204 protein-coding genes, 9 tRNA genes and 1 riboswitch (2 of these 214 only partly in view) are annotated in these 224,186 nt (G+C 69.7%); of the genes, 94 read left to right on the top strand and 119 right to left on the bottom strand.

The features are described 5' to 3' along the window. On the bottom strand, positions 1–474 hold the 5' portion of the coding sequence (locus M2351_RS42810) for a LysR substrate-binding domain-containing protein (RefSeq protein WP_264662039.1). 441 nt of this gene lie to the left of the window's left edge; only the first 474 of its 915 coding nucleotides appear in the window; its start codon is at positions 472–474; its stop codon lies beyond the left edge, outside the window. A gap of 123 nt (positions 475–597) precedes the next feature. Between M2351_RS42810 and M2351_RS42805 the strand changes: the two genes are divergently transcribed. Then, entirely contained in the window at positions 598–2,046 is a 1,449-nt protein-coding gene (locus M2351_RS42805; RefSeq protein WP_264662038.1) for a catalase, read from the top strand. Positions 2,047–2,231: 185 nt separating this feature from the next. Continuing rightward, positions 2,232–3,767 (top strand): sensor histidine kinase, encoded by a 1,536-nt coding sequence (locus M2351_RS42800; RefSeq protein ID WP_264662037.1) that lies wholly within the window; start codon positions 2,232–2,234, stop codon positions 3,765–3,767. A 7-nt stretch (positions 3,768–3,774) separates the two neighbouring features. Here M2351_RS42800 and M2351_RS42795 read toward each other — a convergent pair whose 3' ends face one another. The 9 genes from M2351_RS42795 to M2351_RS42755 all read right to left on the bottom strand — a co-directional run bounded on the left by M2351_RS42795 (position 3,775) and on the right by M2351_RS42755 (position 17,015). After that, on the bottom strand, positions 3,775–5,370 hold the full coding sequence (locus M2351_RS42795) for an ATP-binding response regulator (RefSeq protein ID WP_264662036.1): 1,596 nt from the start codon (positions 5,368–5,370) through the stop codon (positions 3,775–3,777). Positions 5,371–5,458: 88 nt separating this feature from the next. Further along, positions 5,459–6,259 (bottom strand): response regulator transcription factor, encoded by an 801-nt coding sequence (locus M2351_RS42790; RefSeq protein WP_264662035.1) that lies wholly within the window; start codon positions 6,257–6,259, stop codon positions 5,459–5,461. Then, complete coding sequence (cheB, locus tag M2351_RS42785; RefSeq protein ID WP_264662034.1) at positions 6,256–7,335, bottom strand: chemotaxis-specific protein-glutamate methyltransferase CheB; 1,080 nt, start codon at positions 7,333–7,335, stop codon at positions 6,256–6,258. Before cheB ends, M2351_RS42790 begins: the two co-directional genes overlap by 4 nt. Positions 7,336–7,348: 13 nt before the next feature. Continuing rightward, positions 7,349–9,607: a hybrid sensor histidine kinase/response regulator gene (locus M2351_RS42780; protein ID WP_264662033.1), complete on the bottom strand. Its 2,259-nt coding sequence runs from the start codon at positions 9,605–9,607 to the stop codon at positions 7,349–7,351. Between the two features lie 214 nt (positions 9,608–9,821). Then, positions 9,822–11,498: a methyl-accepting chemotaxis protein gene (locus tag M2351_RS42775; protein WP_264662032.1), complete on the bottom strand. Its 1,677-nt coding sequence runs from the start codon at positions 11,496–11,498 to the stop codon at positions 9,822–9,824. Then, a complete protein-coding gene (locus M2351_RS42770) occupies positions 11,495–12,106 on the bottom strand; it encodes a chemotaxis protein CheW (RefSeq protein WP_264662031.1) in 612 nt (203 codons plus the stop codon). Before M2351_RS42770 ends, M2351_RS42775 begins: the two co-directional genes overlap by 4 nt. Beyond that, entirely contained in the window at positions 12,106–13,524 is a 1,419-nt protein-coding gene (locus tag M2351_RS42765) for a CheR family methyltransferase (protein ID WP_264662030.1), read from the bottom strand. The genes M2351_RS42770 and M2351_RS42765 overlap by 1 nt, the downstream gene beginning before the upstream one ends. Beyond that, positions 13,521–14,063, bottom strand: coding sequence for a chemotaxis protein CheW (locus tag M2351_RS42760; RefSeq protein WP_264662029.1), 543 nt, complete (start codon positions 14,061–14,063; stop codon positions 13,521–13,523). The genes M2351_RS42765 and M2351_RS42760 overlap by 4 nt, the downstream gene beginning before the upstream one ends. Before the next feature lie 279 nt (positions 14,064–14,342). Further along, positions 14,343–17,015: a carbohydrate-binding domain-containing protein gene (locus M2351_RS42755; protein ID WP_264662028.1), complete on the bottom strand. Its 2,673-nt coding sequence runs from the start codon at positions 17,013–17,015 to the stop codon at positions 14,343–14,345. Between the two features lie 264 nt (positions 17,016–17,279). Between M2351_RS42755 and M2351_RS42750 the strand changes: the two genes are divergently transcribed. Further along, the gene (locus tag M2351_RS42750; protein ID WP_264662027.1) at positions 17,280–17,753 is read left to right on the top strand and encodes an RT0821/Lpp0805 family surface protein; all 474 of its coding nucleotides are present in this window, start codon (positions 17,280–17,282) and stop codon (positions 17,751–17,753) included. A gap of 155 nt (positions 17,754–17,908) precedes the next feature. Here M2351_RS42750 and M2351_RS42745 read toward each other — a convergent pair whose 3' ends face one another. Then, entirely contained in the window at positions 17,909–19,225 is a 1,317-nt protein-coding gene (locus tag M2351_RS42745) for a class I SAM-dependent methyltransferase (RefSeq protein ID WP_264662026.1), read from the bottom strand. A 73-nt stretch (positions 19,226–19,298) separates the two neighbouring features. Continuing rightward, positions 19,299–20,051: an SDR family oxidoreductase gene (locus tag M2351_RS42740; RefSeq protein WP_264662025.1), complete on the bottom strand. Its 753-nt coding sequence runs from the start codon at positions 20,049–20,051 to the stop codon at positions 19,299–19,301. A gap of 185 nt (positions 20,052–20,236) precedes the next feature. Between M2351_RS42740 and M2351_RS42735 the strand changes: the two genes are divergently transcribed. The 5 genes from M2351_RS42735 to M2351_RS42715 all read left to right on the top strand — a co-directional run bounded on the left by M2351_RS42735 (position 20,237) and on the right by M2351_RS42715 (position 20,772). Next, a tRNA-Thr gene (locus M2351_RS42735) sits at positions 20,237–20,311 on the top strand. A gap of 1 nt (position 20,312) precedes the next feature. Beyond that, positions 20,313–20,388: transfer RNA gene (locus M2351_RS42730), tRNA-Ala, on the top strand. A gap of 99 nt (positions 20,389–20,487) precedes the next feature. Next, positions 20,488–20,564, top strand: a tRNA-Asp gene (locus tag M2351_RS42725). A 58-nt stretch (positions 20,565–20,622) separates the two neighbouring features. Further along, positions 20,623–20,697, top strand: a tRNA-Val gene (locus M2351_RS42720). A 1-nt stretch (position 20,698) separates the two neighbouring features. After that, positions 20,699–20,772 (top strand) — tRNA-Gln (locus tag M2351_RS42715). 79 nt (positions 20,773–20,851) lie between these two features. Here the strand turns inward: M2351_RS42715 and M2351_RS45430 are convergent. Then, on the bottom strand, positions 20,852–21,019 hold the full coding sequence (locus M2351_RS45430; protein WP_406567501.1) for a hypothetical protein: 168 nt from the start codon (positions 21,017–21,019) through the stop codon (positions 20,852–20,854). 777 nt (positions 21,020–21,796) lie between these two features. Here M2351_RS45430 and M2351_RS42705 point away from each other — a divergent pair. Further along, positions 21,797–23,446, top strand: coding sequence for a sensor domain-containing diguanylate cyclase (locus M2351_RS42705; protein WP_264662024.1), 1,650 nt, complete (start codon positions 21,797–21,799; stop codon positions 23,444–23,446). A gap of 165 nt (positions 23,447–23,611) precedes the next feature. Further along, entirely contained in the window at positions 23,612–23,872 is a 261-nt protein-coding gene (locus M2351_RS42700; RefSeq protein WP_264662023.1) for a hypothetical protein, read from the top strand. A 123-nt stretch (positions 23,873–23,995) separates the two neighbouring features. Here the strand turns inward: M2351_RS42700 and M2351_RS42695 are convergent, their stop codons facing one another. Then, positions 23,996–24,211, bottom strand: coding sequence for a SlyX family protein (locus M2351_RS42695; protein WP_264662022.1), 216 nt, complete (start codon positions 24,209–24,211; stop codon positions 23,996–23,998). 168 nt (positions 24,212–24,379) lie between these two features. Here M2351_RS42695 and M2351_RS42690 point away from each other — a divergent pair, with 168 nt between their 5' ends. The 3 genes from M2351_RS42690 (at position 24,380) to M2351_RS42680 (ending at position 25,573) form a co-directional block, all read left to right on the top strand. After that, the gene (locus M2351_RS42690) at positions 24,380–24,607 is read left to right on the top strand and encodes a hypothetical protein (protein WP_264662021.1); all 228 of its coding nucleotides are present in this window, start codon (positions 24,380–24,382) and stop codon (positions 24,605–24,607) included. A 163-nt stretch (positions 24,608–24,770) separates the two neighbouring features. Further along, positions 24,771–25,112 carry a hypothetical protein gene (locus M2351_RS42685; protein WP_264662020.1) on the top strand — a complete coding sequence of 114 codons (342 nt, stop codon included), beginning with the start codon at positions 24,771–24,773 and terminating at the stop codon, positions 25,110–25,112. Between the two features lie 116 nt (positions 25,113–25,228). Beyond that, entirely contained in the window at positions 25,229–25,573 is a 345-nt protein-coding gene (locus M2351_RS42680) for a Gas vesicle protein V (RefSeq protein WP_264662019.1), read from the top strand. A 67-nt stretch (positions 25,574–25,640) separates the two neighbouring features. On the opposite strand, the gene M2351_RS42675 is transcribed toward M2351_RS42680, so the two are convergent. After that, complete coding sequence (locus M2351_RS42675; RefSeq protein WP_264662018.1) at positions 25,641–27,332, bottom strand: methyl-accepting chemotaxis protein; 1,692 nt, start codon at positions 27,330–27,332, stop codon at positions 25,641–25,643. A 282-nt stretch (positions 27,333–27,614) separates the two neighbouring features. Here M2351_RS42675 and M2351_RS42670 point away from each other — a divergent pair, with 282 nt between their 5' ends. The 3 genes from M2351_RS42670 to ade all read left to right on the top strand — a co-directional run bounded on the left by M2351_RS42670 (position 27,615) and on the right by ade (position 30,867). Continuing rightward, entirely contained in the window at positions 27,615–28,058 is a 444-nt protein-coding gene (locus M2351_RS42670; RefSeq protein ID WP_264662017.1) for a hypothetical protein, read from the top strand. 135 nt (positions 28,059–28,193) lie between these two features. Then, complete coding sequence (locus tag M2351_RS42665) at positions 28,194–29,102, top strand: DUF1176 domain-containing protein (protein ID WP_264662016.1); 909 nt, start codon at positions 28,194–28,196, stop codon at positions 29,100–29,102. Between the two features lie 55 nt (positions 29,103–29,157). Then, positions 29,158–30,867, top strand: coding sequence for an adenine deaminase (gene ade / locus M2351_RS42660; protein ID WP_264662015.1), 1,710 nt, complete (start codon positions 29,158–29,160; stop codon positions 30,865–30,867). A 208-nt stretch (positions 30,868–31,075) separates the two neighbouring features. Here the strand turns inward: ade and M2351_RS42655 are convergent, their stop codons facing one another. The 3 genes from M2351_RS42655 to gloB all read right to left on the bottom strand — a co-directional run bounded on the left by M2351_RS42655 (position 31,076) and on the right by gloB (position 32,972). Then, a complete protein-coding gene (locus tag M2351_RS42655) occupies positions 31,076–31,522 on the bottom strand; it encodes a cupin domain-containing protein (RefSeq protein WP_264662014.1) in 447 nt (148 codons plus the stop codon). An 11-nt stretch (positions 31,523–31,533) separates the two neighbouring features. Continuing rightward, positions 31,534–32,139 (bottom strand): glutathione S-transferase C-terminal domain-containing protein, encoded by a 606-nt coding sequence (locus M2351_RS42650; protein ID WP_264662013.1) that lies wholly within the window; start codon positions 32,137–32,139, stop codon positions 31,534–31,536. Positions 32,140–32,210: 71 nt separating this feature from the next. After that, complete coding sequence (gloB, locus tag M2351_RS42645; protein WP_264662012.1) at positions 32,211–32,972, bottom strand: hydroxyacylglutathione hydrolase; 762 nt, start codon at positions 32,970–32,972, stop codon at positions 32,211–32,213. A gap of 80 nt (positions 32,973–33,052) precedes the next feature. On the opposite strand from gloB, the gene M2351_RS42640 reads away from it, so the two are divergent. Further along, the gene (locus tag M2351_RS42640; RefSeq protein WP_209765277.1) at positions 33,053–33,844 is read left to right on the top strand and encodes a class I SAM-dependent methyltransferase; all 792 of its coding nucleotides are present in this window, start codon (positions 33,053–33,055) and stop codon (positions 33,842–33,844) included. An 81-nt stretch (positions 33,845–33,925) separates the two neighbouring features. Further along, on the top strand, positions 33,926–34,486 hold the full coding sequence (locus M2351_RS42635; protein ID WP_264662011.1) for an RBBP9/YdeN family alpha/beta hydrolase: 561 nt from the start codon (positions 33,926–33,928) through the stop codon (positions 34,484–34,486). Between the two features lie 7 nt (positions 34,487–34,493). On the opposite strand, the gene M2351_RS42630 is transcribed toward M2351_RS42635, so the two are convergent. The 3 genes from M2351_RS42630 to metX all read right to left on the bottom strand — a co-directional run bounded on the left by M2351_RS42630 (position 34,494) and on the right by metX (position 37,123). Beyond that, complete coding sequence (locus tag M2351_RS42630) at positions 34,494–35,156, bottom strand: PRC-barrel domain-containing protein (RefSeq protein WP_264662010.1); 663 nt, start codon at positions 35,154–35,156, stop codon at positions 34,494–34,496. A gap of 87 nt (positions 35,157–35,243) precedes the next feature. Beyond that, positions 35,244–35,906: a methionine biosynthesis protein MetW gene (gene metW / locus M2351_RS42625; RefSeq protein ID WP_264662009.1), complete on the bottom strand. Its 663-nt coding sequence runs from the start codon at positions 35,904–35,906 to the stop codon at positions 35,244–35,246. Between the two features lie 14 nt (positions 35,907–35,920). Next, positions 35,921–37,123 carry a homoserine O-acetyltransferase MetX gene (gene metX, locus M2351_RS42620; RefSeq protein ID WP_264662008.1) on the bottom strand — a complete coding sequence of 401 codons (1,203 nt, stop codon included), beginning with the start codon at positions 37,121–37,123 and terminating at the stop codon, positions 35,921–35,923. Positions 37,124–37,271: 148 nt separating this feature from the next. Between metX and M2351_RS42615 the strand changes: the two genes are divergently transcribed. Both M2351_RS42615 and hisC read left to right on the top strand, forming a co-directional pair. Continuing rightward, complete coding sequence (locus M2351_RS42615) at positions 37,272–38,201, top strand: chorismate mutase (protein ID WP_264662007.1); 930 nt, start codon at positions 37,272–37,274, stop codon at positions 38,199–38,201. Between the two features lie 8 nt (positions 38,202–38,209). Further along, on the top strand, positions 38,210–39,301 hold the full coding sequence (gene hisC / locus M2351_RS42610) for a histidinol-phosphate transaminase (protein ID WP_264662006.1): 1,092 nt from the start codon (positions 38,210–38,212) through the stop codon (positions 39,299–39,301). 154 nt (positions 39,302–39,455) lie between these two features. Here hisC and M2351_RS42605 read toward each other — a convergent pair whose 3' ends face one another. The 6 genes from M2351_RS42605 to M2351_RS42580 form a co-directional block, all read right to left on the bottom strand. Continuing rightward, positions 39,456–41,210 (bottom strand): ABC transporter ATP-binding protein/permease, encoded by a 1,755-nt coding sequence (locus M2351_RS42605; protein ID WP_264662005.1) that lies wholly within the window; start codon positions 41,208–41,210, stop codon positions 39,456–39,458. 103 nt (positions 41,211–41,313) lie between these two features. Next, positions 41,314–42,225: an aromatic amino acid exporter YddG gene (yddG, locus tag M2351_RS42600; RefSeq protein WP_264662004.1), complete on the bottom strand. Its 912-nt coding sequence runs from the start codon at positions 42,223–42,225 to the stop codon at positions 41,314–41,316. Between the two features lie 71 nt (positions 42,226–42,296). Continuing rightward, a complete protein-coding gene (locus tag M2351_RS42595; protein WP_264662003.1) occupies positions 42,297–43,013 on the bottom strand; it encodes a hypothetical protein in 717 nt (238 codons plus the stop codon). Between the two features lie 170 nt (positions 43,014–43,183). Next, positions 43,184–44,914: an ABC transporter permease gene (locus M2351_RS42590; protein WP_264662002.1), complete on the bottom strand. Its 1,731-nt coding sequence runs from the start codon at positions 44,912–44,914 to the stop codon at positions 43,184–43,186. Positions 44,915–44,916: 2 nt separating this feature from the next. After that, positions 44,917–45,921, bottom strand: a complete 1,005-nt coding sequence (locus tag M2351_RS42585) for an ABC transporter substrate-binding protein (protein ID WP_264662001.1) — start codon at positions 45,919–45,921, stop codon at positions 44,917–44,919. 175 nt (positions 45,922–46,096) lie between these two features. Beyond that, positions 46,097–47,107, bottom strand: coding sequence for a D-alanyl-D-alanine carboxypeptidase family protein (locus M2351_RS42580; protein WP_264662000.1), 1,011 nt, complete (start codon positions 47,105–47,107; stop codon positions 46,097–46,099). A 345-nt stretch (positions 47,108–47,452) separates the two neighbouring features. Between M2351_RS42580 and M2351_RS42575 the strand changes: the two genes are divergently transcribed. Both M2351_RS42575 and M2351_RS42570 read left to right on the top strand, forming a co-directional pair. After that, complete coding sequence (locus tag M2351_RS42575; RefSeq protein ID WP_264661999.1) at positions 47,453–49,078, top strand: L,D-transpeptidase family protein; 1,626 nt, start codon at positions 47,453–47,455, stop codon at positions 49,076–49,078. A gap of 149 nt (positions 49,079–49,227) precedes the next feature. Next, positions 49,228–49,680, top strand: a complete 453-nt coding sequence (locus tag M2351_RS42570; protein WP_264661998.1) for a hypothetical protein — start codon at positions 49,228–49,230, stop codon at positions 49,678–49,680. Between the two features lie 344 nt (positions 49,681–50,024). On the opposite strand, the gene M2351_RS42565 is transcribed toward M2351_RS42570, so the two are convergent. Both M2351_RS42565 and M2351_RS42560 read right to left on the bottom strand, forming a co-directional pair. Next, positions 50,025–50,477 carry a MarR family winged helix-turn-helix transcriptional regulator gene (locus tag M2351_RS42565; RefSeq protein ID WP_264661997.1) on the bottom strand — a complete coding sequence of 151 codons (453 nt, stop codon included), beginning with the start codon at positions 50,475–50,477 and terminating at the stop codon, positions 50,025–50,027. Between the two features lie 146 nt (positions 50,478–50,623). Then, complete coding sequence (locus tag M2351_RS42560) at positions 50,624–50,824, bottom strand: hypothetical protein (RefSeq protein WP_264661996.1); 201 nt, start codon at positions 50,822–50,824, stop codon at positions 50,624–50,626. 286 nt (positions 50,825–51,110) lie between these two features. Between M2351_RS42560 and M2351_RS42555 the strand changes: the two genes are divergently transcribed. Continuing rightward, the gene (locus M2351_RS42555) at positions 51,111–51,257 is read left to right on the top strand and encodes a hypothetical protein (protein WP_264661995.1); all 147 of its coding nucleotides are present in this window, start codon (positions 51,111–51,113) and stop codon (positions 51,255–51,257) included. 71 nt (positions 51,258–51,328) lie between these two features. On the opposite strand, the gene M2351_RS42550 is transcribed toward M2351_RS42555, so the two are convergent. Next, complete coding sequence (locus tag M2351_RS42550; protein WP_264661994.1) at positions 51,329–51,796, bottom strand: EF-hand domain-containing protein; 468 nt, start codon at positions 51,794–51,796, stop codon at positions 51,329–51,331. A gap of 358 nt (positions 51,797–52,154) precedes the next feature. Here M2351_RS42550 and M2351_RS42545 point away from each other — a divergent pair, with 358 nt between their 5' ends. The 5 genes from M2351_RS42545 (at position 52,155) to M2351_RS42525 (ending at position 59,187) form a co-directional block, all read left to right on the top strand. After that, positions 52,155–53,285, top strand: a complete 1,131-nt coding sequence (locus M2351_RS42545; RefSeq protein ID WP_264661993.1) for a lysylphosphatidylglycerol synthase domain-containing protein — start codon at positions 52,155–52,157, stop codon at positions 53,283–53,285. Between the two features lie 72 nt (positions 53,286–53,357). Beyond that, entirely contained in the window at positions 53,358–54,470 is a 1,113-nt protein-coding gene (locus tag M2351_RS42540; RefSeq protein WP_264661992.1) for a radical SAM protein, read from the top strand. Between the two features lie 140 nt (positions 54,471–54,610). Next, positions 54,611–54,967, top strand: a complete 357-nt coding sequence (locus M2351_RS42535) for a copper resistance CopC family protein (RefSeq protein ID WP_264661991.1) — start codon at positions 54,611–54,613, stop codon at positions 54,965–54,967. A gap of 4 nt (positions 54,968–54,971) precedes the next feature. Then, positions 54,972–56,615, top strand: a complete 1,644-nt coding sequence (locus M2351_RS42530) for a copper resistance D family protein (RefSeq protein WP_264661990.1) — start codon at positions 54,972–54,974, stop codon at positions 56,613–56,615. A gap of 7 nt (positions 56,616–56,622) precedes the next feature. Next, on the top strand, positions 56,623–59,187 hold the full coding sequence (locus tag M2351_RS42525) for an MMPL family transporter (protein ID WP_264661989.1): 2,565 nt from the start codon (positions 56,623–56,625) through the stop codon (positions 59,185–59,187). Positions 59,188–59,284: 97 nt separating this feature from the next. Here M2351_RS42525 and hpnK read toward each other — a convergent pair whose 3' ends face one another. The 5 genes from hpnK to M2351_RS42500 form a co-directional block, all read right to left on the bottom strand. Next, positions 59,285–60,118: a hopanoid biosynthesis-associated protein HpnK gene (gene hpnK / locus M2351_RS42520; protein WP_264661988.1), complete on the bottom strand. Its 834-nt coding sequence runs from the start codon at positions 60,116–60,118 to the stop codon at positions 59,285–59,287. Positions 60,119–60,125: 7 nt separating this feature from the next. Further along, positions 60,126–61,559, bottom strand: coding sequence for a hopanoid biosynthesis associated radical SAM protein HpnJ (gene hpnJ, locus M2351_RS42515; protein WP_264661987.1), 1,434 nt, complete (start codon positions 61,557–61,559; stop codon positions 60,126–60,128). Then, positions 61,556–62,713: a bacteriohopanetetrol glucosamine biosynthesis glycosyltransferase HpnI gene (gene hpnI / locus M2351_RS42510; RefSeq protein WP_264661986.1), complete on the bottom strand. Its 1,158-nt coding sequence runs from the start codon at positions 62,711–62,713 to the stop codon at positions 61,556–61,558. The genes hpnJ and hpnI overlap by 4 nt, the downstream gene beginning before the upstream one ends. A gap of 167 nt (positions 62,714–62,880) precedes the next feature. After that, the gene (locus tag M2351_RS42505; protein WP_264661985.1) at positions 62,881–63,246 is read right to left on the bottom strand and encodes a hypothetical protein; all 366 of its coding nucleotides are present in this window, start codon (positions 63,244–63,246) and stop codon (positions 62,881–62,883) included. A 6-nt stretch (positions 63,247–63,252) separates the two neighbouring features. Beyond that, the gene (locus tag M2351_RS42500; RefSeq protein WP_264661984.1) at positions 63,253–63,435 is read right to left on the bottom strand and encodes a hypothetical protein; all 183 of its coding nucleotides are present in this window, start codon (positions 63,433–63,435) and stop codon (positions 63,253–63,255) included. A 277-nt stretch (positions 63,436–63,712) separates the two neighbouring features. Between M2351_RS42500 and M2351_RS42495 the strand changes: the two genes are divergently transcribed. Both M2351_RS42495 and hpnA read left to right on the top strand, forming a co-directional pair. Beyond that, positions 63,713–64,408, top strand: coding sequence for an ABC transporter substrate-binding protein (locus M2351_RS42495; RefSeq protein WP_264661983.1), 696 nt, complete (start codon positions 63,713–63,715; stop codon positions 64,406–64,408). Positions 64,409–64,432: 24 nt separating this feature from the next. Further along, positions 64,433–65,413: a hopanoid-associated sugar epimerase gene (gene hpnA / locus M2351_RS42490; protein ID WP_264661982.1), complete on the top strand. Its 981-nt coding sequence runs from the start codon at positions 64,433–64,435 to the stop codon at positions 65,411–65,413. A gap of 7 nt (positions 65,414–65,420) precedes the next feature. Here hpnA and M2351_RS42485 read toward each other — a convergent pair whose 3' ends face one another. Continuing rightward, positions 65,421–65,921 (bottom strand): hypothetical protein, encoded by a 501-nt coding sequence (locus tag M2351_RS42485; RefSeq protein WP_264661981.1) that lies wholly within the window; start codon positions 65,919–65,921, stop codon positions 65,421–65,423. Positions 65,922–66,069: 148 nt separating this feature from the next. On the opposite strand from M2351_RS42485, the gene M2351_RS42480 reads away from it, so the two are divergent. Further along, positions 66,070–66,198 carry a hypothetical protein gene (locus tag M2351_RS42480; RefSeq protein WP_264661980.1) on the top strand — a complete coding sequence of 43 codons (129 nt, stop codon included), beginning with the start codon at positions 66,070–66,072 and terminating at the stop codon, positions 66,196–66,198. A gap of 37 nt (positions 66,199–66,235) precedes the next feature. Here M2351_RS42480 and M2351_RS42475 read toward each other — a convergent pair whose 3' ends face one another. Next, on the bottom strand, positions 66,236–66,721 hold the full coding sequence (locus M2351_RS42475) for a hypothetical protein (RefSeq protein ID WP_264661979.1): 486 nt from the start codon (positions 66,719–66,721) through the stop codon (positions 66,236–66,238). A gap of 113 nt (positions 66,722–66,834) precedes the next feature. Between M2351_RS42475 and M2351_RS42470 the strand changes: the two genes are divergently transcribed. Beyond that, on the top strand, positions 66,835–69,051 hold the full coding sequence (locus tag M2351_RS42470) for a helicase-related protein (RefSeq protein ID WP_264661978.1): 2,217 nt from the start codon (positions 66,835–66,837) through the stop codon (positions 69,049–69,051). A 76-nt stretch (positions 69,052–69,127) separates the two neighbouring features. Continuing rightward, positions 69,128–69,304, top strand: coding sequence for a YqaE/Pmp3 family membrane protein (locus M2351_RS42465; RefSeq protein WP_264661977.1), 177 nt, complete (start codon positions 69,128–69,130; stop codon positions 69,302–69,304). A gap of 234 nt (positions 69,305–69,538) precedes the next feature. Here M2351_RS42465 and M2351_RS42460 read toward each other — a convergent pair whose 3' ends face one another. From M2351_RS42460 to M2351_RS42445, 4 genes are all read right to left on the bottom strand, one after another. Continuing rightward, positions 69,539–70,357, bottom strand: coding sequence for a metallophosphoesterase family protein (locus tag M2351_RS42460; RefSeq protein ID WP_264661976.1), 819 nt, complete (start codon positions 70,355–70,357; stop codon positions 69,539–69,541). Positions 70,358–70,368: 11 nt separating this feature from the next. Further along, positions 70,369–71,553 carry a carboxylate--amine ligase gene (locus M2351_RS42455; protein ID WP_264661975.1) on the bottom strand — a complete coding sequence of 395 codons (1,185 nt, stop codon included), beginning with the start codon at positions 71,551–71,553 and terminating at the stop codon, positions 70,369–70,371. A 68-nt stretch (positions 71,554–71,621) separates the two neighbouring features. Further along, positions 71,622–72,731, bottom strand: coding sequence for a GNAT family N-acetyltransferase (locus M2351_RS42450; RefSeq protein WP_264661974.1), 1,110 nt, complete (start codon positions 72,729–72,731; stop codon positions 71,622–71,624). A 402-nt stretch (positions 72,732–73,133) separates the two neighbouring features. Further along, positions 73,134–74,432: an MFS transporter gene (locus M2351_RS42445; protein ID WP_264661973.1), complete on the bottom strand. Its 1,299-nt coding sequence runs from the start codon at positions 74,430–74,432 to the stop codon at positions 73,134–73,136. A 315-nt stretch (positions 74,433–74,747) separates the two neighbouring features. Between M2351_RS42445 and M2351_RS42440 the strand changes: the two genes are divergently transcribed. From M2351_RS42440 to M2351_RS42425, 4 genes are all read left to right on the top strand, one after another. Next, a complete protein-coding gene (locus M2351_RS42440; protein ID WP_264661972.1) occupies positions 74,748–75,599 on the top strand; it encodes a hypothetical protein in 852 nt (283 codons plus the stop codon). A 143-nt stretch (positions 75,600–75,742) separates the two neighbouring features. Then, on the top strand, positions 75,743–76,207 hold the full coding sequence (locus tag M2351_RS42435; protein ID WP_264661971.1) for a Fur family transcriptional regulator: 465 nt from the start codon (positions 75,743–75,745) through the stop codon (positions 76,205–76,207). Next, positions 76,207–76,491 carry a hypothetical protein gene (locus M2351_RS42430; RefSeq protein WP_264661970.1) on the top strand — a complete coding sequence of 95 codons (285 nt, stop codon included), beginning with the start codon at positions 76,207–76,209 and terminating at the stop codon, positions 76,489–76,491. The genes M2351_RS42435 and M2351_RS42430 overlap by 1 nt, the downstream gene beginning before the upstream one ends. Before the next feature lie 115 nt (positions 76,492–76,606). Then, positions 76,607–77,035, top strand: coding sequence for a hypothetical protein (locus M2351_RS42425; RefSeq protein ID WP_264661969.1), 429 nt, complete (start codon positions 76,607–76,609; stop codon positions 77,033–77,035). Positions 77,036–77,075: 40 nt separating this feature from the next. Here M2351_RS42425 and M2351_RS42420 read toward each other — a convergent pair whose 3' ends face one another. Continuing rightward, positions 77,076–77,897 (bottom strand): HNH endonuclease family protein, encoded by an 822-nt coding sequence (locus M2351_RS42420; RefSeq protein WP_264661968.1) that lies wholly within the window; start codon positions 77,895–77,897, stop codon positions 77,076–77,078. A 183-nt stretch (positions 77,898–78,080) separates the two neighbouring features. Here M2351_RS42420 and M2351_RS42415 point away from each other — a divergent pair, with 183 nt between their 5' ends. The 8 genes from M2351_RS42415 (at position 78,081) to M2351_RS42380 (ending at position 85,554) form a co-directional block, all read left to right on the top strand. Continuing rightward, positions 78,081–79,262: a 4Fe-4S dicluster domain-containing protein gene (locus M2351_RS42415; RefSeq protein WP_264661967.1), complete on the top strand. Its 1,182-nt coding sequence runs from the start codon at positions 78,081–78,083 to the stop codon at positions 79,260–79,262. Between the two features lie 2 nt (positions 79,263–79,264). Next, positions 79,265–79,738, top strand: coding sequence for a cyclic nucleotide-binding domain-containing protein (locus M2351_RS42410; protein WP_264661966.1), 474 nt, complete (start codon positions 79,265–79,267; stop codon positions 79,736–79,738). Positions 79,739–79,750: 12 nt separating this feature from the next. Continuing rightward, positions 79,751–80,611 carry an FAD/NAD(P)-binding protein gene (locus M2351_RS42405; protein ID WP_264661965.1) on the top strand — a complete coding sequence of 287 codons (861 nt, stop codon included), beginning with the start codon at positions 79,751–79,753 and terminating at the stop codon, positions 80,609–80,611. Between the two features lies 1 nt (position 80,612). Further along, on the top strand, positions 80,613–81,452 hold the full coding sequence (locus M2351_RS42400) for an NADH-quinone oxidoreductase subunit B family protein (protein WP_264661964.1): 840 nt from the start codon (positions 80,613–80,615) through the stop codon (positions 81,450–81,452). Positions 81,453–81,482: 30 nt separating this feature from the next. Next, positions 81,483–81,908, top strand: a complete 426-nt coding sequence (locus M2351_RS42395) for an endonuclease domain-containing protein (protein ID WP_264661963.1) — start codon at positions 81,483–81,485, stop codon at positions 81,906–81,908. Between the two features lies 1 nt (position 81,909). Next, positions 81,910–83,202: a Ni/Fe hydrogenase subunit alpha gene (locus M2351_RS42390; RefSeq protein ID WP_264661962.1), complete on the top strand. Its 1,293-nt coding sequence runs from the start codon at positions 81,910–81,912 to the stop codon at positions 83,200–83,202. Positions 83,203–83,351: 149 nt separating this feature from the next. Further along, positions 83,352–85,043, top strand: coding sequence for a Na/Pi cotransporter family protein (locus M2351_RS42385; protein ID WP_264662444.1), 1,692 nt, complete (start codon positions 83,352–83,354; stop codon positions 85,041–85,043). Between the two features lie 46 nt (positions 85,044–85,089). After that, on the top strand, positions 85,090–85,554 hold the full coding sequence (locus M2351_RS42380) for a hydrogenase maturation protease (RefSeq protein ID WP_264661961.1): 465 nt from the start codon (positions 85,090–85,092) through the stop codon (positions 85,552–85,554). A 187-nt stretch (positions 85,555–85,741) separates the two neighbouring features. Here the strand turns inward: M2351_RS42380 and M2351_RS42375 are convergent, their stop codons facing one another. Next, positions 85,742–86,683, bottom strand: coding sequence for an NAD-dependent epimerase/dehydratase family protein (locus M2351_RS42375; protein ID WP_264661960.1), 942 nt, complete (start codon positions 86,681–86,683; stop codon positions 85,742–85,744). A gap of 329 nt (positions 86,684–87,012) precedes the next feature. On the opposite strand from M2351_RS42375, the gene M2351_RS42370 reads away from it, so the two are divergent. Further along, on the top strand, positions 87,013–87,240 hold the full coding sequence (locus M2351_RS42370) for a hypothetical protein (protein WP_264661959.1): 228 nt from the start codon (positions 87,013–87,015) through the stop codon (positions 87,238–87,240). 161 nt (positions 87,241–87,401) lie between these two features. Next, the gene (locus tag M2351_RS42365; protein ID WP_264661958.1) at positions 87,402–89,066 is read left to right on the top strand and encodes an ATP-binding response regulator; all 1,665 of its coding nucleotides are present in this window, start codon (positions 87,402–87,404) and stop codon (positions 89,064–89,066) included. Between the two features lie 9 nt (positions 89,067–89,075). On the opposite strand, the gene M2351_RS42360 is transcribed toward M2351_RS42365, so the two are convergent. Further along, on the bottom strand, positions 89,076–89,846 hold the full coding sequence (locus M2351_RS42360; RefSeq protein WP_264661957.1) for a glycosyltransferase family 2 protein: 771 nt from the start codon (positions 89,844–89,846) through the stop codon (positions 89,076–89,078). Between the two features lie 81 nt (positions 89,847–89,927). Between M2351_RS42360 and M2351_RS42355 the strand changes: the two genes are divergently transcribed. Further along, a complete protein-coding gene (locus tag M2351_RS42355) occupies positions 89,928–91,712 on the top strand; it encodes a tetratricopeptide repeat protein (protein ID WP_264661956.1) in 1,785 nt (594 codons plus the stop codon). 15 nt (positions 91,713–91,727) lie between these two features. Here M2351_RS42355 and M2351_RS42350 read toward each other — a convergent pair whose 3' ends face one another. Both M2351_RS42350 and M2351_RS42345 read right to left on the bottom strand, forming a co-directional pair. Continuing rightward, complete coding sequence (locus M2351_RS42350; protein WP_264661955.1) at positions 91,728–92,003, bottom strand: hypothetical protein; 276 nt, start codon at positions 92,001–92,003, stop codon at positions 91,728–91,730. Between the two features lie 151 nt (positions 92,004–92,154). Then, positions 92,155–94,314 carry a tetratricopeptide repeat protein gene (locus tag M2351_RS42345; RefSeq protein WP_264661954.1) on the bottom strand — a complete coding sequence of 720 codons (2,160 nt, stop codon included), beginning with the start codon at positions 94,312–94,314 and terminating at the stop codon, positions 92,155–92,157. A gap of 136 nt (positions 94,315–94,450) precedes the next feature. On the opposite strand from M2351_RS42345, the gene lptF reads away from it, so the two are divergent. From lptF to M2351_RS42330, 3 genes are all read left to right on the top strand, one after another. Beyond that, the gene (lptF, locus tag M2351_RS42340; RefSeq protein WP_264661953.1) at positions 94,451–95,593 is read left to right on the top strand and encodes an LPS export ABC transporter permease LptF; all 1,143 of its coding nucleotides are present in this window, start codon (positions 94,451–94,453) and stop codon (positions 95,591–95,593) included. A 15-nt stretch (positions 95,594–95,608) separates the two neighbouring features. Further along, positions 95,609–96,586, top strand: coding sequence for a glycosyltransferase family 9 protein (locus M2351_RS42335; RefSeq protein ID WP_264661952.1), 978 nt, complete (start codon positions 95,609–95,611; stop codon positions 96,584–96,586). Between the two features lie 113 nt (positions 96,587–96,699). Then, positions 96,700–97,197 carry a flagellar biosynthesis regulator FlaF gene (locus M2351_RS42330; RefSeq protein WP_264661951.1) on the top strand — a complete coding sequence of 166 codons (498 nt, stop codon included), beginning with the start codon at positions 96,700–96,702 and terminating at the stop codon, positions 97,195–97,197. Positions 97,198–97,476: 279 nt separating this feature from the next. Here M2351_RS42330 and M2351_RS42325 read toward each other — a convergent pair whose 3' ends face one another. From M2351_RS42325 to M2351_RS42310, 4 genes are all read right to left on the bottom strand, one after another. Next, entirely contained in the window at positions 97,477–99,546 is a 2,070-nt protein-coding gene (locus tag M2351_RS42325) for a hypothetical protein (RefSeq protein WP_264661950.1), read from the bottom strand. Further along, on the bottom strand, positions 99,543–100,952 hold the full coding sequence (gene flgK / locus M2351_RS42320) for a flagellar hook-associated protein FlgK (protein WP_264661949.1): 1,410 nt from the start codon (positions 100,950–100,952) through the stop codon (positions 99,543–99,545). Before flgK ends, M2351_RS42325 begins: the two co-directional genes overlap by 4 nt. A gap of 74 nt (positions 100,953–101,026) precedes the next feature. Continuing rightward, the gene (locus M2351_RS42315) at positions 101,027–104,548 is read right to left on the bottom strand and encodes a flagellar hook-basal body complex protein (RefSeq protein WP_264661948.1); all 3,522 of its coding nucleotides are present in this window, start codon (positions 104,546–104,548) and stop codon (positions 101,027–101,029) included. Positions 104,549–104,803: 255 nt separating this feature from the next. After that, the gene (locus M2351_RS42310) at positions 104,804–106,237 is read right to left on the bottom strand and encodes a tetratricopeptide repeat protein (protein WP_264661947.1); all 1,434 of its coding nucleotides are present in this window, start codon (positions 106,235–106,237) and stop codon (positions 104,804–104,806) included. A 66-nt stretch (positions 106,238–106,303) separates the two neighbouring features. Between M2351_RS42310 and M2351_RS42305 the strand changes: the two genes are divergently transcribed. Beyond that, the gene (locus M2351_RS42305) at positions 106,304–106,636 is read left to right on the top strand and encodes a DUF1491 family protein (protein WP_264661946.1); all 333 of its coding nucleotides are present in this window, start codon (positions 106,304–106,306) and stop codon (positions 106,634–106,636) included. Positions 106,637–106,844: 208 nt separating this feature from the next. Here M2351_RS42305 and M2351_RS42300 read toward each other — a convergent pair whose 3' ends face one another. From M2351_RS42300 to cobA, 5 genes are all read right to left on the bottom strand, one after another. After that, positions 106,845–109,367, bottom strand: coding sequence for a PAS domain-containing sensor histidine kinase (locus tag M2351_RS42300; protein ID WP_264661945.1), 2,523 nt, complete (start codon positions 109,365–109,367; stop codon positions 106,845–106,847). 9 nt (positions 109,368–109,376) lie between these two features. Continuing rightward, entirely contained in the window at positions 109,377–110,885 is a 1,509-nt protein-coding gene (locus M2351_RS42295; RefSeq protein WP_264661944.1) for a bifunctional metallophosphatase/5'-nucleotidase, read from the bottom strand. 457 nt (positions 110,886–111,342) lie between these two features. Beyond that, positions 111,343–112,002, bottom strand: coding sequence for a 5,6-dimethylbenzimidazole synthase (gene bluB, locus M2351_RS42290; protein WP_264661943.1), 660 nt, complete (start codon positions 112,000–112,002; stop codon positions 111,343–111,345). Next, a complete protein-coding gene (locus tag M2351_RS42285; RefSeq protein ID WP_264661942.1) occupies positions 111,999–113,330 on the bottom strand; it encodes a cobyrinate a,c-diamide synthase in 1,332 nt (443 codons plus the stop codon). Before M2351_RS42285 ends, bluB begins: the two co-directional genes overlap by 4 nt. Continuing rightward, positions 113,323–114,114, bottom strand: a complete 792-nt coding sequence (cobA, locus tag M2351_RS42280; protein WP_264661941.1) for a uroporphyrinogen-III C-methyltransferase — start codon at positions 114,112–114,114, stop codon at positions 113,323–113,325. The genes M2351_RS42285 and cobA overlap by 8 nt, the downstream gene beginning before the upstream one ends. Here cobA and M2351_RS42275 point away from each other — a divergent pair. Next, entirely contained in the window at positions 114,113–115,255 is a 1,143-nt protein-coding gene (locus tag M2351_RS42275) for a cobalt-precorrin-5B (C(1))-methyltransferase (RefSeq protein WP_264661940.1), read from the top strand. The genes cobA and M2351_RS42275 overlap by 2 nt on opposite strands. Before the next feature lie 62 nt (positions 115,256–115,317). On the opposite strand, the gene cobM is transcribed toward M2351_RS42275, so the two are convergent. Genes cobM through cbiE form a run of 3 tightly spaced genes read right to left on the bottom strand, consistent with a single transcriptional unit; the run spans position 115,318 to position 117,679 of the window. Next, a complete protein-coding gene (gene cobM, locus M2351_RS42270; protein ID WP_264661939.1) occupies positions 115,318–116,079 on the bottom strand; it encodes a precorrin-4 C(11)-methyltransferase in 762 nt (253 codons plus the stop codon). Further along, positions 116,076–116,456 (bottom strand): cobalamin biosynthesis protein, encoded by a 381-nt coding sequence (locus tag M2351_RS42265; RefSeq protein ID WP_264661938.1) that lies wholly within the window; start codon positions 116,454–116,456, stop codon positions 116,076–116,078. The genes cobM and M2351_RS42265 overlap by 4 nt, the downstream gene beginning before the upstream one ends. After that, a complete protein-coding gene (gene cbiE / locus M2351_RS42260; RefSeq protein ID WP_264661937.1) occupies positions 116,453–117,679 on the bottom strand; it encodes a precorrin-6y C5,15-methyltransferase (decarboxylating) subunit CbiE in 1,227 nt (408 codons plus the stop codon). The genes M2351_RS42265 and cbiE overlap by 4 nt, the downstream gene beginning before the upstream one ends. Before the next feature lie 29 nt (positions 117,680–117,708). Here cbiE and M2351_RS42255 point away from each other — a divergent pair, with 29 nt between their 5' ends. After that, the gene (locus M2351_RS42255; RefSeq protein WP_264661936.1) at positions 117,709–118,449 is read left to right on the top strand and encodes a cobalt-precorrin-6A reductase; all 741 of its coding nucleotides are present in this window, start codon (positions 117,709–117,711) and stop codon (positions 118,447–118,449) included. A gap of 140 nt (positions 118,450–118,589) precedes the next feature. Here the strand turns inward: M2351_RS42255 and cobJ are convergent, their stop codons facing one another. The 8 genes from cobJ to M2351_RS42215 form a co-directional block, all read right to left on the bottom strand. Continuing rightward, positions 118,590–119,354, bottom strand: coding sequence for a precorrin-3B C(17)-methyltransferase (gene cobJ, locus M2351_RS42250; RefSeq protein WP_264661935.1), 765 nt, complete (start codon positions 119,352–119,354; stop codon positions 118,590–118,592). Next, positions 119,351–120,091, bottom strand: a complete 741-nt coding sequence (locus M2351_RS42245; RefSeq protein ID WP_264661934.1) for a precorrin-2 C(20)-methyltransferase — start codon at positions 120,089–120,091, stop codon at positions 119,351–119,353. Before M2351_RS42245 ends, cobJ begins: the two co-directional genes overlap by 4 nt. Further along, positions 120,088–120,726: a precorrin-8X methylmutase gene (locus M2351_RS42240; protein WP_264661933.1), complete on the bottom strand. Its 639-nt coding sequence runs from the start codon at positions 120,724–120,726 to the stop codon at positions 120,088–120,090. Before M2351_RS42240 ends, M2351_RS42245 begins: the two co-directional genes overlap by 4 nt. Beyond that, a complete protein-coding gene (cobG, locus tag M2351_RS42235; RefSeq protein ID WP_264661932.1) occupies positions 120,719–122,104 on the bottom strand; it encodes a precorrin-3B synthase in 1,386 nt (461 codons plus the stop codon). Before cobG ends, M2351_RS42240 begins: the two co-directional genes overlap by 8 nt. After that, a complete protein-coding gene (gene cobN, locus M2351_RS42230; RefSeq protein ID WP_264661931.1) occupies positions 122,101–125,487 on the bottom strand; it encodes a cobaltochelatase subunit CobN in 3,387 nt (1,128 codons plus the stop codon). The genes cobG and cobN overlap by 4 nt, the downstream gene beginning before the upstream one ends. Before the next feature lie 162 nt (positions 125,488–125,649). Next, complete coding sequence (gene cobW, locus M2351_RS42225) at positions 125,650–126,714, bottom strand: cobalamin biosynthesis protein CobW (RefSeq protein WP_264661930.1); 1,065 nt, start codon at positions 126,712–126,714, stop codon at positions 125,650–125,652. A gap of 25 nt (positions 126,715–126,739) precedes the next feature. After that, positions 126,740–127,468 carry a CbtA family protein gene (locus M2351_RS42220; protein WP_264661929.1) on the bottom strand — a complete coding sequence of 243 codons (729 nt, stop codon included), beginning with the start codon at positions 127,466–127,468 and terminating at the stop codon, positions 126,740–126,742. A gap of 10 nt (positions 127,469–127,478) precedes the next feature. Then, positions 127,479–127,655, bottom strand: a complete 177-nt coding sequence (locus M2351_RS42215; protein WP_264661928.1) for a CbtB domain-containing protein — start codon at positions 127,653–127,655, stop codon at positions 127,479–127,481. A gap of 39 nt (positions 127,656–127,694) precedes the next feature. Beyond that, a riboswitch (cobalamin riboswitch) is annotated at positions 127,695–127,927 on the bottom strand. A gap of 294 nt (positions 127,928–128,221) precedes the next feature. Between M2351_RS42215 and M2351_RS42210 the strand changes: the two genes are divergently transcribed. The 8 genes from M2351_RS42210 (at position 128,222) to M2351_RS42175 (ending at position 137,672) form a co-directional block, all read left to right on the top strand. Beyond that, entirely contained in the window at positions 128,222–128,986 is a 765-nt protein-coding gene (locus M2351_RS42210) for an ABC transporter ATP-binding protein (RefSeq protein ID WP_264661927.1), read from the top strand. Continuing rightward, the gene (locus M2351_RS42205; protein ID WP_264661926.1) at positions 128,979–129,725 is read left to right on the top strand and encodes an ABC transporter ATP-binding protein; all 747 of its coding nucleotides are present in this window, start codon (positions 128,979–128,981) and stop codon (positions 129,723–129,725) included. Before M2351_RS42210 ends, M2351_RS42205 begins: the two co-directional genes overlap by 8 nt. A 74-nt stretch (positions 129,726–129,799) precedes the next feature. Beyond that, positions 129,800–131,005, top strand: a complete 1,206-nt coding sequence (locus tag M2351_RS42200; RefSeq protein ID WP_264661925.1) for an ABC transporter substrate-binding protein — start codon at positions 129,800–129,802, stop codon at positions 131,003–131,005. A 172-nt stretch (positions 131,006–131,177) separates the two neighbouring features. Beyond that, complete coding sequence (locus M2351_RS42195) at positions 131,178–132,065, top strand: branched-chain amino acid ABC transporter permease (RefSeq protein ID WP_264661924.1); 888 nt, start codon at positions 131,178–131,180, stop codon at positions 132,063–132,065. Between the two features lie 3 nt (positions 132,066–132,068). Further along, the gene (locus M2351_RS42190; RefSeq protein WP_264661923.1) at positions 132,069–133,061 is read left to right on the top strand and encodes a branched-chain amino acid ABC transporter permease; all 993 of its coding nucleotides are present in this window, start codon (positions 132,069–132,071) and stop codon (positions 133,059–133,061) included. Positions 133,062–133,103: 42 nt separating this feature from the next. Continuing rightward, entirely contained in the window at positions 133,104–135,059 is a 1,956-nt protein-coding gene (locus M2351_RS42185) for an acetoacetate--CoA ligase (RefSeq protein WP_264661922.1), read from the top strand. Positions 135,060–135,208: 149 nt separating this feature from the next. Beyond that, the gene (locus M2351_RS42180) at positions 135,209–135,994 is read left to right on the top strand and encodes a 3-hydroxybutyrate dehydrogenase (protein ID WP_264661921.1); all 786 of its coding nucleotides are present in this window, start codon (positions 135,209–135,211) and stop codon (positions 135,992–135,994) included. Positions 135,995–136,253: 259 nt separating this feature from the next. Next, positions 136,254–137,672, top strand: coding sequence for a sigma-54 interaction domain-containing protein (locus M2351_RS42175; protein ID WP_264661920.1), 1,419 nt, complete (start codon positions 136,254–136,256; stop codon positions 137,670–137,672). 123 nt (positions 137,673–137,795) lie between these two features. Here M2351_RS42175 and M2351_RS42170 read toward each other — a convergent pair whose 3' ends face one another. Then, positions 137,796–138,500, bottom strand: coding sequence for a glutathione binding-like protein (locus M2351_RS42170; RefSeq protein WP_264661919.1), 705 nt, complete (start codon positions 138,498–138,500; stop codon positions 137,796–137,798). Between the two features lie 199 nt (positions 138,501–138,699). Between M2351_RS42170 and M2351_RS42165 the strand changes: the two genes are divergently transcribed. Next, on the top strand, positions 138,700–138,867 hold the full coding sequence (locus M2351_RS42165) for a hypothetical protein (protein WP_264661918.1): 168 nt from the start codon (positions 138,700–138,702) through the stop codon (positions 138,865–138,867). 8 nt (positions 138,868–138,875) lie between these two features. Here M2351_RS42165 and M2351_RS42160 read toward each other — a convergent pair whose 3' ends face one another. After that, entirely contained in the window at positions 138,876–139,019 is a 144-nt protein-coding gene (locus M2351_RS42160) for a hypothetical protein (protein ID WP_264661917.1), read from the bottom strand. 97 nt (positions 139,020–139,116) lie between these two features. Beyond that, positions 139,117–139,335, bottom strand: a complete 219-nt coding sequence (locus M2351_RS42155; RefSeq protein WP_264661916.1) for a hypothetical protein — start codon at positions 139,333–139,335, stop codon at positions 139,117–139,119. A gap of 287 nt (positions 139,336–139,622) precedes the next feature. On the opposite strand from M2351_RS42155, the gene M2351_RS42150 reads away from it, so the two are divergent. After that, complete coding sequence (locus M2351_RS42150; RefSeq protein WP_264661915.1) at positions 139,623–140,075, top strand: response regulator; 453 nt, start codon at positions 139,623–139,625, stop codon at positions 140,073–140,075. A 54-nt stretch (positions 140,076–140,129) separates the two neighbouring features. Here M2351_RS42150 and M2351_RS42145 read toward each other — a convergent pair whose 3' ends face one another. From M2351_RS42145 to M2351_RS42115, 7 genes are all read right to left on the bottom strand, one after another. Then, positions 140,130–140,288 carry a hypothetical protein gene (locus M2351_RS42145; protein WP_264661914.1) on the bottom strand — a complete coding sequence of 53 codons (159 nt, stop codon included), beginning with the start codon at positions 140,286–140,288 and terminating at the stop codon, positions 140,130–140,132. 150 nt (positions 140,289–140,438) lie between these two features. Then, positions 140,439–140,942, bottom strand: a complete 504-nt coding sequence (locus tag M2351_RS42140) for a hypothetical protein (protein ID WP_264661913.1) — start codon at positions 140,940–140,942, stop codon at positions 140,439–140,441. A gap of 119 nt (positions 140,943–141,061) precedes the next feature. After that, entirely contained in the window at positions 141,062–141,484 is a 423-nt protein-coding gene (locus M2351_RS42135; RefSeq protein ID WP_264661912.1) for a cupin domain-containing protein, read from the bottom strand. Between the two features lie 159 nt (positions 141,485–141,643). Beyond that, on the bottom strand, positions 141,644–144,424 hold the full coding sequence (gene treY / locus M2351_RS42130) for a malto-oligosyltrehalose synthase (protein ID WP_264661911.1): 2,781 nt from the start codon (positions 144,422–144,424) through the stop codon (positions 141,644–141,646). Between the two features lie 166 nt (positions 144,425–144,590). Beyond that, positions 144,591–150,209, bottom strand: coding sequence for a malto-oligosyltrehalose trehalohydrolase (gene treZ, locus M2351_RS42125; protein WP_264661910.1), 5,619 nt, complete (start codon positions 150,207–150,209; stop codon positions 144,591–144,593). An 81-nt stretch (positions 150,210–150,290) separates the two neighbouring features. Beyond that, complete coding sequence (locus M2351_RS42120; RefSeq protein ID WP_264661909.1) at positions 150,291–150,605, bottom strand: hypothetical protein; 315 nt, start codon at positions 150,603–150,605, stop codon at positions 150,291–150,293. Positions 150,606–150,714: 109 nt separating this feature from the next. Continuing rightward, on the bottom strand, positions 150,715–150,966 hold the full coding sequence (locus M2351_RS42115; protein WP_209765137.1) for a hypothetical protein: 252 nt from the start codon (positions 150,964–150,966) through the stop codon (positions 150,715–150,717). A gap of 208 nt (positions 150,967–151,174) precedes the next feature. Here M2351_RS42115 and M2351_RS42110 point away from each other — a divergent pair, with 208 nt between their 5' ends. Next, positions 151,175–152,143 (top strand): hemerythrin domain-containing protein, encoded by a 969-nt coding sequence (locus M2351_RS42110; RefSeq protein WP_264661908.1) that lies wholly within the window; start codon positions 151,175–151,177, stop codon positions 152,141–152,143. A 5-nt stretch (positions 152,144–152,148) separates the two neighbouring features. Here M2351_RS42110 and M2351_RS42105 read toward each other — a convergent pair whose 3' ends face one another. The 4 genes from M2351_RS42105 to rimO all read right to left on the bottom strand — a co-directional run bounded on the left by M2351_RS42105 (position 152,149) and on the right by rimO (position 154,944). Beyond that, the gene (locus M2351_RS42105; protein ID WP_264661907.1) at positions 152,149–152,820 is read right to left on the bottom strand and encodes a calcium-binding protein; all 672 of its coding nucleotides are present in this window, start codon (positions 152,818–152,820) and stop codon (positions 152,149–152,151) included. Positions 152,821–152,991: 171 nt separating this feature from the next. Then, entirely contained in the window at positions 152,992–153,156 is a 165-nt protein-coding gene (locus tag M2351_RS42100; protein ID WP_264661906.1) for a hypothetical protein, read from the bottom strand. 66 nt (positions 153,157–153,222) lie between these two features. Next, positions 153,223–153,573, bottom strand: coding sequence for an HNH endonuclease (locus M2351_RS42095; protein ID WP_264661905.1), 351 nt, complete (start codon positions 153,571–153,573; stop codon positions 153,223–153,225). A gap of 6 nt (positions 153,574–153,579) precedes the next feature. Beyond that, complete coding sequence (gene rimO, locus M2351_RS42090; RefSeq protein ID WP_264661904.1) at positions 153,580–154,944, bottom strand: 30S ribosomal protein S12 methylthiotransferase RimO; 1,365 nt, start codon at positions 154,942–154,944, stop codon at positions 153,580–153,582. Between the two features lie 321 nt (positions 154,945–155,265). Between rimO and M2351_RS42085 the strand changes: the two genes are divergently transcribed. Next, positions 155,266–155,712: a MarR family winged helix-turn-helix transcriptional regulator gene (locus M2351_RS42085; RefSeq protein WP_264661903.1), complete on the top strand. Its 447-nt coding sequence runs from the start codon at positions 155,266–155,268 to the stop codon at positions 155,710–155,712. 265 nt (positions 155,713–155,977) lie between these two features. Here the strand turns inward: M2351_RS42085 and M2351_RS42080 are convergent, their stop codons facing one another. The 6 genes from M2351_RS42080 to M2351_RS42055 all read right to left on the bottom strand — a co-directional run bounded on the left by M2351_RS42080 (position 155,978) and on the right by M2351_RS42055 (position 161,884). Beyond that, the gene (locus M2351_RS42080) at positions 155,978–156,367 is read right to left on the bottom strand and encodes a response regulator (protein ID WP_264661902.1); all 390 of its coding nucleotides are present in this window, start codon (positions 156,365–156,367) and stop codon (positions 155,978–155,980) included. Continuing rightward, positions 156,345–158,387, bottom strand: coding sequence for an MASE3 domain-containing protein (locus M2351_RS42075; protein ID WP_264661901.1), 2,043 nt, complete (start codon positions 158,385–158,387; stop codon positions 156,345–156,347). Before M2351_RS42075 ends, M2351_RS42080 begins: the two co-directional genes overlap by 23 nt. 237 nt (positions 158,388–158,624) lie before the next feature. Further along, positions 158,625–159,011 (bottom strand): ribbon-helix-helix domain-containing protein, encoded by a 387-nt coding sequence (locus M2351_RS42070; RefSeq protein WP_264661900.1) that lies wholly within the window; start codon positions 159,009–159,011, stop codon positions 158,625–158,627. Between the two features lie 99 nt (positions 159,012–159,110). After that, positions 159,111–159,821: a Crp/Fnr family transcriptional regulator gene (locus M2351_RS42065; protein WP_264661899.1), complete on the bottom strand. Its 711-nt coding sequence runs from the start codon at positions 159,819–159,821 to the stop codon at positions 159,111–159,113. Positions 159,822–159,869: 48 nt separating this feature from the next. After that, the gene (locus tag M2351_RS42060; RefSeq protein ID WP_264661898.1) at positions 159,870–160,634 is read right to left on the bottom strand and encodes a TfuA-like protein; all 765 of its coding nucleotides are present in this window, start codon (positions 160,632–160,634) and stop codon (positions 159,870–159,872) included. Further along, on the bottom strand, positions 160,631–161,884 hold the full coding sequence (locus tag M2351_RS42055) for a YcaO-like family protein (protein WP_264661897.1): 1,254 nt from the start codon (positions 161,882–161,884) through the stop codon (positions 160,631–160,633). The genes M2351_RS42060 and M2351_RS42055 overlap by 4 nt, the downstream gene beginning before the upstream one ends. A 303-nt stretch (positions 161,885–162,187) precedes the next feature. On the opposite strand from M2351_RS42055, the gene M2351_RS42050 reads away from it, so the two are divergent. Both M2351_RS42050 and M2351_RS42045 read left to right on the top strand, forming a co-directional pair. Beyond that, positions 162,188–162,496: a ribbon-helix-helix domain-containing protein gene (locus M2351_RS42050; protein WP_264661896.1), complete on the top strand. Its 309-nt coding sequence runs from the start codon at positions 162,188–162,190 to the stop codon at positions 162,494–162,496. 76 nt (positions 162,497–162,572) lie between these two features. Continuing rightward, complete coding sequence (locus tag M2351_RS42045; protein ID WP_264661895.1) at positions 162,573–164,852, top strand: alpha-galactosidase; 2,280 nt, start codon at positions 162,573–162,575, stop codon at positions 164,850–164,852. Here the strand turns inward: M2351_RS42045 and M2351_RS42040 are convergent. Further along, positions 164,819–165,106 carry a DUF1488 family protein gene (locus tag M2351_RS42040; RefSeq protein ID WP_406567500.1) on the bottom strand — a complete coding sequence of 96 codons (288 nt, stop codon included), beginning with the start codon at positions 165,104–165,106 and terminating at the stop codon, positions 164,819–164,821. The two genes, M2351_RS42045 and M2351_RS42040, sit on opposite strands and share 34 nt — an antisense overlap. Before the next feature lie 102 nt (positions 165,107–165,208). On the opposite strand from M2351_RS42040, the gene M2351_RS42035 reads away from it, so the two are divergent. Then, positions 165,209–165,283, top strand: a tRNA-Gly gene (locus tag M2351_RS42035). Between the two features lie 75 nt (positions 165,284–165,358). Here the strand turns inward: M2351_RS42035 and M2351_RS42030 are convergent. Further along, on the bottom strand, positions 165,359–166,366 hold the full coding sequence (locus M2351_RS42030) for an inorganic phosphate transporter (RefSeq protein ID WP_264661894.1): 1,008 nt from the start codon (positions 166,364–166,366) through the stop codon (positions 165,359–165,361). Positions 166,367–166,500: 134 nt separating this feature from the next. Here M2351_RS42030 and M2351_RS42025 point away from each other — a divergent pair, with 134 nt between their 5' ends. From M2351_RS42025 to M2351_RS42015, 3 genes are all read left to right on the top strand, one after another. Beyond that, complete coding sequence (locus M2351_RS42025) at positions 166,501–167,634, top strand: NUDIX hydrolase (RefSeq protein WP_264661893.1); 1,134 nt, start codon at positions 166,501–166,503, stop codon at positions 167,632–167,634. Between the two features lie 66 nt (positions 167,635–167,700). Next, positions 167,701–168,198: a ribonuclease E activity regulator RraA gene (rraA, locus tag M2351_RS42020; protein ID WP_264661892.1), complete on the top strand. Its 498-nt coding sequence runs from the start codon at positions 167,701–167,703 to the stop codon at positions 168,196–168,198. Beyond that, complete coding sequence (locus tag M2351_RS42015; protein WP_264661891.1) at positions 168,198–168,695, top strand: AAA family ATPase; 498 nt, start codon at positions 168,198–168,200, stop codon at positions 168,693–168,695. Before rraA ends, M2351_RS42015 begins: the two co-directional genes overlap by 1 nt. 8 nt (positions 168,696–168,703) lie before the next feature. Here M2351_RS42015 and M2351_RS42010 read toward each other — a convergent pair whose 3' ends face one another. Continuing rightward, positions 168,704–168,994: a hypothetical protein gene (locus M2351_RS42010; RefSeq protein WP_264661890.1), complete on the bottom strand. Its 291-nt coding sequence runs from the start codon at positions 168,992–168,994 to the stop codon at positions 168,704–168,706. 100 nt (positions 168,995–169,094) lie between these two features. After that, the gene (locus M2351_RS42005) at positions 169,095–170,303 is read right to left on the bottom strand and encodes an MFS transporter (protein WP_264661889.1); all 1,209 of its coding nucleotides are present in this window, start codon (positions 170,301–170,303) and stop codon (positions 169,095–169,097) included. Positions 170,304–170,451: 148 nt separating this feature from the next. Between M2351_RS42005 and M2351_RS42000 the strand changes: the two genes are divergently transcribed. The 3 genes from M2351_RS42000 (at position 170,452) to M2351_RS41995 (ending at position 172,409) form a co-directional block, all read left to right on the top strand. Beyond that, positions 170,452–171,228, top strand: a complete 777-nt coding sequence (locus M2351_RS42000) for an AraC family transcriptional regulator (RefSeq protein WP_264661888.1) — start codon at positions 170,452–170,454, stop codon at positions 171,226–171,228. A gap of 531 nt (positions 171,229–171,759) precedes the next feature. Continuing rightward, on the top strand, positions 171,760–172,104 hold the full coding sequence (locus M2351_RS45425) for a DUF6864 domain-containing function (protein WP_406567499.1): 345 nt from the start codon (positions 171,760–171,762) through the stop codon (positions 172,102–172,104). A 2-nt stretch (positions 172,105–172,106) separates the two neighbouring features. Further along, on the top strand, positions 172,107–172,409 hold the full coding sequence (locus M2351_RS41995) for a hypothetical protein (RefSeq protein ID WP_264661887.1): 303 nt from the start codon (positions 172,107–172,109) through the stop codon (positions 172,407–172,409). A gap of 240 nt (positions 172,410–172,649) precedes the next feature. Here the strand turns inward: M2351_RS41995 and M2351_RS41990 are convergent, their stop codons facing one another. Both M2351_RS41990 and acnB read right to left on the bottom strand, forming a co-directional pair. Further along, entirely contained in the window at positions 172,650–172,880 is a 231-nt protein-coding gene (locus M2351_RS41990; RefSeq protein ID WP_264661886.1) for a hypothetical protein, read from the bottom strand. Between the two features lie 145 nt (positions 172,881–173,025). After that, positions 173,026–175,611, bottom strand: a complete 2,586-nt coding sequence (acnB, locus tag M2351_RS41985) for a bifunctional aconitate hydratase 2/2-methylisocitrate dehydratase (RefSeq protein WP_264661885.1) — start codon at positions 175,609–175,611, stop codon at positions 173,026–173,028. Between the two features lie 543 nt (positions 175,612–176,154). Here acnB and M2351_RS41980 point away from each other — a divergent pair. From M2351_RS41980 to M2351_RS41970, 3 genes are all read left to right on the top strand, one after another. Continuing rightward, complete coding sequence (locus M2351_RS41980; RefSeq protein ID WP_264661884.1) at positions 176,155–177,942, top strand: DUF2491 family protein; 1,788 nt, start codon at positions 176,155–176,157, stop codon at positions 177,940–177,942. Positions 177,943–177,979: 37 nt separating this feature from the next. Further along, the gene (locus M2351_RS41975; protein ID WP_264661883.1) at positions 177,980–178,405 is read left to right on the top strand and encodes a DUF350 domain-containing protein; all 426 of its coding nucleotides are present in this window, start codon (positions 177,980–177,982) and stop codon (positions 178,403–178,405) included. A 128-nt stretch (positions 178,406–178,533) separates the two neighbouring features. Continuing rightward, positions 178,534–179,304 carry a hypothetical protein gene (locus M2351_RS41970; RefSeq protein WP_264661882.1) on the top strand — a complete coding sequence of 257 codons (771 nt, stop codon included), beginning with the start codon at positions 178,534–178,536 and terminating at the stop codon, positions 179,302–179,304. A gap of 227 nt (positions 179,305–179,531) precedes the next feature. On the opposite strand, the gene M2351_RS41965 is transcribed toward M2351_RS41970, so the two are convergent. The 8 genes from M2351_RS41965 to M2351_RS41930 form a co-directional block, all read right to left on the bottom strand. Continuing rightward, the gene (locus M2351_RS41965; RefSeq protein WP_264661881.1) at positions 179,532–179,957 is read right to left on the bottom strand and encodes an NUDIX hydrolase; all 426 of its coding nucleotides are present in this window, start codon (positions 179,955–179,957) and stop codon (positions 179,532–179,534) included. Positions 179,958–180,086: 129 nt separating this feature from the next. After that, on the bottom strand, positions 180,087–181,097 hold the full coding sequence (gene dgcN / locus M2351_RS41960) for an N-acetyltransferase DgcN (protein WP_264661880.1): 1,011 nt from the start codon (positions 181,095–181,097) through the stop codon (positions 180,087–180,089). A gap of 32 nt (positions 181,098–181,129) precedes the next feature. Continuing rightward, positions 181,130–183,205, bottom strand: a complete 2,076-nt coding sequence (locus M2351_RS41955) for a TRAP transporter permease (RefSeq protein WP_264661879.1) — start codon at positions 183,203–183,205, stop codon at positions 181,130–181,132. Positions 183,206–183,365: 160 nt separating this feature from the next. Further along, positions 183,366–184,367, bottom strand: a complete 1,002-nt coding sequence (locus M2351_RS41950; RefSeq protein ID WP_264661878.1) for a TAXI family TRAP transporter solute-binding subunit — start codon at positions 184,365–184,367, stop codon at positions 183,366–183,368. A gap of 247 nt (positions 184,368–184,614) precedes the next feature. Beyond that, positions 184,615–185,808: an L-rhamnonate dehydratase gene (gene rhmD, locus M2351_RS41945; protein WP_264661877.1), complete on the bottom strand. Its 1,194-nt coding sequence runs from the start codon at positions 185,806–185,808 to the stop codon at positions 184,615–184,617. A 17-nt stretch (positions 185,809–185,825) separates the two neighbouring features. Next, positions 185,826–187,214 (bottom strand): MFS transporter, encoded by a 1,389-nt coding sequence (locus tag M2351_RS41940; protein WP_264661876.1) that lies wholly within the window; start codon positions 187,212–187,214, stop codon positions 185,826–185,828. A 66-nt stretch (positions 187,215–187,280) separates the two neighbouring features. Continuing rightward, positions 187,281–188,033, bottom strand: coding sequence for an SDR family NAD(P)-dependent oxidoreductase (locus M2351_RS41935; protein ID WP_264661875.1), 753 nt, complete (start codon positions 188,031–188,033; stop codon positions 187,281–187,283). 120 nt (positions 188,034–188,153) lie between these two features. After that, the gene (locus tag M2351_RS41930) at positions 188,154–188,996 is read right to left on the bottom strand and encodes a fumarylacetoacetate hydrolase family protein (RefSeq protein ID WP_264661874.1); all 843 of its coding nucleotides are present in this window, start codon (positions 188,994–188,996) and stop codon (positions 188,154–188,156) included. A 126-nt stretch (positions 188,997–189,122) separates the two neighbouring features. Here M2351_RS41930 and M2351_RS41925 point away from each other — a divergent pair, with 126 nt between their 5' ends. Next, positions 189,123–190,079, top strand: coding sequence for a LysR family transcriptional regulator (locus M2351_RS41925; protein ID WP_264661873.1), 957 nt, complete (start codon positions 189,123–189,125; stop codon positions 190,077–190,079). Between the two features lie 445 nt (positions 190,080–190,524). Here M2351_RS41925 and M2351_RS41920 read toward each other — a convergent pair whose 3' ends face one another. Continuing rightward, complete coding sequence (locus tag M2351_RS41920; protein ID WP_264661872.1) at positions 190,525–190,707, bottom strand: hypothetical protein; 183 nt, start codon at positions 190,705–190,707, stop codon at positions 190,525–190,527. 297 nt (positions 190,708–191,004) lie between these two features. On the opposite strand from M2351_RS41920, the gene M2351_RS41915 reads away from it, so the two are divergent. From M2351_RS41915 to M2351_RS41905, 3 genes are all read left to right on the top strand, one after another. Then, a tRNA-Leu gene (locus M2351_RS41915) sits at positions 191,005–191,091 on the top strand. A gap of 44 nt (positions 191,092–191,135) precedes the next feature. Then, a tRNA-Ala gene (locus tag M2351_RS41910) sits at positions 191,136–191,211 on the top strand. Positions 191,212–191,253: 42 nt separating this feature from the next. Further along, a tRNA-Leu gene (locus tag M2351_RS41905) sits at positions 191,254–191,340 on the top strand. A gap of 87 nt (positions 191,341–191,427) precedes the next feature. On the opposite strand, the gene ald is transcribed toward M2351_RS41905, so the two are convergent. Further along, positions 191,428–192,546, bottom strand: coding sequence for an alanine dehydrogenase (ald, locus tag M2351_RS41900; RefSeq protein ID WP_264661871.1), 1,119 nt, complete (start codon positions 192,544–192,546; stop codon positions 191,428–191,430). Between the two features lie 459 nt (positions 192,547–193,005). Here ald and M2351_RS41895 point away from each other — a divergent pair, with 459 nt between their 5' ends. After that, positions 193,006–193,533: a phasin family protein gene (locus tag M2351_RS41895; RefSeq protein WP_264661870.1), complete on the top strand. Its 528-nt coding sequence runs from the start codon at positions 193,006–193,008 to the stop codon at positions 193,531–193,533. Between the two features lie 86 nt (positions 193,534–193,619). Here the strand turns inward: M2351_RS41895 and M2351_RS41890 are convergent, their stop codons facing one another. Further along, positions 193,620–195,140, bottom strand: coding sequence for a bifunctional metallophosphatase/5'-nucleotidase (locus M2351_RS41890; RefSeq protein WP_264661869.1), 1,521 nt, complete (start codon positions 195,138–195,140; stop codon positions 193,620–193,622). Between the two features lie 159 nt (positions 195,141–195,299). On the opposite strand from M2351_RS41890, the gene M2351_RS41885 reads away from it, so the two are divergent. Next, a complete protein-coding gene (locus M2351_RS41885) occupies positions 195,300–196,022 on the top strand; it encodes a type 1 glutamine amidotransferase (RefSeq protein WP_264661868.1) in 723 nt (240 codons plus the stop codon). 217 nt (positions 196,023–196,239) lie between these two features. Here the strand turns inward: M2351_RS41885 and M2351_RS41880 are convergent, their stop codons facing one another. The 9 genes from M2351_RS41880 to M2351_RS41840 all read right to left on the bottom strand — a co-directional run bounded on the left by M2351_RS41880 (position 196,240) and on the right by M2351_RS41840 (position 205,719). Continuing rightward, the gene (locus M2351_RS41880; RefSeq protein ID WP_264661867.1) at positions 196,240–197,862 is read right to left on the bottom strand and encodes a molybdopterin-binding/glycosyltransferase family 2 protein; all 1,623 of its coding nucleotides are present in this window, start codon (positions 197,860–197,862) and stop codon (positions 196,240–196,242) included. A gap of 19 nt (positions 197,863–197,881) precedes the next feature. Beyond that, positions 197,882–198,595, bottom strand: a complete 714-nt coding sequence (locus M2351_RS41875; protein ID WP_264661866.1) for an XdhC family protein — start codon at positions 198,593–198,595, stop codon at positions 197,882–197,884. Next, positions 198,592–198,906: an XdhC family protein gene (locus tag M2351_RS41870; RefSeq protein ID WP_209768795.1), complete on the bottom strand. Its 315-nt coding sequence runs from the start codon at positions 198,904–198,906 to the stop codon at positions 198,592–198,594. Before M2351_RS41870 ends, M2351_RS41875 begins: the two co-directional genes overlap by 4 nt. A 21-nt stretch (positions 198,907–198,927) precedes the next feature. Further along, entirely contained in the window at positions 198,928–200,145 is a 1,218-nt protein-coding gene (locus M2351_RS41865) for a vWA domain-containing protein (RefSeq protein ID WP_264661865.1), read from the bottom strand. A gap of 1 nt (position 200,146) precedes the next feature. Beyond that, positions 200,147–201,070 (bottom strand): AAA family ATPase, encoded by a 924-nt coding sequence (locus M2351_RS41860; RefSeq protein WP_264661864.1) that lies wholly within the window; start codon positions 201,068–201,070, stop codon positions 200,147–200,149. Positions 201,071–201,233: 163 nt separating this feature from the next. Further along, positions 201,234–202,028, bottom strand: a complete 795-nt coding sequence (locus M2351_RS41855) for an FAD binding domain-containing protein (RefSeq protein WP_264661863.1) — start codon at positions 202,026–202,028, stop codon at positions 201,234–201,236. 25 nt (positions 202,029–202,053) lie between these two features. Then, entirely contained in the window at positions 202,054–204,444 is a 2,391-nt protein-coding gene (locus tag M2351_RS41850; protein ID WP_264661862.1) for a xanthine dehydrogenase family protein molybdopterin-binding subunit, read from the bottom strand. A gap of 65 nt (positions 204,445–204,509) precedes the next feature. Next, complete coding sequence (locus tag M2351_RS41845; protein WP_264661861.1) at positions 204,510–205,007, bottom strand: (2Fe-2S)-binding protein; 498 nt, start codon at positions 205,005–205,007, stop codon at positions 204,510–204,512. A 187-nt stretch (positions 205,008–205,194) separates the two neighbouring features. After that, the gene (locus M2351_RS41840) at positions 205,195–205,719 is read right to left on the bottom strand and encodes a hypothetical protein (protein WP_264661860.1); all 525 of its coding nucleotides are present in this window, start codon (positions 205,717–205,719) and stop codon (positions 205,195–205,197) included. A 291-nt stretch (positions 205,720–206,010) separates the two neighbouring features. Between M2351_RS41840 and M2351_RS41835 the strand changes: the two genes are divergently transcribed. The 4 genes from M2351_RS41835 (at position 206,011) to M2351_RS41820 (ending at position 211,039) form a co-directional block, all read left to right on the top strand. Continuing rightward, positions 206,011–206,961, top strand: coding sequence for a TAXI family TRAP transporter solute-binding subunit (locus tag M2351_RS41835; RefSeq protein ID WP_264661859.1), 951 nt, complete (start codon positions 206,011–206,013; stop codon positions 206,959–206,961). Between the two features lie 20 nt (positions 206,962–206,981). Continuing rightward, positions 206,982–209,105 (top strand): TRAP transporter permease, encoded by a 2,124-nt coding sequence (locus M2351_RS41830; protein ID WP_264661858.1) that lies wholly within the window; start codon positions 206,982–206,984, stop codon positions 209,103–209,105. After that, on the top strand, positions 209,102–209,494 hold the full coding sequence (locus M2351_RS41825; RefSeq protein ID WP_264661857.1) for a DUF1850 domain-containing protein: 393 nt from the start codon (positions 209,102–209,104) through the stop codon (positions 209,492–209,494). Before M2351_RS41830 ends, M2351_RS41825 begins: the two co-directional genes overlap by 4 nt. A gap of 72 nt (positions 209,495–209,566) precedes the next feature. Beyond that, positions 209,567–211,039: a sodium:proton antiporter gene (locus tag M2351_RS41820; RefSeq protein WP_264661856.1), complete on the top strand. Its 1,473-nt coding sequence runs from the start codon at positions 209,567–209,569 to the stop codon at positions 211,037–211,039. Between the two features lie 50 nt (positions 211,040–211,089). On the opposite strand, the gene M2351_RS41815 is transcribed toward M2351_RS41820, so the two are convergent. The 3 genes from M2351_RS41815 to M2351_RS41805 all read right to left on the bottom strand — a co-directional run bounded on the left by M2351_RS41815 (position 211,090) and on the right by M2351_RS41805 (position 213,865). After that, on the bottom strand, positions 211,090–213,213 hold the full coding sequence (locus M2351_RS41815; RefSeq protein ID WP_264661855.1) for a hypothetical protein: 2,124 nt from the start codon (positions 213,211–213,213) through the stop codon (positions 211,090–211,092). Positions 213,214–213,256: 43 nt separating this feature from the next. Further along, positions 213,257–213,577, bottom strand: a complete 321-nt coding sequence (locus M2351_RS41810; RefSeq protein WP_264661854.1) for a hypothetical protein — start codon at positions 213,575–213,577, stop codon at positions 213,257–213,259. 93 nt (positions 213,578–213,670) lie between these two features. Beyond that, complete coding sequence (locus M2351_RS41805) at positions 213,671–213,865, bottom strand: hypothetical protein (RefSeq protein WP_264662442.1); 195 nt, start codon at positions 213,863–213,865, stop codon at positions 213,671–213,673. A gap of 192 nt (positions 213,866–214,057) precedes the next feature. On the opposite strand from M2351_RS41805, the gene M2351_RS41800 reads away from it, so the two are divergent. Continuing rightward, positions 214,058–214,261, top strand: coding sequence for a hypothetical protein (locus M2351_RS41800; protein WP_264661853.1), 204 nt, complete (start codon positions 214,058–214,060; stop codon positions 214,259–214,261). Between the two features lie 378 nt (positions 214,262–214,639). Here M2351_RS41800 and M2351_RS41795 read toward each other — a convergent pair whose 3' ends face one another. Beyond that, entirely contained in the window at positions 214,640–214,789 is a 150-nt protein-coding gene (locus M2351_RS41795) for a hypothetical protein (RefSeq protein WP_264661852.1), read from the bottom strand. Positions 214,790–215,162: 373 nt separating this feature from the next. Here M2351_RS41795 and M2351_RS41790 point away from each other — a divergent pair, with 373 nt between their 5' ends. The 3 genes from M2351_RS41790 to M2351_RS41780 all read left to right on the top strand — a co-directional run bounded on the left by M2351_RS41790 (position 215,163) and on the right by M2351_RS41780 (position 220,414). Continuing rightward, positions 215,163–217,778, top strand: a complete 2,616-nt coding sequence (locus M2351_RS41790; RefSeq protein WP_264661851.1) for a DUF3772 domain-containing protein — start codon at positions 215,163–215,165, stop codon at positions 217,776–217,778. Between the two features lie 108 nt (positions 217,779–217,886). Further along, positions 217,887–218,972 (top strand): TAXI family TRAP transporter solute-binding subunit, encoded by a 1,086-nt coding sequence (locus tag M2351_RS41785; protein ID WP_264661850.1) that lies wholly within the window; start codon positions 217,887–217,889, stop codon positions 218,970–218,972. Further along, positions 218,969–220,414: a sensor histidine kinase gene (locus tag M2351_RS41780; RefSeq protein ID WP_264661849.1), complete on the top strand. Its 1,446-nt coding sequence runs from the start codon at positions 218,969–218,971 to the stop codon at positions 220,412–220,414. Before M2351_RS41785 ends, M2351_RS41780 begins: the two co-directional genes overlap by 4 nt. Here the strand turns inward: M2351_RS41780 and M2351_RS41775 are convergent. Both M2351_RS41775 and M2351_RS41770 read right to left on the bottom strand, forming a co-directional pair. Then, positions 220,371–220,655 (bottom strand): hypothetical protein, encoded by a 285-nt coding sequence (locus M2351_RS41775; protein WP_264661848.1) that lies wholly within the window; start codon positions 220,653–220,655, stop codon positions 220,371–220,373. The genes M2351_RS41780 and M2351_RS41775 overlap by 44 nt on opposite strands. Before the next feature lie 304 nt (positions 220,656–220,959). After that, a complete protein-coding gene (locus tag M2351_RS41770) occupies positions 220,960–222,138 on the bottom strand; it encodes an MFS transporter (RefSeq protein WP_264661847.1) in 1,179 nt (392 codons plus the stop codon). Between the two features lie 198 nt (positions 222,139–222,336). On the opposite strand from M2351_RS41770, the gene M2351_RS41765 reads away from it, so the two are divergent. Both M2351_RS41765 and M2351_RS41760 read left to right on the top strand, forming a co-directional pair. Further along, on the top strand, positions 222,337–222,939 hold the full coding sequence (locus M2351_RS41765) for a glutathione peroxidase (protein WP_264661846.1): 603 nt from the start codon (positions 222,337–222,339) through the stop codon (positions 222,937–222,939). Between the two features lie 11 nt (positions 222,940–222,950). Then, positions 222,951–223,412 (top strand): DUF3429 domain-containing protein, encoded by a 462-nt coding sequence (locus M2351_RS41760; RefSeq protein ID WP_264661845.1) that lies wholly within the window; start codon positions 222,951–222,953, stop codon positions 223,410–223,412. Here M2351_RS41760 and dusA read toward each other — a convergent pair. After that, positions 223,393–224,186, bottom strand: the 3' portion of a protein-coding gene (dusA, locus tag M2351_RS41755) for a tRNA dihydrouridine(20/20a) synthase DusA (protein ID WP_264661844.1). It continues 211 nt past the right edge of the window; the window shows 794 of its 1,005 coding nt (coding positions 212–1,005); its start codon lies beyond the right edge, outside the window — the gene reads right to left on this strand; the stop codon is at positions 223,393–223,395. The genes M2351_RS41760 and dusA overlap by 20 nt on opposite strands.

Below are 224,186 nucleotides of genomic sequence, written 5' to 3'. Positions count from 1 at the left end.
CTCCCCCCCGATCGGCAGGGACAGCAGGACGGCGTCGAGCCGGCCCTCCCGCAGCTCGTCCAGCAGGCCTTCCGTGCGGCCTTCCGACAGGACCAGCTGCACGCCGGGCAGGTGCCTCCGCATGGCCGGCAGCAAGTGCGGGAACAGGTAGGGTCCCAGTGTCTGGATGGCGCCCACGGATAGGCGGCCGAGCAGGGTCCCCTCCGTCCCCCGCACCACGGCCAGCAGCTTCTGCGCCTCCTCCAGCACGACGCGCGCCTGGCGGATCACCGCCTCCCCCTGGGCGGTGACCAGCACGCGCCGGCTGGTCCGCTCGAACAGGGTGACGCCCAGCAGTTCCTCCAGCTTGCGGACCTGGGCGCTGAGCGACGGCTGGCTGACCGAGCAGCGTTCCGCCGCCTTGCCGAAATGCCGGTGGTCGGCGACGGCGACCGCGTATTCCAGGTCGCGCAGCGAGAGCCCGGCTATATTCATAGGATCGTTCTATCCATCGGATTGGATTGATGTCTTGGATATATCGGACGCAGCGCCGGATAAACAGGGGGTAAGCGGTCCGCATTGGAAACCCAGACAAGAAACGATCCGAGGAGTAGAGAGATGAGCACCCTGACCACCGCCTCCGGCATTCCCGTCGCGGACAACCAGAATTCGCTGACCGCCGGCCCGCGCGGCCCGGTGCTGATCCAGGATTTCCACCTGCTGGAAAAGCTCGCCCATTTCAATCGTGAGCGCATTCCGGAGCGCGTGGTCCACGCCAAGGGTGCGGGCGCCTACGGCCTTTTCCGCGTGACCTGCGACGTCACGCCCTACACCAAGGCAGCCTTCCTGAACACGGTCGGGAAAGAGACGGAGGTGTTCCTGCGCTTCTCCACCGTGGGCGGCGAGAAGGGCTCCGCCGACGCCGACCGCGACCCGCGCGGCTTCGCGCTGAAGCTCTACACCGAGGGCGGCAACTACGACATCGTCGGCAACAACACGCCGGTCTTCTTCATCCGCGACCCGCTGAAGTTCCCCGACTTCATCCACACGCAGAAGCGCAACCCGGCGACCAACCTGAAGGACCCGACGGCGGTCTGGGACTTCTTCTCGCTGTCGCCCGAGACGCTGCACCAGGTGACGATCCTGTTCAGCGACCGCGGCACGCCGCGTGGCTACCGCCACATGGACGGCTTCTCCAGCCACACCTTCTCGTGGATCAACGCGGCCGGCGAGCGCTTCTGGGTCAAGTACCACTTCAAGACCCGCCAGGGCATCCAGAACTTGACGGCGGAGCAGGCCACCCGCATGGCCGGCATCGACCCCGACCACGCCACCCGCGACCTGTTCGCCGCCATCGAGGACGGCGACCATCCGGCCTGGACCGTGTCGGTGCAGATCATGCCGGAGCTGGAGGCCGACGCCTACCGCATCAACCCCTTCGACCTGACCAAGGTGTGGCCGCACGGCGACTACCCGCTGATCGAGGTCGGCGAGCTGATCCTGAACCGCAACCCGGAGAACTACTTCGCCGAGGTCGAGCAGTCGGCCTTCACCCCGGCCAACGTGGTCTCCGGCATCTCCTTCAGCCCGGACAAGATGCTGCAGGGCCGCCTGTTCGCCTACGCCGACGCGCAGCGCTACCGCCTGGGCGCCAACCACCAGGCGCTGCCGGTGAACCGCCCGCACGCGGCCGACGTCCGCAACTACCAGCGCGCCGGGGCGATGCGCTTCGACGGCAACGGCGGCGGCCGCCCGAACTACGAGCCGAACAGTTTCAATGGCCCCGCGCAGAGCGCCGCCGCCGCGGAACCGCCGCTGCGCATTTCCGGCGACTCCGCCCGCTACGACCACCGGGAGGGCAACGACGACTACGCGCAGGCCGGCGCGCTCTTCCGCCTGATGGGTGCTGAAGCGCAGGAGCGGCTGATGGACAACATCGCGGGCTCCCTGCGGCAGGCCCCGGACGCCATCCAGCAGCGGCAGCTGACGCACTTCTTCGCTGCCGACCCGGCCTATGGCGCCGGCATTGCCAAGCGGCTCGACCGTGTCGCGGTGGCCGCGGAGTAAGCCTCTCCTCCCGCCCCTTCGGTCCGCCGGACGTGCCCCCGCGTCCGGCGGCATTTTCCGATCCGGACGAAAGACCTAGCGCAAAGCCATGGCAAGCGGATGCGGGGCCGCGTAAGATTGCCCATTCGACCATTTCGTTGCAATTGAGTCGGCCGGCGGGACAGATCGGCGGAGTGGGGGTGCGTTTGGACTGGAAAAGAGCCCTCGACCTCGCGGTCGGGGACGCGCCGATCGAGGACAAGCTGTCCCTGCTGGTCCAGGCCGCCGCCGAGCAATGGGCCGCCAAGGCGGCCATTTTCATCGTCGACGAAATCGGGCTCTGCCTGCGGCTTGTCGCCGTGGAAGGGCTGCCGGACGCCTACCGCGCCATCGTCGACCCCTTCGGCATCGGCCCCGACGTGCCGTCCTGTGGGACGGCGGCCCACACCGGCCAGCGCGTCATCGTGCGCGACGTGGAGCGGGATCCGCTCTGGGCGCCGTATGTGCCCTTCGCGCGGGCCCATGGCATCCGCTGTTGCTGGTCGACGCCGATCCGCTCGCCCGCTGGCCGGGTGGCGGGGGTTCTGGCCGTCTACCACGGGATGGTGAGGGACCCCGGGGCGGACGACCTGGAGGCGATGGACCTGATCGCGCGGACCTCGGCCTTCCTGATCGAGCGGAACCGGAGCGTCGCCGAGCGGGAGGCGAGCGAGGCGCTGCTGTCCTCGATGCTCGACCATCTTCCGGTCGGGGTCGCCGTGTACGACCGGCAGGGGCGCGTCACGCGGATCAACGCGGCCATGCGCCGCTTCGCCGGGGACGTCATGCCGTCGATGGACGAGCGCGACGGCGAGCGCTGGCGCGGTTTCGCGCCGGACGGGACGCCCGTCGCGCGGATGGATTTTCCCGGCGCGCGCGCCCTGCGTGGGGAAACGGTGGTGCCGGGGGTCGATTTCCGGTACCGGCAGGACGACGGCAGCGAGCTGTGGGCCCGCGTGTCGGCGGCGCCCCTGCGGAACGAGGCCGGGGAGATCATCGGCGCGGTCGCCGTGGCCACGGACATCGACGCCGCAAAGCGTGCGGAGCAGGAGCTGACGGCGGCGCTGGCGGAGGCCCGCCAGAACGAACTGGTGGCGCACGAGATGAGCCACCGCTTCATGAACGGCTTCCAGCTGCTGCACAGCGTGCTGTCCATCCAGATGCGCTCGATCGCCGATCCCCAGGCTCTCCGTGTCGTGGAGCAGGCCTTCACCCGCGTGAAGGCCATGGCCGTCGTCCACCGCCGCCTGTTCGAGGCGACGCGGCGGGACCTCGCGGCGCTGGACGTTGCCGACTATCTGCGTGGTCTGGTCGACCAGCTCGCAGCGGCCTTCGCGGACGGCGACCGGTGCCGGGTGACGGCCGAGGTGCCGGTCAGCCTGCAGATGCCGACCGGCCGCGCGTCGTCGCTCGGGCTGATCACCACCGAGCTGATCCTCAACGCGCTGAAGCACGCCTTTCCGGATGCGGGCCAGGATGGCGGATTGGGGCAGGTCGCGGTGCGCTTCGACCGCCATGGGGAGGACGGTTACCGGCTGACCGTCGCCGACAACGGCGTGGGCCTGCCGGAGGGATTGAACGTCATGCGGTCGTCCGGCACAGGCATGACGCTGGTCGACGGGCTCGTGCGGCAGCTCGATGGGACGCTGGACATCGAGCGGACACGGCCGGGGACGCGGTTTGTGGTGACGCTTCCGGGGTGAGGGAGTGTCACCCCCGCCGGATCTGCTCCAGAACTTGCCGCAGTTCGCCGGGGTGCAGCGGCTTGTGCAGGAAGGAGCAGCCGCGGCGCTGGCCTTCCAGGAGGGCGCTCTGGGCCGTTTCGCCGCTCAGGACGACGGCGGGGATGTCGCGGTTGTAGAGGCGGCGGACGCGGTCGATCACGTCGAAGCCGGACACCGTGCCGGGCAGGCGCAGGTCGGTCAGGATCACCGCCGGCGGCTCTGGCAGGGCGTCCAGCACGGCGAAGACCTCGCGCATGTCGCCGGCGGCGGCGACCGTGCAGCCCCAGCTTTCCAGGATCATCTGGAGGCCGGTCAGCACCATCGCCTCGTCGTCCACGGCCAGCACGGTCATGCCGGCGAGCGCCGCCCCGCCGGACGCGGGCGGCGCGGCCGTGGCGGCTGCGGCGGTGTCCGGAACCGCCTCGACGGCGAGCGGGGCTACGGCGTCGATGGTGACGGAGAAGACTGTACCGCGCCCGACGCGGGAGCGCACGTCCACCGAGGTGCCCAGCAGGTCCGACAGGCGCCGCACGATGGCGAGGCCGAGGCCGAGGCCGCGCGTCGGGTCGCGGTTCGGGTTCTGGAGCTGGTGGAACTCGTCGAAGATGGCGGTCAGCTGCTCGTCCGGGACGCCGAAGCCGGTGTCCCACACCTCGATCCGCCACTGGTCGCCGCGCCGCCGCATGGCCAGCAGCAGGCCGCCGCGCTGGGTGTAGCGGATGGCGTTGGACAGCAGGTTGCGCATGATGCGCCCGAACAGCACGGGGTCCGTCGCTGCGCTGCCGGGGCACAGGCGGGCGCGCAGGCGCAGCCCCTTCTCCTGGCCCTGCGGCCGGAATTCCTCCACCAGCTGGCCGAGCAACTCGTCGAGCGCCACGGTCTGCAGGTCGGGCTGCACCGTCCCGGCATCGAGCGTGGAGATGTCGAGCAGCGCGTTCAGCAGCCGCTCCCCCGCCGTCATGGCGTTGCCCAGCATGTCCGCGGTGTGGCGCGCCTTCTCGTCGGTGATCTGCGAGCAGAGCGCGTCGAGGAACAGGCGCATGGCCTGGAAGGGCTGGCGCAGGTCGTGGCTGGCCGAGGCGAGGAAACGGGAGCGCGCGGCGCTCGTCCGCTCGATCTCCGCGCGCATGGCCTTTTCCATGCGGGAGGTGGCGCGGTGGTCCGGCATCGGCTGCGCGGCGACGGCGAGCGCGCCGACGGTCCGCCCGCCCTCGGTCAGCGGGACGGCGCGGAACAGAACCGGCTCCGCCCCGCTGGTGTGCGGCGTGAGCGCGAAGGGAACGCCCTCTTGCGGGACGCCCTCCTGCGGGATTGCGGCGGCGGCGAAAAGCGGCTTCACGGCGGCGGCGACCGCGGGCCAGCCGGCGCCGAGCCAGGCGGCCGCCGGCAGGGCGTCGCCGGGGCTCTTGCCCAGCAGGGCGGCCAGCTCGTCGTTGGGGAAGAGCAGGGGGGTGTCCGGCGCGCCGGACAGCACGAAGGCCGGCACCGCGCAGGCGCGGCAGATCCGGCGCGCGTTGGCGACGCACTCGGTCCCGTCCTGCGGCCTGTCGTTGGCCCTGCTGTCCTTATGGCGAAGCGTCACGAAATTCCCCTAATCGCTTTGGTGCCATGCCGCGCACCTTAGCCTTTGGTGCGTACACGATGAAATCGCCCGAAAGCTCTAGACGTTCCTATGCAGAAGGAACGGGGTGCAACATCCGCTGGAGGTGATCCTCCACCATGTATTTGCGCCGCAGCAGGGCCATCAGGCGGATTTTCAGAACCTCCATGGGTTGCGACTTGCCAATGAAATCGTCCGCGCCCGCCGTCAGGCTGGCCGTCAGGCGGTCCTCGCCCTCCTGGCTGGTCAGGATGACGATCTGGAAGAACAGTCCGCGGCGGCGGCGGAAGCGGTCGAACCGCTCGCACAGCTGGGTGCCGCTGGTGCCGGGCATGACGAGGTCGAGGATCACGCAGTCGAGCCCGCCGTCCTCCAGCGCGGTCACCGCCTCGTCGGCGTTGCGGGCGGCGACGACGTGGCAGCCGTCCTCCTCCAGTTCCGCGCGCAGGAACTCGCGGTAGGTGGCGCTGTCGTCCACGATCAGGATGCGCGCCCGCTTCAGGATGTCGGACACGGTCGGCGGGGCGTTGCGCCGCTCCAGCACGGCGATGGCGTCGCGCACGACGGCGCGGGAATCCGCCGGGTCGGCCCACTGGGCGTCGTTGGGCAGCGGGATCGCCGCCGCGCGCTCCGCCGAGCCCAGCAGGATGGCCGGGGCGGGGGCGAAGCGCCGCAGCTCCGCCAGGACCTGCGGGGCGGAGCCATCGCCTTCCACCATCAGCAGGTCAGCGGGCTGGCGGTACAGCTCCACCACCGCGGGTTCCAGCGCGTCCACGCAGGCGGCCTCGATGCCCTGCTCCTCCAGCAGCAGCTTCAGCAGCAGCCCCTGCGTCTGCGAGGCGACCACGATCAGGGCGCGGGAGCCGGTCATGATGCCTCCTTAACCGTCGAAACCAGTTCCAGCAGCCGCGCCGCCACCTTGTCCACCGGCAGTTCCTCCGAAACGCCGCCCAGCCGCACCGCCGTGCCCGGCATGCTGTGGATCACCGCCGTCGAGGCGTGTTCGGCGATGGTGTAGGCGCCGGCCCGGTGCATGTCCACAAGGCCGCGGGCGCCGTCCTCGCCCATGCCGGTCAGCAGCACGCCGATGCCCGCGGCGCCGAAGGCCGAGGCCATGGAGGTGAACAGCACGTCGCCCGACGGGCGCTGGCCGCACACCATGTCGCCGTCGACCAGCCGCATGGCGCCGGGATCGGCGGCCAGGTGGGTATCGCCGGGCGCCACATAGACGTGGCCCGGCCGGCAGGGCGTGTTGTGCTGGGCCAGCACGACCGGCAGCGGGCAGACCGACCCCAGCCAGGAAGCGAAGCCCGCCACGAAGGGCGCGCCGATGTGCTGCACCACGAAGACCGGCAGCGGGAAGGTGGTCGGCAGGCCCTTCAACACCTTGACCAGCGCCGCCGGCCCGCCGGTGGAGGCGACGAGGCCCAGCGCCCGGTACCCCCGGTTGGCCGCCTCCGGCGGCGGGGCGGCGGGCCTGGGGGGTGGTGCCGCGGCCGGCACGCCGTCCTCGCGCGGGCGGCCGCGCTGGCGGATGACCTTGACCTGGCTCATGATCGTCAGCTGGGTGCAGAGGTGGCGCGCCACGGTCTGGTAGTCCGCCCGCGCCATGCTGCCCGGCTTTTCCACCACGGCCAGCGCCCCGGCCTGGAGCGCGCGCATGGGAATGTCCAGGTCGTGCACGTCCGACGCCACGACGACGATCGGCACCGGGTGTTCCCGCATCAGCCGGGTGGTCACGGCGAAGCCGTCGATGCCCGGCAGGCGGATGTCCAGCGACACCACGTCGGGCTTCACGCTTTCGACCATGCGCAGCGCCTGCTCGCCCGACGAGGCGATGCCCGCCACCTCCAGCCGCGGATCGGCGCCGATGACATGGGCGAGCAGCTGCTGGACCACGGGCGAGTCCTCGACCACCAGCACCCGGATCTTACGGCCACCATTCATGGTGCGAACCCGGTCATAGCAGGCGCCGGATGCCGGCCAGAAGCTCGTTCTGGTCGAAGCGCGTCTTCACGATGTAGGCGTCCGCGCCGAGGTCGAGCCCGCGCTCGCGGTCCTCGTCGCTGGCGCGCGAGGTGACGAGGATCACCGGCAGGTCGGACGTGAGCGGGTTGCCCTTCACCGCCCGCAGCAGAGCGAAACCGTCCATCCTCGGCATTTCCACGTCGCTGATGATCAGGTCCACGTCCTCCAGCTCGGAAAGGGTCTCCACCGCCTCGCGGCCATCCACGCAGAGGGTGACCCGGTAACCATGGGCTTCCAGAATGCTCTTTTCCAGCGTCCGTGTCGTGATGGAATCGTCCACGACCAGGATGTGGTGGCGCCGCCGGGGGGCGTCCTCGGCGCGGGCCAGCGGAGGCAGGGTGGCGCCGGCCTGCGGGGCCAGCCCGGCGGGGTTCAGCACCAGCGCGGGAGAGCCGTCGTCGAGCAGCACGGTGCCGAGGAAGCGCACGGCGTCGATGCCCACCTCCTCCGCCGCGGTGACGACCGCGTCGCGGGTGGTCAGCAGCTCGTCCACCAGCAGCGCCAGCCGCCGCCCGCCGGCGCGCACGACGGCGAGCGCCAGGACCGCCCCGGTCCCCGCCGCCGGCATGGGCGGGGCGTCGTAGCCGAGCAGCCCAGCGAGCGAGGCCACGGGCACGTCCTCCTCCTCCAGCCGGATGGTCGGGGTGGTCAGGTCGGTCAGCAGCTGGTCGGCGGGTAGGCGCATCAGCCGCACCACGTCGCCGCCCGGCAGGGCCAGGATGTCGTCCTCCACCGCGACGAAGACGAGGCGCTGGCTGAGCAGGCTTAGCGGCACCTCGATCGTCGCGACCGAGCCGCCGCCCGCCCGATCGGCCAGCGTCACGGTGCCCTGGAGCCGCGTCACCTCCTGCCGGACGATCGCCAGCCCCATGCCGCGGCCGGCCAGCTCCGTCGTGCGGTCGGCGGTGGAGAAGCCCGGCTCGAAGATCAGGCCGAGCAGCTGGTCGGGGTCGGCCGTTGCGGCCTCCTCCTCGGTCAGCAGCCCGCGATCCACGGCGCGCCGGGCGATGGCGGCGGCGTTCAGCCCGCGCCCGTCGTCCTCCACCCGCAGGACCAGCCGGCTGCCGGTCACCGACGCCTCGAACACCACGGTGGCCGCGGCTGCCTTGCCGGCGGCCACGCGCTCCCGCGGGGTTTCCACGCCGTGCGTCACGGCGTTGCGGGCGATGTGCAGGACGGGGTCCTTCAGCCGTTGCAGGACGACGCGGTCGGCCTGGGTCTCCAGCCCGCGGATGTCGACCTCGACCTCCTTGCCCTGGGCGCGGCTCATTTCCCGGATCATGCGGCCGAGGCCGCTGAACTGCGATTCCGCCGGCAGCATGCGGAGCTGCTTTACCTCCTCCTGGAGCCCACCGCTCCAGCGGCGCAGCGACCAGAGGTGCCGGTCGTGCGACCGGTGCGCCGCGTCGAGTGCCGCACCCAGCGCGCGGAAGCGCCGTTCGAAGGACAGGAGGCGCGCGGCCCCATCGTCGGCCCGCCCGCGCGCGCCGCGGCTCTCCAGCGAGCGGCCGACCTGCGGGCGGATGGCGTTCCAGCTGCGCTCCAGCGCGCGCCATTCGCCGCGCAGCTCGTGCAGCTGCTCGACCAGGGCGGACTGGTTCTCGATCTCCGGCAGCAGACCGGCGGCGGTGTTGAACAACCGCTCCAGCCCGGCGCTGCGGATGCGCACCAGCGACGGCGCGGCACCGCGCAGGACGGAAACGGTGCCCGGGGCGGCGCCCTCCGGCGCGGCGGTGGTGGTGGTGGGGCGGGGCATCGGGGCGGCGGCGTCCGGCTGCGGGCGGCGCTGCACCGGCTCCGGCCCGCCGGCCTCGCCGCCGAGCCGGGCGAGGTCGGCCAGCACGCCGGCCGTCTCCACCGGGTTGCCGCCGCGGGTCGCCCAGGCGACCACGTCCTCGATGGCGTCAAGCGCGTGGCGCACCACGGCGCGCGCCGCCGCGTCGAGCGGCACGCTGCCGCGCTGCACGGCGAGGAACACGGCCTCAAGCCAGTGGGACAGCCGCTCCACCTCCGGCAGGTCGACGGCGCGGGCGGCGCCCTTCAGGCTGTGGGCGCGGCGGTGGATTTCGGCGAGGTCCGGGACGTAGGCCGGGTCCAGTTCCGCCGCGTGCAGCGTCTCACGGATCGTCGCGAGGTGATCCTTGTGCTCCAGCTCGAAGGCGGCGAGCAGCCGTTCGCGGATGTCGGTCATGGTGACACCCCCAAATTCCCTCTCCGCCCCGGGGAGAGGGTCAGGGTGAGGGGGAAACGCCGGCAATGCTGTGGGTTATCGGCCTTCGGCCGCCCCCTCATCCCAACCCTTCCCCCGCTCTCGGCGACCACAGGCCGCCTGTCGCCGGCAGCGCAAGCTTCGCTTGCGGGAAAGGCCAGAGGGGGGAAGGGCTTATGGCCGCGCTCCCGGGCCATCACACGCGGTAGTTCCGCACGGCCTCGACCAAGCCCTGGCCGAGGTCGTTGAGGTTGGCGGCGGCACCCTCCAGCTGGCGGGTGCCGGCGGCGGTCTGGCTGCTCGCCTCGCGGATGTTCTGCAGCGCCTGGATCACCTGCTCCAGGCCGATCTGTTGCTGGTTGGTGCCGGCGACGATCTGCTGGAAGGCGAGCAGGCTTTCCTGCACGCTCTCGGCGAGATCGCGGATGGTGGCCTGGGTAGCGTCGGTCTGCCGCTTGCCGGCACCCACACGCTTGACCGCCTCCTCGGTGAGCATGACGGACGCGTTGATGCCGTGCTGGATCTCGCTGAGGTTGGAACGGACCTGCGCGGTGGCCTCCTTGGCTTGGTCGGCCAAGCTCTTGATCTCGCTGGCCACCACGGCGAAGGTGCGGCCGTGCTCGCCGGCCGCCGCCGCCTCGATGGCGGCGTTGAGCGCCAGGAGGTGCGAGCGTTCGGCGATGTCGTTGACGGTCAGGATGATCTCGCCGATCGCCTGGGTGCGCTCCGACAGCACGACGATGTTCTCGGCGACCGCCTCCGCCTGCTCGCGGATGGCGTCCATCGCCTGGTTGGTGTCCTCCACCGCCTTCAGCCCGTTGTCGCTGGTCGCCGCCGCGGCCTCGGCGTTCTCCGCCACGTCCTGGGCGCGCCGGTTGATCTGCGCGCCGGACTCGGTGATCTCGCTCAGCGTCGCCGTGGTTTCTTCCACTGCCGCCAGCTGCTGCGCCACGCTGGCCGCCTGCTGCTGCGTGGAGGCGCGGATCTGCGCCGTTGCCGCGTGCACGCTCTCCGCCGTCGCGCGGGTGGTCGCGGCCATGCTGCGCAGGTTGGAAGTCATCTGGTTGAGGTGCTGGCCGAGTTCGGCCAGCTCGTCGTCGCCGTCCACGGTGACCTCCCGCGTCAGGTCGCCGTCGCCGACGCGCGAGACGTAGCCGATCGCGGTCCCAAGCCGCCGCGTGATCGAACTGCCCATCAGGTAGGCGATGGCGATGGCGGAGCCGATCACGACCAGCACCGCGATGATGGAGGCCTGCTGCGCCTCGTCGTAGATGGCGCGGATGTCGTTCCGGCCGGTTTCCGACAGGCGGTGGATTTGGTCGTGGAGCCGGCCGAGCCGGTCGTTGAGCGTCTGGCGCATCTCGTCCAGCCGGGTGCGGCGCTGGACGAACTCCTCGCCGTTGCCCTGGTCGAACCGCCGCATCATTCCCAGGGCTTCGTCCAGGATCGTCCGGGCGATCCGGTCGAAGCCATCGACCTCGCCGCTCAGGTCGCTCCAGACCCGGCGCCGGTCCTCCGTGATGCCGCGGCCGGCCAGCTCGGTGGTCAGCGCCTTCAGCTTGCCGGATTCCTCCAGCATGCGGGCGGCGCCCGTCTCGTAGCGCTGGCGCAGAGGCCCGATCTCCAGCGGGCGGCCTTCCAGCTTGGCCATCGCCGCCATGTTCGTCACGGTCTCGCGGATGCTGCGCAGGTTGCTCTGCATCACCTCGATCTCGCGCACGGCTTCGGAAACCTGGATGTCGTAGGTGGAGATCGCCGTCATCACGCGCAGCGCGTCGGAAAAGCGCATCAGCTGGAAGGTTGCCAGCGCGGTGGTCAGCAGGCAGAGGATCCCGAAGCTGACGATGAGCTTGTGCTTGACCTTGAGTTTCATTCGTCCTTCGTGCTCCTCAGCTGGTCGAGGATCGCCGCCACGTCGACCACCGCGATCCGGCCGTCCGTGACGGCGGTGACGAAACGTCCGGCCTCGGGCGGGGCCTTCGCGCGCAGCGCGTCGAGATCCAGGTCGACGATGGTTTCCACGGTGCGCAGGCGCAGGGCCACCGGGCGCATGCCGCCTCGAAGGACCACCGCGAAACCGCCGCCGGCCGGGACGGCGGTGCGCCCGCACAGCCGGTCCACGTCGTAGAGGCGCATGATCCGCCCATCGATGGCGATCAGCCCCAGCAGGTCCGGCGGCGCGCCGGGCACCCGCGCCACGCGCGGCAGCGGCACCACGCGGGCCAGCCGGGCCAGCTCCAGCCCGTACAGACCGTCGGCGCCGCGCCCGATCAGAAGGGGAAGGACCGGCGCCTCGTCCTGTGCGTGGGCGCCGCTCGCCGCCAACTCCTCCGCGCGGCGGCGCAGCAGCGCGTCGGCCCAGGCGCTGCCGAAGGCCCCGGACTCCTCCGCCTCTTGCCGCGTGCGGGCGAGCCGGTCGCGGACGGCGGCCCAGTCGATGTCGCCGTCGAGATCGCGGTCGGTTCCGGACAGGAAATCCATCACCCCTCCTCCCCGGAGAACCAGAGGTCGATCATGCTGCGCAGCTCCGCCACGGTCAGGCCGCCGCCCTCGGCGACGAGGTCGGTGCCGTCGCGGTCGGCGACCGCAGCCCGCGCGTTGCGGAAATGCCGCTGCGCCGGCGCCAGCTTGCCGCGCCGCCAGTAGGCCAGCGCGAGGTGATAGTCGGCCAGCGCGAAGCCGGAATCCAGGTACAGCGCCTTCTTGAAGGCGGCGACGGGGTCGCCGACCCCAAGCTCCTCCTCCAGCAGGCCCAGCCGGAAATGCACCGCGGGGTCGAGCCGGTTGCGCTCCGCCAACGCCAGGCAGGCCTCCAGCGCCGCCGCACGGTCCCCTTCGGACATGGGGTCGGTCGGGCGCGGCTCCGGCGGCCGGGCCGGGGCGGGAGGGGGAGCCGGGGACGGGGAGGGCAGGGGGTCGATTGGACTGGCCGGCGGGCGGATGGCGGGCTTCGCCGTGCGGGCGGCGCGTCGGCTCGGCGGCTCGGCGGAGGACGGTTCAGGGGCGGCCGACAGGTTCGGAAGCGCGGGCGCCGGGGTGCAGCCGGGCAGGGGCTTGCGGTAGAGCGTGGCGCCGGGAACCGGCACGGGTGTGAACAGGGCGTTCACCTGCGGCCCGGTCTCGGCGTGGCCGACCACCAGCCAGCCGTTCGGCGCCAGCGCCGCGTGCAGCCCTTCCAGCAGGCGGCCGCGCGTGGCCTCGTCGAAATAGATCATGACGTTGCGGCACAGCACGACGTCCAGCGCGCCGAGCCCGCGCGGGTAGTTGGGCAGGGTCCCTTCGACCAGGTTGAAGACGGAGAAGGTCGTCCATTCCCGGAACTTCAGCTTCACCGCCAACTGGTCGCCGCGGCGGTCGAAGCATTCCTCCAGCACGGCGGGCGGCAGGCCGCGCACAGCCCAGTTGCCGTAGACGCCGCGCCGGGCCGCGTCGATGAAGGTGGCGTTGATGTCGGTGCCGATGATGGCGACCTGCCAGTCGCGCAGCTGCTCCGCGAAGTGGCGCTTCAGCAGGATTTCCAGCGTGTAGGCTTCCGGCCCGATGGAGCAGCCCGCGCTCCAGATCCGCAGGATGCGGCTGTCGCGGTTGCGGCGCAGGCATTCCGGGATGGCGACGGCGCACAGCGCCTCGAACTGCTCCGCGTAGCGGAAGAAGAAGGTTTCGCCGACCGTCAGCTCGTTGATCAGCGCTTGGTATTCCGGGCCGGCCGGCCCCTCGGCGTTCAGGATCGCCAGATAGCCGGCAAGCCCCGTCATCGACCGGTCGGCCAGCCGGCGGCTGACCCGCTCCGCCAGCGCTTGGTCCTTGTCGGCGTAGTAGGCGAGCCCGGTGGCTTCGATCACGGTCGATTTCAGGCGGGGAAAGACGGGATCGTGCAGGACGGCGTCGACGCGGTTCATGACGTCGGCTCCGCAGCGTCTTCCGCTTCGGCAGGTTCGGAGGCGGCGGATTCGGAAGCAGCCGGTTCGGAAGCGGCCGGCTGCCACCGTGCCGCGCGCTCGTCCGCCAGATCCTGGAAGGCGGCGAGCAGTCGGCCCTCGGTCTCCGTCAGCAGGCGTTCGGGGTCGAGCAGGGTGGCGTTGCCGGCGCCGAACGGGAAGCCACCCACGGCGCAGCCGTTGAAGGACAGCGCTGCGTCGGTCTCCAGAAGCATGGATTCCGGCACCGGCACGATGTCGAAGATGCGGTCCACCAGCAGGGCGAGCGGCCGCTCCTCCCGCTCGATCAGCAGAAGCGGCGCGTAGAGAGCCGCCGGCGCCGGGTCAAAGCCCAGCAGAATGTCGAGTCGGAGGACCGGGACGGTCTGGTCCCGGTGGCGGAACAGGCCCGCGACCACCGGTGGGGCGGCCGGCGGGCTGTCAAGGCGCGGCAGCGGCAGGACACGGCGAACGGCGTCCGCCGGCAGGGCGAGAACCCTGCCGGAAACGGAAAAAACCACGTTCCGTGTCGCCGCTGCCGTCGCAACCATGGGCGGATGCTGTTCCTGCCGATCGGGGGGAGTCGAAACCGGCGCAGAACATGACGCATCGCATCTGTGTTGGAAATACCACGAAAGGCAAAGAGCCCAGCCCAAGTTGGGGATAGGGGAGGAAGTGCATTGCCCCCTCCCCAACCCTCCCCCTCTTCGAGGTGGAGGGGGCCGTGCGTCGCGGCGGCAGTTCCCTCTCCCTCGAAGAGGGGGAGGGCTAGGGAGGGGGCAACCGCGCCCCCGTCCCGATCAGGTCGTCAGCAGGCCGATGATGTCCGTCGGCAGGTGGTCGAACCCGTGGCCGTAGGCCGCGCTGTCCGACGCCAGCGTGTAGTTGCCGTGGGACGCGTCGGTGAAGTGCGGGTCCAGCACGACCGCGGTCTTGTCGTAGCCCGCCGCCTGCCAGTCCGACAGCTTGCCGGTCGACCCGCTCGCCAGCACCTGCGGCCACACGTCGAACAGCTGCTTGGAGGTGTCGATGTGGCTGTAGATGTTGCCGGTGAAGGTGCCGACGTTGCCCGGGCCGTAGATGTGCACGGCCGAGCCCTTGGACACGTCGATGATGTTCTCCGTGATGGAGTTGCCGGTCATCGCGTGGCCCTTGTAGCCGCCCCAGGCGACGCTCTGCTGCAGGCCGATCTGGGCGCCGGAGTTGTCGGCCATGATGTTGTTGGTGACCGTGTTGTTCCAGCCGCCGTGCAGGAAGATGCCGCCGATGTTGCCGTGGACGAGGTTGTCCTCGACCTTGGCGCCGCTGGTCCAGTCGTCCAGGTAGATGCCCCAGCTGACCTGGTCGCCCCCGCCGGACACCGACGTGCCGGTGACCTCGTTGTGGGCGACGATGTCGCCGGTCAGGTCCTGCTGGCGGTTGATCAGGTAGATGCCGCCGCCGTCGCTGGTCGCCAGATTGGCGTTGATCACCTTGTTGTCGGTGATGCTGACGCGGTAGGTGGCGTCGCTGCCCGTCGTCTCCACCGAGCCGACGGCGATGGCCTTGGCCGGGGTGTTCTCGACCTGGTTGTGCGTGACCGTGACGTCGGAGCTGCCGTTCACCCAGATGCCGGCGTCGCCGATGTTGGCGGCGTTCGGCCGCTGCACCAGGTTGTCCGACACGTCGGTGAAGTTGGAACCGGCCTTCACGTAGATCGACTCCGCACCGGTGCCGATGAAGGTGTTGCCGGTGACGTGGCTGTTGGCGCTGCCCTCCACCGTGATGCCGTAGCCGCCGCCCTTCACCGTGTTGTCGGTGAAGGTCAGGCCCGAGGCGTTGTTGGCGTAGACCGCGTGGCCGTCCGTGCGGGTGTCGGTGAGCGTCAGTCCGTCGATCGTCACGTTCTTGGCGCCGCCAAGGCCGATCAGGACGGACGCCTGGCTGTCGCCGTGGATCACCGGCTTTTCCGACCCGTAGGCCAGGAACTTCACGCCGCTGTCCTGGCTGTCCAGCCAGACCACGTCCTTCACGTGGTAGTCGCCGCCGCGGACGTAGGTAGTGTCGATGTTCGGGTCGGCGCGCATGGCGTCGCGGGCCGCACCCAGCGTGGCCTTCGGCCCGTCGGTGCCGTCGGCGTTCGGGGCCGCCAGCTTGCCCGACCAACTGTCCTTGCCGTTGGCCGCCACGTAGATGGCCGGGCCGGTCGGCGTGTTGGGGGTGGTCGGGTTGGTCGGCGTGGTCGTGCCGCCGCCCGTATCGCCGCCACCGCTGCTGGTGCCGGGGAACCAGGACTTGTCGGCCGCGACCTGCAGGGTGCCGTTCCACCACAGGCCGGACTGGCCCTTCACGACGTCCTGACCGTCCAGCGCGCCCTTGTCGTAGGTGACGTTACTGTCGGTCGGGTTCGCCGCGTGGCCGTTGATCGTCACCTTGTTGACGATCAGGGAGCGATCCTGCCCGTTCACGACGGCGTCGTTGTCGTACTGGATCTGGATCTTGTGCGCCTGACCCTGCGTGACGTCGGTCTTGAAGGTGTAGTCCTTGGCGGTGGTGCCGGCCGTGCCCTCGCCGACGGCCTTGCCGTCGACCAGCAGCTTGAAGTGCGCGTTGACGCCGCCCGCGGCGTTGCCCTGCGCGTTCACCGTGATGCTGGTGTTGCCGGCGGTCGGGGCCGTCGGGGTGGTGGTCGCCGGGAATTCCGACGCCGGGGCGGCGACCTGGAGGGTGCCGTTCCACCACATGCCGGACTGACCCTTGACCACGTCGACGCCGTCCAGCGCACCCTTGTCGTAGGTGACGAGGCTGTCGGTCGGGTTGTGGGCGGTACCGTTGATGGTGATCTTGTTGACGATCAGCGAGCGGTCCTGGCCGTTGACCACCGCGTCGTTGTCGTACTGCACCTGCACCTTGTGCGCGGCGCCGGGAGTGGCGTCCACGGAGAAGCTGTAGTCCTTGGCGGACGTGCCGACCGTGCCCTCGCCGACCTTCTTGCCGTCGACCAGCAGGTTGAAGTGCGCGTTCACCCCGCCCGCGGCAAGCCCTTGCGCGTTCACGGTGATGGTCGACTTGGCCGCGGAGGCGGCGGTGGCCGGGTAGTAGGAGGCCGGCGTCGCGAAGTTCAGCGCGCCCGGCCAGTACAGGCCTTCCTGCCCGGTGATGATGTCCTTGCCGTCAATGGCGCCCTTGTCGTAGGTGCCCTGGTTCGGGGACAGCGTGTTGCCGTTCACGACGACGGAACGGACGAACAGGTTGCGGTCCTGGCCACCGGCGCTGCCGTCGTTGTCATAGACGATCTGCAGCTTGTGCGCCTGGGCGGCGGAGACCGGCGCGGAAAAGGTATAGGCAGACGGGCTGGCCGCGCTGACGGTTGCCTGGCCGGCGTCGACGCCGTCGATCAGCAGGCGGAAGTGCGGCCAGATGCCTCCGGCGGACTGCCCATAGGCGTTCACGACAATCTTGGCGTCGTTCTGGCCCGTGGTGGTCGTAGCCATCGGTTGGTTCCCTCATTGTGTGCTCAACAGACGCGAGCATGGCGAGGGACGTACGACATTTGTGCGCCATTTTAGTAACACGCAAGAGGCCGCTTTTGGTAACAGCCGCGGTCACGCCTTCCTGTGTTTCTATCCGCGTCCGCCGCCCCCCGTGAGGGTGGGGCGGTTCGGGAGCCGTGCGCACGAGACCGCAAAAAGGCCATGGAAGAAGAGGCCGTCCCGCGTGTTGAAGGCGTACGCCAAGAACCAAGAGGCATGCTTTCCATGAAGAAGATCGCTGTTACCGCCATCATCGCCCTGTCGCTGGCCGGCTGCTCTCAGAGCGGCAACGGCTACGGGACCAAGCAGACCGTCGGCGCCGTCGGCGGCGCCGTTGCGGGCGGCGCGCTCGGTTCGCGGTTCGGCGGCGGCACCGGCAAGCTGATCGCCACCGGCGTCGGCACCCTGCTTGGCGCCTACGCCGGCAGCGAGTTCGGCAAGTCGCTGGACCGTGCGGACGAGGGCTACGCCCAGCAGGCGGCCAGCCAAGCCTACGCGGCCCCGATGGGCTCGACCATCCAGTGGAACAACCCGGAATCGGGCAACCGCGGCACCATCACGCCGGTCCGCGACGGCCGCGACAGCAGCGGCGCCTATTGCCGCGAGTACCAGCAGACCGTCTACGTCAACGGCCGCGCCCAGCAGGCCAACGGCACCGCCTGCCAGCAGCCGGACGGCTCCTGGCGCATCGTGTCGTAACCACGCAGCGAGCCCTCCTCCGCCATGGGGGAGGGCGAGGCGCGGGAGATTTTCACCACCAAGACACCAGGGCACCAAGAATCCTCGCGCCCGGCACGGCGTGGACTCTTGGTGTCTTGGTGCCTTGGTGGTGAATCCCCCTTGCCCGGTTCCCGTCAGCCGGCCTTCCCGATCCCCGTCAGGCGGATCGCGACCTGTTTGGTGAACAGGTTGACGGCGACGACCTCGAAGGATGCGCGGTGCTCCTTCGCGTATTCGTGGAAGGCCTTGTATTCGTCGTCGCGCCAGGTCCGGTTGCCGATGAACTCGTCGAAGACCAGCACCGTGCCGACGCGGAAGCGTGGGGCGAGCGCGGTCAGAACGGTCTTGGCCGACGAGTAGATGTCGCTGTCCACGTTGACGAAGCGCACCGGCCCGCCATGAGCCGCCAGGAAATGCGGCAGCGTGTCCTCGAACCAGCCCGCGTGCAACACCACGTTGGACGGCACCGGCGGCAGCTGCTTGCCGGTGGACAGCACGCCCTGCGGCTCGTTCACCCAGGCCTCCGGCAGGCCCTCAAAGGAGTCGAAGCCGTGGACGGTGTCGTCCGGCACCGCTTCGGCGATTTGGTTGATCGAGGTGCCGCGGCGGACGCCGAACTCCAGGACGAGGCCGGAGAGCGTCGCAAGGTCCAACGCGTGGCGCAGCAGGTTGGCGCCGACGCCGAACAGGCGTGCGCTGGCGGCCATGTGCGGGCGCAGCGTGGCCACGGCCTCCACCAGCGGCAGCCGCTTCGAGTGGCCGGCGACCTTCGCGTCGAACAGCGCGTCGGCTTCACTGTCGCGGCCGAGCAGCCGCAGATAGGCGCACAGGAAACCCCAATATTTGCCGGCGGCACCCGGGCATTCCGCGGCGCGGCGCAGGCGGCGCAGCGCGTCGTCGGTGCCGTGCAGGTCCAGCGCCGCTGCGTGGCTGCCGAACCAAGCCGCGGCGTGCTCCGGGTCGTCGGCCAGCCGCTCGTCGTGGGTGGCGAGCGCCCCAGCGGCGTCGCCGAGGTGGGCGAGGCTGAGCGCCCGCTCGTACAGGATGTCGGCGCCGCGGTTGCCCGCGGCCAGCGCCTCGTCCGTCACGCGCAGCGCCTCGTGGTAGAGCGCGTCGCGGCGGTAGGCGCCGGCCAGCGCCTCGCGCAGGCCCGGGAAGCCGGGGGAGGCGGCGGCCACGCGCTCGAACAGGCGGACGGCGTGCAGCCGGTCGCCCGCGGCCAGGGTGGCGTGGCCGAGGTGGAACAGGGTCTCCAGGTCCTCCGGCGCCTGGGCCAGCGCCCGGCGCAGATGGCGCAGCGCGGCGGCGTGGTCGCGCCGGCCGAGCTCCGCTGCGCCGGTCAGCCGGTCATGCTCCACCCCGGACAGTCCGGAGGAAGCCAGCAGGCGCAGCGCGTGCTTGTAATGACGCGCGGCGAGAAGGCCGCGCGCCGTGGTCAGGACGTCGTCCAAGGAAGGGCCCACCCGTCGCTCGCGAATCGAGCGCGACATGTGCCGTCATGCGGGCCTCGGACGCAAGCCCCCCTTACAAGGTCCAGCCGCCGTCGATGACGTGGATGGCGCCGGTGGTGAAGGCCGATTCGTCGGACGCCAGATAGACGGCCAGCGCCGCGATCTCCTCCGGCTTGCCGAGGCGGCCCATGGGCTGGCGGCTGATGAAGGCGGCGCGCGCCGTCTCCACATCGCCTTGGGCGGCGATGCGGTCGTCCAGCGACGGCGTCTGGACCGTGCCCGGGCAGATGGCGTTGCAGCGCACGCCGCGTCCGACGAAGTCCGCGGCGATGGACTTGGTCAGCCCGATCACCGCCGCCTTGGTGGTGCCGTACACGAAGCGGTTCGGCACGCCTTTGATGCTGGAGGCGCCCGACGACATGTTGATGATGCTGGCGGTCTTCCCCTGCTGGGCCTGGTCCAGCATGGCCGGCAGGAAGGCGCGGCACATCCGGTACATGGACCCGACGTTGAGGTCGAGCGAGAAGTCCCAGTCGGCCGGCGCGCAGTCCAGGATGGTCCCGTGATGGACGAAGCCGGCGCAGTTGAACAGCACCTGCACCGGCCCGATCGCCCGCGCCGCTTCCGTCACCGCCGCCGAATCGCGGACGTCGAGCCGGCGCGTCTCGATGGCGCCGTTCTCGGCGCGCAGCCGCTCCAGCGCGTCTTCGTTGACGTCCGTGGCGATCACCCGCGCGCCCTCGGCCGCGAAGGCCAGCGCCGTGGCGCGGCCGATGCCCTGGCCCGCCGCGGTCAGCAGGGCAGTCTTGCCGGTAAGCCTGTCCATGATCCCTCCCATTATGATGGGCCTCTTGCGGACCCGAAGCGCGGCCAGTCTGCGCGGGCCGGCCGGGCGGCCGCAAGCTGGCCTTGGTGGCTAGTCCGGGGCCGGTTTCGGGAAGAAATCACCCCTTCGATATTTTCCCCTTTGACAGGGGGGCCGGGGATTGCTATTCACCCGCTCCCGCCGATGCTGCCGTAGCTCAGTGGTAGAGCACTCCCTTGGTAAGGGAGAGGTCGAGAGTTCAATCCTCTCTGGCAGCACCATGGGGCCGTAGCTCAGCTGGGAGAGCGCCTCGTTCGCAATGAGGAGGTCAGGGGTTCGATCCCCCTCGGCTCCACCAACTTCTTCGGCGGTTGGTTGGTTGACTTGAGTAAGTTTGGTAAGGTTGAATTTAGTGCTTGCTTCGGCGGCCTTTGTTCTTTAGAAGGTCGCCTACGACGCGGGTGTAGCTCAGTTGGTTAGAGCGCCGGCCTGTCACGCCGGAGGCCGCGGGTTCAAGTCCCGTCACTCGCGCCACTTTCTCTTCGGTCACCCCGTGTGGCCACAGTGTTTGGTTGTAGGTGTCTCGCGGTTTGGTCCTGTAGCTCAGCGGGAGAGCACTACGTTGACATCGTAGGGGTCGCTGGTTCAATCCCAGCCGGGACCACCATTGGGGGATCGTCTAGCGGTAGGACAGCGGACTCTGACTCCGCCAGCCTAGGTTCGAATCCTAGTCCCCCAACCAACTTCCCAAATCTTCCAAAATTCCCTGCACACCGCGCGTTTCGGGCGAAGCTAACCGGCGTGTCCGTCGGCCGTGACGCTCACAGCCCGGCGGCGAACAGGTTGGATTCGAACCGCATCTCCATGCCGGTGGTCTGGGCGCCTGCGGTCAGGTCCGGGACGCGCTTCGCCAGATGGGCGACCAGTTCCGACACGCTGATCATGCCGTTGTGGTCGGTGTCGGCCGCCTTGCCGAACGCCTCCAGCAAGGCGAAGGTGAAGGCGCCGTGGCCCCAGCGGGCGCTTTGGTAGGATTTCTGGTCGACGCTCGACGAGGTGATGACGGTGGCGTTGCTGCCCGCCAGGGCGGCGCTGAGCGCCTTGGCGCCCGGCCGCCGCCGACCGTGCCGGAATGGCAGGTGTCGAGCAGAAGCAGCACCCGGCTCCGTTCCGCCAACAACTCCACCTGCCGACGCAACTCCGACAGGGAGAGGCTGGCCGCGGCCATGCGGGAGGGCTGAAGCGAATCGACCCCGTGGGCGATGACATGAAACTCCCCGTCGATGACTTCCCGTGACCGGAGAGCAGGATCACTGCCAAATCTTGCGTGGGGTCGCTGCCGCGCATGCCCGCCCGCATGGCGCTCAGCGCGTCGAGGATGCCGACCCGCGTCGCGTCCTTGTCGGTGACGGATTGGGCGAGCGCCTTGCCGTAGGGCGTGCCCTGCTCGCCGTCCAAGGTGGCCATCACGTCGCGGGTGTCCCTGGCGGTGTAGGTCAGGCCCAGCCCCTTCGCCTTCTCGCCGTAATCGTCGATGCCCACGGTCAGCACATGCAGCCGGGCGCCGGGGGTGGCGCCGGTGCGGCGCCTCACCGCTTCGCGGGCGGCCGCCGCACCGCATGGACCCTGCCATCCCCGCACGGTCACACCTGTTTCTGGAAAAATCGAAGTAGGTATGCGAACTTTTTTGTCCGCGCGGACGTGGGCCGTCCGGCATGACGGCCCCGGTCGGCTGCGCGGGTGGGACGGCAGGGAGGGGTGCGGCGATGGTCGCCAGGGAACGCGGGCTGCGGACGACGGTGGCGCTGACCAGCGCGGCGCTGGTGCTGGGCGTGTCCGTCGTGCTGGCCGGCCTGACTGGGATGCGCTCGCGCGCGCGGATCGAGAACGCCATTGGCCGGTCGCTGTCGGAGGCCGCCGACCAGATGGCCGACCAGCTCGACGGCTCCATGTGGGCGCGCTCCAGCGAGGTCGCCATGCTTGCCAAGCTCGGCGTGATCCACAACCTGGGCGACCCGGCGGCGATGCGCCGGCTGCTGGACGACTTCAAGGCGACCTTCCCGACCATGTCCTGGATGGGCATCGTCGACCCGAAGGGCAAAGTGCTGGCGGCGACCGACGGTATCCTGGACGGTGCCGACATCTCCGCCCGGCCGGTCTACCGGAACGGGCTGAACGGCCTATTCGTCGGTGACGTGCACGATGCGGTGATGCTGGCCAACCTGCTGCCGAACCCCAGCGGCGAGGCGATGAAGTTCGTCGACATCTCCATTCCCGTGCGCGACGCGGATGGCCATGTGGCGGCGGTGCTGGCGACCCACCTCAGCTGGGAATGGACGCGCGATCTGCGCCGGGCGCTGATGGCGACGATGCAGGACCGGCCAGGGCTGGAGCTGTTCATTGTGGCGGCCGACCGTACCGTGCTGCTGGGACCGCGCGAGTTGCTGGGCGCCAAGCTGGAGATCGACGCGGTGCGCCGCGCCCAGAGCAACGACCGCGGCTGGGCGGTGGAGACCTGGCCGGACGGCCGCGACTACCTCACCGGCTACGCCTTCGGCAACGGGCACCTGACCTACAAGGGCCTGGGCTGGAGCGTCATCGCCCGCCAGCCGCTGGAGGTTGCTTACGCGCCGGCAACGGCGCAGACGGTGGAATCAGTCCTGGTCGGCGGGGCGATGGTGCTGCTGTTCAGCGCGCTGGGCTGGCTGGCCGCCGGGCGCGTCACCGGCCCGCTGCGCCGCATCGCCGTGGCCGCGGAGCAAATCCGCGCCGGCGACCGCGCGGCGGAAATGCCGGTCGTCGCGGGGTCGGCGGAGATCGCCTCGCTGTCGGCGACCCTGCGCGACCTCGTGGACGGGCTGGTCCACCGCGACGCGGCGCTGGTCCGCCTGGAGGACATCGCCTACCAGGACCGGCTGACCGCCCTGCCGAACCGTCGCTATTTCGAGCAGTATGTGGAGGCGACGACCTCCGGCGGCGGCTCCGCCACCTTCCTCTACATCGACCTGGACGGCTTCAAGCCGGTCAACGACCGGCTGGGGCACGACGTCGGCGACATCGTGCTGCGCCAGGTTGGCGGGCGGCTGGCCGCCTGCTTCCGCGGCGACGACGTGGTCGCCCGGCTCGGCGGCGACGAGTTCGCCGCGGTCCTGCCAGCCCGCACAGGGACGGAGCCGCCCAACCTGGATGATCTCGCCGCCCGGATCATCGCAGCGGTGAACGAACCGGTCGTGGTGAAGGGGGAGGCGGTGAGGGTCGGCTGTTCCATTGGCGTCGCCCAGTGGCCGGCCGATTCCGCAGACGTGGCGGAGGCCCTGCGCTTCGCCGACCAGGCGCTCTACCAAGCCAAGCGCGACGGGCGCAACCGGGCCGTCCGCTGGTCGGAAAACCTGACCGCGACCGCTGGCGCCGCCTAACCTGCTCATTCCCGTCACCAAGGGGGAACCGCGTCCGGAACAACCGGGGAAAGCGGTGGGTAAGGCGCTTGCACGATGGAGCCAAGTCCCCGTCTTGCCGTTTCATAACCGCACCGGCCCGGCACGCGGCCGGCGTGGTGCGGACGGCCAAGGCGGGAGAGTGAGATGAGCCTCGACAGTAAAGGACAGCGCGCCCGGATGCTCCGTTTGCTGGCCGTCGTCGAACATTACGAACGCAACAGCGCCGTGGGCGCGCAGCTGATGCGCGGCACCCGCTACGAGCTGGCCGTGCAGGCGACCGACGTGAACGGCGACCGATGCCTGTTCCCCGCCTGCGGCTGCGCGGGCGCCGACTGCGCCCGCCGCCCGCCGCCCGGCCCGCAGATCACCTGGGGCGGCCCGAAGGCCGGCTGGCGCGTGCGCTGAGGCGTGATGTTTCAGCACCACCAAGGCACCAAGACACCAAGAGTCCATCCCGTGGCGGGCGCGGGGATTCTTGATGCCCCGGGTGTCTTGGTGGTGTCTCGCGTGCCGGTGACGGAAGCCTCCTCAATAATGCGGGGGCGGAGGCTCGTCCTGCGAGGCGCGGGGCGCGCCGGATTCCAGCTCGGCCACGCGGTCGCGCAGGCGGCGCAGGTGCGCCGTCAGAAGGTCGATGGTCCGCCCCTGCTCGAACATCACCGAGGATAGCTCCTCGGCCATGCGCTCGTGGTGGGCGATCCGGCTTTCCAGTTCGCTCAGGCGGCGTTCGACAGCGTCGTCCATTCCCAATTCCCACAGTCACGAGTCCCAGCGCCGGTCGGCGCCGGCCGTTTTGTACTGTATTGGAACGTTCGATTCCCGCCTTTTGTTGGCCGCTTTTTTGTTGCAGGGCCGTTCCGCACGGCCGGGGTTAGGGTTGGTTCAACAAAGCAACAAAATTGCGAGGAGACCATGTTGCGGTTGGGAACGAAAGTGCGCCACCAGGGGCGCGAAGCCATGGTGATCGCCCGGACCCTGGGCGGCAGCCAATCCTACGACCTGCGCCTGATCGACGGCACCATTGTGAAATACGCGTCCGAGGAGGACTGCGAGGTCGTCGCGGGCGACGCCGGCCGGCGCTCCGCCTTCGGCGCCGGGCCGGCTGAGCCGCGTGCCGCCGGGCTGCCATTCCCCGGCTGAAGCCGGGGGTGAAACAGGCGTTGCCGAAGCCGCGCCGTCCGCGCACTATCGCGCGATGGAACGGCTTGACCAAGACAACAGCCCCGGACGGGGCTGGCGCGTGATCCAGGGTGGCGGGGCGCCGGCTTCGCCGTCGGTATCGGCGGAGGATACGGCCCGTCCCGTGCCTGAGGACTACGGGCTGACGCCCGCGGACCTGCGCATCTGGTACGCGCCGGGCCGCGTGGGCGCGCTGCTGGCGCTGGCCGCCACCGCCGGCATGGCCGTGCTGGAGGCCTGGAGCGGCCTGCGCTCCGCCGACGGGTGGGTGCTGGGGGTGCTGGGCGGGTTGCTGTACGGCGCGCTGTTCGGCGGCTTCGCCGGGCTCGGCCTGATGGTGCTGGTCCACTGGTGCGACCCGCTGGTGGGGATGGCTTGGCCGGCCTACGCGCGCCTGCGCCGCTACCGCGAGGACCTCGCCGCCGCGCGCGCGGCGGAGCGGGGGAACGAGGGCTATGGCGCCTGAGCGGGGCCGAACCGACGCCTCCACCTTCGGCCGAGACTGCGGGTCTATTCCTTATGGAGCGATGGTGTTTTCGCGTTCGCGCACAATCTGCATATAAGCAGATTGGGAGAGACGCTGTGAATCGATTCGACGAGAAAGTGTATCGCGTCCCGAAACGCAAGGACGGGCCAAGCCTCGCCGAGCAGAAAAACCAGTTGCTGCGTCTGAAACAGGATCTTGAGCAGTTCAAGGCCCGCCAGGCTGGCACCGCGGTAATCGGAAGCTTGCAGGCGCGCATCCGTGACCTGGAGGCCAACGTCACCCGCGCCGAAGCCGCCGGCATGATGGACCGCCAATCCCGCCGCGCTCCGGGAGAGGAGGGCGGGGAGCCCACGGGCGAGGGCGGAGCCGAGGGGCCCGGCGGCTACCGCGCCACCTCCAGCCGCTTCCCGCCGCGCGGCCGGCCGGGCCGGGATTATTAACGGTTTCAACCGCCCCTCTTCCCTCAAGGGAGAGGGGCTTTGGTTGTTTTGGATCCGCAGAGGCCCCTCACACCGCCTTCATCTGGCGGGCGAAGTCGTCCACGTCGCTTTGCAGGGTGCGGGCGTGAACGGTCAGGCCCTGGGCGGCGCCGAGCAGACCGCCGGCCGCCTCGCCGGTGCGGCCGGCCGCCTGGGACACGCCGGAGATGGTCGCCGACACCTCCTGCGTGCCGACGGCGGCTTCCTGGACGTTGCGGGTGATCTCGCGGGTCGCGGCACCTTGTTCCTCCACCGCGGCGGCGACGCCGGCGCTGATGTCGTTGATGCGCTCGATGGTGCCGACGATCCCGCTGATGGCGCCCACCGCCTGCTGCGTCTCCGCCTGGATGGCGACGATCTGGGCCGAGATCTCCTCGGTCGCCCGGGCGGTCTGGTTGGCGAGGTTCTTCACCTCCGACGCCACGACCGCGAAGCCCTTGCCCGCCTCGCCGGCGCGGGCGGCTTCGATGGTCGCGTTCAGGGCCAGCAGGTTGGTCTGGCTGGCGATCTCCGTGATCAGGTTGACCACCGCGCCGATCTTCTCCGCCGCCTGGGCGAGGCCCTGGATGGTGACGTTGGTGCGCTGGGCCTCGTGCTCCGCCTCGCTGGCGATGCGGGCGGCCTCGCCGATGCGGGCGCTGATTTCGCCGATGGAGGAGGACAGCTGCTCCGTCGCGGTCGCCACGGTCTGCACGTTGCCGGTCGCCTGCTCCGCCGCCGCGGCCACCGTCGAGGACCGGCGGGAGGCATCGTCGGCGGCGTGGGTCAGGGATTCGGCGTTGGAACGGATGCTGTCAGCTTCGCCGTTCAGCGTGCGGCACAGCCCGCCGACCTTGTCGGCGAAGGCGCGGGTCAACGCCTCCAGCCGGTCCTGGCGCTGCTGGCGGGCGGCGGTGTCTTGGCGTTCCTGCTCCGCCAGATCCCGGTTCCGCTTCAGGGCGTCGCGGAAGACCAGGACGGCGCGGGCCATGTCGCCGATCTCGTCGCTGTTGCGCGTGCCCGGCACCTCGGCCGCCACGTTGCCGGCGGCGATGTCCTTCATGGCCGTGGTCATGCCGCCGATCGGACGGGCGATCATGCCGCGCGCCACCACCACCGCGAGGAACAGGCCGAAGGCCACGCCGCCGAGGCCGAAGCCGACCATCAGCAGGGTCCAGCGGCTCTGCGCCGCCGCCAGTTCCGCGTGCAGGCGGTCGATCATGGTCTTCTGCTCGGCGCCGAGCGCTTCCAGCGCGGTGTTCAGCGCTTGGCGGTTGCTGCGGTTCGCGTCGTTGTCGCCGTACAGCCGCCCTTCCGGCGCGCCCTTGTCGCGGGCGATGCGGACGAGTTCGGTGCGGAAGCGGACGAACTCCTCCGCCTTCGCGGCGACGGCGTCCAGCGACGGCCGCGAGTCCGGCGGGGTGAGGGCCTTCAGGTCGCCCAGCCGGTCGCCCAGCGTCTTCAGCGTCGCGAGCAGGGGCTTGCCGAACTTCTCAACCTCCGCCGCGTCCTTCGCCATGTAGACGCCGCGCGAGTCCATCACAACCGACAGCACGAGCGCGTTCAGGCGTTCCCCCAGGAACTGCCGGCTGGCCGCCTTTTCGATGAATTCGGACTTGGCCGCGAGATCCTGCATCGCGACAACGCCCATCAGCCCGGTAACGGCCGCGACCGCCACCTGAAGGCTGACGAGCAGATACACCTTGGGTCCGATTTTCAGACTTCTGAGAATGTTCAGCATCTTGGGACTTCCCTATGGCCCGCGATCTTGCGTCGCTTTTCTCGCCAACGATAATGAGATCCCTCAGGGTTTCCGAAATCTTAAATCGATCTATGACAAGTTGCCGCGTAACGCTTGGGGTAGGGTTGGTCCAACGCCCTATTGTTCAGTACGCATACAATTTGATACGATCCGCTTTTCCGCGACCCCGGCCGGCGCCGACCGGGAATAAAGCTGTCGGCGGAATGTTCATGGGGGTGTGAGGAGCGCATCGCTCAACCACCACCCGCCCGCTGGTGACCCATGACCACCGCCCCGTCGGCCACAGCTTTCTCTTTCGCCCGCTTCCTTCTTCCCGCAGCGATGCTCGCGCTGTCCGCCTGCAACGTCAGCGGCCTCCAGGTCGCCACCTACGACGGCGGTCCGGCTTACGGATCCTCTTACGGATCCTATGGTTACGGCTATGGTAGCGGCTACGGCGTGCCCGTTTACCGGTACGGATACGAGGCGCCGACCTACCACCGGGGCCCGCGGTCCTGGGGCTATCCGGACTATTACGGGTCGAGTGATCGGGGCTGGGGCGATCGTGGGTGGGGCCGCAGCGGCTGGGAACGGTCGCGCTATCAGCGGTCCTACGCCAACAACGGGCGCTGCGACGACGCCCGCTACCGCACCTCCAACGGCGGCCGGGCGGACCCGGGAACGGACGAGCGGGACTGCCGCAAGTACGGCGACGGGCGGAAATGACAGCCCGGGATTTCATGGGCCCCGGATTTCACGGGGTAGAATTTTCACGCTGCGGAAAAGTTTGGCCGGGCCGGACCGCGGGGGTAGGGTGGGCGCCCTCCGTCCCTTCCCCCGACCGACTTGGGCCAGACCTTCATGCGCCAGACCCTCGCCGCCGCTCTCCTCCTCCTGCCCCTGGCGGTGCCTGCCGAGGCCGCCCCGTTCTCCAGCTTCGCCCCGAGCTTCGACTGCGCGAAGGCGTTGCAGCCGGCTGAGAAGGCGGTCTGCGCCGACGCGACGCTGTCGTCCATGGACCGGCTGCTCGACCACGCCTACCGGATGGCGCTCGACGGCCTGCCGGCGGAGCAGGCCGCGCCGCTGAAGGGCGACCAGGTCCGCTGGCTGCTGGAACGTGCCCGCGCCTTCAAGGCGGCGAATGAAGACCGGTCTGTGCTGGTGACGCTCTACGATCAGCGGCTGCGCGCGGTGATCGCGAAGGCCGGGCCGCGCATCTTGCCGGCGGCGCTGGCCAAGGCCGAGCCCATCGACCCGCTGGCCGAGGCCGGCCCAGGGGCGGAGGAGGAGATCGCTTTCGTCGCCTATGTCCTGACCAGCCTCTACCCCGACCCGCCGGTCCCCGGTGCCGGTGGCGAGGCGGAGGTGATGTCGCCCTACGAACGCTACGCCGGCTTCACCTACGCCGGGGCTCTGCCCGATGGGCGGCTGTTCGTCGCCGTCGCGCAGGACTGCGGCGCCTACCAGTGCTCCACGACGCCCTTCCTGGTCGACAAGGCCAAGGGGACCGCCGCGCGGCTGGCGGTGGAGGTGGTGGAAAAGGGCAAGCGCCGGCTCGACCCGCAGGCCGTCCCGCTTGGCGCTCCGACGGTGAGGGGCGACGTGGTGGAGGTGTTCGAGCAGGCGCGCGGGGCGGGCGACTGCGGCGTGAAATGGCGGTACCACGTGGAGGGCACGACGCTGGCGCTGGTCCAGGCGGTGGAGAAGCCGGCCTGCGACGGCAAGGACTGGAGCCGCGCCGTCACGCGGAGTTACGGAAAACCCAATTGAAGCGGGCTTCGCCGCCCTCCACCTTCAGATTCTCAAGATCAGGAGGGGGCGGGGCATGACGGTCAGCCGGGACGATTTGAAACGGCGCATCGGGCAGGCGCTGGGCGAGGCCAAGGCCGATCTGGTCATCAAGAACACCCGCTTCCTGAACGTCGTCACCGGCGAGATCGCCGAGGGCGACGTCGCTGTCTGCGGCGACCGGATCGTCGGGACCTATGAATCCTATGATGGGGTGGAGGAGATCGACGGGCGCGGCCTGACCGTCGTGCCGGGATTCATCGACACCCACGTCCATTGCGAATCCACCTGCGTCACCCCGCAGGAGTTCGACCGCTGCGTCCTGCCGCGCGGCACCACCACGGCGATCTGCGACCCCCACGAGATCTGCAATGTGCTGGGCGAAACCGGCCTGCGCTACTTCCTGGACAGCGCGGGTGGAACGGTCATGGACCTGCGCGTGCAGCTGTCCTCCTGCGTTCCGGCGACGGAGCTGGAGACGTCGGGCGCACGGCTGGAGGCGCCGGATCTCGTCCGCCACAAGGACCACCCGAAGGTGCTGGGGCTTGCCGAATTCATGAACTTCCCCGGCGTCTTCCACAAGGTCGACGGCGTTCTGGACAAGCTGGCGGCGTTCGACGGGCGGCACATCGACGGCCACGCCCCATTGCTGAGCGGGCGGGAGTTGAACGCCTATCTCTCCTGCGGCATCCGCAACTGCCACGAAACGACCAGCGTGCCGGAAGCGATGGAGAAGCTGCGCAAGGGCATGCAGGTGCTGATCCGCGACGGCTCGGTGTCGAAGGACGTGCACGCGCTGGCCCCGGTGATCCAGCCGGAAACTTCCCCCTTCCTGGGCTTCTGCACCGACGACCGCAACCCCCTCGACATCGCCGAGGAAGGGCATATGGACCACCTGATCCGCAGCGCCATCCGGCTCGGCGCGCCGGTGGCCCACGTCTACCGTGCGGCGACTTGGTCGGCGGCGCGCGGCTTCGGCCTGTTTGACCGCGGGATGGTCGCACCCGGCCAGCGCGCCGACCTCGTGCTGCTGGACGACCTGGAGATCTGCGCCATCAACCGCGTGATCCGCGGCGGCCGCGTGGTGACGGCGGAGAGCTTCACCGGCCGCCCAGCGGTGGAGCCGGTGGGGCTGAACTCCGTGAAGCTCGACCCGGTGACGGCGGAAGACTTCGCGGTGCCCGGCGGTGGTTCGGTACAGTCCGTCATCGGTGTGCTGCCGGGCAAGATCATCACGGAGCATCGGCGGCTGGAGGTGCCGTCGAAGGGCGGCCACCTCGTCGCCGACCCGGAGCGCGACATCCTGAAGATCTGCGTCTTCGCCCGGCACGGCACGAACCGCAACGTCGGCCGCGGCTTTGCGCAAGGGTTTGAATTCAAGGAGGGCGCGCTGGCCTCCTCGGTCGGGCACGACAGCCACAACGTCTGCGTGGTGGGGGCGAGCGACGCGGACATGGCCATCGCCGTCAACCGCCTGATCGAGCTTCAGGGCGGCTTCGTCGCCGTGCGCAACGGCCGGGTGGTGGGCGAACTCGCCCTGCCGCTGGCCGGGCTGATGAGCCTGGAGCCTTTCGAAAGCGTGGAGCGGCGGTTGCGGACCCTGCGCGCGTCGGTGCGGGAGATGGGCTGCCCTCTGGCCGAACCCTTCCTGCAGCTGGCCTTCCTGCCGCTGCCGGTGATCCCGCATCTGAAGATCACGGATCGCGGGCTGGTGGATGTCGACCGGTTTGAGTTGGTGGGGGTGTAAGGGGGAGAGTGGTTGCGCTGAGCCCCCACCCTAACCCTCCCCCATCTTCGCTCCCGCGCAAGCGAAGCTTGCGCTGGCGCGGCAGGCGGACCTTCGGTCCGCCGAGAGCGGGGGAGGGAACTCCGTTGCGCGACCCTTGAAGCCCTCCCTCGCCGAAGGTGGGGGAGGGTTGGGTGGGGGCCCAGTACGACCACTTCCCACAACTCACTCACCCCGGCTCCCAGCCCTCCGGGGCCATTTCGAAGCCGGCGAACTCGAAGGCGGGGGAGACGGTGCAGCCGACCAGGACCCAGCCGTCCATTGGGCGAGCGGCCTGCCAGGCGTGGGCCGGCACCACGCCCTGCGGGCGCTGGCCGGCCGCCAGGTCCATGCCCAGGATCAGGCAGTTGACCGACCGCCCGTCCTCGGAAATGGACAGCTCCAGCGCGCCGCCGGCGTGCCAGTGCCACATCTCCACCGCATCCACCCGGTGCCAGTGCGAGCGTTCGCCGGCGCGGAGCAGGAAGAAGATGCCGGTCTTCACCCCGCGCCCGCCGCCCGGCGGGGCGTCCCGGTAGGTTTCCACATAGTGGCCGCCTTCCGGGTGGGGCGCCATTCCCAGCAGATCGATGATCCGCTCGGGCGTGAGGGGTTCGGGCGTCAGGGGTTCCGGCATGCCGTTCACCGTCACGCGGGCGGCGGCTCGGTGCGGCGGTAGCTGTCGCGGGCCGACATGGACTCGAACCAGCGGGTCAACGCCGGGCGGCCCTGCCGCCAGTCCTCGTGGCCGAAGCGGAAGTCCAGGTAGCCGAGCGCGACCAGCAGGGCCAGCGTGCCGATGGTCGGGGTGTCGCCCAGCCCGGCGGCCTCCGCCTCCAGCACGTCGAGCGCGCGGGTGACGGCGCGGCGCTGCCGCTCCATCCAGTTCGGCGACTTCTCGCCGTCCGGGCGCTGGGACTCGAGCCGGCGCAGGATGGCGGCGTCGCAGATGCCGTCGGCGAGCGCCTGCTGGCGCAGCGCCGCCCAGCGCGCCGGGCCGGTCGCCGGGAACAGGCGTGGGCCGTCGTGCAGCGTGTCCAGGTACTCGGCGACCACCGGGCTGTCGAACAGGGTCGTGCCGTCCTCCAGGACCAGTGCCGGCACCTTGCACAGCGGGTTGTCGGTCGGCAGGTCGGTGTCCGCCGCCCAGGCGTTCGTCGTCTGCTTCTCGATCGCGTTCTCCAGCCCGCATTCGATCGCCACCATCATGACCTTGCGGACGTAGGGCGAGGTCGGGCTCCAGCGCAGCTTCATGTTTCTTTCTCCTCCCATTCGGGCCCCATACGGGTCGGGCCGCAGGGTAACGCGGTTGGCGGCGCCGTCGATCAGAAATTGTCCTTCCGGCGGCGGATTTCGGCAAAGACCTCCACCGGGTCCGCCCCCGCCATGCCAATCGCGGCCTGGACCTCCGGCACGTCGGCGCGCAGGAAGGGGTTGGTGCGTTTCTCCTCCCCGATGGTGGTGGGAATGGTCGGCTCGCCGCGCTCCCGCTTGGCGGCGATCTCCTTGGCGCGGGCCTGGAGGTCCTGGTTGTCCGGCTCGACGGTGACGGCGAAGCGGGCGTTGGACAGGGTGTATTCGTGGCCGCAATAGACGCGGGTGTCGTCCGGCAGGGCGCGGAGTTTTTTCAGCGACGACCACATCTGGGCCGGCGTGCCCTCGAACAGGCGCCCGCAGCCGAGCGCGAAGAGCGTGTCGCCGCAGAAGACCGCCTTGGTCTCAGAAAACCAGAAGGCGATGTGGCCGGAGGTGTGGCCGGGCACGAAAAGCACCTGCGCCGTCTGGGACCCGAACGAAATGGTCTCGCCTTCGCCCAGGCACGTCTCCATATCCGGAATGCGGGCCGCGTCGGCGCGCGCGCCGATCACGGTCGCACTGGTGCGCGTCTTCAGGGCGTGGTTGCCGCCGACGTGATCATTGTGGTGGTGGGTGTTGAAGATGTGCGTGAGCGTCCAGCCGCGGCGGTCCAGCGCCTCGATCACCGGATTGGCGTCGCTGGGGTCGACAACCCCAACCGCGCCGCTGGACGAATCGCGCAGCAGGTAGATGTAGTTGTCGGAAAAAGCGGGAACGAGGTGGATCTCCATGGCCGAACGCCTCTCCGTCTTGGAACCGTGATAGTCTTGGAAACGTGCCAGTCCAGGAAACGTTATAGTCTCGGGGGACCATGTACACCGATATCGTCGATCTCCGGGAGTTCTACGAGTCCAGCCTGGGTCAGGCGGCGCGGCGGATGATCCGCCGGCGCATCCGCATGATCTGGCCGGATCTGCGCGGGCAGATCGTGTTGGGGGTTGGCTACACGACGCCCTACCTGCGCCCCTTCCGCGAGGAGGCGGAGCGCGTGATCTCCATCATGCCGGCCACTCAGGGCGTGACCTTCTGGCCGCCGGAGGGGCCGGGGCTGGTGGCGCTGGGCGACGAGGCGGACCTGCCGTTGGGCGACATGTCGGTCGACCGCGTCCTGCTCGTCCACGGGCTGGAGGGAACGGAGCAGCTGCGCCCCATGATGCGGGAGATCTGGCGCGTGCTGGCCGGCGGCGGGCGCGTGCTGGCCGTGGTGCCGAACCGCCGCGGCCTGTGGGCGCGCGCCGACTGGACGCCCTTCGGCCATGGATTCCCCTATTCCGCCTCGCAGCTGAAGCAGGTGCTGCGCGACACGATGTTCGTGCCGGAACGCACCGGCCACGCCCTGTTCATCCCGCCGCTGCGGTCCCGCTTCCTGCTGAAGACCGCGCCGGCCTGGGAAGAGGTGGGGGAACATTGGTTCAAGGCCTTCGCCGGCGTGACGATGATCGAGGCGTCCAAGCAGATCTTCGCGGGCGTGGCGCGCAAGACCCAGCCGGCGAAGCGCCGGTTGATCGTCCCGCTGCCCGGCGGCACCGCCCCGGCCCGCCGCCCGGCGGGTTCCGGCGCCTGGCGCGTGTCGGAGGATCCGCAACGCCCGGATCCGGCCTGAGTGCCCTGTTGGCCCGTCCCCAGTTGTGTGTGCGCCGCGGTCCGCTAGGATGGCGCGGCACGACAACACAGCGGATGTGACATGGCGGCGAACGTCCTGATTCTCCCCGGCCTCGGCAATTCCGGGCCGGAGCACTGGCAAAGCTGGCTTCAGGGGCGGCACCCGTCCTTCCGCCGCGTGGAGCAGGCCGACTGGAACGCGCCGGTCCTGGCCGACTGGGTGGAGGCGCTGGAGCGGGCGGTGGCGGCGTCCAGCGCCCCGGTGGTGCTGATCGCGCACAGCCTGGGCTGCATGCTGGTCGCCCGTTGGGCGGCGCGCGGCGCTGAAACCGGATCGGCGGACAAGATCGCCGCCGCGCTGCTGGGCGCCCCGCCGGACGTCGAGTCGCCCGAACTCACCCCGCCGGAGGTCCATGGCTTCGGCCCGGTGCCGACTGACCCGCTGCCCTTCCGCACCGTGGTGCTGGCCAGCCGCACCGACCCCTATTGCAGCGTCGGCCGCGCCTGCGGCTTCGCCGTGGGCTGGGGCGCCGACTTCATCGAGGCCGGCGACCTGGGCCACATCAACACCGCGTCGGGGTACGGGCCGTGGCCGGACGGCGAGCGGCTCGTGCTGGATTTGCTGAAGGACATCGGGGGGTAGAAGCCGCTCACGGCTTCCCGCCCACCGTCTTCACGTCGGTGCCGTAGGTGAATTCCGGGGCGTTGGCGAGTTCCTTGGCGGGCAGGTTCAGGAGCGGCGGGCGGGACAGCTCGACGCCGGGGGCTGCCTGGCCGGGGACCTCCATCTGCAACATGCTGATGGGCACGGAGACCAGCTTCTTCGGCGTGCCGACGTCGTCGTCCGGAGTCAGGACGATGCGGGTGATCGCGTCGCCCGCATCATCGAGCGCGAAGTCCTTGATCGTGCCCGCCACCTGGCCATCGCGGCTGCGCAGTTCCTGACCGATCAGGGCGCGCGCGTGCTCCGGGTCGATCGGGCCGGGGATGGCGGCGACGGAAGGGGAGGTTCCTGGCGTGGAACCGGCCGTGGAACCGACCGGCGGCTCCATCCGCTTCATCTCGTCCGACGGGGCCGAGCCGCTGACGCCCGATTGCGAGGCGGTCGGGTCGGTCGTCGGCTTGTCGTCCGGACGGGGCGCGGTCATCAGCGGGGACTGGGACGCGCCGGGGGTCCCCTGCTGGGCGATCTTGCCTTCGGGGACCGGAGCCGGAGAAGGGCTCGTGGTCTGGGCGGGCGCCGCGGTCGCCAGCAGAAGGGCGGCGGCCGGAACGGCCAAAGCGGCGGCCAAAACGGCGGCGTTGAAACGCATGGTGCAAAGCTCCCGTTGGACGGACCTTGCCCACTAAACACCGCCGACGGGCATTGGGTTGCACCGTGGCCGCAGGCTAAACCGGGATCAGGTCCGTCGCAGCAGGAAAACGCCCTGTTCGCCCAGCAGGTTGGCGAAGCCGGAATGGGCGTGGCCGGTGATGCGGCCGGCACGGTTGACGATCAGGCAGCGTTCGATGGTCAGCCCCATCTCCTCGGTCAGGGACACCAGGTCCTTGATCGTGCAGAAATGGATGTTGGGTGTTTCCCACCACTGGTAGCCCAGCTTCTCCGTCACCGGCATGCGTCCGGTCAGCAGCAATTGCAGCCGGATGCGCCAGTAGCCGAAGTTGGGCACCGACACGATGGCGCGCCGGCCGATGCGCGTCAGGCTTTGCAGCACCGTCCGCGGTTCCCGCATGGCCTGGAGCGTCTGGCTGAGGATGACGTAGTCGAAGGCCTCGGCCGGGTAGTCCTTAAGGTCCGTCTCGGCGTCGCCCTGGATCACCGGCAGCCCCTGCGTCACGCAGCGGTGCACGCCGTCCATGCTGAGTTCGATGCCGCGCCCGTCCACGCCCTTGTGGCGGGCCAGATACGCCAGCAGGGCACCGTCACCGCAACCGACGTCCAGCACGCGGCTGCCCGGCTCCACCATGTCGGCGATCAGCTTCAGGTCGAAGCGGATGCCGCCCACAGCGCCGTTGCCGGCGCCGGCGCGAGGGGCGGAGACGTCGTCCAGGGGAGGGCTCATGGTCCGGCTTTCTCTCAGCGGGGTTGCCGGCGGGCGGTCAGGCCGCGGTGCTCCGCGCAGCCTTCCAGGAAGCCGCGGATGACTTGGTGGAACTCCGGCTCGTCCAGCAGGAAAGCGTCGTGGCCTTTGTCCGTCCGGATCTCCACGAAGCTGACGTTGGCCGCGACCGCGTTCAGCGCGTGCACGATGGCCCGCGACTCCGGCGTCGGGAACAGCCAGTCGCTGGTGAAGCTGGCCAGGCAGAAGCGCACCGGCGTGCCGCGCCCGTCCACCCGGAAGGCGTTGGACAGCGTCCCGCCGCCATGGTCCGCGGCGAGGTCGAAATAATCCATCGCCCGCGTGATGTAGAGGTAAGAGTTGGCGTCGAACCGCTCCACGAAGGTGATGCCCTGGTGGCGCAGGTAGCTTTCCACCTGGAAATCGGCGTCGAAGCCGTAGGTGACGCTCTGCCGGTTCTGCAGGTTGCGGCCGAACTTGCGGTGCAGCGCCGGCTCCGACAGGTAGGTGATGTGCGCGGCCATGCGCGCCACCGCCAGCCCGCGGTGCGGCCGCGTGTCCTCCAGCAGGTAGTTGCCGCCGCGCCAGTCCGGGTCGGCCATGATGGCTTGGCGCCCGACCTCGTGGAAGGCGATGTTCTGCGCCGAATGGCGCGCCGCCGTGGCGATGGGCACCGCCGCGAAGACCGACTCCGGGTAGGCGACCGCCCATTGCAGCACCTGCATGCCGCCCATGGAGCCGCCGATCACGCAGAACAGCTTCTCGATTCCCAAATGCTCGATCAGCAGCTTCTGCGCGCGCACCATGTCGCCGATGGTGATCACCGGGAAGCCCAGGCCATAGGGCTGGCTGGTCGCCGGATCGACCTCCTTCGGGCCGGTGGAGCCCATGCAGCCGCCGATGACGTTGGAGCAGATCACGAAATAGCGGTCGGTGTCGACCGGACGCCCGGGGCCGACCAGCATCTCCCACCAGCCGGGCTTGCCGGTGACCGGGTGCCGGTCGAGCACGTAATGGTCGCCGGTCAGGGCGTGGCAGACCAGGACCGCGTTGGAGCGGTCGGCGTTGAGCGTGCCGTAGGTCTGGTAGGCGACCTGGAAGGGACCCAGCTCCGCTCCGCTGTCCAGCCGCATCGGCCGGTCGACCCCGAGGGTGACGCGATAACCGGGCAGGGAGGCGGCGTCGGCTGGCAAGGCGACAGCTGGATTCGACGCGGGCATGGCGGTTCGCAAGGCCTCTGGAAAACGGGAGCGTATAGCTACGGAGCGGGGAGAGAAGGTGTCAACGTTTTCTTTGATTTTAGGGAGCGTGCGGACTACTACTATCCGGCTTTGGATTCGATCTTTTGACGCGACGGTTTCCCGCCCCATGCCTGCGCCCAAGTCCCCGCTCGATGACCTGCGCCGCGAGATCGATCACATTGATGATGCGATCCACGACCTGCTGATGCGCCGCGCGGCGGTGGTCGAGCGAATCGGCGCCGTGAAGGCGCAGCTCGACGAGCAGAACGGGCCTGCGCCGGTTCAGCCGAATGGCACGCCCGCACCGCAGCCGATCTTCCTGCGCCCGGCGCGCGAAGCCGTGATCCTGCGCCGCCTGATGGCGCGCCACGCCGGATCCTTCCCGGCCGCCGCGGTCGTCCGCATGTGGCGGGAGATGATCACCGCTCTGACCCGCATCCAGGGGCCCTTCGCCGTCGCCGTCTACGCGCCGGAGGAACGCCGCGGCTTCTGGGACGTGGCGCGCGACCATTTCGGCAGCTTCGTCTCCATGACCGCCGTCAACACCCCCGCCGCCGCCATCCGCGCGGTGTCGGAGGGCACGGCCACCGTCGGCGTGGTTCCCTACCCGGCGGAGGACGACGCCGACCCCTGGTGGCGTTTCCTGCTGTCGTCGGACGCGCGCACGCCGCGGGTCGTGGCGCGGCTGCCCTTCGGCGGGCGCGGCAACGCCCGCGGGGAGGACCGCGACGCGCTGGCCATCGCGCTGGTCCCGCACGAGCCGACCGGCGACGACCGCACGCTGCTGGCGATCGAGCTGGGCCACGACCTCAGCCGCGGCCGGCTGAAGGACCATCTGGAGCACAGCGGGCTGGCCCCGACCGGCTTCTGCACCTGGCACGCCAAGGACCCGTCCGGCCCGTCGCTGCATCTGGTCGAGATCGCCGACTTCGTCGATCACGCCGACCCGCGCCTGTCCGCCTTCGCCGAACGCATGGCGGAGATCCCGGTGCGGGTCAACATCGTGGGCGGCTACGCCGTCCCGCTCCACCTCTCCCACGACGCCCGCAAGGTCTGAGACCTGACATGACCCAGCCGAACGGCCCGGTGCCCCGCCCGGGAATCCTCGATATCGCCCCCTATGTCGGCGGCGAGCACGCGGGCCACATCCGCCTCGCCTCCAACGAAGGCGCGCTCGGCCCCAGCCCGAAAGCCGTGGAGGCGTACCAGCGCGCCGCGGCGGAGCTGCACCGCTACCCCGACGGCGGCTCGGCCGCGCTGCGCAAGGCCATCGCCGCGCGCTACGGCCTGGACGCGGAGCGGATCGTCTGCGGCGCCGGCTCCGACGAGCTGATCAGCCTGCTGATCCGCGCCTACGCCGGTCCGGGGGACGAGGTGCTGTATTCGCAGCACGGCTTCCTGATGTACCCGATCGGCGCCAAGTCGGTCGGCGCCACCCCGGTGCAGGCGCCGGAGACGAACCTGACCACCGACGTGGACGCGCTGCTCGCCCATGTGACGCCGCGCACCAAGCTGGTCTTCGTCGCCAATCCGAACAACCCGACCGGCACCTACATCACCGCCGAGGAGATGGCCCGGCTGCACGCCGGCCTTCCGTCGAACGTCGTCCTGGTCATCGACGCGGCCTACGCCGAGTACATGAACCACAACGACTATTCGGCGGGCCAGGATCTGGTGGACCGGTTCCCCAACGTGGTGATGGCGCGGACCTTCTCGAAGATCTTCGCGCTGGGCTCCCTTCGGCTCGGCTGGGCCTATTGCCCGGCGGGGATCGCCGACGTGCTGAACCGCCTGCGCGGCCCCTTCAACGTCTCCGCCGCCGCCCAGGCGGCCGGCGTCGCGGCCATCGAGGACACGGCCTTCGTGGAGCGCTCCCGCGCCCACAACACGCAGTGGCGGGAGTGGTTCGCGGGCGAGGTGACGGCGCTCGGCCTCACCATCCACCCCAGCGTGACCAACTTCATCCTGGTGGACTTCGCCGGCCAGAAACCCGGCAAGGACGACGCCGAGGCCGCCCGCCAGTTCCTGAAGGGCCGCGGCATCCTGGTCCGCCAGATGCCGTCCTACGGCCTGCCCAGCTGCCTGCGCGTCAGCATCGGCACGGAGGCCGAGATGCGCGAGGTCGTGACGGCGCTGAAGGACTTCCTGGCGGCGTGATTGTGTGGGGTGGGTGGTCGCGTTGGGCCCCCACCCTAACCCTCCCCCACCTTCGGCGAGGGAGGGAACTCCGCCGCTCGACGCCTAAAGCCCTCCCCCGCGAAGTGGGGGAGGGTTGGGTGGGGAGCAACGCCCGCACTCCCCGCCCCAATGATCACCCCACCGCCGCCTCAACCGGCCGAAGCACTCCCACGCCATCCTCGCCGCGGCGCACTTCCACGCGGCGGTCGTGGAAGGCAGTCAGGCTGGTGCGGTGGCCGATGCTGAGCACCGTGGTGCCGGGCAGGCGCTCCGCCAACAATCCATAAAGTCGCGCTTCCGTTTCTGGGTCGCAGGCCGAGGTTGCCTCGTCCAGGAACAGCCAGTCCGGCTTGTGCAGCAGGGCGCGGGCGAAGGCGACGCGCTGCTGTTCGCCGCCGGACAAGCGTTGCGCCCAATGATCGTCCTCGTCCAGCCGGTCGGCCAGCGCGGGCAGGCCGACCGTCTCCAGTGCCTCGCGCACCGCCTCGGCCGGAAAGGCGTCGGGGGCGGAGGGATAGGTGACGGCCGCGAGCAAACTGCCGATGGGCATGTAGGGCTTCTGCGGCAGGAACATCGCCCCGGCACCGTTCGGCAGGCCGACGCGGCCCCGGCCGAAGGGCCAGATGCCGGCCACGGCGCGGAACAGCGTGCTCTTGCCCGAGCCCGACGCGCCGGTCACCAGCACGCGCTCGCCCGGCTGCACCGTCAGGTCAGCGCGCAGCAGCGGCGCCTCGGCGCGGGGCAGGGCCGGCGCCACGTCCTCCAGCCGCAGGGCGGAGTCGGGGCCGGTGGCGCGGGCGATCTGCGGCGCCGTCCCGGCCGCATCCCGCAGATCCTCCACCGCGCGGTGAAAGCCGATCAGGCGGCTGGTGGTGGCGTGCCAGTCGGTCAGGCTGACGTAGCCGTCGATGAACCAGGACAGCGCCTCCTGCACCTGCCCGAAGGCCTGCGAGGTCTGCATCAGCGCGCCCAGCGGTACGGCGCCGGAGAAGTAGCGCGGGGCGGCGACCAGCAGCGGGAAGATGATCGCCACCTGCCCGTAGGCGGAGGTGAACCAGACCAGCCCCTTCTGCGTGCGCATGATGGACCACCAGTTGTCCACGACGCGGGCGAAGCGTTCGGTGAAATGCCGCCGCTCCTGCGCCTCGCCGCCTTGGAGGGCGATGCTCTCCGCGTTCTCGCGCAGGCGGACCAGCGAGAAGCGGAAGTCCGCCTCGTAGCGCTGCTGGTCGAAGTTCAGGCGGGCGAGCGGTCGGCCGATCTTGTGGGTCAGCCAGGTGCCGACGATGGCGTAGACCAGCGCCACCCAAACCATGTAGCCGGGGATGGCGATCTCCATCCCGAACAGGGGCACGGTGACCGAGCCCGACAGGCTCCACAGCATCGCCAGGAAGGACACCAGCGTGACGAGGTTGGTGAGGAAGCCCAGCGTCAGGCTGAGCGTCAGCTGGACGAAGCCGCGCAGATCCTCGGCGATGCGCTGGTCGGGGTTGTCGGTTCCGTTGCCCGTGACCTGGAGCCGGTAGTAGGTCTGGCCGGCCATCCAGTCGCCGAGATAGCGCTCCGTCAGCCAGCGGCGCCAGCGGATCTGCAGCATCTGGTTCAGGTACAGCCGGTACACCGCCACCGCGATGTAGGCCAGCGCCAGCCCGCCGAACAGCAGGAGCTGGTGGACGAAGGCGCCCTGATCCTTTTCCTGGAGGGCGTTGAAGATGTCGCCGTTCACCTCGGTCAGCCAGACGTTGATGAAGACGACGCCCAGGTTCAGCGCCACAATGACCGCCAGCAGGCCGCGGGCGGCCCAGCGCTCCTCCGACGACCAGTAGGGGCGGGTCAGCGTCCAGACGTCCTTCAGGAAGCGGCTGATCACGGCGATGCGGCTGGCCATCGGGTCGGACCTCGGTTTCTTGGGATTCCGACTGTGCCGAATAGCACCGACCCGCATGAAACGCTTATGAAATCCGGTTCACGCGACTGTGGCGCCCTTTATATCACCCGCGCAAAACGTCGCGGCTGGCCAGCACGGCGCCGCCGATGATCAGCGCGCAGGCTGCCCAGACGGTCCAGCCGCCGACCGCCTGCCCGAACAGGATCAGCAGCAGGGTGGAGGACAGTGGCGTGGCGTAGGACAGCACGCCCAGCGCCCGGATGTCGCCGCGCTTCACCCCGTGGTCCCACACGAAGAAGGCCGCGCCCACCGGCCCGACGCCCATGGCGAGCATCGCCAGCCACTCGTTCGTCGTGGGCACGACCGTCGTCTCGAAGATCGGGTGGCAAAGCGCAGCAAGCACCGCGGTGGCGAGGCAGAAGCCGCCGACCGCCTCCGTGGGCACGTCGCCGAAGCGGCGCGACAGCACCGAATAGGCCGCCCAAGTCACCGCGCAGGCCAGCGCCGACAGATAGCCCGGCAGGGATTCCGCCTGGATCGACAGGCCGCTGCCCGCGACGATCAGCACGGTGCCGGCCAGCCCGCACAGCGCCCCGACGATGTGTCCGCGCTTCAGCCGCTCCCCCGGCAGCAGGGCGGAGAACAGCACGATCAACAGCGGCCACAGGTAGTTCAGCAGGTTGACCTCGATCTTCGCCTGCGGGGCCAGATAGAAGGCCAGGTAGTAGAAGAAGTGGTAGCCGAACAGCCCCGCAACCCCCAGCGCCCAGACCGGCCAGGGCTGGCGCAGGGCACCGATGACGTCCTTGCCGCGCGCGGCGTTCCCCGCCGTGCAGACGACGAAGCTGATGCCGAAGGACAGGGCCAGCAGCTGGAACGGCGGGATCCGCTGCGACAGCGCGGTCAGCAGAGCCAGCGTGGACCACAGCAGGATGGCGGTGCCGCCGATCGCGGTGGCGCGGCGCACCTGGGGATCAGGCTTCGGGGTGGAGGCAACGAGCGTTTCGGTCGACATGCCCGCTCCCTTAGCGCACCGCGGGAGGGGGGGCAACCCTGTGTGGGATCAGAAGGTTCAGGACAACCGGCTCAGAACAGCCCGTTCAGAAGCGACCCGCGCCCGCTGTAGGAACCGCCACCGTTCAGGATGCCGAGCGCGCCCGACGAGGAGGACGACGAACCGCTGCCGGTCAGGATTGCCGCGAGGCTCTGCAGTTTCGGCGTGTCGCCGAAGGGGTTGTCGCCCTTGGCCGGCTGCTTGGCGACGGTGTCGTAGTCCTTGCTGTAGTCGCCCATGCGCAGCTGGACGCCGTAGTTCTTGTCGTCCTTGACCGCAACGCCCTTGTCGCGGCTGATCCGCAGCGTGTAGTCGCCCTTGTCGAGCGTCTGCGATCCCTTTTCGAGGTTCTTGTAGGCGTCGTAGGCCGCGCCGGAGTCCTTGTTGCTGTCGGCGATGACCTTGCCCTGCTTGTCCATCAGCTGGATGCGCACGTCGCTGTCGCCAACCCGGCCCAGCGACACCTCGCCCTTCGAGGTGACGGAGAACTTGTAGAAATCCGCCGGGTCGTTCGCCGCCAGCGAGCTGAAGACGTTCAGGCGGCTGGTGTCCTTCACCAGTGTCCCGATGTTGGTCGCGAATGGGGCGGCGTTCAGCGACGACTTGCGGACGTTCTGCTCATACTCCTGCACCTTGCCGGTGGGCTTGTCGTCCTTGGCGTTCTTGGCCTGGTCCTGCACGCGCTTCATGGCGGCGTCGATGGACGCCTGAAGGCTCTGCGCCATGCTGCCGATGCTGAGATCCGCCATTCTTCCTTCCTCCCGCCGGCACCCGGGACGGGTGCGTCGAAGGGGAATGCAGGAAACGCGCCACGGAAAGTAGCCGTGGAACAAGGGGTTGGATCAGGGCAAGCTTGGCCTCGGCCGGAAAATTCTGCGCAGAGGGCGGCAGTTTCTGCCGCCTTCACTCCTGCTGGGGCCTACCCCCGCCAGGGGATGATGCCGGGCGGCAGGCGGCGGCCCAGGCGGCCGACGGCCAGCATCACGGCCACGACCACGCCGATGGTCACGGTGCTGAGCGCGGCAGCGAGCGTCGGGCTGCCGCCTTCCTCCAGCGCGTAGACGACGACGCCGATCGTCTCCCGCCCCTGCGACCAGAGCAGGATGGAGACGGTCAGCTCGTTGAAGGCGGTCAGGAAGACCAGCACGCCGCCGGCGGCGGCGGCCGGGGCGACCAGCGGCGCCACGATGGTGCGCAGCCGCCGCAGCCGGCCGGCCCCGCAGGCGCGGGCCGCCTCCTCCATGGCCGGGTCGAGCGCCACGCAGGCCGCCTGGGCCGGGCGCAGCGCCAGCGACAGGAAGCGCGCCAGATAGGCCGCCAGGATGATGCCGAGCGAGCCGTAGAGGCTGATGCCGAGCAGCGGCAATGGCTTCAGGAAGACCAGGATGCAGCCGATGGCCAGCACGACGCCGGGCACCGCGTTCGGCAGCTCGACCAGCACGCCGACGGCGCGGACGAAGCGGCTGCCCGCGCCGCGCCGGTCGGCCATGGCGTGGGCGATGGGGATCGCCGCCGCCGTCAGAACCAACGCGGCCACCCCCGACAGCAGCAGCGAGTTGGCGAAGGCGCGGCCCACCTGGTCGAGCCCCAGGACGGTCGCGTAATGGGCCAGCGTCGCCGTCTCCGCCCCCAGAGGCAGGCCGTAGACGCGCACCAGGCTGGTGGAGACCAGCGCAGCCAGCGGGGCGGCGAGCACCAGGGCCACCACGGTCCAGCACAGCAGCTCCAGCGGACGCCGCGCGCGGCCGAGCGGCAGCACCGCGGTCGGCGCCGAGCCGCCGATCACGCGCGCGTCGATCCGCGCCTGGAGCACCAGCTGTGCCGCGATGCCGACGCAGGCGATGGCGCCGATCAGCACGGCCAGCACCGCCACCTCCGGCAGGACCGAGGGACCGAAGCCGGACAGGCGGCGGTAGATCAGCGTCGGCAGCACCGGCACCCCTGCGGGGATGCCCAGCAGAGCCGGCACGCCGAAATTGCCCAGCGCCGCCACGAAGGCCAGCGCCACTCCAGCCGCCAAACCGGGCAGGCTGAGCGGCAGCACCACCGTGCGCAGGACGCGCCAGCGCCGCGCGCCGGAGGCCTGGGCGGCCTCCACCAGATCCCGCGGCACCGCGCGGAAGGCGGCGCGCAGCGCCAGGAAGACCAGCGGTGCGTGCTCGATCCCCATTACCAGGATCATCCCGGCGGAGGAATAGACCGGGTTCGGCGTGCCGGGCGGCGGGGCGAGGCCCAGCGGCTTGAGCAGCGGGCTTCCGGCGCCGGTCAGGTGAATCCAGGACAGCGCCACGATCTGCGGCGGGATCATCAGCGGCAGGATCAGGCAGAAGGACAGCGCCGTCTTGCCGCGCAGGTCGGTCAGCCCGGCCAGCAGCGCGAAGGGGCCGCCGAGGAGTGCCGCGACCAGCGTCGCCCCGCCCGCGATGGCGAGGCTGTTGCCGGTCGCCCGCCAGGTCATCGGCGCGTTCAGCACGCGGGTCAGCGCCTTCAGGTCACCGGCCAGCGCCGGCCCGGCGACCTCCCAGGCCAGGCGAAGCACCGGCAGCAGGACGACCAGCCCGACCAGCGCCATCAGCAGCGGGATGCCCGGACGGGGGATCAGGCCGGCGGTCCGGGCCGGTTGCCGGTCGGAAAGGGTCGTGACGGACATGCTCAGCCGCCGAACAGGTCGGCGAAGTCCTTCTTGTTGTCCTCGTCGTCCTTCAACGCCTTGGCGGGCTCATAGGGCAGGATGGTGATGCCGGCCGGGTCGGGAAAGCCCTCCGGCGGCTTCACGCCGGGCAGCGCCGGCAGGAAGCCCTGCTTGGAGGCCAGCTCCTGCCCATCCTTGCTCAGCAGGAAGGACACGAAGGCCTTCGCGGCGGCGGGGTTCTTCGTGCTGTTCAGGATGCCGACCGGCTCCGTCACCGCGCTGACGCCCTCCTTGGGAAAGACGAAGGCGACGGGCGCGCCCTTCAGCTGCTCGCGGATCGGCAGGTAGTCGACGATGACGCCGTACAGCTTCTCGCCGCTGGCGACCGACTTCAGGATGCCGCCGTTGCCCTTGGCCGCGGTTGCGCCGTTGGCCTGCATCTTCTCGTACCAGGCCATGCCCAGGCTGGGCTCGGCCTTCACCGCAGCCATGTGGATGGCGGCGGCACCCGAATAGAGCGGGCTCGGCATCACCGACATCCCCTTGGCCTCCGGCTTCAGCAGGTCGAGCCAGGAGGCCGGCTTCATGGGGGCCGCGGTGTTGTAGGCGATGCCGGTGGTGATCAGCTTGGTGCCGAACCACGTGCCGTCCGGGTCGTGCGTGCCGGGGCGGTAGCCCTGGACGGGCGCCTCCGCGAAGGGCAGCAGGCGCTTTTCGGCCTTCAGCGACTCCATGGTCACCGCGTCGGCGATCAGCAGCAGGTCGGCCTGCGGGCTGCCCGCCGCGATCTCCGCCCGCAGCTTGTTCATCAGCTCGGTCGTGCCGCTGCGGATCCACTCCACCTCGACGCCGGGGTTCTTGGCCTTGAAGGCCTCCACCGTCTGCTTGGCGTCGGCCTCCAGCTGCGAGGTGTAGAGCACCAGCTTGCCGGACAGGGAGTCCGCCGCCTGGGCGGGCGTCCCGAGCAGGAGTGCGCCCAGCGCGGCCCCGAAGGCCGCTCCAATGGCCGAAAAGGTCGTCCTCATGTCTCTCCCATCCCCTTCCATGGTCAGCGCCGGCCGTCGTTCGCGGCCGTTCGCCACCAGCGTTACCCGTAACTAGCGCACTGTCTACGCCAGAACCATGACAATGACGTTACGGACGTATGGGAAGAGGGGAAGGGGCGTGGCGGGGATGGGGTCAGTCGGCCTTGTGGTCGGTTCAGTCGGCCTTGCCGTCGGTGGTGGCGACGGTCTGCTTGCCCGTGGTCTTGAAGCCCTTCTCCAGCAGGTCGGCGACCTCATGGTCGCGGGACTTGGCGGTTTCGCCGCCCAGGACCACGGCGATCATGCGCTGGCCGCCGCGGCTGGCGCTGCCGGCGAGGTTGAAGCCGCTAAGGTTTACGAAGCCGGTCTTGATGCCGTCGTAGCCTTCCACCTTGCCGAACAGGCGGTTGTGGCCGGGCACCACGGTGCCGTTCCATTCGAACCGCTGGCGGGAGAAGTAGGCGTATTCCTGCGGCGGCAGGCTGACGACGGCGCGGGCCAGCTTGGCCATGTCGCGCGCGGTGGTCCGCTGCTCCCGATTCGGCAGGCCCGAGGCGTTGCGGAAGGTGGTGTTGGTCATGCCGATGGCGCGGGCCTTCGTCGTCATCATCTCGGCGAAGCTTTCCTCGCTGCCGCCCAGCGCCTCGCCCAGCACGACGGCGACGTCGTTGGCCGACTTCACGGTCAGCGCCAGGATGGCGTCCTCGACCCGGATGGTGCCGCCAGGGACGACGCCCAGGCGCGACGGCTTCTGGTTCACCGCGTGGCGCGACACCGGCAGGTCCTGGTCGAGTCGCAGGCTGCCGCGGTCGATCGCCTCGAAGGTCAGCAGCAGGGTCATCATCTTGGTCAGCGACGCGGGGTAGGTGACCACATCCGCGTTTTCCGCCTCGATCACGCGGCCGCTGTGGGCGTCCATCAGGACGTGGGCGTGCACCGGGCGGAAGACGCTGCCGGCGCGCGCGGCGCGGGCGACCGCGTGCTTGCGGCCAGCCCGGTGGCCCTTGGCGACCGCCTTGGGCTTGGCCTTGGCAGCCTTGGAGCTGTGCGCCTTCGCCTTGGCCGTCTTCGCCGGCGCGTGCTTCGCCGTCGCGGCGACGGCATCGGCAGGGTTGAGGGTCAGGGGGGCGGCGACCGCAAGCGACAGGAGCAGCGGCAGGGCGAAACCGTACGGCGAACGCGGCATATTGGCGACCAGATGGAGAGGTGGTCGCTTCCTGTAGGCCGGAAGCCGTTAACAAAAAATGTGTCGAATCTTCGGAAGGGACCAAATCGCGACGATAACGCGCAACAAATGTCCGTATGCCATACGGCAATGTGTCACGGGCGCAACGCTGCTGTGCACATTGTGGCACGCAAGCCTCAGTCCACGTGATGTCACTTGAGTCTCACAGCCTGCGACGTCAGATGTCGTACTCCGAAAGCGCAGGGGTGTAGCGCTCCGTCCCAGGGACGAGCCGTGGCATCGTGTCGCGTTTTCCAGAGGTTGTTTGCCGGTTGCCTGTTCACCGCCGCTTGGGGTGCTTTGCCAATGCTGAACCGTTTCCGCTCCTACGCTCGGCCCTCGCTGAAGGCTGGGATGGCCGTGTGCCTTCTCGCCGGACTGCTGTCGGTGCCCGGGCGTGCCGCGCAGGCGGCTGCTCAGGCAGCCATCCAGTCGGCCTCGGCCCGGGACGTCGTCGGTTCCTGGATCGCGCGGCTCGACCAGCGCGCCGGGGAACTGGACGCCGCCCCCCGCGTGAAGCAGACCAAGATCGGCTACGGCATGGTCCTGAAGAAGGGCGACGGCGGCATGGTGGAGGTGGTAGCGCCAGGCCCGGTCCAGCCGAGCGACCAAGCCGCTGACAAGCCTGCCGACAAGCCGGCCGCCGCGGTTCCGGTTCCGCCCCCGGCGCCCGTTGCTGCTGCCGCGACTCCGGCTCCCGCCACCGCGGCGGGCGAGGGCGATGCCACGTCGGCGCCTGTGGAGGTCCTGCCGCCCCTGCCGCCGCCGGCGCCGCTGATGCTGACGGTGCGGGCGAAGAGCGCTGACCGCGTCGGCCGTCTCGCCACCCGGCTGATCGAGTTGGGCTTCCTGACGCAGGAGCAGTGGACCGACAGCTTCGACGACACGCTGGAAACGGCCGTGCGCGCCTTCCAGATCGGCGAGGGGCTGATGCCCGACGGCAAGGTCGGCGAGGCGACGCGCCAGGCGCTCGACCGTACGCCGAAGGAAGCGGCCTCGCTGATGCGCGGCGCCGCGACCTCCATGCGGGCCGTGCAGGCGACCGTTCCGGACACCGTCCTGTTCGTCAACCTGCCGAGCCAGACCGTCACCTACATCGAGCGTGGCAAGCTTGCCTTCACCATGCGCGCTGTGGTCGGCCGTCCGTCCCGCCAGACCCCGCTGCTGCAGGACCGGGTGGTCAGCGTCACCATCAACCCGACCTGGACCGTGCCGCCGACCGTGATGGCGCAGGACAAGCTGCCGAACCTGCGCAAGAAGGGGAACCCCGGCATCAAGGACGCCATTGTCTATCTGGACGGGGTGGAGGTCGCGCCGGAAAGCATCAACTGGTGGTCGGTCTCGCCGGAGCGCATCCGCATCGTGCAGCGGCCGGGCGACGACAACGCGCTGGGGCGTTTCCGCTTCAACCTGACCAACGGCGAGAGCATCTTCCTGCACGGCACCAACGACCCGAAGCTGTTCGAGCGCGACATGCGCGCCGCCAGCTCGGGCTGCGTCCGCCTCGCCGACGCCCGCATGGTGGCGGAGCTGCTGCTGCGCGCGGCGAAGATGGACCCGGCCGCCATCGACCGCCAGATGGAAACCGGCAAGACCAAGACCGTCTCCCTGCCGACCGCCGTGCCCGTCCGCTTCGTCTACTGGACCGCCATGGTGGAGCCGGAGGGCACGGTGCGCGTGCACCCGGGCATCTACGACGACATCCCGACCGCGTCGCAGCCGTCCAACCCGCCGTCCGCGGCACCGCTGTCGCTGCCGCCGGCCGCCGCCGGCACGGCCTCCACGCCCAAGCGCCTGGAGCCGCCGAAGTCCGTCCGTCCGGTGCCCGCGGGCAGCCCGCTGCCGGCCCAATCGACCAGCGCCCGCCCGCGGACCGTGAACGTCCCGGGCAACGGCGCCGCGGGCGCACAGGTCGTCCGCACGTCCATGTAAAGCCGCGGCCTGTTCCTCTTACGGCCTGTCCCCGTGTAGGGGGCACGCCCGAACGGACATGAACCGATCGGCCGATCCGAAACGGGTGCGAATCGACGCCATCTTTTCCTCATGAGCCACGGCGCTCGTGGCCATGGGGGAGGTGCGCGATGCTCCGCTTCACCAGAATCCAGCTGTTCGGGCTCCTGGCCGTCGCTGTTCCGCTGTTGTCGCTGAATCCGCCGGCCGAGGCCGGGGGCTGGGGCGGCCATGGCGGGTATGGGCATGGGTGGGGCGGCTATGGCTGGGGAGGCCACGGGTGGGGAGGCGGATGGCACGGCGGAACCCGCTTCGGGTTCAGCCTGTCGCTGCCGCTGACCTTCGGCTACCCGGCACCGTATCCCTACCGCTATCCCTATCCATACCCCTACGCCTACGCGCCGCCGCCCGTCGTGGTCGTGCCGGCTCCGCCCCCAGCGACCGCGACATCCCCGACCTATCTCACCCCGAACGGACGCACATGCCGCGAGTTCGAGACGCGTGGTTCCGTGGACGGGCGGAGCGTGCCGCTGCGCGGCACCGCCTGTCTAGACCCGGATGGACGCTGGCGCGTGGCGCGGTGAGCCGAAGTGTACTTTGGGGACCGCGATAACGGATATCCCCAGAACCTGTGGGTAACTCTGTGAGCGAATCCGGGAGCAACGTGTCCGCGAAGCGGATTCTCCACGGAGTCCGCCGATTTGCCTAAAATTTAGGCGCGAGAAAACCGGCGTGTTTCCACGCGTTCCCGCGGTCTTTCGCAGGCCGTTCACGGCCGAAGAAACAAAAAAGCAACACTGTGAGAGTCAAGCGCGGCGTTCCGTTGCGTGTGCATAACTTGTGTCGCATCGGACCTTTGGCCGCACCCTGAGGGGGTACGACCGTGGGCCGGGCTACGGGCGGATCGGAACGGCGTGGGAGGAGGCTGTTAAGAGGCGAGCCGGGACAGCAGCTCCAGCAGGGTGTCCTGCTCGTCCGGCGACAGCCGCGCGGAAAGGTCCCGCTCCGCCTTGGCGACGGCGGGGCCGGCAGCGGCCAGCACCTCCTGCCCGGGCTGGACGAGGCTGACGAGGTTTCGGCGCCGGTCATGGAGGTCGGGGCCGCGCAGGACGAAGCCGCGGGAGATCAGCCGGACGACGACCCCCTGCATGGTGGCCGGGTCCATGGCGATGCTGCGGCCGAGGTCGATCTGCGACATCGGGCCGGACTGCTGAAGCGCGACCAGCGCTGCCCATTGCGGCGGCGTCAGCCCGAAGGGGGCGAGCGCGTCGCTGAGCAGAGCCGTGGCCCGCTGGTGCACCCGTCGGACGCGACTGTGAATCGGCTCCCGGTAGAGAGATGGCTCCTTAGGTTTGCCGTGCTGATCCTCCGGCGGCGCCATATGCCGTCTTCGCCTCGCGTCAATTGCATTCGCAAAGGCTTATACCAGCGGCGTGTGTCTGCCTTGTTTCAGATCAATCGCGCTGCGTTTCAGCGGCGCAACATTGCACCCATGCGTCCCGGGCGTTTATCACGCGGTGATCACGGCTATTCCGCGGCCCAGGAGGATGGCGCGCAATGCTCGGCCTGCGTGTGGAAGCCAAGATCGATGAGCTGGACCATGCGCCGCTCCACCGCCACCAGATACTGGCGTGTCTCCATGCTGCGGCAGTCGCGGCTGTGCTTGCGCAAGGCGGCGATGGCTCGGATGGCCGGATCCTGGGGCGCTGGGCTGCGTGTCGGCGTCATGGCGGCATCCGCGTGGGGCGGTCGTTCGTGGGCGTGCTATTACAATACAGACACATTACAATTTTGCGAGCGACTTTATGAAAACTCGCTGTAAGGCTGCATACGGGGATATATGTTTGGTGTCGATTCTGTAACACGCGCAGGTTTCTGAGGGGGGCCGGCTACCTTCGGAGTGCATACGCCGTCGGGACCGGGGATCACAGCTCCCCGCCCGCCGTTCCCGGCCGGGCGGTTGCCCAACGGTCGTGGGGCGGTTGATTCGGCAATTGATTTCGGTGGCGGACCCATGCGTGGAGTGACCGGTGCGATTGCGATGGTGGGCGCCCTTGGGGCGCTGGTCGGGGTGGTCAGCTACGACCCGACTCCGGTCCGGGTGATCGTCATCGCGCTCTGCTGCGCGCTGACCGGCTTCCTCCTGGGCCGGCGCCGCTGAACCCGACAGCAAAGAAAAACCCCCGCCGCGGGGCCGGCGGGGGTTTTCGTCGGGCGGGCTTTTGCCCTTCGTTATTGCTGGGCTGTGCCGCCGGTCGTGCCCGAGGTGGCCGAACCCATGTTGGTGGGCGTCGAGCCCTGGGCACGCTTGTGGGTCGTCTGGGCGTGGGCGGTGCGGTAGGTCTTGATCTCCGCTGGAGTCAGGGTGCCGCTGTGGTCGGCGTCGATTCGGTTGAAGGAGGTCTCCTTGCGCCCGGCCGCCTTCCATTCCTGTTGGTCCAGGACGCCGTCGTGGTTGGTGTCCAGCGCCTGGAAGCTGCCGGCCTTGGCGTGGTGCTGGCGGGTCGCGGTGCCCTGGGTGGTGGCCCCAGTGGTCGCGGAGCCCGTCGTCGTCTGGTCGGACATGCTCGGGCTGGAGGTGCCGGGACCGGACGTGACGGCGCCGGCCTGCGGGCTGGTGGTGGAGCCGGAGGTGGCGGCGTAGGCCATCGGGCTGACGAGCATCATCAGGGCGGCCACGGCGGTAATGCGGTTCTTCATGGTCCTGTGCTCCCTTCCGGGGTCGGTGGCGCTGCCGGGCGCGGGATCGAAGCGCCGGCTACACCGCAACCAACAGCCGGCCGGGCCATCCCCTTCCATGAAATCGCGTTCATGAGCGCAACCGGAAACCATCCCCGCGGCCTGCCGGACCCAGACCTTGGTTTGGGTTGGTGCCCAAAAGGCGGTTTGGGGGTGGCGGAGCGTAGCGTACCGTACGATACTTGTCCCACCGGCCGCCGTGCGGCCGGGTTGCGCTGGGCCGCCCGGTTCCCCAGGGAATCACCGTGCAGGGCGCTCCGGCGACCATGATGACGATGGTATCGCGCGACGGACCGCACCGGAGGGGAGAAAACGCGTTTTGCTGCACGGAACACCGGCCGCCACCCCCAACCGCGCCGACGGAGGCGAAGGGGCGGCCAGCGACGTCCAGGGCGACGTGACTCGCGTCGCGACCGAGGAAAGCGCCGCGCCCGCGCAGGCGGGGGAGGCCGACGCGCGCACGCTGCGGCGCGGCCTGCTGAACGGGACGGTCCTGGGCGTCCTTGCCCTGCTGGCCATCGTCCTGCTGAACCGCGACGACCTGTCCGGGATCGGCCGGGTGCTGACCGACCTGCCCGCCGCGCTGGCCATCTCCGCCGCCGTCCACCTGCCGCAGATCATCCTGACGGGGCTCGCCTGGCGCGTCCTGATCAACATCGAGCCGCGCCCGTCCATCCTGGCGATGACCGCGCTGCGCTGGTACCGGGAGGCGGCGAACGCGCTGTTGCCGGCCGGGGCGCTGGTCGGGCAGGCGGCGACGGCGCGGCTGGTGGCGCGCCAGGGCGTGCCGGGCAGCGTCGCCGGGGCGACCGCGACGGTCGACCTGACGATGGAGGCGGTGTCGCAGCTGTTCGTCACGCTCGCCGGCTTCGGCCTGCTGCTGACCCGCGACGGCGGCGACGGGGAGGGCGGCCTGACCGGCTTCGCCATCACCGGCCTGGGCATTGCCGCGGCCGGCGTGATCGCCATGGTCGCCTTGCAGCGCCGTCTGCCGCTGCGCCCGCTGGAGGCCCTGCTGAACCGGCTATCGCGCCGCTGGCCGGCGCTGAAGCCGACCTGGATCGAGGATTTCCAGCAGGCGGTGCTGCGCCTGCACGAGGACAAGAAGGCGCTGGGCGCCGCCGTGCTGCTGCACAGCGCGGCCTGGATGCTGGGCGCGGTGGAGATCGCCGGAGTGCTGGCCCTGCTCGGCCACCCGGTGTCGCTGACCGACGCGCTGATCATCGAAAGCTTGGCGCAGGCCCTGCGCAACGCCGGCTTCATGCTGCCCGGCGCCATCGGCGTCCAGGAGGGTGCCGTGCTGGCGGTGTCGGCGCTGGTCGGCGTGCCGGCGGCCCCGGCGCTGACCACGGCGCTGGTCCGCCGCGCGCGGGAGGTGCTGTTCGGCCTGCCCGGGCTGGTCGCGTGGCGCCGGTCGGAACGACTTTCGGCTGTCAAGGCGGCCGCTTGACCCTATAACGCTGCGAGAGCGGCCTCGTTGGAAGTTTACGGCCGCGACAGCGGCCTCTTGAAGGAAAGACGCATGTCGGGAAAGGATTCGAGGCTGATGGACCTGCTGCGGCTGATCCCGCGGGGCGGCCCGGCCATCTGCAACATCTCGGTCACCAATGCCTGCAACGCGACCTGCGGATTCTGCAACTTCGCCCACGACAAGGGCTATGTGAAGCACCGCAGCTGGCTGGACGCCGACCGCTTCGCGGACGCGATGGCCCTGCTGCGCGACCGCGCCTCCGTCCGTTTCGTCACCTTCATGGGCGGAGAGCCGCTGCTCCATCCGGAGATCGGCGCCATGGCGCGGACCGCGATGGCGCACGGCATGCAGCCGACGCTGGTCACCAACGGCTGGCTGCTGCCCAAGAAACTGGACGAGTTGGCCGAGGCCGGCTTCACGACGCTGTTCATCTCCATCGACGCGGCCGACGCCGAGACGCACGAGAAGAACCGCGGCCTGAAGGGCGTGTGCGAGCGGATCAAGGAATGCACCGCCCGCATGGAAAAGCTGGGCATGTCCGCGGTCGCGTCGGTGACCATGAGCAAGCTGATCCCGGACTACGACGCGCTGGTGGACTTCCTCAAGGAACTGGGCTTCAGCGGCGTCACTTTCTCCTACCCGCGCAAGGCGGAGCTGGGCTCCTCCTCGCTGGTGTGGTCGGAGGACAGCGACCTCGTCGACCTGCGCCCGACGGAGCTGCTGGCCGCCTTCGACGCGGTGGACCGGCAGCGTGACCGCTTCCCGGTGCACAACCCGCGCGCGTCGGTCGCCGACATGAAGCGCCGCCTGCGCGGCGAGAAGGAACGCTTCGTCTGCCTGGCCGGCTACAAGTACTTTTACCTGGATTGGAACTACGACCTGTGGCGGTGCGAGGACTGGGCGGCGCCGCTTTGCTCCGTCTGGGACTTCGACGCCAGCCGCACGGTGCGCGACGGCTGCCAGGCCTGCACGACCGACTGCTACCGCGACGCCAGCGTGATGCTGCACATGGCGGTGGCGATGGGCGACGCCTTCGCGCGCCTGTCGGAGGGCAAGCTGGGCGCCGCCGCGGCGGCGCTGGTCAACGGCCGCACGGCCTCGTCCATCGGCGCGGTGATGAACCAGGGCGGCGCCCGGCTGGGCCGGCTGTCGGGGATCGGATGATGCTGTTTGCAAAATCTCCCTCTCCCCCCCGGGGAGAGGGTCGGGGTGAGGGGCAAACCTTGGCGCGGTGCAGTGCTTTTCCGGCCTTCGGCCGCCCCCTCATCCTAACCTTCTCCCCGGGGGGGAGAAGGAAACTCACCGTGCTCGGCGGGCTGCTGGCGCTCGCGCTGGCGTCGCCGGTCCACGCCCACGCGGTGATCAAGGAGTCCAAGCCCGCGGAGAACGGGACCGTCGCCGGGCCGGACGTGGACCTGTCGGTGCGCTTCAACAGCCGCGTCGACCATGCGCGCAGCAAGCTGAGCGTGTCGGCCGGGAAAAACGGCCCGACCGTGGTCCCCATCGCGCCGGACAGCCCGGCGGACGCGCTGACCGGCCGGGCAACCGGGCTGGCCCCCGGCGCCTACCGGCTGAACTGGCAGGTGCTGTCGGTGGACGGGCACATCACGCGCGGCGTGGTGCCGTTCAAGGTGCAGGCGCCGCAGGCGAAGGTGCAATAAAGCCATGGAACTGCTGACCGATATCTTCGGCCTGCTTTCGGTGATGCTGCGGGCGTTGGTGCTGGTCGGCACCATGATGGCGGTGGGCGGCTGCGCCTTCCTGCTGCTGCTGGCGCAGCCGCTGCGGCCGGCGCTGGCTGGATTCTCCGACGGAATCGAGACGCGCAGCCGCCACATCCTGCGCTGGTCCGCGCTGGGGCTGGCCTTGGTCGTGGCCGCCGACGCCGCGGTCGGGCTGGCGGTGCTGGAGGGTACGACGGAGCTGCCGCTCGGCGACCTCGTCGGCGCGGATTTCGTGGTGGCGGGCGCCGTCTCCTTCGTCGCCGCGCTGGCCCTGGCGGCGGTGGCGGGGCGGGGCGCCAACTGGCCGCTCGCCCTGCTGTCAGTGCTGCTGCTGGGCGCCCTGGTGGCGACCAGCCATTCCGCCGCCCGGCCGGAGGAGCGCGCGCTGCTGCTGGCCTTCACCGCCCTGCATGTGGCGGGGGCCGCGGTGTGGATCGGCGGCCTTCCATATTTGGTCAGCGCCCTGTCGCGGATCGGCCTGCGGCCCGCCTGGGCGCTGGTCGGCCGCCGCTATTCCATGATGGCGGTGGCATCGGTCGCGGCGCTGCTGATCGGCGGGATCGGGCTGGCGGTGGTCTTCGTCGGCGACCCCGGCGGCATCTGGGGCACCGCCTACGGCGTGATGCTGTCGTCCAAGGCCACCATGTTCGCTGGCCTGCTCGTCTTCGGTGCGCTGAACTTCCGCATGATCGAGCGCGCGCTGCGCGGCGGCCCCTCGCCCGCGCTGCGGATGCGCCGCTTCGCGGAGGCGGAGATCGGCATCGGCTTCACCATCCTGTTCGCCGCCGCCTCGCTGACCTCCCTGCCGCCGGCCGTGGACCTCCAGGACAACCGCGTCACCCTGCACGAGATTGCCGAGCGGATGGAGCCGCGCTGGCCGACGATGAGCACGCCCGACCACGGCAGCCTCGCCATCCCGGCCCTGCAGGCGAAGCTCGACTCGCAGGCCAAGGCGGAGGAGGAAGCGGCCCCGCGCGCCTTCGTCCCCGGCGCCGGCGCTCCGCCGCCGCGCAACGCCGCCGACATCGCCTGGTCGGAATACAACCATCATTGGGCCGGCCTGATCGTGCTGGCGGTCGGCTTCGCCGCGCTGCTGGAGAAGACCGGCCGCGTGCCCATCGCGCGGCACTGGCCGCTGCTGTTTCTGGCGCTCGCCGCCTTCCTGCTGGTGCGGTCGGACCCGGAGGGCTGGCCGCTGGGCGACATCGGCTTCTTCGAGAGCTTCCGGGACCCGGAGGTGGTCCAGCACCGGCTGCTGGTGCTTCTGGTCATCGGCTTCGCTGCCTTCGAATGGGGCGTGCGGACCGGAAAGCTGACGAAGGCCTGGACCGCCATGGTCTTCCCGCTGTTGACGGCCGTGGGGGCGGGGCTGCTGCTCACCCACTCCCACCAGCTCGCCAACATCCGGGAGGAGTTGCTGATCGAGATGACCCACACGCCGCTGGCCCTGTTCGGCGTCGCCGGCGCTTGGGCGCGCTGGCTGGAGATCCGCTTGCCGGAGGGCGAACGGCGCCTGCCGGGCATCGTCTGGCCGGTGTGCTTCATGCTCGTCGGGCTGGTCCTGCTCGGCTACCGCGAGACGTGACCGGGCGATGATCGATCGTTTCGTTGAGCGCCTGGTCGGCGCCTGCATCCGGCACGCGCTTCTGGTGCTGTTCCTGGCGCTGGCCGCGGCGGGTGCGCTGGGCTGGACGGCCGCGACGCGGCTGGGCATGGACACCGACGTCGCCAAGCTGATCGCCGCCGACCTGCCCTGGCGGGAGCGGGAACTGACCTTCGACCGGCTGTTCCCGCAGGAGGTGGACCTGCTGGCCGTCGTCGTGGACGGGCAGACGCCGGACCTCGCCGACCATGCCGCCACCGCGATTGCGGAGCGGCTACGTACCCGCCCCGACCTGTTCAAGACGGTGCGGATGCCGGGGTCGGGCCCGTTCTTCGAGCGCAACGGCATCCTGTTCCTGCCGACCGAGGAAATCCGCGCGCTGACCGACCGGCTGATCGAGGCGCAGCCGCTGATCGGCGTGCTGGCCGCCGACCCCAGCGCGCGCGGCCTGTTCGGCATGCTCGACCGCATGCTGGAGGGGGTGGAGCGCAACCAAGCGACCATGGCGCAGATCGCCGCTCCGCTCGACGCCGTGGGCGCCGCCGTCGGCGCGGCCTTGCGGGGCCGGACGGAGCCGGTGGCCTGGTCCACCCTGCTGACCGGTCGCGACCCCGCGCCGGAGGAGTTGCGCCGCTTCGTCCTGGCGCAGCCGATCCTGGATTTCGACGAGCTGGAGGCGGCGGCCAAGCCGACAGGCTTCATCCGCGACACGGTGCGCCAACTGGGCCTGACGCCGGACCACGGCGTGCGGGTGCGCATTACCGGCTCCGTCGCGCTGAACGACGAAGAATTCGCAACGGTGTCGGAGGGGGCGGAGGAGTCCCTGGCGCTGTCGGCCGTGCTGGTGCTGGTGATCCTGTTCCTGGCCGTGCGGTCGCCCCGGCTGATCGTGCCGATCACGGTGACGCTGGCGGTCGGGCTGGTGTGCACCGCGGGCTTCGCCGCGCTGGCCGTGGGGACGCTGAACCCGATCTCCGTCGCCTTCGCCGTCATGTTCATCGGCATCGCTGTGGATTTCGGCATCCAGGTCTGCGTCCGCTACCGCGAGCAGCGTTTCGAAATCAGCGAGCCCGACGCCGCCATGCGGGCGACGGGGCGCGAGGTCGGGCGGCCGCTGCTGCTGGCCGCGGCGACCACGGCGGCGGGATTCCTGGCCTTCGTGCCGACGGCCTATGTGGGCGTCTCGCAGCTGGGCCTGATCGCCGGGGCGGGCATGGTCATCGCCGTCGTGCTGAACCTGACCCTGCTGCCCGCGCTGCTGACCCTCTTCCACCCGTCGCCGGAGCGGGAGCCCGTGGGCATCGCCGCGGCCCGGCCGCTCGACCACGCGCTGCTGCGGCACCGCCGCGCGGTTCTGGTGGTGGCTGGCTTGGCTGCGCTGGGGTCCATCGCGCTGCTGACGCGGCTGCATTTCGACTTCAACCCGCTAAACCTTCAGAACCCGCACACCGAGGCCATGTCCACGATGCGCGACCTGATGGACAACCCGCGCACCACGCCCTTTTCGGTGGAGGTGGTGACACCCAACGTGAAGGCCGCCGCGGACCTCGCCGACAAGCTGTCCACGCTGCCGGAGGTGGGGGAGGTCATCAGCGTCAGCGGTTTCGTTCCGGAGGACCAGCCGGCGAAGCTGGCCCTGCTGGCCGACGCCGCGCAGTTCATCGGCCCGACCCTGGCGCTTGCCGGGACGGAGCCGCCGCCGACATCGGACGACATCCGTCGGGCCGCCGCGGAGGTCGCCGCCCAGCTTGTGCGCGTCGGCGCGGCGGAACGGGCAGAGGCGCTGCAGCGGCTCGCCAAGGCCGACGACGCCACGGTGCAGCGCGCCGCCGCGGCCATGACCACGGGGCTGAAGGCGCGGCTGGACGGCATCGCGGCCATCCTGGACGCGCAGCCGGTGAGCCTGGACAGCCTGCCGCCGGACCTCGTCCGCGACTATGTGGCGCCGGACGGGCAGGCGCGGGTGACGGTGTTCCCCAAGGGGGACAGCCACGACAACGCAACGATCGTGCGCTTCGTGCAGGCGGTGCAGGCCGTGGCGCCGCAGGCCACCGGCGTGGCGGTGACCATTCAGGAATCGGGCAACACGATCAGCGCGGCCTTCCTGCGCGCCGCCGTGCTGGCCCTGGTCGCGGTGACCGTGTTGCTGGGGCTGGCGCTGCGGCGGGTGCGCGACGTGGCGCTGGTGGTGGCGCCGCTGGTGCTGGCGCTGCTGTTGACCATGGGGCTGTGCGTGCTGGTCGGGCTGCCGCTGAACTACGCCAACATCATCGCGCTGCCGCTTCTGCTGGGCATCGGCGTCGCCTTCAACATCTACTTCGTCGTGAACTGGCGGGCCGGCTATGCCGAGCCGCTGGCCTCGCCCACGGCGCGCGCCGTGCTGTTCAGCGCGCTGACCACCGCGTCCGCCTTCGGAACGTTGGCGCTGTCCCACCACCCCGGCACGGCGAGCATGGGGCTGCTGCTGTGCATCGCGCTCGGCTGCACGCTGCTGACGGCGGTGTTCGTGCTGCCGGCAATGTTGGGGTCGGTGCCATCAAAGCAGGAAGGGTGAAGGGGGATCTCCCTCGCCCCTCTGGGGAGAGGGTGGCCCGAAGGGCCGGGTGAGGGGGTTGTGCTTTTGCCGGACGTACCAGCGTCGCAGGCCCCCCTCACCCTAACCCTCTCCCCAGAGGGGAGAGGGAAAGCGCCCCATAGGCCGTCAACCGAATCCCCTTCCTCTCCACCATCGCCTTGATCTCCGGCGATACCAGCGCGGCGAACTCGTCGGCGGGGCGGTAGGTGGGCATCAGGTCGGCGAGGGCGGGCGTCTGCGACGTGGCGGGGTGGGAGTAGAGTTCGGTCACGCCGTCCGGGAGGTCCTGGAGGACCTCAATCACCCGCTCCTCGGTCATGGCGCCGCTGTGGCGGATGCCGTGGACGCGGTCGGGCATGGCGAGGCCGGCGCGGCGAGCTTGGCGGCGCAGCAGGCCGATCCAGGGGGACAGCAGGGCGGGGTGACCGGGCTCGTCGGGGATGCGGACGGCCTTCAGGCCGAACTCCAGCCCGATTTCGACCAGCAGGCGCCCCACGGTCGGGTGCAGGTGCATGTGCTTGTGGGCGTCCACATGGTCGAGCGGCAGCCCGGTCGCCGCGAAGGCGCGGAACTGCGCGCGGATCTCCGCGGCGAGCTGACGGCGCACCGACGGGCGGAGAAAGTAGGAGAATCCGGCCAGCGCCTGCCGGTCGGAAAAGCGCCCCCGCGCATCCACGAGGTCCGGGATGTCCTCGGCCGGCAGCATGGAGCCGGCATCGACCAGCGCCAGGTGCAGCCCGACGCCCAGTCCCGGCATCCGCTTCGCCAGCGCCACCGCCTGGGCCGCCGCGGGGGCGGCGACCATCAGGCTGGCGGAGGTCAGGATGCCGGTGCGGTGGGCCTGCTCCACCGCCTCGTTCACCGCCGGGTCGAGGCCGAAGTCGTCGGCGGTGACGATGAGTTGACGCACGATGGAATTACCCGGCCTTGGCGGCCTTGCGGGCGTTCAGGAACTGGAAGAACTCCACGCCCTCGCGCAGGCGGCGCTTCATCATGTCCGGGCTGCGCACCATCTCGTTGACGATCGAGCCGATCTTGCGCGGGCGGAAGTAGAAGCGGCGGTAGAAGGTCTCCACCGAATCGAAGATCTGCGTGTGCGCCAGATGCGGGTAGTGCAGCGGAGCAATCTGCACGCCGCGGCTGTCGATCAGCTCCGCGTGGTCGGTGTCGAGCCAGCCGTTCTCCATGGCCTGCCGGTACAGCTCCGTCCCCGGGTAGGGGGCGGCCAGCGACACTTGGATGGTGTGCGGGTTGGTCTCGATGGCGAAGCGGATGGTCTCCTCGATGGTCTCCGGCGTCTCGCCCGGCAGGCCCAGCACGAAGGTGCCGTGGATGGCGATTCCCAGCTCGTGGCAGTCCTTGGTGAAGCGCTTGGCGACCTCGATCCGCATGCCCTTCTTGATGTTGTGCAGGATCTGCTGGTTGCCCGACTCGTAGCCGACCAGCAGCAGGCGCAGGCCGTTGTCCTTGAGCACCTTCAGCGTCTCGCGCGGGACGTTCGCCTTGGCGTTGCAGGACCAGGTGACGCCCATGCGGCCGAGTTCCTTGGCAATGGCCTCGGCGCGGGGCAGGTCGTCGGTGAAGGTGTCGTCGTCGAAGAAGAACTCCTTCACCTGCGGGAAGGCCTCCCGCGCGTAGGCGATCTCGCGCACCACATGCTCCACGCTGCGCGTGCGGTAGCGGTGGCCGCCCACCGTCTGCGGCCACAGGCAGAAGGTGCAGCGCGACTTGCAGCCGCGGCCGGTGTAGAGCGAGACGTAGGGGTGCTTCAGGTAGCCGATGAAATAGTCCTCGATCCGCAGGTCGCGCTTGTAGACCTCCGTCACGAAGGGCAGGTCGTCCATGTTTTCCAGCATGGCCCGCTCCGGCCGGTGGACGACGACGCCCTCGGCGTTGCGGTAGCTGAGCCCGTCGATGGTCGCGAAGTCGCGGCCCTCCGCCACTTCCTTGATGGTGAAGTCGAACTCGTTGCGGGCGACGAAGTCGATCACCGGCGCGTCGTTCAGGCTTTCCTCCGGCTGCACCGCCACCTTGGCGCCGACCAAGCCGATCTTCAGGTTCGGGTTCACCGCCTTCAGCGCATCCGCGACCTTGACGTCGGACGCGAAGGACGGGGTGGAGGTGTGCATGACGACGAGGTCGTAGTCCTTCGCCAGCGGCAGGACCTGTTCCATGGTCAGGCCGGCCGGGGGCGCGTCGATCAGGCGGCTGCCGGGCACCAGCGCCGCCGGCTGGGCCAGCCAGGTCGGGAACCAGAAGGACCGGATTTCCCGCTTCGCTTGATAGCGCGACCCGGCGCCGCCGTCGAAACCGTCAAAAGAGGGGGGCTGGAGGAACAGGGTCCGCATCATGATTCTTCTCCGCAGAAATGCAGCCGCCCTTCGGAATCCACGCGGTAGCGCGCGTCGCGCCACGTCACAGTGGTCCCGCAGAAGCTGGCGAGCAGAAGGCCCGCCGACAACAGGTCACGCGCCGCGAGCAGCCACAGCGGCGTCGCCGGCTGCTCCAGGGCGCGGTCGATGATCCGCCCCGCGGCGAACCGGACGCCGAGGGCAAGAAGGAGGGAGGCGACGCCCAGTTCGGGCAGCCCGGCGGCCAGCGACCCCAGCAGCGCGATGACGCTCCAGAAGACCGGGAAGGTCACGATGGATCCGGCGTGGCCGGACGGTTCGATGGCGCGCACGGTGCGCATCCAGCGAATCTCGTGCGCGATCAGGTCCTTGGCGTTGCGCTCGGTCACCGTGGTGGCGACGACGCAGGGGCTGAGCGTCAGCGGCTGGCCAAGCTCGCGCACCGCCGCGCCCAGCGCATAGTCGTCGGCCAGATGGTCGCGGAACCGCTCCAGCCCGCCCAGCCGGTCTAGCGTCGCGCGGGACAGCGCCATGGTGGCGCCGAAGCAGCCGTCGCGCCGCCCCGTCAGTCGGCCGAGCAGGACCGAAGGCAGGAAGCCGTGGTTGATGAAGGCGACGCCCAGCCGCGCCCAGGGCCCCTCGGCGCCCCGCCCGGTGTAGAGGCAGGTCACCAGCCCGGCGTCCGGCGTCTCAAGATCGGCGGCGACCGCGTCCAGGTAGCCGGGCGGCACGCGGATGTCGCTGTCGGCGATGATCAGCAGGTCATGCTTGGCGCTTCGCAGCGTGTTCAGCAGGTTGCCGACCTTCAGGTTCGTGCCGTGCCGCGTGGCGTCCACGACCAGTGTCATGTCCATGCCGGGATTCTCCGCGACCAGCCGTTCGACCACGGCGATGGCCGGGTCGGCGGGGTTCTGGACGCCGAACACGATCTGGAAGGCCGGGTAGTCCTGCCGAATGAAGGAGCGCAGGTTGTCCGCCAGCTCCGCCTCCGCGCCGCAGAGCGGCTTCAGGATGGTGATGGGCGGGCGCCGGGCGGGGACCGGCATCGGCAGGGCGCGGAACCGGCGGACCGCCCATGCGGAGACGGCCAGTGCCGCCGCGCCAACGGCCGTCACCAGCGCGAAGACGATCGCCAAAACCGTCACAATGTCCATCGCCTCGCTTCTGCCATCGGCCATAGGTGGGTGCGCGGCGTACAGACAACATCACAACGCGCCGGCGCACAATATAGCTTTGGTATCCCGTTTGCCCAATTTTCCGGTATTCCGCGCCGGGCAGGGGCATAGCTGGTGTGCTGGGACTGGTGCGCTGGGGCCGGCGATTAGTCGCCGTCGGCCGCGTCCAGGTCGTCCTGGAAATCGAACCGCCCGGCGTCCCGCGCCCCTTCGTAGGCGCCGCAGTACCAGAGCTTGATGAGCAGCTTGGTCTGTCCGTGCTGCGAAAATTGCTGATACAGCACGTAGGCTCCGCCCCCGATGCGGGCGTGGGCCGTGCCGATCTCCGTTCCCGGAAGCTCGATGTCGCCCGCCGTGCCGGGCTTGGTGTTGAACGACTCGACCAAGCGCTCGACGGCCCCCGCCTGGTCCGGCGTAAGCTGGGCGCGCTTGTCGAGAAAGTCCTGTGTCGTCTCTTTATCGCAGGCCGGTGGCCGTCGGACACCCGGAATGGGGACGTTGTAGAAGGGCATCGGTGATTACGACGCCTTGACGTACGGCTTCCACCCGCTGACGCTGACGTTGGTGCTCAATTGTCGGAACAGCTGCTTAGCGGCGCGCTGCTGCTCGGCGTTGGCCTTTTGGGGAGGAACAATCCGCTCCGTCCGTTCCACACGACCGCTCCTGGCGCAGAGCGTCGTCGTGTTCTTGGTGAGCTTCATGAAGGGGCGTCCTGGCGGTTGGCTGTCGGCGGTGGGTTGCGCGGTCAATCCTATCGATAGGAGATCGTATCGTCCTCGCGCCTGTCAACGCACATCGTCGCCGACCGGTATCGTCATGGTGCCGCAGGCCGCAGACCCTCCTTTTTGGGGGTGGCTGGAATGCAAGGGGGCTTCTCGCCTCCGCGGGATTGCTCCATACATAGTGCCACGCGGGCGCTGCCACCTGTTTACCCCAGGTCCGCCCCGTTCCCCATTCAACTCCCGGAGGCTCGCCACCGTGGCCGTCGGCAAGGTGCTTACTTCTCTCATTGCGTCGCGGCGATTCGCCCTGTTCGCCGCCATCCTGGCCTTTTCCGCACTGTATCCCGGTGGGATGTCGCCGGCCCACGCCCAGGCCCCGTCGCCTGGCGGGCCGGGCGCGCCGCGCGGTGTGGTGCAGGGCTTCTACGACGTGCTGATCGGCGCCATGAAGGACGGCCGCAAGCTGGGCTTCCAGGGCCGCTTCGACCGCATCCGCCCGGCTTTCGAGAAGGCCTTCAACGCCACGCTGATGACCCGCGTCGTGGTCGGCGCGACCGGCTGGTCGGCGGCGACCCCGCAGCAGCAGGACCAGGCGGTGGACGCCTTCACCCGCTACAGCGTCGCCAACTACGCCGCCAACTTCAACGACTTCGGCGGCGAGAAGCTGGAGGTTCAGGGCGAGCGCCAGACCCAGGCCGGCACGGTGGTGGAGACGCAGATCGTCCCGACCGACGACAAGCCGGTCGCCATCAACTTCCTGCTGCGCCCGGTGGACGCCGGTTCGGGCGGTGGCGGCTGGAAGATCAGCGACGTCTTCCTCGACCGCACGATCAGCGAGCTGGCCACGCGCCGCTCCGACTTCGCGCGGACGATCCAGGACGAGGGCATCGCCGGCCTGATCAAGCGACTCGATGAGAAGACGCGCGAGATCGCGGCCGCGACCAAACAATAGGGCCGTACCCAGGGAGACCGACCGATGACTGTGCTGGTGACGGGCGCCACGGGGTTCGTGGGCTCCGCGGTCGCGCGCCGGCTGCTGGCGGAGGGGCTGGCCGTCCGCACGCTGGTGCGGCGCGGGACCGACCGCCGCAACCTGCAGGGGCTCGACGTCGAGGTCGTCGAGGGCGACCTGCTGGACGAACCCTCGCTGCGCCGCGCCGTCGCGGGGTGCGAGGCTCTGTTTCACGTCGCCGCCGACTATCGGCTGTGGGTGCCGGACCCCGAGCGCATGCGGCGGATCAACGTCGACGGCACGCGGGCACTGATGCTCGCCGCTCTCGACGCCGGCGTGTCGCGGATCGTGCACACCAGCAGCGTGGCGACGCTGGGCATCGTGCCCGGTGGCGTCGCCGACGAGGAGACGCCCTCCACGTTCGACGACATGATCGGCCCCTACAAGCGCACCAAGTTCCTGGGCGAGCGGGAGGTGCACCGGCTGATCGCGGAACGCGGGCTGCCGGCGGTGATCGTCAACCCCTCCACCCCCGTGGGGCCGCGCGACATCCGCCCAACCCCGACCGGCCGCATGATCGCCGACGCCGCCGCGGGGCGCATGCCGGCCTACGTCGACACCGGGCTGAACATCGTGCATGTGGACGACGTGGCGGAGGGGCACTGGCAGGCCTTCCGCACCGGGGAGGTCGGGCAGCGCTACATCCTCGGCGGCGAGAACCTGATGCTGCGCGACATTCTGGCGGTCATCGCGACGCTGGTCGGCCGCACGCCGCCGGTCGTCCGCCTGCCGCACCGCGCGCTGATCCCGCTCGCCTACGCCATGGAGGCCTTCGCCCGCGTGTCCCGCGCGAATGCTGAGCCGCTGATGACGGTGGACGGCGTCCGCCTGTCGCAGAAGCGCATGTTCTTCAGCTCCGCCAAGGCGGAAGCCAAGCTGAACTACCGCCCGCGCCCGGCCGGTGAGGCGCTGGCCGACGCGGTGGCATGGTTTCGGAACCAGTAACGCTTCCTCAGGCCGCGCCCGCCGTTGCGAAAGCGGCGGAGCCGGCCCCGACCTCCCGCACCAGGGCTTCGCCGATCAGCCGGTAGCCGAGCCGGGTGAACAGCCCCTCCGCGTCCAGCTTCGGCGCCGTGGCCGCCACCACGCACCCCCGCAGGTCGACCACCACCGTCCCGCAGCCGAGCTGGCGGGCGAGGTGATCGATGGACTCGATCTGCGCCGCGCTGGTCGCCGCCGCGTCGAACAGGCCGATGGCGACGAAGATCGGCACGGTCAGCACGCGCACCGCGCTGTCGGCGCTGACGCGCCAGCAGTACAGGCCGCGGATGTGCCCGTCGCTCATGGCGCAGGCCATGGCGCCGCAACTACCATTCGGGCCGGATTCCAGAAAGGGTGCCACCGCGCCGCGCCATTGCTCCAGGGTCATGTCCCGGTGCAGGGCCTGCGCCACGGGCAGCGCCTGGTCCGCGTGGGATGGCGAAAGAGGCGTGATGATGAAGCTTTTGGTCATGGTGGCGGTCCTGGGGGAGGCGGTCCTTCCCGCCCATCATCGTCGGGACCCGAGAGCGTCGCGTTGATTTTGGTCAGGTGCCGGACGCTTTGCCCAAGTGTTGTCAGACCCGTTGAAAGAGGATTCCAACTCTTGCGAAAGGCCGACCATGAGCGCCTATCCGCCGCCCGGTCCGGACCCGGACGTGCCGATCCCCATGCCGCTGCCCCCGGACGCCCCGCCCGACGAGGCACCGGACATCCCGCCCATGCCGGGGGAGCCCCAAGAACCGGTCTAATTCCAGCCGGTTTAGTTTCGCCCCTTAATTCCGCACCCTAATTCCGTCGGGGCTTGCGGCGGTACAGCTCCATGGCGCGTTCCAGGATGCCGGGGGCGGAGTAGTCGCCGAGGAACAGGTCGCCCAGCGCCCGGCGCATGCGGGCGCGGATGCGGTTGCGGATCGCGTTGCGCAGGGCCTCTTCCTGCATGTAGCAGCGCTGGCACAGGCTCTTCGGCCGCGCCTCCGGGTTGCCGGAGGGCTGGCGCGGGCGGACGACGACCTTCAGGTCGCGCGTCTCAGCGTATTCGACCACGTCGGGCCAGGCGGCCCGCCGCCCGCGGCCGTCGCGCCAAGTCTGGTCGGACGGGTCGTACCAGCGCCCGTCCGGCAGGCAGCGCACCACGGCGCCGCCCGGCCGGCCGCAGCAGCGGCAGCGGGTCTCCCCGGCGGCGGTGCCCCCAGCAGCGGTGCCCGACATCCCCTTGCGGTCGGCCGGATCGAGATCGGGTCTCAGAATCTTTGCGCGGAGTTGTCTGGTCATGGCTTGATGCCTGCCCCGGGCCGGAATGCCCGGCGGGGTCAGGCTCATGACACGGATGGGCCGTGATCGCCAGTGTGATTTTGAGAAATCTTTGAGTGAAGTGTGTGACCGCGATGCCCCCTTCCGACGACAGCGTTCCCCATGACCCGAACCTCGTGCACGAGCTGGCCTCCGCCCACCCCGACGTGGTGACGCCGGCCGCCGTCGGCGTCACGCGGGTGGAGCATGCGGAGCGGCACGGCCTTGTCCCGCTTGGCCTGCCGCTGCCCAAGGGGAAGCGCGACCTGCTGGTCCCTGCGGAGCGGCGCGAGGCCATCCTGCTGGAAATCCAGGGGCTTCTCGACCGCGCCCGGCGGCGCAACGATCTGCTGGCCCAGGGGCGCCACGCGCTGGAGGGATGGTCGACCAGCCTGCACCCGGCTGAGGACCGCACCCGCCTGCGCGCCGTCCGCAGCGAAGACCTGCCCTGGCCCGGCTTGGCCGTTCCCGTGCGGTTGCAGGTCTCCCGCACGCTGGACGTGCTGGAGCTGGCCGACCTGACCGACGAGGAGCTGACGTTGCGGCTGGAGGGCGACCCGGCCCTGTCCTCCGCGCTGGAAGAGGCGCTGTCGCGCACCGCCGCCCGCCTGCACCGCTACGCCGCGGAGGTGGGGGAGCCGGAGGATGGTTGGACCTTCGCCAGCCTGGCCGAGCGGCTGTCGCGGGCGGCGCGCAACCGGCACGGCGTGGAGGAGCTGCTCGATCGCTGGGACCGCGAGTTCGACGTCTGGCGGCGGGAACGGGCGGAGGCGCGCGGGCGCGCCTATGTGGACCGGCATTTCGACTTCGCGCGGTTCGAGCGGCTGTTCCCCGTGGCGCGCGGGCTGGGGCGGCGGCTGGTGCTGGTGGTCGGCCCGACCAACTCCGGCAAGACCCACCACGCGATCGAGGCGCTGAAGGAGGCCTACGACGGCGTCTATCTCGCCCCACTGCGCCTGCTGGCGCTGGAGGTGATGGAACGGCTGAACGCGGAGGGCACGCCAGCCTCCCTGCTGACGGGGGAGGAGGCGATTTCCACGCCCGGCGCGCGCCACACCGCCTCGACCATCGAGGTGATGGACCCTGACCGGCCGGTGGAGGTGGCGGTGATCGACGAGATCCAGATGCTCGCCGACGCCGACCGCGGCTGGGCCTGGACTGCGGCGCTGATGGGCGCCCCGGCGGAGACCGTCTACATCCTCGGCGCGCCGGAGGCCCGGCCGCTGGTCGAGCGCGCGGCGGAGCATCTGGGCGAGCGGCTGGAGGTGATCGAGCTGGAGCGCAAGGTGCCGCTGACCATGATCGACCGCCGCCTGAACTGGGAAGAGGTGGAGCCCGGCGACGCCCTGATCGCCTTCTCCCGCCGCGAGGTGCACGCCGTGCGCGACACGCTGCGGGCGCGGGGGCTGTCGGTCGCGGCGGTCTATGGCGCGCTGGCGCCGGAGGTGCGGCGGCGGGAGGCGGCGCGCTTCCTGTCCGGCAAGGCCGACGTGGTGGTGGCGACCGACGCCATCGGAATGGGGCTGAACCTGCCCTGCCGCCGCGTCCTGTTCACCGCGCTGGAGAAGTTCGACGGCAGCAGCGTCCGCCCGCTGACCGCGACGGAGGTGAAGCAGATCGCCGGCCGCGCCGGCCGCTTCGGCAAGTTCGAATCGGGGGAATTCGGCGTGGTCGGCCGCGGCACGCCGCAGGCGCTGCGCAACCTGCTGGAAAAGGGTGACCCGCGCCTGCTGCCGACGGCACCGCTGACCGTGCGGCCGACGCGCGGGATGCTGGCCCGGCTGGCGGGCCATCTGGAGACGGAGGAAACCGTCCTGCTGGTGGACTGTTTCGCCGACGCGCACACGGGCGGCTCGCCCTACCGGGTCGGCGATCTGTCGGTGCTGCGCCGGCTCGCCGTGATGCTGGACGAGCGGCGGCTTCCGCTGGCGGCGAAGCTCGACCTGCTGCTCGTCCCCGCCGACCTGGACGAGGAGGCGGAGGCCCGCATCCTCGCCACCATCGTCGGCGCGGTCGAGTCGGGGGAGGCGATGCCCATCGGGCGCATCGTCCCGGCGCGGCTCGACGGGCTGGACGGGGCGGCGCTGGAGGCGGCGTCGCGCGCCTGCGATCTCTACTACTGGGCGGCGCGCAAGTTTCCCACCCTGTTCCCGGAACGCGAAGCCGTGCGCGCCCGCCGGGCGGAGGTCAGCCGGCGCTTGGCCGAACTGCTCGCCACCCGCGGTGCACGCTCCGCCGGTAACCGGCGCGAGCCCCCGCCGAAAGCCGGCTTCCGCGGGGCGCCACGGAAGCGGTTCGGGCCGCGGCGGTAGGGGGCATGGTTGCGTTCGGACCACTCACCGAAGGCAGTGGGAAGGAACCTCGGGCGTCGCCGTGTGTTGTTCGGGCATGGACCTGATACGCATCATCCTGGCGCTTCTGCTGCCGCCCGTCGGCGTCTTCCTCCAGGTGGGGTTTGGCGCCCAGTTCTGGATCAACATCCTGCTGACCCTGCTCGGCTACATCCCGGGCATGATCCACGCCCTGTGGGTCATCGTGAAGCACCGGGACCGGTATCCGGCCTGACGCCGACACCTCGTCCGACGCAGATCTGCCGTGACAAAAGTGCGACCGCGCCGCGACGCTTTATCACAGAAATTCGCCGCGCATGAGGGTAATGTCCCCGCCGTTCAGGGACAGGAACCCAGGTCATGTTCAAGCTTCTGCTCGCCCTTCTGCCGCTCTCGGCTTCGCTGCTGATGCTCGCCACCGTTCATTGAACGGTGGGGCGAGCGGTGGGGGCGGCGTGTTGCGCGCCCCTTACGAATTGATCACCCGCCGCACCATCTCGTAGATGCCGACCCGCCGCAGGCCCTCCTGCAGAGTGGAGCGGATCGGAGCGGGTATGGCCAACAGCCGGCGCGGCTCGATGCCGGCCTTGCGGGTCTTGGTGAAGGCGGCCGCGTCGTCGTAGGGCACACGGCGCACGCTCACCATCCGCTGCTCCGTGTCGAATACGATGTAGGTCGCGCGGCGCTCGGCCGTGCGGGGTTCGCCGACGGTGCCGGGGTTCAGAAGGTAGACGGAGCCGTCCCGCAGCCGAACCTCGTCGCGGTCGTGCTTCCACAGCTCCCCATCCCGGTATTCGTGCACGCCCAGCCGGTGCGTGTGGCCGAAGGCGCAGACGCGGGCGCCGGACGGATGCTCCAGCAGCGCCTGGGCTGACTGGCGCAGGCGGTCATCGCTGTTCAGCCGGACCAGTTCGCAGCCCTGGTCCACATGCAGCGCGCCATGCACCACCACCAGTTGGTCGTCCACCGCGGCCTTCAGCGGTAGGGCGGCGAGCCAGGCGATCTCCTCCGCCGACAGGCGCTTGCGCGTCCAGGCAACCGCGCGGATGGCGCGGACGCTGAAGCCGTCGGTCGGGATTTGGCGCGTGACCGCCCGGTCGTGGTTGCCGGCGATGCACAGGGCGCCGGCCTCGCGCAGCAGGGCGATGCAGGCCGACGGGTCGGTGTTGTAGCCCACGATGTCGCCCAGGCAGACGATGCGCTCCACCCCCGCCGACTCCATGTCGGCCAGGGCGGCGCGCAGCGCCTCCACGTTCGCGTGGATGTCCGACAGGATGCCGAGCCGCATCGCGCAAGCCTTTAAGCTTTCAGGGCGTCCACCGGGCGGGTGCGCCGGATGTTTGAGGGCAGGAAGCGGTTGAACTGGTTGAACAGGAACGGCATGGGGTCGTCCATCACCAGCGCTTTCGCCTCGCACCGCATCATCCAGGGCAGCCACTGCCCCATCGGCACGCCGCTCTCGCGGGCGGCTTTCAGGTCCTTGGTCATGGAGCACCAGCAGGCGCCGACCCGCGCCTTGCTCACCGCCGGCCGGGGCAGCCCCAGCGTGTCGGCGTAGACCAGCGCCGGCAGGTTCACGCCGGCCACCGCGCCGAGATGGTGCCAAAGGTTGAAGCGCGGGTTGACCTCCAACAGGTGCAGGCTTCCGTCCGGGGCGCGCTTGAAGTCGAATTTGGCGACGCCCGTCAGGCCCAGCACCTCCACCATCTTGCGCCCGAGTGTTGCGACGTCCGCCTCATCGGTGATGGTGAGCGCCGTGCTGTGGCCGTATTCCAGGGGGTAGGTGCGGATCTTGCGGCCGGTGAACTCCCCGGCGATGGCGCCTTGCGGGTCGACGTAGACGTGGTAGCTCTCGATCCGGGTCTCCGGGCCGGGGATCATCTCCTGCGCCAGAACATCCAGCCCAACTGCCGCCAGCTTCGGCCACAGGGCGCGCAGTTCGTCGATGCCGTTGACCTGGAGCGCCTTGCCGAATCCCTCCGTCAGATCCCAGACCTTGCGGCGGGTCAGCGGCTTGATGATCAGGGGGAAGCGCAGGTCGATGGCGACCGGGGCGAGGTCGCGGGTCGGGAACAGGCGCCGTGTCGCCGGGACGGGCAGGTCCAGCCGCTCCGCCAGGGCCTGGAAGCGGCCCTTGTCCACCAAGTCCTCGATCAACTCAGGCTCGGCTATGGGAATGCGGAAGGCCTCGGCCAGACGGTCGCGGTAGCGCGACGCGATCAGCAGCTGGTTGTCGTCCTGGTAGAAGAGGACGGGCTTCTCCGCCTGGGCGCGGCCCCAGCGGACCATCTCCTCCACCAGTTCGTCCTGGTTCTTGGTCGAGTCCTCCCAGAGGATCACGTCCTTGGTGTAGCGGGAATGCAGGGCCGGGGTGCCCAGGTGCGTGACCACGGCGCAGCGCACGCCGGCCAGCCCCAGCGGGCGTACCATGTCCATGTCGCCCATCACGCAGGCGATGGCGGCATTCGAGAACGCGTTCTTCATCGTGACGACCTTCGCCAAGTGCGGGGGGACCGGATTTCGCGGCGTTGCGGAATCGATCACCGATTCGATCACCGATTCATGGGGGCCAGGGGGCTGCGCGGCAACCGCTTAAGCCTTTCTATCAGGCCGCACTTCGCCTGACGGAGACGGGCATCGATCTGACGGCTTACCCTGTCCGGGCCGAGTGCCAGCCAATTCATCGGTTGTTCGGCGTTGGACAGCAGCGGCTTGTGCCCGGCCGGGGTTGACATGAAGTCGTAGCAGTCCTCGCCTCTCGCCAGCGTGTCCTCAACGGCGAGCACGTGGCTGACGAGGCCGGGCTTGACGCGCTTGTCCTCCTCGTAGGCGAAGCCGCCCTGGTAGTTCATCACCCGCCCGCGGTGCACGAAGTTGTAGAGGAAGCCGACCGGCTGCCCCGCAACGCTGACCCGGCACATGCGGACGGTTCCCTCCGGCACGCCGGTGGCGATCAGCCGTTCGTGGAACGGGCGGAAGGACGGGTTGGAGAAGGCGCCGGACTGGCCGCGGGCCGCCCAGCTCGACTGGTGCAGCACCTCCATGGCGCGGAAGTCGGCCAGGGCTTCGTCCGCGTTGGCGGCAACGCGGTAGTCCAGCGGGCCGCGGTCCGTGTAGAGCCGCATGGCGCGCCGCACCGTCGCGCGGGTGTTCTTGCCCAGCGTGGCGAGGTAGTCCCCGCCCCGTTGGCGCACGTGGCCGAGGTCGACCCACTGGGTGCTGTCGGCGACCCGCACCTGGAGCGTGTGGCCCTGTCCCTGCGCCACCCGGCGCACAGCCGCCTCGGCCGCCGGTTCCAGCCCGCCGAGCACCAGTTCGTCCCAGTTGGTCAGGCGGCTACCCAGCCAGTCGAAGCAGGCGGTCAGCACCTCGGGCGCGCAGGACCGGTCGGCGAGGATGCCGTTGTACTCCATGAACAGGCGGTCGAAGACCCGCTCGCCGGTCTCATGCAGCAGCCAGCAGCGCGTGCGCAGCAGGCCAAACCGCCAGAGCGTGCGCGGGCACAGCAGAGCCAAGCCGACGACGCGGCCATGCGAAGTTGCCTTCAAAAGATGGGGGCGCGCCTTGGCCGGCAGAAAGGCCAGCCAGTTGCCGATCCATGACCAGGACAGAAAGAACGACCCGTCGGCGCGTGATTCCAGGTCAGTCCACAGTTGGCGCAAATTTTCGACTTCAGAGATGGGCAAAAGGTCGATGTCGACCGCAACACGATCGTCCTGAATAAGAGTCCGCATGTCCATAAGCGCGGGCTTTCCGACGTTTGTTGGCGGAAAAGGCGGCGAAAGGCTCCTACCGGGACTGGGTTGGCGCGGGGAGCAAGGAATCCTTGCATTTCATTTGTATTCGTCCTTGTTGTCCCGGCCGATGCATTATGCACGAACCACCTTCCTTAGAACGCGCTTGCGAAAGCCGGGTTGCCTTGTTCCAAGGGGGGAACTCCGTCGGAGTCGGCCGTGGTACCGTGGGGGGAGGGGGTGGGGTGAAGACTATGTCCGTCTGCCCCACTGGACCGGCGGCCAAGGCGAACCATCGATTCGTCGTCGGGCGTCTTGCAACCCGAAGTTTCAGGCGGCGTTTTTGGAGCGGCGGGCGGCCAGCAGCACGGCCAGGGCGCCGGCCACCGGGAACACAGCCATCAGGGCGAAGGTCAGCCCGTAGCTGCCCACCGCGTTGTAGGCCGTGGCGAACAGCGCCGGTCCCACGACCACGCCGGCGAAGGTCAGCATCATGGCGCCGCCCGTTGCAGCACTCGCGGAACCGGGCGGGGAGACGCGCGCGACCTCCGCCAGGAACACGCCGTTCCAGCCGATGGCCCCGGCGCCGAACACCGCCAGCACCACGACCACCGCCCAGGACGGCCAGGACGGCGCCAGCGTGGCCGTGGCAAGCGCCGCCGCCATGGACAGGACGCCGATGCCGGCCAGCACCGCGGTGCCGGACCGCATCCGGTCGGCCAGCAGGCCCCAGCCGATGCGCGCCGCCGCCCCCGACAGCTGCATCACCGATACGGCGAAGCCGGCGGTGACGATCGGCCAGCCGAGGTCGTGCACCAGCATGTTGACGGTGAAGGCCATCAGCGACAGCTGGATGGCCGAAAAGCAGAAGCCCATCAGGGCGAAGCCGCGCAGCGCCGGTTCCCGCCAGACCAGCCGCGGGCCCTCCGTCAGCTTGCCGCGCAGGATCAGGCCGGGCTTGCGGTCGTCGTCCCACACCCGCCGCCCCGGCGCGAAGATCGCCAGCAGCACGGCGAACAGCGCGGCGACGGCCAGCGCCGCCCCGCGCCATCCCGCCCACTGGCCGATGCCCGGCAGGATCAGCCCCGCCAGCACGCCGGCCAGCGGGACGCCGGTCTGCTTCAGCGAGAAGACGAGGTTGCGCCGGGCCGGCGGCGTGAAGCGGTTCAGCAGGTGCGAGGAGGAGGGGTTGACCAGCCCGTAGCCGATCCCGATCAGCACCGACGCCAGCGCCGCCACCCACAGCAGGCCGGTGGCGAGCCCCAGGCAGCCGAGCAGCCCCAGCACCATGGCGGCGACGCCGACCGTGCCAGCCCCCCAGCGCCGCACCACCAGCCCGGCCACCGACGACACCAGCGCGCCGGCGCCGTAGATGATGCTGATCTGGTAGCCGACCGCCTCCGCCCCGACGCCCAGCGAGCCCGCGGCCAGCGGCGCCACCGTCGCCATGGTCAGCACCGACAGGGTGGCGATCGCCTGCACGCTGGTCACCTCCGCCAGCAGCAGCGCGAAGGGAGCGGGCGGCGTTTCCGGAGCGAAAGGGGCGGCGGGGGGCGCGGTGACGGATGCTGCCGGCGATATCGTTTTGCCCTGGGCCGTTTGGTCCGGTGCCGTCTCGTCGGTGGCCAAGGGAATGTCCTGTCCTGTCGGGGGTGCGTCCTTTGGGCGCACACTATGCCACCACCGGCGTCGCAGAAGGCACCCCCCGATCCGGCAAGCCCGTCATGCGCCGCCCACGTCCTGCATTGCTAATGCGAGTAACTCTCAATACTATTCGGGCGGCGCGTGGGAAGCTGAGCGACGGTCAGGACTTGCTATTGCGATTCACTCGCAATTTCAGTATAGCGGGTTGAGCACCGCACTGCGACACACGCCGGACGGACAGGCGCCGACAGGGCGCCAGCCGGACGGGCACCAAACGGGAAACAGGAAAGGCAACCCCGCATGCACACGAAGACGCTCACGCTTTGGATGGGGATCAGCACCTTCGCGCTTCTGGGCGCCGGGGCGAACGCCGCGGAGATGCAGGGGCAGATGCACGGGCATGGGATGCACGCCTCCGCCGCGGTGCAGGTTGCGCAGGCGGACCACCAGCACCCCGCCCCGGCCGGCGAGGCTGCCGCCCCCGCTGCCGAAGCGCCGGAGCAGGACATCTTCACCGAATACCCCGCTGGGGAGGCCCTGGTCGGCCGCCTGCTGATGCTGAAGGGCCACCTTCTCGTCGGGCAGGAGCTGTACCGCGCCGGCCGCCTGGACGACGCCGCCCCCCATTACCTGCACCCGACCGAGGAAATCTGGGGCCTGATCAAGGACGAGATCAAGACGCGCAAGCTGCCGAACTTCGAGGGCGACCTGAAGGCGCTGGCCGGGCTGGTGAAGGCCAAGAAGCCGGCCGCCGAGGTCTTCGCCAAGCAGGACGCCGTGCTCGCCAAGCTGGAGAAGGCCATGAAGGCCTCCGACAAGAAGGCCCCGGCCTTCGCTATGACGGTCGCCCCGGGCGTGCTGTCGCAGGCGGCCGAGGAATACAAGGAGGCCTTTGTCGACGACAAGCTGGCCAACGCCGTGGAATACCAGGACGCGCGCGGCTTCGTCACCGCGGCGCGCGCCTACGTCTCCACCCACGCCAAGGGGCTGGCCGCGAAGAACGGCGACGCCTTCAAGGCCGTGACCGGGAACATGGACGAGATCGCCAAGGCCTTCCCGACCGCCGTCCCGCCGTCGCAGGCCGTGCTCGACCCCAACGCCGTCCGTGCGCTGGTGACGAAGGTGGAAGAGAAGAAGGCCGCCTTCCAGTAAACGTTTCCTTGTGGAGCCTTTGAGGCTACTTCTCCCGCATGGGAAAGCCGTTGCCAGGACCCTTTCCGCTCTCCATCTCCTTTCCAATCGACGCCGGCGGACAGCCCGGCGGGGCCAGGGATGGAAGCGGAAAGGATCAGCCTGTGACGACGCACACCGGAACGCCTCCCGACGATGCCCTCCCGTCGCGGCTCGAACGCGCCTGCGCGGAGCGGGGGTTGAAGATGACCGGCCAGCGCCGGATCATCGCGCGCGTCCTGTCGGAAGCCGCCGACCACCCCGACGTCGAGGAAGTCTACCGCCGCGCCTCCGCCATCGACTCCGGCATCAGCCTCGCCACCGTCTACCGGTCGATGCGCCTGTTCGAAGAGATCGGCATCATCCAGCGCCACGACTTCGGCGACGGCCGCGCGCGCTACGAGGAGGCGAGAGGCGACCACCACCATCACCTGATCGACATCGAGTCGGGCGAGGTGGTCGAATTCCAGGACCCCGAGTTGGAGGAGGCCGTCGCGCGCATTGCCCGCGAGCTTGGATTCGATATGATTGGCCAGCGCCTGGAGATTTTCGGGCGACGGACCAAGCGCAAGGGAACGGAGCCCGCCTGATGCCGGCGGACGACCATTCATCGGACCAGAGGCGCCAAAAATTGCCCAAGCGGGAATTGGCCCAGCAGGATTTTGCCGAGCGCTTCGCCGCCTGCGAGGCGGCCGTCTGCGGCTGCCGGCCCATCGTGGAGCGCGCCTACCGCGAGCTGGTCGACCGGGGCCGCCCGGACCGCCACGCGCTGGAGGCCGCCACCGTCGTCCTGCGCTGGCATCATCCGGAACTGGCCATGCCGGAAGCGGAGCAGATCGTCGAACGCTGGGTCGCCGGCAACATCCTGCACTGACGCCTTTCTTCGCACTGCGGCCGCGCCGCCGCGGTGCGGCAACGGGCGCCCTGGCCTTCGGCTTGCGGGTCCCGTAGGCTGGTTCCCTCCAGTCCTCCTGCACGGGAGAGCGCCGATGACCACGCTCCTGCGTCCGGAAGACCTCCGCCGCATGGCGGAGGAGCAGCACTGCAAACTCGTGCACGAAGCCGAGGAACTGGAGCACAAGCACGAGGAGGAGCTGAAGCGGCAGCACGACGCCTTTCTGCACCGGCACCTGGACCCGCAGGTGGAGGACCGCTTCAACCACCAGGTCGCCGAGGCCGCCAAGCGCGGCGACCATGAGATCCTGGCCCTGCGCTTTCCCAGCGACTGGTGCGAGGACGGCGGACGCGCCATCAACAACCTGTCCGACGACTGGCCATCCAGCCTGACCGGCTTCGCCCGCGAACTCTACGAGTCCTTCGACGCGAAACTGCGCCCCCTGGGCTACCGGATCCGCGCGCAGATCCTGGACTATCCCGGCGGCATGCCCGGCGACGTGGGCATTTTCCTCAGTTGGTGAGTTCGGTCCGGCCCGGAATTCCGCCGATCGCCGGCCGCGTTCAATGGACCGCGCCGGCCTGCTCGCGGCAGTCGGCGATGATGTTGCCGACCGTCACGCGCTCGCGCTCGTCCATGGTCAGCTGCCAGCGGGCCTTCACGGCGATCCAGTCCGCGACGTAGGCGCAGAGGTAGTCCTGGCGCGGCGGCAGCCATTCCTCCGGCCCCTTTGAGCCCTTGGCACGGTTGGCGGCGGCGGACACGGTGACGAGGGTCAGCGGGTCGGTCAGGTCGTTGGCGTAGGCGGCGCGCTTCTCGCGCGGCCAGTCGTAGCCGCCGCTGCCGTAGGCCTCCTCCAGCGGCACGCGGTGGTCGATGTCGACCTGGCGCGGGTTGGTGAAGGTCTCGCCCGTATAGGGATCATGCCAGACACCGGAAAGGACGGAGCAGCCGTTGGGCGACAGCTGGGCAGGCTCCGCCGAATCGCGGATCAGCACCTGTTCGCGCGTGTTCAGGCACTTGCTGCCGATGGTCAGCCAGTGCGGCCATTCCTCGCGGACGTAGCCGCCGCGCTTTTCGTCCTCCACGCGGATGCCGTCGAGCTGTTGCAGGACGCGGGCGTAGTCGATGCTCGCGTCCGGGGTGGGGCGCGGCACTTGGGCGGGCGGGCGTTGACCGGTGCGGTCGCGCTTGGCCGGCGGCTCCTCGCGGCCGATCAGGATGTCCAGGCTGCCGCGCGGCAGCAGGTGGTATTTCTCGCCCAAATACACGGCGGCCAGCACCAGCAGCACGGCGACGAGGCCGCCCAGCGTCAGCGACGACCCGCGCCGCGGTGCCCGGCCTGATGTCTGCCGACGGCTCGGCCCGGAGTTCCACTTCGCCATTCGATTCCTCGTCGCCTGCCCAGTCTTCGTCTCGCGTGGTCGGGGCGCGTTCCTAGCAGACAGAACGGCGGACTGCGACAAAACGCTCGCCGCCCACGACTAAGGTGGTTCGGGGCGGACCTTCATCGCTTCGCCAAAGGGCGTATACTTCCCTCGTCACGTCGTGACGCGAGGGGGCTGCCCATGGAGCGCACCGCACCGACGACCGGCCGTTCCGCCCTTCCGGAAGCCGCCATCCTGGACCGCGAGGGACTGGACGCCCTGATCGCCGCGCTGCGCGGCGACGGATACGCCGTCATCGGGCCGCGGCTGCGCGACGGCGCCATCGTCCTCGACCCGGTGGAGAGCGCCGACGACCTTTCCTGGGGCTTGATCGACGAGCAGGACGGCGGCCGCTACCGCTTGGTTCCGGGCGACGCGCAGACGGCCTTCTCCCACACCGTCGGCCCGCAGAGTTGGAAACGGCACCTCTACCCGCCGCGCCAGACGCTGTGGACCGGCCGGCGGGACGGCCGGGGCTTCACCGTGGAAACGCCGGCCGATCCGGTCCCACACCACGCCTTCCTCGGCGTGCGCGCCTGCGACTTGGCGGCCATGGCTGTGCAGGACCGGGTGTTCGGGGTGGCCCCGCACGAGGGGCGCTCCGCCGGGCAGGAGCGCTTCACCGACAGCGGCTACGCCGCCCGCCGCGCCGCCGCCTTCATCGTCGCCGTGAATTGCGGGCGGGCCGGCGGCACCTGCTTTTGCGACAGTATGGGGGCCGGGCCGAAGGCCGCGGGCGGCTACGACCTCGCCCTGACGGAGTTGCCCGGCTGCGGGACGCCCGCTTTCCTGGCGGAGGCCGGCTCGGCGACCGGGGCGGCGCTGCTCGCCCGCCTGCCGGGGCATGCGGCCGGCCCACAAGACCGCGCGGCGGCCGACGCTTCGGTCGAACAGGCCCGCGCCCACATGGGCCGCGCGATGGTGCCCGATGCCGGCCCCCTGCTGGCCCGCAACCTGGAGCATCCGCGCTGGGCGGAGGTGGCGGCGCGCTGTCTCAGTTGCGCCAACTGCACCATGGTCTGCCCGACCTGCTTCTGCACCACCGTGGAGGACACCACCGACCTGTCCGGCGACCATGTGGAGCGCTGGCGGCGCTGGGATTCCTGCTTCACCGTGGATTTCTCCTACATCCACGGCGGCGCCATCCGGCAGAGCGGCCTGTCGCGCTACCGGCAATGGATGACCCACAAGCTGTCGAGCTGGTGGGAGCAGTTCGGGACCTCCGGCTGCACTGGCTGCGGGCGCTGCATCACCTGGTGCCCGGTCGGCATCGACATCACCGAAGAGGCGCGTGCGATCCACGACAGCGAGGGGAGGGGCTGACCATGGTGCAGGTCGAGGGGCTGGGCCGGCTGCTGGCCGAACATCCGTTCTTCCGCGACATGCCGCCCGACGTGCGCGGGGTGGTGGTCGGCTGCTGCACCAACGCCCACAGGCGCCCTGGCGAGTTCCTGTTCCAGGAGGGCGCCGCCGCCGACCACTTCTACCTGATCCGCCAAGGCACGGTGGCGGTGGAGGTGCACGCGCCCGGCCGGCCATCCGTGGTGGTGGAGAACATCGGGGAGGGGGAGATCATCGGCTGGTCCTGGCTGGTCCCGCCCCACCGCTGGACCTTCGACGCTCGCGCGGTGGAGCAGGTGCGGGCCATCGCCATCGACGGCGCCTGCCTGCGCCGCAAGATCGACGAGAACCACGAGCTGGGCTTCCACCTCTACCAGCGCTTCATCCCCGTCATGGGCCGCCGCATCGCCGAGGCGCGCCTGCGCATCGTCGAACTGACCACCGACGCCGCCGAGTGACGGAGGACGTCCATGGACTCCGCGCTCCTTCCCCCCACGACCATAGCGTCCGCCGACCCCATGGTGCCGCGCCCGTTCCGGATCGTCCGGCGTCTGCGCGAAGTGGACGGCTGCTTCACGCTGGTGCTGGAAAGCCAGGACGGCCGGCCGTACGTCTTCCGGCCGGGCCAGTTCAACATGCTGTACGTGTTCGGCGTGGGGGAGGTGGCGATCTCCGTCTCCGGCGACTGCCGCGACCCGGGCGGGCTGGTCCACACGGTGCGGGAGGTCGGCACGGTCACCCGCGCCATGGCCGCTCTGCGCCCCGGCGATAGCATCGGCGTACGCGGCCCTTTCGGCCACCCCTGGCCGATCGAGGAGGCGTACGGCCAGGACGTACTCTTCGTCACCGGCACCATCGGCCTCGCCCCGCTGCGACCGCTCATTCTTGAGGTGCTGAACCGGCGCGAGCACTTCGGTAAGGTGGTGCTCTGCTACGGATCGCGCGGGACGCACGACATCCTCTATGAGGGTCAGCTGCACCAATGGCGCGGGCGCTTCGACATGCAGGTGCACGTCACCGTCCATTCCGCCCCCGCCGGCTATCGCGGCCGGGTGGGCAGCGTCGCCAATCTGGTGAAGATCGCCCGCTTCGACCCGGAGCAGACCACCGCCTACGTCTGCCGATCGGAGACGATGACCCGACCGGCCGTCCAAGCGCTGTACGAGCGCGGCGTAACCGCCGACCGTATCTATGTGACGCTGGAGCGCAACATGAAGTGCGGCGTGGGCTTCTGCGGGCACTGCCAGATGGGCGGCTCCTTCATGTGCAAGGACGGCCCCGTCTACCGCTACGACACCATCGAGCACGTCTTCTCCGTGCGGGAGCTGTGACATGCCCCGGAAAGTCCCCAAACGCCGGCCCAAACTGGCCGTGTGGAAATTCTCCTCCTGCGACGGCTGCCAGCTGTCTCTGCTCGACTGCGAGGACGAGCTGCTGGCCGTCGCCGACGCAGTGGAGATCGCCTATTTCCTGGAGGCGACGCGCGTGGCGATCCACGGCCCATACGACGTCTCGCTGGTGGAGGGCTCCATCAGCACGCCGCATGACGCGGAGCGCATCCGGCGCATCCGCGCCCGGTCGAAGGTGCTGATCACCATCGGCGCCTGCGCCACCGCGGGCGGCATCCAGGCCCTGCGGAACTTCCGCGACGTGGATGGCTTCGTCCGCGCCGTCTACGCCCGGCCAGACTTCATCGACACGCTGGCGACCTCCACCGCCATCCGCGACCATGTGACGGTCGATTTCGAACTGCACGGCTGCCCCATCAGTAAGTCCCAGCTGCTGGAGGTGCTGAACGCCTTCCTGAACGGCCGCCGCCCGGTCGTGCCGCCGCACAGCCAGTGCATCGAATGCAAGCTTCACGGGACGGTGTGCGTGATGGTGGCGCGCGGCGTGCCGTGCCTCGGCCCCGTGACCCAGGCCGGCTGCGGCAACCTTTGCCCCCGGTTCGCGCGCGGCTGCTACGGCTGCTTCGGCCCGAAGGAAACGCCGAACACCGCAGCGCTGGCCAAGCAGCTGACCGCGCTGGGCTGGCGCGACGCCGACATCGCCAACGCCTTCCGCTCCTTCAACGCGGACGCGGAGGCGTTTCGCCGCGAAGCCGACGCCAACGCCCCTCTCCCGCCCCCGGCGGGAGAGGGAGGGGCCCGCGCCAAAGGCGTGGGAGGGTGAGGGCTAGGTTCATCCGATGGAGCAACGGTCATGTCCCGCACGCCACCGACAACGCTCGACAAATCGCGTGCGCTTCGCGCCGAAGGTACAGATGCGGAAAAGACGCTGTGGCGTCTGCTGCGCGGTCGGCGCCTCGATGGGTGGAAGTTCCGACGCCAACATCCAGCGCCGCCCTATGTGCTGGACTTTGCGTGCGTGGAAGCGCAGTTGGCCGTGGAAGCCGACGGTGGTCAGCACAATGGAGCGGAGCGCGACCAACTTCGGGCCGAGTTTCTGACGAACACGGGCTGGCGCGTCCTGCGCTTCTGGAACACCGACATTCTCGCCAATCCGGAGGGCGTCGCGGAGACGATTCGGGCTGCCCTGTCGGGTAAACCTAGCCCTCACCCTCCCACCGCTGCGCGGTGGGCTCCTCCCTCTCCCGCCGGGGGCGGGCGAGGGGATTTGGAGGCCTGACATGGAAACCCGCACCATCAAGGTCGATGCCCTGGCCCGTGTCGAGGGGGAGGGGGCGCTGTATGTCCGGGTGAAGGGCGGGGTGGTGCAGGATCTGAAGTTCCGCATCTTCGAACCGCCGCGCTTCTTCGAGGCGCTGCTGGTCGGCCGCCCTTACGGCGACGCGCCGGACATCACGTCGCGCATCTGCGGCATCTGCCCGGTCGCCTACATCGTCGGGTCCAGCCACGCCATGGAGGCGGCGCTGGGCGTCGCCGTGCCCGACGCGATCCGCAACGCCCGCCGCCTGCTCTATTGCGGGGAGTGGGTCCAGAGCCACGTCCTGCACGCCTACCTGCTGCATGCGCCGGACTTCCTGGGCTTCGAGGATTCCATCCAGCTCGCCAAGGCGCATCCAGGCGTGGTGGAGCGGGCGCTCGACCTGAAGAAGACCGGCAACCGCATTCTGGAGGTGCTGGGCGGGCGCGCCGTCCACCCCGTCAACACGCGCGTCGGCGGCTTCTGGAAGGCGCCGCCGCGGGCGGAGGTGCGCGGGCTGCTCGACGACCTGCGCCGGGCGCGCGACGCGGCGGTGGAGTCCGTGCGGCTGTTCGCCGGCTTTGAATTTCCGGACTACGAGGACGACTACACCTTCGTGGCGCTCCACCACCCCGATGAATACGCCATCGACCGCGGGCGCATCGTCTCCAACCGCGGGCTGGACATTCCCGTCGCCGACTTTGAAACGCACTTCGCGGAGGAGCATGTCGCCTACTCCAACGCCTTGCACGGTGTGATGGTCGGGGCGGACCGGCCCTACATGGTCGGGACGCTGGCGCGCTACGCGCTGAACTTCGACCAGTTGTCCCTGCTCGCCAAGCAGGCGACCGCGGATGCCGGGCTGCCGCGGGTGGTGCGGAACCCGTTCAAAAGCCTGGTCGTCCGGGCGGTCGAGACGGTCTACGCCTGCGACGAGGCGGTGCGCTTGGCCGAAGCCTACGAGGCGTTCGACCCGGCCGCCGTTTCCATCCTGCCGCGCGCCGGACGCGGCACCGGCTGCACGGAGGCGCCGCGCGGCCTGTGCTACCACCGCTACGACCTGGACGGGGAGGGGCGCATCGCCTCGGCCAGCATCGTGCCGCCGACCTCCCAGAACCAGAAACAGATCGAGGCCGACTTGCGCGGCGTCGTCCAGGCGAACCTGGACCTGCCCGACGAGCGCCTGAAAGACCGCTGCGAGCAGGCGATCCGCAACTACGACCCCTGCATCTCCTGCGCGACCCACGTCGTGACGCTGACGGTGGACCGCGATTGAGGGAGGCTGGGTTGCGTGCGCCGCGTAAGGAATACGCCTTTCGCGAGGGATCAGGTCGGGGACGGAGGTTGTTACACTTTTATGAAGGTCTGTTCCCAGGTCTGTTCCCGGTGTCCTTCATCGCCCCCGCCTGATGCAGGAGTTCCGCCATCGAACCCGTCCCGGTCTCCCCGACGCTCGTCCTGATCGACATTCTCGGTGCCGTGGCCCTGATGCTGTGGGGCCTTCGTCTGGTGCGGACGGGCGTGTTCCGCTGTGGCGGTGCGGCGCTCCGCCGCTGGGTCGCGCAGGGCACGCGCAACCGGGTGGTCGCCTTCCTGGCCGGCACCGGCGCGACGCTGGCCTTGCAGAGCAGCACGGCCACCGCGCTGATGGCGGCGGCGCTGGCCGGGCAGGGGCTGCTCGGCACCTCGATGGCGCAGGCGGTCATGCTGGGGGCGAATGTCGGGACCAGCCTCGTCACCCGCCTGCTCGCCGTCGACCTGCACTGGCTGTCGCCGGCCCTGCTGGTGCTCGGCGGTGTCCTGCACGCGCTGGGGGAGGGGCGGCGGCGGCGCCGCGAGTTGGCGAGCGTGTTCCTTGGGCTGGGGCTGATGCTGCTGGCCCTGCGTCTGCTGGGCACCGCCACCATCCCGGTCGAGCGGTCGGAACTGGTGCAGGCCATGCTGACGGCCCTGGGCGGGGAGCCCTTCTTCGCCATGCTGGTTGCCGCCGCGCTGACCGCGGCGGTGCACGCCAGCCTCGCCGTCGTGCTGCTGACCGCCTCGCTCGCCGGTGCGCACATCGTGGATCCGGCGCTGGCTGCGGCGTTGGTGCTGGGCGCCAACCTGGGCGGCGCCCTGCCCGTGGTGCTGGAGACCGCGCGGGAGAACGCGGCGGCGCGGCGGGTGCAGGTCGGCAACCTGATCGTGCGCACGCTGGGCGCGCTGGCCGTGCTGCCGTTCCTGGGCGTCGCCGTCACCGCGCTGGAGGGCATGGCGCCCTTCACGGCTGTGGTGACCATGCACGTCATCTTCAACGTGGCTCTGGCCGCGGTCTTCCTGCCGCTGGTCGGGCCGCTGGCGCGCCTGACCGAGCGGCTGATCCCCGACGCCGAGAGTGCGGATGACGACGCCCAGCCCCGCCACCTGGACGAGTCGGTGCTGGAGACGCCGTCGGTCGCCATCGCCGGCGCGTTGCGCGAGACGCTGCGGCTGGGCGATCTGGTGGAGGACATGCTGCGCCGCAGCCTCGTCGCGTTGCGCCAGAACGACGAGCGCCCGATTGCCGAGGTCAGCCGCGCCGACGACCGGGTGGACCGGCTGCACACGGCGATCAAGCTCTACCTCGCGAAGCTCGGCCGCGGGAACTTGGACGAGGCGGAATCGCGCCGCGTCAATGAGATGATGGCCTTCGCCATCAACCTGGAGCATGTCGGCGACATCATCGACAAGAGCCTGATGGAGCTGGCCGCCAAGCGCCTGCGCCACGGCCTGCATTTCGCGCCGGAGGACTTCCAGGAGGTGGAGGAACTGCACCGCCGCACGGTGGAGAACCTGCGCACCGCGCTCGGCACCTTCATCGCGGAGGACCGGCGGCTGGCCCGGCAGCTGATCGCCGGCAAGGACGCCGTGCGCGCGCTGGAGCGGCAGGCGACGCTGCACCACCTCGACCGCGTGCGCCGGGGCGTCGCCGACAGCGTGGAAACCAGCGCGCTGGTGCTCGACGTGCTGCGCGACCTGAAGCGCATCAACGCCCACGTCGCCGCCGTCGCCCACCCGATCCTGGACGAGGTCGGGGAACTGCGCGAAAGCCGCCTGAAGGTGGTCGGTTTGCCGCGCCTGGAACGCCGCGACGTCTGAAGCCCGCTTGCGCTATCCTCGCCGGGAAACCGGAGGAGGGTGGTGCATGCTCATTCTCGGGATCGGCAACTGCTACCGGTCGGACGACGCGGTCGGCCCGCTGGTCGCCGACCGACTCGCCGCGCTGGGCCTGCCGGCACAAGAGCATAGCGGCGAGGGCGCCGCCCTGATCGACGCCTGGGACGGGGTAGGGCGCGTGATCCTCGTCGACGCCACCCAATCCGGCGCCGCCCCCGGCACCATCCGCCGCCTGGACGCCGCCGCGGAGCCCCTGCCCGCCGCTTTCTTCCGCTACTCCACCCACCGCTTCGGCCTCGCCGAGGCGGTGGAGACGGCGCGTGCGCTGGGCAGGCTGCCCGCGTCGCTGGTCGTCTACGGCGTGGAAGGGCGGTGTTTCGACTTCGGCGAGGGGCTGTCGGAGGCGGTGGCGGGGGTGGTGGAGCGTGTGGTGTCGATGGTTGAGGGGGAAGTGGTCTCGTTGGGCCCCCTCCCGACCTCCCCCCATCTTTGACGGGGGAGGGGCTTAGTTGTCGGGTGGCGGTAGTCCCCTCCCTCGCCTCTCGCGCATGCTTGCATGCGCTGACGGCGTCAGGCGAACGCCTTTGGCGTTCGCTGAGAGCCGAAGGTGGGGGAGGGTTAGGGTGGGGCCCGACGCGACGACTTGTGGGCGCCCAACGAAACCACCCACCCCGCTTCCCTTACGGCATCTCGCCGGTCAGGGTGGAGCCCAATCCTTGCAGGAGGCCGACGCGGCAGACGTCCTCGAAGGCCGCACGCAGGCGGGCGGGTTCGCCGATCGACACCCGGATGTCGCCCGGCCGCGGTGGCAGGTGGACGCGGCGCACCCGGCTGCCGCACAATTCCTGCAGCACATCCAGCAACATCAGCAGCGAGGTCGCGCGGCCGGTGCACAGGTTGAACACGCCTACTCCCTGGGCTGCGCCCTGCGGGCCGCGCTCCATCGCGCGGGCGAGGAAGCGGACCACGTCGCCGACGAAGACGAAATCGCGCACCTGCTGGCCGTCGCCGTAGATGGTCACGTCCTCGCCGCGCGACACCTTGCGGGCGAAGATGGAAATGACCCCGGAGTAGGGGGACGCCGGGTCCTGCCGCGGGCCGTAGACGTTGAAGAAGCGGAAACCCACCGTGGGGACGCCGTGGATTTCCCAGGCCACCCGTGCGTGCAGCTCGCAGCCCAGCTTGTCGGCGCCGTAGGCCGAGAGCGGGCGGGTGACGGCATCCTCGCGCAGCGGAGTCGCCGTGTTGTCGCCGTAGACCGCGGCGGAGGAGGCGTAGACGACCGGCACCGGCTCGCCGTTGCGGGCGGCGCGGGCGGCCTCGAACACGGTGATGGTGCCGGACAGGTTGGTGCGGTGCGTTTCCGCCCAGAATTCCCGCGAGCGCGGGACCGAGGCGATGGCCGCGAGGTGGAAGACGCCGTCCACGCCCTCCATCGCCCGCCGGACCACCTCCTGGTCGGCGACGTCGCCCACCACCAGCCGGGCGAGCGTCGGCTTGTTCTCCATCCGGCCGGTGGAGAGGTCGTCGAGGATGGTCACCCGGTGGCCGTCGGCGATCAGCCGGTCGGCCAAGTGCGATCCGATGAAACCGCATCCGCCGGTCACGAGATAATGCGCCATGCGTCGTCCTTTGGGGGCTGGCTTTCGCGGGCTGGTAAGCCCTGCTGTCCTGCCCGATAGTTGGCGGACATCCTTCCCGGAAACAGCCCATCTTCGGGATTACGGGCGTGGCAAGGGTGGGGCGCGCCTCCACCGGACGAGGGACCCCGCGCCGCCGCCCCCGTGTTTTGGCGCTGTGGGCCGCCGTATAGGCGGGACCGCCTGTTCAACAGGCTTATCCACGGCCTTATGCACCGTTCTGTGGATAAGTTCGGGCCAAGCGGTGGCGTGGCCGGTGCTTGGACCGTCGCCGGCTTGCCGCTGCCGGGGAATCGCGGTAGATAAAGCGTATGGTTGAGACCCGACGCACCGGCGACCGCTCCAACGAACCGATCCGCTCCGACATCGGTGGCGGACGGGTGCCCGCGCCCGCCGGGGTGCGCAGCCGGGCGGAAGCGGTCGGCGGCGGGCGCCAGCGCATCCCCACCGTCCGCGAACTGGCCAGCCTGCTCGTCAACGGCATCCTGACGCTGCCGCGCAACTACCGGCGCGGCATGTTCCTCGACGTCCAGGTCTAGGACACGGCGACACAACCTCAGGTTAGCGGGCGCGTCCTTTCAGGTCTCTTCCAAAAGACGGACACGCGTCTCCGTAAGGTTGCTTGCGGTCAAAGGCTGCCGGTGACAGTCTTCATGCGCATACCTGAGTATTCCTAAGTACACAAAACGATGGAATCGCCATGAGTCTGCGCCGGCGGTTTGCATCACGGCTGAAAGCATTCCTTGGGCTTGCGCGGGAACGGCAGGCCGTCCAACTGCTCGACGTGTTTCAGGACAGCATCGCCGTCCTGGGCGGCGACGGTGCGATCATCCAAGTCAACGCGGCTTGGCGCGCTTTCGCCCGCGACAACCGTCTGGAGACGGCCGACTCGGCGGTCGGGCAGAATTACCTGGCCGTGTGCGATGGGGCCGCCACCGCGGGCGACACCGTGGCGGCGGAGGCCGCCGCGGGCATTCGCGCCGTGCTGGCGGGGCGGAAGTCCTTCCACCTCATGACCTACCCCTGCCACGCGCCGACCCGGCAGCGCTGGTTCCAACTGCAGGTGTCGGCGGTGGACGGCCCCGGCCGTGCGCGCGCGGTCGTCCGGCACGCCGACGCGACCGACCTCGTGCTCGCCGCGGCGGAGCAGGAGCGGGCGCGCGCCGCCGCCGAATCGGCGGAGGAGGCCAGCATGGCGAAGTCGCGCTTCCTGGCCATGGCGAGCCACGACCTGCGCCAGCCCATGATGGCCTTGCGCCTGTTCCTGGAGGTGCTGAACCGGCGCGTGGCCGACCCGGCGCTTCGGCCGGTCGTCGACAAGGCGAACGAGACGCTGGCGGCCCTCACCGGCCTGTTCGAGTCGCTGCTAGACCTCTCGCAGCTGGAGTCGGGGAAGCGCTCGGTCCAGGAGATGCCCATCGAGGTGAACGAACTGCTGGACCGGTTGCGCGACGAGTTCGAGATCATGGCGCGGGACAAGGGGTTGACCTTCCGGACGGTGTCCTGCGGGAGAGCGGTCTACGGCGATCCCGTCCTGCTGGAGCGCATCCTGCGCAATTTCATCGCGAACGCGGTCCGCTACACCGACCGGGGCGGGCTGCTGATCGGGTGCCGCCGCGTCGGGCAGCGGCTGCGGATCGACGTCATCGACACCGGCGTCGGCATTCCGCCGGAGCAGAGGGCACTGATCTTCCACGAGTCCTACCGCGGCAACGGGGCTCAGGGGGGTGACCACGGCTATGGGCTCGGCCTTGCCATCGTGCAGCGGGCGGCCAACCTGATGGAAGTGCCGGTGGAGGTGTCCTCCACGCCCGGCCGGGGGTCGCGCTTCTCCATCCTGCTGCCCACCCAGCTGTCGGCGGCCAAGTCGCCCGCGTCCCAGTCGCCGGCATCCGGGTCGGTTGAGCCGTCGCCGCGGCCGGTCGTCGTCGAGGCGGGGCGCCGCCCGGACGCACCCACCTGCTTGGCGGTGGTGGTCGAGGACGACCCGATGGTGGCGCTGGCGGTGCGACTGTTCCTGGAGGATTTCGGCTGCACCGTGCTGTCCGCCAACAGCGTGAACGAAGCGGTCGCCCTGGTCCGGAGCGCACCCACCCGCCCCGACGTCATCATCGCCAACTATCGGCTGGGGCCGGGCGGCGATGGGCTGGAGGCGATCAAGCGCCTGCGCGCCGACCTGGGGGCGGACGTGCCGGCTTGGCTGATCACCGGCGACGTGTCCACCGAACTCTACCGGCTCGCCCGGGCGGAGCGGGTGGGGTACCTGCGCAAGCCCGTGCGGCCGGAGGAGATCCAGGCCTGCATCCTGGCCTGCGACCAGGGCGGGCGCTTCAGCCCCGAACGCCGGCCGCGCCGGACCGGCTGAGGGCGGCGGTCACCCCGCGCCCGCGCGGACGTAGGGCTGCACCGCCGGCCCGAACAGGCGCTCCAGCAGGGCCGGCGGCAGCTCGTACTGGGGCAGGCACAGGCTGGTGCTGCGCGCGTGCAGCGTGTGCAGGCACAACCCCTCGGCGTCCGGGAAGTCCTGGACGCGGAAACGCTCCCGCGCCGCCGTCATGAAGGGGGCGTCCTCGCAGGCGTTCAGGGGAGGAAAGCGCACGGCCTCCCACACCGCCCGGCGGTAGGCGTAGGAGAAGCCGTAGCCCACCCGGTTGTCGTCGGACGCCGGGCTGTCCGGCGCATCGACGTAGGTCCGGGCAGTGCGGCCCCAGCGGTGGTGCGCACCGCCGCGCGCTGTGTCCCAATAGCCGAAGGCGCCGTGCACCGCGCTGTACAGGAACCAGCCCGACAGCTTCACGGCGTCGCAGCCCTGCTCCAGCCGGCCAACCATCCGCTCCACCATCCGCTCCACGTAGGTCGGGGCGTAGAAGTCGTCGTCGTCGAAATGGGCGATGATGTCGCCGCGCGCGTGCTCTGCCAGGATGTTGCGCTTCTCGCCGATGGCGTAGCGGCTGGGCGAGTAGAGATACTTCAGCCGCGGGCCGGCCAGGGGCTGGAGGTAGGCGCTCGGCCGCGGGCTGTCGTCGAAGACCAGCCATTCCACCTCCGGCCAGGTCTGCGACATGACGCGGGCGTGGCACAGCGGCAGGAACGCCTCCCGCCCCCAGGTGGGCGTGATGATGCTGACGAGCGGCCGGTCGGCCATGGAACCTCCTTCGGCGGTCCTGTGTGTCGCATCGCAACCGGTCGCATGGACTAAGATCGGGTGCGCGTGTAGACAGGCGGCATGGTCACAGTTCGGGATGCCCTGGCCGCCGTGGTGGGCCACCATCAGGCCGGCCGGCTCGACGAGGCCCGGCCGCTGTATCTTAGCATCCTCCGGGCCATTCCGGGCCAACCCGACGCGCTGCACCTGCTGGGCGTGCTGGAAAGCCAGCAAGGGCATTCCGGCCGTGCCGTGCCGCTGCTGCGCCGCGCCGTGGCGCTGCGGCCGGACGACGGTGATTTTGCCGGCAATCTCGGGCTGGCGCTGCGCGCGGCCGGGGACGCGGCGGGGGCGGCGCGCGTATTGGGCCGCGCCCTGGCGCTCGACCCCGGGCAGGTCCAGGCGGCCTACAACCTGGGCAACCTGCTGCTGGCCGACGGCGACGCGGCGGGGGCCGCGGCGCGCTACCGGCAGGCGCTGGCGCGCCAATCCCGTTTCCCGGAGGCCTGGAACAACCTGGGCACCGCGCTGCTAGCGCTCGGCCAAGCGGGAGAGGCGGCGCAGGCCTTCGGCGAGGCGCTGGCCCTCCGCCCGGAAGATATGGAGGCGCGTATCAACCGCGCCAACGCGATGGCCGCGCTCGGCCGGCCCGGCGCCGCCGCCCGGCTGCGCCGGCAGGCGGCGGCGCTGGCCCCGGCGCAGGCCGACGCCCTGCACAACGCCGCGGTCAGCGCCCTGGACGACGCCGGGCTGGATCGCACCGTGACCCACCACAGCCGGCTCGACGACGTGCGGGTCGCGCGGGCGGTGCGGACGCTCGGCCACGCGCTCGTGGCGGATCCACACCACGCCGCGGCGGGCGACGCACTGGTCGGCGCGGCGCTGGCGCTCCTCCAGGCCGGACGGGCCGACACGGGCCTGTTGGACGCGGCGGCGCGCGCGGCCATGACGGCGCTGCGGCGGAACCCACGCGACCCGCGGGCGGCGGCGGTGGTCGCCTACCGCCTGCACCGGCGCGGCCGGCTGGACCTCGCCGCGCGCTTCATGGGGCGCTTTTCCCGCCGCTTCATCCCGGCGGAGCTGGCGGCGGACTTCGAGCTGCGGCTCTGGTCCATGGTCCGGGCGGAGCGCCGGTTCCTCGACGGAATTCCGTCGGCCGACGAGCAACTGTCCGCCTTCGCGCCGCTGGAAGTGCTGTTCGAACCGCCGGCCGGGCCGGGTCTGGGGGAGGGGCCGATCCTCGCTTTGTCCTGCGACGACGGCTACTACCGCCGCTTCGCGGGGGCTCTGCTGGAGTCGGCGGTGGCGGCGGGTGGGCCGGCGGTGCACGTGCACGTCATCAACCCGTCGCCGGAGACGGAAGCCGACCTGGCCGCCTGGCGCGCCCGCCTGCCGCTCGGCGCCAGCCGGGAGCGGGTGGATTTCGCAGGCTGGGACGACCACCGCCGCATCACCTACTACGCCTGCATCCGCTTCCTGCGCTGGCACCAGCTGCTGGGTCGGCTGGGGCGGTCGCTCGCCCATGTGGACGCGGACTGCACGCTTGCCGGCGGACTCGGGGCGCTGGAGGAGGCGATGGCGGGCTTCGACGTCGGGCTGCTGCGCGACGGGCGCTGGCGTGGGCCGACTCGGGACATCACCGTCTGCTTCGCCTGGTTCCAGCCGACCCCGCGCGGCCGCGCCTTTCTGGAGCGCACGGCCGCCTACATCGCGTGGTTCCTGCGGCGGGGGCGGGGCTACTGGATGCTCGACCAGGCCGCACCCTCCTGCGTGCTCGACGCGCTGGAAAGGCGGGGCGAAGGGCCGCGCGTGTGCGCCTTCGACGTGCTGGATTTCCCCTGGGTGCGCTTTATCGGCGAGAAATAGGGTGGGAATCGGCCGTTATTGGCCGGCGGCCTCGTCGCGGACGCAGCGGCCGTCCGGGCATTGCCGGCAGCATTGGGTGCACAGCTCCTCCAGGTCGACGGAGATGCCGTGCAGTTCGAGCACGCGCTGGGCGTAGACGCCGTAGAGCCTCGCGAGCGTGCCGCGGAGCGGCGGGCCCGCGTTCCACCGGCCCCCATCGGATCGGCCCCCATTGAATTGGTCGGCCGCCCCCGCGGAGGCTGCAAGCTCCACATCCTCGATCGCCCGGCGGATGGCCGCGATGTTCAGCATCCAGCACCCTCCCTGCGTCCGGCCCGGTCTGTTCGACTATAGATTGGAAATCGTCAATAATGTGTGACTGATATACTGTTTGCGAACAACATAAATCGCAGGAACGCCGCCCCGGCGCGCCTGTAATTAGTACACAAACAAATAGACGCGATTACGACCGGCCGTGCCGAAGGTCGCGCAGCGATTGGGCAAGCCGGGCGGCGAGTTGGCCGCCGTCGCAAAGGCTGCTTGCGGCCATTTGTCCGCGCAGCCGCGCGCGCAGCGCGGCTAGACGCGCCGGATTTGCGGCCCAGCCGGCGGCAAGCTCCACGTAATGGGCCGCGTCGCGGGCGACGCAGCCCTCCACTCCGGCAGCGGTCAGGATGGCCAGCGAGTGGCGGCTGGAGAAGGTCTCGCCCGGCAGGGTGATGACCGGCACGCCCATCCACAGCGTCTCAAGCGTCGTCGTGCTGCCGGCGAAGGGGAAGGGGTCCAGCGCCACGTCCACCCGGGCGCACCAGGCCATGTGCTCCAGGCTGCTGGTGGCGCCGACCAGGGTCAGCCGGTCCGTGGCGATGCCTGCCCCGGCCAGCCGGCCCTGCCACAGCGCCGCCGTCTCCGGGCAAGACAGCGCCTTGGTCTTCAGCAGCAGGCGGGAGTCCGGCACGCGATCCAGCACGGCGGCCCAGGTCGCCAGCACCTCGTCCGTCAGCTTGGTCAGGATGTTGAAGGCGCCGAAGGTGACCGGCTGTCCTGCCAAACAGGGCGGCGGAACCGGCTCTGGCGCGTCCTCGGGCGGGTCGTAGGCGATGAAGGCGCCGGGCATGCGCAGGATGCGCTCGGTGTAGAATCGCTCCGCCCCCTCCGGCACGTGGTGGGCGTCGGCGACCAGCGCGTCCATGGCGGCGAGTCCGGTCGTCGCCATATAGCCCGACCACGCCACCTGCACCGGCGCCGGCCGGCGGGCGAAGACGCCCAGCCGCCCCCGCGCGTTGTGCCCGGCCAGGTCGATCAGCGCGTCCACCCCATCGGCGCGGATGCGCGCCGCCAACTCGGCGTCCGTCAGGCCGGCCATGGGCAGCCAGCGCTCCGCAGCGGCGCGGAAGCGGGCGGTCAGGTCGTCCTCCTCCGTCTGGTTGGCGTAGAGGAACAGGCGCACGCCCTGGGCGGGCAGCGCCTCCACGGCGCGGATGGCGAACTGCCCCGCGGGGTGGCGCCGGAAATCGCCCGACAGGATGCCGACGACCAGCGGGCGGCGGGCGTCGGCCGGTGGATGCAGGGTCCAGGCGGCGCGCAGCGGCGCCCCGTGCACGGCGTCCCAGGCGCGGTGCGCCTCCAGCACGCGGGCCAGCGTCACCCCCGGCCGGAACAGATCCAGGTAGGCGAGGTTGGAGCGTACCTCCGCCAAGTCCGGGCGCAGAGCCAGCGCGCGGCGGTAGCCGGCCTCCGCCGGATCGAGCAGCCCCTGCGTCTGCCGCACCAGGGCGAGGTTGGCGCAGGCCTCCGCCAAGTCCGGGCGCAGCGCCACCGCCCGTTCGTAGGCCCGTCCGGCCTCGGCCAGCCGGTGCCGGCGTTGCAAAACGTCACCGCGGCGCAGCGCCGCCTCGGCAAAGTCCGGCCGCACCGCCATGGCGCGCCGCGCGGCCGGCTCCGCCGCGTCAGCCGAGCCGCCCGCCAGAAACGCCGCCGACAGGTTGGCGAGCGCCGTGGCGTGGTCGGGCCGCAGTGCCAACGCCCGTTGCAGGGGCTCCACCGCCCCAACTGCGTCCCCGCGTCGCATCATCAGCGCGCCGAGGTTGGCCCAGGCCTCCACGAATCCGGGATCGTCGCGCAGCGCCGCACGGTAGGCGTCCTCTGCCTTCCCGGCTTGGCCGAGCGCGGCCAGCGCGTTGCCCAGGTTGAAGCGCGCCCGCGCGTAGCCCGGCCGCTTCGCCGCCGCTTGGGCGTAGGCGTCCGCCGCCTCGTCCAGCCGGCCGAGCGCCTCCAACGCGTTGCCGAGGTTGTAGAAGGCCTGCGCGAAGTCGGGCCGCAGGCGGATCGCTTCGCGCTGAGACTCCACCGCTTCCTCCGCCCGGCCGAGCGCCAGCAAGGCGCTGCCCAGGTTGTCGTGATAGTCGACAGCACCCCGGTCGGCGCGGATGGCGGCGCGGATGCGCGCCTCCGCCTCCCGCGGGTGGCCGGCCTGGAGGTAGACGACGCCCAGCAGATGCAGCGCGTCCGGATGGTCCGGCACGGTGTCCAGCACGGCCTCGTAGCCGGCGGCGGCCTGCGCCAGCCGGCCGGACCGGTGGTGGGCCAGCGCGTCGGCCAGCACGTCCTTGATCGTCGCCATGCCCAACTGTCTAGAGCAAACGAAGGACGGATTGAAGGGCTGCCAAACGCCGCGGAGCGGACGTCTCCCGACAACAACACTTGACCCGGACGCTTTACCTCGTCAGCTTCACGCCGGGCTTCCCACGATGCACCTCATGAATCGACTGCAACGGTATCTGTTCCGCAACCTCCTGATCGCCACCCTGTATTCCACCGCCGGGCTGACGCTGACGATCTGGCTGAGCCAGTCCCTGCGCCTGATCGAGATGGTCGTGGAAGCCGGCGCGCCGATGCGGATGTTCCTCTGGCTGCTGGTGCTGACGGTGCCGACCTTCCTCGGCATCGTGCTGCCGCTGGCGCTGGTCGGGGCCATCCTGTTCACCTACAATCGCCTGTCGTCCGACAGCGAGCTGAACGTCATGCGCGCGGCGGGCGTCGGCCCCTTCGCGCTGGCCCAGCCGGCGATCGTGCTGGCCTTCGGCGTCATGGTGATCGTCTATGTGCTGAACCTGTGGATTACGCCGGCCGCCCACCAGGAACTGGTGCGTATGGAATACGCCGTGCGCAGCGACTATTCGCAGCTGTTCCTGCGCGAGGGCGTGTTCAACGAGGTGGGCGACCGCTTCAACGTCTTCCTGCGCGAGCGCGACAGCGACGGCAACATGCACAACGTCGTCATCCACGACGGGCGCACGCCGGAGAAGCCCGTCACCATCCTGGGCGAGCGCGCGGTCATGCTGACCGGGACGGACGGCGCGCGTTTCGTCGTCTACAACGGCAACCGGCAGGAGCTCGACCGCAAGACCAACCGCCTCTCGCAGCTGTTCTTCGAGCGCTACGCGGTCGACCTGAAGGTGCTGACCAGTTCCGGCGGGGAGCGCTGGCCCGACGCGCGCGAACGGTCGACCGACGAGCTGCTGAACCCGCCGCCGCAGCTGGCCGGCAACGACAAGGTGCTGCGCGACCTGACAGCGGAGCTGCACCACCGCCTGTCCTCGCCGCTGCTGGCGCTGGCCTACACCATGGTGTCGCTGGCGGCCCTCCTGTCGGGCGAGTTCAACCGGCGCGGCCAGACCCGGCGCGTCACGGCCGCCGTGCTAATCGTCATGGGCATCCAATCGGCGGTGCTCGGCCTCAGCAGCCTGGCGGCCAAGGCGAACGTGCTGGTCCCGCTGCTCTACATCCTGCCGATCCTCGTGCTGGTGCCGGCCGCCTGGGTGCTGGGCCGCAACCTAAGCCGCAACCTGGACCGGGACGGCCGTGCTGCACCCGGCGCCGGGGCGTCGGCGGCGCGGTAGGGGCGGGAACCGGACGTGCGCATCCTTTTCATCACCTCCAACCGCCTGGGCGACGCGGTCCTGTCCACCGGCCTGCTCGCCCATCTGGTGGACCGCCACCCGGGCGCCCGCCTGACGGTCGCCTGCGGGCCGCTGCCGGCACCGCTGTTCCGCGCCGTGCCGGGGCTGGAGCGTCTGATCGCCATGCCCAAGCGGTCCTTCGCGCGCCACTGGATCGACCTCTGGCTGGAGTGCGTGCGGGTGCGCTGGGATCTCGTGGTCGACCTGCGCAACTCGGCGGTCGGGCGCCTGGTCCCGGCGGCGCGGCGCGTCTTCCACGCCCGCGCACCGGAGCTGCACAAGGTGCAGGAAATCGGCCGAGTGCTCGGGCTGTCGCCGCCGCCCGACCCGCGGCTGTGGATCGACTCCGCCGCGGACGTGGAGGCCGACCGGCTGCTGCCGGCCGGAATTGGCCCGTTCCTGGCGATCGGGCCGACCGCCAACTGGCCGGGCAAGGAATGGCCGGTGGAGCGATTTGCTGATCTGGCGGAGCGGATCACCGGCGCGGGCGGGGTGCTGGAGGGCGCGCGCGTCGCCGTTCTGGCCGCCGGACCGGAGCGGGAGCGCGCCCGGCCGCTGCTCGACGCGCTGGGCGCACGGGCGATTGATCTGACCGGCCGCACCGACCCGCTGACCGCGGCGGCCTGCATCCGCCGGGCGGCGCTCTATGTTGGGAACGACAGCGGCCTCATGCACATCGCTGCCGCGGCCGGCACGCCGACGCTGGGCCTGTTCGGCCCCGGCTTTCCGGAAACCTACGGGCCCTGGGGGGCACGCGCGCGGACCGTGGTCAGCACCGTTCCGCGGACGGAGCTGCTGGCCCGGCAGAAGGCCGACCCGAAGGCGAGCGGCCTGATGGACGGCATCGCCGTGGAGGTGGTGGAACGGGCGGCCACGGACCTGATCGAGCAGGCGCCGCGCCGTCTCGAACAGGTCGTGACAAAGGCTCGCTAAAGGTCTCCAACAGGTCCCTTAAGTTGACAAAACCCGGAGGATCCCGGACAATCACGGTCACTCGCACCTGAGCGAACAGACAATTGTCCGACGGGCTGCCCCGAGGGTTTGGAATGAAGCCGACACCGACATACGCAAACAAACCGACCTCGGACAACCCGCGCGATGTAGAGGCGTGGGCACTGGCGGAGGCGGCGCGCCGCCTGATCGACGCCGGCCGCAACCCGGACAACACCGAAGCCCTGCGCGCGGCGCTGCAGCTGAACCAGCGCCTGTGGACCATCTTCCAGGCCGCCATGACCGAGGAAGACTGCGGTCACCCGCCGGAAGTGCGCACCAACATCGCGGCCCTGTCGCTGCTGGTGGATCGGGAGACGACGGCCCGCCTGATCGACCTGGACGGCACGAAGCTGGAAACGCTGGTCGCCATCAACCGCTCGGTCGCCAGCGGCCTGACCATGCGCGCCGAAGCCGCCGAGGCGGCGGCCCAGCCCGGCCAGCCGGCGGCGCCGAGGCCGCAGGCCGCCGCCCCGGCCCGCCCGCCCATGGCCCCACCGGCCCCGGCCCCCGACGGCCCGCCGCAGCGCCAATCGCTGAGCATTTCCATCTGAGGATGGCACAAACAAAACCGGCGCCCTTGAAAAGGGGCGCCGGTTTTGTTTTGGGATGGTGATGGGGTTGCGGGGAGTTGTTGCGCTGGGCCCCCTCCCTAACCCTCCCCCATCTTCGCTCCCGCGCAAGCGAAGCTTGCGCTGACGCGGCAGGCGGACCTTCGGTCCGCCGAGAGCGGGGGAGGGAACTCCATCGCTCCGACGCTCAACTCCTCCCCCCGCGAAGTGGGGGGAGGATGGGAGGGGGGCCCAACGCGACCACCCCCCAGAAAAGCCCCTTCACGCCAGGTAATTCAGCAGCGACAGCTTCTGCGTCTGGCCGGCGACGGTGTAGGCGGCCTCCAGGGTGTTCATGGAGGATTTCAGGCGGGCGGCCACTTCCGTCTCGTCGATGCCCTCGATGCCGGCGATGCGTTGGGTCACCGTGGCGATGGCGTCCTTGTGCTCGCTCTTTTTCTGGTCCAGCGTCGCGATGTCGGAAGCGACCTTGGCGTGGACCGAGCGCACCTCGTCCTTCGCCTGCGACATCAACTCGCGCGACTTGGCGATGTACTGCTCGTACTGGCCGGGGTTGGACGCCGCCACGCGCGCCATGCGGAAGGCGGTGACCAGCTTCTGGATGGCGCGGTCGGTGCTGGTCACGCCGTAGCTGATCGACTGCCCGTCGTCGATGGTCACCGCCGGCTTTTGCGAGGCCTTGATGTTCTGCTTCGTCGTCAGCGCCTCGCTGTCGTAGAAGGGCAGGTTGGGTGGGTCGACGTAGGGCAGGTCGGTGATGGAATCCGATTCCGGCGGCAGGGTCGTCACCTGCACGGTGTTGTCGATGGAACCGTTGATGGCCTTTGCGGAGGTCGCGAACTGCTGGACGCGCGAGGGGTGGTTCGGGTCCATGGTGGTGTTGCTGGTCAGCGAGATGCTGGACCCGCTGCCCACCGCGTCGATGCCCACCGGCGGCTGCGGGTTCAGCTTCGCGTATTGCAGGCGGAGCTGGTCGGCGACCTTCGACACGTCGGTGACGCCGCCGTTGTAGTCCTGCTCCGACACCGTGTAGCTGACGGTGTATTTCTGGTAGGGCGGCAGGTCCTTGGGCTCGTTCGGATTCTGCTGATAGTATTTCAGGTTGTACGGATCGCCGGGATCGCCGACCTCGACCGAGAACTGGTAGGTGTCGCCGATGTCGACGTTCTGGCCGGTCAGGGTGAAGCTGTCGATCTGCTTCGCGCCCGTGCCGGCCGGGGCCGGCAGGGTGGCCTGCTGGGTGGTCGTCGGCGGGCTGATCGAGTTGTCCACGGTCATGGCGTTCACAACGCGCGCCTGCACGTCGAAGGTCTGGCCCGACTGGTCGCCGACCAGCGTGATCACGCCGTCCGACGAGGCCATGGCGGTCATCGGCAGCTTCGGGTCGGCCGACCGGATCATGTTGTTCAGCGTGCCCGCGACGAAGCTCAGCGACTTCGGGTCGTTCGCCTGGACCTGGTAGCTGAAGGGCTTGCCGTCGATCGTCACCTCGAAATAATCGTCGGTGTTGACGATGGCGCCGTTCAGCGTGACCTTGGTCTTCTGCGGTGCGGCCAGCAGATCGCTGACCGGCTCCTTGTCATAGCGCGCGCCGCCGAACAGGAAGCGGTCGCCGAACCGCTCGTTCAGCAGCTGCTGCATGTCGCGCATCGCGCCTTCAACGCGGTCGCGGGTGTCGTTGGCCTGGGGCCAATTCACCGTGAAGTTGCTGGTGGAGGCCGACGCCAGCTGGTCGAAGTTCAGGTTCACGACCGCGCCGCCGCCCGGCCCGCCGATGATCTTGAAGTTGTAGCCGCCGCCGTCGTTGGGCGGCACGGTCTTCAGGTTGATGGCGCGCGTCGTCGTGCCGCCCAGCCCGTCGGTCAGGGTCACGTCGAAGGTGCCGTTCTCCCCGGTCTTGGAAGGCACCGCGGACACCGTGTAGCGGGCGTTCTGGGTGAAGCTGGACTTGTCCGCGTTCACCGTCACCTTCATGCCGTTGGGGTTGGCGTTGAAGGCCGAGGTGACGCTGGGCGGGCCCGGCTGGAAGGGCATCAGGTTGTTGCTCTGCCAGTCCGACGCCATCTGCTCCAGCGTGCTCAGCACCGTGTCCGTTGCCTTCAGGCGCGGGGACGCGGTGTCGATGTTCTGGACGTAGTTGTCGCGCTTGGCCATCTCCGCCCGGAGGTCGAGAAGCTTCTGCGTCTCGGCCCCGTAGGCGTTCAGGTCGATCGACTTCTTGCCCGTCGTCAGCTGCGTGGACAGGTCGTCGATTTGCTTCTGGCCGGCGGTCAGGTTGCGGACCAGCCCCAGATATTTGGCGTAGCTGCCAAGTTGCGTAACCGAGCTCATCGGATGACCGCCTCCAGCGCATCAAACATCGAATTGGCCACTTGCATGACCCGTGCCGACGCGGCGTAGGAGGTCTGGAGCTGCTGGAGGTTCGCGATCTCCTCGTCGATGTTCACGCCCGTGGCGCCGTGGTAACGCTCGTCCAGGGTCTGCCGGGCGCTGGTGGCGAAGTCGCTGCGGTCCTTCACCGTCTTGGCCGCGGTCATCCAGCTGCCGGTGATGTTGCTGGCCATGCTGGTGTAGGACGCGTCGTCCAGTTCCAGCCCGTCGGCGCTGAACTTGCGGCCGGTGGCGTTCACCGCGGCGACCACGTCCTTGACGGCCGAGGCCTTGATCTTCGTCTCGCCGCTCAGCAGCTTGTCGTTCACCGCCAGGGTGAAGCGGTCCTTGCCCATGAAGAACTGGGTCGGCTCCTCCCCCGCCGCCACCGGCTTCGCGTTGTCGTAGGCGTCGCGGAAGCTGGTCGGCTGGCCGGGCTGGGTGTGGTCGGTGAACATCGTGGCATAGGCGTCGAGCTGCGAGCGCAGCTTGCGGATCACCTCGCTGGTCGGGTCGCCGCTGGCCGGCTTGGGCGGGCTGGAGGCCGAGCCGTCGGCGCGCATGTCCATCAAGGCGGCGAGCTTGCCCTCGCGGATGTGCTGGTTGATGGTGGTGCTTTGATTGCCGACCGTCAGGTTGATGTTGCCGCCGTCATAGGAAAGTTTTGCCGCGTCGCTGTCGACCAGCGCCAGGCCCGACGGCGTGAAAAGGGCGACGCGGCCGTCCGGCCGTTCCACCGTGCGGACGCCGATGTAGGTGCTCAGTTCCTTGATCAGGCCGTCGCGCTTGTCGGCGACCTCGTTCGCGGCGGAGCCGTAGCCCTGCAGCGATACGATGTTGTTATTGATGGTGTTGATGTCGTTCAGCAGGCCGTTGACCTTGTCCAGCGACGTGTTCATGTCGCCTTTCATCTCGTTGTCCAGGTCCTCCACCCCCTGCGACACGCGCACGATCTCGCGCGAGAAGGTGTTGGCGGCCTGAACCAGCTGGTACTGGGCGGTCTCGCTTTCCGGCGACGTCTCCAGCGTCTTCCAGGCGGCCTGGAAGTCCGCGGCATACTGGTTCAGAAGCGGCTTGCCGTCGGTCGTCCGCATCAGGTCGCCCAGCTTCTGCATGTAGGCCGACTTCGTGGTCGAGGTGCCTTCCTGGGCGGTCAGGTCCTGGACCTGGGCGCGCATGGCCGTGTCCACCTCGCGCCGGTACTGCGTCGACATGACGAAGCCGGCGCTGTCCAGAACGTTGGACAGCGTGTGCCGGGTGCGGTTGGGGTCGTCGGCCCGGGCGATGTTGTCCGAGACCAGCTTGACCTGGGACTGGACGGAGCGCAGACCGGCCGTCGCACTCCCGAGGGCGCCGAAGAGGGACATGGTCGTTGGACCTTTCGTCTGGGAAAAGCGGGCGGCTCTTTAGCCGCCCGTCGGGCTCGCTGAGGCGTGGTCGCTTAGCGCTTCAGGCCAAGGACTTCCTGGAGCATCTCGTCGGAGGTGGTGACGATCTTGGTGTTGGCGGAATAGGTGCGCTGGGTCACGATCAGCTTGGTGAACTCGTCCGCGATGTCGACGTTGGACGCTTCCACGCTGTTGGCGACCACCGCGCCGGCGCCGTTGGTGTCCGGATCGTTGAAGTTGGGGCGGCCGCCCTCGTCCGTCTCGATGTAGACGCCGCCGGCCTCGCGCTGGAGCGCGTTCGGGTTGTTGAAGGTGACCACCGGGATGCGGCCGATGACGCGGCTGCGGCCGTTGTCGTAGTTCACGATCACGTCGCCGTTGTCGCCGTAGACCACCTCCTTGTACTGGCCGCGGGACGCGCCGTCCTGGACCAGTTCGCGGACGTTGATCTCGTTGCCGGCGAACTGCGTCACGCCGCCCGACTTGCCGAACTTGCCGACGTTCAGCGTGATCTGCTGCGGACCGAAACCGTAGTCCACCGTGAAGGTGATGTCGGCGTTGGCCCCCGTCTGCGTGTTCACGGACGTGACGGCCGTGCCTTTGGTTCCGACATTGCTCGTGCTGATGCCCGTGATGGTGCCGACGTTGTCGGCGTCCGTGCCGAAGGTCAGCTTGACGTGTGACGGGGTCTTGCCGTCGGTCGCGCCGACCTTCAGGTCGAACTCGCCGTTGTCGTTCGTGCCGTTGGAGGTCTTCGCGTTCTTTGCGACCACGGTCAGCACGCTGCCGATGGCGCTGGCGGTCACGTACTGCGACGTCTTGTTGATCGTGTTGGCAAGCTGGGTCGTGATGTCTTCCATCGACGTTTCGGTGCCGGTGGTCTTGTAGGAGATCGGCGTGCCGTTGATGGTGACGGAGTATTCCGCGCCCACGTCGCCCGGCGATCCGACCAGGGTCACCTGCTGCTGCTGGTGGATGCCGGGAACGTTCGACGTGGTCGTGGAGGTGATGAGCGAGTTGGTGACGCTGGACGCATCGTCGACATGGGCCGTGGCGACGAAGCGGCCGGTGCTGGGTGTGTTGTGGGTGATGGACAGGCGTCCACCGGTCGCCGTCGCGATGACGTTCAGGCCTGTCGTGCGATTGATGGAGTTCGCCAGTTCCTGCACGACGCCGGACATATCCTTGAAGGAACTGTAGTTGGTGGCGTTCACCTGCACGGAAACCGGATAGCCGTCGATCGACACGGTATAACGGTCGCCGATGTCGATCTTCGTTTGCGGGAACGTGAAGTCCTGCTGCTCGCCGCGCGAGGTCGTCGGGGCGCTGACCGTTGGTCCGGTGACCTGGTTCGTGGTGGAACTGGCGGCCGTGTATTCCTGATCGACCTGGAAGGGCGTGCCGGCGGTGCGCGCGGTCAACTTCAGTTCGGAATTGACCACAGTGGCGATCACCGGCGCCTGGGGACGGGCCGAGTTGATCTTGGCGGCCAGCGCATTGGCGACGCCGCCGAACGTGCCCATGGTTGTGACGTTGTCGTCGGTGACTTCGACGGCATACGAGACATTGTCAACGGTGACGGAGTATTTCTCTCCGACCCTCACATTGTCCGTGGCCGTGATGTTGAACCGTTCGCCGCTGGTGGTGACCACGGGGGCGGCGGCGACCGCCACCAACTTGATCTGGCCCGAGGCACCCGCCGCCGCGGTGAAGCCATTGTTGGCGGTGTCGAGGTTGATCTTCTTGACCAGTTCCGCAATGACGCCATCAATGCCGTTGCCATTGCCGGCCGTCGTCAGGGAGTTGATCGTCTGGTAGCTGACGGGCACCCGGTAGGTGTTGCCGCCGATCGAGAGCGAATAGACATCCGGCACCTTCAAGGCCGTCGTGCTGCCGAAATCGATCGTGCTGTTCTGAACGCCGAGAGGGGTCGTCGTGGTCGGCGTATAGGTCGTGTCCGCCGTCGGCGTGGCGGCCTTCATCGTGTTCGGCGTGGAACTGGCGTCCGTTTGCGACGCCGACGTCGTAAAGGTCGGGAACGCTGCATTGCCGAGGACGAGCTGGTTGGCCGTGCCGCCGAAGGGCACGCCGGGAGCGGGCGCCTTCAACGCGGTCGCACCATTGGCGGCCAAGCCGGAATATCCCGGAGCGTTGTTGATCACGGTGACGAGGCGGGCAACCACCGCGTTGATGTTTGCGGCGTTCGCAATGCTGATGGACGAGGTGCCGGTCGTCACCGCACCGAGGTCGTCGGAGTTCTGGGTGACGCGCACGCTGAAGGTCTTGGTGCCGACGGTGACGCGGAACTCGTCGCCGACATCGATGTTGGCGGCGGAGAAGTTGTAATAGCTCTGCTGCGTACCGGAGGCACTGCCCGTCAGATTGGTGGTCGGGCCGCTCACAATGGTGCTCTGCACCGGCGTTGCGTTGGTGAAGCTCGCCGTGACGTCGACCGGATAGCCTTCCGCCGTCGTGATCTGGATCGTGCGCGGGTCCTTCGGATCCGGAATGGAGGCCTTGAAGGGGGACGGAACCGCGGCCTTCAACGCGTTCGCGATGGACTTGTAGTCGGGATAGTTCGCGATGTCGTTGGCGCCGCCGACCGTGAGCGGACCGATCGACACGGTGATGGGGGTCGGGCCTTTGATGGTCAGCGAGTAAACGTCACCGACACGGATGTTGTCCTGCGACGTTCCGTCCGGATAGAAATTCGTCTGCCCGTTGAGGGTCACGGTGGACGGGTAAGAGGATGTCGTGCCGTTGAGCAGGACCTTGCTTTCCTGGGCCACGGCGGTCTGCCCGGCCGTCTTGACGCCGGCGCTCATGGTTGCCGGGCTGCCCGTGATGGTGCCGTCGACCGGCTTCGTGACGCTGCCGGGCGCGTCGATGCCGAGACGCCAGACGTTCGAGCTGTCCTGACGCCAGTTGAACTGGATGGTCCGCGCGTTGCCCTGCGTGTCGTACACCTGAATGCTGGACGACGGGATCGGCACGCCCGGCGTGGGCGTGGCCGGCAGGTTGGCGCCGAGCGTGATGTTGTTGGTCGGCTGCGGCTTGTCGGTCAGGGTGTTGACCTGGAGCGGCTGCACCACGTCCTTCTTCAGCTGGCCGGTGGTGTCGTCGACGCCCCAGCCGTTCAGCGCGAAGCCCGCGCTGTTCACCAGGTAGCGGTTCTTGTCCAGCTCGAAGTCGCCGACGCGGGTGTAGTAGACGTTGTCGGCGTTCAGCGTGCCGGTCTGGGTCTGCACCGTCTCGCCCTGCTGGCCGGGGCCGGTCAGGCCGCGGCTCAGCTTGGACACGCTGAAGAAGCCCTGGCCCTGGATGGCGGCGTTGGTCGCGCTCTGCACCTGGGTCAGGTTGCCCTGGATGTTGTTCATGAAGACGGGGGCGGCGGTGACGCCGCCCGGTTCGTGCAGGCGCTGGTTGGATTGCAGCACCAGCGTCTCGAACGCCGTGTTGACCCGCTTGTAGCCGTTCGTCGAGGCGTTGGCGATGTTGTCAGAGATGTGACCGAGGGCCTTCGACTGCGCGCTCAGGCCGAGGACGGCGGTGGTCATCGAACCGAAGATGCTCATGGCCAGGGATCTCCACGAAGAAGGTGCATGTGTCTTGGCACCCTCCCAAGCAAGCCGGATGCCAACCCTGGGGAGCGCGGCAACCCGTTGATTTTCAAGCGTGGAGACGGTTTTTGCCGGGCGCTGGGAATTTTTCGCCTAGCGTCCCCGGCAAGGGAGGGGGAAGAAAGCTCCCGCACGCCCGGCGTGTCCGGATCTGTGGGTTCGCATCGCGAAGTGTGTTGGGTTGCGCTGCGCTCCACCCAATCTACGGGCCTATGGGGCGCGGTGTGCCAGCGCGTCGGCGACGGTCGCCAGGACCGTGTCCCAGTCGCCGGGACGGGGTTGCCGGAACAGGCGGAGCGACGGGTACCAAGGGCTGTCGGCGCGGTCGAGCAGCCAGCGCCAGTCCGGCGCGTAGGGCAGCAGCAGCCAGGTCGGCACGCCGAGCGCGCCGGCCAGATGGACGATCGCCGTGTCCACCGCGATGACGAGGTCGAGATGGCTGAGGATCGCCGCGGTGTCGGCGAAGTCGCGCACGCCCTCGATCAGGTCCGGCACGCCCGGCGGCAGTTGGTCCCGCGCATCGCCGGTCTGCAGGCTGAAGACGCGCACCCCCGGCACCGATAGGAGCGGCCCCAGCCGGCCCACGGCGATGGAGCGGTTGCGGTCGTTGCGGTGCTTCGGGTTGCCAGCCCAGACAAGGCCGACGCGGAAGGCCCCTTCCGCGGCGAAGCGGCCGCCCTGGCGCGCGGCGTCCTCCGGGTCGGCGGACAGGTAGGATGCCTGTGTGGGGACGCTCCCCAGGTCGGTGCCGAAGGCGCGCGGCAGGCTCATCAGCGGGCAATGAAGGTCGTGGGGCGTCGGCTCCGGGCCCTGTTCCACGACGCGGAGGTTGGGCGCCGCCACTTCCAGCGGCTTCAGCAGGCGGACCAGCAGGGGGTGGACCTCCAGCACCACGCGCCCGCCGGCCTGCGCCACCAGCGGCGCGTAGCGGGCGAACTGGATGGTGTCGCCGAAGCCTTGCTCCGCGTGCAGCAGGATGGTCCGGCCCTCCAGCGACTCCCCGGCCGGCTCGCCGGCCCAGGGCGGCGTGGGGAAGCGACGCCAGCGCCACTCGAACCCTTCCCAGCCGGTCCGCAGGTCGCCCCGCACCAGGTGCCCGACGGCGCGGGCCAGTTGCGTTTCGGCGTGGTTCGGCCGCAGCGCGAGCGCCGCGTCGAAGCAGGCCTCCGCCTCGACGAACCGGCGTTGGTCGCGGAGCACGGTGCCCAAGTTCAGCAGCGTGTCGGGATGGCCGGGCCGCAGCCGCGCCGCGCGCGCCAGCCACGCCCGCGCCGGATCGTAGGCCGCCAGCGCGTGCTGCGCGGCGCCGAGATGGTCGAGCGCGTCGTCCAGCGCCGGGTCGAGCGCCAGCGCCAGCCGGGCGGCGGCGGCGGCCTCCTCCGGACGGGCGAGCGCCCGCAGCACGCCGGCCTGATGCGCCCAGAGCTGCGCCGCCTCCGGCCGCAGGCGGAGCGAGCGGCACAGCGGCGGGACGGCGGCCTCGAAGGCGCCGCGCTGCGCCTTCAGCACGCCCAGCAGGTGCAGCGCGACGGGCTGGGCGGGCTCCACCGACAGCACGAGCCGGTAGAGCGCCGCCGCCTCGATGAGGCGGCCGGACATGTGGTGGTTGACGGCTGCGTCGAGAGCGTCCAGGAGAGTCGCCATGAGCGTTGTCTACACCGGGCCTCAGCCGAAGGCGAGCCCTGCCATCCTCAACAACCGGAAAGCAACATGGACGACCGCCTGCCGACGCATCTCTGGGTGATGGCGCACATCCGCACCGCCGACTCGCAGGGCGTCTCGATGATGGTGCTGCGCAAGGGCGATCCCAGCCGCGGCACCGTCATCCTGAAGCTGAACCGCCTCAACCGGACCTTCCAGGTGCTGGTCCAGGTGCGCGACGAGTCGCGGCTGCGCTGGTCGCGCGGCACCGGCGCCGACCCGGTGGACGAGGCGACGGCCGACGCCTACATCGCGCGCCAGACCCGCTACGACCCCGACGTCTGGGTCATTGAGGTGGAGGACCGCCACGGGCGCCATTGGTTCGAAGGCGAGGTGCTCTGATACCGCGATGATCCGGATTAAAGCGAATTTGCATTCGCTTTAGATTCATATGGCCTCATTCGCCGGCTCTCAGCGGAAGCCTGTGGCATCCGCCTGCCTCTCGCGGGAACGAAGTTCCCGCGAGAGGCCGGGCTTCGGCCGCCAATGTCTGAACAAAAGGCTGGCGGCCGGGACCGCCGTCGCGGCCCAAAGCGGATTGCAATCCGCTTTAGGGCGCGGCCGGGGCGACGCGGGGCAGGCGCAGGGTGAAGCGGGTGCCCTCGCCGGGGACGCTGGCCACGGCGATGGTCCCGCGCAGCGTGCCGGTCACCAGGTTGTAGACGATGTGCAGCCCCAACCCGCTGCCGCCGCGGCCGCGCCGGGTGGTGAAGAAGGGGTCGAAGATCTTCGGCTGGATGCCGGCGGGGATGCCGATGCCGTCGTCGGCGACCTCCAGCTCCACCATGTCGGGCGTCAGGGCCCGTGCGGAGATGGCGATGCGTCCCGGCTGGTCCGGGGTGAAGGCGTGGGTCAGCGCGTTGATGATCAGGTTGGTCAGCACCTGCGACAGGGCGCCCGGGTAGCTGTCGAACTCCAGCCCCTCCGGGCTGTCCACGGCGATGTCCAGCCCCTTCAGGTCCTTGTAGGTCGGCCGCAGGCTGCGCAACAGCTCGTCGACGTAGCTTTTCAGTTCGAAGCGGCGGCGCTCGTCGCTCGACTGGTCCACGGCGACCATCTTGAAGCTCTGCACCAGGTCGGCGGCGCGGGTGCCGTTGGCGAGGATCAGCCGCGCCATCTCCCGACCGTCGGTCAGGAACCGCTGGAAGTCGGAGCGCTTGATCGTGCCGTCCGCGTGCTTCTGGGCCAGTTCGTCGATCAGGACGACCAGCTGGGAGGCGCCGGTGATGGTGATCCCGATGGGCGTGTTGACCTCGTGCGCGACGCCGGCGACGAGCTGGCCGAGCGAGGCCATCTTCTCCGCCTGGATCAGGCTCGCCTGCGTCTCCTTCAACTCGCGCAGGGCCTGCTCCGCCGCGTCGCGCGACCGGCGCAGCGCGGCCTCCGCCTCCACCTCGCGCGTCACGTCGACCACCACGGACTGCACGGCGGGTTCCCCCATCCAGTCGACGCGGCGGCTGGTCAGCTCGATCCACAGCTCTGTCCCGTCGAAGCGGAAGGCGCGCAGGCGCCGCCGCTCGCTCGGCTGCCCGGTTTCCAGGATGTGGTAGTAGTTCGTCTCGACCAGCGCGCGTTCCGCGTTGGGGATGAGGTCGAGCACCGACGACAGGGCCAGCGCCCGGCCGGGGTTGGTCCCCAGCATCAGGGCGAAGGCGTCGTTGGCGTAGAGCGGCCGGAAGTCGCGGTGGATGACGATGCCTTGGATCGATCCCTCCACCAGGTCGCGGAATCGCCGCTCCTTGTCGGCGAGGTCGCGCTGGCGGCGGTCGATCTCTTCGATGAAGTAGCGGATGGAGGCGCCGATGTCGGTGATCTCGTCGTCGCCTTCCGCCGGGATGGCGGCGGCGCTGCCGGACAGGCGCGCCAAAACCGCGCCGTTGAGCGCGACCAGCCGCGAGGTCAGGAAGCGCTGGAAGAACAGGTAGACGCCGATCGCCAGCAGGACGGAGGCGCCGCCCAGCGCCATCACCGCCCGGGTGCGGTCGGTGATCAGGGTCGTCAGTGCCTCGGTGCGCTGCGTCGTGCGGTCGTTCAGCGCGTCGAACAGCGCGCGGGTGGACCGGTCCACCGTCTCCACCAGCACGCGGGACTGGCCGAACAGGGCCTGGGCCCGGTTGCGCGCCTGGAGCCGTTCGGCGGAGCTGTCGAACAGGCCGCCGGGGGCGACCAGGATGCGGTCCAGCGCGCCGCGGATTCGTTCCATGGCGGCGCTGTCGGGATCGGGCGTGCTCGCGGCGATGCGGCCGAGGTCGGCCAGCGTGCGTTCGGCCACCACCCGCTCCGTCCGCAGGCGGTTCAGGTGGTCGAGCTGCACGGCGCCCGCCGCCCGCGCCATCAGCGCGCCGGTCCGCACGGCCCAGGCCGCAGGGGCCGGGCCAGGGGCGGAGCCGGGGGTGATGGCGGGCGCGTTCGGCCCCTCCGGCCCGGGCAGCTGTTCCAGAGCCTCCGCCATGCGGGCGAGCGAGCGGATGGCCTCGGCCTGACGGTCGCCGGCCAGGATCTGGCGGCCGACCTCCGCGTTCAGGTCAGCCACGGTGGCCGCCAGGATCACCAGCGTGGACCGCACCTGGTCGAGAAGGCGGGCATCCCCGGCGTCGCCGTCCTCCCGCTCCCCGCCTCCGGCTTTTTGCTCATTGGGCTTTTGTTCGGCGCCGGCCTTTTGCAGCGCGGCGACGCGGTCCACCAGCTTGCTCAGGAACTCCAGCTCGTGCACCAACTCGTCGTGGACGCCCCGGCGCTGCGGCATGGTCGCGGCCCCGGCCAGCCCGGGAAGCCGCGCGACCAGCTGCTGCAGCGACCCACGCAATTCCGCCGCGGCGACGACCTCCGGCAGGGTTGTCGTCGACAGCGACGACACCTCCCCGCGCAGCAGCCGGAAGGAGGAGATCGAGACACCGCCGATCAGCAGCACCAGCATCGCCATGACCGACAGGCCGATGGTGATGCGCAGCACGATGCCGGCCCGCCGCTCCGGCGGGCGGGGCGGGACCGCCGCGGTCGCCGGGCCGTCGCCGGGGTCGCGGATGGGGCGGCGGGCCTGGGGATGGGACAGGGGAGGTGGCAGGGCTTCCATCCGGGCGGCTTACCGCTTCACCGTGAGACGCCCGTCGAGGCGCGGCGCGAAGCTGCCCGTCCGGGCGATCTGGTCGGCCAGGATGGTGGAGAGGAAGTCCGCGTCGCGGTCGTCCACGAGACGCGGCGCCGCGACGAGCGCGGTGTAGCCGTCGCTGCCCTGGGCGATGTAGCTGCCGGTCGCCAGGCGGTAGCGCGCCGCGGGGTCCACCGGTTTTCCGCCGATGGTCAGCTCCACGATGCGCTGGCCGGCGGGCCGCGACGCGTCGACCAGGACGCGGGCGTTGGACAGGTGCGGGAAGCGGCCCTGCGCCTGTTCGATTCCCGAATAGCCGGACTCCAGCGCGTCGCGCAGCTGCTGCCCCGTGACCTCCAGAAGGACGGCGGTGTCGTGGTAGGGAATTTCGGTCTGGATGTCGCGGCGGGTCCACAGCGTGCCGGCCGCATACTGCCGGTCGCCGCGGATGGTGCCGCCGTTGACCAGCGCCACGTCGGCCTCCATCGCGGCGCGCAGCGCGTCGGCCAGCGCGTTGGCGAAGGCGTTCTCCCCGCCGCGCACCGCCTCCCGCCGCGTGTCCACCGGGGCTTCCAGCCGTCCGACCTGCATGCCGAGCATGCCGTCGAGCCGCGCCAGATAGGCCTTGGCGCGGCTGTCCACCGCGCTGTCCGGCGGGATCGGCGCGGTGTCGATGGCGCGCACCCCGGCGCTCCACACGGTGCCGGCCTTGGCGCCGCGGTCGATTGCGCCGCGCTCGATTGCGATGTCCAGCGCGAGCACCCAGGCCGCCTGCGCCTCCACCGTCGCGGCGAGATACTTCCCGTCATACTCCACGCCGACGGCGCGTCCCCGGTCCTGGTACAGCACGATGTCGGCGGCGCGGGCGGCGATGACGTCGCGGTGGGTGTTGCCCGAATTGGCCGTCATGGTGACGATCAGGTCCACGCCCTGGGCGCGCAGCTCCCGGGCCTTGTCGGCCACGGCGCGGACCGGGTCGCGGAATTCCGTGCGGCCGGAGCGGGTGGTCTCCTTCGTCTGCGCCGGCGTAGCGGCCAGCACGCCGATCTTGTAGGGGCCGGCGTCGAGCACGACCGCGCTCTCCAGCCCGTCCAGCGGCTTGCCGGTCGCGCGATCGACCGCGTTGGTGGTCACCAGCGGGAAGTTCGCCGCGAAGGCGCGCGTCATCAGCGTGTCGTCGCCGTGGTGGAATTCCCGGTTCAGCGCGGCCATGGCGTCGATGCCCAGCCCGTTCAGCAGGTCGATGACGTGGGCGCCCTGGTCGTAGAAGGACAGCACCGATGGCGCCAGGGACTGCCCGCCGTGCAGCACCAGCACCGTGTCGTGGGCGGCGCGTTCCCTCTGGATCAACGTCGCCAGCCGCGCGATCCCGCCGCGCCCCTGCGTGTCCTCCAACTCGGTCGTGCTGTGGGCGTAGAGAAGGGTGAAGCGGAACGGCTCCGCCCGGGCGGTGGCGAGCGGCGTTCCCAGCCCGGCCAGCACCAGCGCCAGGGTGGGGAGCAAAGACCGGATCCAGGGCCAAGCAACGGCGGGGATTGCGCACCAGCCCACGATTCCGCCGACCCCCATGCCGCTTTTCCTCCTGACCGACATCCCCAACGCGTCTGCGGGATTATGACCGTTCGTGCGCCGGTGGTGAAGGGCCGGCGTCATGGGCGCGTCATCATGGACACATGCGGGTGCAACCGCCGCCCGGTTGTCGCCCGCAGGCCGGGCACGCGGCAAAGCACAAAGTCACCCCGAAATCACAGCAAATTTTCGGCTTATGCGCATGTTGCACCGCACCCATGCCACATTGGTAATACCAGTTGGTGTGCGCCGCGGCATATCTTGCCCCTGCCCATTCTCGGGGCGTTTCCTCCCTAGACTCAGGGCCGCGGCTTTCCGCGGCCCTTTTTTCTTGCCCGTTTGGGATTGCGACGCTGTTGGATTGCGCTTCGCTCCACCCAACCTACGGGCCTCAGCCGTGTTCGCCCCAGCGGTCGCGAAAGACCAGATCCTCCAAGGGCAAGCGATTGCGCCAGCCGGCCTGCTCCAACTCCGGCGTCTCGTGGAAGTGGGAGACGTAGCCCAGGCACAGGTAGGCGATGGGCACGATCCGCTCCGGAATGCCCAGCGCGGCGCGCAGTCGGTCCTCGTGCAGGATGCTGACCCAGCCGACGCCAAGCCCCTCCGCCCTTGCGGCCAGCCACAGGTTCTGCACGGCGCAGACGCAGCTGTAGAGGTCCATCGTGGGGATGTGGGTGCGGCCCAGCACCACGGGGCCGGAGCGCTCGCGGTCGCAGGTGATGCACAGGTTGACCGGCGCCTCCCGGATGCCCTCCAGCTTCAGCCGGCTGTAGAGCGCCTGCCGTTCCCCCTCGAACAGGGCCTTCGCCTCCTCGTTGGCCTGGGCGAAGTCGGCGTGCACGCGGGCCTTCACCGCCGGGTCGCGGACGACGATGAAGTTCCAGGGCTGCATGAAGCCGACCGACGGCGCGTGGTGCGCGGCGGTCAGGACGCGGGTCAGCACCTCGTCCGGCACCGGGTCGGGCGCGAACTGACCGCGCACGTCGCGGCGGGAGAAGATCGCCTTGTAGAGCGCGTCGCGCTCCTCCGCGGAGAAGGCGTGGTCGCTCATTGGGTCCGGTCCGCCGCGATGACATGGAAGAAGGACGCGAAGACGTGTCCGCGCCGCCCGCCGAGCGGCCCCAGGTCCGACCCGTCCGCCGCGGTGGCGGTGACCAGCGGCTCGTCCGTCCCGCGCGTGAGGATGGAGGCGTAGTGGAACTCGTGCCCGCGCAGCGCCGTGCCGGCCTGCCCCAGCACCGTGTCGGCCAGCAGGACGGCGCGGCGGTAGCCCAGGTGCAGCTTCCGCTTGGCGAAGGACGTCCGCACGCCGAGCAGGCCGAGCATAGGGTGGGTCACGCCGTCGGCGTCCTCCAGCGTCTCCCCCAGCACCATGTAGCCACCGCACTCGCCATAGACCGGCCGGGTCTCGGCGGCGCAGCGCAGCCCCTCGCGGAAGCGTCCGGCGGCGGCGAGGCGGCCGGCGTGCAGCTCCGGATAGCCGCCGGGCAGATACACCGCGTCGGCGTCGGCGGGCGGCGCCTCGTCGGCGAGGGGGGAGAAGGTGACCACCTCCGCCCCGGCCTCGCGCCAGCCCTCCAGCAGGTGCGGGTAGACGAAGGTGAAGGCGACGTCGCGGGCGATGGCGATGCGCTGCCCCAGCGGGGGGAGGGCCGGGGCGAAGGCCCCCTTTGGCGCGCGTGAGGGCGCGGCAAGAGCCATCACCTTGTCCAGGTCCACATGCTGGGCGATGAAGCGGCCGAGCGCCGCCAGCCGGTCCTGAAGGTCGGCGGTTTCCTCCGCCTGGATCAGGCCCAGGTGGCGTTCCGGTAGGATCACGTCGGGCGTGCGGGGCAGGGCACCCAGCACGGGGATGCCCAGCGCCTCGATGGCGCCGCCGGCCAGCGCGAGATGACGCGGGCTGGCGACGTTGTTCAGGATGACGCCGCCGATGCGCACGCCCTCCTGGTAGGTGGCGAAGCCCTTCACCAGCGCGGCGGCGGACTGCGACTGTCCCTTGGCGTTGACGACCAGCACCACCGGCCAGCCGGTGCGCGCCGCGATCTCCGACGTGGCGCCGGTGCCGGTGGCGCCGACGCTCGCCACGCCGTCGAACAGGCCCATCAGGGCCTCGCAGACCACGATGTCGGTCCCCTCGCCGGCGCGGCGGGCCAAGCTGTCCAGCAGGTCCGGCCCCATGGTCCAGCCGTCCAGGTTGAAGCTGGGACGCCCGGTGGCCGCTTGGTGGAAGGCCGGGTCGATGTAGTCCGGCCCTGCCTTCACCGCGCCCACCCGCAGCCCCCGCTCCCGCAGCGCCGCCAGCAGGCCGAGCGTCACGGTCGTCTTGCCGGTGCCCGACGCCGGGGCGCCGACGATCAGCCCGCGCGGCGCGTCAGCCATGGGAAGCCCCCTGCGGCAGCCAGTCGAGCACCGGGCGCAGCCGCACCACCTCCCCGACCACGATGATCGCCGGGGGCTCAAGCCCGCTCGTCGCCAAGTCCTCGACGCAGGTGCCCAGCGATGTGACCAGCACGCGCTGGCGCTCGGTCGTCGCGTCGGTGACCACGCCCACGGGGGTGTCGGCGGGCAGGCCGCCCTCCATCAGGCCAGCCGCGATGCCCGGCAGGCCCTTCCAGGCCATGTAGAGGATCAGCGGTGCGCCGGTGGCGGCCAGCGCCTTCCAGTCCGGCCCACCGGCGCAGGAATGGCCAGTTGCCAGGATCACCGCCTGGTTGGCCGTGCGGTGCGTCGCCGGGATGCCGGCGTAGGCCGGGCCGGCCAGCCCCGCGGTGATGCCGGGGATGATGCGGAAGGGGATGCCCTGCTCGGCCAGCGCCTGCGCCTCTTCCCCGCCGCGGCCGAAGACGAAGGGATCGCCGCCCTTCAGCCGCAGCACGCGATGCCCCTCGCGCGCCAGCTCGATCAGGCGGTTGGTGATGTCGTCCTGATGGGCGGACGGGCGGCCGCCGCGCTTTCCGGCGAACTCCAGCCTTGCCGCGGGCGAGGCCAGCGCCAGGATCCGTTCACCGACCAGCGCGTCATGGACGATCACGTCCGCTTGCCTTAGACCTTGCAGCGCGCGCAGGGTCAGCAGGCCGGGGTCGCCGGGTCCGGCCCCCGCCAGCCAGACGCTGCCGGGGTCGAAGGGAATTTGGAGGGAGTCGGGCAACGGCTCTGTGGTCATGGACGAGCACTCAGCTGCGAACGGCGATGATACGGGGGCGGACGGCCCGGCGGACGGGAAGGCCTTGCGCCGGGGCTGGACGACGGGCGCCTGCGCCACCGCCGCGGCGCGCGCGGCCTGCGAGGCGCTGTTCACCGGCCGGTTCCCCGATCCGGTGACGGTCACCCTTCCCGGCGGCCAGACGCCGGCCTTCGCGCTCGCCTGGACCGAGACGGGTGAGGGCTGGGCGGCGGCCGGAGTGGTGAAGGACGCGGGCGACGATCCGGACGTGACACACGGCGCGCTGGTCCGCGCCCGAGTCTGGCGCGCCGGATCGGGGGAGGGCGTCGTCTTCCGGGCGGGGGAGGGGGTCGGCACCGTGACCCGCCCCGGTCTTCCGGTCCCGGTTGGCGAGCCCGCGATCAACCCCGTACCCCGCGCCATGATCCGCCAAGCGGTCGGGGAGGCGGCGGCTCTTGCCGGCCAGCCCGCCGACGTGGTGGTGGAGGTGTCGGTGGAGAATGGGGAGGCGCTCGCCCGCCGCACCATGAACCCGCGGCTGGGCATCCTCGGCGGCCTGTCGATCCTGGGGACCACGGGAATCGTCGTGCCCTATTCCTGCGCGGCCTGGATCGCGTCGATCCAGCGTGGCGTCGACGTGGCGCGGGCGGCCGGCCTGACGCACGTCGCGGCCTGCACCGGCGACACCTCGGAAAAGGCGGTCGTCGCGCGCTACGGCTTGCCGGACCATGCGCTGTTGGACATGGGCGATTTCGTCGGCGGCACGCTGAAATACCTGCGGCGCCACCCCGTGCCGCGCCTGACCCTGTGCGGCGGCTTCGCCAAGTTCGGCAAGCTGGCGCGCGGCCTGATGGACCTGCATTCCAAGCGCAACAGCGTTGACCTCGATTGGCTGGCCGATCGCCTGGCGGAGCTGGGCGCCGGGCCGGAGGTGGTCGCGGCGGCGCGCACCGCCAACACCGCCGCGCAGGTCCTGGGCATCGCGGCCGAATCCGGCCTGCCGCTCGCTGACCGCGTTGCCGCGCTGGCCCAGGACGCCGCGCTCGCCGTGCTGGAAGGCGCCCCGGTGTCGGTCGAGGTTCTGGTCACCGATCGCCAGGGCAACATTGTGGGAGAGGCGGGCTGGCGCGGGCCGCACTAGTCCCCTCACCCTCCCCTCTCCCCGGGAGGGAGAGGGTTCTTTCTGAAGGGCGAGGTCTATCCTCACTCCCCCAACCCCCGATAACGGCGGACGTGCGACCCGTCGTAGAGCGCGCTGCAGCGGAAATCCTCCACGCCCAGCGCCGGGCCGACCAGGATCAGCGCGGTGCGCTCCATGGGGGCCTCGGCGACCTTGGCGGCGATGTCGGCCAGCGTGCCGCGCAGCACCCGCTCGTCCGGCCAAGTGGCGCGGTAGACAACCGCCGCCGGGCAGTCGGCGCCGTAGAGCGGGGTCAGCCGCTCGGCCACCCGGTCGATGACGTGGATCGACAGGTGGATGGCCAGCGTGGCGCCCGACCGCCCTAGCACCTCCAGCGTCTCGTTGGCCGGCATGGCCGAGGCGCGGCCCTCCGTGCGTGTCAAAATCAGCGTTTGGCTGACCTCCGGCAGGGTCAGTTCCCGCCCCAGCGCGGCCGACGCCGCGGCGAAGGCCGGCACGCCGGGCGTGATGGTGTAGGGGATGCCCAGTTCCCGCAACGCGCGGGTCTGCTCGCCGAGCGCGCTGTAGACCGACAGGTCGCCGGAATGCAGCCGCGCCACGTCCTGCCCGGCCGCGTGCGCCGCCTGGAACTCCGCCACGATCTGGTCGAGCGTCATGGGTGCGGTGTCCACCACCCGCGCGCCGGTCGGGGCATGGGCGATGATCTCCTTCGGCACCAGCGAGCCGGCGTAGAGGCAGACCGGGCAGGACGCGATCAGGTCGCGCCCACGCAGGGTCAAAAGGTCGGGCGCGCCCGGTCCGGCGCCGATGAAATGCACGGTCATAGAGAAGAATCCTTGGAAATCGCCAGCGCGCAGGTGGCGCGCGGCGTGGAGCGGCGCGGCAGCAGCAGGCGCGCGCCCGGCCCGGCGGCGGCCAGCGCCGCGGCCTCCGCCACCGAGGCGACGCCCACCGCGGCCTCGACCCGGGCGGAGCGGGTCTGCGTTCGGTCCTGGACGGCGGCCAAATCCGCGTCGTCGACGAAGGCCAACGGCAGCACCAGGAGGTCCGCCGCGTCGCGCAGGCCGGCCTCATTCCGCTTGCGCATTGGCGCGGCCAGGACATCCGCGTTCACGCCCGCCTCAGCGACGACAGCGCGGACCAGCCCGGCGATCTCCGCTCCCGGACAGCCGGAGCGGCAGCCAACACCCGCCGCGATCATGCCGGCTTCTCCGCCAGCCAGAGCGTGACCGGCATCAGCGGGCGCCAGCCCGTGAAGCCGCCGATGGCCGCGGCGCGGCTGACCGCAATCTGCGACAGCTGTCCGCCAAGCCGCTTGTGCGCGGCGATCAGCATGGCCTCGCTTTCCAGCGTCACCGCGTTGGCGACCAGCCGCCCGCCGGGCTTCAGCGCGTCCCAGCAGGCGTCGAGCACGCCGTCGTTGGTCAGCCCGCCGCCGATGAAAACCGCGTCCGGCGTCGGCAGTCCGCTCAGAGCCTCCGGCGCTTTGCCGCGCACCAACTCCAGCCCCGGCACGCCGAAGGCGGCGGCGTTGGCGGGGATGCGGGCGGCGCGGTCGTCCTTGTGCTCCACGGCGATGGCGCGGTTGGTCGGATCGCTCAGCATCCACTCGACGCCGATGGAGCCGGACCCGGCGCCGACGTCCCACAGCAGTTCGCCCCTGTGCGGCGCCAGCCAGGACAGGGTGACGGCGCGCACCTCGCGCTTGGTGATCTGGCCGTCATGCTCGAACCAATCGTCGGGCAGGCCCGGCGTGCGCGGCAGGCCGCGGGCGCCGGGGGTGGCGATGCACTCAACCGCCAGCGTGTTCAGGTCGGCGACGCGTTCCGTGTCCCAGCCGTCGGCCGTGCCCTCCGTGCGGCGCTCGCGCGGGCCGCCCATGGCCTCCAGCGCTGTGATGCGCGACGGCCCGAAGCCGCGGGCGCGCAGCAGGGCCGCGAGCTTGCCTGGGGTCGTTCCGTCCCAGGAAAGGACCAGCAGCCGCGCAGACCGATGCAGGTGCGGAATGACCAGCTCCAGCGGGCGCCCATGCACCGTTAGGCAGACGCATTCCTGCAACGGCCAGCCCATCCGGGCCGCAGCAAGGCTGAAGGATGACGGGGCTGGAACGACCAGGGTCTCCGCCGCCGGGATGATCCGCGACAGGGTGGCGCCGACGCCGTACCAGGACGGGTCGCCGCTCGCCAGCACGCAGACCGGCCTCCCGCGTCGTTCCAGCAGAGCGGGAAAGGCGTCCGACAGGGGCGAGGGCCAAGCCAGCCGTTCCTGCCGGGCAAACTCCGGAACCAGCAATAGGTGGCGCGTTCCGCCCACTAGCAACTCGGCACCTTCGACCAGAGCGCGGGCGGCGGGCGACAGACCGTCCCATCCGTCCTCGCTGATGCCGACGACGCTCAGCCAACGCGGGGAAGCTGTGCTATTCATGGCGCCTCGCACCGGCGGAGGGAGAGAGGATGAAGGCGCTGATTCTGGGCGGCACGACGGAGGCCACGGCGCTCGCGCGCTTGCTCGTCGGCCATCCGGCCATCGACGCGACCGTGTCGCTCGCCGGGCGCACCAAGCAGCCGGTGCTGCCGCCCCTGCCGACGCGCATCGGCGGCTTCGGCGGCGTGGACGGGCTGGCGGAGCACCTCGCCGCGAACGGAATCCAGGCGGTGGTGGACGCCACGCACCCCTTCGCCGACCAGATCTCCGCCAACGCCGCGGCGGCCTGCGTCCGCGCCGGGGTTCCGCTGCTGGTGCTGACGCGCAAGCCCTGGACGCCGGGGGTGGGCGACCGCTGGATCGGCGCGCCGGACATGGCCGCCGCCGCCGAGGCGCTGCGTTCGCTGGGCGACACCGCGTTCCTGACCATCGGCCGGCAGGAGGTCGCAGTGTTCGAGGCGGTTCCGGACAAGACCTACCTGATCCGCGCCGTCGACCCGCCGGAGCCCGCGCCGACCCTGCGCCACACGCTGATCCTCGACCGCGGCCCTTTCACGCTGGACGGCGAACTGGCCCTGCTGGAGGAACACCGCGTCGACGTGATCGTCAGCAAGAACAGCGGCGGCACCGCGACCGAGGCGAAGCTGGAGGCGGCGCGGCGGCGCGGCATCCCCGTGGTGATGGTCGAACGGCCGCGGGGTAATGGCGTGCCGGAGGTGCATGATGCGCCCGCCGCGCTGCGCTGGTTGGAGGCGATTAGTGGAGGGTGAGGGGAGTTGTCGCGCTGGGCCCCCACCCAACCCTCCCCCACCTTCGGCGGGGGAGGGCTTCAGGGCCGCGCGGCGGAGTTCCCTCCCCCGCCGGAGGTGGGGGAGGGTTAGGGTAGGGGCCCAACGCGACAACTCCCGCTTCACGCCCGCACCCCATAGCTGCGCGGGGTGTAGACCCAGGGCTGCGCGTCGGGGCGCGGCACCAGACGGGTGTGCGAGGCGCCGATGATGACGCAGGTGCGCATGTCGGCCTGCGCGGCGTCAACCGTCCCCAGCGTCGTGATGATCAGGTTCTCGTCCGGGCGGCCGACGGCCTGGGCCATGATCACCGGGGTGTCCGGCGACCGGACCTCGCGCAAGGCGTCGAACGCGGCGCCGAGTTGCCACGGACGGGCGCGGCTGATCGGGTTGTAGAGCGCGATGACGAAGTCCGCCTCCGCCGCCAGCCGCAGCCGCTTCAGCACCACGTCCCAAGGCTTCAGGTTGTCGGACAGCGAGATCGCGCAGAAATCGTGCCCCAGCGGAGCCCCCACCCGCGCGGCGGCGGCCTGCATGGCGGAGATGCCGGGATCGACCCGCAACGACACGCGATGCCACGCCTGCGGCGCCGCCGGGTCGTCCAGCGCCTCGAACACGGCCGCGGCCATGGCGAAGACGCCGGGATCGCCGCCGGACACCACCGCGACCCGGCGCCCTTCCGACGCCAGTTGCAGGGCGTGGCGGGCGCGGTCCAACTCCACGCGGTTGTCCGACGCGTGGCGTACCTGCGGCCCCGGCGGCACGCGGTCCACATAGGGCTTGTAGCCGACGAGGTCGGTCGCCTCCGCCAGATCCCGCCGTGCCTCCGGCGTCAGCCAGTCTTCGGTGCCCGGCCCGAGGCCCACGACCTTCAACCAGCCGCTCATCGCCGCAGTCCTTCGCCCGGAATGACGATCTGCGAGAAGTAGGGGGCGACGTCCGGCGCCTCCGTGAAGGGCATCACGCGCTGGTTCTCCATGCTCGCGCGCTCGATGTACCAGGCGCGGTCGGCGAGGCCCGCGGCGATCACGGCGCGGCGCACCTTCGGCAGGTTCTGGCCCAGCTTCATGACGACGGCGGCGTCGGCGTTGCGCAGGGCCTGGACCAGCGCCTCCTCCCCCAGCGTGCCGGGGATGACCGACAGCACGTCGTCGCGCAACGTCAGCGGGCGCGGCAGCAGCGAGGCGCTGCACATCATGGAGGTCACGCCCGGCACCACCTCCGTCGGGAAGCGGGAGGCGAGGCGCAGGAACAGGTGCATGAAGCTGCCGTAGAAGAAGGCGTCCCCTTCGTTCAGCGCGGCGACGGAGCGGCCCGCGGCCAGATGCTCGGCCAGCCGTTCCGCGGACTCGTCGAAAAAGGCCTCGATCTGGCGGCCGTAGTCCGGGTGGTTGGGCGGCAGTTCCACCGTCACCGGATAGACCATCGGCAGTTCGACATGCTCCTCCGTGATGCAGTCGGCGGCGATGCGCCGCGCTTGGCCGGAGGTGCCGCGCTTGCAGAAATAGGCGACCACCGGGCAGGCCTCGATGGTGCGGATGGCGCGAATGGTCATCAGGTCCGGGTCGCCGGGGCCGACGCTGACGCCGTACAGCTTGCCGGGGGCTTGGTTCTCGCTGCTCATTCGACGTCGCTCGCCAGGGCGTTGACCGCCGCCGCCGCCATGGCGCTGCCGCCACGACGGCCGCGGATGGCCAGGAAGGGGATGCCATAGGAGTGTTCGGCCAGCGCGTCCTTGCTCTCGGCCGCGCCGACAAAGCCCACGGGGAAGCCTAGGATCGCGGCCGGCTTCGGCGCGCCGTCGCGAATCATCTCCAGCAGCTTGAACAGGGCGGTGGGCGCGTTGCCGATGGCGACGACTGCGCCCTCCAGCCGCGGGCGCCACAGTTCCAGCGCCGCAGCGGAGCGAGTGTTGTCCACCTGTTTGGCCAGATCCGGCACGGCGGAGTCGCGCAGCGTGCAGATCACGGCGTTGTCTGCCGGCAGGCGCGCCCGCGTGATGCCGTGCGCCACCATCTCGCTGTCGCAGAGGATCGGCGCACCATTGCGAAGGGCCTTGCGCGCGGCCGTGCCGACGTCCGGCGAGAACATCAGGTCCCCCGCAGCGTCCACCATGCCGCAGGCGTGGATCACGCGCACGGCGACCGGCTTCAGGTCGTCGGGCAGCGCCGACAGGTCGGCCTCCGCCCGGATGGTGGCGAAGGACTGGCGGTAGATGGCCGCTCCATCGCGGATGTAGTCGTAAAGCGGCTCAGTCACGGGACAACTCCTCAACTAATAGGCCGGCCACGGCGTCCACCGCCTCGGCCGGGGTCAGGCCGCTGCGCCAGCCGACGGCACCGGGAGCGGCGTTCAGCGCGGCATCGTAGACGCCGTCGCGCGCCGTCAGCGTGACATCGGCCGCCTTGGGGTGCGCGCAGCCCTTCGCGCAGCCGGAGACATGCACCATCCGGACCCTCTCCAGCAACCCCGCTGCACGCGCCGCGATGGCGAGGCCATCCGCGTGCGTGTCCGTGGTGCCCACGTCGCAGCCGGAGACGCCGCTGCAAGCCGTGACCTTCAGCCGCGGATCGGCGTGGTCGAGGATGCAGCCGAGGGACTGCGCGGTCTGTGCTGCGGTGGGGTTGGCGTCGACCAGGAGGAGGGCGCGCCAGGGGGTGAGGCGGACCTCAGTGGCGAGGGCGGCCAGCGCTTCCAATTGGTCGCAGGTTAGGCGGCCGAAGGGGAAGGCGACGCCGAGCCAGGCGGGGTGTGGGCCGAGGAAGTCTCGGTTGGGCGACGTTTGCCCCCACCCTAACCCTCCCCCGCTGGGCGGGGGAGCGAACTCCGCCGCGTTGCCGCGAAGCTGCAAATTGGCCCTCTCCCGCCCAGCGGGGGAGGGGGGGACCCGCGAAGCGGGAGGGTGGGGGTATGCCGCCGCGACCGCTTCGCACACCGCCTCCACGCCCACGGCCTTCACCAGCCCCGCCATGCGCCGCGGCGGCTCCGCCAATCCCGTGCGCAACTCCAGGAACGCCAGCGCCACCGCCGCCGCGATCTCCACCAATTCCTCCGGCCGGCAGAAACCCAACTCGGCCGAATCGTCCAATGTGCCTCCCAACCCGACGCGGAACCGAAGCCCGTCCCCCGTTGCCACGGCGTCGAAACGCACGTCGGCGGTGCTGTCGCACAGGGTCGCCCGACCGCCGCCGTCCACCAGCCAGTTGAACTTGACTGGCAGCGGGTGCAATGCCGGATCGCCCGCCAGCCGGGCGTCGAGCGCCAGCGCGTACGGGTGTACGTCGAGTACCGCCGTGTCGTCCAGCCCGGCGGTGGGGGACGCCAGCACGTTGCGCACCGCCTCGCTTTCCGCGTCGGCGGAAACGTAGCCGAGCGCGCGAAGCTCATCGACCAGCGCGCCCATGCCATCCGCCCGCACGCCGCGCAGTTGCAGGTTTCCGCGCTGGCTAAGGTCGATCAGGCCGTTGCCGAACTGGCGCCCAAGCGTCGCGATGCGCGCCGCCGCCTCGGCCGGAAGCACGCCCGCCGGCACGCGCACGCGCACCAGAAGGCCGTCGCCGACCTCCATCGGCGCCAGCACGCCGGGGCAGGTGCCACGCCGACGCGGTGCATTGCGCATTTGCTTTGGGTCCGTCATGCAACCGTCTCCTTGCGGCGGCGCAGGTCCTCGCCGGTAGAGTTGCGGCGGGGGTGCCACAGGCCGCGCTCCATCGCGTCGGCCAGCCGGTCCAGAATATGCCGGGCGGCGGCCGGGTTGGACTGCGCCAGGAAGTCCCACACGCTGTGGTCCTCGACGTACGCGTCGAACAGCTGGTCGAAATGGTGCGAACGTACGGCCGCCGTGGTCGCGGCGAAGGCGTACAGCGTGTCGACGCTCGCGGCCAGCTCCGCCGCCCCGCGGTAGCCGTGGCGCATCATGCCGGCGATCCAGCGCGGGTTCGCCGCCCGGCCGCGCAGGACGCGCGCGATCTCCTCCGCCAGGGTGCGCACGGTCGGCGCTTCGGGCTCCGAGCTGTCGAGGTGGTAGAGCGCCGGGTCATTGTCGGTCAGCGCCGCGGCGGCGGAGAAGCCACCCTCGTATTGCATGAAGCCGTCGGTGGACAGAACGTCGTGTTCCCGCTGGTCCTGGTGGTGGACCAGCGCGTCGGCCTCGCCCACACGGCGGCGGAACAGGGCGGGCAGGGGGGCGCCGTCCAGGTCTTTGCCGTAGGCGTGACAACTGCCCTCCAGGTAGGCGGCGCCGAAGTCGGCGCGGGACGCCCAGTCGCCGCGCGCGATCATGCCGGACAGCGCCGTTCCATAGACTCCGGGAGCCGAGCCGAAGATCCGTGCGGCGGCCCAGCGTTCCGCCGTGTCCGGCGGCGTGCCGCCGCCTTTCAGCGCGGTGCGGTCGGCGCGGGCGGTGGCGGCGACCGGGTTGACGTCTTCCGGCTCATCCTCCGCGATCACGGCTCGGACGGCTTGGTCGAACAGGGCGATCTGCTGCGGGAAGACGTCGCGGAACAGGCCGGAGATGCGCAGCGTCACGTCGACGCGTGGCCGTCCGAGCACGCTTGCCGGCATCACTTCGAAGCCGGTCACCCGGCCGGACCCGTTTTCCCACAAGGGGCGCACGCCGAGCAGGGCCATGGCCTGGGCCAGCTCGTCGCCGCCGGTGCGCATGGTCGGCGTGCCCCAGCAGTCCACCACCAGCCGCTTCGGCCAGTCGCCGTGGTCCTGGAGATAGCGGGTGATCAGCGCGTCCGCCGCCTGCCAGCCGAGTGTCCAGGCGGTCGGGGTCGGCACCCCGCGCGGGTCGAGCGCGTAGAGGTTCCGCCCGGTGGGCAGTGTGTCCGCGCGCCCGCGCGCCGGCGATCCGCCGGGGCCGGGCTTGACGAAACGGCCGTCCAGCCCGGCCAGCAGGGCGGCCATCTCCGCCTCGCCGCAGGCGTCCAGCCGTTCGGCGGCCTCCTCGGCATTGCCGGAGCGGGCCACGGCGGCGAGCAGGCGGGCGCGCCGCTCCGGCTCCGGCGTGGTGCCGAAGACGTGCAGGCCATCGCGGATCTGAAGCTCCTTGATGTCGCAGAGCTGCGCGTCGAGACGATTCAGGATGGTGTCCGGGTCGTCGTCCGGGTTCAGGTTGCAGTCGGCGGCGAGGCCGGAGGCCCAGGCGAGATCCAGGATGGTCTCGCGCAGCGTGCCGAGACGGCGCGGGTCGAGGCCGGTGGCTTGGCTGTACTCGTCGATCGCCTGCTCCAGCGCGGCGAGGTCACCGTGCAGCCCGGCCTCCACAGGGGGCGGAGTCAGGTGGCCGATCAGGACGGCGCCTAGCCGGCGGCGCGCCTGCACGCCCTCGCCGGGGTTGTTGACGATGAAGGGATAGAGGCAGGGCAGCGGGCCGGCGACGATCTCCGGCCAGCAGTCCGCCGACAGAGCCACCGCCTTTCCCGGCAGCCATTCCAGCGTGCCGTGCGCCCCGACTTGGACCAGCGCGTGAACGCCGAACGCGTGGCGGAGCCAGAGGTGGAAAGCGAGATAGCCGTGGCTGGGCGGCGTTTCCGGGTCGTGGTGCTGCTGGGTGGTCAGCGGGCCGTGGCCGCGGCTCGGCTGCACCGCCACGACCGCGTTGCCGCAGGTCAGGATGCGGAAATGGAAGGCACCGTCGGCCGCCAGCGGATCGGCCTCCTCCGCGCCCCAGGCCGCGGCGATGCGGGCGCGGGCGTCAGCGGCGGCGAGGCGGCGGTAGTCGTCCAGGCTGAGGGACGCCGTGGCCCCGCCGGTCAACGCGGCCATCAACGATGCGCCCGCCTCCGGAATGGCATCGATTGCGTAACCCTCGTTGCGCAACCGGTCCAGGATGGCGACGACGCTCGCTGGCGTATCGAGGCCGACCGCGTGGCCAATTCCGCCACCGGGGCCGGGATAGTCGGACAGCACCAGGGCCAGCCGCCGCTCGGCGCGCGGTGTGCCGCCGAGGCGCACCCAGGATAGGGCCAAATCGGCGGCGAAGGCCACGCGGTCGGGCACCGGGCTGATCAGCGAGGGGGCGAACTCCAGGGCGGGATCGGTTTCCCCCTCCGCCTTGAAGGCGATGGCGCGGGTCAGGATGCGGCCGTCCATCTCCGGCAGCACCACGTTCATGGCGAGGTCCGACGGCCCCAGCCCGCGCGCCGAGGCGCGCCAGCCGTCTTCCGGCGTGGTCGACAGGATGGCCTGCAGCACCGGAGTGCCGTTGGCCTCCAGCGGCGACCCGTCCTCGCGCGCGGCGGAAAAACCGGTCAGGTTCATCACCACGGCGGCGTCGCGGGCCGTCAGGGTGGCGCGCATCCAGGCGGCGCAGTCCGGCTCTTTCAAGCTTGCCACGAACAGGGGCAGGGGCGACAGGCCGCGCCCGGCCAGCGCGTCGCACAGCGCGTGCACCGGCTCCAGGTCGCCGGCCAGCAGGTGGGAGCGGTAGAAGACGACCGGGGCGACCGGCCCGTTGGCCGTTCCATCCCAGCCTTCGTAGACGCCGAAGCGTGGCACAGGCGCCGGTTCGCGCCAAGGGCTGTCCAAGCCGGCCAGCGTTGCGGCGTAGGCCAGCAGGTGGGCCATGTTGTCCGGCCCGCCTTCCGTGAAATAGCGCCACAGGCGCTGCGCGGAGTCCTTCGGAATGGTGCCGTAGCCGTCCAGGCTCGGGTTCGGCTGGGCGCAGCCGGGCAGCACGGCGAGGGCGACGCCGGATTCCCGGCAGGCTGCGGCGACGTGGTCGAGGCCGTACCGCCAATAGCCTGCCCCGCCCAGCAGGCGCAGAACCACCAGCTTCGCCTTGCGGACCACGGAATCGACGTAGAGATCCACCGACAGCGGGTGCCCCAGCCGGGCGAGGTTCGCCAGTCGCAGGCTCGGCAAACGGTCGCGGTGGCGCGTGTGGGACGCGGCGAGCGCCGTCAGGTCGCTGTCGGAAAAGGACAGCACCACCAGCTCCGCCGGGGTCTGCCCCAAGTCCACGGCCTGGGGACCGGCATCGAGATCTTCCTGGCGGGCGGCGAGCAGGTGCATGACTGTAGAACTTTGCGAAAACGCCAAAATCCCCTCTCCCCCGTGGGGAGAGGGTTAGGGTGAGGGGGCGCCCGCAGGGCGTCTCAGCACTGCAATGAGCCGGCGTTTCCGGCCTGCGGCCGCCCCCTCATCCCAACCCTTCTCCCCAGAGGGGAGAAGGGCTTACTGAAGCGCCGCGACCACCGCGTCGCGGTCCAGGCCGGTCTCGCCGATCACCACCAGACGGCTGCGGCGCGGTTCGTCGGCTTTCCAGAAGCGGTCGAAGTGGGTCTGGATGCGGGTGCCGACGCCTTGGACCAGCAGGCGCATGGGCTTACCCGGTACGTCGATGAAGCCCTTCAGGCGCAGCACGCCATGGGTCGCCGCGACGCGCTCCAGCGTCGTCGCAAGGGCCGCCGGGTCGGGCTGGGGGCCGAGTTCCACGACGAAGCTGGTGAAGTCGTCGTGGTCGTGGCCCTCTTCCTCGTCGTGGTGGCTCGGGCGGGCGGCGAGGTCGTCCTCCGCGGCGGCGCCGACGCCCAGCAGGACCATCGGGTCGACCTTGCCGTTCGACGCGCGGAGGATCTTCGCATCGCGGGTAACGCCGCCTTCGGCCATGGCGCTGCGGATCAGCTCCTCGACCTTCGCAAGGTCGGCGGCGTCCACGAGGTCGGTCTTGTTGACCACAATCAGGTCGGCGCAGAGGAGCTGGTCCTCGAACACCTCCTCCACCGGGGTCTCGTGGTCGAGCTGCCCGGCGGCCACGGCGATTTGGGCGGCCTGGGCGGCCAGCGCCGCAGGATCGGGGGCGAAGCGGCCCTCCGCGGCGGCGGCGGCGTCGACCACGGCGACCACCCCGTCCACGGTCACCCGCGTCTTGATGGCCGGCCAGTGGAAGGCCTGGACCAGCGGCTTCGGCAGGGCTAGGCCGCTGGTTTCGATGATGATGTGCTCCGGCGGCTGGGGCCGGGCGAGCAGCTTCTCGATGGCCGGGACGAAGTCGTCGGCGACGGTGCAGCACAGGCAGCCGTTCGCCAGCTCGATGACGTCGTCCTCGGTGCAGGTCGGGTCGCCGCAGGCGCGCAGGATCTCGCCGTCGATCCCGACATCGCCGAACTCGTTGATGATCAGCGCCAGCCGCCGCCCCGCAGCCTGCTCCAGCAGACTGCGGATCAGTGTCGTCTTGCCGGCCCCGAGGAAGCCGGTGATGACGGTGGCGGGCGTCTTGCCCGAAAGGCCGGTCTTCATCGGCCGTCTCCTAACAAGGGAAAAGTCAGCGGCGGGCCTCGACGACCCGCTGCATCAGGGCGCCGCAGGCGCTGCCCAGCGCCGCCCAGAACAGAGCGGCCACGCCGATGGACAGCACGGCGAAGCGCGCGGCCATCTCCGGCGGAACGACGCCTTCCGGGCTTTCCGGGTGCGGCGCGCCGATGACGTGGGGCAAGGCTGCCAGCACCACGCCGACGGCGATCACGAAGCGGTTCTTCGCGAAGCCCAGCGCCAGCAAGCCACCGGCCGCGCAGAGTGCGGCAGCGATCCACCAGGCTTGGCGGGCTTCCAGTTCCGCCCCGCCCATGCCCGGCAGTTCGGGCGGCAGGCCGACCGCCGGGGCGAGCGCGAAGGCGACGAAGCCGCCGATGCCCCAGACGAGGCCGCGCCGGGCGTCCACAGGCGCCCCGACCAGCAGCATGGTCCCGGCCAGCAGCAGGCCATAGGCCACGCCGACCAGCAGGTTCGCCACCACGGTCAGGCCGACGCGCTGGAACGCCTCCGCAGCGGTCACCTCTTCCGCCGGGGCGGGGGCGGCGTGCACATGGCCCGCCGGGCTCTGCGCGTGCTCCGCCGTGGCCGCAGGCGCGGCAACGGGTGCCGGGACGGTCTCATACCGTTCAGCTTCGAGGATCAGCGGGACCGTGGTCACCTGCTGAACGACGGACGCGGCCGTGCCGGAGAGCACGCCCGCGACCACGGCGGCCAGAAACAGCCGCCGGAACAGCGTCATGGAGAGACGCTCAGTGGCAGGGGAAGGCGAAGGAGTGACGGCCGTCGTGGGCGGCGTCGTGGATGGTCTGCGGCTGGGCGAAGCCGACGCCGAAAAGGATGAAGGCGCCCAGCAGCATCGCGCCAAAGGCGGCGGCAACGGTCTGGAACGCGGACGACGAGGACGAACGGACGGCAGTGTTCAGCATGATAACGATTCCCTTCTCCGCCACACCCGGCGGGTTGGATTGGCCATGGGTCCGATGGCAGGTTTCCTGGCTTGCGGGTCATCGTTTCGCCTCCCGCCTTCCCGGCCCGTACGCGATGTGGATCGCGGGCCAGTGGCTTATCGGGAGGGAAGCTCGCCGCTTACAGTTGCGGGGGCAGCCGCGGCGTTGGACCCCCATCCGAGGTCCGCACCGCATTCCCTATTATCCCCGCGCCTTTGCGACGGCGGGGCACCATCGGACGCGCAGGATTGCAGGCCGGCCACGATTTGGCAAGCGGCAAAGCGGCCGGTGCCCATCGATGCATGATGCCGGCGCAAGACTGTTTCGCACCCGCATTCGGTTTATGTGTCGGACAGTGGCGACAGCCTGTCCGGAATCCTGACACCGTCGGCGGGGTGCCGCCCATCGGTTCCGCGGCCGATCATCAGTATTCTCAACGCTTTGCTGGCCGCTCCAACATTTGGCACGCCGCATGCATTTGGATGGGCAAAACACGAAGCCCCGCGGCGACGGGGCGGTTCCGACAGGGAGGACACAGGGCAGCGATGAGCCAGGACGTCATTCTCGAAGCGCGCGGACTCTCCAAGGAGTTCAAGGGCTTCATCGCGGTGAAGGAGGTGAACCTCCAGGTTCGCCGCGGCACCATCCACGCGCTGATCGGCCCGAACGGGGCGGGGAAGAGCACGGTGTTCAACCTGCTCACCAAGTTCCTGACGCCGACGCGCGGGCAGATCCTCTACAAGGGCCGCGACATCACCGCCATGAGGCCGGCCGACGTGGCCCTGCTCGGGCTCGTCCGCTCCTTCCAGATCTCGGCCGTGTTCCCGCATCTGTCGGTGCTGGAGAATGTCCGGGTCGCCTTGCAGCGCCCGCTCGGCACCAGCTTCCACTTCTGGAAGTCCGAGTCGAGCCTGGCGAACCTGCGCGACCGCGCCATGGAGCTGATCGAGGCGGTGAACCTGACGCCGTGGGCGCACCACACCGCCGCGGAACTGCCCTACGGGCGCAAGCGCGCGCTGGAAATCGCCACCACCTTGGCGCTCGACCCGGAGGTCATGCTGCTGGACGAACCGCTGGCCGGCATGGGCCACGAGGACATCGAGCGGACCGCCGCGCTGATCAAGCGCGTGTCGGCCGACCGCACCATCCTGATGGTGGAGCACAACCTGTCGGTCGTCGCGCACCTGTCCGACACCATCACCGTGCTCCGCCGCGGCGAAATCCTGGCGGAGGGGCCATACGACGTCGTATCGCGCAACCCACAGGTGATGGAAGCCTACATGGGCACCGGTGAGGTGGGTCATGCCTGACGCCGTTATGACGAAATCCAACACCGCCCAGGGCGCCGGTTCGGCGATGCTGGAAGTGCGCGACCTGCACGGCTTCTACGGCGAAAGCCATGTGCTGCACGGCGTGTCGCTGGACGTGCGGCAGGGCGAGGTGGTGACGTTGCTCGGCCGCAACGGCGCCGGCAAGACCTCCACCATGCGCGCCATCATGGGGATCATGGGCAAGCGCACCGGCTCGATCACGTTCCAGGGGCAGCAGCTGATCGGGATGGCGCAGCACAAGATCCCGCGCCTCGGCATCGGTTATGTGCCGGAGGAGCGCGGCATCTTCTCCTCGCTCAGCGTCGACGAAAACCTGACGCTGCCGCCGGTGGTGAAGCCGGGCGGCATGACCGTGCCGCAAATCTACGAGCTGTTCCCCAACCTCCAGGGCCGCGGTAGCACGCAGGGCACGCGCCTGTCCGGCGGCGAGCAGCAGATGCTGGCGATCGGCCGCATCCTGCGCACCGGCGCCAACCTGATCCTGCTGGACGAGCCAACCGAAGGCCTCGCCCCGGTGATCATCGAGCAGATCGGCGTGGCGGTGCGGGCGCTGAAGCAGCGCGGCTTCACCATCGTGCTGGTGGAGCAGAACTTCCGCTTCGCCGCGACCATCGCCGACCGCCATTACGTGATGGAGGAGGGGCATGTCGTCGACATGATCCCCAACGACCAGCTCGCCCAGAACATGGACAAGCTGCACACCTACCTCGGCGTTTGATCTGTTGGGTTGCGCTGCGCAACCCAACAGCCCCGAAACAACCACACCAAAAAGCCAGAATACGGGAGACTGAAATGCTCAAGTCGTTGCTGTGCGGAACCGCGCTGCTGGCCGTCACCGCGGGTGCGGCGCACGCGCAGGTGTCCAACAACGTGGTCAAGATCGGCGTCCTGAACGATCGCTCGGGCATCTACGCCGACCTCGCCGGCGAGGGCTCCGCCATCGCCGCCCGCATGGCCGCCGAGGAGTTCGGCAACAAGGTCACCGGCGCGCCGATCGAGATCGTCGTCGCCGACCACCAGAACAAGGCCGACATCGCCGCCAACCTCGCCCGCGAGTGGGTGGACGCGCAGAACGTGGACGTCGTTGCCGACGTTCCGAACTCCGCCGCCGCGCTGGCCGTCCAGGGCATCACCAAGGAGAAGAAGCGCATCTTCCTGATGTCCGGCCCGGGCTCCACCGACCTGACCGGCAAGGCCTGCTCGCCGTACGGCTTCCAGTGGACCTACGACAACCATTCGATGGCCGCCGGCACCGCCCGCGCGATGGTCGAGCAGGGCAAGAAGAACTGGTACATCGTCACCGCCGACTACGCCTTCGGCCACTCGCTGGAGGATGAGACCACGAAGATGGTCAAGGAGCTGGGCGGCAAGGTCGCCGGCACCGTCCGCCATCCGCTGGGCACCTCGGACTTCTCGTCCTTCCTGCTGCAGGCCCAGGCCTCCAAGGCCGACGTGATCGGGCTGGCCAACGCCGGCGGCGACACCACCAACGCCGTCAAGCAGGCGTCGGAGTTCGGCATCACCCAGTCGGGCCAGAGCCTGGCCGGCCTGCTGCTGTTCATCAGCGACGTGAACGCGCTGGGCCTCCAGGCGGCGCAGGGCCTGATGCTGACCACGGGCTTCTACCACGACATGAACGACGAGACCCGCGCCTGGTCGAAGAAGTTCATGGAGAAGAACGGCGGCAAGGCGCCGACGATGGTGCAGGCCGGCGTCTATTCCGCCGTTCGCCACTACCTGAAGGCGGTCGAGGCCGTGGGCTCCGACGATCCGGACAAGGTCGCGGCGAAGATGCGCGAGACCCCGGTCAACGACATGTTCGCCAAGGACGCCAAGATCGGCCCGAACGGCCGCATGTTCCACGACATGTACCTGGCCCAGGTGAAGACCCCGGCCGAGTCCAAGGGCGCCTGGGACTACTACAAGATCGTGAAGACGATCCCGGCCCAGCAGGCCTATCTGGACCCGGCGCAGAGCGGTTGTTCGCTGGTGAAGTAAGGACCTGACGTAGGTTGTTGCGTTAGGCCTCCCTCCCAACCTCCCCCACTGACGCGGGGGAGGGGCTAGTTCCCTCCCCCGCGTCAGTGGGGGAGGGCTAGGGTGGGGGCCCAACTCCAAGCACTCCAACAAAAATCCAAAAAACACGCTCGACACACAGGGAGGGACGGTCATGTTTGACGTGCTGGGGGTGCCGCCCCAGGTCCTGTTCGGCCAACTGCTGCTCGGCCTGATCAACGGCTCGTTCTACGCGCTGCTCAGCCTTGGGCTGGCGGTCATCTTCGGCATGCTGAACGTCATCAACTTCGCCCACGGCGCGCTCTACATGATCGGCGCCTTCGTGGCCTGGCTGCTGCTGAACAAGCTCGGCCTCGGCTACTGGTGGGCGCTGGGGCTGTCGCCGCTGGTCGTCGCGGCGGTCGGCGTGGTGCTGGAAAAGACCATGCTGTCGCGCCTGTACAAGCTCGACCACCTTTACGGCCTGCTGCTGACCTTTGGGCTCGCGCTGATCTTCGAGGGCGCCTTCCGCCACCTCTACGGCGTCTCCGGCCAGCCCTACCCGATCCCCGACCTGCTGAAGGGCGGGCAGAACCTGGGCTTCATGTTCCTGCCCAACTACCGCGGCTGGGTCGTCGTCGCCTCCCTGGTCGTCTGCCTGGGCACCTGGTTCGCCATCGAGCGCACCCGGCTCGGCGCCTACCTACGCGCCGCCACCGAGAACCCGGTGCTGGTCCAGGCCTTCGGCATCAACGTGCCGGTGATGATCACCGCGACCTACGGCTTCGGCGTCGCGTTGGCGGGACTGGCCGGCGTGCTGGCCGCCCCCATCTACCAAGTGTCACCGCTGATGGGCACAAACCTGATCATCGTGGTGTTTGCGGTGGTGGTGATCGGCGGCATGGGCTCCATCCTGGGCGCCATCCTCACCGGTCTGGGCCTTGGCCTGCTGGAGGGCCTGACCAAGGTCTTCTATCCGGAGGCCTCCAACATCGTGGTGTTCGTCGTGATGGCGATCGTCCTTCTCATCAAGCCCGCGGGCCTCTTCGGACGGGAGCGCTGAGCCATGGCCGCCAAATCCCACGCCAATCCTTCCCAGGCCACCATCGCGGTGCGCCAGCCGGGCCAGGACAACGCCAGCCGCCTGATTCTGGTCGGGCTCGGCCTCGCGGCGGCGGTCGCCGCACCCTTCGTGCTGTACCCCGTCTTCGTGATGAAGGTGCTGTGCTTCGCGCTGTTCGCCTGCGCCTTCAACCTGCTGATCGGCTTCGCCGGCCTGCTGTCCTTCGGCCACGCCGCCTTCTTCGGCGGGGCGGCCTACATCACCGCGCACGCGGCCAAGGTCTGGGGCCTCAGCCCGGAGATCAGCATCCTGCTCGGCACCGCCTTCGCCGGGCTGCTCGGCCTCGCCGTGGGGGCGCTGGCGATCCGCCGGCAGGGCATCTACTTCGCGATGATCACGCTGGCGCTGTCGCAGATGGTCTTCTTCATGGCGCTGCAGCTGAAGTTCACCGGCGGCGAGGACGGCATCCAGGGCGTGCCGCGTGGGCACCTGTTCGGCGCGATCGACCTGAACGACCCGCTGGCCATGTACTACTTCGTGCTGGCGGTGTTCCTGATCGGCTTCGCGCTGATCTGGCGCACGGTGCATTCGCCCTTCGGCCAGGTGCTGAAGGCGATCCGCGAGAACGAGCCGCGGGCGATCTCGCTCGGCTACCGGACGGAGCGTTACAAGCTGCTGGCCTTCGTGCTGTCGGCGAGCCTGGCCGGGCTGGCCGGCGGGACCAAGTCGCTGGTGTTCCAGCTGGCCTCGCTGACCGACGTGACGTGGCAGATGTCGGGCGAGGTGGTGCTGATGACCCTGCTCGGCGGCATGGGCACGCTGTTCGGCCCGGTGGTCGGCGCCGGCATCGTGGTCACGCTGGAAAGCTACCTCGCCGGCACGAACCTGCCGGTGCCCGTGGTGATCGGCGCCATCTTCGTGGTCTGCGTGCTGGTCTTCCGCCGCGGCATCGTGGGCGAGTTGCAGGCGTTGATGGCGCGCCGCCGGAAGGCTTAGATTAGCAAAGCGTAAGAAAAGCCAAAAACAGGAACGACACCCATGGACCAGCCGCTCTGGAGCCCGTCGGAGGCGCGGATCGCCGCCTCCAACCTGACCGCCTTCCGCGAGGCCGCCAACGGCCGCTTCGGGCTGCGGCTCGCCGGCTATGACGACCTCTACAACTGGTCCATCGCCGGGAAGGAGGACTTCTGGCGCTTCCTGTGGGAGTGGGCCGGGCTGAAGGGCGACCTCGGCCCGGTGACCCTGCTGGACGGCGACAAGATGCCCGGCGCCCGCTGGTTCCCCGAGGCCCGCCTGAACTACGCCGAGAACCTGCTGGCCAACGCGCCGGAGGCCGAGGCCGTCGTGTTCTGGGCGGAGGACAAGGTCAAGCGCCGCTGGTCGGGCACGGAGCTGAAGGACAACGTCTCCCGCCTCCAGCGGGCGCTCAAGGCCGTCGGGGTGGGCAAGGGCGACCGCGTCGCCGCGGTCATGCCCAACATGCCGGAGACGCTGGCGGCCATGCTCGCCACCGCGAGCCTCGGCGCCATCTGGTCCTCTTGCTCACCCGACTTCGGCGTCCAGGGCATCACCGACCGCTTCGGCCAGATCGAGCCGACCGTGCTCTTCGCGCCGGACGCCTACTGGTACAACGGCAAGGCCCACGACGTCCGCGCCAAGATCGCGGAGGTGCTGGAGAGCCTGCCCACCGTCAAGGCCACCGTCATCGTCCCCTACGTGGACGCAGCGCCGGATGTCTCGGCCATCCGCGTTGGGGTCACTTACCCCGACTTCCTCGCCCCCTTCCCGGCCGCGGAGGAGATCGAGTTCGAGCGGGTGCCCTTCAACCACCCGCTGTTCATCCTCTATTCGTCGGGCACCACCGGAAAGCCCAAGTGCATCGTGCACGGCACCGGCGGCACGCTGCTCCAGCACGTCAAGGAGCACCGGCTGCATTCGGACGTGAAGCCAGGCGACCGCGTCTTCTACTACACCACCTGCGGCTGGATGATGTGGAACTGGCTGGTCTCCGGCCTCGCCAACGGCGCCACGCTGCTGCTCTATGACGGTTCGCCCTTCGCGCCGGACGGCAACATCCTGTTCGACTATGCCGACGCGGAGCGCATGACTCTGTTCGGCACCTCGGCCAAGTTCATCCAGCAGCTGGAGAAATCGGGGCTGGAGCCGATCAAGACGCACGACCTGTCCACGGTGCGGGCGCTGGCCTCCACCGGCTCGCCGCTGATGCCGGAGAATTTCGGCTTCGTCTACCGGGCGATCAAGCAGGATCTGCACTTGGCATCGATCAGCGGGGGCACGGACATCGTGTCCTGCTTCGTGCTGGGCAACCCGACGGCGCCGGTTTATGCGGGCGAGTTGCAGACGGCGGGCCTTGGCATGGCGGTGGAGGCGTTCGACGACGCCGGCCACGCGGTGCGCGGGGAGAAGGGCGAACTGGTCTGCACGCGCCCGTTCCCCTGCATGCCCGTTGGCTTCTGGGCCGACCCGGACGGGGCGAAGTACCGCGCGGCCTATTTCGAGCGCTTCCCGAACGTGTGGACGCACGGCGACTTCATCGAGCGCACGGCGAACGGCGGCTGGGTGATCTACGGCCGCTCCGATGCGGTGCTGAACCCGGGCGGGGTGCGGATCGGCACGGCGGAGATCTACCGGCAGGTGGAGCAGCTGCCGGAGATCCTGGAGGCGGTGTGCATCGGCCAGCAGTGGGACGGCGACGTGCGCGTCGTCCTGTTCGTGGTGCTGCGCGAGGACACGACTCTCGACAAGGCGCTTGAGGACCGCATCCGCAAGCGCATCCGGGATAACTGCTCGCCGCGCCACGTGCCGGCGAAGATCGTCGCGGTGAGCGACATCCCGCGCACGCGCTCCGGCAAGATCACCGAGTTGGCGGTGCGCGACGCGGTGCATGGCCGCCCGATCAAGAACACCGAGGCGCTGTCGAACCCGCAAGCGCTGGACGAGTTCACCGACCGGCCGGAACTGGCTGGGTCGTAAGCAACCGCAACGGGTGGGGAATTCACCACAGAGACACAGAGGCACGGGAAAACCACGCCCTCTGTGTCTCCACGTCTCTGTGGTGAACCCCCGCCATTCACGACACGTCGTCAAACGACAACAAACATTTGGTGGATTGGGGGGAAGGAATGACTTTGAAGCAGAAGGTGGCGGTGGTCACGGGTTCGACCAGCGGCATCGGGCTGGGCATCGCGCGGGCGTTGGCCGGCGCCGGGGCGGACGTGGTGCTGAACGGCTTTGGCGACGCCGGGGCAATCGAGGAACTGCGCGCCGGCCTTGCCAAGGACTTCGGCGTGCGCGTCGGCTTCCACAACGCCGACATGTCCAAGCCGGCGGAGATCGCCGACCTGATCGGCTACGCCACGCGGGAATTCGGATCGGTTGACGTGCTGGTGAACAACGCCGGCATCCAGCATGTGGCGCCGGTGGAGGAGTTCGCGCCGGAGCGCTGGGACGCCGTGATCGCCATCAACCTGTCGGCGGTCTTCCACGGCATCCACCACGCGCTGGCCGGGATGAAGCAGAAGGGCTGGGGCCGCATCATCAACATCGCCTCGGTCCATGGGCAGGTCGCCTCGGTCAACAAGGTCGCCTATGTCGCCGCCAAGCACGGCGTCGTCGGCATCACCAAGACGGTGGCGCTGGAGACGGCTGGCACGGGCGTCACCTGCAACGCCATCTGCCCCGGCTGGGTGCTGACCCCGCTGGTGCAGAAGCAGATCGACGCGCTGGCCGCGTCGAAGGGCCTTCCGGAGGTGCAGGCGAAGGCCGAGCTGCTGGGCGCCAAGCAGCCGTCGGGCGAGTTCGTCACGCCGGACCAGCTGGGGCAGCTCGCGGTCTTCCTGTGCAGCGACGCCGCCGCGCAGATGACCGGCGCCAACCTCACCATGGACGGTGGCTGGACCGCGCAGTGACATTCCGGGGGTGACGCGTAGGTTGGGTGGAGGCGCAGCCGCAACCCAACATCGTCGGCGATGATGCGTGTGTTGGGTTTCGTTGACGCTCCACCCAACCTACGGCTGCTCCTGAAAGAAAAAGCGACGGCGGGACGCCGGTCTTCCCCCATTGCACGGCGGTGCGCTACGATGAATTTCGTAGAAAGCACCGCCGCGCCTTGCTGCGTCGCAGCATCGGGCGGCCCAAAAACAAATGGGTTGCTTTGGGAGGGTCCGTGTGGCCAATGACCTCGACTTCGAGTCCCTGAGGCAGCGCGCCGTCGCGTCGCTGTTCGGGCATCTGGAAGGCATGTGCGTCGGCACGGTGGCGGTGGACCGCACCGCGCGCATCGCCTGGATGGACGACAAGTACAAGGCCCTGCTCGCCCTGAGCGAGGATCCCTCCGGCAGGCCGGTGGAGGAGGTCATCCCCGCCAGCCAGCTGCGCCGCGCGGTGGAAACCGGCCAGCCCTCGATGATCGACATCATGGAGTTCGGCGACCGCTCCTTCGTCGTGTCGCGCCTGCCGCTGAAGGACGCGGACGGGGATGTGATCGGCGCGCTCGGCTTCGTCCTGTTCGAGCGGGCGGAGCAGCTGCGCCCGCTCGTCACCAAGTATCAGCGGGTGCAGGAGGAACTGACCCGCACCCAGCAGGAGTTGGCGCACGAACGCCGCGCCAAATACTCCTTCTCGCAGTTCCTGGGCGTCAGCGACGCGGTGCGCGAGATCAAGCGGCTCGGCCGCCGCGCCGCGCAGTTGGACAGCACCGTGCTGCTGCTGGGCGAGACGGGGACGGGCAAGGAGCTGCTGGCCCAGGCCATCCACTCCGCCAGCCCGCGCGCCGGCCGGCCCTTCGTCGGCGTGAACGTGGCGGCCATTCCGGAAAACCTTCTGGAGGCCGAGTTCTTCGGCGTGGCGCCCGGCGCGTACACCGGGGCCGAGCGGCGACTGCGCGAGGGCAAGTTCCAGCTGGCCAACGGAGGAACCCTTTTCCTCGACGAAATCGGCGACATGCCGCTGCCGCTCCAGGCCAAGCTGCTGCGCGTCCTCCAGGAGCGGGAGATCGAACCTCTGGGGTCCAACAAGGTGGTGCGGGTGGACGTCCGCATCATCGCGGCCACCAGCCGGGACCTGGAGGCGCTGGTGCGCGACAAGCAGTTCCGCGCCGACCTTTACTACCGCCTGAACGTCGTGCCGATCACCCTGCCGCCGCTCCGCGACCGGACGGAGGACATCGAGGGGCTGGCCGACCGCATCCTGGAGCAGCTGGCCCTCCAGCAAGGCGGCGCCCCGCGGGAGCTGACCGACGGGGCCTTGGCGGTGCTGCGCGGGCATGGCTGGCCGGGCAACGTGCGGGAGCTGACCAACACGCTGGAGCGCGTGACCGCCCTGACCGACGCTCCGGTCCTGACGGAGGAGCATCTGCGCCGCGTCCTGCCGGCCGCACCGTCGGAGGCCGCTCCGTCGGCGGGGATGGCCGAGGCCTTCAACGGGCGCCCTCTGTCGGAGGTCCTGCACGCCGCGGAACGCACCGCCATCGCCTCCGCGCTGGAGCAGACGGGCGGGGTGAAGGCCCGGGCGGCCAAGCTGCTGGGCATCTCCCGCGCTTCGCTCTACGAGCGGATGATGTCGCTTGGGATTGGCGCGGGGGCTTAGTTCATTCCCCCTTTCCCCTCCGGGGAGAGGGTCGGGGTGAGGGGGCTCCGCCATCTTGGTACGTCCGGGAAGAGCGGGACCCCCTCACCCTAACCCTCTCCCCAGGGGGGAGGGGATTGTTCCCTACCTCTTCACGTTGGCGGCGGTTTGGCCGAACAGGATCGACTTGCCCTGTTCGGTGACCGTCGGCCGCGAGGCGGACAGGGCGGCGCCCTTCTCATAGGCGCGGACCGTGGCGGGGCGGGCCTTGATGGCCTCGAACCAGCGCTTCAACTCGGGGAAGTCGTTCAGGTTCTGCTGCTGGCGCTCATGCGGGACGATCCAGGGGTAGCAGGCCATGTCGGCGATCGACAGCTCGTCGCCGGCGATGAAGGCGCGGCCGGACAGGCGCTTGTTCAGGACGCCGTACAGGCGGTTGGTCTCCTTCACATAGCGGTCCATGGCGTAGGGGATCCGCTCCGGCGCGTACTGCACGAAGTGGTGGTTCTGCCCGGCCATGGGCCCGAGCCCCCCGACCTGCCAGAACAGCCATTCCAGCACCGTCTTGCGCTGGCGGACGTCGGCGGGCAGGAACTTGCCGGTCTTCTCGGCCAGGTAGGTCAGGATGGCGCCGGATTCGAAGACGGAAATCGGCTCCCCGCCATCGGCCGGGGCGCGGTCCATGATCGCGGGCATCCGGTTGTTCGGCGACATGGCCAGGAAGTCCGGCTTGAACTGGTCGCCGGCGGAGATGTCGACGGCGTGGACGGTGTAGTCGAGGCCTGCTTCCTCCAGGAACAGCGTGATCTTATGCCCGTTGGGGGTCGGCCAGTAATAAAGGTCGATCATGGCGGTCCTTCTGTTGGCGGTCGGCCGGTCGGCCGGTCGGCTCCTGGCGGAAGGGTGAAGGATCGCGGCGGCGCGGACAACCTGCGGCGGGCGCGGATCAGCTTTCCGGTTCACGCGGGCGGGCATCGCCGAAACGGCGCAACGCCCGGCCCTTCGGCCATGTTGATCCCTGTGAACGGCAACAGCCGCGAGGCACATCATGGCCCAGGATCGCAACGAGACCGACAAGCAGCCGAACCGGATCGATGAAAGCCAGCAGGGCACCGTCAAGCCCGACCAGGGCGGCGAGGCCGAACTGACCGAGAAGGAGGAGCAGAAGCAGGGCGGCAAGAACAAGAACACGCCCGGCCCGATTTACGACGTCTAGGGCATGGATCAGCGTCTCCCGCGGGCTCCGTCACGGCGGCCGGCGGGGGACGGCGTCCGCCGGGCCGGACAGGGCTTGGTGCGTGCGGTAGCGGTCGTCAGCAGGGCGCCGATCATGGTGAGGACCATGGCGAACAGCAGGGGCGTGAGCATGGCGGGTCTCCGGAAGGGCGTGGGGTTGCCGCCATGGTGCGCCCGCGCGGAGACGGCCGCTGTGATCCCCGGCACAGTCGCATCGCGATTCCCCTGGTCAGGAGAGGAGCGCCAGCGTCGGGTCCGGGGGTTCCGGTTCCGCGTTCTCCAGGGCTCGGGCGACCTCCTCCAGCGGCGCGGCGACCAGCAGGGGCTCCGCCCGGCCGGCGAAGGTCAGCTCGGTGCGGTTGCCGTCGGCTTCGCGCAGGAAAAGGACGCCGGCGGGGTTGACCAGGACGGTCGCACCGGCGCGATCGGAAAATTCGACAAATCTCATGCACGGCTCTCCGTGGTGTGGCATCGGGCTAGGCGAAGGTCGGTCCATCCCGGACCGATCAAACACGCGGAAGGCCGGAGTGTTTCTCCTGCCCTGAAGACCTTCCTCGTTCGCCCCCTTGATTGATGCACCGCATCGACAAACATGGGCGCACTGAGCATTACGCCGGGGGCATCACGTCGGAGGGGACCGCCAGGGCCGGAACGGCCGCAAGGTCCCGCCGCCGCCCCGAGAGGAATCGCGTCAAAGGCCGTACCATAAGGCCGCCGTTTGAAGGATTGCATGTCGTGAAGGTGCTTGTCGTCGAGGACGATCCGTTGATCGGGCCGGCTGTGAAGGCGGTTCTGGAGAACGCCGGCTACACGGTCGTCGGGCCGTTGCGCGATGCCAACAAGGCCGCGCGGATCGGTGCCCGGGAACGGCCGGACCTGGCGTTGGTGGACGTGTATCTGGCCGGGGGCGAGAACGGGCTGTCGCTGGCCCGCAAGCTTTGGGAGGACAACGCCGTCCCGTCGCTGCTGATCACCGGCTTCGACCACCGGGGCGAGGACGCGCGCGACTTCGCGCTCGGCTTGCTGCGCAAGCCGGTGATGCCCGACGCCCTGGTCGATGCCGTCGGCGCGGTCGGGGAGATCCTGGCGGGCCTGCGCCCGTCGTCCATCCCGCCCGCCCTGGAACTGTTCGGCCGCCCGGCCCGCCCGCAAGCGGACGAGCCGGACGCCGTCCTGCGGCGGGGCTGAAGGGGAACGGGTGGACCCGTGGAACCGGGAGGGGGCGGCGGGTGCCGCCCGGCCTCAACGCTCCGCTTCGGCGTCCGGCTCCTGGGTGGCGGCGCTGTCCTGGGCGGGCTGGTCGGCGGCGGTTTCGACCGCGCCGGCCGGCGCGTCCTGAGGCTTGCGCGCGTCGGCGCCGTTGTTCGGATCCAACTCCACCCACTGGCGATGATTGCTCATGGTCGACTCCCCTCCTCGGCTATGACTCATTGGCATACAACAGCCCTGAAGACAGAACAGGCCCAGGGCAAAAAACGCTGCCACCACAGAAACATTTCTGGATTCTTTGGGATAACGCGCGTTGGCCCCACTTGGTCCTGCGGTCCGCAATCATCCACGCCGGATCCTGTTGTTTGCGTCATCGGAAAGGCCCCGGGTAAGGGGCGCTTCGCGAAAGGATGACGATATGAATCGGTGGATGATCGGTGCCGCGACGGCGTTGGTTCTTGCGGCGGGTGCCGGCAGCGGCTTTGCCCAGACCAGCGGGAGCGGCAGCGGGGTTGGCGGTTCCTCGGGAACCAGCGGCGGATCCATGTCCACGATGCCGAGCAACTCCGGCTCCTCCGGCAACACCACGGGAACGAGCGGGTCATCGGGCATGAGCACCGGCGGCACGAACAGCACCGGCACCAATGGCACGTCAGGCTCTACTATGGGCGGAAACACGGGCAGCGGCATTTCCGGCAGCGGCGGCACCACCGGCCTCGGCACCAGCAACGGCGGCGGCATGTCGCCGGGCAGCAGCAGCTCCGGTACCAGCAAGGGTACCACCACCAACCCGTCGATGGGAGCGGGTACCAGCGGCTCGTCCTCGACCTCCGGCGGCACCGGCATGTCGAACGGCGGTGGCGGCGGGGCCGGCGGCGGTCAGTAACAGGGATAGGATGGCTGGCCCCAGGCCGGTCGGATGGCAGGCGCGCACCCCCGGTGCGCGCCTGTTTCGTCAGGAGACGTCAGGCGTTCCGCATCAGCCGCAGGGGGGCCTTCAGCAGGCGCTTGACCGCCGCGGCGCGGCCGGCGTGCTTTTGGATTGCGTAGTGTTTGCGGATCGTCTCGCGGATGTCCCACGTGCCGGTGAAGCCCTTGGGAATGACGAAGGCGTCGCCTTGCCGGTATTCGGCGGGCGTCCCGCCCTGCGGCGTGATCACCACCCGCCCGGCCAGCAGCACGCACAGCTCGTCGTAGGGCCAGTCCGCCATGGCCACCACGCCGGGGGTGCATTGCCACACCCCGCAGGCGAAGCGCCCCCCTCGGTCGTCGTAGAGGTTCAGGAAGGTTTCCTGCGGGTTTCCGGACAGGACGGTCCCGAAGACCGCCGGCTTGCCCGGTTCCCGGTCGATCAGCCCGGAATCGAGCGGGATGAGGCGGTGCTGCATAAAAAACCTTCCCTCTGTCAATTCCCTCTCCCCCTGGGGAGAGGGTCAGGGTGAGGGGGCGGCCGAAGGCCGACAACGCCGGCTCATTGCAGTGCGTTTCCGCCCTACGGGCGCCCCCTCATCCCAACCCTTCTCCCCAGGGGGGAGAAGGGCATTTCCTCACCCCTCCCGCACCAGAAGTGCGACGGGGAAGCGCTGGAACAGCGCCGTTGCGGTGACCGCGCCTTCAGCTTCCATCTCCTCACCGGTCAGGACGTTGCGCCAGCGCCGGCCGCGCGGCAGGGGGACGGAGGTGTCGCCCCAGTCCGGCGTTTCGCCGAGCGCGCCGACCAGCCGCGGGGTGGCGACCACCACCGCCCCATTGCCCATTGGGTCGTCCAGCGTGCGGGCGAAGGCCACCACATGCTCCGCGTGGGTGCCGGCGGCCTCCAGCGGCTCGTAGGCGCCGTCGCGGAACAGGGCGGGCTTGTCGGCGCGCAAATCCAGGATGCGCCGGGTCAGGGCCAGCTTCACCGCGCCATCCTTCCAGCGGCCGAGCAGGCCGGCAATGTCGGCGCCCTCCACCTCCTCCAGCAGGCGGCGGCGCTCCGCATAGTCCACCGGCCGGCGGTTGTCCGGGTCGACGAGGCTGAAGTTCCACAGCTCGCAGCCCTGGTAGATGTCCGGCACGCCGGGGCTGGTCAGCTTCAGCAGCGCCTGACTCAGCCCGTTCAGCATGCCCAGCTTCGCCACGCGCTCCTGGAAGGGCAGGAAGGCGTCGAAGAAGGCGTTGCTGCGCGCCGCGTCCAGCGCGTCGTGCACGAAGCCGGTCATCGCGCTCTCATAGGCCTCGTTCGGGGCGGCCCAGGTGGTGTGGACCTTGGCCTCGCGCATCGACTTGGTCATGGCGCCGGCGATGCGCTCCGCGAACTCGGTGAGCGCCTGCGGGTCGAGCTTGGCCGGTTCCACCCCGGTCAGCTCCGCCGGCCAGGCGCCGAGGATCAGCTGGTAGAACAGGTACTCGTCGTTGCGGTCGGGCGGGGCGGTGCCCTCCACGTCGCCGCGGCGGGCGCGCAGCAGGCGGCTCCAGGTCTGGATCTGCCGCTCCCACTCCTCGGGCATCTCCGACAGGGCGTAGAGGCGGGCGCGCGTGTCCTCGCCGCGCTTGGTGTCGTGGGTGGTGGTGCCCAGCATGGCGTGCGGCCAGCGCGCGGCGCGGTCCTGGTTGGCGCGGTGGAAGGCCGAGGTGCTGACCCCGAAATGCTCCGGATGCCCGCCGACCTCGTTCAGCGCGGCCAGCCGGTTGTAGCGGTAGAAGGCGGTGTCCTCCAGCCCCTTGGCCATCACCGGGCCGCTGTACTGCTGGACCTTCATGGCGAAGCGCAGCACCTGCTGGCGGCTGTAGCCGCTGTGCGGCTCCGCCACCAGATCGCCGGTCAGCAGCCGGTGCAGGAAGTCGTAGACGGAATCGTCCGGCCCCTGTTCGGACCGCCGTGCCTGGGAGATGGCCCAGTCGATGTCGCGCCGATCGAGGTCGGTCAGGCCGTTCCAGTCGACGTAGGTGCGGTAGACGGGGAAGCGGGCGATGATCTCCTTCAGCGCCTGGTGCAGGATGTTGGCGGTGAAGTCGGCCGTGCGCGGGTTGCAGCGGGCGATGCGCGAGGCCTGCCGGGCGAGCACGTGCAGCTCGCTGGCCATCTCGCTTTCCATGATGCGGATTTTGCTGGTCCGCACCACGTCTTCAAAGCTCTCGCGCCGGCCGGTGAAGTCGCCGTAGAGGCGGGTGAAGGCCTCCTCCGTGTTCGGGTCGACGTAGAGCCCGCCCAGCAGGTTGGCGAACTCGTAGCCGGTGGTGCCGTCGATCGGCCAGTCCTCGCGCAGGCGTTCGTGCCGGGCCAGGATCTTCTCCACCACCAGGTAGAAGGGGCGGGAGGCGGAGCGGGTCAGCCGCGCGCAATAGCCCTTGGGGTCGAACAGCCCGTCGATGTGGTCGATGCGGATGCCGTCCAGCGTGCCGTTGTCGACAAGGCTCAGCACGAAGCGGTGGGAGACGTCGAACAGCTCCGGCTCCTCCATGCGCAGGCCGGCCAGTTCGTTGATGTTGAAGAAGCGACGGTAGTTGATGTCGTCCGCCGCGACCTTGAAATAGGCCGCGCGCCAGTTCTGCTGCGCGATCAGTTCGTTCAGGCGGTTCCAGCTCTCAAGCTCCCCAGGCTCGCCCTGGAAGCGCTTCAGGCGCCGCCGCACCGCCTCGGCCACGTCGGGCTTCTCGGCGACCAGGGCGGCCAGTTCCGCCTTCAGCGATTCCGAACGCCGGATCTGGTGCGGGCGGACATAGTCCAGGTGCAGGAAGCCGTCGCCGATGCGCTCCAGGTCCGGATGGTCGGTGCCGAGAACGGTGCCGTAGTCCACGGGGCGCACCGGCAGCTTGTGCGTGCCGTAGGCCCAGATCGCGAAGCTGCCGGCCTCCTTGTCGAAGCGCAACTCCAACGCACCGGATTCCAGCACCGCGCCGTACTGGTCGCCGAGCAGCGGCACCAGCACCTTGCCCTGGAGGTAGCGGCGGTCGGGCTCCCACTCGATGTCGAAATAGCCGGCGTAGGGGCTGTCCGGCCCCCATTCCAGCGCATGGAGCCACCAGCCGTTGTCGGATCCGCCGACCCCCATGTGGTTCGGCACAAAGTCGAGCACCTGCCCCAGCCCGTTGCGGCGCAGCGCCTCCACCATGGCGTGGAAGGCGTTGGCGTCGCCCAGCTCCGGGTTCAGGGCGTTGTGATCCACGATGTCGTAGCCGTGGGTGCTGCCCGGCCGCGCCTTCATGTAGGGCGAGGCATAGAGGTGGCTGACGCCCAGCCGCGCCATGTAGTCGGCGATCTCGGCGGTGCGGTCGAACCCGAACTCAGCGCGCAGCTGCACGCGGTAGGTGGCCCGGGGGATCGGCTTTTCGGCGTCGGCCGACATGAGGGTGGTTCTCCTTGGGGGAATTTCCCTCTCCCCCCTGGGGAGAGGGTGGCCCGAAGGGCCGGGTGAGGGGGTTGCGCTTCGGCCGGACGTTCCAAGGTTGCGGGACCCCCTCACCCCAACCCTCTCTCCAAGGGGGAGAGGGGGCTATCTGGGGGCGAAGGGGCTATTCCCGGCGCTTACCATCCACCACCGCGGCCGGCCGCGCGGCCGCCATGATCGTGGCGATGGCGCCAGCCTGGGGACAGTCGGCGATGTCTTCCAGGGCCAAGCCCAGCTTGCGGCGCCAGTTCGGGTACTGGTCGACGGTGCCCGGCAGGTTCACCTGCTCCCGCTCTGCGGTCATGTCGTCGAGCTGGACCATGGAGATTGCCGCGTTGGTCCGGGCCAGGAAGGCGTGCACGGCGTGGCCGAGCGATTCCGTGTAGGGGCTGTCCGGGCCGAAGCTGGCGGGCATGGGCAGGTAGGCGGCGGCGAGCGCGTCGAGCAGGCGGCCGCGCTCCGTCCGGCGGCGGTCGCGCTGGCGCTCCGCCTCGCCTTCCGCGGGGTAGAGGCCCTTCTCCTCCTTCAGGTCGATGTCGTGTCCCTCCCACCAGCCGCGCAACGTGGCGAGGTCGTGGCTGCCGACGGTGGCGAGCGCCAAGTACGGATAATCGTCCGGACCGATGAAGCCACCGTCCTCCGTCCATTCGAAGAACACCACGCGGTAACTCAGGATGCCCGCCTCCTCCATGCGCTCGCGGAACCCCTCGGGCACGGTGCCCAGGTCCTCGCCGACGACGAGGCAACGGTTGCGCTGGCTTTCCAGGGCCAGGATTCCGAGGAGGTCGTCCATCGGGTAGGCGACGTAGGCCCCTTCGGAGGGCGGGTGGCCCTCCGGGATCCAGTAGACGTGCTGGAGCGCCATGGCGTGGTCGATGCGGATGGCGCCAGCGTGGCGCATGTTGGCGCGCACCAATTCGATGAAGCGGGCGTAGCCGTCCTCGCGCAGCGCGTGGGGGTGGAAAGGCGGCAGGCCCCAGTCCTGGCCGGCGGGGTTGAACAGGTCGGGCGGGGCGCCGACGTGGACGCTGGACACGACCACGTGCGGCGCCGCCCAGGTCTCGGCACCCGCGCTGTCCGCCCCGACGGCGAGGTCGCGGTAGAAGCCGACCGCCAGCCCGCGCTCCTTCGCCCGGTCCGCCGCCATGCGCAGCTGCCCGTCGGCCAGCCATTGCAGCCAAGCGAAGAAGTCCACGCGCTCCCGGTGCTCCTCCACGAAGCGGCGGACGGCGTCGGAGGCGGCGTCGCGGAACTCCGCCGGCCATTGCCGCCAATCCGGATTGCCGATCTCCGCGAAATGCTCGCGCAGGGTCTGGAAGGCGCAGAAGCGCTCCAGCGCCTCCCCCATCTCCGCGCGGAAGGCGGCGAAGCCGCTCCAGCGCTCGGTCGTGCCGTGCTCCTGGAAATGGGCGAACAGGGTTTCCAGGATGGGCAGCTTCAGCGCCGCCACCGTCGCGTAGTCCACCAGGGGTGCTGCTTCCGCCGCTTGCGCCGCCTTGGTGAAGGCGTCGGAGGCGACGCGGTCGCGCGCCTCCTCGCAGGCCATCAGCTCCGGCACCGCCATCACGTCGATGTAGAGCGGGTTCAGGAACAGGCGGCTGGCCGGGGAATAGGGGCTGGCCTGCGCGGGCTCATCGAGGAACAGGGCGTGCAGCGGGTTCAGCCCGACGATGCCGGCCCCGCGCGCCGCCGCCATGTCGGCGACGCTGACCAAGTCGCCGAAGTCGCCGATGCCCCAATCCCCGGCGCAGCGGACGGAGAACAACTGCACCGACAGGCCCCAGATCCGCTCGCCCATCTGGAGCGGGGTGGGCAGGTGGCATTGGCCGGGCGCGGCGATCACCGTGGTCTCCGCCCGGATGCCGTCGGCCTCTACCAGCAGCCGGTGGTAGCCGGGCACCGGCGCCTCGCCGAGGTCGAGGCGGCGCACCTCCACCGGTCGCCCGTCGAGCGTCGCCTTGCGGACCAGCGGCAGGTCGCCGAAGTTCGCCGCGCCGCTGCGGGGCTCCCCCTGCTCCAGTGCCAGGGTCCAGCGCAACTCGCCGGAGCCTTCGGGCAGGGTGACGGTGACGGTGAAGGGCGGCCGGTCGATGCGCTGCACGACCACCGGCGGCAGGGGGCGGGACAGCTCCCGCCGGTCCAGCTCGGCCAGGGCGCGGGCCGGGTCGTTCGCGTCCACCTCCATGGCGGTCAGCAGGGCGCGCACCGTACCCTCCGACGCGCGTACGGTTTCGCCGGCGGCGTTGGAGTAGTCGGTCTCGATCCCCATGCGCTCGGCGAGGCGGTCGAGCGTGGTGGTCTCCTCGATCGACCAGACGACCGACCAGGGGCCGAGCGTGCCGTCGCGGATCACATCGCCGCGGCCCGGTCCCTCCGTCCACAGCACGCGGCCGGGCGCGTCGCTGACGCCCGGCACGGGCTCGTCCGACAGGTTGGCGCGCAGGTGCAGCCGGCTGCCGTCGCCGAGGCGCCAGCACACGCGCACCGCGCGCCCGCCGATCACCTCGTGCGTGGCTGACCCGCCCGGCGCGCCTTCCAGCCGCGGTGTGATCTCCTGGCGGCGGAGCGCCAGGATGCGGCGGTACCAGTCCAGCCATTCCCCATGGGCTCCCTTGTCGCGGTTCTCCCAATCCAGTTTGGCGGACAGGAAAGTGGATTGGCCGGTCGGGTCGGGGATGCGGTCGCGCACCGCCGGGTTCTGGAATTCGGGGAACTTGGCGAACTCCTCCCGGCGCCCCCGGCGGACCGCCTCGGCCAACTCGTCACCGAAGTCGCAGAAGAAGGGGAAGGGGCGCGCGGAGGCCCATTCCTCGCCCATGAACAGCATCGGGATGCCCGGCCCCAGCAGGAAGAGCGAGGACGCCGCCCGCACCGCCTCCGGCTTGGAGAAGGCGGTGATGCGGTCGCCGAAGGCGCGGTTGCCGATCTGGTCGTGGTTCTGGATGAAGTTCACGAAGGCCGTGGGCGGCAGGTGCGCCGACGGCTCCCCACGCGCCCCGCCGCCGCGGTAGGACGACGCGTGGCCCTGGAAGGCGAAGCCCTCCGCCAGCGCGCGCGCCAGCTTCACCGGGTCGTTGGCGTAGTCGGCGTAGTAGCCGCTCGACTCGCCAGACGCTCCGGCATGAAGGCAGTGGTGCAGGTCGTCGTTCCACTGCGCGGTGTGCCAGCGCGGGTCGCCTTCGGGGTGGCGCTCCAGCAGGTGGGACTCGTTCTCGTCGTTTTCCAGGACAAGGTGGACGTGGCGCTGGCCACGCACGGCGTCTTGCACCCGTTCGGCCAACTCCTGCAGGAACAGCTTGTCGCTGTCGTCGAGGATGGCGTGGACCGCGTCGAAGCGCAGCCCGTCCAGGTGGAACTCCTCGATCCAGTAGAGCGAGTTGTGGATGAAGTAATCGCGCACCGTGGCGTTGCGCGGGCCGTCCACGTTGATGGCATCGCCCCAGGGGGTCTTGTGCCGGTCGGTGAAGAAGGCCTTGGCGTAGGCGTTGAGGTAGTTCCCCTCCGGCCCGAAGTGGTTGTAGACGACGTCCAGGAAGACCATCAGCCCCTTGGCGTGGGCGGCGTCGACCAGCGCCTTCAGATCCTCCGGCCGGCCGTAGGCGGCGTCGGGCGCAAAGGGCAGCACGCCGTCGTAGCCCCAGTTGCGCGTGCCGGGGAAGTCGGCCACCGGCATTAGTTCGATGGCGGTGACGCCGAGATCCACGAGATCGTCCAGCTTGTCGATGGCGGCGCGGAAGGTGCCGTCGGGCGTGAAGGTGCCGACGTGCAGCTCGTACAGCACCGTTTCGTGCCAGGGGCGGCTGGTCCAGGCCTCGTCGGCCCAACGGTAGACGGTGGGGTCGATCACCTCGCTCGGCCCGTGCACGTCCTCGGGCTGGTGGCGCGACGCCGGGTCAGGCACGCGGGTGCCGTTGCCCAGGTCGTACAGGTAGCGGCTGCCGGGCTGGGCCTGCGCGGTGGTCCATTCGAACCAGCCGTCGCCCCGCCGCACCATGGGCAGCAGCGCCTGCGTGTCCTCCAGCCACAGCGAAACCTGCTCGGCACTCGGCGCCCACAGGGAGAAGCGCACGGATCCGTCGGGCTGGACCTGCGCGCCGAAGGGCATGGCGTGGGCGCGCGCCTCCCCTATGCGCGTGGCACCGGGGGCGGCCTGCCCGATCGGACCGGAGACATGGTCCGCCACGTCCGGCCCGGCGTCGGCGCCCAGGATGCCGATCACGCCGGCCAGCGGGATGGCGACCCAGTTGGGCCGGTTCGCCAGCTCGTAACCGATCTCGTAAAAGGCCTTTTCCAGCAGGAAGAGTTTCAAAAGCTGCGAAGCGACGGTCGCGTCGGCCGGATAGCCCGGGCAATCCTCGATGGCCTCCCGGTAGCCGGAGACGAAGCAGGAGGAGGCCTCCCCCTCCCACCAGGCGAGCCAGGACTCGCGGGCGCTGCGCGCCGTCTCGTCCAGGTCGGCGGGCAGCGCGTCGCGCGCCGAGGCCGCGGCGTAGGCGATGGAGCGCAGCATGCCCGCCACGTCGCGCAGGATGCCGTGCTTGGCGCGCCGTTCCGCCAGCGGGCGCATCGGCTCGCCCTCGAAATCGACGATGAAGACGTCGTCCTTGCCGGCCAGCACCTGCCCCAGGTGGTAGTCGCCGTGCAAGCGCATGGCGTGGAAGCCACCATTGGCGGGCGTCAGCGCCTCGATCTGGCTCATGACCGTCGCCTCGCTGTCGGCAAGCGAGGCGGCGTAGGGGATGATGGACTCCTCAAGCCCGGGGGTGGCCTCGCGCAGCTGCGCCAGCACGCGGCGGGCCAGCCGCCGCACGCCCTCGGCCCAGTCGGCCAGGGTATCAGGCGTGACCGGCTCCGGCGTGAAGGCCGCGTCGTCGCTGGGGGTGGCGAGCGCCCGGTGCATCTCCGCCGTGCGGCGGCCCAGCCGGCGCATGAAGGCCATCAGAGCGACGTCGTCGGCCTTTACGTCCTCGAAGCGCGCCATGCGGTCGTTCAGCCGGGCGGTGACGTGGCTCCAGGCGTCCTCGCAATCGGGCACGAGGCCCTGGAGGATGCACAGGGCCGCGGTCTCCCCATCTCCGGTCCGCTCGACCCAGCCGAGCAGCGGCGGGGTGTTGCGGAAACCGGCCACCTCCGTCAGGAAGCGGCCGACCTCCAGCTCCGGATGGACGCCGGTCTCCAGCTTGCGCAGGCCCTTCAGGATGGCTTTGTCGCCGACGCGGATGGAAGTGTTGGACTGCTCCACCCCCGTCCAGCGCAGCGGCGTGTCGGCGCCGAGCGCGCCCTCCACGTCGGCGAAGGCGCGGCTGCGGCCGAAGCTCAGGCCGCCGGCTCCGTCCTTGGCTCTGCTGGGCCCCTTGCGGACGCCGTCCAGCAGGGCGCGCACCACCTCCTCGTCGCCGTAGCCGTCCCGCAAGGACCCCGCCCAGGGCAGATCGTCGGGGCCGGCGATGGTGAAGGGGTCCCCGGCCTTGCTCTCGCCGCTGCGGTCGAGCACGAGCGGAAGCTGGTAGAGCTGCGGCTCCCGCCCCGGCGGCTCGACCCGCAGCAGGCAGAGCTGCGCGGAACCGGAGACGAGCGGCAGGGGCAGGGCGTCCACGATGCGGACGCGGGGCGTCCCGGCGTCCTTGGCGGCGTACCAGCGGCGTCCGGTCAGGAACGCGGGCAGCAGATCGTCCTGCAGGAGGGATAGAGCCTCACCCTCGATCGGGCCGGGGAAGGCGTTTGGTTTCGGCGCGGTCGGCAAGACACGTCTCCGGTGTTGAGCGGCTCGGCTTCGCACAACAACGGGAACGGGGCCGTGTTCCTCTCGCCCGTCCTGTCGGTCCTACCCGTCCGACATGCGTCGGTGGTGGGGCAGGCGGCCCAGCCGCCCGATCCGCTCGGCCAGTTGCAGCGCCTCGACCACGTCGTCGAGCCGTCCGCACTGCATCAGCGTGTGGGCGTGGGTGTTCAGCGCGGCGACCACCGCGCGTTCGTCGGTGACGCCGTCGGCGGGCTGGCCTTCGCGATCGAGGATGACGGCGCCCAGCGCCGCCAGGGCCTCCGCCGACAGGTTGACGGCGTCCAGCATCGCCGCGTCGTCTTCCTCCGCGGCGTTCAGCACGGGCTCCAGCACCTCGGCGAGCAACCGGGGGTTCATGGGGTTAAAGGCTCCAAACGGCGTCTACGCTGTGAAACACAGCAGATGGCCACTTGTGCCCCCACCGCAAGCCATTCCGACGTCAACTGGACGGGAGGTAGAGGGCGGATCAGCCTTCAAGCACCGATTCGACCTCGGACAGGTCGCTGAGGCGCCGGGCCAGCTTGTCCGTGCACTGGATTTCCAAGATGCCGAAGCCGGCGTTGGGCGCGATGGCGTGCAGGTCGCCGGCCATGCCGTTCTGGCTGGCAAAGCGCTTCACCCGCTCCACCATGGCGTCGCGCTCCGGCCGGCCGGGGCGCAGGCCGGGCAGGGGGCGGGTGAACATCACCTTGTAGCGTTTGAACATGGCGTGAGCCATGGCGGGCACCGGGTACAGCCGTGGGATCGGTCCTGGGATGTGGCACGCCCACCCCCATCGGCGCAAGCCCCGCCGGTGCGAACGCCGCCCCGCGCCGGGAAAATGCCGGCTGCCGGGAACCCTTTGGCCGTTGCCGAGTTTCATCGGTTATGCCGCAGCGCAACATGGGCGCGTTGCGACGCGGCGTGCCTTTGGGAAGGAGAGGACGATGACCATCGCGCAACTGATCCAGGCGGCCCCGGCCAAGGCGAACGAGCTGTTTGCCAAGCTGTCCGACACGACGGTGCGCGCCGTGAAGACACGCGAGCGCCTGCTGGCCGAGTTGCGGGACGAGCTTCAGCTCCAGATGGAACTGGAGACGAAGCACCTGTTCCCGGCCCTGCGCCGCCATCCGAAGCTGAAGGGGCTGGTCGACGACGCGACCGCCGACAACAAGACCGCGCGCGCCCTGCTGGCGGAGCTGGAGCGCATGCCCAAGGACGACGAGGGCTTCGCTGGCAAGCTGGCGGAGTTGCACCGGGTCTTCCAGCAGCACATCCGCGACGAGCGCAAGGAGCTTCTGCCGGCCATGCGCAAGCTGCTGAGCGACGACGAGACCCAGGCCATCGCCGAGCGCATGGACGCCGGCCGGGAGGCTATCGCGGACGCCCGCCGCAAGGCAGCCAAGGAGGCGGCGCAGGACGCCGCCGCTGCGGGACTGCGTGAGGCGAGCAGCGCGATCGCCGAGGTGGCCGGGAAGACGGTCGAGGACTCCGCCCGCGCGGCGGAGACGCCGTTGCGCGCGGGTGCCGAGGCGATGATGCGGAGCGCTTCGGAGGCGAGCGCCGTCGCTCGCCCCACGGCCACGGCCACGTCCATGGTCGAAGGGTTTGAAACGCTGGCGTCCATCCCCGCCATCGTGGTCTCCGCCGGCAACGAGGCCGGGCGCGTCTGGGCGTCGTGGGCCGAAGCCACTGGGCGTGCCTGGCTCGACGGCGCGCGGGAGCTGGCCGGCGCACCGAGCCCGATGAAGGCCACGGAGATCCAGAGCCGCCTGATCGGCGAGGCCATGCGGTCCTGGCTGGACGCGGGCACGCAATTGATGGACATCGCGATGCACGCCTCCCGCGGCGTCATGGCGCCCATTATTGAGCGCCAGATGGAACGCCAAACCGGGCCCCTGAAGCGGAACGCCTGACGCCGTCAGGCGAACCAGGACGGGCTGACCAGGACCGGGCTCACCCCGGCCAGGGTCACGGAGTCCGTCGGTGACCAGGCGACGACTGCGTTGCCCACGGCGTCTGTGGTGACGCTGGACGCGCTGCCGAAGGGCAGGGCGAGGTGATCGCCCTCGAACGGGTTGAAATCGGTGACCACGTCGTGCCCGTCGCCGGGCGCGAACAAGAATAGGTCGGCGCCGCCGTTGCCGGTCAGGATGTCCTGGCCCGGTCCTCCCACGATCGTGTCGTTGGCGGGGCCGCCGGCGAGCAGGTCGTTGCCCCCGCGCCCGTCGATGAAATCCGGCGCGGGACCGCCAAGGAGCGTGTCGTCGCCTGGGCCGCCGATGAGCGTCACGCCGGGGGTGGTGCTGACAAAGCCCGGCGGAAGCACGACGGGAGTCGTAATGACCGGCTGCGTGATGACAGGCGTTGCAATGACGGGGGGCGTCACGATCCCGATGGTCGGCGGCGGCTGAAGGACGGTGAGCGGCGGCACCGGGTTCGAGGTGAAGGGCGGCACCGGCGTGGCGGTGAAGGGTGTCACCGGGTCGGACGTGAAGGTCGGGACCGGTCCGGGGTTGAGCGGCATCACCGGCCCCCCGAAGGTACCGGTGACGCCAAAAGGTTGCCCGAAGGTCAGGTCGAGCGTCAGCATGGGAAGCCCTCCGCATAAAGCCCGGGCGCGCTCAGCGCATCCAGACCGGAACGCGGGGGAAGCGGTTTTGCTCCAACACAGCACCGGCTGGCCGAAAAGAATCGGTCCAGCGGGTGGACGCCAACTCTGGTCGGTGTGTTCCCGAAGCCTTTAGAGCCTCCGGGTTCAAGCCTACGAAGTCTTTTTATCCGTTTTCTCGACGTTCTCCGCGCCCTTGCGGGTGCCGCCGAAGCGGTCGGCACCGCCGGCGTCGGGAGCGTCGGACTTCTTGTGGTTGCCGGTGTTCTGCTGGTCGTCGGTGTGCTTGATGCTGCCTTCGGTATGCGGCTGCTTCATGATGTGGCCTCGTCTCCGTTCGGAAGGGTCAGCCATGTCAACCGCCCGCCGGCTGGCATGTTCCCGTCAGCGCAGATCGGCGATGGGCAGATCGGCGATGGCGCGGGCGACGGTCATCCACTCGTCGCCGGGCTCGGCCTTCAGCAGGGCGAGGAGGGGCGGCCAGACGCCCAGCCGGCTGCGCCGACGCTCCGCGGCGAAGCGTTCGATCTCCTCCGCGGTGGGCAGCCGGTCGCCCTTCTTCTGGTTGCAGCGGCGGTGCGCCAGCACGACGTTGGCCGGTTCGTCGGCCCCGCCGTAGGCCTGCGGGATCAGGTGGTCGAAGGTGGCCTTCGCCCCGATCGGCTCGCCGCAATAGAAACAGCGCCCACCCTGAAGCACATCCATGAGCTGGGTGTCTTCAGGGGTGACGGGCATGCGGCCTTACTCCGGACGCTCGATGGAGCCCCAGAGGTCGTAGTCGTCGGCGTGCTCGATGGTCACGTCCACGATGTCGCCGGGCTTCACGTTGGTCTCGCCGTTCAGGAAGACGTTGCCGTCGATCTCCGGCGCGTCGGCGTAGGACCGGCCGATGGCGCCTTCCTCGTCGACCTCGTCGATGATGACGCCCAGCGTGTAGCCGACCTTCTCCTTCAGCCGCGCGGCGCTGATGGCCTTCTGGGTCTCCATGAAGCGCTCCCAGCGCTCCTGCTTGACCTCTTCCGGCACCGCGCCGGGCAGGGCGTTGGCGGCGGCACCCTCGACCGGCTCGTACTTGAAGCAGCCCACGCGGTCCAGCTGCGCCTCCTGCAGCCAGTCCAGCATGAACTGGAAGTCCTCCTCCGTCTCGCCGGGGAAGCCGGTGATGAAGGTGGAGCGCAGCACCAGGTGCGGGCATTCCGCCCGCCACTTCTTGATGCGGTCCAGCTGCTTCTCCTGCGCGGCCGGGCGGCGCATGGCCTTCAGCACGGTGGGGGAGGCGTGCTGGAACGGGATGTCCAGGTAGGGGAGGATGCGGCCCTCCGCCATCAGCGGAATGACCTCGTCCACGTGCGGGTAGGGGTAGACGTAGTGCAGGCGCACCCAGACGTCGAAGTTCGCCAGTTCCTGGCACAGGTCGAGGAAGCGGGCCTTGACCTTGCGGCCGTACCAGTCCTCCTCCGCGTACTTGCGGTCGACGCCGTAGGCGCTGGTGTCCTGGGAGATGACCAGCAGCTCCTTTACGCCGGCGGTCGCCAGCTTCTCCGCCTCGCGCAGGACGGAGGCGACGGGGCGGCTGACCAGGTCGCCGCGCAAGGACGGGATGATGCAGAAGGAGCAGCGGTTGTTGCAGCCTTCGGAAATCTTCAGGTAGGCGTAGTGGCGCGGCGTCAGCCGCAGCCCTTCCGGCGGCACCAGGTCGGTGAAGGGGTCGTGCACCGGCGGCACGGCGTCGTGCACGGCGTTGACCACCTGCTCGTACTGGTGCGGGCCGGTGACGGCCAGCACGTCCGGGTGGACCTCCCGGATCATGTCCGATTCCACGCCCATGCAGCCGGTCACGATGACGCGGCCATTTTCCTTGATGGCCTCGCCGATGGCCTCCAGCGACTCTTTCTTCGCCGAGTCGAGGAAGCCGCAGGTGTTCACCAGCACGACGTCGGCCCCGTCGTAGGACGGCGAGATCTCGTAGCCTTCGGCGCGCAGGCGGGTGAGGATGCGCTCCGAATCGACGAGCGCCTTCGGGCAGCCCAGGCTGACGATGCCGACCTTCGGAGTCGTCGCGGCGCTGGTCTTGGAACCGGGGATGGAAAGGGGCGTGCTGGTCATGGCGCGCATATATAGGCGAGTCGGGTTGCAACGCCAGCCAAAACGCACGACTCCGTTCGTACAGGAGGTGGTAGCTGCCCTGCGACGCGGGGGTGCGACACCGTGTGAAGGGGGGCGCCCGACGCCGCTGTTTCGTTTTGTGTCCGCATGGCTTAGTGTTGCCTACACCGTAACCGTGGCCGCGCTGGACTTCGCTTCGCGCGGCTGATAGTCTAGTGATCGTATAGCCTCTAAATGGTGTAGACTCCGGCTGCGACAATGCCCTGTATGGCGCCATTTGCGGGTTCTGCACGCTACAGTAACCATCGAGACCCGGTCGTCATGTCGAAAAGCCCATCGTCACAGGCGTCGGCGCAAGCGATTGCCGAGGTCATGATGCACATCGGCCATCTTGCGGACAGCATGGGCTACACGCAGGGTCTGAAGCCGTCGCAATGGACCGCTCTGCGCTACTTCGCGCGCGCCAATCCCAGCCAGCGGACGGTGTCCGCCTTCGCCGAATTCCACGCGACCACGCGCGGTGCGGCCTCGCAGATGGTCGAGGTGCTGGTGACCAAAAACCTGCTGACCCGCGTGCCGGTGCCGGAAGACCGCCGCGTGATCCAGCTCCACCCCACGCCGAAGGCCTTGGAGCTGCTGGAGAACGATCCGCTGAAGGAGTTCGCCGGCGTGATCGCGGCGTTGTCGGGGCCGGACCAGCTGCAACTGGCCGATCTGCTGTCGCGGGTGCTGCGCGGACTTTTGAACAAGCGCCAAGCCGCCGCCTGATCCCCGGGGCCTGATCCGGCCTCCGTCCCGATTCCGCTTGCGCAAGAAAAACTGTGCAGGAAAAGTCTGCGCCGGAAAGGTGGGCGGGGCGCTTGTTGTTGTGGATTTCCCTCCCACGCCCCAGCCCGCCGGTTCCTATCCAAACCTTACGGTTTAGAGACGTAACTGATACCGGTGAGGAGACGGGTTGTCAAGACGGCGCCGGGTGCGACCTTCGGACGCTGTGGTGTTACCAGTTTGCCGGCCAGCGCGCTGGCCGATCCGGCTATTTACCGTTGCCGGCGGTTTCCGCCAGCAGGCGCGCCACGGCCTTCTTCAGCTCCTCGTTCAGGAAGGGCTTGAACAGGACGGCGTCGGCCGCGAACATCTCCGCCATCTTCAGGGCGTAGCCCGCCGGCAGATTCGGCGCGCCGCCGGACATCGCCAGCACCTGGGTGCTGGGGTGGCGCGCGCGCGCCTCCTTGATGACCTCCAGCCCGTCGGCTTCGGGCATCAGGACGTCCGTCACGATCAGGTCGAAGGTTTCGCCCCGCAACAGCTCGATGGCGACCCGCCCATTCTCCGCCGAGGAGACCGTATGGCCGGCCTGCTCGATCACCTCCGTCACGGCCAGCCGAACCGCCGCGGAGTCCTCAACGACCAGCACCTTCGCCATGAACCGCCATCCCATGTGTCGTTTCGCCCGTGGCGCCGGCGCGGGCGACGGGCAGGTCGATGATGAAGGTCGTACCCCGGCCGGGCGCGCTCTCGACCAGGATATCGCCTCCGCCGTTCCTTACGATACCATACACAACCGAAAGCCCAAGCCCTGTCCCTTTGCCGACGGGCTTGGTCGTGAAGAACGGATCGAACACGCGCTGGCGCGTCTGCTCGTCCATCCCGCAGCCCGTGTCGGCCACCGTCAGGCGGATGTAGGAGCCTTCGGCGATCTGCCGGCGGGATGCGTCCGGTTCCCGAACCGTCACGCCGTCGGCGGCGATGGTCAGGGCGCCGCCGTCCGGCATGGCGTCGTTGGCATTCTGGATCAGGTTCAGCAGGACTTGCGTCAGCTCGGTCGCGGTGATCGTCACGGGCGCCAGGCCCGTGCCCACGCGCGTGCGAACGCGCAGGCCGGCGGACAGCGACGGGGTCGCCAGCTGCACGGCGGAGTGGACGGCCTCTTCCAGGTCGCCCGGCGGCGACTCGGTGACCTCGACCCGCGCGAACTGCAGGACATCGCGCATGATGTCGCGGGCCTTCAGGCCGCTTTCGTGCACGGCGTTCAGGTAGAGGCGCAGCTTGGCGTCCTCCCCGACGCGGCCGAGCGCCAACTCGGACAGGCCGATGATGGGTTGCAGCAGGTTGTTGATCTCGTGGGCGAGGCCGCCGACCAGGCTGCCCAGCGCGGCCATGGTCTGCTTCTGCCGGGCGGCGTCCGCCGCCTGCCGGCCGGCCGTGATGTCGCTGGTCGTGCCGCGGTAGCCGAGGAAGGTCCCGTCCGCGTCGTTCCGAGGCATGCCGCTGACCAGGACCCAGCGGGTCGACCCGCCGGGCGCCGCCAGCGGGAAGGCCAGGCGGCGGAAGGGCTCCCGCCGGCGCAGCGCCTCGGCCAGCGCGGGGAAATCCTCCGGCGGGCGGCTCGTGTCGAGCAGGTCGGCGTGGGTGAAGCCCAGAAGCTCGGTCCCGCCCCGCCCGGTGGATTCCTCGGCGCGCGGCGACAGCGACGTGAAGCGTCCGTGCGCGTCGGTTTCCCAGAACCAGTCGTTGGAGCATTCCAGCAGCGCCCGCCAGCGCCCCTCGCTGTCGCGCAGTTCGCCGGTCCGCGTCGCGATCAGCGATTCCAGCCCGCCGAGATGGTCGCGCAAAGCCTCCTCGCTGCGGCGCATGCGGTAGAAGGCCAGGTCGTAGGGGTTCTTCAGGGCGGTGACGACAATCGCCTTGTAGAGGAGGTAGAAGGACAGGATCTTGATGAAGTGCCCGGTCGCGTTCAGCAGCCCGTGCGGATCGTCGTAGAGGGTGAACACCATCTCCTGCGGGATCAGCAGGGCGAATCCGGCAAGCGTCAGCCCGTACACCCCCCGCTGGAACTGCTGCCGCCGGCGGATCAGCAACAGGCAGGCCAGCGCTGCCGCCCCGCTGATCACATACTCGCTGACCACCTTGAAGGGGGTCAGCCCGACACCGGGGACGTAGCAGTCCGGCATGATGTCGAAGGTGAAAATGGCCAGCAGGGAAATGGCCATGGTGCCGGCCTGGACCAGCAGGACGTCGCCGGTGCGCAGGCGCGTTTCGCCCAGCAGCGGGACAGCCAGGAAGACGGCGGCCTGGACGTAGCGGGCGGCGATCCACAGCTCCGTCGCCAGGTTCGGGCCGCCCTCCCCGATGACGTTCATGCCCTGGAACGAGACGCTGTGCAGCAGGTCCAGGAGGGCCACCGCGGGCAGGGACAGCCCGACGAAGGCCAGGAAGGGCGATTGGTTGGTCGCGCGCGTGTTCCATGCGATCATGAAGACCGAAACCGACACGACGACGGCGAACAGCTCGGCGCAGAGATGGAACAGCAGGTAGTTCTGCCGCATCACCAGGAACAGCACCACCATCGCGGCCACGATGAAGGCCACCTCGGGCAGGGCCGAGCGGTCCCACGGGCGGCGGGGCGGTGGAAAGCTGGAGATGGACGGCTCAGCCGTGCTCATGCGCTGGGCGGCTCTGCGACGGGGCGGGAGCCGCAGTCTTGCAAATTTCAGACGAATTGCGCCAGCCGCCTCTTTGTCGCGCCGAACGAATTTACAGCCTGCGATGGAAACGAGCGCGGGCGGGCGCGCGGACGGAGGGCGTTTAGCGGGATCGTGGGGCGAGCGGACGCGCGCTCGCCGGCAGGGCTGGCTGAATCAGGAAAGGCGTGTCGGGTACAACCGGTCGGGAACGGCGTGTCAGGTCTGCTTCGGCGTGGGGGGCAGGTCGAAAGGCGTGCTGACGAACGGGTCGCCGCGGCCATGGCCGGCGCGGTCGTGCCCCTTTTCCGTCGCCGCCTTGCGGTAATAGCCAACGATGAAGACGCGCACCGCGTTGGACAGCGACACGCTGGACACGCGGCGCGACCGCCGGGACTGCGAATCGAGTCGGTCCTTGAGGTCGCTGCACAGTTCGTCCACCGTCAGGTCCTCGCGGCGGCAGATCTCGTCCAGCGCTTCCCAGTAGGACGGCTCCAGCCGGATCAGCGTCGCGTGGCCGAACAGCTTCACCGTGCGCGCCTCCAGCGGCACGACGCCGGCCGGCGGCGGGAGCGTGCTGGTTTCCTGGGACCCCTGTTCAGCCATGGCCATAACCTTCCGATGCCGCCCGTTTCGTGCTTAACGCACTATAGCGCGATTGAAAGAGATTGCGACGACAAAACTAATTGTGAGTGGCCCTATGCGTCAAGGCACGCGGTCGGACTCTCCGGCCATGTCTTTCAGCAGATGAAGATCGGTCACCACGATGAAGCCCTTGGTGTAGGTGATTGCGCCTGAATTCCGCAACGCGCGCAGGCTCTTGTTCACCATCTCGCGGGTGACGCCGAGCATAGCGGCGAGCGATTCCTGGGACACGGCTTGGTTGACCCGGATGCCGGCGGTGCTGCGCTGGCCGTAGGTGTCCAACAGAAGCAGGATTCGCCGCGCAAGACGCCGGGGCACGTCGTGGAAGACGGCGTCCTCGATGTTCTCCGACACCCAGCGCAGCCGCTCGCACAGCACGGCCATCATTTCGATGCACAATCGGGGGTGGCGTTCCAGGAAGGAGATGAACTCCGGCCGGTCGATGCGGAACAGCTCCGACGGGCGGAGCGCCGCGGCGCCGGCCGTCCGTTCCTTGCCATCGATCAGGGCGATCTCGCCCAGCACGTCGCCCGGATTGAGGATGTTCAGCAGCATCGTCTTGCCGTCCACCGAGGAGGTGGAGACGGCGATCTGCCCCTTCAGGATGGCGTACAGGCAATCGCCGGGGTCGCCCTTGGTGAAGACGGTCTGCCCCTCGATGAAGCGCGACACGCGGCCGAGCGCGACCAGCTCGGCCATCTGGGCATCGTCGAGCCCGCTGAGAAGCCGGTTGCGGCGCAGAACCGTGCCGACGTTTTTCAGTAATCCCATGCTCGTCCAGGCTGTCGTACCCAGCGCCGTTTTCGCGCGCCCGACAGTCTACTCCATGCGCTCCCGGTCGGCGAGCGATGCCGCGTCGCGGACGGCCCGGTCCCACAGGACGGTGCGCTCGAAGTGGAAGCGCGCCTCCGGCGCCGCCGCTCCCTGGCCCGCCCAGCGGCGCATGGCCCGCAGCATCTCCCGCGCGTCGTCGCGCTTCTGGTCGAACCGGCCGTTGGGCAGCCACAGCTTCAGGTCGGCCACTTCCTCCTCCGGCACGCCCTGGTCGACGGCCAGCCGCAGCACGCGCCCGTAACCGCGGTCGCGGTAGGGCAGGGCCTTGGCGATGCCCTCCAGCAGCATGGCCGTGGCCGCCGGGATGACGTCGTCGGCGACCGCGTCGGCCAGGGTGCGGCGGATGTTGACCATCGCCTCCGACAGGCTGGGGTAGCCAAGCTCGGCCGGGCCGTGGATCACGGCGACCTCGTCGTCGTCCTCCAGCCGCCCGTCGCGGAAGGCCTCGAAGATGGCGCCGACCCCGATCATGCCGAAGGGGTGCAGCTCCGCCGCACGCAGCGCCCCCATGCTGGACGCGCCGAACACCGCGACGCCCTGGTCGATGGCGTGCAGGATCTCCTTGTGCCAGACCGAGGGGATGTTCTCGAAGAAGCCGTCCACGATCCCGATGGCGCGCGGCTTGCGGGCGCACAGGCGGATGATGTCGCCCTGCGCCACCGGTGGCAGGTAGGCCGCGTCCAGGTCGCGCGCGGCCTCCGCGCGGGGCAGGGTGGGGCCGAGGAAGATGTACAGGCCGCTCATGCTCATGCTTCCACTCCGGCGCTCATGTCGGCAACGGCGCGCGCCCGTGCGCCCAGCAGATAGTCCGGCGACTCGTCGATCCCCTCCAGGCCCGGGATGACGACGCGGGCCACGGGGATGCCGAACTCCGGCTTGGTCAGGTCCACGGCCACCACCTCCTCGATGCCGACGGCGCGCAGCCGGTCGAGCTGGTGGGCAAGGTCGTCCTCGATGGTGCGGCCGGAGAAGGTGGGGACGGTGGCGAAGTCGCGCACGCCCGTGCCCCCGGTGATGCGCGTCTTCCAGCGCTCGTGCTGGACCGGGTCGAGGTGGCGTTCGTATTCCGCGCGGGGCATGTCGTCGCGCGCCCCGGCGATGAAGGTCAGGCGGCTCTGCGCCGCCTCCGTCAGGGCGCGGGACAGCGCGACCTCGCGCGCCGCGTGGCAGCCCATGCCCAGCGCCGGCCGGATGGACTGCTGCGGCGCGTCCTCCCGCGTCACGATGCGGCAGAGGAAGGCCGGAAGGCCGATGTCGCTGGTGATCTCCCACAGGCCGACGTCCACGCCGGCCGCGTCGAACCGGTCGAGCAGGGACGCGCAGACCGGGTCGTTCACCGTGGCCGGGTCGATGCGCGTCGCTTCCTGCGCTTCCAGGCCGCGCAGGCGCCACAGGGTGGCGCCGTCGCGCTCCACCAGTTCGGTGATCGCGTGGCCGATGGCCTCCGCCAGCGAGTTGCCCGAGGCCAGCCCGTTCGACCCGGCGACGAAGCTGCCCGACCCCGGCGGCAGGGGCAGCGTGAAGTTCAGGTGCACCATCTCGAACGGCACCCATTTCGGGCCGCCGCCCAGCAGGTCCGTCCCTTCCAGCCACAGCATCGGCGTGTGCGGGGTGAAGCCGCCGGAATCCAGCCGGGGCAGCCGGTGTACGTCCACGATCGGGTGGGACCAGCGCAGCTCCTCGTAGCTGCCGTACTTCAGCGGCAGGGTGATGCGTTCCGCGTGGTAGCTTTCGACCGACTCCATGACTCCGGACGCCTTGGCGGCGGCCAGCGTCACGCCCTTGCCCTGCGCGACCGAGACGGAGCGGGAGTTCGGCCGGGTCACCATCACCACCGGGATGCCGACCGTGTCCAACCCGGTGACGTTCGCCACGCGCGTGATGCCCATGACCGGAAGGAAGGGGGCCACGCGGGCGAGCGTCTGCTCCGGCGCGACGATCCGGTGCGTGCCCGTGGTGTGGACCTTCACGGCCTGCTCGGTGCTTTTGCGGAGGTCCATGGATGTCCGTCTGCGCTCGAATGGCATGGAGGAGGCTCGGGAAGAAGCGCGCCGGGCCGGCGATCCGCTTCGGCTGAAGGTGAAAGGCATACCACGAACGGTGGAGGATACCCAAGGCCGAGACGGCCCGTGCCCACACCGCGGCGGCTGCGCCCGAACAGCGTGAATACTGCGGTATGCCACAGCTTTGGTCCCTGGCGACGGTCCGCACTGTGAAGTTCTTCACACAGCGAGAGGTGGTGCCGGGGGTAAAAAATCGGCATTCGGCGCCTCTGGGCGTCAGGCCGAGACAGGACCGTTCCGATGAAGATGGATCGCCGCATTCCCCGCGCCCTCGACGAGATGGCCGACCTCAGCTCCCTCTCCGCGCAGCCCGTCGTGGTGTCGCGCTCGGTGTCGCTCGGCGGCCGCCGGGCCAGCCTGCGCCTGGAGGCGACGATCTGGGACGGCCTGAAGGACATCGCCCAGCGTGAAGGCAAGTCGGTGGAGGCGCTGTGCGCGGACATCGACGCCAGCCGCACCCAGGGCATTCCCTTCGCCACCAGCGTGCGCGTCTATGTGCTGAACTATTTCCGCAACGCCGGCTCCTCCTTTTCCGCGCTGGGGAACTGAGTCCGGGTCGCGGCTTGTCATCACCCGCCTTCGGCGACACCTCCCTTCCTCCCCGAAGCCGCGGAAGGATGGGAGGATGGGTCATCGAATTGGCGGGCGAATCGGGATTTGCCGGCGGCGCCTGCTGGCCGGCGTCGCGGCCGCAACGACCCTGGCCGGGTTGCGGCCCGGTTCCGCTTCCGGTTCCACGCCGGACGGTGCGCCGGGACCTGCGCCCGAGATCCTGCGGCTCGACGGGCCGGGGACGACGCTGCTTTTGCTGCGGCACCCCCGTGGACTGCCGGAGATTGCCTGGTGGGGAGCCCGCCTTCCTGATGGGCTGGAGGAGGCGTGGCTGCGCGACCTTCGAGCCGCCGGGCGGCCCAACAACCGGCTCGACCGGCTGGTCCCCGAAGCGACCCTGATGCCGACGGTCGGGCTGGACGTGCAGACCACGCCGGCTCTGGTCGCCCACCGCGGTGGGCAGGACTGGACCGCGGCCTTCGACGTGCGGGAGGTGCGCCGGGACGGCACCGCCTGCGTGGTCGTCGCCCAGGACCCCGTCGCGCGCCTGTCGCTGGAGCTTCACCTCGACCTCGGCGACGACGACGTCCTCACCAGCCGCAACGTCCTGGTGAACGAGGGCGAGCCGGGTCTGGTGGTGGACCGCATCGCGTCGGGCGTCTTCCTGCTGCCCGCCGCCGTCGCCGATATCCGCGCGCTGGAGGGACGCTGGGCGCGGGAGTTCCAGGAAACCACCGTCCCGCTCGCCCGCGAAACCCTGACGATCGAGACGCGCGGCAACCGCACGCAAACCCATTTCCCCGGCCTGCTGGCCGGTCTTCCCGGCAGCGGCGAGGAGGCCGGGACCGTCTTCGGCGTCCAACTGGGCTGGAGCGGCGGCCACCGCCTGACGGCGGAGCGCGTGACCGACGGGCGCGTCCTGGTGACGGTGGGCGAGCTGTTCCACCCCGGCGAGGTCATCCTGGGGGCCGGGGAGCGGCTGGAGACCGTCACCGCTCACGCCACCCTGTCGCCCGAGGGCTGGAGCGGGCTGTCGCGCCACTTCCACGCCCACGCGCGGCAACGGGTGCTGCGCTGGCCGGGTGGGCCCATGCGCCCGCGCCCGGTGACCTTCAACACCTGGGAAGGCAACGGCTTCAAGCTGGACGAGGCCCGCCTGATGCAGCAGGCGGAGGCCGCGGCGCGGCTGGGGGCGGAGCGGTTCGTGCTGGACGACGGCTGGTTCCGCGGCCGGCGCAGCGACCGCGCCGGGCTCGGCGACTGGACGCCCGACCCGGCCATCTTCCCCAACGGCTTGGCGCCGCTGGCCAACCGCGTGAACGAGTTGGGCATGGAGTTCGGCCTGTGGGTGGAGCCGGAGATGGTCAACCCGGACAGCGACTTGCTCCGCGCGCATCCGGACTGGGCGCTGGGCGTCCGCGGGCGCGATCCGGTGACCTCGCGCCGCCAGCTCGTCCTCGACCTGACTCGGCCGGAGGTGACGGAGCACCTGTTCGACGCGCTCGACCGGCAGCTGCGCGAGGCGCCCATTGCCTACCTGAAATGGGACATGAACCGTGACCTGACCGACGCTGGCGACGCCGCCGGGCGGCCGGCCTACCGCCGGCAGGTCCTTGCAGTCTACGCGCTGATGGACCGGCTGCGGACGGCGCATCCGGCGTTGGAGATCGAAAGCTGCGCGTCGGGCGGCGGGCGGTCCGATCTCGGCGTGCTGGGGCGGGCGGTGCGCGTCTGGCCGTCCGACTGCACCGACGCGCTGGAGCGGCTGGACATCCAGCGCGGGTTCCTGCGCTTCCTGCCGCCGGAGATCATGGGCGCGCATGTCTCCGCCAGCCCCAACCACCAGACCGGCCGCCGCCACAGCCTGGGCTTCCGCGCCGCTGTCGCGCTGTTCGGGCACATGGGGGTGGAGCTTGACCCGCTCGCCCTGCCGCCCGACCAGGCGACGGAGCTGGCGGACTGGATCGCCCTGCACAAGCGGCTGCGCCCCCTGCTGCATGGCGGCCTGCACCACGCCGGGCCGGAACTTGACGGGCGGCGCGTCCAGGGCGTGGTCGCTCCGGACGGTGGGGAGGCCGTGTACCTCGTCGCGCAGCGGACCAGCCCATCCGCACCCATCCCCGCGCCGCTAACCCTGCCGGGTCTCGACGACGCGCGGCTCTACCGCCTTACCCTTCCCGGGCCGCAGGCGGTGCGCGGCTACGCCCCCTCCGACGCGCAGAGGCGGCTGGCGGGGGAGGGGCTGGAGTCCACCGGCGCGCTGCTGCGTCAGGCCGGCATCCTGCTGCCGGAGCAGAGGCCGGAGACCGCCCTGGTGCTTCACGCCGAAGCGGTTTCCTCCAACGCCCCCTGAACCGCCCGGCTGGTCAGGTGGAGGTTGGCGTCGGGAGCCAAGCCGCGGTCGGCGATCTTCCGCGCCGCGGCCCGCTGGTAGGCGGCGCGGTGCGCGGCGAAATGGGCGAGCCCGTCGGCAGGCTCCGGCTGGCGCAGGCCAAGCAGAGCGCGAAAGGCCAGCCGGTGGACAACGCACCGGCCCCGGTGCCCGTCCGGGGTGAAGACCAGGGAGTCGATCTCGCGGTTCCACTCCGCGTCGGGCGGCATCGGCACGGCAGGTGTCCTCGTTTCGATGGAAAAATGAAGTGCGAAGTCAAAAGCCGCTTGCCAGCGTGAGCGCCAGCGGGTATACGGGCGCTCCTCCGACGGAGCGGCGCGGGCGTAGCTCAGGGGTAGAGCACAACCTTGCCAAGGTTGGGGTCGAGGGTTCGAATCCCTTCGCCCGCTCCAGTCACGGAGGATACCGAAAAAGGGCGGCCGTTTGGCCGCCCTTTTCGTTTGCGCCGCCCTTGCCGGGGCTGCCCCTCACCAGAGGAGCAGCGAGACCTCGTAGAACAGGGCGCCGACCAGCGCCGTCGCCGGCAGGGTGACGACCCAGGCGATGACGATGCCGTGCGCCAGCCCCCAGCGCACCGCGCTGGTGCGGCGGGTGGCGCCAACGCCGATGATCGCGCCGGTGATCGTGTGGGTCGTGCTGACCGGCACGCCCAGCCAAGTCGCCGCGAACAGCGTGAGGGCGCCGCCCGTCTCCGCGCAGGAGCCCTGGACCGGCTTCAGTTCCGTCAGCTTCGACCCCATGGTCTTCACGATGCGCCAGCCGCCGAACAGCGTGCCCAAGCCCATGCAGGCCTGGCAACTCAGCACCACCCAGAAGGGCACGTAGAACTCCGACCCCAGCAGGCCCTGGGAGTAGAGCAGCACGGCGATGATCCCCATGGTCTTCTGCGCGTCGTTGCCGCCGTGCCCCAGGCTGTAGAGCGACGCGGAGACGAGCTGCAGGTGCCGGAACAGCCGGTCCACCGCGAAGGGCGCCTTGCGCCGGAATCCCCAGGAAACGATGATCATCATGATGCTCGCCAGGACGAAGCCGACGACGGGGGACAGCACGATGGCGGCAGCGGTCTTGGTCAGACCGGAGACGACCACCGCCCCCCAGCCGGCCTTGGCCACGCCGGCCCCCACCAGCCCGCCGATCAGCGCGTGCGAGGAGCTGGACGGGATGCCCAGCCACCAGGTGATGACGTTCCAGACGATCGCCCCCATCAGCGCGCCGAAGATCACGTTGGCGTCCACGACCCCGCCGCCGACGATGCCGGTGCCGATGGTCGTCGCCACATGCAGGCCGAAGAACAGGAAGGCGATGAAGTTGAAGAAGGCGGCCATCGCCACCGCGGCCTGCGGCTTCAGCACGCGGGTGGAGACCACGGTGGCGATGGAGTTGGCCGCGTCGTGCAGGCCGTTCAGGAAGTCGAAGAGGAGGGCGACGCCGATCAGCCCGACGACGATGGGCAGGGCGAGGGTTGCGGCTTCCATGGGATCAGATCGGTGTGGTGGCGGAGCAGGCGCGGGCCTGTGTCGCGCGTCATGTATCATCCCCGGCGCCCAAGGGGAGTCACAAAAGTATCGTGGAAGCCTTATCTGGGCCGGAAGTGTCCCGCTGCGGCGCGATGACCGGTGATTTGCGTGCCCTCCGCGCCTATCTTGCCGGGACGGCTCAACAGGGGGTGGTGCGGCGCGTGGCGGACGGGACACAGGTGGGGTTGGCGGTGGCCATTGTCGCGGTGAACGGGGCGTCGGCCGCCGGCGCAGTGCCGCGCGTCGTGCCACGGGTGGTGACGGTGCGCAGCGGCTTCGAGATCCCCGAATCGCACCGCCGTGGCGACGAGCCGCTGCCGCACCGCGACGCCCTGCCCGGTGCGCCCTTCGATCCGCAGCGCTTCCGCACCCTGCAGGACGGCGTGCGCGCGGTGGCGGAGGGGCGGGCGGGGCTGGCCCTGCGCTATGTGGAGCAGCTCTACAGCTTCGGCGATCGCTACCGGGACCCGCACGAACTGTTCGGCGGCGCGCGCTCCCTGGTGGTGGGCTATCTGGCGCTGGTGCGTGAGGCGCCGCTGCGCATGGGGGACGGGGAATCGGGAGCGGAGTGGCGCGACCTCTACGACTTCTTCCCCTGGGAGGACTGGCGGGATGAGCGTCCGCATCTGCTCGACTCGGTGATCCGCCCGGCGCTGGCCCGCTGGGTCGCGGCGGCCCCCGACGAGCCCTCCCGCGCGCGCCGGGGGGAGCGCGCCGGCATGGCCTTCGCGCTGGACGGCGCGGCGTGGGATTCGGAACGGGTGCTGGAGCGCTACGAGCTTCTGTACGAGGCCGGGCTGGTGGTGGAGGCCTTCCGCGACCACGACCTCGCGCGCCGCGCCGGCGTGGAGACCGCATCCGCGCGCCCGGAGATGCCGCGCGCGCTCGGCCGCCCGATGGCGCGCGACGGGCGCCGCATCCTGGCGACGGCGCTGGAGCGGCTGCGCGGCAAGCTGAAGTACCGCCCCATCGTCTTCGAGCTTCTGCCCCCCACCTTCACCCTGAACCAGCTCCAGCAGGTGGTCGAGGCGCTGTCCGGCGAGCGGCTGCACAAGCAGAATTTCCGCCGCCTGATGATCTCCGGCGGCCTCGTGGAGCCGACCGGCCGGTTCGAGAGCCAGACCGGCGGGCGCCCCGCCGAACTCCACCGCTTCCGCCGCCACGCGATCCTGGAACGCACCAGCACGGGTGCGGTGGAGCCCACGGACGGCCCCTTGGAGGATTGACCCTTACGGCCGGTGGATTATGCTCCCGGCAAACACAAACAAATGCCTCCTCGGGAGCGAAACCCCATGTCCGACTTCGACAGCACCTGCGACCACTACGACCGCTTCGAGAAGACAGCCCGCGTCGCCGACCCGGTCTTCCGCGACTTCGGCGCGCGCCGCAAGTTCGCCGGCGAGGCGGTGACCATCAAGTGCTTCGAGGATAACTCCCGCGTCAAGGAGACGCTGGGCACACCGGGGAAAGGCAAGGTGCTGGTGGTGGACGGCGGCGGCAGCCTGCGCGCCGCCCTGATGGGCGACCTGATCGCCAAGGACGCGGTGAAGAACGGGTGGGAAGGCGTGGTCATCCACGGCTGCGTCCGCGACGCCGCCGTACTCGCCACCCTGGACCTCGGCATCAAGGCGGTGGCGGCGATCCCGCGCAAGACCGTGCGCAACGGCGAAGGGCAGCGCGACTTGGCCGTGACACTGGCCGGCATCCGCGTGTCCCCCGGCGACCTCGTCTTCGCCGACGAGGACGGCGTGTTGGTGCTGACCCCCGCGGAGTTCGGCGCGGCCCAGTGATGTCAGGAACGCTGATCGCCCTGGGTGGGCTTCCCGGAACCGGCAAGACGACCATCGCCCGCGCGCTGGCGACGCGGCTGGGGGCGCTGCACCTGCGGATCGACACCATCGAGCAGGCGCTGCGCAGGAGCGGCGATGTAGGGCCGCTCGGTTATCTGGTGGCCTATGGGGTGGCAGAGGACAACCTGCGGCTCGGCAGCCGGGTGATCGCGGACTGCGTCAACCCGGTCCGCGCCACCCGCGAGGCGTGGCGCGCGACGGCAGAACGGGCCGGCGCCCGGCTGGTCGAGGTGGAGGTCGTCTGCTCCAACCCCCAGGAGCACCGCCGCCGCATCGAGTCCCGCCGGCCCGACATCGACGGCTTCCGCCTGCCCACTTGGGCGGAGGTGACGGGCCGTGGTTACGAACCCTGGGACCGGCCACCCCTCGTCATCGACACCGCCGACCGGCCGGTCGACGTGTGCGTCGCGGCGATTTTGGAGGTGTTGTCGCGCTGAGTTCCACCTCACCCCGCAATCTTCTGCCACCCCATCCGCCGAAACCGTGACTCCAGGATCGTCGGCGTCGCGCAGGCGTAGCCGAACCAGGCACCGATCACCATCAGGGCCCCGCTGGGCCACAGCAGCAGGCCAATGACCGTCAGCGCGGCGTGGATCGCCGCGTGCACCCACTCGCCTTTCACGGCGAAGTAGAACGGTCCGCCGAAGAAAGCCCGGACGCCGTCGCGGTTGGACACCGCCTCCCTCTGTCCGTTCGCCGGATTCTCGAAGATCATCGCCGGTGCCGCCGTCGCCATGGTCGCCTCCCTGTTTTGTTGGGGGCGATGTTGGACGACGGCGGCCGGACCGTCGATGGTGCAGCCGAGTTTTCCCGGATGGTGGAGGATGCCGGCGCGCTTACCGCTCCCCGTCCTTCGGCGGGACGTTCGGCAGGAAGACGGCGAGCAGGCCGAGCAGCGGTAGGAACGCACACGCCTGATAGACGAAGTCGATGCCCATGTGGTCGGCGACGACGCCCAGCCCCGCGGCGCCGATCCCGCCGATGCCGAAGGCCAGGCCGAAGAACAGGCCGGAGATCATGCCGACCCGGCCCGGCATCAGCTCCTGCGCGTAGACGATGATGGCGGGGAAGGCGGAGGCCAGGGCCAGCCCGATGACCGCGCTCAGCACCACCGTCGCCGTCAGGCCGACGTGGGGCAGCAGCAGCGTGAAGGGCAGGATGCCCAGGATGGACACCCAGATCACCGTCTTGCGGCCGATCCGGTCGCCGATGGGACCGCCGATCACCGTGCCCGTGGCAACCGCCGCCAGGAAGACGAACAGGCAGAGCTGCGCCGTGTCGGCCGGCAGGGCGAAGCGTTCCATCAGGTAGAAGGTGTAGTAGCTGGTGATGCCGGCCAGATACACGTATTTGGACAGGATCAGCGCGATCAGCACCGCCACCGCTCGGCCGACCTGCCCGCGGGTCAGCCCCTCGCGGTGCAGCGCAGCCCCGCGCCGCACGGGGCGGGCTTGGCCGTTGCGCTCGTACCAGCGCCCGAGCGCGGTCAGGATGGCCATGCCGCCCAGCGCGGCCAGCGCGAACCACGCCAAGCTGTCCTGCCCGCGCGGCAGGATGACGTAGGCGGCCAGCAGCGGGCCGAGCGCCGACCCGGCGTTCCCGCCGACCTGGAACAGCGACTGCGCCAGCCCGTGCGCCCCGCCCGACGCCAGCCGCGCGATGCGCGAGGCCTCGGGATGGAACACCGACGACCCCAGCCCCAGCAGCATGCCCCCGGCCACCAGCGCCGCGAAGTTCGGCGCGAAGGCCAGCGTGACGAGCCCGAGCAGCGACGCCCCCATGCCGGCGGCCAGCGAATAGGGCAGCGGCCGGCGGTCGGTGAACAGCCCGATGAGCGGTTGCAGAAGCGACGCCGTGATCTGGTAGGTGAGCGTCAGCAGCCCGACCTGCGCGAAGCTGAGGTCGAACCCGCCCTTCAGGATGGGATAGATCGCGGGCAGAAGCGACTGGACCATGTCGTTCAGCAGGTGGCAGACGCTGATCGCCCCCAGGACGGGAAGCGCGGTCGCGCTGGCCCTCGGCCGGCTCAAGGTGGTGTCGGTCACGAACGGGACCCTTTCTGACGCCGCCCACCGGTCAGTCCTGTGAGACCGGCCCGGCGAGACGTTGCGTTGCGTGGAAACCGCCGCAAGCCTATGGTTCGCCGGAAGGGCCTGCCACCGCGGTCAGGCCGATTTCCTACGAGACTGGGCCATGGTCCGGAACGTTCACATCGACGAGGTCGACGACTGTCCCAGCCCGCTGATCGTCATGGGTCACGACTACGCCGACGGCACCCGGCTGGCCGCCCATTCGCACCGGCGCGGACAGCTGATTTCCGGTGCGACCGGCACGCTCGTCCTGTCCACGGCGCAGGGCCGCTGGGTGATGCCGCCGCATTGCGGCCTGTGGATCCCGCCGGGCGTCGTCCACGAGGTCCGCATGATCGGAGCGGTCGCCACCCAGAGCCTGTTCCTGGACCCCACCCTGGCCGACGCCATGCCCGCCCGCTGCGAGGTCGTGGAACTGTCGCCCTTCATCCGCGGCCTGATCGCCCGCGCCCTCGACATCCCCGTGGACCATGAGCCGGACAGCCACGACGGCGCGGTGATGGCCTTGCTCGGGCACGAGATGCGCCGGCTGCCGGCGCAGCCGCTGTCGCTGCCCTTTCCCGCCCACACCGCCCTGGCCGCGCGCTGCCGCCGCTTCCTCCAGCAACCGACCATCCGCGCGACGATCGAGGACTGGAGCGCCGACCTCGGCATGAGCCGCCGCACCTTCACGCGCCTGTTCCGCCGCGAAACCGGCCTCAGCTTCGTCGCATGGCGCCAACAGGCCTGCCTCGTCTCCGCCCTGCCGCGCCTGGTCGCCGGAACCCCGGTCACCACGGTGGCCCTCGACCTCGGCTACGACAACCCCGCCGCCTTCACCACCATGTTCAAGCGCACCCTGGGCGCTGCGCCGAGGGCGTATCTGGCGGGGAGTGGTTGAGCGGGGAAGCGTCGCTCACTCCGGTGCGGCAAGCACCGCTCTCCCCGCGATCCGCTCCTGCACGGCGTCGGAGCACCCACCCGTGGAGTGCAGGCCGGTGGTGCGCTGCGTCGGCGCGTTCGCCCCATGGGAGGTTAGGACAGCCTCCGCCCGCCGCCGCTCCCGGACAGCCTCATCAAAGCGGCCGGTAAAACTGCTAAAAGTGGCAGGTAAACCTGTCCACTGTGTCACGTTGAACTCCTGCCGGATGAAATTTTAATCTAATAAACAATGTGCAAAACATAACACCTTTGCTGGATTGAGCGGGCTTATTATTTCTCGGTTTTACGAATGGCATGCTGGTGCATGTTAGTGGAAACCAGTTAACCCAAGGTGGTTCACATTTTGAGCGAATAGTGTATGGGACGATGGAAAAGTTGATCTGATTGGTTGGTCTTCAATACTGGAACTTGTGCTGAAGTTCGGTATTTGCTATAATTTTTTTTGCGCTCTTCAGAGCAATCGCATTCAAGCCAAATATCATTCTGGGGCATGCAAATGATTTCCGTGCGTACCGGGGGGAAAACGGTTCTGCAAACGGGTGTTCTTATCGTAAATGGCGACAATGTGGATTTTGAATTTCCTGGGCAGCCTCCTTTTGTTGTGCGGGTTAGGTTTACTGACGATGCGAGCGGGAAGTCAAATGCGTCGTACAAGTCGTCTTCTAATCAATTTAATTTGTCATTGGTTAACTTCAACAGCACTCTTGGCCAGGGTCTTAAGGAACCCCTGGAAATCGGAAAGATAGGGGGCAAAAATATGCAATTTAATTTTAGGGTTTATGCGCTTCAAGGTGGCGATAGGCAGTTCACATTCACATTTTACGTTGAGGGTTAACTATGGTCGGAATAGTTGGCAGGGCAGAAAATGTAACTTCGTCATTTGTGGTGGGAACACATGTTGCCCAGCCTGCGACTAATAGCCTTGATCACAAAAAAGTAGATATTGGATTGCTTGCAAGGCTGTTTGGAACTAGCGGTCATGCTAAAATTAATATTACAGGTGCTGTTTTAATGATTATGGTATGCGCATTGGTTTTCCTTCCAACTCTCACGGAAAAAGCAAAATATGCTGAATTAAGCCAAATTTTCACTCCAATAATCACGGCTATCATTGGATTTTTAATTGGACAAAAAGAATAAAGACATTTTTTAAATTTTAGTAAAATCTAATTACACTTTTTAATCGAGAGCGATGTGCTTTTTTGACGACAGTTAACAAATTGTGCTTTGGCCATTCAAGAACTCATGAAGTTAAAAACATCAAAATGTTTGCTCCAGTGCAAGGAAATTGATCCGGTTTAGCGTCACCGAATCGGCCTCTAATGATGGATCTTAGGAAGAAAAAGTCGGTCGAGGTGATAGCCTCGGAAGGAGACACCGTCATAGCCGGTAGCGTTCCACCAGATCGGAGTCGGAATAGAGATTCGGTTCATCGGCAAGATAATTGAATCCGCCGCCGCGCGCGTTCATCTCGGTGATCGAGATGTCCTCTTCGTCACCGACCGTCTCAAGGGCGACTCGCACCACGCGCCACGGGTTCAAACCCAGGCGCTTCAAGTCGTCTGGAGGAAGCAGACGGCCGGCTTTGATGCGGTCAATGGTGGCTCTCATGGAGACAGTCCATCGTGGGGGCTATCAACCCGCCACCGTTTGTGGAAAATGGAGTGCTGTCGGCCGGGATTGGTACGCACTCGCACCCGGCCCCCCTCCCGACCTCCCCCCGCTTGCGCGAGGGGAGGGGAAGAGGTGCTTGGTGTTACGCCGCGACCGTGTCGGCGACTTCCTGGAAGTCCTTGATCTGGTCGAAGTTCATGTAACGGTAGATGTCGCCGGCCTTCTGGTTGACGACGGTCACGCGCTCCAGATACTCGGCCGGGGTCGGCAGCTTGCCCAGCAGGGCGGCGACGGCGGACAGCTCGGCGGAGCCGAGGTAGACGCGGGTGTCGATGCCCAGGCGGTTGGGGAAGTTGCGGGTCGAGGTGGAGATGGCCGTGGAGCCCTTGCGGATCTGCGCCTGGTTGCCCATGCACAGCGAACAGCCCGGCATCTCCATGCGGGCGCCTGACTTGCCGAGAACGCCGTAATAGCCTTCCTCGGTCAGGATCTGGGCGTCCATCTTGGTCGGCGGAGCGATCCACAGGCGGGTCGGGATGTCGGTCTTGCCGTCCAGGATCTTGCCGGCCGCGCGGAAGTGGCCGATGTTGGTCATGCAGGAGCCGATGAAGACCTCGTCGATCTTATCGCCGGCAACCTCGGACAGCAGCTTCACGTCGTCCGGGTCGTTCGGGCAGGCGACGATCGGCTCCTTGATGTCGGCCAGATCGATGTCGATCACCGCCGCGTACTCGGCGTCGGCGTCCGGCTCCAGCAGGTTCGGGTTCGCGATCCAAGCTTCCATCGCCTTGATGCGGCGGCCGAGCGTCCGGGCGTCCTCGTACCCGTTGGCGATCATCCACTTCATCAGGGTGATGTTGGAGCGCATGTACTCAATCATCGGCTCCTTGTTCAGCCGCACCGTGCAGGCGGCGGCGGAACGCTCGGCCGAGGCGTCGGACAGCTCGAACGCCTGCTCCACCTTCAGGTCGGGCAGACCCTCGATCTCCAGGATACGGCCGGAGAAGATGTTCTTCTTGCCCTTCTTCTCCACCGTCAGGAGGCCCTGGCGGATGGCGTAGAGCGGGATCGCGTTGACGAGGTCACGCAGGGTGACGCCCGGCTGCAGCGTGCCCTTGAAGCGGACCAGAACCGACTCCGGCATGTCCAGCGGCATGACGCCCGTCGCGGCGGCGAAGGCCACGAGGCCCGAGCCGGCCGGGAAGCTGATGCCGATGGGGAAGCGGGTGTGGCTGTCGCCGCCGGTGCCGACCGTGTCCGGCAGCAGCAGGCGGTTCAGCCAGGAGTGAATGACGCCGTCGCCTGGACGCAGCGCGACGCCGCCGCGGGTGGAGATGAAGGCCGGCAGCTCGCGGTGGGTCTTGACGTCCACCAGCTTCGGGTAGGCCGCGGTGTGGCAGAAGGACTGCATGACCAGATCGGCCGAGAAGCCGAGGCAGGCCAGATCCTTCAGCTCGTCGCGGGTCATCGGGCCGGTCGTGTCCTGGGAGCCGACCGTGGTCATCTTCGGCTCGCAATAGGTGCCCGGACGCACACCCTTGCCCTCCGGCAGACCGCAGGCGCGGCCGACCATCTTCTGGGCCAGCGAGAAGCCCTTGCCGCTGTCCACCGGGGATGAGGGCAGGCGGAACAGGGTCGACGGGGCCAGGCCCAGCGCCTCGCGGGCGCGGGCGGTCAGGCCGCGGCCGATGATCAGCGGGATGCGGCCGCCGGCGCGCACCTCGTCGAAGATCACGTCGGACTTGACCGAGAACTCCGCGATCACCGCGCCGTTCTTCAGGGCCTTGCCGTCATAGGGGCGCAGCTCGACCGTGTCGCCCGTCTCCATCTGCGAGACGTCCAGCTCGATCGGGAGGGCGCCGGCGTCTTCCATCGTGTTGTAGAAGATCGGGGCGATCTTGGAGCCGAGGCACACGCCGCCGAAGCGCTTGTTCGGGACGAAGGGGATGTCCTCGCCCGTCCACCACAGCACGGAGTTGGTGGCCGACTTGCGCGAGGAACCGGTGCCGACCACGTCGCCGACGTAGGCGACGAGGTCGCCCTTCGTCTTCAGATCCTCAAGCTGCTTGATCGGGCCGCGAACGCCGGCTTCCTCCGGCACGATGCCGGGGCGCGGGTTCTTCAGCATGGCCAGGGCGTGCAGCGGGATGTCCGGGCGCGACCAGGCGTCCGGGGCCGGCGACAGGTCGTCGGTGTTCGTCTCGCCCGACACCTTGAAGATGGTCAGCGTCAGGCTTTCCGGAACGGCCGGGCGGCTGGTGAACCACTCCGCGTCGGCCCAGGACTGGATCACCGCCTTGGCGTTGGCGTTGCCCTTGTCGGCCAGCTCCTTGACGTCGTGGAAGTAGTCGAACATCAGCAGCGTGGTCTTCAGGCCGGCCGCGGCGGCGGCGCCGCACTCCGTGTCCGCCAGCAGGTCGATCAGCGGCTTGATGTTGAAGCCGCCGAGCATGGTGCCCAGCAGCTCCGTCGCCTTGACGCGGGAGATCAGCGGCGAGGACTCCGTGCCCTTCGCAAGGGAGGCCAGGAAGCCGGCCTTCACCTTGGCGGCGTCGTCCACGCCCGCCGGGACGCGGTGCGTGATCAGGTCGACCAGGAAGTCTTCCTCGCCCTTGGGCGGATTGAGAAGGAGGTCGACCAGCTCCCCGGTCTGCTTGGCCGAAAGCGGCAGGGGCGGAATTCCGAGCGCGGCACGCTCAGCGACATGCTGGCGGTAAGCTTCAAGCACGGTTCGATCCTCTCATCCAAGGTTTCTCAATCGACATCCGTTCCCCCCGACTTGGGGCGCCGCGGTCTTGACCCGGTTCTTCCCACCGACCGGCCACCGTCCACTTGACCGCGATTGCACGGTCCCTCACCAGGACAAGAGATGGCCTGGGACAAAAAGCGGAAGGGCAAGACGCGCACCCCACGCCGCAGACCCTTCTTCTGCGAAGGATCCACCGCGGAACGACGATGTCTTACGTCGTCGCTTCGTCATCGTCAAGTTGACGCGCGATTCCCGCTGCGGTTTTCAGCCGCAGCCATAGAAGTGGTATTACAACTTGCTCCGGACGGCCCTGTCCGGCCCCCGCGATTTCCTGTCCATCACATCGCCTTTGCCACATCGCTTCTGCAAGGATCGGCTGTGACCGCGGTCTTGCCGCTCCTTGACGCGGCGGGCTGGCGACGCTAGAGCTTAAGCTCGCAGCAGGGCCTTTGGCGAACTTTTTGGGCGCCGGGGGCGTTGTGGTGTACGCCAATCCACCGAAGCGGCCGGCCGAACATCCCGATGCTCATCCGAACACGGCCCATACGAACGCGGATCGTCGCCTCCCTGCTCAGCGCCCTCCTGGCGCTGGCACCGGCCCTGCCGGGGCCGTCCATCTCCCTCGTGTCCGCGACCGTTGCGGGCGTGGTCACCACCGCATGGCCCGACGAGGCCGAGGCGCGCTCCGGCAGCAGCGGCGGGTACAGCCGCCCGTCGAGCGGCGGCTACAGCCGGCCCTCGCGCACGCCATCCTTCTCCACGGGACCATCCACCTCCCGCGTGCCCTCGGCGGGCAGCAGCGGCGGCTACGCGCGGCCCCCCTCCAGCGGCGGCTACGCACGGCCGCAGACCTCGCCGTCCTACGGCTCCCCGGGAACCGCGTCGCCGTCGCAGAGCGGCGGCGACCTGTCGGTGTCGCGGCGATCGAGCGGGGAGGCGCTGGACCGCTACCGCGCCCAGCAGGAACGCGAACGCACGCCGCCGGTCACCGCCCCGCCGCCCTCCACCGCGCAGCGGCCGCAATCGGGTTCCGGGTCCGGCTGGGGCTGGAACTGGGGCGGCAGCAGCAGCGGCGGCTGGGGCCAGCGGCGATCGGGCTATCCGCCCGCCGGCTATCCGCCGGGGGGATACGCGCCGGGCGGCTGGTACGGCGGCTGGAACGCGCCGGGCTGGGCCTACCGCAGCGCGCCGCGCTTCGGGATATGGGACGGGCTGTTCCTCTGGTTCCTGCTCGACAACCTGACGCGGCCCGGCTACGCCGACTGGTTCCACAACCACCAGAACGATCCCGGCTACCAGCAATGGCGGGCCGAGGCCGACCGCCGCGCCCAGGATGACGCCGACCTGAAGCGGCGCCTGGACGAGCTGGACGGCCGCCTGCGCGCGCAGCAGGACCAGCCGCGCGACCCCAACTACCTGCCGCCGGACGTGCCGAAGGAGGTCGCCCAGGGCGACGCGACCTCCCAGATGAACGCCAACGCGGACCGTGCCCCCTCGGATCAATCACCGGAACCGTCCGGGGGCGGTGGCTTCGGCATGGGGGCGCTGCTGGTGGTCGTGCTGCTCGGCGGGGCGGGCGTGGTGGCCGTGATGGTCCTGCGCCGCCGTTCCGCCGCCTCCGGACAGGGGACTTCCGCCATGAACCGTTCGCCGTTGGGCACCGCCGCCAACATCATCCGCAACAAGGTCACCGGCGCGAAGTACGAGCCGTCGCTGTTCCGCGTCGGGATGACCATCACGCTGGATCCCACGCCCTTCCTGCTCGCCGGGACGGCGACCAAGGTCACCGCGCCCAGCGGGGCCGGCGGCGACACGCTGGTCAGCGTGGAGGCGGTCGGCACGCTGAAGGGCGGGGGCGTGACGCTGCACCGCCTGTACCTCCAGGGCGGGCGCGGCTTCTTCCAGCTGCATCTGGGCGCCGATGGCACGCCGGATGAGTGCCGCTGGTTCTCCATGCTGGACGAAATCCACCCCGCCGACGCGGACGAGTGGGGCTTCTGGCTGGCCGACGCGGACGGCATGATCGGCTACCCGCAGTTCCAGACCAAGGACGGCAAGCTCTACGACCGGCAATGGGCGCCCAGCGAAGCCCGCATCCAGCCCGTGGCCTTCGAAGAGACGATCACCGACCACAAGGGAAGCCGCAGCCGGCGCCTGTCCGCCATGCTCTACGCCGCCCCGACCGGCGCCGCCGACCCGGCCCCAGCCACGGAATACGTGCTCGTCGCGGCGCTGGAGGACATGCAGCAGGCCTGGGTGGACGTCCGCGCCGGCATCGACATCAACCCCGCCACCCTTTCCCTCGCCTAAGCCAAATTCTGAGCCAGAAGACCGGACGGACCCCGCCATGGACACCAGCCTCGCGCAAATCCTGCAAAGCCTCGAATCCGGCCTGCCGCTCCTGGTGCTGCATTTCGGGGCGACGCTGCTCCTGTTCCTCATCGGCGTGGCGGTCTACGTCGCCGTGACTCCGATGCACGAGCGCGAGCTTCTCGCCGACGGCAACATGGCGGCCGGCGTCGTGCTGGGCGGCACGGTGGTGGCGCTGGCCATCCCGCTGGCGGCGACGCTGGCGACCAGCAGCGCCCTGATTGACATCGTCATCTGGGGGGCGGTGGCGCTGGTCTTCCAGCTGCTGACCTTCCTGGTGGCAATCTGGCTGTTCCGTGACCTGCGGACCATGATTGAATCCGGCAACGTCGCGGCCGGCACGGCGCTGGCCGGCTTGCAGATCGCCATCGCGCTTCTCAATGCCGGGGCCATGGCGGGCTGAAAGCCCGCGTGAGGTGATGCCGGGCTGAAACGCCGCAGGCGGCACTCTGGCGGGCTGACGGGCGCGCCACCACCTATGGCGGACCGAAGCTGTCACAGCACGGCACAGAACACAGGGGAATCGCAGCCATGATCTCGTTCATCCGCAACCTCGTCGGCGTCAAGACCGATCAGGCCGTCCAGTCCGCGGTGGAAGCCCTGGTCCGCTGGGACCCGAAGGCCGCCACCGAGGCGGAACTGCGCACCATGGAACAGAATCTCGACCAGCTCGGCCTCCAGGTCGCGCAGGCGCGCGCGGCCTACGAGAAGGAGCAGAAGGAAGCCGACGCCATCACCGCCCTGTCCCGCCAGCGCATGGCCGCCGCCGAGCATCTCCAAAAGCAGCTGGAGACGGAAGCCGACGCCGGCCGCAAGGCGCAGGTGGAGAGGAGCCTGGAGACGCTGGTCGGCATGCTGGAGCAGATGGCCCCGGACATTGACCGCGAGGAGCAGGACGCCCGCGACGCGCGCGAGTTCCTGGACATGCTGGAGAAGACCTATTCCGACGCCGGAAACAAGCTGAAGCAGGCGCGGGCCGAGTTGCAGCGGGCGGAGCGCGACATGGGCCGCGCGGCGCAGCAGCGCGACATGGCGCAGCAGCGCGCCGAAGCCGCCCGGCAGGCGGCGGGTCTCAGCGGCGCCACCTCCAGCCTCGGCACCGCGCTGAAGGCCATGCAGGACGCGGCGGCCCGCGACCTCGCGTCGGCGGAAGCGGCCAACAGCAAGGCGCGCCTCCTGAAGCCCAGCAAGCCGGAGGAGGAGGACCCCAACATCAAGGCGGCGCTGGCCGCGGCCACCGGCGGCCAGCCCGCGCCGACCAACCTGTCGGACCGGCTCGCCGCGCTGAAGAATAAGGGGTAGTGGGATTGGGGGGAGTGGTTGTGCTTGGGCCCCCCTCCCAACCTCCCCCCACTTCGCGGGGTGAGGAGTTGAGCGTCGGAGCGGCGGAGTTCCCTCCCCCGCTCTCGGCGGACCGAAGGTCCGCCTGCCGCGTCAGCGCAAGCTTCGCTTGCGCGGGAGCGAAGATGGGGGAGGGCTAGGGTGGGGGCCCAACGCAACCACTCACCTCCACCATCCCTAACAGAACCTCACCCCGGCGGAATGCCCAGCCGCAGCAGCATTTCCACCAGGCCGCTCTCGCCCACGGTCAGGGCGGCTTGGCTGGGGGACAGCCAGCGGCGTTCGCGTTCGGATTTCTCGGGCCAGTCGTCCAGTTCCTCCTCCACCTCCAGCAGGTAGACGGTGACGGAGCAGAGGACGGACTTGGACGCGGTCAGCCGCTTCACATAGCGGTAGCTGCCGAAGGGCTTGTGGTCGACGGTGCCGCGCACGCCCGCTTCCTCATAGGCTTCGCGCGCCGCCATGGCGTGCGGCTTCACGGCCTTTTCGGCCCAGCCCTTGGGGATGATCCATCGCCGCGTCTCCCGCGAGGTCACGAGCAGGACCTCCGGCCGGCGGCTGCGCAGGCGGAAGGGAAGGGCGGCGTATTGGATGCAGGACGTGCGGTCGCTCATGATGTGCAAGTGGGCAGGTTGAACCCCAAATCCAATTCGGCAAAAGGCAAGCTTGCCGTCCAAACCTAAGACAAAGGGCGGAGCCATTTGGCCCCGCCCGGATGCCTTCGGACATCACTGTAAACGGTTTCAGGCGGGAAAATCTTCCATCATTCGATCCACGATTTTGCCGACGCCGAACCGGATCGGATCGGTGGCCGGCAGGTTGTGGGCCTTTTCCGCCGCCTCCAGGCAGGCGCGGGCCTCATCCTCGCCGTAGGCCTTGGTGTTGATGGCGATGCCGACGGGGCGGATGGCCGGGTTGGTCAGCCGGCCGCATTGGATCGTCAGGTCGATCACCTCCTGGATGGTGGGCAGCGGGTGCTGCACCCCGCGCATGGTCGTGCGCGTCGGCTCGTGGCACACGACGAAGGCGTCCGGCTGGGCGCCGTGCAGCAGGCCGAGCGACACCCCGGCGAAGGACGGGTGGTAGAGCGAGCCCTGGCCTTCGATCAGGTCCCAGTGCCCAGGGGTCGCAGCCGGGGCGATCCATTCCACCGCGCCGGAGATGAAGTCGGCGACCACCGCGTCGATGGCGACGCCGCGGCCGGAGATGAACACGCCGGTCTGGCCCGTGGCGCGGAAGTCGGCGTCCAGGCCGCGGGCGCGCATCTCCTTCTCCAGCGCCAGCGCGGTGTATTTCTTCCCCACGGAGCAGTCGGTGCCAACGGTCAGCAGGCGCAGGCCCGGCCGCTTGGTGCCCTTGCCGGTGGCGAAGCGCTGGTCGGAATGGCGGACGTTGAACAACCGGCGGCCGTGCGCCGCGGCGGCGTCGCGGATCGCCGGGACGCTCTCCAGCCGGGCGTGCAGGCCGCTGGCGACCTCCAGCCCGGCCTCCAAAGCCTGGACGATGGCGCTCGTCCAATGCTCCGGCAGGACGCCGCCGGCGTTCACCACGCCGACGACCATCGTTTTCGCCCCGCGCGCCGCGGCCTCCGCGATAGTCAGGTCGGGGATGTCGAGGTCGGCCTTGCAGCCCTCCAGCCGCAGCTGGCCCAGGCACCACTCCGGCCGCCAGTCGACGATGCCCTGCGCCGTCTTGGCGGCGAGCTGGTCCTGCACGTCGCCGACGAACATCAGGTAGGGGTGGGGGATGTCCATGCGTCAGATCCTCTCGAACGGAGTTCTTTTCGTCAGGCGGCTTCCGGGCTGAGCTTGCGCGCGCCCATCTGGCGGACCAGCACCGGCACGATCATCGCCAGCCCGATCAGCGACGAGTAGATCTCCGGCGCGACCAGCAGGATGGCGGCGACGGCCAGAACCAGCCGCTCCCACGCCTGCGTGCGGGTGATCATCCAGCCGGACAGCGACGCGCCCAGACAGGTGATGCCGATGATGCAGCCGAGGAAGGCGATCAGGAAATCCGGCCAGGTGAAGCCCGGCACCACCAGCAGAAGCGAGGGCGAGAAGGCGAAGACGAAGGGCACCAGCGCCTTGCCCAGCCCCAGCCGGAAGGCCGTGTTGCCGGTCTTGAACGGGTCGGCGCCCGCCATGCCCGCGGCGGCGTAGGCGGCCAGCGCCACCGGCGGCGTGATGTCGGCCAGCACGCCGTAGTAAAAGACGAAGAAGTGCGCGACGATCGGCGCCACCCCCAGGATGCCCAGCGCCGGGGCGGCGATGGTCGCCATGATGATGTAGTTGGCGGTGGTCGGGATGCCGCAGCCCATCAGTATGCAGACCACGCCGGTCATGATCAGGGTGAACAGCAGCGTCAGGCTCTTGGCGTCGAACAGCCCCCCCGGCAGGATCGCGCCGACGTAGCCCGCCATCTCCGCCGCCGTGGAGGTGACGATGAAGGAGATCTTGAACCCGACGCCGGTCAGCGTCACGACGCCGACGACGATACCCACCGTCGCGGCGGCCGCACCCACGGCCAGCGCGTATTTGGCGCCGTCGCGCAGGCCGTCCAGCACCTCCCAGATGGTCATGCGCTTGCGCGGGTTCAGCAGGCCGACGGCGATGCACAGGGTGATGCCCCAGAAGGCCGCCATGTAGGGCGTGTAGCCGGCGATCAGGATGCCGATCAGCGCCACCAGCGGGATCACCGTCGGCCAGTCGCGGCGCAGCGCCGCCTTGACGTCCGGCATCTCGTCCGGGCGTAGGCCGCGCAGGCCGTTGCGCTTGGCCTCGAAATGCACCTGCACCAGCACGCCGAAGAAATGCATGAAGGCCGGCACGATGGCCGCGATGATGATCGTGGTGTAGGGCAGGTTCAGGAATTCGATCATCAGGAAGGCGGCAGCGCCCATGATCGGCGGCGTGATCTGCCCGCCGGTGGAGGCGGTGGACTCCACCGCCGCCGCGAAGTGCCGCTTGTAGCCCAGCCGGATCATCGCCGGGATGGTCAGCGACCCCACCGTCACCGTGTTGGCAACCGAGGAGCCGGAGATCATGCCGAACAGCGCCGACCCGAAGACCGACACCTTGGCCGGCCCGCCGGCGTAGCGCCCGGCCACCCAGGCGGCGCAGTCCAGGAACAGCTGCCCCAGCCCGATGCGCGTGGCGAAGACGCCGAACAGCACGAAGTGGAAGACGTAGGTCGCCACCACGCCCAGCGCGATGCCGTAGATGCCCTGCGTCGTCAGGTACAGGTGGTCGACCAGCTGCGGGAAGGTGGCGCCGGGGTGGGTCAGCAGGCCCGGCATCTGCGGTCCCCAGATCGCGTAGCCCATGAAGACCAGCGCGATGATCGGCAGCGGCCAGCCGACCGACCGGCGCGTCGCCTCCAGCAGCACGACGATCAGCACGCCGCCCAGGATGACGTCGGTCGTCGTCGGGTTGCCGACGCGGAAGGCCAGGTCGTCCAGCGGGATCAGCGGCACGTGCAGCACCGCCGCCACGGCGCCGGCCGCCAGCAGCCAGTCGAACCAGGCGATGCCGAGCGGGCGCAGCAGGCTGCCCTCGGCGGGCTGGTCGTAGCCGCGCCTGGTGAAGGGGAAGACCAGGAAGCAGAGGCCGAGCACGAAGGACAGGTGAATGCCCCGGTGCTCCATCTCCGGCAGCAGGCCGAAGCCGGCGGTGTAGTAGTGGAACAGCGACAGCAGGATCAGCAGCCCGCCGACCAGCCGCCCGGCCATGGGCGCCAGCGGGCGGAAGCGGATTTCGGAATCGAACTTCTCTTCCAGCTCCCGCGCCTTGGCCTCGTCGAGTTCCATCGTGGCGGGATCAAGCCGCGGCTCGCCCGCCGGCGCGCGATGGGTGTCGGTCATGGATGCTCCCGGTGAAATGGGGCGGGGGGCGGTGCTGCTTTACCCCCACCCCGACCCTCCCCCGCTGGGCGGGGGAGGGAGACAGGCTGTTCGCAAATATCCAGCGGCAGTCCCCTCCCTCGCCCAGCGGGGGAGGGTTAGGGTGGGGGTAAGGTCCCCCTTACTTCAGCAGCCCCTGTTCCTTGTAGAACTTCTCCGCACCGGGATGCAGCGGGATGCCCAGGCCGCTCGTCGCGTTCTGCAGCGTGATCAGCTTGCCCTTGGCGTGGCCGGCGTCGAGTGCTGCGCGGCTCTTCTCGTTGTAGAGCGTCTTGACGATGTTGTAGACGAGGTCGTCCGGCTGCTTGGCGCTGGTGACCCACTGGGCGTTGACGGAGATGGTCGGCGTCTCCGGCACGTCCTTGTAGGTGTTGGCGGGGACGGCGTCCTTGGCGAAGAACTGGTACTGGCCCAGCAGCTTCTCCACTTCCGGCCCGCTGATCGGCACCAGCGAGATGCCGGACGAGGTGGCCAGTTCGGAGATGGCGCCGGTCGGGTAGCCGCCGACGAAGAAATAGGCGTCCAGCGCGCCGTCGCGCAGGCGGTCGCCGGCCGGGCCGGGCTTCAGGTATTCCGCCTTCACGTCCTTTTCGGTCAGGCCGTAGGCGCCCAGAACGATGCGCGCGTCGACCAGCGTGCCGGAGCCCGGCTCGTCCATGGACACGCGCTTGCCCTTCAGGTCGGCGACCGACTTGATGCCGGCATCCTTGCGGGCGACGAGGTGGATGGTTTCCGGATAGAGCGTGGCGATGGCGCGCAGGTTCTCGATTTTGCCCTTGCCCTCGAACAGGCCGGTGCCGGTGTAGGCCCAATAGGCGACGTCGGACTGGGTGAAGCCCGACTCGGAGCTGCCGCCGTTGATGGCGTTGATGTTGGCGACGGACCCGTTGGAGGCGACCGCCGTCGCGACGAGGCCGGGAACGCCGCCGTTGTTGCCGGAGATGACGTTGGCGATCAGGCCGCCCACCGGGTAGTAGGTGCCCGCGGTGCCGCCCGTCCCGATGCGGAAGAAGGCCGGGGTCTGGGCAATGGCAATGGTGGCGGCACCGATGGCGACCGCACCCGCCACCGCCGCAATCGCCTTACGGCGGCTCATAAGGCGGGTCATGGACAGAATCGTCACGACAATCTCCCTTTTATTATGCGTCGTAAGGGAATCATGCCGTTGGGCGGCGGTGTTGTCGATACCAATGGTAGGACCGGTCAACCGAACGCCCCTCCCGAGCGTTTCGCGCGGGAGGGGCGATGGATGAATTGCCCTAAGCGGATTGCGATCCGCTTTGGATCGCGACGGCGATCCCGGCCGCCCGTGCGGCCGAAGCCCGACCGGCACATGAGGCCATTTGAATCTAAAGCGAATGAAATTCGCTTTAGTGCGTGTGTGGGCGGTTCAGCGCGCAGTCGGGGTTCAGGCGCACGCCGAAGCCGGGCGTCTCCGGCACCTTCAGCCGGCCGTTCACCGGCACCGGCTCGTCCAGCAGCAGCGGATTGAACATTGGCACGACCTCGTCGGCCTTTGGCGCCATCATCAGGAACTCGGCGAACGGGCTGTTATGCCGGGTCACGACGAAGTGGTAGCTGTAGACGCTCGACCCGTGCGGCACGACCAGCGCGCCGTGGGCGTCGGCGAGGGCGGAGATCTTCACCAGCTCCGTGATGCCGCCGCACCAGCCGACGTCCGGCTGGATGATGTCGCAGCAGCCCATCTCCAGCAGCATGCGGAAGCCCCAGCGCGTGGCCTCGTGCTCGCCGGTGGTGACCAGCATCCCCTTGGGCACGTTGCGGCGCAGCTGCGCGTAGCCCCAGTAGTCGTCGGGGGACAGCGCCTCCTCGATCCACTTCAGCCCGAACTCCTGCGCGCCCAGCGCCAGCTTGGTCGCGTAGTTGACGTCCAGGCTCATCCAGCAGTCGTACATCAGCCAGAAATCGTCGCCGACGCGTTCCCGCATGTCGGCCAGCAGGGCGAGGTTCTTCTTCAGACCCTCCTCCCCCTCTGCCGGGGCGTGGTGGAGCGGCAGCTTGCCGCCGATGAAGCCCATCTTCTTGGCCAGATCCGGCCGCGCGCCGGTGGCGTAGAATTGCAGCTCGTCCCGCACCGGCCCGCCGAGCAGCTGGAACACCGGCTCCTGCCGCACCTTGCCCAGCAGGTCCCACAGCGCCAGGTCGACGCCGGAAATGACGTTCAGAACGATGCCCTTGCGCCCGTAGAAGAGCGTGCCGTTGTACATCTGGTCCCACATCCTCTCGATGTCGGTGACCTTCTGCCCCTCCACGAAGCGGGCGAGGTGCTTCTCGACGATCCAGGCGCCGATCTCACCGCCGGTGGTGACCGCGAAGCCGACGGTGCCGTCGGACGCCTCCACCTCCACCACCAGCGTGCCCAGCACGTTCAGGCCGAAGCTCTGGCGGCTCTGCCGGTATTCCGGGTACTTGCTCATGGGGGTGGCGATGTGGTCGTCGATCCAGTGGCCGGTGCCCTGGTCGTGGTAGTCGGCTCCGCCGCCGCGCACGGTGAAGGCGCGGAGCTGCCGGATGGTCGGAACGGATGCTTTTTGGGTGCTCATGGGGGATGGCTCCCGGATTACGGCTGATGCTGAGGGGAGACGGCGCGCGGGGTGCGCAGCGCGTCGGGGGTTGAGGGGGCGATCCGCTCCGGCTCCGACAGGCCCATCGACTTGAGGCCCAGGAAGAGCAGGGCGCCCAGCAGGGTGGTGGCGGCCAGCAGGTAGAGGCCGGCGGCACCGGAGGCGAAGGCGCCCTCCGCCCAGGTCTTGACGTTCGGCGCCACGAAGCCGCCGAGCGCGCCCAGCGAGTTGACCATGGCGATGCCGCCGGCCGCGGCCGCACCCGCCAGATAGCCCGTGGGGAAGGTCCAGAACAGCGGCTGCACCGCGATGAAGCCGGCGGCGGCGACGCACAGCGCCAGCAGGGAGATGAAGGGCGACGGGGTGGCGACCGACACGGCGATGCCGATGCCGGACACGGCCAGCGTCAGGGCGGCGGGGATGCGCCGCTCCCCCGTGCGGTCGGAATAGCGCGGGATGAAATAGGCGGCGGCCAGCGCGCAGACCCAGGGGATCGCGGTGACGAGGCCCACCGTAAAGCCGACCTTCTGGCCGAGCAGGCCGGCGACCTGGGTCGGCAGGTAGAAGACGACGCCGTAGACGCTCATCTGGATCAGGAAATAAATGGCGCAGAGGTACAGCAGCTTCGGGTTCGACAGGGCGGCCAGCACGCTCTTCGGGCCGTGGGCGTGCTTGCTCGCCTCCTCCGCGCCGATGGCGCCGTTCAGGGCGGCCTTTTCCTCGGGCGTCAGCCACGTGGCGTCGTTCGGGCGGTTGTCCAGGTACCAGAAGGCCCAGACGCCGACGACGGAGGCCAGCAGGCCCTCCACCAGGAACATCCACTGCCAGCCGGCGAAGCCGCCGGCGCCGTGCAGGTCGAGCAGCAGGCCCGACAGCGGGCTGCCGAAGATGAAGGCGATGGGCGCGCCGAAGTAGAACAGCCCCATGGCCCGGCCGCGGGCGTGCGCGGGGATCCAGTAGGTCAGGTACAGGATCACGCCGGGGAAGAAGCCGGCCTCCGCCACGCCCAGCAGGAAGCGCAGCCAGTAGAAGGCGGTTTCCGTATGGGCGAAGGCCAGCGCGGCGGAGATCAGGCCCCAGGTGACCATGATGCGGCACATCCAGGCCCGCGCGCCGACGCGGTGCATGATCAGGTTGCTCGGGATCTCGAACAGCGCGTAGCCGATGAAGAAGATGCCGGCGCCGAGCGCGAAGGCTGCGTCGCTGAGGCCGGTGTCGACCTGGAACGCCTTCTTGGCGAAGCCGATGTTGGCCCGGTCCAGGAAGGCCAGCACATACATCAGCAGAAGGAAGGGAAGCAGCCGGGCCGTCACCTTGGCGACGGTGCGGTCGAGCAGGGCAGGCGCCGGCGCTGGCGCCGGCGGAGCGGTCGCGGACATGGGCATCGTGCGTTTCCTCAAGGGAGGGCGGGGCGCTTGTTGTTCTTGTGCGCCCGGCCGGGGTGCGGGCGCTTAGTACACGGCGCGGCCGCCGGAGATGTCGAAGACGGCGCCGGTCGTGAAGGAGCAGTCCTCCGTCGCCAGCCAGCCGATGATCGCGGCCACCTCCTCCACCTGGACGAAGCGGTTCATCGGGATCTTCGACAGCATGTAGTCGATGTGCTCCTGCTTCATCTGGGCGAAGATGTCGGTCTTCGCGGCGGCCGGGGTGATGCAGTTCACCAGCACGCCCTTGGTCGCAAGTTCCTTGCCCAGCGACTTGGTCAGGGCGATCAGCCCGGCCTTCGACGCGCTGTAGTGGGAGGCGTTGGGGTTGCCCTCCTTGCCGGCGATGGAGGCGACGTTGACGATGCGCCCATAGCCGCGCTGGATCATGTGCGGCACGACCGCCCGGCAGGTCAGGTAGGGGCCGACGAGGTTCACGTCGACGACGCGGCGCCAGACCGCGGGGTCCAGTTCCCAGGTCGGGCCGTTGCCGCCGGTGATGCCGGCGTTGTTGACCAGGATGTCGATGCGGTCGAAGCGCGCCAGCGTCGCGGCGACGGCGTCGGCGACGGAGCGCTCGTCGGTCAGCTCCACCACCGCGCCGGCCACGTCGCCGAGCGCCGACAGGCGCTCCCGCGCCTCCTCCAGCTTGCCGGCGTCCACGTCCCACAGGCACACCGCGGCACCCGAGCGCAGCATGCGCTCCGCCGCCGCGTAGCCGATGCCGCGCGCACCCCCGGTGATGACGGCCACCCGGCCGTTGAGATCGAGACGGTTCATGGTTCTCACTCCCTGCAATTCCTTTTTTCCCCTCTCCCCGCTTTCGGCGGACCGAAAGTCCGCCTGTCGCGTCAGCGCAAACGTCGTTTGCGCGTGAGCGGAGGGGAGAGGGGACTGTTGCTACACCTCGACGGTGCGCTGCTGCTGCTCGCCAAGTCCCTGGATGCCCAGCCGCATGGTTTGGCCGGCGCGCAGGTAGACCGGCGGCTTCTGGCCGAGCCCGACGCCGGGCGGAGTGCCGGTGGAGATGATGTCGCCCGGCTGTAGGCTCATGAAGCGGCTGATGTAGCTGACCAGATGGGCGACGCCGAAGATCATGGTCCGGGTGCTGCCGTCCTGGAACCGCTTGCCGTCCACGTCCAGCCACATGTCGAGGTTCTGCGGGTCCTCGACCTCGTCGGCGGTGACCAGCCAGGGGCCGGTCGGGGCGAAGGTATCGTGGCCCTTGCCCTTGTCCCAGGTGCCGCCGCGCTCCAGCTGGAAGGCGCGTTCGGACACATCGTTGACGATGCAGTAGCCGGCGACATGCTCCAGCGCGCGCTCCTCGGGCACGTACTTGGCCGCCTTGCCGATCACCACGGCCAGTTCGACCTCCCAGTCGGTCTTCTCTGCACCGCGCGGGATCTCCACGTCGTCGAAGGGGCCGCAGATGGAGCTGGAGGGCTTCAGGAACAGCACCGGCTCGGTCGGAACGGCCATGCCGGACTCCGCGGCGTGGTCGGAATAGTTCAGGCCGACGCAGACCATCTTGCCCACCGCGCCGACGCAGGCGCCGATGCGCGGGGTGCCGGAGATTTCCGGCAGCGACGCCGGGTCGAGCCGACGCAGCCGGTCCAGCGTCTCCGGTTGCAGCGTGGCGCCGGTGATGTCCGGCACCTGCCGGGACAGGTCGCGCAGGCGCCCCTGGCTGTCGAGTAGGGCCGGCGTCTCCCGGCCGGGCTGGCCGACGCGCAGCAGCTTCATGGTGGTTTTCCCTATTGTTCGTTGACTGATTGTTGGCAGCGTAAGACAAAGCTGTGATGCCGATCCAATCGAATGTCGTCGCAGATCGATCGAGTTTTTCTATCGATAGCCAAACGGTGAGGACCCATGCGCCCGGCCCCCCTGCTGCCCACGCTGATGAACCGCCTGCGCCTGAAGCAGCTGGCGCTGGTCGCCGCCCTGGGGGAGCAGCGGAACCTCCACCGGGCGGCGGCAGCGATCAACGTGACGCAGCCGACGGCGACCAAGATGCTGCACGATGTGGAACTGGTGTTCGGCTTCCCGCTGTTCGAACGGTTGCCCCGCGGCATGCAGCCGACCGAGCTGGGGCGGGAGGTGGTGCGCTTCGCCGTGCGGCTGCTCGCCGACTTCGACCGCTTCGCCGAGGATCTGGACGACAAACGGCGCGGCGGCTACGGGCAGCTGGTGGTGGGCGCCATCATGGGGGCGGCGCCGGACCTCGTGGCGCGGGCGGTGGCCGACCTGAAGGCGAAGCGGCCCCTGCTGGTCGTCCGGCTGCTGGGGGAGACCAGCGACGAGATCCTGGACCTGCTGGCGGAGCGCAAGATCGACCTCGCGGTCGGGCGCTTCGCCGGGCCGCTCCAGCACAACGAGTTCGACTTCGAGCCGCTGGCCAACGAGACGCTCTACGTCGTCGCCCGTGCCGGCCACCCGCTGGCGGGCATGCCGACGCTGGAACTGCGCGACCTCGCGGAGCTGCCCTGGGTGGTGCAGCCGCTGACCAGCCCGGCCCGCCAGTTGCTGGAGCAGGAATTCGCCCAGGCCCGCATGGCGACCCCGGCGAACCTGGTGGAGGCCAGCTCCATCTTTGCCACGCTCCAGCTGTTGCAGACCAGCGACGCGGTGGCGGTGCTTCCGGAATCGGTGGTGCGCGACCATCTGCGGGCCGGGCTGCTGGGGCGCCTGGCCCTGGTCATTGGCAAGAACCTGACCGGCTTCGGCATACTGACGCGCAAGGGGGAGTTGCCCAGCGCGGTTGCCGTGGAGTTCCTGCGCGCGCTGCGGCACTACGCCCAGGCGATCGTTCCCGGCCCGGCGTCGTAACGGTTTGCGCCTGTTATCTCCCGGCCGGTCGCCGCCGCGCCGGCCCTGATCGAATGGGCGGATGTCGGCCATCAAACCGGGAACCATCTGTTTGGTTTCCCGCACCATCGGCCGTATCGCAAACAGGAGGACACGCCATGCCGCAGCAACGACGCGCCACCGATTCCCGCGCCGAGAAGCGCAAGGGCAAGCGGAAGGCCAAGCTGCGCCGCAAGCGCGCCGCGCGCACCGGCTGAGCCCGGCTGCGGCCCATCCCGGACACAAGAAAACGCCCGCCGTCGGTTGAGGACGGCGGGCGGCGAGGTTCTAAACAGGGAGGCACACGCCTTTAAGGGCAAGGACAGAGTAGCAAGGTCCGCTCCCCCGCGCGAAAGTGGGAAAGGCTAGGGCGTCGGCGCGTTCGGGGTGCACCAAAGGCGGGCGCCGCTTCTCCCCTGGGATGGGATCATTCGCTCGATGTCGCCCCGCGGTCCGGCGGGGCCGTGGGCTCCAGCAGGCCGGCCCGCTCCATAAGCCAAGCCAGCGTGTCCGTGCGCACCCCGCCGACGCTGGCGACCCCAAGGGCCTGCGCCTGCTTCACGACGCGACGAAGTTGACGAAGCTGTTCTTCCGTCGGCGGCTCAACCATGACCGCATTCCCTCTCGTGCCTGTCGTCCATTGTACATCCTTTTTCCGGACATTCGCCACGGGCCGGGGCTGCGTCGAATGGTCCCTCCGCATGCGGACTCCGGCGCGCGGACATACGCAGCGGGTTGGACGACGGATCTCCGGGAACTCCGGCACCTCCTCCTTTTTGGAGCGACCGTGATCCTCCGGAGGAAGAAAATGCCATTCGCGAAAAATTTCTCTTGAGCGCCGCCAGCGGGCCGGCTATACGAGCGCTCCCGCGTCACCCCAAGGGACGCGGGTCGAGGTTGAAGAAACGCGCTTGTGGCGGAACTGGTAGACGCGCTAGGTTCAGGTCCTAGTGGCTGAAAGGCCGTGGGGGTTCGACTCCCTCCAAGCGCACCAACACTCCGGTGTTGGGCACCTCGGTGTCGAGTGAGAGATACAGTGGGGCCATAGCTCAGCTGGGAGAGCGCTACAATGGCATTGTAGAGGTCAGGAGTTCGATCCTCCTTGGCTCCACCATCTCTCTCCAAGATGTTTTGACCCTCTTATGGGGTCGGCGATGCGGTCGTGGCGGAATTGGTAGACGCGCAGCGTTGAGGTCGCTGTGGCAGAAATGCTGTGGAAGTTCGAGTCTTCTCGACCGCACCATCTCCGATGAAGAAATCAGGGGCCTTTCGGCCCCTTTTTCTTTGCCCGCGTTTCGGGCGTTGCGACATCCCCCTTTACGGCCTCCCATTACAGCCCCAACGCTTCCTCGGCCGGCGTGTAGGCCAGGTTCTGCGCTTCCGCCACCGCCTTGCAGGTGACAGCGCCGGCGTGGACGTTCAGCCCGTTGCGCAGGTGCGGGTCGCGGGCCAGCGCCGCGCGGTGGCCACGGTCGGCGAGGTCGAGCACGAAGGGCAGGGTGGCGTTGTTCAGCGCGAAGGTGGAGGTGCGGGCCACGCCGCCGGGCATGTTGGCGACGCAGTAGTGCACCACTCCGTCGACCAGGTAGGTCGGCTCCGCGTGGGTGGTCGGGTGGGAGGTCTCGAAGCAGCCGCCCTGGTCGATGGCGACGTCCACCACCACGGCGCCGCGCTTCATCCGCGACACCATATCGGCGGTGACCAGCTTCGGTGCCGCCGCGCCCGGCAGCAGCACCGCCCCGATGACGAGGTCGGCGTCCAGCACATGCTCCTCGATGGTGTCCACGGTGGAATAGAGCGTCTGGAGCTTCGCGCCGAACTGCAGGTCCAGCTCCTTCAGTCGGGACAGCGACTTGTCGATGACGACGACCTTGGCCTCCAGCCCCATGGCCATGCGGGCCGCGTTGGTGCCCACCACGCCGCCGCCCAGCACCACCACCTTCGCCGCTGGCACGCCCGGCACGCCGCCCAGCAGCACGCCGCGCCCGCCCTGGGCCTTTTCCAGGCAATGGGCACCGGCCTGGACCGACATGCGGCCCGCAACCTCGCTCATCGGCGCCAGAAGGGGAAGGCCGCCGCGCGCGTCGGTCACCGTCTCGTAGGCGATGGCGGTGGCGCCGGACTCCGCCAGCAGCGCGGTCTGCTTGGGGTCGGGGGCCAGATGCAGGTAGGTGAACAGGATCTGACCGGGCCGCAGCAGGCGGCATTCCTGGGGCTGCGGCTCCTTCACCTTCACGATCATATCGGCGCGGGCGAAGATGGTCGCAGCGTCGGCCGCGATCTCGGCGCCCGCCGCGGCGTACTGCTCGTCCTCGAGCCCGATGACGGTGCCGGCGCCCGCCTGCACCAGCACGGAATGGCCATGGTGCGTCAATTCGCGCACCGAGGCCGGGGTCAGCCCGACACGGTATTCGTGGTTCTTGATCTCCGTCGGCACTCCGATGAGCATCGCAACCTCCGCGGTCATGGCCGGGGCGCGCACGCCCGCGCATCGCACCGGCCGCTTGTTGTTGCCCCTTTATTTAGGATGCGCGGACCCGACCCGCAGCCCCCCGCGAAACGCCGCCGCATCTTCACCGCGACGCCCCGGCGTTAAATAAAAAACGCTGCAATTTTCGTCACAGTCTTTTGTCTCTCAAAAACTCCATCCCCTGCAATAAAGTGTATGGGGGTAGTTTTTAGAGTTGTGGATCGGTCGTTGCTTGGCGTGATATAGGGCTGTTCATTGTGTCGCGGTGCACAAAAACGAACGCATAAAGACAAAGCCGCAAACATAAACATGGAGGAAGCGTCCGGTTCGGACGAAATGAAATCAGGAGCGAGGGATATGGCATCAGACAAGGACGCGCAGACGGTAACCCGTGATACCGCCGCCCGGGCCCGGTCCGCGGCCGAAGAAGCAGCCCGCATGGGTGAGTCCACGACCCGGCGCGCCGCCGACGCGGCCCGCTCGATCGCGGATGAAGGAACCGAGGCCGGCCGCCGCATGGCCGACACCGGCGCCAACGCCGCGCGGGACATGATGGGCAAGGCCACCCAGATGGCCGGCCAGAACGCCGAGCAATTCAACAGGCTGATGGGCTTTTCCGCCGAGGCCCAGGGCGAAGTCGCCCAGCAGGCGCGCGAGAACATGGACGTCATGGCCCAGTGCGGCGGCGTTCTGATGGAAGGCATGCAGTCGATCATGCGCGAATGGATGAGCTTCGCGCAGGAGGCGATGGCCCGCAACGTCGAGGGCGTCAACACGATGATGCGCAGCCGGTCGGTCCAGGACCTCTATGCCGCGCAGAGCGACATGATCAAGGACGAGATGGCGCTGCTGCTGAACCGCAGCGTCAAGGTTTCCGAGCTTTCGGCGCGGACCGCCAACGACGCGGTGCGCCGGCTGAACGCCCGGGCGGAGGGTGCCGCGCGGCATGTCCGCCACGGCGCCTAACGCCCCCAACGATCCATCCTGGCCTTGCGCCCCCGGTCCTCAGCGGACCGGGGGCGTCTTTTTTGCCAATGTTCTTACTTGGCCCTTTATTTTGCGACAATGCGCCCCTCGACCTTGGGCGCCACGGTCTTCTTCGCCTCGACATAGTCCATGACGATGGTCGCCATCAGCACGGCGCCGGAGGGATCCACCACCACCTTGCCGCGGGTCAGCGCGCCGTATCCGTCGCCGCCCTTCAGCATGTAGTCGTTGGTCGCCACGCGATAGACGGCGGCGGGGTCGAGCGGCTTGCCGCCCACCTTGGCCTCGGTCACGCGGGTGCCGGAGGGCAGTTTCGGGTCGTAGGTGAAGGTGACGCCCGACACCTGCGGGAAGCGGCCGGCCTTGTCCTCCACCTTGGACACGCCGTGTTCCAGCGCGGCCATCAGGTCGATCCCCTTCAGCTCGGTCAGCACGCCGACGTTGCCGAAGGGAAGCTCCGCGAAGATGTCCTTGCGGGTGATTTTCGACCCGGCGGGGTGCAGAGCGTCGGCGCGGATGCCGCCGCCGTTGGTGATGGCGACGTCGGCCTTCAGCCCCTCGCGCAGGGCGTCGGCGATCAGGTTGCCCATGCTGGCCTCCCGCGTGCGGACGACGTCCTTGCGGCTGTCCAGCTCCGTCTCCGTCGTGCCGATGACGGCGGCCAGCGTGGTGTCGAGGTTGTCCGTGTATTTCCGGACCAGCGTCGCCACCTCCGCGTCCGGCGTCACGCCGGCGGTGGTGGTGAAGCGCCATTCGGTCGGCAGGACGGTCGTCGTCGGCCCCTTTTCGCCCGCTTTCGTGCTGACCGCCAACTCGACGACGCCCAGATACTGCCCGTCGTGGCCGGCCTTCAGGATCAGGGTGGAGCCCTCGTAGACGCTGATCGCGTCGTGGTCGTGGCCGCCCAGCACGAGGTCGATGCCCTTGACCGTGGTGGCCAGATCCCGGTCCTCCGCGATGGTCAGGTGGGTGAGCGCCACGACGACGTTGGCGCCGCCGTCCCGCAGGGCCTTCACCGCCGCCGCAGCGGTTTCCTTTACATTGTCGAAGCGGATCTCCGGGCCGGCGCTGGACAGGTGCGCGGTCTCCGGCGTGATGACGCCGAGGAAACCAACCTTGATGTCGCCGACCGTTTTGGTCCAGGTGGCGACGGCGCCGCCGTAGGGCTTGCCGTCCGCCTTGGACAGCACGTTGGTGCCGATCCAGGGAAACTTCGATTCGGAGATTCGGGTCTTCAGCACGTCGTCGCCGAAGTCGAATTCGTGGTTGCCGAAAGTCACCGCGTCCACGCCAATGGCGTTGAACAGCGCGATCATCTGGTCACCGCGCGTCGTTCCCGACAGCAGGGAGGGGGACAGGAAATCGCCGCCGACCGTGGTCACCGCGTTGGCGTCGCGCTGGCGCGCCTGCTTCAGCAGCGTCATCAGAGGCGCGAAGCCGCCCTGACCCTTGATGGGCGAAATTTCGTAGATGTCGTTGATGTGCAGGAACGTCAGCGTGCCATTCTGCGCCATGCCCGTCGCTGGAAGCAGCAGGGCGCCGGCGAGTGCGGCGGCGCCGGCCAGCGTACGAAGCCCGATCAGCATAAGTCTCGTCTCCTGGAGATTCGGGGTTGTGCCCCTCGCGTCGCCACACTGTATCCCATGCCCGCGCGCCGGCGCATAGCGGCCTTGCGCATCTTGATTTCGTGGGTCCGCCTGCACATCAATGCGGCCTGAGCCAACCGCAACGGACCCGACCGCCCCATGCGCATCCTGGTCGTGCAGAACAGCCGCACCGCGCCCGCCGGCCTCGTCGGCGAAGCCCTGGCCGGCCTCGGCGCCAGCCTCGTCACCGTCGCCGCGAACGAGGGGGATACGCTGCCCGCCGCGCCGCAGGGCTACGATGGCCTCGTCGTGCTGGGCGGGCCGCAGGACGCCTGGGACGACGCGCAGGGGCCGCATTTCCCACAGGTGATGGCGCTGATCCGCGATTTCCACGCCGAGGACCGGCCGGTGCTGGGCATCTGCCTCGGCGCCCAGCTCGCGGCGCGCGCCTTCGGCGCCCGTGTCCACCGCCACGACCGGGCGGAACTGGGCGTCGCCGCCGTGGACCTGACCGACGCCGGCCGGGACGACCCGCTGCTCGCCGGGCTGGGGGAGCGGCTGCACATGGTGCAGTGGCACTACGACACCTTCCAGTTCCCCGACGGCGCCGTCCCGCTCGCCCGCAACGAGGCCTGCGAGCGGCAGGCCTTCCGCCTGGGCGACTCGCTCTACGCCTTCCAGTTCCACCCGGAGGCGACCGCCCCCATCGTCCGCGGCTGGGCCTCCCGCTTCGGCGAGGAAGCGCGCGAACGCAACCGCGCGGTGCTCGACGGCCTGGACGAGGCGCTGGACCGGCACCTGCCGGCGGCGGAGACGGTTGCTAGGACGATTTCCAAGCGCTGGCTGGATTTGGTGCGGGAGCGGGCGGTTCAGGCGGTGTGATGGATTGAGGGGAGGTGCGGGCGCTGGGCCCCCCTCCCAACCTCCCCCCACTTCGCTCTCGCACAAGCGAAGCTTGCGCTGACGCGTCAGGCGGACCCTTTGGGTCCGCCGAGAGCGGGGGGAGGGGCTTGGCGTCGGAGCGGCGGAGTTCCCTCCCCCGTCGAACATGGGGGAGGGTTAGGGTGGGGGCCCAACGCGACGAGCTAAAGGACGAGCGTCACCCCTCGCCCCCACGCAACTCCGCCAGCAGTTCCGGCGTGTCCACGTCGTAGAGGATGCCGCCCTCGTCCACCGGGACCTCGACCACTTGGTCGGCGTGGCGGGCGAGCAGGCTCTTGGCGCCGGCGTCGCCGGTCAGCTTCATCATCTCCGCGAAGAAGCCGCGGTCCCACAGGACCGGGTTGCCGCGCTTGCCCTGGACGGTCGGAATGCAGACCGTGCGGCCCTCCGTCGGGTTGTAGGCGGCGACCAGCCGGTCGATGACCGTTGGGGACACGCGCGGCATGTCGCCCAGGCACACCACCACCCCGTCCACGTCGCCGGGAAGGGCGGCCAGCCCGGCCTTCAGCGATGCGCTGAGCCCGTCCGCATAATCCGGGTTGTGCACCAGCGTCAGCGGCCGGCCGACCAGCGCCGCAGACACGGCGTCGGCCTGATGCCCGGTCACCACCACCACCGGCTTCGCCTGCGAGGCCAGCACCGCCTCCACCGTCCGCGCGACCAGCGGCTGTCCGCCGACCTCGGCCAGCAGCTTGTTGCTGCCGCCCATGCGGCTCGACCGGCCGGCGGCCAGCACCAGCGCGGCGATGCGCGGAGCGCGCGGCGGCTCCACCGCCGCGGCGGTGCCGGCGCGGGGCAGGGGGCGGGAGGGTATCTCGGCGAGCAGGCCGCCCACCCCCATGCGCATCACGTCGCGCCGCTCCACCGGGATGCCCGCGGCGATGCGCTGGAGCACCCAGTCGAAGCCGTTCAGCTTCGGCGAGCGGGCGCAGCCGGGAAGCCCAAGCACGGCCGTTTCGCCGATGCGTGCGAGCAGCAGCAGGTTGCCCGGATCGACCGGCATGCCGAAATGGTCGATCACGCCGCCGGCCCGCTCGATCCCGGCGGGCAGCACGTCGCGCCGGTCGGTGATGGCGGAGGCCCCGGCGACCAGCAGCAGATCCACCCGGCCCGCCGCCGCGATGGCGTCGGCCAGCGCCGCCTCCCCATGATAGCAGCGGAAATCGCGGACCAGCCGGGCGTTCAGCGCCTCAAGCCGCTCCCGCGTCACCGCCACGGTCTTGTCGAGCACGCTGTCCTTCATGCCCGGCAGGCGCGTCTGGATCAGGGCGGCTGTCAGCGGGCGGAAGGGGGCCACGCGCAGCGCGGGCTGGCCGGCCGACGCCTCCACCTCCGCCCCCTCCACCGCGGCGCGGGGGGCGGCGAAGGGGATGATCTTCACGGTGGCGACCATCTGCCCGGCCTCCACCGCCGCGTGGGGGGGCAGGGTGGCGACGGTGACGCTCTCGTCGATCTGGTTCAGCGCGTCGATGCGCTCCGCGTCCAGCAGGAGCAGGCCGGCGGCCTCCGCGAACAGGTTGACGCGGCCGGTGAAGGCGGCGCCCACCGTCACGCCCTGGCCCTTCAGCGCCGCGGCGATGCGGGCCGCGGCGGCGTCCTCCCCTACATCGTCGGGGCCGGGCCGGGCGGCGGTCACGCTGGTGAGGCCGGCGTCGCGGAGTGCGGCGACGTCCTCCGCGCTGAGGATGCGGCCCTTCTTGAAGGAAACGGCGCCGCGGCGGACGGAATGAGCCAGGATGGCGCCTTCCGCCTCCCGCAGCGGCAGCGGGCCGAAGAACATCGAAACTCTCCCTTACACCTTACGCCGTGCGGTTCTTGCGGCGCACGGCGGTGATCTGCGCCATCACGGAAATCGCGATCTCGGCCGGCGTGACCGCGCCGATGTCGAGCCCGACGGGCGCGTGCAGCCGGGCCAGCTCGTCCGCGGTCAGGCCTTCCTGCGTCAGCCGCTCCATCCGCTTGGCGTGGGTGCGCTTGCTGCCCAGCGAGCCGACGTAGAAGGCGGGGGAGCGCAGCGCGGCCATCAGCGCCGGATCGTCCAGCTTCGGGTCGTGGGTCAGCGTCACCACGGCGGTACGCGTGTCGATTTTCAGCTCGGCCAGCGCCTCATCCGGCCAGGCATCGACCAGGGCGACGCCGGGGAAACGCTCCGCGGTCGCGAAGGAGCCGCGCGGGTCGATGACCGTGACGGCGTAGCCGGTCAACGCGGCGATGGGCGCCAGCGGCTGGGCGATGTGCACCGCGCCGACGATCAGCAGCCGCAGCGGCGGGTTGTGGGCGTGGACGAACAGGCGCGGGCTGTCCTCGTCGTCCAGATCGCCGATCAGGCCGGAGCGGTCCTGGCGCAGGCGTTCCCGCACCTCGGCCAGCTGTTCGTCCTCCAGCCCGAAGGAACCGTGGATCGCGTCCTCGAAGACCAGCGTCTGGAGCCCGCTGGTCAGGTCGGTGACCAGGGCGACGGGGGTGTTGGCGTCCTTGGCGGCCAGCAGCCGGCCGAGCAGGTCGGTCTTCATTCCACCGCCTCGACGTAGACCTGCACCTTGCCGCCGCAGGCAAGCCCGACTTCCCAGGCCAACTCGTTGCTGACGCCGAAGGACATCAGGCGCGGTTCCCCGTCGGCCATGGCCTTGCGCGCCTCGTCCACCACGGCGCCCTCGATGCAGCCGCCGGACACGGAGCCGATCATGGATCCGCTGTCGTCCACGGCCATCTGGCTGCCCACCGGGCGGGGCGAGGAGCCCCAGGTGGACACCACCGTCGCGATGGCCACCTTGCGCCCGTCCGCGCGCCAGCTCGCGGCCTGCTGGAGAATGTCGTCCGTCATGTGGCCTCCTTCACGCGGCGCCTATCGTTTGGCCTGATCCGGCTTGGCCTGATCGAGCCATTTGCGCAGCCCATGCGCCCGGCGGGGTCCCTCGCGGTTCAGCGCGTCGGCCAGCCCGGCCAGGCTGTTCAGGTTGTGGACCGGGCGGAAGTCGTCGACGTGCGGCAACAGGGCCCGGATACCGCTTGATCTTGGTGCGAAACCTTCCCAGCGCAACAGGGGGTTCAGCCAGACCAGGCGGCGGCAGCTCTTGTGCAGCCGTTCGGCCTCCGCCGCAAGCCCTTCCCCCGCATCCCTGTCCAGCCCGTCGGTGATGAGCAGCACGACGGCGCCCTGGCCCAGCACGCGGCGCGCCCAGGTGCGGTTGAAGGCGTGCAGCGCCGTGCCGATGCGCGTGCCGCCCGACCAGTCCTCCACCGCGGCGGAGATGGCGTCCAGCGCCACGTCCACGTCCTTGTGCCGCAGGTGGCGGGTGATGTTGGTCAGGCGGGTCCCGAAGACGAAGCTGTGGACCCGGTCGCGGTCGTTGCTGACCGCGTGCATGAAATGCAGCAGCATCCGCGAATAGCGGGTCATGGAGCCGGAGATGTCGCACAGCACGACCAGCGGCGGCGGCCGGGTGCGCCGCTTGCGCCGCGCGAGATCCCCCAGGTCCCCGCCGGAGCGCAGCATGCGGCGCAGCGTGGCGCGCGGGTCGATGCGCTCCCCACGCGGGTCGGTGCGGAAACGCCGCGTCGCCGCCTCCGCCACCGGCAGGGCGATGCGGGCGAGCATCTGCTTGGCGTCCGCCATCTCCGCGGCGGACATCTTCTCGAAGTCCTTCTCCTGCAACCGTTCCTGGGCGGAGACGGTGAAGGCGGCGTCCACCTCGATCTCCGTCTTCTCCGGCCCTTCGGCCTCTGGTGCTGTGCCGCGCAGCGCGTCGGCGACGCGGCGGGACATGGCGTTGCGGTCCTCATGCGCCTCCGTGCGGACGGTGGGCAGCATCAGCCCCATCATCCGCTTCAGGATGTCCGGGTTGCGCCAGAAGACGTGGAACGCCTGGTCGAACACCTCCCGCTGGTCGCGCCGGTTGACGAAGACCGCGTGCAGCGCCCAGTAGAAGTCCGCCCGGCTGCCGACCCCGACCGCCTCCACCGCCTCCACGGCCTGGAGCAGCTTCCCCGGCCCGACCGGCAGCCCCGCGGCGCGCAAGGCGCGCGCGAAGTGCATGAGGTTGATGGCGAGCCCGCCTTCCATTCTAGCGTGCCGTGGTCGCGGCGAGTTCCGTCTTCACCTGGGCCAGGATGCGCGCGGCCTCGCTGCCCTGGATGCGGGCGATGTCGTCCTGGTACTTCAGCAGCGTGCCCAGCGTGTCGTTGATCACTGCCGGTTCCAGCTCCAGCTGGTTCAACTCGACCAGAGCCTGCGCCCAGTCCAGCGTCTCCGCAACGCCCGGCGCCTTGTACAGGTCCATGCCGCGCAAGCTCTGCACGAAGCCGACCACCTGCGCCGACAGCCGCGCGTCGGCCTGCGGCGCCTTCACCGCCAGGATGGCGCGCTCCCGCTCCGCGGTCGGGTAATCGACCCAGTGGTAGAAGCAGCGGCGCTTCAGCGCGTCGTGGATCTCGCGCGTGCGGTTGGAGGTCAGGATGACGATGGGCGGCTCCGGCGCGCGGATGGTGCCGAACTCCGGGATCGAGACCTGGAAGTCGGACAGCACCTCCAGCAGGTAGGCCTCGAACGGCTCGTCGGTGCGGTCCAGCTCGTCGATCAGCAGGACGGGCGCGCCGGCAAGGTCGGGCTCCAGAGCCTGGAGCAGGGGGCGCTTGATGAGGAACCGTTCGGAGAAGATGTCCGCGCCCAGCGTGTCCCGGTCGCGGTCGCCCGACGCCTCGGCCAGCCGGATTTCCATCATCTGCCGGGCGTAGTTCCACTCATAGACCGCCGCGGCGACGTCCAGTCCCTCGTAGCATTGCAGCCGCAGCAGCCGGCGCCCCAACGTGGCGGACAGCACCTTGGCGATCTCGGTCTTGCCGACGCCGGCCTCGCCCTCCAGGAACAGCGGGCGCCGCAGCTTCAGCGCAAGGTAGAGCGCCGTCGCCAGCGACCGGTCGGCGACGTAGTTCCCGCGCTGAAGCGTCTCCAGCGTGGCATCGACGGAGGTGGGGAGGGTGTTGGGCATGGAACTCACGTGCGGCGGTCTTCAACCCCTCGCCCAGCCCCGCTGGGAGAGGGAGGGACCCACGGCGCAGCCGTGGGAGGGTGAGGGCTTGGTTTCTCGGGACGACCTTGCCCTCACCCTAACCCTCTCCCGCCGGGGGCGGGAGAGGGGATTTTGGCGTTCGTTACCCGCAGGCCACCACCGCCCGCTTCGCCATCACCGTCACCAAGTGCGCGCGGTATTCCGCGCTGGCGTGGATGTCGGCGTTCAGGCCGTCGGCGGCGACCTTGATCCCGTTCAGGGCGTCGGGGCTGATGTTGCCGGCCAGCGCCGTTTCCATGTCCGTCGCGCGGAACACCGACGGGCCGGCGCCGGTCACCGCGACGCGCACCTCGCTCCCGAACCGGGCGACGAACACGCCGACGATGGCGTAGCGGCTGGCCGGATTGCGGAACTTGGCGTAGGCGGCCTTGTCCGGCTTCTGAAAGGTGACCGACGTGACGATCTCGCCCGGCTCCAGCGCCGTTTCGAACATGCCGGTGAAGAAGTCGTCGCCCGCGATCTCCCGCCGGTCGGTCTTCACCGTGGCCTTCAGCGCCACCACGGCCGAGGGGTAGTCGGCCGACGGGTCGGCGTTGCAGATGGACCCGCCGAGCGTGCCCATGTTGCGCACCTGCCGGTCGCCGATGCCCTCCGCCAGGTCGGCCAGCGACGGGATGACGCGGCGGACGAGGTCGGAGTGGGCGACCTCCGCGTGTCGGGTGAAGGCGCCGATCATCAGGCCGCCGCCCTCCTCCCGGATGCCCTTCAGCTCCGCGATCTGGCCGAGGTCGATCAGGTCCGACGGGCGGGCGAGCCGCTGCTTCAGCGTCGGCAGCAGGGTCTGCCCGCCGCCGAGCAGCTTCGCCTCCTCCGACCTGCCGAGCATCGCGGCGGCGTCGGCGAGGGACGTGGGACGGTGATAGGTGAACTCGTACATCCGTTCTTCTCCTTCTCCGACGGCCTCACTCGGCCGCTTGCGCGTGGCTGTGCCGCTGGATGACCTGCCAGACCCGCTCCGGCGTGGCGGGCATGTCCATGTGGGTGACGCCCAGGTCGGACAGGGCGTGCACCACCGCGTTCATGACGGCGGCCGAGGCGCCGATGGTCCCGGCCTCGCCGCAGCCCTTCACGCCCAGCGGGTTGTGGGTGCAGGGCTGGTCCTCGTGGTACTGCACGGCGAAGGACGGCACGTCGTCCGCCCGCGGCATGCAATAGTCCATGTAGGAGCCGGTGATGAGCTGCCCCGATTCCTCGTCGTAGACGCAGTTCTCGTAGAGCGCCTGCCCGATGCCCTGGACGAGGCCGCCGTGCACCTGCCCCTCGACGATCAGCGGGTTGATGACGCGGCCGAAATCGTCCACGGCGGCGAAGTTCACCACCTCCACGACGCCGGTCTCCGGGTCGATCTCCACCTCGCAGACGTGGCAGCCGTTGGGGTAGGTGAAGTTCTTCGGGTCGTAGAAGGCCTGCTCGTCCAGCCCCGGCTCCAGCTCGTCCAGTGGAAAGTTGTGCGGGACGTAGGCCTGGAGCGCGATGTCGCCGATGCTCAGCGCCTTGTCGGTGCCGGCGACGACGAAGCGGCCGTCCTTTACCTCGATGTCGGTCTCCGCCGCTTCCAGCATGTGGGCGGCGATCTTCTTGGCCTTGCGCTCCACCTTGTCCATCGCCTTCACGATGGCCGACCCGCCGACCGCGAGGGACCGCGATCCGTAGGTGCCCATGCCGAAGGGGATCTTGCTTGTGTCGCCGTGCACGATCTCCACATTCTCGATCGGCACGCCGAAGCGCTCGGCCACCAGCTGCGCGAAGGTCGTCTCGTGCCCCTGCCCGTGGCTGTGCGAGCCGGTGAAGACGGTGACCGATCCCGTGGGGTGGAAGCGCACCTCCGCCGATTCATACAGGCCCGCCCGCGCGCCGAGCGCGCCGGCGACGTTGCTGGGGGCGATGCCGCAGGCCTCGATGTAGGTGGCGAAGCCGATGCCGCGCAGCTTGCCTTTCCGGGCGGATTCCGCCTTGCGCGCCGCGAAGCCGGCGTAGTCGACCATGGGCAGCGCGATGTCCAGGTTCTTGGCGAAGTCGCCGGTGTCGTACTGCAAGGCGACCGGCGTCTGGTAGGGCATGGCGCTGGCCGGGACGAAGTTGCGCCGCCGGATCTCCGCCTTGTCGATGCCGGTCTCAGCCGCTGCGACCTCCACCAGCCGCTCGATCAGGTAGCAGGCCTCCGGCCGGCCGGCGCCGCGATAGGCGTCGACGGGGGCGGTGTTGGTGAAGACGGCCTTCACCTCCGCGTAGATTGCCGGGGTCTTGTATTGGCCGGCCAGCAGCGTGGCGTAGAGGTAGGTCGGGATCGACGGCGCGAAGGTGGACAGATAGGCGCCCATGTTCGCGATGGTGGCGACGCGCAGCGCCAGGAAGTTGCCGTCCTGGTCCAGCGCCAGCTCCGCGTGGCTGACATGGTCGCGGCCGTGCGCGTCGGTCAGGAAACTTTCGGACCGCTCCGCCGTCCACTTCACCGGCCGGCCGACCTTTTTCGCCGCCCAGGTGACCACGGCCTCCTCGCCGTAATGGAAGATCTTCGAGCCGAATCCGCCGCCGACGTCCGGCGCCACGACGCGCAGCTTGTGCTCCGGGATGCCCAGCACGAAGGCGCCCATCAGCAGGCGGATGACGTGCGGGTTCTGGCTGGTGGTGGTCAGCGTGTGCTCGCCGGTGGCCCGGTCGTACTCGCCCAGCGCCGCCCGCGGCTCCATGGCGTTGGGGATGAGGCGCTGGTTGACGAGGTCGAGCTTCGCCACGTGCGCCGCCTGCGCGAAGGCCGCGTCCACCGCCGCCGCGTCGCCCAAGTGCCAGTCGAAGCATAGATTGCCGGTCACGTCGTCGTGCACCTGCGGGGCCGCGCCGTCCAGCGCCTTCACCGAGGTGACCGCCGCCGGCAGTTCCTCATAGTCGACCATGACCAGTTCGGCCGCGTCCTTGGCCTGCTCGCGCGTCTCGGCGATGACCACGGCGACCGCGTCGCCGACATAGCGCGCGCGGTCGCGGGCGATGGGGAAGTGCGGCGGCTCCTTCATGGGGGAGCCGTCCTTGGAGTGGATCTGCCAGCCGCAGGGCAGGCTGCCGACCTTGTCGGCCTCCATGTCGGCGCCGGTCAGCACGGCGACGACGCCCGGGGCCTTCGTGGCCTCGCCGGCGTCGATGCCGCGGATGCGGGCGTGGGCGTAGGGGGAGCGGACGAAGACCGCGTGGGTCTGGTTGGGTCGGCTGATGTCGTCGGTGTAGGTGCCGCGCCCGGTCAGAAAGCGCGCATCCTCGCGCCGGCGCACGGACGCGCCGATGCCGTTGGGGTTCGCCATCTCTCAATTCCTCCCGTTATTGCCGGACTGTCATTCCGGAACTGGGGCCACCGCGATTGTTCTTCTTATTCCGCGGCCGCCTTCACCGACCCGCCCTGCATGGCCTCGGCCCCTGCCAGCACCGCCTTGACGATGTTGTGGTAGCCGGTGCAGCGGCAGATGTTCCCCTCCAGCCCTTCGCGGACGTCCTGCTCCGTCGGGGTGGGGTTGTCCTTCACCAGATCGATCGCGCTCATCACCATGCCCGGCGTGCAGAAGCCGCATTGCAGGCCGTGATGCTCGCGGAAGGCCGCCTGCATCGGGTGCAGCGTGCCGTCGGCGGCAGCCAGCCCTTCGATGGTGGTGATGCTGGCGCCGTTGGCCTGGGCCGCCAGGATGGTGCAGGACTTGACCGACCGGCCGTCCACATGCACGACGCAGGCGCCGCACTGGCTGGTGTCGCACCCGACGTGGGTGCCGGTCATGCCCAGATGGTCGCGCAGGAACGTGACCAGAAGGGTCCGCTCCTCGACCTCGCGCGAGACCGCCTTGCCGTTGACGGTCATGGATACGGTGCACGGCATACGTTGCCCTCCCTGCTTATGTCTGTCGGCCCGTTAGGTCGTGGCTAGCATAAGGATAGAGGGCCAGAACCCGTCCGGGTCAAGGCGCCGTTTCGTCCTTCGCCGAAAGGAGTGGACTCCGGAACGGCCAACGGCCCGTGCGCGGGGCACGGGCCGTCCGGACCGAAGGCGGCTGGGAGAGCCGTCGTTAGACGGTCTGCAGCAGGAGACCTTCCATCAGCGGGTACTCGCGCTCCTTCGTGGCGACGACGATGCTGTCGACCACGTAGAAGGACTGGCCCAGCTTGTTCTCGGTGTGGACCTTGTAGGTGACGACGCCGCGCGGCGCATAGATCTTCGCCGTCACGCCGTTCTGCTGGAAGATGGTGAACAGGTCGCGGGCGAAGTTGCGCACGATCGAGTTGTCCTGGGCCTGCACGCCCACGGAACAGGCGATCAGGTAGATCTTCTCGAAGGACTGGGCCGAGAAGCCCTTGGCGACCAGGTCGGCGTAGAACTGCTTCGCCGACTTGTCGGCGAAGGTGTTGTCATTGCCGTGCGAGTTGACGACCAGGTTCTTGCCGCGGTTCTGGTTGGTCGTCGCCAGGTCGGTGCCACTCAGCATGTTGAGGGCGCGCGCGTCCGCGGGTTCGTTGAAAATGGTCTTCAGGGCCTTCAGCTTGGCGCCGCGCTCATCCGCCTTGTCGCCATCCATGCCGACATACACGAGCATTGTGGTTTTCCTTATGAATTTGGTGTGGAGCAAGTGCCGGTGATGGCCGCGCGTCCATCGGACGGGCCGCCTCCAGCCGAGCACCATCATAAGGATGATTGCGTTTTGATAATACACCTTATAATTGCAATGCGTCTCATCCCGCTTGCGCTGGTTGCTCGGGAAAGGCGGCACGCGGCAGGCACCCTGCGGTTCCTACGGACTGGCGCGCCCCACCGCATCAGGTTAGTGTTACGAACAATCTCGCGCTGAACTGAGCGCTCAATAAACAATCGGGTGGGAGGTCATAAAATGAAGCGATTCCTGGTCACGCTCGGGGCAGCGCTTGGTGTTTGCGTCGCCGTCGCCATGCCGGCCAAGGCGGAGCAGTACATCACCGTGCTGACCGGCGGCACCAGCGGCGTCTACTACCCGCTGGGCGTGGCGCTCTCCAGCATCTACGGCAAGGCGATTCCGGGGGCGAAGGTCACCGTGCAGGCGACCAAGGCGTCGGTGGAGAACCTGAACCTGCTGCAGGCCGGCCGGGGAGAAATCGCCTTCACGCTGGGCGACTCGCTGGGCCAGGCCTGGAAGGGCGACGAGGAGGCCGGCTTCAAGTCCAAGCTGGACAAGCTGCGCACCATCGCCGCGATCTACCCCAACTACATCCAGATCGTGGCGAGCAAGGAATCCGGCGTTAAGACGCTGGCCGACCTAAAGGGCAAGCGCATTTCCGTCGGCGCGCCGAAGTCGGGGACGGAGCTGAACGCCCGCGCCATCTTCGGCGCCGCTGGCCTGACCTACAAGGATTTCGCCAAGACCGAGTATCTGCCCTTCGCCGAATCGGTCGACCTGATCAAGAACCGGCAGCTGGACGCGACGCTGATCTCCGCTGGGCTGGGCGTGGCGGCGATCAAGGACCTCGCCACCTCGCAGGACATCACCATCGTGTCGGTGCCGGCGGACGTGATCCAGAAGGTGGGCGACGCCGCCTACATCGCGGAGACGATCCCGGCCAACTCCTACGCCGGCCAGGCGGAGGCGGTGCCGACCGCGGCGGTGCGCAACCTGCTGGTCACCCATTCCGGCGTGTCGGACGACGCCGCCTACGCCATGACCAAGTCGCTGTTCGAGAACATGGACGCGCTGGCCGCCGCCCACGTCGCCGCCAAGCAGATCAAGCTCGACGCCACGACGCTGCAGTCGCCGGTTCCGCTGCACCCCGGGGCCGCCAAGTTCTACAAGGAAAAGGGCCTGATGTGAGCGACGGGCGAGGGCCTGCCATGACTGCTCCCACGACCACCCCCATGACCGCTGCCGAGCGCGACGCGGACGCGCAGATGATCCGCCAGGCCATCGACCGCGAGAATCCCTCCACGGCGATGGCGTTCGAGGGGGCAGCCGGCAAGGCGGTCTTCGTCATCGCCGTGCTGTTCTCGGTCTTCCAGATCTGGACGGCCGCCTTCAACCCGCTGTCCAGCCTGGTGGTGCGGTCGATCCACGTCGGCTTCCTGCTGCTGATGGCCTTCGCGCTGTTCGGCTTCCGCGAGGAGGAGCGGCGGACCGTGCCCTGGTACGACTGGCTGTTCGGCGTCGCCGGCTTCGCCTTCGGCCTCTACCATTGGTGGTTCGAGGCCGACCTGATCCAGCGTTCCGGCGACCCCAACACCGTCGACCTGATCGTCGGCGCGCTGGAGGTGGCGCTGGTGTTCGAGGCGGCGCGGCGCATCATGGGGCTGACGCTGCCGATCATGTGCGCGGTCTTCGTCCCCTACGCGCTGTTCGGCCGCTGGCTGCCCTTCGGGCTGGGGCACCGCGGCTACGACATCGACCAGGTGATCGATAACCTGTTCCTGTCGACGGAGGGCATCTACGGCACGCCGACCTTCGTGTCCTCCACCTACATCTTCCTGTTCATCCTGCTGGGCGCCTTCCTGGAGCGCGCCGGCATGGTGCAGCTGTTCAACGACGTGTCGCTCGGCCTCGTCGGGCGGGCGAAGGGCGGGCCGGCCAAGGTGGCCGTGGTCTCCTCCGGCTTCATGGGGATGATCAACGGGTCCGGCATCGCCAACGTGCTGACCACCGGCCAGTTCACCATCCCGCTGATGATGCGCTTCGGCTACCGCCCGGCCTTCGCCGGTGCCGTCGAGGCGACGGCCAGCATGGGCGGGCAGCTGATGCCGCCGGTGATGGGGGCCGCCGCCTTCATCATGGCGGAGACGATCGGCGTCCCATACAGCGACATCGCCATCGCCGCGATCATCCCGGCCATCCTCTATTTCGGCAGCGCCTTCTGGATGGTGCATCTGGAGGCGGGGATGCGTGGCCTGCGCGGCCTGCCGGAGTCCGAATGCCCCAGCGTCGTGAAGGCGCTGAAGGAGGGCTGGTACCTCGTGCTGCCGCTGGCCGCACTCGTCTACCTGCTGTTCGCCGGCTTCACGCCGCTGTTCGCCGGGGTGATCGGGCTGGCGGCGACGGCCGGCATGATCCTCGGCACGCAGTTGGTCCTGCGCATCGGGCCGATGGTGCTGCGCGTGGTCTTCTGGGTCGCGCTGGGCCTCGTCGCGGCCGGCCTGTGGAGCGCCGGCCTGCGGACGGAGCATATGGCGGCCCTGCTGGTCGGCGGGTTGGCGCTCGCCTGCCTGACCTTCCGCGACGGGCGGCTGTCGGCCGGGCTGCTGGTGAAGGCGCTGGCCGATGGGGCCAAGAACGCGGTCGGCGTCGGCGTCGCCTGCGCGCTGGTCGGCGTGATGATCGGCATGCTTCAGCTGACCGGCCTCGCTTCCAGCTTCGCGACGCTGGTGGTGGACTTCTCCCAGGGCAACATCTTCCTGGCGCTGGTGCTGACCATGGTCGCCAGCATCGTGCTGGGCACCGGCCTGCCGACCACGGCGACCTACATCGTCATGGCGGCCATCACCGCGCCGGCCCTGAAGCTGATGGGCGTGCCGCTGATCGTCTCGCACATGTTCGTCTTCTACTTCGGCGTGATGGCCGACCTGACGCCGCCGGTGGCGCTGGCGGCGCTGGCGGCCTCGTCCATCTGCCGGGCCGACCATATGGAGATCGGCTGGATCGCCACCAAGATCGCGCTCGCCGGCTTCGTGGTGCCCTTCATGTGGGTCTACGACCCGGCGCTGATGCTCCAGTCCGACAGCGTCGTCGCTATCGCCTACGTGGTGGTGAAGGCGTGCTTGGCCATCGGCCTGTGGGGCGGGGCGGCCATCGGCTACTTCTGGGCGCCCTTGACCTGGCCGGAGCGGATTCTCGCCGCCGCGATCGCGTTGCTGTTCGTCCTGTCCATATCCTGGACGGACGAGGTGGCCTTCGTGCTGACCGGCCTGTTCCTGCTGTGGCAGCGCCACCGCGCGCGGTCGGCCCCGGTGATCACGCGCCCGGCGTCGTGAGCGCGTCGCTCTGTATCGCGGTCCTCGGCGGGGCGGTCCTGGCCGCCCTGCCGGGGCCGTCCTTCACCCTGTCCTGGACCCACTCCATCGAGAAGACGGAGTGGCGGGAGTCCTGGACCATCAGCGGCGACCGCCTTCGCTTGGCGGAGGCTCGCGTCAAGGGCACCGGCGCCGGCATGGAGCCGCCGCCGGACGCCCGCCTTGTCGGGGGTTGGTTCGTCTGGACGCCCCGTCTGGACCCACAGGAGCGGATCGTCCTCGCCGCCTCCACTTTCACCGCCGACCACACCCTGTGCGCCGGGGACGACTGCCGGCCGCTGCACGGCTGGATCAAAGGGGCGACCGGCGGGGCCACCCCCGGCCCCCTGGAATTACGGGTATGCCCGTAGCCGTTCCGGCTTGGCTTCAGCTGTCGTGCGACGCATACTCCGCCCCCTCAACGACAGCCGAATCGCCTTGTGATGACAAACGCCTGCCTGCCTTCCCACCACCTGTCCAGCCGCCTGTCCCGCCCCCTGGCCGTCCTGTCGGCGCTCGCGGTCGCCGGGCTGCCGCAGCTCGCCCTGGCCGCGGAGGCGGCGGGCGCGCCGCACCTCGATGGGCGGGAGCTTGGGGCAGTCTGGGTCGTTCCCTTCGCCGGGATCCTGCTGTCCATTGCGCTTCTGCCGCTGCTGACGCCGAACATCTGGCACCACCATTTCGGCAAGATCGCCGCGGGCTGGGCGCTGGCCTTCATCGTGCCCTTCGCCGCGCTGTTCGGCGTCGACCTTGCGGCATTCGAGCTGCTGCACACGGCACTGCTCGAATACATCCCCTTCATCGTGCTGCTGACCGCGCTGTTCACCGTGGCCGGCGGCGTGCGCATCGCCGGGTCGCTGGTGGGAACGCCGATGGCGAACACGGTCGGACTGGCGCTGGGCACGGCGCTGGCCAGCGTGATGGGCACGACCGGCGCCTCCATGCTGCTGATCCGCCCGCTGCTGCGCGCGAATGAGCACCGGCGGCACAAGGTCCACACGGTGGTCTTCTTCATCTTCCTGGTGTCGAACGTTGGCGGCTCCCTGACGCCGCTCGGCGATCCGCCGCTGTTCCTGGGCTTCCTGAAGGGGGTGGACTTCTTCTGGCCGACGGTCCACCTGATCGGACCGATGGCGCTGGTGTCGGTCTGCCTGCTGGCGATGTACTTCGCGCTGGACCTCTACCTGCACACCAAGGACCCCGGCAAGCACCCGCTGATCGAAGGCGTGCACGAACGGGAGCCGGTGCGGATCGAAGGGGCGGTGAACCTTCTGCTGCTGGTCGCCATCGTCGGTGCGGTGCTGCTCAGCGGCGTGTGGCACCCGGACGCCGGGGTCACGGTCTTCCACGTCCATGTGCCGCTGGAGACGATCGTCAGCCAAGCGCTTCTGCTGCTGATCACCGGCCTGTCGCTGAAGCTGACCAGCGCGCACAGCCGCCGCCTGAACGCCTTCACTTGGGGCCCGATTGTGGAGGTGGCGAAGCTGTTCGCGGCGATCTTCCTGACCATCATCCCGGCCATCGCCATCCTGCGCGCGGGCACCGAAGGCGCGCTCGGCGCCATCATCGCCGCGGTGAACGACAACGGGCAGCCGGTTCCCGCCGCCTATTTCTGGGCCGCCGGCATCCTGTCGAGCTTCCTCGACAACGCGCCGACCTACCTGATCTTCTTCAACACGGCCGGCGGCGAGCCGCAGGTGCTGATGAAGGACCTTGCCGTGACGCTGACGGCGATTTCCGCCGGTGCGGTGTTCATGGGCGCCAACAGCTACATCGGCAACGCGCCCAACTTCATGGTCAAGGCCATCGCGGAGGAGCGCGGCGTGAAGATGCCCAGCTTCTTCGGCTACATGCTCTGGTCCTGCGGCATCCTGGTGCCGCTGTTCGTCGTGGTGACCTGGGTGTTCTTCCGGTAGGCCGCGAATTCTCCCTCTCCCTGCTCCGCAGGGAGAGGGGCAGAAAACCTCTACTCCTCCAGCATCCAGCGGCCGTCCGTTCGGCAGGCGGTCAGGGGCACGCCGGCGTCGCGGCCGGCGGGGGTGGTCACCACGTGGGTGAAGCCGAAGCACAGGCGGCGCTTGTCCTTGGGATCCTCGACGCGGCCCGTGACCGTGATCCGCCCGGACCGGCTGCCGTCGCCCGACGACCAGTCCTTGCCCGACCCCGGTGCGGCCAGCGCGCTGAGGAAGGCCCCGGCGATCACCGCTTGGTCATCCGGCGTCACGCGCAGGCGCGTGGCGTTGCTCCAGCCCTTGCCGATCAGCAGGTCGGGGGTCTGCACATTCACCGCGACGCGGTCCGCGGCGATGGCGACGGCGAGGTCCAGGGAGTCGGCGTTCGCGTCGACATCCCCCGCGTCGGTCAGGGTCGACAGGCTGGCGAGGCCGGCCTTGGTCGCCTCGCCCATCTTGCCGTCGATGGCGCCGTCGTAGCGGCCGAGCCGGGCCAGCGCGCGCTGCGCGGCCATGACCCGCTCCGACGCGCTGGGCATGTGGGGCATCGGCAGCGGCGCCCGCGCCTCGGCAATGGCGGTGAGGTCGAGCGTGTGGCGCAGGCGGCTCGCCCCCGGCGCGCCGTGCCAGACGGTCAGCAGCCCGACCAGCAGCACCGCCGCGGAACCCAGAACGCCGGCCGGCCAGACCCCCTGCGGAATCGCCCGCGTCACGCCGCCGAGCGCGAGGTCGAGCGCTCGGCGCAGCAGCCCGCCGACCGCCAGCCACAGCCCCAGCCCGGCCAGGACCGGCACGCCCAGGTCCCAAGCGAGCCGCAGCGGCAGCGGCGCCGGATCCTCCGCCGTGGCGCCGGTCAGCAGCGCCGGCAGGTCCACGGCCCCGACCAGCAGAAGGACGAGCGCCAGCGCTCCGGCACCGGCGATCCAGCAGCGCGCCACGGCGGCGCGGCCGGTCTCGGCGAAGCGCGTCTGGAGGGCGGCCGCGACCTCGGCGACGAAGGCGGGGCTGACGCAGCCCTCATGGGCGGCGACGATGCCGTCCACATCCGGCTCCCGTCCGGCGCGGACGGCGTCGGCGACCATCCCGGTCAGGCGGAAGGCGCCGGCCACGGCGAAGGCCTCCGGGCCTGTGGCCGCGCGGAGGCGGGCCAGGACCGGCGCCAGCGCCGCGTCGAGGAAGGGCGGCATGGCGGGCACCAGCGCGTCCGGCCCCACCGTCTCCACGTCGAACGGCACGGCACCGCAGGCGCAAGACAGGGTGACCACCGGCACGACGCCGCGCCGTTCGTACAGAAGCTGGGTCCCGGAATGGCGGACGCTCAGCGGCTCGGCCTCGGCCACCGTGTCGAAGCGGTCGATGCCCACCGCCTCCAGCACCGTGCGCACCACGGCCGGGGCCTCCGGCGGCACGGCGAAGCCGCGCGACGGGCGGGCGGTCAGGCGCGGGCGGTGGATGTGGGTGAACTGGCCGACCCCGCCGCACTCCTCGCACACCACCACGCCGTTGCCGGTGCAGACCGGGCAGCGCAGGCCACCGCGCCCGCCGCAGGTCTCGCAGGACGCCGGATCGGAGTGGTCCCCGTGGTCGCACTTCACCTTGCCGCCGCGGCAGTCCGGGCCGGTGCAGGCGCGCACGCCGCCGCCGCTGCACCGCGCGCAGGGCTCGTGCAGGTAATAGGGGCCGCGCAGCGCGGCGATGGCCGGAAGCTCCTCCCCCTCCGCGGCCGCTGCGTCGGGCGAGCCGATCAGCGTGGCCAGCCGGTGGGCGGTTTCCAGCGAGGAGGTCTCCGCGTCCAGTTCGCGGGCCAGCGTGGCGTTCAGCTCGGCGGCGTTGCGGCAGTGGATGGCCGACCGGATCATCTCCGCGCCGGTGCGGATCTCCACCTCGGTGGTCCAGTCGATGCTCAGCGTCAGCAGCGCCCCGACCGTCACGCTGCGGCGCACGGCGCCCAGCAGCTCCACCCCGTCCTCCGGCCGCGTGTTGCCGGCCGCGGCGCGGCGCAGGCGCAGCAGCACCTCCGCATGGGCGGCGGTCAGGCCGCGATCACTGGCGTCAGGGGTTGGCGCGGGCGGGGCGATGATTGCGGGGCCGGAGGAAGGCTCAGGCTCCAGTCGGTCGGAATCGATGCAGTCGGGCATGGGAGATCACGGTCGTTGGCGTCGCCACCCAGGGGTGGGGTGGTCAGGCGGCGACGCCGGGCGTCGGGCCGGCTGGCGCGGGGTCGGCGTCCGGTGCCGCCGATGACTCCGTCGGGGCATCCGGCTTGCCAGCCGCAGGCTCATCGGAGGTCGTGGGCGCTGGGTCGGGCTTGCGGGCCGGGGGGGCCTTGCGGATCCAGACACGGCCTTGCATGGTGAAGCCGTGGTCGCGGAACCAGGCGCGCTCCGCCTCGTCCGCGGCGCGGAACAGGACAAGGCTCCACCCCTCGACGTCCGCGGTGGCATCGCCGCCGTCCGGCGTCGCGTAGGGCTGGAGCGAAAAGGGGAAGTCGTCACGGGTCATCGGACGTCGCGTGTCTGTTTCGGAATCGGGGGAAAGTGCGCGCAGCGCCGGGCGTTGCCCGAGCGGCTTTGCGGACAGCGGCGGTTGCCGGCGTCAGTCGCGGGGGCGGTCTGAGGACGAGTTCGGAGACGACGACGGGCGTGCGCCGCGCGGGGCGTCGCCCGGTTCGACCACCTCGAAATCCGTTTCCGCAGCGTATTTCACGACGCGGCCGTCGGCAAGCCGCAGGTCGTAGGCCGGGGTGCCGGCCAGGGTACGGGCGACGACGAGCCCATCCTGGCCCGCCATTCTCACGCGCGTTCCCAACCGCAGCATGTTGCCCCCCGAAGTGCTTGCTTGTCCAAGCAGGCTATGCGTTTGACGGCGCCCGTGCTGTGTCAAAAACCGGACGGTCCGGGGCGATGTGGACCGCGTGCCGGACCGCGCGGGGCATCCGGGCGTTTCGATTGTTAAAGGGGGTAAGCAACCATGGAGGCGTCCATGCCAGCCAACCGCCCAGACAACCACGACAGCCGCACCCAGAAGCCGTCCGTCATCGACCTCGTCACCGACCCGGAGCAGTTCGACAAGTGGCAGCGCCAGCGGGAACGGGAGGAAGCGTCCGACGACCGCGCGACGGACCCCGGCGGCCGTTCCGGCCGTGGGGATGATCCCCGCGATGTCCCGGCCGACCGGCGGTCCTGAAGCCGCAATCATTCGGCATAGATCATTCGGCGGCGTGCTCCGCATCGAGCGCCGCCGCGCCGCCGGGGGCGCTGCAATGGAATTGCATCAGCCGGCGCTCGACCCTGATCAGGTAGGCGCGCGCGTCAAGACCCACGGGACCGCGGCTGTGGGCACGCACACGTTGTATGGCGCGGCAGGCAAAGCCGCAATCGTTGGTCGCAAACCGGCACACCGCTAAGGTCTCTCAAAATGATCAGGCCCTAAAGCATTAATGCTTTGGTCCTGTGGCGTCGAGCAAAGGTTGCGCCACAGCGGTGTTGTCACAAGGTCCGCATGCATATCGCAATATGCACTCGCGGGCGGACCCCCATTGTTTCCCGCGAAGGCGGGACCGGATCAGTCCGAACCGTTCTCGCCGGCGGAGGCCTGGGTTTGGTGGCCTTCCAGGACGGCCAGATAGGCCAGCAGGCGTTCCAGCGTGGCCGTCGGCATGCCGACGGATGGTGCGTCGTGACGCTTGGCCGCTTTCAGAGCCGTGCGGAGCAAGGTTCGGTCAATATCGGTCAAACCGGTCATGTTGGGAGCGGACGTGGTGCAGAGACATCGTTCTACTACCACCAATCCGCAGGCTGATGCCATGACCAATCCTCAGTAGAACTGTCGCCTATACCTTTTGGATGGGTGGCCCTCCGCCAATCTCCATAATGACACCGGAAGGGCGTCGAACCGTCCGGGACTTTCGGCGCTCTTTGGGACAGTGGTCCTGTCACATCGCGGTGACACGCCGGTCAGCCCTTTTGCCGCCGACCGGGACAGGGTAGGAGTTGACCGGCGCCGGTCCGGACGCCGCCTCTCAGCGCCGATCCGCCAGGGCCGATCCGCCAGCGCCGATCCCGCAGACGAGAGACTCCGGACCGCCATGTTCGCCCACGCCCGCCTCCTCCGCCGCATCCTGCCCGCCCTGGTCGTGGGCGCGCTGCTGTCCAGCCTGCCGCTGTCCGCTGAGCTGGCGCCCGCCCTCGTGCCCGCCGCCGCGCAGGCCCAGCCGGCCGCCCCGGCCCCGTCGGAGGCCGCGGACTTCAAGGCGCGCCTGGGGCAGTGGCAGGACGCGCTCAACAAGGCGGCGAACCGGGTTGCCGTAGGCGACTTGGTGAACACGGAATACGAGGCCCTGCGCGCCGACCTGACCAAGGTGCAGCACGACGCGCGGGAGGGCGGCGCCGCGGCCGCGGCCTCGCGCGAAACCGCGCAGCGGATGCTCGACGCGCTGGGGCCGCCGCCGGCCCAGGATGCCCCGGCGGAGGAAGCCGGCGTCGCCGCGGAGCGCAAGCGCCTGACCCAGACCATCGCGGAGCTGGAGGGGCGCGGCAAGCAGGCGGACTTGATCGTCACCCGCGTCGACATCCTTCTGCGCACCGCCGCCGATCAGCGCATGACCCAGCTGACCGAGCAGCTGGTCAAGCGCGGACCTGTGCCGCTATTGCCCAGCGTCTGGGCCGCCCTGCCGGAGCAGGTCGCCTACATGCAGGAGCGCGTGACCCGCGCCTTCACCATTGTGCTGGACGAGGGCGAGTGGCGGGAACGCTTCCTCGGGCTCGGCATCCTGGCGGCCTTCCTGTTCTTCATCGCCTGGCCGGTGCGCCGGGCCCTGCTGCGCCGCTATGGCCACCGTGACATGCCCGGCGAGGCTCTGGGCGAAACGGCGGAGCGGCCCGGCTACCGCCAGCGCGTCGTGGCCATGGCGGTGGAAGCCGTCGCCCGCTGCCTGATGCCGGTGGTGCCGACGGTGGCGCTGTCCGGCTCGCTGGTCGGGCTGCTGCGCGACGTGTACGACGCGGGGCCGCTGACCACCCTGATCCTCGGCGTGTCCGGCGGCCTGACCGCCTTCTTCCTGGTGACCGGCGTGGCGCGCGCGACGCTGGCGCCCGACCATCCCGCCTGGCAGCTGGCCGACCTCGACCCGGCCAGCGCCCGCCGGCTGGTGCGCCGGATCGTGCTCGCCGCCGTGGGGCTGGCGCTGGCCGGCACGGGCATCGGCCTGTCGGAAGGCCTGTTCACCCCGCCGGAGATGCGCGCGGTCGTCGGCTTCGGGACGATGGTGCTGATCGCCGTGTCGCTGCTGTCGCTGCTGCCCCACCGGCTGTGGATCGCCGCGGCGGAGGCGCCGGCGGAGGCCGACTGCGGCTGTCCTCCCGACGCTCCGGACGTCACGCTTCCGCCCGCGGAGCCGGCCAAGCCGCGCGTCGTCTGGCTGCGCCTGCGCCTGCTGATCGGCGCGGTGGCGCTGCTGTCGCTCGCCGCCTCCGCCGCCGGTTACCTGACGCTGGCGGTCTACGCATCGAAGCTGATGCTGACGACGATCATCATCGGCGGCGTCCTGCTGGTGGCGCGCGGCGTTCTGCGCGAGCTGTTGTGCGTGGTGCTGGAGCGCGAAAGCGGCCAGATGGCGGAGGTGCGCGACATGGTCGTCGTCACCGACCGCGGCCGGCGCCTGGTCGGCCACGCCGGCCGCGCGGTGATCGACCTCGGCCTGCTCGCCGTCGCGTCCTTCTTCGTGCTGCCGCTGACCGGCATGACCGTGACCGAGATGAAGGGCGTGGCCGACGGCTTCCTTGGCGGCGTTACGGTGGGCGGCGTCCGCATCGTGCCGGGCGACATCATGTCGGCCTTCCTGGTGCTGGGCGTGGTGGTCACGGTGACCCGCTTCGTGCAGCGCCAGCTGGACGAGCGGGTGCTGCGCCGCGTCGCCATCGACGAGGGCGTGCGCAACTCCATCCGCACCGGCGTCGGCTATCTCGGCACCACCATGGCGGTGCTGATGTCGGTGGGGTCGCTGGGGCTCGACCTGTCCAGCCTCGCCATGATCGCCAGCGCGCTGTCGGTCGGCATCGGTTTCGGCCTGCAGAACGTGGTCAGCAACTTCATCTCCGGCCTGATCATGCTGGTGGAGCGACCGGTGAAGGTCGGCGACTGGGTGGTGGTGAACGGGTTGGAGGGCACGGTGCGCCGCATCAGCGTGCGCGCGACGGAGATCCAGACCTTCCAGCGCGCTTCCGTCATCATCCCGAACTCGGAGTTCATCTCCAAGGCGGTGGTGAACTGGACGCTGAAGGACAAGACCACCCGCATCGAGATCAAGGTCCGCGTGACCTACGACTCGGACGTCCGGCTGGTCGACGCGCTTCTGCTGAAGATCGCGCTCGGCCACAATCTGGTGCTGCGCAGCCCGGAACCGGTGGTGATGTTCCGCGACTTCGGGCCGAGCGGGCTGGAATTCGAACTGCGCGCCTTCGTCGCCAACACCGAGCACATCCTGCCGGTACGCAACGAGCTGCGCATGCGCATCATCGAGCAGTTCCGCGCCCAGAGCGTCCAGATGCCCTTCGACCAGCGCGTCGTCCACATGCCGAAGGTCGAGGCGATGCTGGAAACCCTGCTGGCCGATCGGGTATCCGCCGGCCCGCTGCTGGAGGTGGTGTCCGGCGCCGGCAACGTCGTGCCCCTGAACGAAAAGGAGCCGAAGGCGGTTTCCTGACGGGATCGCCGGCCGTCCCCCCCGGCTATTCGTTTGGCGCGATCCTAACCATACGTTCACGCTTGGTCATTAACGCTTGTCGCGAAACTGCAACATCGGGAGGAGCGGGTGCGCGGGCTTGTCCGGTTCTGGTGGGGGTCCTTGGCGTTGATGGCGTTCGTGGCGTTGGTCCTGCTCGCGTCGGCGGGCGTGACCGCCGCGTCCGCGCACGCCCCTGCACCGGCGGAGCCGCAGGTCCTGCGCCTGGCCACCGGCGGTGTCGGCGGCACCTACCACCCGATCGGCGCCCTGATCGCCGATGCGCTGACTGTCTTGGGCGGGTCGGCGCCCGGTGGCGGAGGGGGAGCGTCCCGCATCCGGACGTCGGATCTGCTGATCGTGTCGCAGACCTCCAACGGGTCCGTCGCGAATGTTGAGGCGATGCAGCGCGGGCAGGTGGAGATGGCGCTGGCCCAGTCCAACATCGCGGAATGGGCCTACCGCGGCACCGGACGGTTCCAGGGCGCCGCCCCCGCCGCCTCCCTGCGCGCCGTTGCCACACTCTACCGGGAAAGCCTGCATCTGGTCGCCCGCCCCGCGGCGGGGATCCGGTCGGTCGCCGACCTGGGCGGCCAGCGCGTGTCGCTGGACGAGCCCGGCTCGGGCACGCTTGGCGACGTACGCGAGCTGCTGACCGCCTACGGCCTGTCGGAACGCGACTTCAAGCCGGAGTTCGTGAAGCCCGACTTCGCGCTGGCGCGCATGCGGGACGGAATGCTCGACGCCTTCTTCATCGTCGCCGGCGCCCCCATGGCGATCCTGCAGGAGGCCGGGCAGGACATTGATCAGAAGGGCGGCCCCAAGGCCGGCCGCCAACCCATTGCGCTCGTCCCCATCGACGGGCCGGAGGTGGACGGGCTGCTTGGGCGGCTGCCCTTCTACAGCCGGATGGTCATTCCCGCCGGCACCTACCCCGGCGTGCCGGACACGCCGACCATCGCCGTCGGGGCGCAGCTGCTGGTGCGCGCCGACCTGGACGACGCGTTGGTCTACCGGCTGACGCGCGCCCTGTGGTCGGACCGCACGCTCGGCATCCTGGCGAAGGGTCACCCCAAGGGCGCGCAGATCCGGCCGGAGCGCGCGCTTGACGGCATCTCCATCCCGCTGCACCCCGGCGCCGAGCGCTTCTACCGCGAGCAGGGGCTGATCCGATGAGGAAGGCGCCGTTCGGCGAGCAGGGCGCCGCGTCCGGAGCGGAGGACAAGGCCGGGTCCAGCCGCGCCGTCGCCTTCATGCTGGTCGCCGTGGTGATCTCCCTGTCGGTCGGGGTCGTCGGCTATGTGCAGACGACCCTGCGCACGGTGCGGGCCGGCCTGCCGGTCGCCGTGATGGAGCAGGAGCGGGAGATCGCCGGCCTCAGCAACGCGCTGGAGCGGCTCCTGCTCGACCTGCGGACGGCGCGCCTGGGCGGGCGGGTCGTCGACGGCGGGATCAACCTCAACGTTCCGCACATCCTGGAACATGTGGCTGCGGCGGAATCCTGGCTGTCCCGCATGCGCAGCAGCCACGCCTTCGACGACATGGTCGGCGCGTCCGCGGTGCACGCCATCGTCAACCCGGTGCTGATCGACGTGCGCGGCTGGCTCGAATCGGGGATCCACGGCCTGCCGCCGATGTCGCCCCTGGTGCTGCGCCTGTGCGACCGGCGGGTCAATGACGCCATCCTCGACGTCGTGCCGCTGCTGGACTCCGCGCAGGACCGCGCGGTCCGCGTGCTGAAGGGGCAGGGGGCGGCGCTGGACCGCTTCCAGGACGGCATGGTCGGCATCCTGGTGCTGGTGGCGGCCTTGGCGGTGCTGTCGATCCAACTGGTGCTGCGCGCGCTGGCCGACCGGCGCCGGGTCGCCCGCGCGCTGGAGGACGCGCGCGACGCGGCCGAACGCGCCAGCGTCGCCAAGAGCCATTTCCTGGCGGGCATGAGCCACGAGCTGCGCACGCCGCTGAATGCGATCATCGGCTTCTCGGCGATGATTCGCGATCAGGCGCACGGCCCGTTGGGCGACGCGAGCTATCTGGAATACGGGGCGGACATCCACGACAGCGGCGCGCACCTGCTGTCCATCGTCAACGACGTGCTCGACCTCGCGAAGGTGGAGGCCGGCCGCTACGTGCTGGAGCGGGAGGCGGTGGACCTCGGCGCGGTGGTCCGGGCCACCCTGCGCACCCTGGCGCCCCGCGCCCGGGAAGGCGGGGTGACGCTGGCCGAGGACATGCCCGGCGGCCCAACGCCGGTGAACGGCGACGAGCGCGCCCTGCGCCAGATCCTGCTGAACCTCGTGAGCAACGCCGTCAAGTTCACCCTGCCCGGCGGCACCGTGCGCGTCGGCGCGCACCGCATCCGCGGCGGCTACGTGACGCTGGAGGTGGTGGACACCGGGATCGGCATTCCGGAAGACCGGATCGACGCCGTGCTGCGCCCCTTCGAGCAGATCGACAACGGGCTGCAGCGCCGCTACGAGGGCACCGGGCTCGGCCTGCCGCTGGCGCGGTCGCTGGTGGAACTGCACGGCGGCGTGCTGCGCATCGCCAGCCGCGCCGGGGCCGGCACGACGGTCAGCGTTGATCTTCCGGTTTACGCCGCCGCCGCAGTGCGGTGACCTTCTCTGCCGGGGGTTCCGCCGCCTCGGGCAGCGGCGACCAGCCGGCGATGGCGCGGACGCAACGCAGGGCTTCGGGGTTGTTGCTGAACACCGGGAACAGCCGCCGCAGTTCCACGACGGCGGCCCATTCGCCGCGTTCGTGGAAGGCGCGGCGGATCGCTTCGGCTTCGGATTCGCTGACCGTGAACATGCCGGCAGGATGCCGCAACGCCCGCCCGTCCGCAAGCCGGCGGACCATCGGGATCTCCCCCGCCGGGACACCTTCTCGCAGGGCATGGACAGCCGCCCGTCCCGTCACCACCGTACCGCCTGACGGCGCACATCACTCCTGTCAAGCGGAGTTGTTCACAGGGTGAAGCATCCTTCGCTTGACTCCGGCATTGACACCGTTTTGTCACTTCGGGATCTAAGCAATCGGCTGCGACCCCACGAAAATCCTTGATTGTTGCCGATTTCCGGTGTGCCTAAAATTTAGGCAAAGAACGCGGATCCCTTGAAGGAGGGGGCTTCCCAATAGGTTACCCCTCGATTCGCCAACAGAGTTATCCACAGCTTTTGGGGATATCTGATCGGGTACGCCCACGGATCAGCCCGACCGCGCCGATGCCCAGCACCGCGATCAGCACGCCGGCCCCCAGGAACAGCACGTTCAGGCCGGCCTGCGCGGCGACGGCGCCGTAGAGCACCGGCCCCATCCCCTGGCCCAGGAAGAAGGCGGAGGCGAACAGCGCCAATGCGGACCCGCGCGCCGTGGCCGACAGCTCGGTCGCCTGGGTCTGCATCGTGTTGTGCAGCATGTAGAAGCCGAAGCCAGCGACCAGGAACAGCACCGACACCACCGGCCAGGGCACCGGCGCCGCCATCGCCAGATAGGCCACGCCCCCCAACAGGCCGCCGACCCGCATCATGCCCCATTGGCCAAGCCGGCCGAGCAGGCGGCGCACCACCATGCTGTAGAAGACCCCGCCGATGGCGAAGGCCGCGATGGTGACGCCGGCCTCGAAGGCGCCGGTCGCGCCGTGCTTGGCCAGCATGGGCGCCACAAAGGGGAACACGCCGAAGATCAGCAGCCCCTCCGCCGCCACGGTGGCGAAGACCCAGACGGAGGTCGGGTTGGCCAGCACCGAGGCGTAGCGCCGCCGCGCGTCGGCCAGTGACAGGGGGTGCCGGGCCTCACGCTCGCGGTGCAGGCCGACCATGGCGATCAGGGCGATGATGCCGGTTGTCCCGGCGGCCAGCCCGAACACCGCGCGCCAGCCCGCCACCTCCGCCAGCGCACCGGCCACGGCCGAGCCCGACATCTGGCCCAGGATGACCGCCAGCAGGAAGCGGCTGATGGCGAACTGCCGCTCCGTGTAGTCCACCCGGTCGCCGATCAGCGCCATGGAGGCGGGGATGATGCCGCCGGCGAAGGCGCCGGCCAGCACGCGCGCCGCCATCACCCCAGTATAGCCGGGCCCGATGGACGACAGCGCGACGCCGATGGTCAGGATCACCAGCGACAGCCGGATCAGCCGCGTCTTGCCGATGGCGTCGCCAACCGGCCCCAGGATCAGCTGCATCGCCGCGTAAGGCAGCGTGTAGGCGGAGGAGAGCAGGGCGGCCTCGGCCACGCCGACGCCCAGGTCCGCCGCGATGACGGTCAGCATCGGGTCGGTCGCCCGCAGCGAAAAGGCGCTCGCGAAGCCCGCAAGGCCGAGGATCAGGATGAGAAGGCGCATGGGAAGGGGTGGGCCGCCGCCGAAGTTTGGTCGTGAATTGATCAGAGTCCCAACCGTAGTGCAGGACGCGCTCCACCGCGCACGGCAACATTGCCATGGCACCCATGCAATCGCCGTCCTCACAGCGACGCGGGAGCGGCGCGATGAGATCCAAAGGGCGTGCCGCGACGTAATGGCAGCACACCGCTGGAGACGCGCATGCCACCGCTCGTTCGCACCGCCGCCCTTTCCGCCGCACTCCTCCTGTCTGCCGCTTCTGTCGAAGCGGGGGCGGCGTCGCCCCGGCAGACCGTCGACTGGTCGTCGCTGCCCCTGCCGGCCATCGATGGCGGCACGCTGCCGCCGGCACTCTTCCAGGGCCGGGCGGTGCTGGTGGTGAACACGGCGTCGCAGTGCGGCTACACCGGGCAATACGCCGGCCTTCAGAAGCTCTGGGCGGCCTACCGCGACCGCGGGCTGGTCATGCTGGGCGTGCCGTCCAACGACTTCGGGGCGCAGGAGCCGGGCAGCAACGCCCAGGTCGCCTCTTTCTGCGAGCTGAACTACGGCGTCGATTTCCCGCTTCTGGAAAAGCAGGCCGTCGTCGGTCCGGACGCGCACCCCTTCTATCGCTGGGCCGCGGGGGAAACCGGTCCCACCGGCGTGCCGCGCTGGAACTTCCACAAGATCCTGATCGGGCGCGATGGCCGCCTGGCCGCGACCTTCCCCAGTGCCGTCACGCCCGACGCACCGGCGCTGGCGTCGGCCATCGACCAGGCGCTGGCCCAGCCCGTCTCCAGTCCCCCCGTCGCAGGGCAATGAGGATGGTCGCGGTGGACGCCCATACGGATTCTCAGAGCAAGCAAGCGACGACCATCCGCCTGCTGTCCTACGGCGGGCTGATCCCCTTCGTCGCCGGGGGCGTCCTCGCTTGGGCGGCCGGTGGCGCCTGGCAGTCCTTCGCGCTTCAGGCCGTGATCGTCTACGCGGTCGCGATCCTGTCCTTCATCGGCGCCATCCACTGGGGCCGCGTGCTGGCGGGGCGGGAGGAGGAGCGGAGCGGGGCCGTCTGGCTCGTCTGGGGTGTGGCACCCTCGCTGCTGGGCTGGTTCGCCGCTCTGCTTCCGCAGGTTTGGACCTTGGTGGTGCTGGTCCTGTCCTTCGGGCTGGCCTGGGTCGCCGACCGCCGCGCGGTGGACCTGGGCCGTTACCCCGGCTGGTTCGGCCGCTTGCGGACCGTTCTGACCAGCGTCGTCTGCGTGACGCTGGCGGCGCTCATTCCGCTGGTTCTGTGACCGGCCGCTCGGTAACCGGTAGCCGACGCGGCACCAGAGCTGCGGCCTTCAGCAACACCTCCGGCCCGGCGCCGGGGAGATGGGCGTTCTCGCTGATGTGCCGCCGCCAGGCGCGGGCGCCCGGCAGCCCCTGGAACAGGCCAAGCATGTGCCGGGTGATGGCGGACAGCGGCGTGCCCTTCGACAGCCGATCCTCCACATAGGGGATCATCGCCTCAACGACGGCGTGGCGGTCCGGGCCGGCTTCCTCACCGAACAGGCGGCGGTCGGCGTCGGCCAGGATGTAGGGAGTCTCGTAGGCCGCACGCCCGATCATCACGCTGTCCAGCGTCGCCAGATGCGTTTCCGCCTCGTCCAGCGTGCGGATGCCGCCGTTGATGGCGATGGTCAGATGCGGATTCTCCTGCTTCAGCCGGTGCACCAGCTCGTAGCGCAGCGGCGGGATGTCCCGGTTCTCCTTGGGGCTCAGCCCCTTCAGCCAGGCCTTGCGCGCGTGCACGATGAAGTGCGTGCAGCCGGCCGCCGCCACGGTGCGGACGAAGCGGTCGAGCGTCGGCCACTCCTCCATCTCGTCGATGGCGATGCGGTGCTTGACGGTCACGGGGATCGACGCGGCCTCCCGCATGGCGCCGACCAGCCGCGCCACGAGGTCCGGCTCCGCCATCAGGCAGGCGCCGAAGCGGCCGGACTGCACGCGGTCGCTGGGGCACCCGACGTTGAGGTTCACCTCGTCGTAGCCCCACTCCTCCGCGATGCGGGCACAGGCCGCCAGCT

Origin of the sequence: Azospirillum canadense (assembly GCF_025961225.1) — a bacterium.
Lineage (GTDB): Bacteria > Pseudomonadota > Alphaproteobacteria > Azospirillales > Azospirillaceae > Azospirillum > Azospirillum canadense.
Note: the sequence above shows the minus strand (reverse complement) of the source record. Positions and strands in the feature narration are given on the sequence as shown.

Coding starts and splice junctions, on each gene's coding strand:
- M2351_RS42315 (WP_264661948.1), bottom strand. CDS start 104,548: ATGAGCATCTTCGGTTCGATGACCACCGCCGTCCTCGGCCTGAGCGCG.
- M2351_RS42605 (WP_264662005.1), bottom strand. CDS start 41,210: ATGGCCAGCCGCATCGCCGTGATCAGCCGCTTCCTGAAGGACGTCTGG.
- metW (WP_264662009.1), bottom strand. CDS start 35,906: ATGAGCCCTCCCCTGGACGACGTCTCCGCCCCTCGCGCCGGCGCCGGC.
- M2351_RS42425 (WP_264661969.1), top strand. CDS start 76,607: ATGACCACGCTCCTGCGTCCGGAAGACCTCCGCCGCATGGCGGAGGAG.
- M2351_RS41850 (WP_264661862.1), bottom strand. CDS start 204,444: ATGGCGAACCCCAACGGCATCGGCGCGTCCGTGCGCCGGCGCGAGGAT.
- M2351_RS42010 (WP_264661890.1), bottom strand. CDS start 168,994: ATGGCGACGGCGGCACCGGCGATGATCTTCGAGAATCCGGCGAACGGA.
- M2351_RS42100 (WP_264661906.1), bottom strand. CDS start 153,156: ATGAAGCAGCCGCATACCGAAGGCAGCATCAAGCACACCGACGACCAG.
- M2351_RS42780 (WP_264662033.1), bottom strand. CDS start 9,607: ATGACCGACATCCGCGAACGGCTGCTCGCCGCCTTCGAGCTGGAGCAC.
- M2351_RS42525 (WP_264661989.1), top strand. CDS start 56,623: ATGATCGATCGTTTCGTTGAGCGCCTGGTCGGCGCCTGCATCCGGCAC.
- ald (WP_264661871.1), bottom strand. CDS start 192,546: ATGCTCATCGGAGTGCCGACGGAGATCAAGAACCACGAATACCGTGTC.
- M2351_RS42415 (WP_264661967.1), top strand. CDS start 78,081: ATGGAGCGCACCGCACCGACGACCGGCCGTTCCGCCCTTCCGGAAGCC.
- M2351_RS42555 (WP_264661995.1), top strand. CDS start 51,111: ATGCGTGGAGTGACCGGTGCGATTGCGATGGTGGGCGCCCTTGGGGCG.
- M2351_RS41975 (WP_264661883.1), top strand. CDS start 177,980: ATGGACACCAGCCTCGCGCAAATCCTGCAAAGCCTCGAATCCGGCCTG.
- M2351_RS42325 (WP_264661950.1), bottom strand. CDS start 99,546: ATGAGCTCGGTTACGCAACTTGGCAGCTACGCCAAATATCTGGGGCTG.
- M2351_RS42585 (WP_264662001.1), bottom strand. CDS start 45,921: ATGAGGACGACCTTTTCGGCCATTGGAGCGGCCTTCGGGGCCGCGCTG.
- M2351_RS41940 (WP_264661876.1), bottom strand. CDS start 187,214: ATGCCCATGTCCGCGACCGCTCCGCCGGCGCCAGCGCCGGCGCCTGCC.
- M2351_RS42255 (WP_264661936.1), top strand. CDS start 117,709: ATGAAGGCGCTGATTCTGGGCGGCACGACGGAGGCCACGGCGCTCGCG.
- cobN (WP_264661931.1), bottom strand. CDS start 125,487: ATGCACCTGCTCGCCGCCCGCCAGGAAGATCTCGATGCCGGTCCCCAG.
- M2351_RS41990 (WP_264661886.1), bottom strand. CDS start 172,880: ATGAGAGCCACCATTGACCGCATCAAAGCCGGCCGTCTGCTTCCTCCA.
- rraA (WP_264661892.1), top strand. CDS start 167,701: ATGTCCGACTTCGACAGCACCTGCGACCACTACGACCGCTTCGAGAAG.
- M2351_RS42080 (WP_264661902.1), bottom strand. CDS start 156,367: ATGGCGAAGGTGCTGGTCGTTGAGGACTCCGCGGCGGTTCGGCTGGCC.
- M2351_RS42380 (WP_264661961.1), top strand. CDS start 85,090: ATGCTCATTCTCGGGATCGGCAACTGCTACCGGTCGGACGACGCGGTC.
- M2351_RS42045 (WP_264661895.1), top strand. CDS start 162,573: ATGGGTCATCGAATTGGCGGGCGAATCGGGATTTGCCGGCGGCGCCTG.
- hpnJ (WP_264661987.1), bottom strand. CDS start 61,559: ATGATGCGGACCCTGTTCCTCCAGCCCCCCTCTTTTGACGGTTTCGAC.
- M2351_RS41865 (WP_264661865.1), bottom strand. CDS start 200,145: ATGGAAGGCGGGCTCGCCATCAACCTCATGCACTTCGCGCGCGCCTTG.
- M2351_RS42185 (WP_264661922.1), top strand. CDS start 133,104: ATGGACCAGCCGCTCTGGAGCCCGTCGGAGGCGCGGATCGCCGCCTCC.
- M2351_RS42460 (WP_264661976.1), bottom strand. CDS start 70,357: ATGCGGCTCGGCATCCTGTCGGACATCCACGCGAACGTGGAGGCGCTG.
- M2351_RS42695 (WP_264662022.1), bottom strand. CDS start 24,211: ATGGACGACGCTGTCGAACGCCGCCTGAGCGAACTGGAAAGCCGGATC.
- M2351_RS42405 (WP_264661965.1), top strand. CDS start 79,751: ATGGACTCCGCGCTCCTTCCCCCCACGACCATAGCGTCCGCCGACCCC.
- M2351_RS42120 (WP_264661909.1), bottom strand. CDS start 150,605: ATGAACCCCCGGTTGCTCGCCGAGGTGCTGGAGCCCGTGCTGAACGCC.
- M2351_RS42595 (WP_264662003.1), bottom strand. CDS start 43,013: ATGGCGGATCTCAGCATCGGCAGCATGGCGCAGAGCCTTCAGGCGTCC.
- M2351_RS42330 (WP_264661951.1), top strand. CDS start 96,700: ATGAAGCCGACACCGACATACGCAAACAAACCGACCTCGGACAACCCG.
- M2351_RS42180 (WP_264661921.1), top strand. CDS start 135,209: ATGACTTTGAAGCAGAAGGTGGCGGTGGTCACGGGTTCGACCAGCGGC.
- cobW (WP_264661930.1), bottom strand. CDS start 126,714: ATGAAGACCGGCCTTTCGGGCAAGACGCCCGCCACCGTCATCACCGGC.
- M2351_RS42210 (WP_264661927.1), top strand. CDS start 128,222: ATGAGCCAGGACGTCATTCTCGAAGCGCGCGGACTCTCCAAGGAGTTC.
- flgK (WP_264661949.1), bottom strand. CDS start 100,952: ATGTCCCTCTTCGGCGCCCTCGGGAGTGCGACGGCCGGTCTGCGCTCC.
- M2351_RS42065 (WP_264661899.1), bottom strand. CDS start 159,821: ATGGGATTACTGAAAAACGTCGGCACGGTTCTGCGCCGCAACCGGCTT.
- M2351_RS42310 (WP_264661947.1), bottom strand. CDS start 106,237: ATGGCGACTCTCCTGGACGCTCTCGACGCAGCCGTCAACCACCACATG.
- M2351_RS42070 (WP_264661900.1), bottom strand. CDS start 159,011: ATGGCTGAACAGGGGTCCCAGGAAACCAGCACGCTCCCGCCGCCGGCC.
- M2351_RS42390 (WP_264661962.1), top strand. CDS start 81,910: ATGGAAACCCGCACCATCAAGGTCGATGCCCTGGCCCGTGTCGAGGGG.
- M2351_RS42580 (WP_264662000.1), bottom strand. CDS start 47,107: ATGCCGCGTTCGCCGTACGGTTTCGCCCTGCCGCTGCTCCTGTCGCTT.
- M2351_RS42640 (WP_209765277.1), top strand. CDS start 33,053: ATGTACACCGATATCGTCGATCTCCGGGAGTTCTACGAGTCCAGCCTG.
- lptF (WP_264661953.1), top strand. CDS start 94,451: ATGAATCGACTGCAACGGTATCTGTTCCGCAACCTCCTGATCGCCACC.
- M2351_RS42775 (WP_264662032.1), bottom strand. CDS start 11,498: ATGAAACTCAAGGTCAAGCACAAGCTCATCGTCAGCTTCGGGATCCTC.
- M2351_RS42705 (WP_264662024.1), top strand. CDS start 21,797: ATGGTCGCCAGGGAACGCGGGCTGCGGACGACGGTGGCGCTGACCAGC.
- M2351_RS41820 (WP_264661856.1), top strand. CDS start 209,567: ATGACAAACGCCTGCCTGCCTTCCCACCACCTGTCCAGCCGCCTGTCC.
- M2351_RS42025 (WP_264661893.1), top strand. CDS start 166,501: ATGACCGGTGATTTGCGTGCCCTCCGCGCCTATCTTGCCGGGACGGCT.
- M2351_RS42470 (WP_264661978.1), top strand. CDS start 66,835: ATGCCCCCTTCCGACGACAGCGTTCCCCATGACCCGAACCTCGTGCAC.
- M2351_RS42805 (WP_264662038.1), top strand. CDS start 598: ATGAGCACCCTGACCACCGCCTCCGGCATTCCCGTCGCGGACAACCAG.
- M2351_RS41830 (WP_264661858.1), top strand. CDS start 206,982: ATGACTGCTCCCACGACCACCCCCATGACCGCTGCCGAGCGCGACGCG.
- M2351_RS42565 (WP_264661997.1), bottom strand. CDS start 50,477: ATGGCGCCGCCGGAGGATCAGCACGGCAAACCTAAGGAGCCATCTCTC.
- M2351_RS42420 (WP_264661968.1), bottom strand. CDS start 77,897: ATGGCGAAGTGGAACTCCGGGCCGAGCCGTCGGCAGACATCAGGCCGG.
- M2351_RS42430 (WP_264661970.1), top strand. CDS start 76,207: ATGCCGGCGGACGACCATTCATCGGACCAGAGGCGCCAAAAATTGCCC.
- M2351_RS41920 (WP_264661872.1), bottom strand. CDS start 190,707: ATGGTTGAGCCGCCGACGGAAGAACAGCTTCGTCAACTTCGTCGCGTC.
- M2351_RS42655 (WP_264662014.1), bottom strand. CDS start 31,522: ATGCCGGAACCCCTGACGCCCGAACCCCTCACGCCCGAGCGGATCATC.
- M2351_RS41845 (WP_264661861.1), bottom strand. CDS start 205,007: ATGCCGTGCACCGTATCCATGACCGTCAACGGCAAGGCGGTCTCGCGC.
- M2351_RS42200 (WP_264661925.1), top strand. CDS start 129,800: ATGCTCAAGTCGTTGCTGTGCGGAACCGCGCTGCTGGCCGTCACCGCG.
- M2351_RS41855 (WP_264661863.1), bottom strand. CDS start 202,028: ATGTACGAGTTCACCTATCACCGTCCCACGTCCCTCGCCGACGCCGCC.
- M2351_RS41775 (WP_264661848.1), bottom strand. CDS start 220,655: ATGGTCCGCCGGCTTGCGGACGGGCGGGCGTTGCGGCATCCTGCCGGC.
- M2351_RS42465 (WP_264661977.1), top strand. CDS start 69,128: ATGGACCTGATACGCATCATCCTGGCGCTTCTGCTGCCGCCCGTCGGC.
- M2351_RS41965 (WP_264661881.1), bottom strand. CDS start 179,957: ATGAGCGACCGCACGTCCTGCATCCAATACGCCGCCCTTCCCTTCCGC.
- M2351_RS42770 (WP_264662031.1), bottom strand. CDS start 12,106: ATGGATTTCCTGTCCGGAACCGACCGCGATCTCGACGGCGACATCGAC.
- M2351_RS42170 (WP_264661919.1), bottom strand. CDS start 138,500: ATGATCGACCTTTATTACTGGCCGACCCCCAACGGGCATAAGATCACG.
- M2351_RS42675 (WP_264662018.1), bottom strand. CDS start 27,332: ATGCTGAACATTCTCAGAAGTCTGAAAATCGGACCCAAGGTGTATCTG.
- M2351_RS42350 (WP_264661955.1), bottom strand. CDS start 92,003: ATGCTGAACATCGCGGCCATCCGCCGGGCGATCGAGGATGTGGAGCTT.
- M2351_RS42650 (WP_264662013.1), bottom strand. CDS start 32,139: ATGAAGCTGCGCTGGAGCCCGACCTCGCCCTACGTCCGCAAGGTCATG.
- M2351_RS42245 (WP_264661934.1), bottom strand. CDS start 120,091: ATGAGCAGCGAGAACCAAGCCCCCGGCAAGCTGTACGGCGTCAGCGTC.
- M2351_RS41815 (WP_264661855.1), bottom strand. CDS start 213,213: ATGCCCGACTGCATCGATTCCGACCGACTGGAGCCTGAGCCTTCCTCC.
- M2351_RS42790 (WP_264662035.1), bottom strand. CDS start 6,259: ATGACCGGCTCCCGCGCCCTGATCGTGGTCGCCTCGCAGACGCAGGGG.
- M2351_RS42635 (WP_264662011.1), top strand. CDS start 33,926: ATGGCGGCGAACGTCCTGATTCTCCCCGGCCTCGGCAATTCCGGGCCG.
- M2351_RS42550 (WP_264661994.1), bottom strand. CDS start 51,796: ATGAAGAACCGCATTACCGCCGTGGCCGCCCTGATGATGCTCGTCAGC.
- M2351_RS42740 (WP_264662025.1), bottom strand. CDS start 20,051: ATGGACAGGCTTACCGGCAAGACTGCCCTGCTGACCGCGGCGGGCCAG.
- M2351_RS42140 (WP_264661913.1), bottom strand. CDS start 140,942: ATGCCGGTGCCGCCGGAGGTCGAGGACGAGCCGCTGGTACCCGCTCCC.
- M2351_RS41805 (WP_264662442.1), bottom strand. CDS start 213,865: ATGGCGGGCCAGGATGGGCTCGTCGTCGCCCGTACCCTGGCCGGCACC.
- M2351_RS42265 (WP_264661938.1), bottom strand. CDS start 116,456: ATGATCGCGGCGGGTGTTGGCTGCCGCTCCGGCTGTCCGGGAGCGGAG.
- hpnA (WP_264661982.1), top strand. CDS start 64,433: ATGACTGTGCTGGTGACGGGCGCCACGGGGTTCGTGGGCTCCGCGGTC.
- M2351_RS42505 (WP_264661985.1), bottom strand. CDS start 63,246: ATGCCCTTCTACAACGTCCCCATTCCGGGTGTCCGACGGCCACCGGCC.
- M2351_RS42485 (WP_264661981.1), bottom strand. CDS start 65,921: ATGACCAAAAGCTTCATCATCACGCCTCTTTCGCCATCCCACGCGGAC.
- M2351_RS42050 (WP_264661896.1), top strand. CDS start 162,188: ATGAAGATGGATCGCCGCATTCCCCGCGCCCTCGACGAGATGGCCGAC.
- M2351_RS42195 (WP_264661924.1), top strand. CDS start 131,178: ATGTTTGACGTGCTGGGGGTGCCGCCCCAGGTCCTGTTCGGCCAACTG.
- M2351_RS42410 (WP_264661966.1), top strand. CDS start 79,265: ATGGTGCAGGTCGAGGGGCTGGGCCGGCTGCTGGCCGAACATCCGTTC.
- M2351_RS42395 (WP_264661963.1), top strand. CDS start 81,483: ATGTCCCGCACGCCACCGACAACGCTCGACAAATCGCGTGCGCTTCGC.
- M2351_RS42665 (WP_264662016.1), top strand. CDS start 28,194: ATGCGCCAGACCCTCGCCGCCGCTCTCCTCCTCCTGCCCCTGGCGGTG.
- hpnI (WP_264661986.1), bottom strand. CDS start 62,713: ATGGACATTGTGACGGTTTTGGCGATCGTCTTCGCGCTGGTGACGGCC.
- M2351_RS41925 (WP_264661873.1), top strand. CDS start 189,123: ATGCGCCCGGCCCCCCTGCTGCCCACGCTGATGAACCGCCTGCGCCTG.
- M2351_RS42400 (WP_264661964.1), top strand. CDS start 80,613: ATGCCCCGGAAAGTCCCCAAACGCCGGCCCAAACTGGCCGTGTGGAAA.
- M2351_RS42570 (WP_264661998.1), top strand. CDS start 49,228: ATGCTCCGCTTCACCAGAATCCAGCTGTTCGGGCTCCTGGCCGTCGCT.
- M2351_RS42755 (WP_264662028.1), bottom strand. CDS start 17,015: ATGGCTACGACCACCACGGGCCAGAACGACGCCAAGATTGTCGTGAAC.
- M2351_RS42105 (WP_264661907.1), bottom strand. CDS start 152,820: ATGCTGACGCTCGACCTGACCTTCGGGCAACCTTTTGGCGTCACCGGT.
- M2351_RS42440 (WP_264661972.1), top strand. CDS start 74,748: ATGCACACGAAGACGCTCACGCTTTGGATGGGGATCAGCACCTTCGCG.
- M2351_RS41885 (WP_264661868.1), top strand. CDS start 195,300: ATGCGCATCCTGGTCGTGCAGAACAGCCGCACCGCGCCCGCCGGCCTC.
- M2351_RS42305 (WP_264661946.1), top strand. CDS start 106,304: ATGGACGACCGCCTGCCGACGCATCTCTGGGTGATGGCGCACATCCGC.
- M2351_RS42560 (WP_264661996.1), bottom strand. CDS start 50,824: ATGACGCCGACACGCAGCCCAGCGCCCCAGGATCCGGCCATCCGAGCC.
- hisC (WP_264662006.1), top strand. CDS start 38,210: ATGACCCAGCCGAACGGCCCGGTGCCCCGCCCGGGAATCCTCGATATC.
- M2351_RS41870 (WP_209768795.1), bottom strand. CDS start 198,906: ATGACGGACGACATTCTCCAGCAGGCCGCGAGCTGGCGCGCGGACGGG.
- M2351_RS42365 (WP_264661958.1), top strand. CDS start 87,402: ATGAGTCTGCGCCGGCGGTTTGCATCACGGCTGAAAGCATTCCTTGGG.
- M2351_RS41860 (WP_264661864.1), bottom strand. CDS start 201,070: ATGCCCAACACCCTCCCCACCTCCGTCGATGCCACGCTGGAGACGCTT.
- M2351_RS42750 (WP_264662027.1), top strand. CDS start 17,280: ATGAAGAAGATCGCTGTTACCGCCATCATCGCCCTGTCGCTGGCCGGC.
- rhmD (WP_264661877.1), bottom strand. CDS start 185,808: ATGAGCACCCAAAAAGCATCCGTTCCGACCATCCGGCAGCTCCGCGCC.
- cobA (WP_264661941.1), bottom strand. CDS start 114,114: ATGACCACAGAGCCGTTGCCCGACTCCCTCCAAATTCCCTTCGACCCC.
- M2351_RS42220 (WP_264661929.1), bottom strand. CDS start 127,468: ATGACGCTGTTCCGGCGGCTGTTTCTGGCCGCCGTGGTCGCGGGCGTG.
- cheB (WP_264662034.1), bottom strand. CDS start 7,335: ATGAATGGTGGCCGTAAGATCCGGGTGCTGGTGGTCGAGGACTCGCCC.
- cobG (WP_264661932.1), bottom strand. CDS start 122,104: ATGACGGACCCAAAGCAAATGCGCAATGCACCGCGTCGGCGTGGCACC.
- M2351_RS42370 (WP_264661959.1), top strand. CDS start 87,013: ATGGTTGAGACCCGACGCACCGGCGACCGCTCCAACGAACCGATCCGC.
- M2351_RS41895 (WP_264661870.1), top strand. CDS start 193,006: ATGGGTGAGTCCACGACCCGGCGCGCCGCCGACGCGGCCCGCTCGATC.
- M2351_RS42110 (WP_264661908.1), top strand. CDS start 151,175: ATGACCATCGCGCAACTGATCCAGGCGGCCCCGGCCAAGGCGAACGAG.
- M2351_RS41995 (WP_264661887.1), top strand. CDS start 172,107: ATGGTCGGAATAGTTGGCAGGGCAGAAAATGTAACTTCGTCATTTGTG.
- yddG (WP_264662004.1), bottom strand. CDS start 42,225: ATGTCGACCGAAACGCTCGTTGCCTCCACCCCGAAGCCTGATCCCCAG.
- M2351_RS45425 (WP_406567499.1), top strand. CDS start 171,760: ATGCAAATGATTTCCGTGCGTACCGGGGGGAAAACGGTTCTGCAAACG.
- M2351_RS42575 (WP_264661999.1), top strand. CDS start 47,453: ATGCTGAACCGTTTCCGCTCCTACGCTCGGCCCTCGCTGAAGGCTGGG.
- M2351_RS42075 (WP_264661901.1), bottom strand. CDS start 158,387: ATGAGCACGGCTGAGCCGTCCATCTCCAGCTTTCCACCGCCCCGCCGC.
- ade (WP_264662015.1), top strand. CDS start 29,158: ATGACGGTCAGCCGGGACGATTTGAAACGGCGCATCGGGCAGGCGCTG.
- M2351_RS41935 (WP_264661875.1), bottom strand. CDS start 188,033: ATGAACCGTCTCGATCTCAACGGCCGGGTGGCCGTCATCACCGGGGGT.
- M2351_RS41790 (WP_264661851.1), top strand. CDS start 215,163: ATGTTCGCCCACGCCCGCCTCCTCCGCCGCATCCTGCCCGCCCTGGTC.
- cobM (WP_264661939.1), bottom strand. CDS start 116,079: ATGACCGTGCATTTCATCGGCGCCGGACCGGGCGCGCCCGACCTTTTG.
- M2351_RS42160 (WP_264661917.1), bottom strand. CDS start 139,019: ATGCTCACGCCCCTGCTGTTCGCCATGGTCCTCACCATGATCGGCGCC.
- treY (WP_264661911.1), bottom strand. CDS start 144,424: ATGTCGGCCGACGCCGAAAAGCCGATCCCCCGGGCCACCTACCGCGTG.
- M2351_RS42670 (WP_264662017.1), top strand. CDS start 27,615: ATGACCACCGCCCCGTCGGCCACAGCTTTCTCTTTCGCCCGCTTCCTT.
- M2351_RS42030 (WP_264661894.1), bottom strand. CDS start 166,366: ATGGAAGCCGCAACCCTCGCCCTGCCCATCGTCGTCGGGCTGATCGGC.
- M2351_RS42285 (WP_264661942.1), bottom strand. CDS start 113,330: ATGGCTGACGCGCCGCGCGGGCTGATCGTCGGCGCCCCGGCGTCGGGC.
- M2351_RS42165 (WP_264661918.1), top strand. CDS start 138,700: ATGGCCCAGGATCGCAACGAGACCGACAAGCAGCCGAACCGGATCGAT.
- M2351_RS41980 (WP_264661884.1), top strand. CDS start 176,155: ATGCTCATCCGAACACGGCCCATACGAACGCGGATCGTCGCCTCCCTG.
- M2351_RS42115 (WP_209765137.1), bottom strand. CDS start 150,966: ATGGCTCACGCCATGTTCAAACGCTACAAGGTGATGTTCACCCGCCCC.
- M2351_RS42360 (WP_264661957.1), bottom strand. CDS start 89,846: ATGGCCGACCGGCCGCTCGTCAGCATCATCACGCCCACCTGGGGGCGG.
- M2351_RS41780 (WP_264661849.1), top strand. CDS start 218,969: ATGAGGAAGGCGCCGTTCGGCGAGCAGGGCGCCGCGTCCGGAGCGGAG.
- M2351_RS41970 (WP_264661882.1), top strand. CDS start 178,534: ATGATCTCGTTCATCCGCAACCTCGTCGGCGTCAAGACCGATCAGGCC.
- M2351_RS42215 (WP_264661928.1), bottom strand. CDS start 127,655: ATGCTGAACACTGCCGTCCGTTCGTCCTCGTCGTCCGCGTTCCAGACC.
- M2351_RS42095 (WP_264661905.1), bottom strand. CDS start 153,573: ATGCCCGTCACCCCTGAAGACACCCAGCTCATGGATGTGCTTCAGGGT.
- bluB (WP_264661943.1), bottom strand. CDS start 112,002: ATGAGCGACCACGCCTTCTCCGCGGAGGAGCGCGACGCGCTCTACAAG.
- M2351_RS42690 (WP_264662021.1), top strand. CDS start 24,380: ATGTTGCGGTTGGGAACGAAAGTGCGCCACCAGGGGCGCGAAGCCATG.
- M2351_RS42355 (WP_264661956.1), top strand. CDS start 89,928: ATGGTCACAGTTCGGGATGCCCTGGCCGCCGTGGTGGGCCACCATCAG.
- M2351_RS41765 (WP_264661846.1), top strand. CDS start 222,337: ATGCCACCGCTCGTTCGCACCGCCGCCCTTTCCGCCGCACTCCTCCTG.
- rimO (WP_264661904.1), bottom strand. CDS start 154,944: ATGACCAGCACGCCCCTTTCCATCCCCGGTTCCAAGACCAGCGCCGCG.
- M2351_RS42530 (WP_264661990.1), top strand. CDS start 54,972: ATGGAACTGCTGACCGATATCTTCGGCCTGCTTTCGGTGATGCTGCGG.
- M2351_RS42700 (WP_264662023.1), top strand. CDS start 23,612: ATGAGCCTCGACAGTAAAGGACAGCGCGCCCGGATGCTCCGTTTGCTG.
- M2351_RS42190 (WP_264661923.1), top strand. CDS start 132,069: ATGGCCGCCAAATCCCACGCCAATCCTTCCCAGGCCACCATCGCGGTG.
- M2351_RS42765 (WP_264662030.1), bottom strand. CDS start 13,524: ATGAACCGCGTCGACGCCGTCCTGCACGATCCCGTCTTTCCCCGCCTG.
- M2351_RS42455 (WP_264661975.1), bottom strand. CDS start 71,553: ATGAAGAACGCGTTCTCGAATGCCGCCATCGCCTGCGTGATGGGCGAC.
- M2351_RS42275 (WP_264661940.1), top strand. CDS start 114,113: ATGGACGAGCACTCAGCTGCGAACGGCGATGATACGGGGGCGGACGGC.
- M2351_RS42475 (WP_264661979.1), bottom strand. CDS start 66,721: ATGACCAGACAACTCCGCGCAAAGATTCTGAGACCCGATCTCGATCCG.
- M2351_RS42480 (WP_264661980.1), top strand. CDS start 66,070: ATGAGCGCCTATCCGCCGCCCGGTCCGGACCCGGACGTGCCGATCCCC.
- M2351_RS42540 (WP_264661992.1), top strand. CDS start 53,358: ATGTCGGGAAAGGATTCGAGGCTGATGGACCTGCTGCGGCTGATCCCG.
- M2351_RS41840 (WP_264661860.1), bottom strand. CDS start 205,719: ATGCTCGTGTATGTCGGCATGGATGGCGACAAGGCGGATGAGCGCGGC.
- M2351_RS42615 (WP_264662007.1), top strand. CDS start 37,272: ATGCCTGCGCCCAAGTCCCCGCTCGATGACCTGCGCCGCGAGATCGAT.
- M2351_RS42300 (WP_264661945.1), bottom strand. CDS start 109,367: ATGGAAGCCCTGCCACCTCCCCTGTCCCATCCCCAGGCCCGCCGCCCC.
- M2351_RS42375 (WP_264661960.1), bottom strand. CDS start 86,683: ATGGCGCATTATCTCGTGACCGGCGGATGCGGTTTCATCGGATCGCAC.
- M2351_RS41930 (WP_264661874.1), bottom strand. CDS start 188,996: ATGAAGCTGCTGCGCGTCGGCCAGCCCGGCCGGGAGACGCCGGCCCTA.
- dgcN (WP_264661880.1), bottom strand. CDS start 181,097: ATGGACATCCCCCACCCCTACCTGATGTTCGTCGGCGACGTGCAGGAC.
- M2351_RS42345 (WP_264661954.1), bottom strand. CDS start 94,314: ATGGCGACGATCAAGGACGTGCTGGCCGACGCGCTGGCCCACCACCGG.
- M2351_RS41770 (WP_264661847.1), bottom strand. CDS start 222,138: ATGCGCCTTCTCATCCTGATCCTCGGCCTTGCGGGCTTCGCGAGCGCC.
- M2351_RS42500 (WP_264661984.1), bottom strand. CDS start 63,435: ATGAAGCTCACCAAGAACACGACGACGCTCTGCGCCAGGAGCGGTCGT.
- M2351_RS41835 (WP_264661859.1), top strand. CDS start 206,011: ATGAAGCGATTCCTGGTCACGCTCGGGGCAGCGCTTGGTGTTTGCGTC.
- M2351_RS42630 (WP_264662010.1), bottom strand. CDS start 35,156: ATGCGTTTCAACGCCGCCGTTTTGGCCGCCGCTTTGGCCGTTCCGGCC.
- M2351_RS42590 (WP_264662002.1), bottom strand. CDS start 44,914: ATGTCCGTCACGACCCTTTCCGACCGGCAACCGGCCCGGACCGCCGGC.
- M2351_RS42055 (WP_264661897.1), bottom strand. CDS start 161,884: ATGGACCTCCGCAAAAGCACCGAGCAGGCCGTGAAGGTCCACACCACG.
- M2351_RS41890 (WP_264661869.1), bottom strand. CDS start 195,140: ATGCTGATCGGGCTTCGTACGCTGGCCGGCGCCGCCGCACTCGCCGGC.
- M2351_RS41880 (WP_264661867.1), bottom strand. CDS start 197,862: ATGTTCTTCGGCCCGCTGCCGCTGCGGGAGGCGGAAGGCGCCATCCTG.
- gloB (WP_264662012.1), bottom strand. CDS start 32,972: ATGGAGATCCACCTCGTTCCCGCTTTTTCCGACAACTACATCTACCTG.
- M2351_RS42155 (WP_264661916.1), bottom strand. CDS start 139,335: ATGAGATTTGTCGAATTTTCCGATCGCGCCGGTGCGACCGTCCTGGTC.
- M2351_RS41810 (WP_264661854.1), bottom strand. CDS start 213,577: ATGACCCGTGACGACTTCCCCTTTTCGCTCCAGCCCTACGCGACGCCG.
- M2351_RS42085 (WP_264661903.1), top strand. CDS start 155,266: ATGTCGAAAAGCCCATCGTCACAGGCGTCGGCGCAAGCGATTGCCGAG.
- M2351_RS42015 (WP_264661891.1), top strand. CDS start 168,198: ATGTCAGGAACGCTGATCGCCCTGGGTGGGCTTCCCGGAACCGGCAAG.
- M2351_RS42060 (WP_264661898.1), bottom strand. CDS start 160,634: ATGAGCATGAGCGGCCTGTACATCTTCCTCGGCCCCACCCTGCCCCGC.
- cobJ (WP_264661935.1), bottom strand. CDS start 119,354: ATGAGCGGCTGGTTGAAGGTCGTGGGCCTCGGGCCGGGCACCGAAGAC.
- M2351_RS42135 (WP_264661912.1), bottom strand. CDS start 141,484: ATGCAGCACCGCCTCATCCCGCTCGATTCCGGGCTGATCGACCGGGAA.
- M2351_RS41875 (WP_264661866.1), bottom strand. CDS start 198,595: ATGAAGACCGACCTGCTCGGCCGGCTGCTGGCCGCCAAGGACGCCAAC.
- M2351_RS42000 (WP_264661888.1), top strand. CDS start 170,452: ATGGTCCGGAACGTTCACATCGACGAGGTCGACGACTGTCCCAGCCCG.
- M2351_RS42205 (WP_264661926.1), top strand. CDS start 128,979: ATGCCTGACGCCGTTATGACGAAATCCAACACCGCCCAGGGCGCCGGT.
- M2351_RS41800 (WP_264661853.1), top strand. CDS start 214,058: ATGCCAGCCAACCGCCCAGACAACCACGACAGCCGCACCCAGAAGCCG.
- cbiE (WP_264661937.1), bottom strand. CDS start 117,679: ATGAATAGCACAGCTTCCCCGCGTTGGCTGAGCGTCGTCGGCATCAGC.
- metX (WP_264662008.1), bottom strand. CDS start 37,123: ATGCCCGCGTCGAATCCAGCTGTCGCCTTGCCAGCCGACGCCGCCTCC.
- M2351_RS41955 (WP_264661879.1), bottom strand. CDS start 183,205: ATGACCGACACCCATCGCGCGCCGGCGGGCGAGCCGCGGCTTGATCCC.
- M2351_RS42145 (WP_264661914.1), bottom strand. CDS start 140,288: ATGAGCAATCATCGCCAGTGGGTGGAGTTGGATCCGAACAACGGCGCC.